The 230686-nt window shown below is 52.9% G+C and carries 240 protein-coding genes, 6 tRNA genes, 2 rRNA genes, 1 pseudogene and 3 riboswitches (1 of these 252 cut by a window edge); of the genes and pseudogenes, 143 read left to right on the forward strand and 106 right to left on the reverse strand.

Features of this window, described 5'->3' with window-relative positions; genetic code table 11:
* From PHN51_00005 to PHN51_00120, 24 genes are all read left to right on the forward strand, one after another.
* Nucleotides 1–246 (forward strand): 23S ribosomal RNA (locus tag PHN51_00005); the annotation flags it as partial.
* A gap of 82 nt (nt 247–328) precedes the next feature.
* Nucleotides 329–445, forward strand: a 5S ribosomal RNA gene (gene rrf / locus PHN51_00010).
* 90 nt (nt 446–535) lie between these two features.
* Entirely contained in the window at nt 536–2149 is a 1614-nt protein-coding gene (locus tag PHN51_00015) for a hypothetical protein (GenBank protein MDD2817164.1), read from the forward strand.
* A 90-nt stretch (nt 2150–2239) separates the two neighbouring features.
* On the forward strand, nt 2240–2596 hold the full coding sequence (locus tag PHN51_00020) for a single-stranded DNA-binding protein (GenBank protein MDD2817165.1): 357 nt from the start codon (nt 2240–2242) through the stop codon (nt 2594–2596).
* Nucleotides 2583–3059, forward strand: a complete 477-nt coding sequence (locus tag PHN51_00025) for a hypothetical protein (protein MDD2817166.1) — start codon at nt 2583–2585, stop codon at nt 3057–3059. The genes PHN51_00020 and PHN51_00025 overlap by 14 nt, the downstream gene beginning before the upstream one ends.
* Nucleotides 3056–3862, forward strand: coding sequence for an HAD-IIA family hydrolase (locus PHN51_00030; GenBank protein MDD2817167.1), 807 nt, complete (start codon nt 3056–3058; stop codon nt 3860–3862). Before PHN51_00025 ends, PHN51_00030 begins: the two co-directional genes overlap by 4 nt.
* Before the next feature lie 4 nt (nt 3863–3866).
* The gene (locus tag PHN51_00035; protein ID MDD2817168.1) at nt 3867–4298 is read left to right on the forward strand and encodes a hypothetical protein; all 432 of its coding nucleotides are present in this window, start codon (nt 3867–3869) and stop codon (nt 4296–4298) included.
* The gene (locus PHN51_00040) at nt 4295–4654 is read left to right on the forward strand and encodes a hypothetical protein (GenBank protein MDD2817169.1); all 360 of its coding nucleotides are present in this window, start codon (nt 4295–4297) and stop codon (nt 4652–4654) included. Before PHN51_00035 ends, PHN51_00040 begins: the two co-directional genes overlap by 4 nt.
* Nucleotides 4655–4659: 5 nt before the next feature.
* Complete coding sequence (locus tag PHN51_00045; GenBank protein ID MDD2817170.1) at nt 4660–5496, forward strand: TlyA family RNA methyltransferase; 837 nt, start codon at nt 4660–4662, stop codon at nt 5494–5496.
* A complete protein-coding gene (locus tag PHN51_00050; protein MDD2817171.1) occupies nt 5493–6383 on the forward strand; it encodes an NAD kinase in 891 nt (296 codons plus the stop codon). Before PHN51_00045 ends, PHN51_00050 begins: the two co-directional genes overlap by 4 nt.
* Nucleotides 6384–8099, forward strand: coding sequence for a DNA repair protein RecN (gene recN / locus PHN51_00055; GenBank protein MDD2817172.1), 1716 nt, complete (start codon nt 6384–6386; stop codon nt 8097–8099).
* 14 nt (nt 8100–8113) lie between these two features.
* Nucleotides 8114–9766 carry a CTP synthase gene (locus PHN51_00060; protein ID MDD2817173.1) on the forward strand — a complete coding sequence of 551 codons (1653 nt, stop codon included), beginning with the start codon at nt 8114–8116 and terminating at the stop codon, nt 9764–9766.
* An 8-nt stretch (nt 9767–9774) separates the two neighbouring features.
* Complete coding sequence (locus PHN51_00065) at nt 9775–10464, forward strand: NUDIX hydrolase (GenBank protein MDD2817174.1); 690 nt, start codon at nt 9775–9777, stop codon at nt 10462–10464.
* Between the two features lie 2 nt (nt 10465–10466).
* Nucleotides 10467–11378, forward strand: a complete 912-nt coding sequence (gene xerD / locus PHN51_00070; GenBank protein MDD2817175.1) for a site-specific tyrosine recombinase XerD — start codon at nt 10467–10469, stop codon at nt 11376–11378.
* Nucleotides 11379–11435: 57 nt separating this feature from the next.
* Complete coding sequence (locus PHN51_00075) at nt 11436–12281, forward strand: AAA family ATPase (protein ID MDD2817176.1); 846 nt, start codon at nt 11436–11438, stop codon at nt 12279–12281.
* Nucleotides 12278–13246: a segregation/condensation protein A gene (locus PHN51_00080; protein MDD2817177.1), complete on the forward strand. Its 969-nt coding sequence runs from the start codon at nt 12278–12280 to the stop codon at nt 13244–13246. Before PHN51_00075 ends, PHN51_00080 begins: the two co-directional genes overlap by 4 nt.
* On the forward strand, nt 13239–13904 hold the full coding sequence (gene scpB / locus PHN51_00085) for an SMC-Scp complex subunit ScpB (protein MDD2817178.1): 666 nt from the start codon (nt 13239–13241) through the stop codon (nt 13902–13904). Before PHN51_00080 ends, scpB begins: the two co-directional genes overlap by 8 nt.
* Nucleotides 13904–14653, forward strand: a complete 750-nt coding sequence (locus PHN51_00090; protein ID MDD2817179.1) for a pseudouridine synthase — start codon at nt 13904–13906, stop codon at nt 14651–14653. Before scpB ends, PHN51_00090 begins: the two co-directional genes overlap by 1 nt.
* 9 nt (nt 14654–14662) lie before the next feature.
* Entirely contained in the window at nt 14663–15019 is a 357-nt protein-coding gene (gene aroH / locus PHN51_00095; protein MDD2817180.1) for a chorismate mutase, read from the forward strand.
* Nucleotides 15016–16134 (forward strand): prephenate dehydrogenase, encoded by a 1119-nt coding sequence (locus PHN51_00100; GenBank protein MDD2817181.1) that lies wholly within the window; start codon nt 15016–15018, stop codon nt 16132–16134. The genes aroH and PHN51_00100 overlap by 4 nt, the downstream gene beginning before the upstream one ends.
* Entirely contained in the window at nt 16131–16820 is a 690-nt protein-coding gene (cmk, locus tag PHN51_00105; protein ID MDD2817182.1) for a (d)CMP kinase, read from the forward strand. Before PHN51_00100 ends, cmk begins: the two co-directional genes overlap by 4 nt.
* Nucleotides 16820–17413: a hypothetical protein gene (locus tag PHN51_00110; protein MDD2817183.1), complete on the forward strand. Its 594-nt coding sequence runs from the start codon at nt 16820–16822 to the stop codon at nt 17411–17413. Before cmk ends, PHN51_00110 begins: the two co-directional genes overlap by 1 nt.
* Nucleotides 17406–18911, forward strand: coding sequence for a ribosome biogenesis GTPase Der (gene der, locus PHN51_00115; protein MDD2817184.1), 1506 nt, complete (start codon nt 17406–17408; stop codon nt 18909–18911). The genes PHN51_00110 and der overlap by 8 nt, the downstream gene beginning before the upstream one ends.
* Before the next feature lie 83 nt (nt 18912–18994).
* Nucleotides 18995–19615: a cysteine hydrolase gene (locus tag PHN51_00120; protein MDD2817185.1), complete on the forward strand. Its 621-nt coding sequence runs from the start codon at nt 18995–18997 to the stop codon at nt 19613–19615.
* 6 nt (nt 19616–19621) lie between these two features.
* Here PHN51_00120 and PHN51_00125 read toward each other — a convergent pair whose 3' ends face one another.
* Complete coding sequence (locus tag PHN51_00125; protein MDD2817186.1) at nt 19622–19888, reverse strand: hypothetical protein; 267 nt, start codon at nt 19886–19888, stop codon at nt 19622–19624.
* Between the two features lie 48 nt (nt 19889–19936).
* Nucleotides 19937–20521, reverse strand: coding sequence for a PaaI family thioesterase (locus PHN51_00130; protein MDD2817187.1), 585 nt, complete (start codon nt 20519–20521; stop codon nt 19937–19939).
* 42 nt (nt 20522–20563) lie between these two features.
* Here PHN51_00130 and PHN51_00135 point away from each other — a divergent pair, with 42 nt between their 5' ends.
* Together PHN51_00135 and PHN51_00140 are read left to right on the forward strand one after the other, a co-directional pair.
* Complete coding sequence (locus PHN51_00135) at nt 20564–20737, forward strand: hypothetical protein (GenBank protein ID MDD2817188.1); 174 nt, start codon at nt 20564–20566, stop codon at nt 20735–20737.
* 44 nt (nt 20738–20781) lie between these two features.
* Entirely contained in the window at nt 20782–21084 is a 303-nt protein-coding gene (locus tag PHN51_00140; GenBank protein ID MDD2817189.1) for a hypothetical protein, read from the forward strand.
* Nucleotides 21085–21088: 4 nt separating this feature from the next.
* On the opposite strand, the gene PHN51_00145 is transcribed toward PHN51_00140, so the two are convergent.
* Together PHN51_00145 and PHN51_00150 are read right to left on the reverse strand one after the other, a co-directional pair.
* Complete coding sequence (locus PHN51_00145) at nt 21089–21382, reverse strand: hypothetical protein (protein ID MDD2817190.1); 294 nt, start codon at nt 21380–21382, stop codon at nt 21089–21091.
* Between the two features lie 42 nt (nt 21383–21424).
* Nucleotides 21425–22135 (reverse strand): dihydrofolate reductase family protein, encoded by a 711-nt coding sequence (locus PHN51_00150; protein MDD2817191.1) that lies wholly within the window; start codon nt 22133–22135, stop codon nt 21425–21427.
* Nucleotides 22136–22174: 39 nt separating this feature from the next.
* Here PHN51_00150 and zapE point away from each other — a divergent pair, with 39 nt between their 5' ends.
* On the forward strand, nt 22175–23197 hold the full coding sequence (gene zapE / locus PHN51_00155) for a cell division protein ZapE (protein ID MDD2817192.1): 1023 nt from the start codon (nt 22175–22177) through the stop codon (nt 23195–23197).
* Here the strand turns inward: zapE and PHN51_00160 are convergent.
* From PHN51_00160 to PHN51_00175, 4 genes are all read right to left on the reverse strand, one after another.
* A complete protein-coding gene (locus PHN51_00160; protein ID MDD2817193.1) occupies nt 23194–23823 on the reverse strand; it encodes a TMEM175 family protein in 630 nt (209 codons plus the stop codon). The genes zapE and PHN51_00160 overlap by 4 nt on opposite strands.
* 83 nt (nt 23824–23906) lie before the next feature.
* Nucleotides 23907–23980 (reverse strand) — tRNA-Val (locus PHN51_00165).
* A gap of 113 nt (nt 23981–24093) precedes the next feature.
* Nucleotides 24094–24167, reverse strand: a tRNA-Cys gene (locus tag PHN51_00170).
* A 44-nt stretch (nt 24168–24211) separates the two neighbouring features.
* Nucleotides 24212–24284 (reverse strand) — tRNA-Gly (locus PHN51_00175).
* Between the two features lie 85 nt (nt 24285–24369).
* Here PHN51_00175 and PHN51_00180 point away from each other — a divergent pair.
* Nucleotides 24370–25413 carry a chorismate-binding protein gene (locus PHN51_00180; protein ID MDD2817194.1) on the forward strand — a complete coding sequence of 348 codons (1044 nt, stop codon included), beginning with the start codon at nt 24370–24372 and terminating at the stop codon, nt 25411–25413.
* Nucleotides 25410–26222 (forward strand): aminotransferase class IV, encoded by an 813-nt coding sequence (locus PHN51_00185; protein ID MDD2817195.1) that lies wholly within the window; start codon nt 25410–25412, stop codon nt 26220–26222. Before PHN51_00180 ends, PHN51_00185 begins: the two co-directional genes overlap by 4 nt.
* Before the next feature lie 69 nt (nt 26223–26291).
* Here the strand turns inward: PHN51_00185 and PHN51_00190 are convergent, their stop codons facing one another.
* Entirely contained in the window at nt 26292–27773 is a 1482-nt protein-coding gene (locus PHN51_00190; GenBank protein MDD2817196.1) for a hypothetical protein, read from the reverse strand.
* Between the two features lie 129 nt (nt 27774–27902).
* Between PHN51_00190 and PHN51_00195 the strand changes: the two genes are divergently transcribed.
* From PHN51_00195 to PHN51_00205, 3 genes are all read left to right on the forward strand, one after another.
* Nucleotides 27903–27978 (forward strand) — tRNA-Val (locus tag PHN51_00195).
* 45 nt (nt 27979–28023) lie between these two features.
* Nucleotides 28024–29964, forward strand: coding sequence for a threonine--tRNA ligase (gene thrS / locus PHN51_00200; GenBank protein MDD2817197.1), 1941 nt, complete (start codon nt 28024–28026; stop codon nt 29962–29964).
* A gap of 41 nt (nt 29965–30005) precedes the next feature.
* Nucleotides 30006–30470 carry an HIT domain-containing protein gene (locus tag PHN51_00205; protein ID MDD2817198.1) on the forward strand — a complete coding sequence of 155 codons (465 nt, stop codon included), beginning with the start codon at nt 30006–30008 and terminating at the stop codon, nt 30468–30470.
* 11 nt (nt 30471–30481) lie between these two features.
* On the opposite strand, the gene PHN51_00210 is transcribed toward PHN51_00205, so the two are convergent.
* Nucleotides 30482–31573, reverse strand: a complete 1092-nt coding sequence (locus PHN51_00210; protein MDD2817199.1) for a GTP-binding protein — start codon at nt 31571–31573, stop codon at nt 30482–30484.
* Between the two features lie 80 nt (nt 31574–31653).
* Here PHN51_00210 and PHN51_00215 point away from each other — a divergent pair, with 80 nt between their 5' ends.
* From PHN51_00215 to PHN51_00285, 15 genes are all read left to right on the forward strand, one after another.
* Nucleotides 31654–32256 (forward strand): CDP-alcohol phosphatidyltransferase family protein, encoded by a 603-nt coding sequence (locus PHN51_00215; protein ID MDD2817200.1) that lies wholly within the window; start codon nt 31654–31656, stop codon nt 32254–32256.
* On the forward strand, nt 32253–33131 hold the full coding sequence (locus PHN51_00220; GenBank protein MDD2817201.1) for a phosphatidylinositol mannoside acyltransferase: 879 nt from the start codon (nt 32253–32255) through the stop codon (nt 33129–33131). Before PHN51_00215 ends, PHN51_00220 begins: the two co-directional genes overlap by 4 nt.
* A complete protein-coding gene (locus PHN51_00225; protein MDD2817202.1) occupies nt 33128–34321 on the forward strand; it encodes a glycosyltransferase family 4 protein in 1194 nt (397 codons plus the stop codon). The genes PHN51_00220 and PHN51_00225 overlap by 4 nt, the downstream gene beginning before the upstream one ends.
* A 1-nt stretch (nt 34322) precedes the next feature.
* Nucleotides 34323–34877 (forward strand): hypothetical protein, encoded by a 555-nt coding sequence (locus tag PHN51_00230; GenBank protein MDD2817203.1) that lies wholly within the window; start codon nt 34323–34325, stop codon nt 34875–34877.
* An 86-nt stretch (nt 34878–34963) separates the two neighbouring features.
* Nucleotides 34964–35878 (forward strand): pyridoxal 5'-phosphate synthase lyase subunit PdxS, encoded by a 915-nt coding sequence (pdxS, locus tag PHN51_00235; GenBank protein MDD2817204.1) that lies wholly within the window; start codon nt 34964–34966, stop codon nt 35876–35878.
* Nucleotides 35875–36483, forward strand: a complete 609-nt coding sequence (gene pdxT, locus PHN51_00240; GenBank protein MDD2817205.1) for a pyridoxal 5'-phosphate synthase glutaminase subunit PdxT — start codon at nt 35875–35877, stop codon at nt 36481–36483. The genes pdxS and pdxT overlap by 4 nt, the downstream gene beginning before the upstream one ends.
* Nucleotides 36480–37232, forward strand: a complete 753-nt coding sequence (locus PHN51_00245; protein MDD2817206.1) for a YebC/PmpR family DNA-binding transcriptional regulator — start codon at nt 36480–36482, stop codon at nt 37230–37232. Before pdxT ends, PHN51_00245 begins: the two co-directional genes overlap by 4 nt.
* Nucleotides 37233–37349: 117 nt before the next feature.
* Nucleotides 37350–37859, forward strand: coding sequence for a crossover junction endodeoxyribonuclease RuvC (gene ruvC, locus PHN51_00250; protein ID MDD2817207.1), 510 nt, complete (start codon nt 37350–37352; stop codon nt 37857–37859).
* Between the two features lies 1 nt (nt 37860).
* On the forward strand, nt 37861–38466 hold the full coding sequence (ruvA, locus tag PHN51_00255; protein ID MDD2817208.1) for a Holliday junction branch migration protein RuvA: 606 nt from the start codon (nt 37861–37863) through the stop codon (nt 38464–38466).
* Nucleotides 38463–39491 carry a Holliday junction branch migration DNA helicase RuvB gene (gene ruvB / locus PHN51_00260; protein ID MDD2817209.1) on the forward strand — a complete coding sequence of 343 codons (1029 nt, stop codon included), beginning with the start codon at nt 38463–38465 and terminating at the stop codon, nt 39489–39491. Before ruvA ends, ruvB begins: the two co-directional genes overlap by 4 nt.
* A 40-nt stretch (nt 39492–39531) precedes the next feature.
* Complete coding sequence (yajC, locus tag PHN51_00265; protein ID MDD2817210.1) at nt 39532–39843, forward strand: preprotein translocase subunit YajC; 312 nt, start codon at nt 39532–39534, stop codon at nt 39841–39843.
* Nucleotides 39843–41432 carry a protein translocase subunit SecD gene (gene secD, locus PHN51_00270; GenBank protein MDD2817211.1) on the forward strand — a complete coding sequence of 530 codons (1590 nt, stop codon included), beginning with the start codon at nt 39843–39845 and terminating at the stop codon, nt 41430–41432. The genes yajC and secD overlap by 1 nt, the downstream gene beginning before the upstream one ends.
* Nucleotides 41429–42523, forward strand: coding sequence for a protein translocase subunit SecF (secF, locus tag PHN51_00275; protein ID MDD2817212.1), 1095 nt, complete (start codon nt 41429–41431; stop codon nt 42521–42523). Before secD ends, secF begins: the two co-directional genes overlap by 4 nt.
* A 2-nt stretch (nt 42524–42525) precedes the next feature.
* A complete protein-coding gene (locus tag PHN51_00280) occupies nt 42526–43062 on the forward strand; it encodes an adenine phosphoribosyltransferase (protein ID MDD2817213.1) in 537 nt (178 codons plus the stop codon).
* Nucleotides 43063–43102: 40 nt separating this feature from the next.
* Nucleotides 43103–45382, forward strand: coding sequence for a bifunctional (p)ppGpp synthetase/guanosine-3',5'-bis(diphosphate) 3'-pyrophosphohydrolase (locus PHN51_00285; protein MDD2817214.1), 2280 nt, complete (start codon nt 43103–43105; stop codon nt 45380–45382).
* A 12-nt stretch (nt 45383–45394) separates the two neighbouring features.
* Here PHN51_00285 and PHN51_00290 read toward each other — a convergent pair whose 3' ends face one another.
* Both PHN51_00290 and PHN51_00295 read right to left on the reverse strand, forming a co-directional pair.
* The gene (locus PHN51_00290; GenBank protein MDD2817215.1) at nt 45395–46711 is read right to left on the reverse strand and encodes a DUF349 domain-containing protein; all 1317 of its coding nucleotides are present in this window, start codon (nt 46709–46711) and stop codon (nt 45395–45397) included.
* A 39-nt stretch (nt 46712–46750) separates the two neighbouring features.
* Entirely contained in the window at nt 46751–47512 is a 762-nt protein-coding gene (locus tag PHN51_00295) for a peptidylprolyl isomerase (protein ID MDD2817216.1), read from the reverse strand.
* A 45-nt stretch (nt 47513–47557) separates the two neighbouring features.
* On the opposite strand from PHN51_00295, the gene PHN51_00300 reads away from it, so the two are divergent.
* The 15 genes from PHN51_00300 to nusB are packed head-to-tail and all read left to right on the forward strand — an operon-like array spanning nt 47558 to nt 62133.
* Complete coding sequence (locus PHN51_00300; protein ID MDD2817217.1) at nt 47558–48265, forward strand: MBL fold metallo-hydrolase; 708 nt, start codon at nt 47558–47560, stop codon at nt 48263–48265.
* A 2-nt stretch (nt 48266–48267) separates the two neighbouring features.
* Nucleotides 48268–49548: a histidine--tRNA ligase gene (gene hisS / locus PHN51_00305; protein ID MDD2817218.1), complete on the forward strand. Its 1281-nt coding sequence runs from the start codon at nt 48268–48270 to the stop codon at nt 49546–49548.
* Nucleotides 49545–51296 carry an aspartate--tRNA ligase gene (gene aspS, locus PHN51_00310; protein MDD2817219.1) on the forward strand — a complete coding sequence of 584 codons (1752 nt, stop codon included), beginning with the start codon at nt 49545–49547 and terminating at the stop codon, nt 51294–51296. Before hisS ends, aspS begins: the two co-directional genes overlap by 4 nt.
* Before the next feature lie 9 nt (nt 51297–51305).
* Complete coding sequence (locus PHN51_00315) at nt 51306–52616, forward strand: replication-associated recombination protein A (protein MDD2817220.1); 1311 nt, start codon at nt 51306–51308, stop codon at nt 52614–52616.
* A 31-nt stretch (nt 52617–52647) separates the two neighbouring features.
* A complete protein-coding gene (locus PHN51_00320; GenBank protein ID MDD2817221.1) occupies nt 52648–52860 on the forward strand; it encodes a hypothetical protein in 213 nt (70 codons plus the stop codon).
* A 2-nt stretch (nt 52861–52862) separates the two neighbouring features.
* Entirely contained in the window at nt 52863–55538 is a 2676-nt protein-coding gene (alaS, locus tag PHN51_00325; protein ID MDD2817222.1) for an alanine--tRNA ligase, read from the forward strand.
* A 2-nt stretch (nt 55539–55540) separates the two neighbouring features.
* Nucleotides 55541–55966, forward strand: coding sequence for a Holliday junction resolvase RuvX (gene ruvX / locus PHN51_00330; GenBank protein ID MDD2817223.1), 426 nt, complete (start codon nt 55541–55543; stop codon nt 55964–55966).
* Entirely contained in the window at nt 55963–56988 is a 1026-nt protein-coding gene (gene mltG / locus PHN51_00335; protein MDD2817224.1) for an endolytic transglycosylase MltG, read from the forward strand. The genes ruvX and mltG overlap by 4 nt, the downstream gene beginning before the upstream one ends.
* The gene (locus PHN51_00340) at nt 56981–57796 is read left to right on the forward strand and encodes a shikimate dehydrogenase (protein ID MDD2817225.1); all 816 of its coding nucleotides are present in this window, start codon (nt 56981–56983) and stop codon (nt 57794–57796) included. Before mltG ends, PHN51_00340 begins: the two co-directional genes overlap by 8 nt.
* Before the next feature lie 33 nt (nt 57797–57829).
* The gene (gene aroC, locus PHN51_00345; protein MDD2817226.1) at nt 57830–59008 is read left to right on the forward strand and encodes a chorismate synthase; all 1179 of its coding nucleotides are present in this window, start codon (nt 57830–57832) and stop codon (nt 59006–59008) included.
* Nucleotides 59005–59523 carry a shikimate kinase gene (locus PHN51_00350; protein MDD2817227.1) on the forward strand — a complete coding sequence of 173 codons (519 nt, stop codon included), beginning with the start codon at nt 59005–59007 and terminating at the stop codon, nt 59521–59523. The genes aroC and PHN51_00350 overlap by 4 nt, the downstream gene beginning before the upstream one ends.
* Complete coding sequence (gene aroB / locus PHN51_00355) at nt 59516–60607, forward strand: 3-dehydroquinate synthase (GenBank protein ID MDD2817228.1); 1092 nt, start codon at nt 59516–59518, stop codon at nt 60605–60607. The genes PHN51_00350 and aroB overlap by 8 nt, the downstream gene beginning before the upstream one ends.
* 45 nt (nt 60608–60652) lie before the next feature.
* Complete coding sequence (aroQ, locus tag PHN51_00360; protein MDD2817229.1) at nt 60653–61090, forward strand: type II 3-dehydroquinate dehydratase; 438 nt, start codon at nt 60653–60655, stop codon at nt 61088–61090.
* 45 nt (nt 61091–61135) lie between these two features.
* Nucleotides 61136–61699 (forward strand): elongation factor P, encoded by a 564-nt coding sequence (gene efp / locus PHN51_00365; protein ID MDD2817230.1) that lies wholly within the window; start codon nt 61136–61138, stop codon nt 61697–61699.
* The gene (gene nusB, locus PHN51_00370; protein ID MDD2817231.1) at nt 61699–62133 is read left to right on the forward strand and encodes a transcription antitermination factor NusB; all 435 of its coding nucleotides are present in this window, start codon (nt 61699–61701) and stop codon (nt 62131–62133) included. The genes efp and nusB overlap by 1 nt, the downstream gene beginning before the upstream one ends.
* On the opposite strand, the gene PHN51_00375 is transcribed toward nusB, so the two are convergent.
* The 4 genes from PHN51_00375 to PHN51_00390 all read right to left on the reverse strand — a co-directional run bounded on the left by PHN51_00375 (nt 62126) and on the right by PHN51_00390 (nt 65508).
* Entirely contained in the window at nt 62126–62725 is a 600-nt protein-coding gene (locus PHN51_00375) for a hypothetical protein (GenBank protein MDD2817232.1), read from the reverse strand. The two genes, nusB and PHN51_00375, sit on opposite strands and share 8 nt — an antisense overlap.
* Nucleotides 62726–62735: 10 nt before the next feature.
* Nucleotides 62736–63605, reverse strand: a complete 870-nt coding sequence (locus PHN51_00380) for a hypothetical protein (GenBank protein MDD2817233.1) — start codon at nt 63603–63605, stop codon at nt 62736–62738.
* A 61-nt stretch (nt 63606–63666) separates the two neighbouring features.
* Nucleotides 63667–64368, reverse strand: a complete 702-nt coding sequence (locus tag PHN51_00385; GenBank protein MDD2817234.1) for a hypothetical protein — start codon at nt 64366–64368, stop codon at nt 63667–63669.
* 18 nt (nt 64369–64386) lie between these two features.
* Entirely contained in the window at nt 64387–65508 is a 1122-nt protein-coding gene (locus tag PHN51_00390; protein ID MDD2817235.1) for a hypothetical protein, read from the reverse strand.
* Between the two features lie 296 nt (nt 65509–65804).
* On the opposite strand from PHN51_00390, the gene PHN51_00395 reads away from it, so the two are divergent.
* Nucleotides 65805–66641 (forward strand): SDR family NAD(P)-dependent oxidoreductase, encoded by an 837-nt coding sequence (locus PHN51_00395; GenBank protein MDD2817236.1) that lies wholly within the window; start codon nt 65805–65807, stop codon nt 66639–66641.
* Between the two features lie 37 nt (nt 66642–66678).
* Here PHN51_00395 and PHN51_00400 read toward each other — a convergent pair whose 3' ends face one another.
* Both PHN51_00400 and PHN51_00405 read right to left on the reverse strand, forming a co-directional pair.
* Complete coding sequence (locus tag PHN51_00400) at nt 66679–67914, reverse strand: MFS transporter (protein MDD2817237.1); 1236 nt, start codon at nt 67912–67914, stop codon at nt 66679–66681.
* Between the two features lie 158 nt (nt 67915–68072).
* Nucleotides 68073–68149, reverse strand: a tRNA-Leu gene (locus tag PHN51_00405).
* A 50-nt stretch (nt 68150–68199) separates the two neighbouring features.
* Here PHN51_00405 and PHN51_00410 point away from each other — a divergent pair.
* From PHN51_00410 to PHN51_00440, 7 genes are all read left to right on the forward strand, one after another.
* Nucleotides 68200–68802: a response regulator gene (locus PHN51_00410; GenBank protein ID MDD2817238.1), complete on the forward strand. Its 603-nt coding sequence runs from the start codon at nt 68200–68202 to the stop codon at nt 68800–68802.
* A 32-nt stretch (nt 68803–68834) separates the two neighbouring features.
* The gene (polA, locus tag PHN51_00415; protein ID MDD2817239.1) at nt 68835–71489 is read left to right on the forward strand and encodes a DNA polymerase I; all 2655 of its coding nucleotides are present in this window, start codon (nt 68835–68837) and stop codon (nt 71487–71489) included.
* A 112-nt stretch (nt 71490–71601) separates the two neighbouring features.
* Nucleotides 71602–73044, forward strand: coding sequence for a 30S ribosomal protein S1 (rpsA, locus tag PHN51_00420; GenBank protein MDD2817240.1), 1443 nt, complete (start codon nt 71602–71604; stop codon nt 73042–73044).
* A gap of 73 nt (nt 73045–73117) precedes the next feature.
* A complete protein-coding gene (gene coaE, locus PHN51_00425; protein ID MDD2817241.1) occupies nt 73118–73708 on the forward strand; it encodes a dephospho-CoA kinase in 591 nt (196 codons plus the stop codon).
* 31 nt (nt 73709–73739) lie between these two features.
* Nucleotides 73740–75797 carry an excinuclease ABC subunit UvrB gene (gene uvrB / locus PHN51_00430; GenBank protein ID MDD2817242.1) on the forward strand — a complete coding sequence of 686 codons (2058 nt, stop codon included), beginning with the start codon at nt 73740–73742 and terminating at the stop codon, nt 75795–75797.
* Nucleotides 75794–76759: a TerC family protein gene (locus PHN51_00435; GenBank protein ID MDD2817243.1), complete on the forward strand. Its 966-nt coding sequence runs from the start codon at nt 75794–75796 to the stop codon at nt 76757–76759. Before uvrB ends, PHN51_00435 begins: the two co-directional genes overlap by 4 nt.
* Nucleotides 76756–77742 (forward strand): TerC/Alx family metal homeostasis membrane protein, encoded by a 987-nt coding sequence (locus tag PHN51_00440; protein MDD2817244.1) that lies wholly within the window; start codon nt 76756–76758, stop codon nt 77740–77742. Before PHN51_00435 ends, PHN51_00440 begins: the two co-directional genes overlap by 4 nt.
* A 3-nt stretch (nt 77743–77745) precedes the next feature.
* Here PHN51_00440 and PHN51_00445 read toward each other — a convergent pair whose 3' ends face one another.
* On the reverse strand, nt 77746–78396 hold the full coding sequence (locus PHN51_00445) for an MBL fold metallo-hydrolase (GenBank protein ID MDD2817245.1): 651 nt from the start codon (nt 78394–78396) through the stop codon (nt 77746–77748).
* Between the two features lie 52 nt (nt 78397–78448).
* Here PHN51_00445 and uvrA point away from each other — a divergent pair, with 52 nt between their 5' ends.
* From uvrA to PHN51_00500, 11 genes are all read left to right on the forward strand, one after another.
* Nucleotides 78449–81319, forward strand: coding sequence for an excinuclease ABC subunit UvrA (gene uvrA / locus PHN51_00450; protein MDD2817246.1), 2871 nt, complete (start codon nt 78449–78451; stop codon nt 81317–81319).
* Nucleotides 81320–81343: 24 nt separating this feature from the next.
* A complete protein-coding gene (locus PHN51_00455; GenBank protein MDD2817247.1) occupies nt 81344–81775 on the forward strand; it encodes a Rieske (2Fe-2S) protein in 432 nt (143 codons plus the stop codon).
* Nucleotides 81776–81783: 8 nt separating this feature from the next.
* Nucleotides 81784–83676 carry an excinuclease ABC subunit UvrC gene (gene uvrC / locus PHN51_00460; GenBank protein MDD2817248.1) on the forward strand — a complete coding sequence of 631 codons (1893 nt, stop codon included), beginning with the start codon at nt 81784–81786 and terminating at the stop codon, nt 83674–83676.
* Entirely contained in the window at nt 83673–84539 is an 867-nt protein-coding gene (gene rapZ, locus PHN51_00465) for an RNase adapter RapZ (GenBank protein ID MDD2817249.1), read from the forward strand. The genes uvrC and rapZ overlap by 4 nt, the downstream gene beginning before the upstream one ends.
* Nucleotides 84536–85522 carry a uridine diphosphate-N-acetylglucosamine-binding protein YvcK gene (gene yvcK / locus PHN51_00470; GenBank protein ID MDD2817250.1) on the forward strand — a complete coding sequence of 329 codons (987 nt, stop codon included), beginning with the start codon at nt 84536–84538 and terminating at the stop codon, nt 85520–85522. The genes rapZ and yvcK overlap by 4 nt, the downstream gene beginning before the upstream one ends.
* Nucleotides 85523–85561: 39 nt before the next feature.
* Nucleotides 85562–86539, forward strand: a complete 978-nt coding sequence (gene whiA / locus PHN51_00475; protein MDD2817251.1) for a DNA-binding protein WhiA — start codon at nt 85562–85564, stop codon at nt 86537–86539.
* A gap of 91 nt (nt 86540–86630) precedes the next feature.
* Nucleotides 86631–87635: a type I glyceraldehyde-3-phosphate dehydrogenase gene (gene gap, locus PHN51_00480; protein MDD2817252.1), complete on the forward strand. Its 1005-nt coding sequence runs from the start codon at nt 86631–86633 to the stop codon at nt 87633–87635.
* Nucleotides 87636–87644: 9 nt separating this feature from the next.
* On the forward strand, nt 87645–88847 hold the full coding sequence (locus tag PHN51_00485; protein ID MDD2817253.1) for a phosphoglycerate kinase: 1203 nt from the start codon (nt 87645–87647) through the stop codon (nt 88845–88847).
* Between the two features lies 1 nt (nt 88848).
* A complete protein-coding gene (gene tpiA, locus PHN51_00490; GenBank protein MDD2817254.1) occupies nt 88849–89649 on the forward strand; it encodes a triose-phosphate isomerase in 801 nt (266 codons plus the stop codon).
* 37 nt (nt 89650–89686) lie between these two features.
* Nucleotides 89687–89935 (forward strand): preprotein translocase subunit SecG, encoded by a 249-nt coding sequence (gene secG, locus PHN51_00495; protein MDD2817255.1) that lies wholly within the window; start codon nt 89687–89689, stop codon nt 89933–89935.
* A gap of 34 nt (nt 89936–89969) precedes the next feature.
* Nucleotides 89970–90308 (forward strand): RNA polymerase-binding protein RbpA, encoded by a 339-nt coding sequence (locus PHN51_00500; GenBank protein ID MDD2817256.1) that lies wholly within the window; start codon nt 89970–89972, stop codon nt 90306–90308.
* 17 nt (nt 90309–90325) lie between these two features.
* On the opposite strand, the gene pgl is transcribed toward PHN51_00500, so the two are convergent.
* From pgl to tkt, 5 genes are read right to left on the reverse strand one after another with little or no spacing between them, the layout of a single operon-like run.
* The gene (gene pgl / locus PHN51_00505; GenBank protein ID MDD2817257.1) at nt 90326–91084 is read right to left on the reverse strand and encodes a 6-phosphogluconolactonase; all 759 of its coding nucleotides are present in this window, start codon (nt 91082–91084) and stop codon (nt 90326–90328) included.
* The gene (locus PHN51_00510; GenBank protein ID MDD2817258.1) at nt 91081–91977 is read right to left on the reverse strand and encodes a glucose-6-phosphate dehydrogenase assembly protein OpcA; all 897 of its coding nucleotides are present in this window, start codon (nt 91975–91977) and stop codon (nt 91081–91083) included. Before PHN51_00510 ends, pgl begins: the two co-directional genes overlap by 4 nt.
* Nucleotides 91974–93497, reverse strand: coding sequence for a glucose-6-phosphate dehydrogenase (zwf, locus tag PHN51_00515; protein ID MDD2817259.1), 1524 nt, complete (start codon nt 93495–93497; stop codon nt 91974–91976). The genes PHN51_00510 and zwf overlap by 4 nt, the downstream gene beginning before the upstream one ends.
* Before the next feature lie 9 nt (nt 93498–93506).
* Nucleotides 93507–94619, reverse strand: a complete 1113-nt coding sequence (gene tal, locus PHN51_00520; protein MDD2817260.1) for a transaldolase — start codon at nt 94617–94619, stop codon at nt 93507–93509.
* Nucleotides 94620–94640: 21 nt separating this feature from the next.
* Nucleotides 94641–96695, reverse strand: coding sequence for a transketolase (gene tkt, locus PHN51_00525; protein MDD2817261.1), 2055 nt, complete (start codon nt 96693–96695; stop codon nt 94641–94643).
* A 63-nt stretch (nt 96696–96758) separates the two neighbouring features.
* Between tkt and PHN51_00530 the strand changes: the two genes are divergently transcribed.
* Nucleotides 96759–97679: a heme o synthase gene (locus PHN51_00530; protein MDD2817262.1), complete on the forward strand. Its 921-nt coding sequence runs from the start codon at nt 96759–96761 to the stop codon at nt 97677–97679.
* On the opposite strand, the gene PHN51_00535 is transcribed toward PHN51_00530, so the two are convergent.
* Genes PHN51_00535 through PHN51_00545 form a run of 3 tightly spaced genes read right to left on the reverse strand, consistent with a single transcriptional unit; the run spans nt 97669 to nt 100228 of the window.
* A complete protein-coding gene (locus PHN51_00535; protein ID MDD2817263.1) occupies nt 97669–98610 on the reverse strand; it encodes a COX15/CtaA family protein in 942 nt (313 codons plus the stop codon). The two genes, PHN51_00530 and PHN51_00535, sit on opposite strands and share 11 nt — an antisense overlap.
* Nucleotides 98598–99329 carry an ABC transporter permease gene (locus PHN51_00540; protein ID MDD2817264.1) on the reverse strand — a complete coding sequence of 244 codons (732 nt, stop codon included), beginning with the start codon at nt 99327–99329 and terminating at the stop codon, nt 98598–98600. Before PHN51_00540 ends, PHN51_00535 begins: the two co-directional genes overlap by 13 nt.
* A complete protein-coding gene (locus tag PHN51_00545) occupies nt 99326–100228 on the reverse strand; it encodes an ABC transporter ATP-binding protein (GenBank protein ID MDD2817265.1) in 903 nt (300 codons plus the stop codon). Before PHN51_00545 ends, PHN51_00540 begins: the two co-directional genes overlap by 4 nt.
* A 101-nt stretch (nt 100229–100329) precedes the next feature.
* Between PHN51_00545 and PHN51_00550 the strand changes: the two genes are divergently transcribed.
* From PHN51_00550 to PHN51_00595, 10 genes are read left to right on the forward strand one after another with little or no spacing between them, the layout of a single operon-like run.
* Nucleotides 100330–100992, forward strand: coding sequence for a transcriptional regulator (locus tag PHN51_00550; GenBank protein ID MDD2817266.1), 663 nt, complete (start codon nt 100330–100332; stop codon nt 100990–100992).
* Nucleotides 100989–102401 (forward strand): Fe-S cluster assembly protein SufB, encoded by a 1413-nt coding sequence (gene sufB, locus PHN51_00555; protein ID MDD2817267.1) that lies wholly within the window; start codon nt 100989–100991, stop codon nt 102399–102401. Before PHN51_00550 ends, sufB begins: the two co-directional genes overlap by 4 nt.
* Nucleotides 102398–103525, forward strand: a complete 1128-nt coding sequence (locus tag PHN51_00560; GenBank protein ID MDD2817268.1) for a SufD family Fe-S cluster assembly protein — start codon at nt 102398–102400, stop codon at nt 103523–103525. Before sufB ends, PHN51_00560 begins: the two co-directional genes overlap by 4 nt.
* Nucleotides 103518–103871, forward strand: a complete 354-nt coding sequence (locus tag PHN51_00565; GenBank protein ID MDD2817269.1) for a non-heme iron oxygenase ferredoxin subunit — start codon at nt 103518–103520, stop codon at nt 103869–103871. Before PHN51_00560 ends, PHN51_00565 begins: the two co-directional genes overlap by 8 nt.
* 2 nt (nt 103872–103873) lie before the next feature.
* Entirely contained in the window at nt 103874–104632 is a 759-nt protein-coding gene (sufC, locus tag PHN51_00570) for a Fe-S cluster assembly ATPase SufC (GenBank protein MDD2817270.1), read from the forward strand.
* Nucleotides 104633–104640: 8 nt separating this feature from the next.
* Entirely contained in the window at nt 104641–105921 is a 1281-nt protein-coding gene (locus PHN51_00575) for a SufS family cysteine desulfurase (GenBank protein MDD2817271.1), read from the forward strand.
* A complete protein-coding gene (locus PHN51_00580) occupies nt 105921–106376 on the forward strand; it encodes an SUF system NifU family Fe-S cluster assembly protein (GenBank protein ID MDD2817272.1) in 456 nt (151 codons plus the stop codon). Before PHN51_00575 ends, PHN51_00580 begins: the two co-directional genes overlap by 1 nt.
* A complete protein-coding gene (locus tag PHN51_00585; GenBank protein ID MDD2817273.1) occupies nt 106373–106687 on the forward strand; it encodes a metal-sulfur cluster assembly factor in 315 nt (104 codons plus the stop codon). The genes PHN51_00580 and PHN51_00585 overlap by 4 nt, the downstream gene beginning before the upstream one ends.
* Before the next feature lie 3 nt (nt 106688–106690).
* The gene (locus PHN51_00590) at nt 106691–108289 is read left to right on the forward strand and encodes an ABC-F family ATP-binding cassette domain-containing protein (GenBank protein ID MDD2817274.1); all 1599 of its coding nucleotides are present in this window, start codon (nt 106691–106693) and stop codon (nt 108287–108289) included.
* Nucleotides 108290–108300: 11 nt separating this feature from the next.
* Nucleotides 108301–110169: an ABC transporter ATP-binding protein gene (locus PHN51_00595; protein ID MDD2817275.1), complete on the forward strand. Its 1869-nt coding sequence runs from the start codon at nt 108301–108303 to the stop codon at nt 110167–110169.
* Here the strand turns inward: PHN51_00595 and PHN51_00600 are convergent.
* Together PHN51_00600 and PHN51_00605 are read right to left on the reverse strand one after the other, a co-directional pair.
* Complete coding sequence (locus PHN51_00600) at nt 110156–110881, reverse strand: SURF1 family protein (protein MDD2817276.1); 726 nt, start codon at nt 110879–110881, stop codon at nt 110156–110158. The genes PHN51_00595 and PHN51_00600 overlap by 14 nt on opposite strands.
* Before the next feature lie 5 nt (nt 110882–110886).
* A complete protein-coding gene (locus tag PHN51_00605; protein MDD2817277.1) occupies nt 110887–111246 on the reverse strand; it encodes a DUF3099 domain-containing protein in 360 nt (119 codons plus the stop codon).
* A gap of 46 nt (nt 111247–111292) precedes the next feature.
* Between PHN51_00605 and PHN51_00610 the strand changes: the two genes are divergently transcribed.
* From PHN51_00610 to PHN51_00625, 4 genes are read left to right on the forward strand one after another with little or no spacing between them, the layout of a single operon-like run.
* The gene (locus tag PHN51_00610; protein MDD2817278.1) at nt 111293–111511 is read left to right on the forward strand and encodes a dodecin family protein; all 219 of its coding nucleotides are present in this window, start codon (nt 111293–111295) and stop codon (nt 111509–111511) included.
* A 20-nt stretch (nt 111512–111531) separates the two neighbouring features.
* Nucleotides 111532–112236 carry a 3-oxoacyl-ACP reductase FabG gene (gene fabG, locus PHN51_00615; protein MDD2817279.1) on the forward strand — a complete coding sequence of 235 codons (705 nt, stop codon included), beginning with the start codon at nt 111532–111534 and terminating at the stop codon, nt 112234–112236.
* Between the two features lie 22 nt (nt 112237–112258).
* On the forward strand, nt 112259–113026 hold the full coding sequence (fabI, locus tag PHN51_00620; protein ID MDD2817280.1) for an enoyl-ACP reductase FabI: 768 nt from the start codon (nt 112259–112261) through the stop codon (nt 113024–113026).
* A gap of 2 nt (nt 113027–113028) precedes the next feature.
* Entirely contained in the window at nt 113029–113547 is a 519-nt protein-coding gene (locus tag PHN51_00625; protein ID MDD2817281.1) for a histidine phosphatase family protein, read from the forward strand.
* A 2-nt stretch (nt 113548–113549) separates the two neighbouring features.
* Here PHN51_00625 and serB read toward each other — a convergent pair whose 3' ends face one another.
* Entirely contained in the window at nt 113550–114761 is a 1212-nt protein-coding gene (gene serB, locus PHN51_00630) for a phosphoserine phosphatase SerB (GenBank protein ID MDD2817282.1), read from the reverse strand.
* 58 nt (nt 114762–114819) lie between these two features.
* Between serB and PHN51_00635 the strand changes: the two genes are divergently transcribed.
* The 9 genes from PHN51_00635 to PHN51_00675 all read left to right on the forward strand — a co-directional run bounded on the left by PHN51_00635 (nt 114820) and on the right by PHN51_00675 (nt 123026).
* Nucleotides 114820–115605 (forward strand): ABC transporter ATP-binding protein, encoded by a 786-nt coding sequence (locus PHN51_00635; protein ID MDD2817283.1) that lies wholly within the window; start codon nt 114820–114822, stop codon nt 115603–115605.
* Nucleotides 115598–116176 carry a CDP-alcohol phosphatidyltransferase family protein gene (locus PHN51_00640; GenBank protein ID MDD2817284.1) on the forward strand — a complete coding sequence of 193 codons (579 nt, stop codon included), beginning with the start codon at nt 115598–115600 and terminating at the stop codon, nt 116174–116176. The genes PHN51_00635 and PHN51_00640 overlap by 8 nt, the downstream gene beginning before the upstream one ends.
* 34 nt (nt 116177–116210) lie before the next feature.
* The gene (gene gcvH / locus PHN51_00645) at nt 116211–116588 is read left to right on the forward strand and encodes a glycine cleavage system protein GcvH (GenBank protein ID MDD2817285.1); all 378 of its coding nucleotides are present in this window, start codon (nt 116211–116213) and stop codon (nt 116586–116588) included.
* A gap of 37 nt (nt 116589–116625) precedes the next feature.
* Entirely contained in the window at nt 116626–117120 is a 495-nt protein-coding gene (locus PHN51_00650) for an FHA domain-containing protein (GenBank protein ID MDD2817286.1), read from the forward strand.
* Nucleotides 117117–117815 (forward strand): MerR family transcriptional regulator, encoded by a 699-nt coding sequence (locus PHN51_00655; GenBank protein MDD2817287.1) that lies wholly within the window; start codon nt 117117–117119, stop codon nt 117813–117815. Before PHN51_00650 ends, PHN51_00655 begins: the two co-directional genes overlap by 4 nt.
* Nucleotides 117816–117831: 16 nt before the next feature.
* Nucleotides 117832–118302: a bifunctional nuclease family protein gene (locus PHN51_00660; protein ID MDD2817288.1), complete on the forward strand. Its 471-nt coding sequence runs from the start codon at nt 117832–117834 to the stop codon at nt 118300–118302.
* 134 nt (nt 118303–118436) lie between these two features.
* Nucleotides 118437–119003: a MerR family transcriptional regulator gene (locus PHN51_00665; GenBank protein ID MDD2817289.1), complete on the forward strand. Its 567-nt coding sequence runs from the start codon at nt 118437–118439 to the stop codon at nt 119001–119003.
* Between the two features lie 31 nt (nt 119004–119034).
* A riboswitch (glycine riboswitch) is annotated at nt 119035–119137 on the forward strand.
* Nucleotides 119138–119239, forward strand: a riboswitch (glycine riboswitch).
* A 32-nt stretch (nt 119240–119271) separates the two neighbouring features.
* Nucleotides 119272–122127: an aminomethyl-transferring glycine dehydrogenase gene (gcvP, locus tag PHN51_00670; GenBank protein ID MDD2817290.1), complete on the forward strand. Its 2856-nt coding sequence runs from the start codon at nt 119272–119274 to the stop codon at nt 122125–122127.
* A 62-nt stretch (nt 122128–122189) separates the two neighbouring features.
* Nucleotides 122190–123026, forward strand: a complete 837-nt coding sequence (locus PHN51_00675) for a collagen-like protein (GenBank protein ID MDD2817291.1) — start codon at nt 122190–122192, stop codon at nt 123024–123026.
* On the opposite strand, the gene PHN51_00680 is transcribed toward PHN51_00675, so the two are convergent.
* Nucleotides 123027–123827 (reverse strand): thioesterase family protein, encoded by an 801-nt coding sequence (locus tag PHN51_00680; GenBank protein MDD2817292.1) that lies wholly within the window; start codon nt 123825–123827, stop codon nt 123027–123029.
* 37 nt (nt 123828–123864) lie between these two features.
* Nucleotides 123865–124755: a hypothetical protein gene (locus PHN51_00685; protein ID MDD2817293.1), complete on the reverse strand. Its 891-nt coding sequence runs from the start codon at nt 124753–124755 to the stop codon at nt 123865–123867.
* Between the two features lie 211 nt (nt 124756–124966).
* Here PHN51_00685 and PHN51_00690 point away from each other — a divergent pair, with 211 nt between their 5' ends.
* The 3 genes from PHN51_00690 to PHN51_00700 all read left to right on the forward strand — a co-directional run bounded on the left by PHN51_00690 (nt 124967) and on the right by PHN51_00700 (nt 128566).
* Nucleotides 124967–125728 (forward strand): hypothetical protein, encoded by a 762-nt coding sequence (locus PHN51_00690; protein MDD2817294.1) that lies wholly within the window; start codon nt 124967–124969, stop codon nt 125726–125728.
* Nucleotides 125729–125843: 115 nt separating this feature from the next.
* Nucleotides 125844–127319, forward strand: coding sequence for a glycosyltransferase family 2 protein (locus PHN51_00695; protein ID MDD2817295.1), 1476 nt, complete (start codon nt 125844–125846; stop codon nt 127317–127319).
* Complete coding sequence (locus PHN51_00700) at nt 127316–128566, forward strand: GGDEF domain-containing protein (GenBank protein MDD2817296.1); 1251 nt, start codon at nt 127316–127318, stop codon at nt 128564–128566. Before PHN51_00695 ends, PHN51_00700 begins: the two co-directional genes overlap by 4 nt.
* Here the strand turns inward: PHN51_00700 and PHN51_00705 are convergent.
* A complete protein-coding gene (locus tag PHN51_00705) occupies nt 128547–129092 on the reverse strand; it encodes an NUDIX domain-containing protein (GenBank protein ID MDD2817297.1) in 546 nt (181 codons plus the stop codon). The two genes, PHN51_00700 and PHN51_00705, sit on opposite strands and share 20 nt — an antisense overlap.
* 62 nt (nt 129093–129154) lie before the next feature.
* Between PHN51_00705 and PHN51_00710 the strand changes: the two genes are divergently transcribed.
* Together PHN51_00710 and PHN51_00715 are read left to right on the forward strand one after the other, a co-directional pair.
* The gene (locus tag PHN51_00710) at nt 129155–129370 is read left to right on the forward strand and encodes a hypothetical protein (GenBank protein MDD2817298.1); all 216 of its coding nucleotides are present in this window, start codon (nt 129155–129157) and stop codon (nt 129368–129370) included.
* Nucleotides 129371–129500: 130 nt separating this feature from the next.
* Nucleotides 129501–129866, forward strand: coding sequence for an RNA polymerase-binding protein RbpA (locus PHN51_00715; GenBank protein ID MDD2817299.1), 366 nt, complete (start codon nt 129501–129503; stop codon nt 129864–129866).
* Here PHN51_00715 and PHN51_00720 read toward each other — a convergent pair.
* The 5 genes from PHN51_00720 to PHN51_00740 are packed head-to-tail and all read right to left on the reverse strand — an operon-like array spanning nt 129863 to nt 134789.
* Complete coding sequence (locus tag PHN51_00720; GenBank protein ID MDD2817300.1) at nt 129863–130303, reverse strand: FxsA family protein; 441 nt, start codon at nt 130301–130303, stop codon at nt 129863–129865. The genes PHN51_00715 and PHN51_00720 overlap by 4 nt on opposite strands.
* A gap of 1 nt (nt 130304) precedes the next feature.
* Complete coding sequence (locus PHN51_00725) at nt 130305–131084, reverse strand: polyprenol monophosphomannose synthase (protein ID MDD2817301.1); 780 nt, start codon at nt 131082–131084, stop codon at nt 130305–130307.
* Nucleotides 131081–132613, reverse strand: a complete 1533-nt coding sequence (gene lnt / locus PHN51_00730; protein MDD2817302.1) for an apolipoprotein N-acyltransferase — start codon at nt 132611–132613, stop codon at nt 131081–131083. The genes PHN51_00725 and lnt overlap by 4 nt, the downstream gene beginning before the upstream one ends.
* Nucleotides 132613–133662 carry an amidohydrolase family protein gene (locus tag PHN51_00735; protein MDD2817303.1) on the reverse strand — a complete coding sequence of 350 codons (1050 nt, stop codon included), beginning with the start codon at nt 133660–133662 and terminating at the stop codon, nt 132613–132615. The genes lnt and PHN51_00735 overlap by 1 nt, the downstream gene beginning before the upstream one ends.
* A gap of 8 nt (nt 133663–133670) precedes the next feature.
* Nucleotides 133671–134789: a Xaa-Pro peptidase family protein gene (locus PHN51_00740; GenBank protein MDD2817304.1), complete on the reverse strand. Its 1119-nt coding sequence runs from the start codon at nt 134787–134789 to the stop codon at nt 133671–133673.
* A 59-nt stretch (nt 134790–134848) separates the two neighbouring features.
* Between PHN51_00740 and PHN51_00745 the strand changes: the two genes are divergently transcribed.
* Nucleotides 134849–135766 (forward strand): 5'-3' exonuclease, encoded by a 918-nt coding sequence (locus PHN51_00745; GenBank protein ID MDD2817305.1) that lies wholly within the window; start codon nt 134849–134851, stop codon nt 135764–135766.
* Here PHN51_00745 and PHN51_00750 read toward each other — a convergent pair.
* From PHN51_00750 to PHN51_00815, 14 genes are read right to left on the reverse strand one after another with little or no spacing between them, the layout of a single operon-like run.
* The gene (locus tag PHN51_00750; protein ID MDD2817306.1) at nt 135741–138461 is read right to left on the reverse strand and encodes a DEAD/DEAH box helicase; all 2721 of its coding nucleotides are present in this window, start codon (nt 138459–138461) and stop codon (nt 135741–135743) included. The two genes, PHN51_00745 and PHN51_00750, sit on opposite strands and share 26 nt — an antisense overlap.
* Entirely contained in the window at nt 138454–139284 is an 831-nt protein-coding gene (tatC, locus tag PHN51_00755; GenBank protein MDD2817307.1) for a twin-arginine translocase subunit TatC, read from the reverse strand. Before tatC ends, PHN51_00750 begins: the two co-directional genes overlap by 8 nt.
* 9 nt (nt 139285–139293) lie before the next feature.
* Entirely contained in the window at nt 139294–139488 is a 195-nt protein-coding gene (tatA, locus tag PHN51_00760) for a Sec-independent protein translocase subunit TatA (protein ID MDD2817308.1), read from the reverse strand.
* A 28-nt stretch (nt 139489–139516) separates the two neighbouring features.
* The gene (locus PHN51_00765) at nt 139517–140434 is read right to left on the reverse strand and encodes a WYL domain-containing protein (GenBank protein ID MDD2817309.1); all 918 of its coding nucleotides are present in this window, start codon (nt 140432–140434) and stop codon (nt 139517–139519) included.
* Entirely contained in the window at nt 140431–141390 is a 960-nt protein-coding gene (locus PHN51_00770; GenBank protein ID MDD2817310.1) for a WYL domain-containing protein, read from the reverse strand. Before PHN51_00770 ends, PHN51_00765 begins: the two co-directional genes overlap by 4 nt.
* 5 nt (nt 141391–141395) lie before the next feature.
* On the reverse strand, nt 141396–141755 hold the full coding sequence (locus PHN51_00775; GenBank protein MDD2817311.1) for an FKBP-type peptidyl-prolyl cis-trans isomerase: 360 nt from the start codon (nt 141753–141755) through the stop codon (nt 141396–141398).
* Between the two features lie 9 nt (nt 141756–141764).
* On the reverse strand, nt 141765–142349 hold the full coding sequence (locus PHN51_00780) for an FKBP-type peptidyl-prolyl cis-trans isomerase (protein ID MDD2817312.1): 585 nt from the start codon (nt 142347–142349) through the stop codon (nt 141765–141767).
* Nucleotides 142350–142388: 39 nt separating this feature from the next.
* On the reverse strand, nt 142389–143753 hold the full coding sequence (gene pafA, locus PHN51_00785) for a Pup--protein ligase (GenBank protein ID MDD2817313.1): 1365 nt from the start codon (nt 143751–143753) through the stop codon (nt 142389–142391).
* Between the two features lie 10 nt (nt 143754–143763).
* Nucleotides 143764–144453 carry a proteasome subunit alpha gene (gene prcA / locus PHN51_00790; GenBank protein MDD2817314.1) on the reverse strand — a complete coding sequence of 230 codons (690 nt, stop codon included), beginning with the start codon at nt 144451–144453 and terminating at the stop codon, nt 143764–143766.
* Nucleotides 144450–145295, reverse strand: a complete 846-nt coding sequence (gene prcB, locus PHN51_00795; GenBank protein ID MDD2817315.1) for a proteasome subunit beta — start codon at nt 145293–145295, stop codon at nt 144450–144452. Before prcB ends, prcA begins: the two co-directional genes overlap by 4 nt.
* A complete protein-coding gene (locus PHN51_00800) occupies nt 145292–145501 on the reverse strand; it encodes a ubiquitin-like protein Pup (GenBank protein MDD2817316.1) in 210 nt (69 codons plus the stop codon). The genes prcB and PHN51_00800 overlap by 4 nt, the downstream gene beginning before the upstream one ends.
* 27 nt (nt 145502–145528) lie before the next feature.
* A complete protein-coding gene (dop, locus tag PHN51_00805; GenBank protein ID MDD2817317.1) occupies nt 145529–147046 on the reverse strand; it encodes a depupylase/deamidase Dop in 1518 nt (505 codons plus the stop codon).
* Between the two features lie 23 nt (nt 147047–147069).
* Nucleotides 147070–148734: a proteasome ATPase gene (gene arc, locus PHN51_00810; GenBank protein MDD2817318.1), complete on the reverse strand. Its 1665-nt coding sequence runs from the start codon at nt 148732–148734 to the stop codon at nt 147070–147072.
* 23 nt (nt 148735–148757) lie between these two features.
* Nucleotides 148758–149678, reverse strand: a complete 921-nt coding sequence (locus tag PHN51_00815) for a tRNA (adenine-N1)-methyltransferase (protein ID MDD2817319.1) — start codon at nt 149676–149678, stop codon at nt 148758–148760.
* A gap of 40 nt (nt 149679–149718) precedes the next feature.
* Between PHN51_00815 and PHN51_00820 the strand changes: the two genes are divergently transcribed.
* Nucleotides 149719–150594: a PD-(D/E)XK nuclease family protein gene (locus PHN51_00820; GenBank protein ID MDD2817320.1), complete on the forward strand. Its 876-nt coding sequence runs from the start codon at nt 149719–149721 to the stop codon at nt 150592–150594.
* Here PHN51_00820 and PHN51_00825 read toward each other — a convergent pair.
* Together PHN51_00825 and metH are read right to left on the reverse strand one after the other, a co-directional pair.
* A complete protein-coding gene (locus tag PHN51_00825; protein ID MDD2817321.1) occupies nt 150591–151253 on the reverse strand; it encodes an HAD family hydrolase in 663 nt (220 codons plus the stop codon). The two genes, PHN51_00820 and PHN51_00825, sit on opposite strands and share 4 nt — an antisense overlap.
* The gene (gene metH / locus PHN51_00830; GenBank protein ID MDD2817322.1) at nt 151250–154759 is read right to left on the reverse strand and encodes a methionine synthase; all 3510 of its coding nucleotides are present in this window, start codon (nt 154757–154759) and stop codon (nt 151250–151252) included. Before metH ends, PHN51_00825 begins: the two co-directional genes overlap by 4 nt.
* Nucleotides 154760–154825: 66 nt before the next feature.
* Here metH and PHN51_00835 point away from each other — a divergent pair, with 66 nt between their 5' ends.
* A complete protein-coding gene (locus PHN51_00835) occupies nt 154826–155671 on the forward strand; it encodes a PAC2 family protein (GenBank protein MDD2817323.1) in 846 nt (281 codons plus the stop codon).
* On the opposite strand, the gene pgi is transcribed toward PHN51_00835, so the two are convergent.
* The gene (gene pgi / locus PHN51_00840) at nt 155668–157305 is read right to left on the reverse strand and encodes a glucose-6-phosphate isomerase (protein MDD2817324.1); all 1638 of its coding nucleotides are present in this window, start codon (nt 157303–157305) and stop codon (nt 155668–155670) included. The two genes, PHN51_00835 and pgi, sit on opposite strands and share 4 nt — an antisense overlap.
* Before the next feature lie 72 nt (nt 157306–157377).
* Here pgi and gnd point away from each other — a divergent pair, with 72 nt between their 5' ends.
* On the forward strand, nt 157378–158412 hold the full coding sequence (gene gnd / locus PHN51_00845; protein ID MDD2817325.1) for a decarboxylating 6-phosphogluconate dehydrogenase: 1035 nt from the start codon (nt 157378–157380) through the stop codon (nt 158410–158412).
* Here gnd and mshC read toward each other — a convergent pair whose 3' ends face one another.
* Genes mshC through PHN51_00865 form a run of 4 tightly spaced genes read right to left on the reverse strand, consistent with a single transcriptional unit; the run spans nt 158413 to nt 161694 of the window.
* A complete protein-coding gene (gene mshC, locus PHN51_00850) occupies nt 158413–159636 on the reverse strand; it encodes a cysteine--1-D-myo-inosityl 2-amino-2-deoxy-alpha-D-glucopyranoside ligase (protein MDD2817326.1) in 1224 nt (407 codons plus the stop codon).
* A gap of 31 nt (nt 159637–159667) precedes the next feature.
* Nucleotides 159668–160450 carry an SCO1664 family protein gene (locus tag PHN51_00855; protein MDD2817327.1) on the reverse strand — a complete coding sequence of 261 codons (783 nt, stop codon included), beginning with the start codon at nt 160448–160450 and terminating at the stop codon, nt 159668–159670.
* A 2-nt stretch (nt 160451–160452) separates the two neighbouring features.
* Nucleotides 160453–160992, reverse strand: a complete 540-nt coding sequence (locus PHN51_00860) for a DUF3090 family protein (protein ID MDD2817328.1) — start codon at nt 160990–160992, stop codon at nt 160453–160455.
* A 9-nt stretch (nt 160993–161001) separates the two neighbouring features.
* Nucleotides 161002–161694: an MSMEG_4193 family putative phosphomutase gene (locus tag PHN51_00865; GenBank protein ID MDD2817329.1), complete on the reverse strand. Its 693-nt coding sequence runs from the start codon at nt 161692–161694 to the stop codon at nt 161002–161004.
* Nucleotides 161695–161724: 30 nt separating this feature from the next.
* Between PHN51_00865 and PHN51_00870 the strand changes: the two genes are divergently transcribed.
* The gene (locus PHN51_00870; protein ID MDD2817330.1) at nt 161725–162753 is read left to right on the forward strand and encodes a magnesium and cobalt transport protein CorA; all 1029 of its coding nucleotides are present in this window, start codon (nt 161725–161727) and stop codon (nt 162751–162753) included.
* On the opposite strand, the gene PHN51_00875 is transcribed toward PHN51_00870, so the two are convergent.
* Entirely contained in the window at nt 162750–163580 is an 831-nt protein-coding gene (locus PHN51_00875) for an undecaprenyl-diphosphate phosphatase (GenBank protein MDD2817331.1), read from the reverse strand. The two genes, PHN51_00870 and PHN51_00875, sit on opposite strands and share 4 nt — an antisense overlap.
* Entirely contained in the window at nt 163577–164626 is a 1050-nt protein-coding gene (locus PHN51_00880) for an LLM class F420-dependent oxidoreductase (GenBank protein MDD2817332.1), read from the reverse strand. Before PHN51_00880 ends, PHN51_00875 begins: the two co-directional genes overlap by 4 nt.
* Before the next feature lie 70 nt (nt 164627–164696).
* Between PHN51_00880 and PHN51_00885 the strand changes: the two genes are divergently transcribed.
* Nucleotides 164697–165683, forward strand: a complete 987-nt coding sequence (locus PHN51_00885; protein MDD2817333.1) for an aldo/keto reductase — start codon at nt 164697–164699, stop codon at nt 165681–165683.
* A gap of 9 nt (nt 165684–165692) precedes the next feature.
* Nucleotides 165693–165899: a DUF5703 family protein gene (locus PHN51_00890; GenBank protein MDD2817334.1), complete on the forward strand. Its 207-nt coding sequence runs from the start codon at nt 165693–165695 to the stop codon at nt 165897–165899.
* A 7-nt stretch (nt 165900–165906) separates the two neighbouring features.
* Here PHN51_00890 and PHN51_00895 read toward each other — a convergent pair whose 3' ends face one another.
* Together PHN51_00895 and PHN51_00900 are read right to left on the reverse strand one after the other, a co-directional pair.
* Nucleotides 165907–167283 (reverse strand): M20/M25/M40 family metallo-hydrolase, encoded by a 1377-nt coding sequence (locus PHN51_00895; GenBank protein MDD2817335.1) that lies wholly within the window; start codon nt 167281–167283, stop codon nt 165907–165909.
* Nucleotides 167226–168116 carry a rhodanese-related sulfurtransferase gene (locus PHN51_00900; GenBank protein ID MDD2817336.1) on the reverse strand — a complete coding sequence of 297 codons (891 nt, stop codon included), beginning with the start codon at nt 168114–168116 and terminating at the stop codon, nt 167226–167228. The genes PHN51_00895 and PHN51_00900 overlap by 58 nt, the downstream gene beginning before the upstream one ends.
* A gap of 125 nt (nt 168117–168241) precedes the next feature.
* Between PHN51_00900 and PHN51_00905 the strand changes: the two genes are divergently transcribed.
* A tRNA-Leu gene (locus PHN51_00905) sits at nt 168242–168325 on the forward strand.
* Between the two features lie 42 nt (nt 168326–168367).
* Here PHN51_00905 and PHN51_00910 read toward each other — a convergent pair.
* Both PHN51_00910 and PHN51_00915 read right to left on the reverse strand, forming a co-directional pair.
* Nucleotides 168368–169366: an FUSC family protein gene (locus tag PHN51_00910; protein MDD2817337.1), complete on the reverse strand. Its 999-nt coding sequence runs from the start codon at nt 169364–169366 to the stop codon at nt 168368–168370.
* 44 nt (nt 169367–169410) lie between these two features.
* Nucleotides 169411–169923 (reverse strand): hypothetical protein, encoded by a 513-nt coding sequence (locus PHN51_00915; GenBank protein MDD2817338.1) that lies wholly within the window; start codon nt 169921–169923, stop codon nt 169411–169413.
* 107 nt (nt 169924–170030) lie between these two features.
* On the opposite strand from PHN51_00915, the gene PHN51_00920 reads away from it, so the two are divergent.
* The 4 genes from PHN51_00920 (at nt 170031) to PHN51_00935 (ending at nt 172968) form a co-directional block, all read left to right on the forward strand.
* Nucleotides 170031–170678, forward strand: a complete 648-nt coding sequence (locus PHN51_00920; protein ID MDD2817339.1) for an NAD(P)H-binding protein — start codon at nt 170031–170033, stop codon at nt 170676–170678.
* A gap of 14 nt (nt 170679–170692) precedes the next feature.
* Nucleotides 170693–171709, forward strand: a complete 1017-nt coding sequence (locus PHN51_00925) for a GGDEF domain-containing protein (protein ID MDD2817340.1) — start codon at nt 170693–170695, stop codon at nt 171707–171709.
* Between the two features lie 2 nt (nt 171710–171711).
* Nucleotides 171712–172491, forward strand: coding sequence for a glutamate--tRNA ligase family protein (locus PHN51_00930; protein MDD2817341.1), 780 nt, complete (start codon nt 171712–171714; stop codon nt 172489–172491).
* 102 nt (nt 172492–172593) lie between these two features.
* Nucleotides 172594–172968 carry a hypothetical protein gene (locus tag PHN51_00935; GenBank protein MDD2817342.1) on the forward strand — a complete coding sequence of 125 codons (375 nt, stop codon included), beginning with the start codon at nt 172594–172596 and terminating at the stop codon, nt 172966–172968.
* Here PHN51_00935 and PHN51_00940 read toward each other — a convergent pair.
* Nucleotides 172965–173204: a LapA family protein gene (locus PHN51_00940; GenBank protein ID MDD2817343.1), complete on the reverse strand. Its 240-nt coding sequence runs from the start codon at nt 173202–173204 to the stop codon at nt 172965–172967. The genes PHN51_00935 and PHN51_00940 overlap by 4 nt on opposite strands.
* A 9-nt stretch (nt 173205–173213) precedes the next feature.
* The gene (locus tag PHN51_00945) at nt 173214–173741 is read right to left on the reverse strand and encodes an NUDIX hydrolase family protein (protein MDD2817344.1); all 528 of its coding nucleotides are present in this window, start codon (nt 173739–173741) and stop codon (nt 173214–173216) included.
* An 86-nt stretch (nt 173742–173827) separates the two neighbouring features.
* On the opposite strand from PHN51_00945, the gene msrB reads away from it, so the two are divergent.
* From msrB to PHN51_00960, 3 genes are read left to right on the forward strand one after another with little or no spacing between them, the layout of a single operon-like run.
* Complete coding sequence (gene msrB / locus PHN51_00950; GenBank protein MDD2817345.1) at nt 173828–174286, forward strand: peptide-methionine (R)-S-oxide reductase MsrB; 459 nt, start codon at nt 173828–173830, stop codon at nt 174284–174286.
* Between the two features lie 54 nt (nt 174287–174340).
* On the forward strand, nt 174341–174934 hold the full coding sequence (locus tag PHN51_00955; GenBank protein MDD2817346.1) for a DUF3000 domain-containing protein: 594 nt from the start codon (nt 174341–174343) through the stop codon (nt 174932–174934).
* A gap of 5 nt (nt 174935–174939) precedes the next feature.
* Nucleotides 174940–176166, forward strand: a complete 1227-nt coding sequence (locus tag PHN51_00960; GenBank protein ID MDD2817347.1) for a ribonuclease D — start codon at nt 174940–174942, stop codon at nt 176164–176166.
* On the opposite strand, the gene dxs is transcribed toward PHN51_00960, so the two are convergent.
* The 5 genes from dxs to PHN51_00985 form a co-directional block, all read right to left on the reverse strand.
* Entirely contained in the window at nt 176135–178048 is a 1914-nt protein-coding gene (dxs, locus tag PHN51_00965) for a 1-deoxy-D-xylulose-5-phosphate synthase (protein MDD2817348.1), read from the reverse strand. The genes PHN51_00960 and dxs overlap by 32 nt on opposite strands.
* 17 nt (nt 178049–178065) lie before the next feature.
* The gene (locus PHN51_00970) at nt 178066–178416 is read right to left on the reverse strand and encodes a hypothetical protein (GenBank protein ID MDD2817349.1); all 351 of its coding nucleotides are present in this window, start codon (nt 178414–178416) and stop codon (nt 178066–178068) included.
* A complete protein-coding gene (acnA, locus tag PHN51_00975; GenBank protein ID MDD2817350.1) occupies nt 178417–181065 on the reverse strand; it encodes an aconitate hydratase AcnA in 2649 nt (882 codons plus the stop codon).
* 75 nt (nt 181066–181140) lie between these two features.
* Nucleotides 181141–182343, reverse strand: a complete 1203-nt coding sequence (locus PHN51_00980) for a TRAM domain-containing protein (protein ID MDD2817351.1) — start codon at nt 182341–182343, stop codon at nt 181141–181143.
* The gene (locus tag PHN51_00985) at nt 182336–184273 is read right to left on the reverse strand and encodes an APC family permease (protein MDD2817352.1); all 1938 of its coding nucleotides are present in this window, start codon (nt 184271–184273) and stop codon (nt 182336–182338) included. The genes PHN51_00980 and PHN51_00985 overlap by 8 nt, the downstream gene beginning before the upstream one ends.
* A 37-nt stretch (nt 184274–184310) precedes the next feature.
* Here PHN51_00985 and PHN51_00990 point away from each other — a divergent pair, with 37 nt between their 5' ends.
* Nucleotides 184311–184973, forward strand: coding sequence for a TrkA family potassium uptake protein (locus tag PHN51_00990; GenBank protein ID MDD2817353.1), 663 nt, complete (start codon nt 184311–184313; stop codon nt 184971–184973).
* Complete coding sequence (locus tag PHN51_00995; GenBank protein ID MDD2817354.1) at nt 184974–185633, forward strand: TrkA family potassium uptake protein; 660 nt, start codon at nt 184974–184976, stop codon at nt 185631–185633.
* Nucleotides 185634–185640: 7 nt separating this feature from the next.
* On the opposite strand, the gene PHN51_01000 is transcribed toward PHN51_00995, so the two are convergent.
* Genes PHN51_01000 through dut form a run of 4 tightly spaced genes read right to left on the reverse strand, consistent with a single transcriptional unit; the run spans nt 185641 to nt 187734 of the window.
* Entirely contained in the window at nt 185641–186309 is a 669-nt protein-coding gene (locus PHN51_01000) for a DUF3159 domain-containing protein (GenBank protein ID MDD2817355.1), read from the reverse strand.
* The gene (locus tag PHN51_01005; GenBank protein MDD2817356.1) at nt 186306–186674 is read right to left on the reverse strand and encodes a DNA-binding protein; all 369 of its coding nucleotides are present in this window, start codon (nt 186672–186674) and stop codon (nt 186306–186308) included. Before PHN51_01005 ends, PHN51_01000 begins: the two co-directional genes overlap by 4 nt.
* On the reverse strand, nt 186674–187279 hold the full coding sequence (locus PHN51_01010) for a DUF3710 domain-containing protein (protein ID MDD2817357.1): 606 nt from the start codon (nt 187277–187279) through the stop codon (nt 186674–186676). The genes PHN51_01005 and PHN51_01010 overlap by 1 nt, the downstream gene beginning before the upstream one ends.
* Nucleotides 187276–187734 (reverse strand): dUTP diphosphatase, encoded by a 459-nt coding sequence (gene dut / locus PHN51_01015; GenBank protein ID MDD2817358.1) that lies wholly within the window; start codon nt 187732–187734, stop codon nt 187276–187278. Before dut ends, PHN51_01010 begins: the two co-directional genes overlap by 4 nt.
* A 27-nt stretch (nt 187735–187761) precedes the next feature.
* On the opposite strand from dut, the gene PHN51_01020 reads away from it, so the two are divergent.
* Entirely contained in the window at nt 187762–188232 is a 471-nt protein-coding gene (locus tag PHN51_01020) for a DUF3093 domain-containing protein (GenBank protein MDD2817359.1), read from the forward strand.
* Between the two features lie 23 nt (nt 188233–188255).
* A complete protein-coding gene (locus tag PHN51_01025; GenBank protein MDD2817360.1) occupies nt 188256–188522 on the forward strand; it encodes a DUF4235 domain-containing protein in 267 nt (88 codons plus the stop codon).
* Nucleotides 188523–188549: 27 nt separating this feature from the next.
* Here the strand turns inward: PHN51_01025 and PHN51_01030 are convergent, their stop codons facing one another.
* The gene (locus PHN51_01030; GenBank protein ID MDD2817361.1) at nt 188550–188846 is read right to left on the reverse strand and encodes a DUF4193 family protein; all 297 of its coding nucleotides are present in this window, start codon (nt 188844–188846) and stop codon (nt 188550–188552) included.
* Between the two features lie 129 nt (nt 188847–188975).
* Here PHN51_01030 and PHN51_01035 point away from each other — a divergent pair, with 129 nt between their 5' ends.
* Nucleotides 188976–189494: a gamma carbonic anhydrase family protein gene (locus PHN51_01035; GenBank protein ID MDD2817362.1), complete on the forward strand. Its 519-nt coding sequence runs from the start codon at nt 188976–188978 to the stop codon at nt 189492–189494.
* 1 nt (nt 189495) lies between these two features.
* Here the strand turns inward: PHN51_01035 and PHN51_01040 are convergent, their stop codons facing one another.
* The gene (locus PHN51_01040; protein MDD2817363.1) at nt 189496–190323 is read right to left on the reverse strand and encodes an inositol monophosphatase family protein; all 828 of its coding nucleotides are present in this window, start codon (nt 190321–190323) and stop codon (nt 189496–189498) included.
* An 87-nt stretch (nt 190324–190410) separates the two neighbouring features.
* Here PHN51_01040 and PHN51_01045 point away from each other — a divergent pair, with 87 nt between their 5' ends.
* Both PHN51_01045 and sepH read left to right on the forward strand, forming a co-directional pair.
* On the forward strand, nt 190411–191553 hold the full coding sequence (locus tag PHN51_01045; protein ID MDD2817364.1) for an MFS transporter: 1143 nt from the start codon (nt 190411–190413) through the stop codon (nt 191551–191553).
* 44 nt (nt 191554–191597) lie between these two features.
* Complete coding sequence (gene sepH, locus PHN51_01050) at nt 191598–192356, forward strand: septation protein SepH (protein MDD2817365.1); 759 nt, start codon at nt 191598–191600, stop codon at nt 192354–192356.
* 3 nt (nt 192357–192359) lie between these two features.
* On the opposite strand, the gene PHN51_01055 is transcribed toward sepH, so the two are convergent.
* From PHN51_01055 to PHN51_01065, 3 genes are read right to left on the reverse strand one after another with little or no spacing between them, the layout of a single operon-like run.
* Entirely contained in the window at nt 192360–193463 is a 1104-nt protein-coding gene (locus PHN51_01055; GenBank protein MDD2817366.1) for an alkaline phosphatase family protein, read from the reverse strand.
* Nucleotides 193463–194041, reverse strand: a complete 579-nt coding sequence (locus tag PHN51_01060; GenBank protein ID MDD2817367.1) for a DUF5998 family protein — start codon at nt 194039–194041, stop codon at nt 193463–193465. The genes PHN51_01055 and PHN51_01060 overlap by 1 nt, the downstream gene beginning before the upstream one ends.
* A gap of 4 nt (nt 194042–194045) precedes the next feature.
* Entirely contained in the window at nt 194046–196442 is a 2397-nt protein-coding gene (locus tag PHN51_01065) for a GNAT family N-acetyltransferase (GenBank protein MDD2817368.1), read from the reverse strand.
* A gap of 128 nt (nt 196443–196570) precedes the next feature.
* Between PHN51_01065 and PHN51_01070 the strand changes: the two genes are divergently transcribed.
* The gene (locus PHN51_01070; GenBank protein ID MDD2817369.1) at nt 196571–199018 is read left to right on the forward strand and encodes a DNA topoisomerase IV subunit A; all 2448 of its coding nucleotides are present in this window, start codon (nt 196571–196573) and stop codon (nt 199016–199018) included.
* Nucleotides 199015–199980, forward strand: coding sequence for a sucrase ferredoxin (locus tag PHN51_01075; GenBank protein MDD2817370.1), 966 nt, complete (start codon nt 199015–199017; stop codon nt 199978–199980). The genes PHN51_01070 and PHN51_01075 overlap by 4 nt, the downstream gene beginning before the upstream one ends.
* 9 nt (nt 199981–199989) lie before the next feature.
* Here PHN51_01075 and PHN51_01080 read toward each other — a convergent pair whose 3' ends face one another.
* On the reverse strand, nt 199990–201306 hold the full coding sequence (locus PHN51_01080) for an FAD-dependent oxidoreductase (GenBank protein ID MDD2817371.1): 1317 nt from the start codon (nt 201304–201306) through the stop codon (nt 199990–199992).
* Nucleotides 201307–201419: 113 nt separating this feature from the next.
* Between PHN51_01080 and PHN51_01085 the strand changes: the two genes are divergently transcribed.
* The gene (locus PHN51_01085; GenBank protein MDD2817372.1) at nt 201420–201617 is read left to right on the forward strand and encodes a 2-hydroxymuconate tautomerase family protein; all 198 of its coding nucleotides are present in this window, start codon (nt 201420–201422) and stop codon (nt 201615–201617) included.
* Between the two features lie 9 nt (nt 201618–201626).
* Here PHN51_01085 and PHN51_01090 read toward each other — a convergent pair whose 3' ends face one another.
* Nucleotides 201627–202163, reverse strand: coding sequence for a carbonic anhydrase (locus PHN51_01090; protein ID MDD2817373.1), 537 nt, complete (start codon nt 202161–202163; stop codon nt 201627–201629).
* Between the two features lie 17 nt (nt 202164–202180).
* Nucleotides 202181–204241, reverse strand: coding sequence for a DNA topoisomerase IV subunit B (locus tag PHN51_01095; protein ID MDD2817374.1), 2061 nt, complete (start codon nt 204239–204241; stop codon nt 202181–202183).
* A gap of 200 nt (nt 204242–204441) precedes the next feature.
* Here PHN51_01095 and PHN51_01100 point away from each other — a divergent pair, with 200 nt between their 5' ends.
* The gene (locus tag PHN51_01100; GenBank protein ID MDD2817375.1) at nt 204442–204660 is read left to right on the forward strand and encodes a hypothetical protein; all 219 of its coding nucleotides are present in this window, start codon (nt 204442–204444) and stop codon (nt 204658–204660) included.
* 64 nt (nt 204661–204724) lie between these two features.
* Here the strand turns inward: PHN51_01100 and PHN51_01105 are convergent, their stop codons facing one another.
* The 7 genes from PHN51_01105 to PHN51_01135 all read right to left on the reverse strand — a co-directional run bounded on the left by PHN51_01105 (nt 204725) and on the right by PHN51_01135 (nt 213764).
* Nucleotides 204725–206026: an ABC transporter substrate-binding protein gene (locus PHN51_01105; protein ID MDD2817376.1), complete on the reverse strand. Its 1302-nt coding sequence runs from the start codon at nt 206024–206026 to the stop codon at nt 204725–204727.
* Between the two features lie 214 nt (nt 206027–206240).
* Entirely contained in the window at nt 206241–207740 is a 1500-nt protein-coding gene (locus tag PHN51_01110) for an RNA polymerase sigma factor (GenBank protein MDD2817377.1), read from the reverse strand.
* Between the two features lie 102 nt (nt 207741–207842).
* The gene (locus PHN51_01115) at nt 207843–208643 is read right to left on the reverse strand and encodes a PKD domain-containing protein (GenBank protein ID MDD2817378.1); all 801 of its coding nucleotides are present in this window, start codon (nt 208641–208643) and stop codon (nt 207843–207845) included.
* A gap of 70 nt (nt 208644–208713) precedes the next feature.
* Nucleotides 208714–209889, reverse strand: coding sequence for a homoserine O-acetyltransferase (locus PHN51_01120; GenBank protein MDD2817379.1), 1176 nt, complete (start codon nt 209887–209889; stop codon nt 208714–208716).
* Complete coding sequence (locus tag PHN51_01125) at nt 209889–211202, reverse strand: bifunctional o-acetylhomoserine/o-acetylserine sulfhydrylase (GenBank protein ID MDD2817380.1); 1314 nt, start codon at nt 211200–211202, stop codon at nt 209889–209891. The genes PHN51_01120 and PHN51_01125 overlap by 1 nt, the downstream gene beginning before the upstream one ends.
* 73 nt (nt 211203–211275) lie before the next feature.
* Nucleotides 211276–211383, reverse strand: a riboswitch (SAM riboswitch).
* A 48-nt stretch (nt 211384–211431) separates the two neighbouring features.
* The gene (locus PHN51_01130; protein MDD2817381.1) at nt 211432–212487 is read right to left on the reverse strand and encodes a DUF4192 domain-containing protein; all 1056 of its coding nucleotides are present in this window, start codon (nt 212485–212487) and stop codon (nt 211432–211434) included.
* A gap of 203 nt (nt 212488–212690) precedes the next feature.
* A complete protein-coding gene (locus tag PHN51_01135; protein MDD2817382.1) occupies nt 212691–213764 on the reverse strand; it encodes a lysylphosphatidylglycerol synthase transmembrane domain-containing protein in 1074 nt (357 codons plus the stop codon).
* A 77-nt stretch (nt 213765–213841) separates the two neighbouring features.
* On the opposite strand from PHN51_01135, the gene PHN51_01140 reads away from it, so the two are divergent.
* Both PHN51_01140 and PHN51_01145 read left to right on the forward strand, forming a co-directional pair.
* Nucleotides 213842–214477, forward strand: coding sequence for a VOC family protein (locus tag PHN51_01140; GenBank protein MDD2817383.1), 636 nt, complete (start codon nt 213842–213844; stop codon nt 214475–214477).
* A 105-nt stretch (nt 214478–214582) separates the two neighbouring features.
* Nucleotides 214583–215674 (forward strand): AI-2E family transporter, encoded by a 1092-nt coding sequence (locus tag PHN51_01145; protein MDD2817384.1) that lies wholly within the window; start codon nt 214583–214585, stop codon nt 215672–215674.
* On the opposite strand, the gene PHN51_01150 is transcribed toward PHN51_01145, so the two are convergent.
* Nucleotides 215659–216075, reverse strand: a complete 417-nt coding sequence (locus PHN51_01150) for a DUF3293 domain-containing protein (protein MDD2817385.1) — start codon at nt 216073–216075, stop codon at nt 215659–215661. The genes PHN51_01145 and PHN51_01150 overlap by 16 nt on opposite strands.
* Before the next feature lie 118 nt (nt 216076–216193).
* Here PHN51_01150 and PHN51_01155 point away from each other — a divergent pair, with 118 nt between their 5' ends.
* Nucleotides 216194–218341, forward strand: coding sequence for an ATP-binding domain-containing protein (locus PHN51_01155; protein ID MDD2817386.1), 2148 nt, complete (start codon nt 216194–216196; stop codon nt 218339–218341).
* On the opposite strand, the gene PHN51_01160 is transcribed toward PHN51_01155, so the two are convergent.
* From PHN51_01160 to PHN51_01180, 5 genes are read right to left on the reverse strand one after another with little or no spacing between them, the layout of a single operon-like run.
* Nucleotides 218338–219279, reverse strand: coding sequence for an alpha/beta hydrolase (locus PHN51_01160; protein MDD2817387.1), 942 nt, complete (start codon nt 219277–219279; stop codon nt 218338–218340). The two genes, PHN51_01155 and PHN51_01160, sit on opposite strands and share 4 nt — an antisense overlap.
* Before the next feature lie 45 nt (nt 219280–219324).
* Entirely contained in the window at nt 219325–220098 is a 774-nt protein-coding gene (locus PHN51_01165; protein ID MDD2817388.1) for an aldo/keto reductase, read from the reverse strand.
* Complete coding sequence (locus PHN51_01170; protein ID MDD2817389.1) at nt 220095–220361, reverse strand: aldo/keto reductase; 267 nt, start codon at nt 220359–220361, stop codon at nt 220095–220097. Before PHN51_01170 ends, PHN51_01165 begins: the two co-directional genes overlap by 4 nt.
* A gap of 48 nt (nt 220362–220409) precedes the next feature.
* Nucleotides 220410–221231 (reverse strand): ABC transporter permease, encoded by an 822-nt coding sequence (locus PHN51_01175; GenBank protein ID MDD2817390.1) that lies wholly within the window; start codon nt 221229–221231, stop codon nt 220410–220412.
* Nucleotides 221228–222142 (reverse strand): ATP-binding cassette domain-containing protein, encoded by a 915-nt coding sequence (locus PHN51_01180; protein ID MDD2817391.1) that lies wholly within the window; start codon nt 222140–222142, stop codon nt 221228–221230. The genes PHN51_01175 and PHN51_01180 overlap by 4 nt, the downstream gene beginning before the upstream one ends.
* 93 nt (nt 222143–222235) lie before the next feature.
* Between PHN51_01180 and PHN51_01185 the strand changes: the two genes are divergently transcribed.
* Together PHN51_01185 and PHN51_01190 are read left to right on the forward strand one after the other, a co-directional pair.
* Entirely contained in the window at nt 222236–222646 is a 411-nt protein-coding gene (locus tag PHN51_01185) for a hypothetical protein (protein MDD2817392.1), read from the forward strand.
* Nucleotides 222647–222805: 159 nt separating this feature from the next.
* Nucleotides 222806–223225: a hypothetical protein gene (locus PHN51_01190; GenBank protein ID MDD2817393.1), complete on the forward strand. Its 420-nt coding sequence runs from the start codon at nt 222806–222808 to the stop codon at nt 223223–223225.
* A gap of 39 nt (nt 223226–223264) precedes the next feature.
* Here PHN51_01190 and PHN51_01195 read toward each other — a convergent pair whose 3' ends face one another.
* Nucleotides 223265–224230, reverse strand: coding sequence for a CoA ester lyase (locus PHN51_01195; protein MDD2817394.1), 966 nt, complete (start codon nt 224228–224230; stop codon nt 223265–223267).
* 93 nt (nt 224231–224323) lie between these two features.
* Between PHN51_01195 and PHN51_01200 the strand changes: the two genes are divergently transcribed.
* Nucleotides 224324–225019, forward strand: coding sequence for a Type 1 glutamine amidotransferase-like domain-containing protein (locus tag PHN51_01200; GenBank protein MDD2817395.1), 696 nt, complete (start codon nt 224324–224326; stop codon nt 225017–225019).
* On the opposite strand, the gene PHN51_01205 is transcribed toward PHN51_01200, so the two are convergent.
* The 5 genes and pseudogenes from PHN51_01205 to PHN51_01225 all read right to left on the reverse strand — a co-directional run bounded on the left by PHN51_01205 (nt 224976) and on the right by PHN51_01225 (nt 228670).
* Nucleotides 224976–225980: a diguanylate cyclase gene (locus tag PHN51_01205; GenBank protein MDD2817396.1), complete on the reverse strand. Its 1005-nt coding sequence runs from the start codon at nt 225978–225980 to the stop codon at nt 224976–224978. The two genes, PHN51_01200 and PHN51_01205, sit on opposite strands and share 44 nt — an antisense overlap.
* 151 nt (nt 225981–226131) lie before the next feature.
* Nucleotides 226132–226728, reverse strand: a complete 597-nt coding sequence (locus tag PHN51_01210) for an HD domain-containing protein (GenBank protein ID MDD2817397.1) — start codon at nt 226726–226728, stop codon at nt 226132–226134.
* Nucleotides 226729–226806: 78 nt separating this feature from the next.
* Entirely contained in the window at nt 226807–227478 is a 672-nt protein-coding gene (locus tag PHN51_01215; protein MDD2817398.1) for an exonuclease domain-containing protein, read from the reverse strand.
* 38 nt (nt 227479–227516) lie between these two features.
* A pseudogene (locus tag PHN51_01220) lies at nt 227517–228005 on the reverse strand (GGDEF domain-containing protein).
* Between the two features lie 131 nt (nt 228006–228136).
* Nucleotides 228137–228670: a hypothetical protein gene (locus PHN51_01225; GenBank protein ID MDD2817399.1), complete on the reverse strand. Its 534-nt coding sequence runs from the start codon at nt 228668–228670 to the stop codon at nt 228137–228139.
* 13 nt (nt 228671–228683) lie between these two features.
* On the opposite strand from PHN51_01225, the gene PHN51_01230 reads away from it, so the two are divergent.
* The gene (locus PHN51_01230; GenBank protein MDD2817400.1) at nt 228684–229427 is read left to right on the forward strand and encodes a hypothetical protein; all 744 of its coding nucleotides are present in this window, start codon (nt 228684–228686) and stop codon (nt 229425–229427) included.
* Between the two features lie 30 nt (nt 229428–229457).
* Here PHN51_01230 and PHN51_01235 read toward each other — a convergent pair whose 3' ends face one another.
* The 3 genes from PHN51_01235 to PHN51_01245 form a co-directional block, all read right to left on the reverse strand.
* A complete protein-coding gene (locus PHN51_01235) occupies nt 229458–229862 on the reverse strand; it encodes a type II toxin-antitoxin system VapC family toxin (GenBank protein ID MDD2817401.1) in 405 nt (134 codons plus the stop codon).
* Complete coding sequence (locus PHN51_01240) at nt 229822–230094, reverse strand: hypothetical protein (GenBank protein MDD2817402.1); 273 nt, start codon at nt 230092–230094, stop codon at nt 229822–229824. The genes PHN51_01235 and PHN51_01240 overlap by 41 nt, the downstream gene beginning before the upstream one ends.
* Nucleotides 230095–230248: 154 nt before the next feature.
* Nucleotides 230249–230686: the 3' portion of a crotonase/enoyl-CoA hydratase family protein gene (locus PHN51_01245; protein ID MDD2817403.1), read on the reverse strand. It continues 324 nt past the right edge of the window; the window shows 438 of its 762 coding nt (coding positions 325–762); its start codon lies beyond the right edge, outside the window; its stop codon occupies nt 230249–230251.

The following is a 230686-nucleotide window of genomic DNA, read 5'->3' on the forward strand; positions in this document are numbered from 1 at the left end:
TACGAGAGGACCGGGTTGGACGAACCTCTGGTGTGTGAGTTGTTCTGCCAAGAGCACTGCTCATTAGCTACGTTCGGAAGGGATAACCGCTGAAAGCATCTAAGCGGGAAACCCGTTCCAAGATAAGATTTCTCACCGGGTTAACCGGGTAAGGCCCCCAGCTAGATGACTGGGTTGATAGGCCGGATGTGGAAGCATGGCAACATGTGGAGCTGACCGGTACTAATAGGCCGAGGACTTGCCTTTAACTTAACTTTTTTGTTCGCGTCCACTGTGTGGTTCCCGAGATTCGGTCGGGAACAAAGCCCAATTGAAATCTCAATAGAGTTTCGGCGGCCATAGCGAAGGTGAAACGCCCGGCTCCATTCCGAACCCGGAAGCTAAGACCTTCAGCGCCGATGGTACTGCACGGGAAGCTGTGTGGGAGAGTAGGACGCCGCCGGACAAATTTTGTGAAATGGCCACCCCTCGGGGTGGCCATTTCCATTTCTTCCCCAATGTAACTGCACACGTGTGTGTGCGAGAGGATCAGCTCATGGCAGAACGCAATGACCGCGGTGGAGCCCGGTCAAGTCGACCATCAAGTGGTGGCCGGTCAGGATCATCACGTCCAAGCAGTGGCGGCAGAAGCGGAAGCGGCCGTCCTGCATCCGGTGGTTCAGGGCGCCCAGCTGGAGGTCGTCCAGGCAGCTCACGTCCAACTGGTGGTTCCAAGTCATACGGATCCTCTGATCGTCCAAGTGGCGATCGCCGAAATTCAAGCCCTCGTTCAGGTTCCTCTGATCGTCGTGATGATCGTCCGCGTTCCTCAGATGCGCGTAGTTCGTCCCCTCGTTCCGGTGGTTATGCCCGGGCACCAAGCCGGGATCGTCGTGATGACCGTGATGATCGTCCGCGTTCCTCAGATGCGCGTAGTTCGTCCCCTCGTTCCGGTGGTTATGACCGGGCACCAAGCCGGGATCGTCGTGATGACCGTGATGATCGCCCGCGTTCCTCAGGTCCTCGTAGTGCAGCTCCTCGGTCTGGTTCTTCTGATCGTCGTGATGATCGTCCGCGTAGCAGTGCTCCGCGCAGCGGTGGTTATGACCGCGCTCCAAGTCGCGATCGTCGTGATGACCGTGATGATCGTCCTCGTTCCTCAGGACCTCGTAGTGCAGCACCTCGGTCTGGTTCTTCTGATCGTCGTGATGATCGTCCGCGTAGCAGTGCTCCGCGCAGTGGTGGGTATGACCGGGCACCAAGTCGCGATCGTCGTGATGACCGTGATGATCGCCCGCGCAGTTCAGCGCCACGTTCGGGCGGTTACGACCGCGCGCCAAGCCGTGACCGCCGCGATGAGCGCGGACGCCCAGATGGGCAGCGCAGCGACAATCGCAATACTTCGGGTCGCCCAAGCAATAACCGCCGCGACGACCGTGGCGCGCGCGAACAGGTCAACCGCCGTGACGAGGGTTATGAAATCCGCGATCCGCGCATCCCCGATGACATCACACCTGATGACTTCGACAAGGGGATGTTGCTTGAGCTTCGTTCCCTTCCAGAAGGGCTGCAGATTCTCGTTGCACGCCATTTAGTAGCGGCGGAACGCGCTATGGCCGATGACGATCTCGCTCTCGCAACAGAACATGTGAAGGCAGCACGACGTCGGGCATCGCGAATTGCAATGGTGCGCGAAGCATGCGGAATTGTTGCTTATCAGGCGGGTCGATTTGGTGAAGCCCTCACCGAATTGCGTGCCGTTCGTCGTATGAACGGCGGAGATCAATACATTCCGATGATCGCCGACTGCGAACGTGGGCTAGGCAAGCCGCAAAAGGCTTTGGACTACATCCGATCTATTGATACAAAAAAGATGGAAGCGGAAACTCGCGCAGAAATGATGATCGTTGCGGCAGGTGCACGTGCCGACTTAGGCGAACTCGATGCAGCCATCGTCACATTGCAAATTCCCGAGTTAACTCGATTAAAACCAGGAGACACCCGGGCACGTCTGCAATACGCCTACGCAATGTTGCTTCAAGATGCAGGCCGCAAGAACGATGCGCGCGAATGGATGGAACGCGCTGCTGGTTCTGACATTGATGGTGCGACGGACGCTGAAGAACAATGCAACATCATGGATGGAATTGAATTCTCTGACGAGAATTGAGTTTTCCACAGGTCGTGATTATGTGGGTTCGTATCCACCGATGGAAATCGGTAGGTGCGAACCCACACTTATGTGGCCACCATGTGTTTCATGACAAATATTCAAGATTTACACGGCATCAACGAGGTTCACCTCATCGGAAAATTAGGGCAGCAAGTCTTCACTAAAGAATTGCCAAGCGGCGATGAGATCACCACGTTCACGGTGATCGTCCCGCGCACGAGCAAACCTCGAGTCGGCAACCAGAAAGTTGATTCATTGGCTTGCCAAACACTTAAACCCGCAATTCGGACGAAAGTGGAATCGTGGCCAGTAGGTACTTGGGTTGAAATCCAAGGGGAATTGCGTCGCAGATTCTGGCAAAGTGGCAAAGGTCTAGGTAGTTCCACCGAGATTGAAGTGCGAAGTTTGGTTCGCGTGCGAGAATCTACGAGTGTCAAACGCTGATTCATTCACCAGTGATCATTCTGATGAGGTGTATTCGTGGTACCAGCGTGCGCGTGAACTGCTCGAAACCGGAAATCCGCACGCAGCACTTCTTTTGATCGATCGCATCATGTCGGCTGAACCGCAGTCGGCGTCAATCATGGAGATGTATGCCCGGGCACTGTTCGACACCTCAGACTTCCGTGCTGCGTCAATGGCATTCGATGTTTTGATTCAGTTACAGCCAGATAATGACTATGCGCACTTCGGCAAAGGCCTGTGCTTATGGCGAATGCAGCAGTTCATCCAAGCGCGCGACGAGTTAGGTATGGCTTCAGCCATGCGACCTGAGCGGCTGGAGTATGCCCGCGCATTCGGGCAAGTGAAGGCGACGCTTCGTGCTCGCATCGCTGACAACCTTCCACTCAATGGCCCCATTGAGAATCAGGAAAGTCTCAAACGAATTCTTGGTGAAGAGCTATGAGTATTGGTAATCACGATGTCTTGCTCTTTGATCTGGATGGAGTGGTGTACATCGGTCCGAATGTGGTTCCTGGTGCACGCGAAGGCATTTTGAGTGCCATTGCACAGGGTGCTCGGTGCGTCTACGTCACCAACAACGCTTCAAGAACAGCATCTGACGTTGCAGCGCACTTGCGCGAATTGGGAATTCCAGCAACTGAAAAAGACGTGGTGACATCTTCGATGGCTGGTGCCACGTTGGTGACATCGTTCGTTTCCTGCGGAGATGTTCTAGCCATTGGAGGAGAGGGCGTGGCAGCTGCATTACGTGAACGAGGATTTAATCCGGTTCGCACATTTTCGGATTCGGTCGTCGCAGTGATGCAGGGATATGGATCCAATGTTGGTTGGTCAGATCTTGCCGAAGCCACATTTGCCGTGCGCGCTGGTGTTCCATGGATAGCTACCAATCTTGATTCCACCTTTCCCTCGGTTCGAGGAATTGCCCCAGGCAATGGGGCCTTGGTTCAAGTAGTGGCTCAAACAGCTGGTCGAGGCCCTGATGCGGTCGCAGGAAAGCCAGAACCAGCCCTCCTGCACGAAGCGATAGCCCGCACCGGCGCCCGGAGCCCGTTGATGATCGGAGATCGCCTTGATACCGATATCGCAGCAGGGTCTCGTTTAGGTATCCCAACCTTGCTCGTTGGTACGGGAGTCGCCACCCTTGTTGAGGGCCGATCAGCTCAGGGCCAGGAGCGACCGACTTTTGTTGCTGACGACCTGACCTGCCTGTTACCCAACCAGGCCTGGGACGAAGTAGCCTGAACCCATGCTTAATGACCTGCGTGGATATCTGCAATTAGCCAATGGCCTCAGTGACGTCACCAAAGCCAAAGCTAAAGAAATTGCCATGGAGTTGGTGAGTCAAGGAATTCAACTGTCCACCAAAGCTCCTGACATCAAAGGTCAAGTGCAGGAATTGGCTGATGAATTGCTTTCAACGAGCCGAAACAACCGTGAGATGTTGCTCGGGCTGGTTACTTCAGAGGTAGACCGCGCTGTGAGTCGCATGGGTTTCGTTCGTGAAGATGAATTGGCCGCTGTTCGTCGTCATGTTCAACGTCTTGAAAAAGAAATCGCCGAAATCAAGAACATGAAAGCACCGGTAGCCGACAAGTCGGCAACAGTTCAGCCAGTCAAGAAGAGTGCTGCGAAGAAGTCACCGGCAACGAAGGCTGCAGTGAAGAAGGTTGCAAAGTGAGCGAAAATTTCGAGGAATTCGCCGATGATGTCGAAGCATTTGAATCTGAGCCATCTGATTTTGTACAAGGCGACACCATTGAAGTTGATGGCGTAGATGCGGCGCTGGTGGAAGAAATCAATCGCGATGAAATTGAAGCTGAAGTCGTTGAAGACTCCATTGATTCAGTCATGGTCTTGGCAGAACATGACAATGCGCTTGTGCTTGCCGTATGGGAACCCACAGGTGATGCTGAAGTAGACATCGCTCTTGAAGAACTCGCGACGCTTGACGATCGCGATATTCATGATCATGCCGAAGTGTTCACGTCTGTGCATGGTCGCTTGCATCAGCGACTATCTGACCTTAGCGCGTAAGTATTGTGGCGCGCAGGCGTCTTGACGCAGAACTCGTTCGCCGCGGATTAGCGAGATCAAGGGAACAGGCTCAAGAATTCATAAGTGCCGGTGTCGTAACGGTGAAAGGGGCTGTTGCGACTAAGGCGGCGACCCAAGTCGAAACGTCTGATCCGGTTGAGGTTGTCGTTGCCGAAGGTCATGGCTATGTTTCACGCGGTGCAGTAAAACTCAATGGTGCCCTTGATGCATTTCCTGCTGTCGATGTGACAAACAAATGCTGTCTCGACGCGGGCGCCTCGACGGGTGGCTTTACGCAAGTGCTACTTGAAAGAGGCGCAGCCAAGGTTTTGGCAGTCGATGTTGGGTACGGGCAATTGGCCTGGCCAATTCGTACCGATGACCGAGTCGTCGTGATGGAGCGCACCAACATTCGCACGCTGACTGCCGATGATGTCGAATTCCTGGCGGAGCTTGTCGTCGCTGATCTCTCGTTTATTTCATTGGCACTTGTGCTGCCAGCCATGGTGGCTTGTACTGCGAATAATGCAGATTTCGTCATCATGGTCAAACCCCAGTTCGAAGTTGGACGCGAGGCGGTTGGCGATGGGGTCATCAGAGATCCTCAGGTGCGCATGGGTGCGGTGTTGGCTGTGGCCGAGCGAGCAATTGCTTTGGGGCTTGGAGTAGCCGGAGTAGCCGCCAGTCCACTCCCTGGCCCAAGTGGCAATGTCGAGTACTTCCTATGGCTGCAGCGCGGGTTGGGCGCGAAGCCTGTGGATGAAGCCCCACGCCCGTCGTATCTACGAGATGATGACCTCCGTCAAGCAATCACCACGGCAGTTGAGGAGGGCCCGCAATGAGTGAAACGCGTCGCGCGCTGCTCGTGCTCAATACGCGCGCACCTCAGGCTCGTGAAGCAGCTGTAGGAGTCATCGCGGATTTGCAGGCTGCACACTTCCGGATGCAAATTGCCGCCGATGATGCTTTGGATTGGGGATCGGGAATCCCTAACGATGTTGACGTCGTTGCTGCGGATGAAACCGCAGCGAATGGGTGCGAGGTCGTTGTCGTGCTCGGTGGCGATGGAACGATTCTTCGCGCAGCTGAACGTGCACGAGCGGCAAGCGTTCCCATTCTTTCGGTGAATTTGGGTCACGTGGGTTTCCTAGCTGAAGCAGAGTCTGAAGATGTTCATGCTGTGACTCATGCAATCGTGAATCGTCGTTGGCATGTAGAAGAACGCATGGCGTTGGATATTCGCGTACTTGAAGGCGAGCGTGAAGTGTTGCGCACGTGGGCGCTGAACGAGGTGAGCTTGGAAAAAGCGACAGGCTCTCGCATGATCGACGTCCTCGTCGCTGTTGATGGTCGTCCACTTTCGCGTTGGGGTTGCGACGGTGTCGTTGCGTCCACTCCGACAGGTTCAACTGCTTATGCTTTTTCTGCTGGTGGCCCAGTGATGTGGCCAGAAGTCGAAGCGATGCTGATCGTGCCGTTAAGTGCTCATGCACTGTTTGCTCGCCCACTCGTGGTCGGCCCGTCAAGCGTCATTGTGTTTGAAATTTCCCATGAGTCGGCCTGTCTATTAGCCGCTGATAGCCGTCGCACTAGCGAAATTTCCGGTGGATCTCGCATTGAAGTGCGCAGAAATTCCAACCCAGTTCAACTCGCCCGCCTAGCGGATGCGCCGTTCACAGACCGGCTAGTAGCGAAATTTGCCCTGCCTGTCGATGGCTGGCGGGCGTAAATGATTACCGGTCTGCGTATTCAGGGGATGGGCGTTATTGATGACGCCCACATGGAGTTTTCTCCCGGTCTGACCGTAATAACGGGTGAAACTGGCGCGGGAAAGACCATGGTGCTGACCGGTTTGAGCCTGTTGGCGGGTGGCAAAGCTGAGAGTTCCATTGTTCGTCGTGGCGCGTCTGAGGCTTGTGTCGAAGGTAACTGGCTTGTAGCGTCGAACAGCGAGAAGTTGATTTATCGACTCCAAGATGCTGGTGCACCACCAGATATCGATGCAGATGCGGCCGAAATTATTTTGACTCGAACTGTGCCAACTGAGGGTCGCGGTCGAGCAGTAGCGTGTGGCCGCACCGTTCCGCGTTCATTACTTGAAGAAGTTTCGGGTGAATTAATAGCAATTCATGGACAAGCTGATCAATGGCAATTGCGGTCACCAGATCGTCAGCGCGAGATGCTAGATCGCTTCGCGGGTGCGCCATGTCATGACGCTCTACTGGAATTTCGCAGCGCCTTTCAATCATGGAAAGCCAGTGTTGCAGAACTTGAGGATCTCACTACTCATCGTTTAGATCGGGAACGTGAAGCTGAACAATTACGTATTGGTTTGGAAGAAATCAACGCGGTGAATCCTGAAGTGGGTGAGGATGAAGCGCTCGATGTTCAAGCTGCACGATTATCGAATGCAGGGGCGCTACTTGAAGATCTGACTCTTGCGCATGACACGTTAGTGGGAAACGACGTTGGTGACGGCGTTGTAGGCGACGTTGCGATTGCACTGAAAGCAGTTGATCGGCTGTCGACCATCGATGCCTCCTTGGGTGAAATACGCTTGCAACTTCAGCAGGTCAATGCACTCCTCGCTGATGCTGGTGCTGAAATGGCCAGTTACTTAAGTGACCTCGAGGCCGATCCAGCACGCCAAGCCTGGGTTGAAGAACGCCGCGCTGCCCTCCGGAAATTGCTGAAGTCATACGGGCCTGAAATTGACGATGTGCTGGTGTGGCGCACTGCAGCTGAGCGCACACTTTCGAGCCTGGATGGGGGAGATGAGCGTGTTGAAGAGCTACGTCAACTTATAGAAGTGAGTCGGCAGGGTGTGGTTGAAGTTGCAAGTCGGTTAACCGAAATTCGCAGGCATGCAGCCAATGAACTGGCGGATGCAGTGAGTCATGAATTGCGATCCCTTGCGATGCCTGACGCGCAGCTGGTCATCGACATCGCTTCGAGCGCGAATATTGAAGACTTCAATAGCAATGGGTCAGATGCCGTTTCATTTCTGCTGCGACCGCACCCAGGTGCTGACCCTGGGCCGGTGACCAAAGCAGCCTCTGGCGGCGAACTCTCGCGCGTGATGCTGGCCATTGAAGTAACCATGGCAGGCCGCCATTCGGTGCCCACCTTTGTTTTTGACGAGGTCGATGCCGGCATTGGAGGGCGCACAGCGGTTGAAGTGGGCCGGCGCCTTGCAAAGTTAGCCATGGAAGCTCAGGTCATTGTGGTGACCCATTTGCCGCAGGTCGCAGCCTTCGCCGATCGTCATCTGGTCGTTGAAAAGTCCAGCGATGGGGTCATCACGGCGTCCAGTGTTAAGGATGTGACGGGAACACATCGGGCCGCGGAACTCGCGCGCATGCTTTCGGGCCTCGATGAATCGGATTCGGGCCTGGCACATGCCGAGGAACTCCTTGCCATGGCAGCGGCAGAGCGCACTCGCTGATAGTCTGGTCTTCCATGAGTGCCCAGCGCCAAACCAAGCATCTGTTCGTTACTGGAGGCGTCGCCTCTTCACTTGGCAAGGGGCTCACTGCCTCAAGTCTGGGTAACCTCCTGAAGTCACGTGGCCTTCGCGTCACGATGCAAAAGCTGGATCCGTATCTCAACGTTGATCCAGGAACGATGAATCCGTTCCAACATGGTGAAGTGTTTGTCACCGATGATGGCGCGGAAACCGACCTAGACGTTGGTCACTACGAACGCTTCCTTGACACCGATCTACACGGTTCTGCAAACGTCACGACGGGTCAGGTTTATTCAAACGTGATCGCTAAGGAACGACGTGGCGAATATTTGGGCGACACCGTCCAGGTGATCCCGCACATCACCAACGAGATTAAGTCTCGTATTCGTCGAATGGCTGGGCCTGACGTTGATGTGGTGATCACTGAAGTTGGCGGCACCGTTGGCGATATTGAATCTCTGCCATTCCTCGAGGCGATTCGCCAGGTACGCCATGAAGTTGGTCGAGATAACACGTTCTTTCTCCATGTATCACTGCTGCCTTTCATTGGTCCTTCAGGTGAATTAAAAACAAAGCCAACGCAGCATTCAGTTGCGGCTCTTCGCAACATCGGTATTCAGCCAGATGCGATTGTTCTTCGTGCTGATCGCCCGGTTCCATCGGCGATTAAGCGCAAGATCTCATTAATGTGTGACGTGGATCTTGAGGCAGTAGTTGCGGCCACTGATGCGCCAAGCATCTACGACATTCCAAAGGTTCTGCACGCTGAAGGTCTTGATGCCTATGTTGTGCGTCGTCTTGATTTGCCATTCCGCGATGTTGATTGGACAAGCTGGGACGCGTTGCTCAAGCACGTTCATAGTCCAGCGCACGAAGTCAATATTGGGCTTGTCGGAAAGTACATTGATTTGCCTGATGCCTATCTTTCAGTTACTGAGGCGCTGCGTGCCGGTGGTTTCCATCACAGTACGAAGGTGAATATTCATTGGGTAGCTAGTGATGATTGCGCAACTGAAGCTGGCGCTGAGCAAGCTATTGGGCATTTGGATGCAATTTGTGTTCCTGGTGGATTTGGTGTGCGTGGGCTTGAAGGAAAGCTTGGTGCATTGACGTATGCACGCACGCATGGCATTCCGACCCTTGGTTTATGTCTTGGATTGCAGTGCATGGTTATCGAATATGCGCGAAATGTTGCTGGTCTCACTGATGCAAATTCACTTGAATTTGATGAGTCAACTCAACATCCTGTTGTGGCAACGATGGCCGATCAGCGCGATGTGATCTCAGGTGATCGCGATATGGGTGGCACGATGCGTTTGGGGCTTTACCCAGCGAAGTTACAAGAAGGATCAGTCGTCGCTGGCGCCTACGGTTCTCCGTATGTTGATGAGCGCCATCGTCATCGCTATGAAGTCAATAACGCATATCGACCACAACTGGAAGAAGCTGGTTTGGTGTTTTCTGGTACTTCGCCAGATGGTCGCTTAGTGGAATTTGTTGAGCTACCCGCTGATGTTCACCCGTATTACGTTTCTACCCAAGCTCACCCAGAATTCCGCTCGCGTCCAACACGCGCGCATCCACTATTTGCGGGTCTTGCAGCAGCCGCACTGGTGCGTCAGCAGCAAGCAGCAGTCACCGCTTAGTTGAAGCAATGACTGACGAACATTGGAATGGACCGGTCGCCGATGGTGGCGGGTCTTTTCCAATTGTGAATTCGTCTGCCCAGTTCGAGGGCAAGGTGTGGAGTATTCGTCGTGACACCGTTGACTTTGATGGTCGTTTAATCGAACGCGACATCGTTGTCCACCCAGGTGCGGTTGCAGTGATTGCGATTGATGATCAAGACCGCGTTCTTTTAATTCGTCAATATCGTCACCCAATTGCTACATATATTTTTGAACCCCCTGCTGGGCTACTTGATGTAGCAGGCGAAGCGCCGGAAATCACCGCTCAACGTGAACTTGCTGAAGAGTCCGGTTACCAAGCACACAGATGGCACACGCTGGTTGATTTCTTGAATTCGCCGGGAGGGTCGAGCGAAGCAATTCGCATCTATCTCGCGCGCGATCTGCACGAGCTTCCTGGAGGCCGTCCGTTAACTGGTGAAGCCGAAGAAATGTATCTGCCCCGCACGTGGGTTGATCTTGATCAAGCAAAGGATCTCGTGTTGTCCGGAGCAATAAGCGGACCTACGGCGGTAGCTGGAATATTGGCGGCCTGGGCGTACCGAGAGCAAGGCTGGCGTGGTCTACGCGATGCACGTGAACCATGGGTCATGCGCGATGCCCTGGTACATGAAGGCCGCATCCCATTGAATTTCAATAAGAAAGATCAGCACTAGTCGTGCAGATCGATCGCGAAATTAGCGGATACCTCAATCACCTTGCTATCGAGCGGGGGCTTGCTGCAAACACGTTAAGCGCCTACCGCCGTGATTTGGCCAGATATGCACAATGGTGTGAATCGCGAGCACTACTCAGTGCACAGTCCGTTTCGGAAACCGATGTTTCTGATTTCGCTGCCTCACTACGAGATCCATCCCTTGGGGTGCCCCTTGCTGCATCCAGTGCTGGGCGAACGTTGATCGCCGTGCGAGGGTTTCATCGCTTTGCCGTTGATGAAGGTATGGCTACTCAAGATCCAAGCCACCTGGTGACGCCTGTATCAAGTGGTAAGCGACTTCCCAAAGCCTTGACCATTGAGCAGGTCAGCGCTCTATTGGAGGCAGCCGGAAACATTGACACTCCAGGTGGACTGCGAGATCGATCCCTCGTGGAACTCCTGTATGGCACGGGTGTGCGCATAAGTGAAGCCATTGGCATTGATCTTGACGACCTCAACATCCCGGATCGTTCAATCGTGGTAACGGGCAAGGGAAACAAGCAGCGGCTGGTGCCCTTAGGCGACTTTGCCATCACTGCCCTGGAGGAGTACTTCGTTCGTGGCAGGCCGGCCCTGATCATGAAAGGCAAGGGGACACCCGCAGTATTCGTAAATGCGCGTGGATCGCGGTTATCTCGACAGAGTGCCTATGCGGTTGTAAGCCAGGCCGCGGTTAAGGCCCATTTGGACGTAGAAGTCAGCCCCCACACTCTTCGACACTCCTATGCCACCCATTTGCTCCAGGGTGGGGCAGATGTTCGCGTGGTGCAGGAGCTCCTGGGCCACGCCTCGGTCACGACCACGCAGATCTACACCGCAGTCACAGCCGACACGCTCCGTGAGGTGTATGCCACGAGCCATCCGCGCGCTTAGGCCTTAGCCCATTAGGCTGGGGCGTTGGTTCGTGAGTGATTGTCGAGAGGGATGGCCATGAGTTCGGAAGAGCAGTCAGCAGCCGCATCGGCGCCTGCCGCAGTCTCAATTCCTGAGCCTGCTCCATTGACCTCGCACGGCCCGGCCCGGGTGATCGCCATGGTCAATCAAAAAGGTGGCGTAGGAAAGACCACTTCCACGGTTTCCCTGGGAGCAGCCCTTGCCGGCTACGGCCGCAAGGTCCTCCTCGTGGATTTCGATCCACAGGGTGCACTGTCAGTCTCGTTTGGCGTAAACCCAAATGAAATGGATCTGACGGTCTACAACGTTTTAACGGATCATGAATGCAATGTGCGCGATGTCGTCATTCATACAGACGTTGAAAACCTGGATCTACTTCCCAGCAACATTGACCTCTCGGCTGCCGAACTCCAACTGGTAAGCGAGGTTGGTCGCGAGTACGCACTTGGTCGCGCCATCGCGCCCCTCATGGCTGAGTACGACATTGTCTTGATTGACTGCCAGCCATCGCTTGGCTTGCTTACTTTGAACGCTTTAACAGCAAGTACCGGCGTCATCATTCCCATGGAAACTGAATACTTTGCCCTTCGCGGCGTTGCGTTGCTTCAAGACACCATTAACAAAGTCAAAGCTCGCCTGAATCCAGGACTCGTCATTCTTGGTGTGTTGCCAACGATGTATGACCCCCGCACCTTGCACAGTCGTGAAGTACTTCAAACGGTGCAGCAGGCTTTTGGCGATCAAGTATTTAAGACCGCAATTAATCGCACAGTGAAGTTCCCTGATGCAGCAGTTGCTGGTGAGCCAATCACTCAATTCGCTCCGACCAGCTCAGGTGCCGACGCATACCGTCAATTGGCGCGCGAGGTATTAGCCCGGTGACCGGGACGCAAATTGCGCAAGAAGTCGTAGAGCCTGACGAATCCGCGCCTGAGATTACTTCGACGCAAGCACCCGCTCCTGAAGGGTTTTCTGTTCGCGTTGGTGATTTTGATGGTCCGTTTGATTTACTGTTGTCGCTTATTTCAAAACACAAACTTGAAGTTACAGAGCTGGCTCTACACACAGTTACCGATGAATTCATCAAGTACATCCGCGAACAGGGAAAAACCTGGGATCTCGATGAAGCAAGCAGCTTCCTCGTAGTTGCAGCTACCTTGCTGGATCTCAAAGCAGCTCGACTATTGCCAAGCGGTGAAGTTGAGGATGAAGAAGATCTCGCACTACTGGAAGCGCGCGACCTGCTGTTTGCTCGTTTGCTCCAATATCGGGCATACAAGGAAGTATCAGCAATATTTGCTGATCGCATGGCGAATGCCAATAAGCGTTTCCCTCGTACGGTTGGTCTGGAAGCGCAATTCTCGGCGTTACTACCAGAGGTGCTGTTGGGGCTAGGCCCGGACCAATTCGCTGCACTGGCTGCGAAGGCGCTGGCGCCAAAGCCTGTTGAAGAAGTCGGTGTCGGGCACATTCACGTGCAAAAGGTCAACGTGCGTGAACAAGCACAAATCATCATTGATCGATTGCGCCGGGTACGCACGAGCACGTTCCGCGCACTCATTGCAGACTGCGATACGACCATGTTGGTTGTTGGTCGATTCTTGGCATTACTTGAGCTTTACAGGGAAGCTGCGGTTGCCTTCGAGCAGATCACGCCACTTGGTGATCTCACCATTCGTTGGACGGGCAACGACACTGATGAAATCAGAGTCACCGATGAATTTGATGAGGAACGTCCCATTGATCTCGTGGCGCCAGTTGCTGAAGCCGTATCCCAGGCTGAAGCCCATGAAATTCAGGCAACTGATCTCGATGAAAGTGACATGAAGGAGCAAGGCGATGAGTGACGTGCAAGAAGACGTGCAGTCCAACGAGGCTGTCCTTGACGAAGGCATTCAGGAAGAACTTGACGCGACGGATGCCGCCGAAGAACCTGAGGAACTAGGTGCTCCAAGTCTTGCTGCGGCTATCGAAGCGTTGTTGTTGCTCGCAGATGAGCCAATGAGTGTTGTTGCATTGGCTCAGGCCACTCGTCAAACCACTGATGAGGTTGAAGAGACCGTTCGCGCCTTGGTTCGGGATTATGACGAAGCAGTACGTGGATTTGAACTTCGAGAAATTGCTGGTGGATGGCGTTACTACACGCGCGCTGAATGTTCGCCTGTTGTTGAGCGCTATGTACTTGACGGTCAACAAGCTCGTTTGACTCAGGCTTCGCTTGAAACCTTGGCTGTGATTGCATATCGCCAGCCTGTTACCCGAGGTCGCGTCGGCGCTGTGCGTGGAGTCAATGTTGACGGTGTGATTCGTACCTTGGTGGCTCGTGGCTTGATCGAAGAAGCGGGTCATGAAGAAGAGTCACAGGCAATTCTGTATCGCACAACGTCGACCTTCCTTGAGCGTCTTGGTATTGCATCACTCGATGATCTCCCACCGCTTGCTGAACATCTTCCTGATCTTGCCGATCTTGAAGATGTTCTCGATTCCGTTGCTTTTGGTGACTAATGACTGAACAGCAACCTGAGCTCGATACGGAACTGCGGTTACAGAAGGTTCTAGCGAAAGCCGGTATCGGTAGTCGTCGTCGATGTGAGCAGTTAATCGAAGAAGGTCGGGTAAGTGTTAACGGCAGCGTTGTCGAAGAACAGGGCATGCGCATTGATCCAACGACGGCAGTCGTTCACGTTGACGGCAAGCGAATTCCAACGGCACCCGACAATATTGTGTTAGTGATGAACAAGCCTCGCGGCGTAATTACGACGATGGACGATGAGCAGGGCCGCCCATGTGTTGGTGACATGTTGGCCGATCGCCCTGAGCGTGTGTTCTACATCGGTCGGCTCGATGCTGATACCGAAGGTTTGTTGCTCTTCACGAATGATGGTGAACTTGCCAATCGTGTGGGTCACCCTGCGCACGGTGTTGATAAGACATATGTCGCAACGGTCGAGGGCATGGTCACGCAGCAGACTTTGCGATTACTCAAGAGCGGCGTGGAGTTGGAAGACGGTCCGATGAAGGTGGACGCAGTTCGCATCATTCAGCAGGCTAAAGACCGCGCCATGGTGGAGTTAGTGATTCATGAGGGTCGTAACCGTATTGTGCGGCGCCTGATGGACCACGTGGGCCATCCCGTTATTGATTTGGTGCGGACCCGCATTGGGCCCTTGTATTTAGGCAACCTCAAGCCAGGTGAGGTCATTGAGCTCACGGGATCGGACTTGCACGCCCTCTATACGGCCGTTGGTCTGTAGGCTGCCGCCATGCGTGCAATCAGGGGAGCGGTGTGCCTCACCAAGGACGATTCCGTTGAGATGACCGAGGCTGTAGGTGAAATGCTCACCACCATCTTGGTGCGAAATCAGATCACTACAGATGACGTTGTGAGCGTCCTTTTTACGTGCACCCCAGACATTCACTCGGGCTTTCCGGCTAAGGCTGCACGAGAATTTGGCTTTGGTGAAGTTCCATTGATGTGTGCGCAGGAAATTGACGTACTTGGGGCGCTTGCTTTGACCGTGCGAGTCATGCTTCATGTTGAAATCGATACCCCGCGCACAGAAATTCGCCATGTGTACTTACGCGGTGCAGAGGTTTTGCGCCCGGACGTGAAGTCGTGAACGAATCTGAGCCACAAGCAATTCAAGGTCCCGTCTTAGTTATTGGAGCGGGGCTCATTGGTGCATCAATAGGGCAGGCTCTTGCGCGCGCCAACGTAGATGTGTGGCTGCGCGATGTTGATCAGTCGCAGGTCAATACCGCCGTTGATATGGGTGCTGGTGTGCCATTTGACGCGATGAAACGTGAAGGGCAAACACCGCAAATGGTCGTGGTCGCTGTTCCACCGCGGTTTGCAGCACGAGTCATTGCCGATGCGAGTATTGAATTCCCTGAAGCAGTGATTACCGATGTTACGAGTGTGAAAAGCAATATTTTGCGGAAAGCAATTGCTTTTGGCGCCGATGAGTCACGCCTCGTTGGTGGCCACCCAATGGCCGGTCGGGAAGTTGCTGGTGCAGCGGCGGCGCGTAAGGATCTCTTCGATGATCGTCTGTGGATCATTACTGCGCTTGGTTCATCGTCGGATTTATCGCAGGATCTTGTAGAGCAGCTTGCGCTTACCTGTGGTGCGATTGCAGTGAAAATGACAGTGCAAGAACATGATCAAGCCGTTGCATTGGTTTCACATGCGCCACAAATTTTGAGTAGTGCGCTTGCTGCACAACTGTTACCGGCTAATGAACACCACATCGCTGTAGCTGGGCAAGGTTTGCGTGACATGACACGAATCGCCGCTTCCGACAACACGCTTTGGGTGGACATTCTTTCGGAGAATGCTGCACCGGTTGCTGAAGTTATCGGTGGGTTAGTGGCTGAATTGCAAGAGGTTTTGCACGCGCTTCGGGAATTGGCCAATGGGGATGAAGATCACTCAGAAATTCTTGATGCAACATTACGTGCTGGGGCAAAGGGTCGAGCAAGAATCCCAGGTCGCCATGGAAATGTCGAAGCTGCATTTAGTCAAGTAGCGGTGCTTATTGAAGACAAGCCAGGCGAACTCGCGAGGCTTTTTGTTGCAGCGGGTGACGCGGGAATTAACTTAGAAGACGTTCGTATTGAACACGTATTGGGAAGGCCTAGCGGATTGGTTGAGCTTTCAGTGCGGCCCGATCGTTCTGAAAATTTAGTTGATGCTTTGGTGTCGAGAAAATTTGATGTTAAAGGTGTCTTGTGAATCCGCTTGTGATTGCTGTTGATGGCCCTGCGGGATCAGGAAAATCAAGCGTGTGTCGAGGAACTGCACGGGCCTTGGGGTGGCGATATCTGGATACCGGAGCGATGTACCGGGCTATGACGTGGGCTGTGCTCAATGCAGGAATAGACCCGAACGATGCCGAACACGTTGCGCAGTTTTGTGAAGTCCCCGCACTTATGAGCGGGGTAGACCCAACTGAGTCAACAATCGAAGTTGATGGTGTTGACGTAAGTTCTGCAATACGCGATGAACGCGTCACGAGCGCAGTGAGCGCGGTGAGCGCCGTGCCAAAGGTTCGTGAACTTCTCGTTGAATTGCAGCGCATTCAAGCGCGTGAGGCATTGCAAGCAGGAACTGGCATTGTGGTTGAAGGCCGAGACATCACCACGGTCGTACTTCCAGATGCTCAAGTCAAAATCTTCCTCACTGCGCGTCCTGAAATTCGTGCACTGCGACGAGCGAAAGAAGATGCTGGATCCGCTGAGGCGAGTTCACAAGAAGTTAAGGCGACTCAGGCAGCCCTTGAGCGTCGCGACCACCTTGATTCAACTCGTGCAGCAAGCCCACTGACGCAAAGCCAGGAAGCCTATGAACTCGACACGAGCGACCTGACGTTGGATCAAGTCATCGCTGAAGTGATTTCCCGAGCACAAGCTGCGAGCTAATGGGTGGCTTTTCTCGGGCCGCCACCCTTCGCAATTTCACGGCTCCCGCGCTCAAAGCTCTGTACTCCTTAGAAGTGCAGGGAGCCGAGAACGTTCCATTGACCGGCCCGGTCATTTTGAATGTTTCGGGGTTGGGCGTACTCGTCGCACCGATTGTGAATATTTGCTCGCCTCGCCCGGTCAATATGGTCATTGATGGTGCTCTTCGGGAAGTGCTGTCGAAAAAGACCCGGTATTTAGGTGGAGATATCCCCTTCGAAGAGCCTGGTTTTGGGGCAATGCGCCAAGCGCTGGACCTTCTGAAAGTTGGTCAGGCAGTCGGATTCATGGGGAAATCGCCCTCATTGGGGTACTTAGTAGCGGCCACGGGGGCTGCGGTGATTCCGGTGATGGTGACGGGGGCAAGTGGCAAGGTCGCCACCGACCCGCCAAGACCACGCTCGAAGATCGGTATCCTGTTCGAAGCACCGATTCAGATTTCGCCAAGTGGCGATCCTTGTGCGCTAGCCACTGTCCTCACAGTGAGCGAACAGGTGCGCCAAGCTCAGGCAGATGCTCGAGCTCGAATACGAAAGCAGGCAGGGCATGACTGACGGTTGGGTATCAATTGACACCGATGAAGGTGATGCCACCGAGCCGCAATTCGTTGAAGGCAGTGCAGAGATTGAGGAAATTGAGGACGAAGCTGCCCTCGAACTAGCGCTGGCCGCTGCTCGCGCTGAGTTTGGTGAGTTCGACGAGGATCTGGCCGATCTCACAGAAAAAAACAACACCGAAGGATGGCCAGTTCTTGCGATCGTTGGTCGACCAAACGTTGGAAAATCGACCCTGGTCAATCGCATTATTGGTCGCCGTGAAGCAGTCGTTGAAGACTTCCCAGGTGTAACACGTGACCGTGTGACATATGAAGCTGACTGGAATGGCAAACGCTTTATTTTGATCGATACCGGCGGATGGGATCGCAAGGTCAAGGGCATGGCGGCGGCAATTGCTGCACAAGCTGAACGGGCAATCAACGATGCTGATGCTGTGGCATTCGTTGTGGACGCAACGGTTGGTGCAACCGATACCGATGAAGCGGTCGTTGAAGTCCTGCGTCGTTCTGGAAAGCCCGTCATTCTTGTGGCCAATAAAGCAGATGACGCGCTACTTGAAATGGAAGCAACAACGCTTTGGTCACTTGGGCTAGGTGAGCCATATCCAGTTTCAGCCCAGCATGGCCGTGGTTCAGGTGACCTCCTTGATCAGATCGTCAAGGTGCTTCCTGAAGAAGGCAAAGGCCGCATGCGTGGGGTGGGGCCTCGACGAGTTGCCCTTCTTGGAAAACCCAACGTGGGCAAGTCATCGTTGTTGAACGCGATGGCTGGATCTGAGCGCGTTGTTGTTGATTCAGTTGCCGGCACCACGGTTGATCCAGTTGACGAACTTGTACAGCTAAAAGAAAAGTGGTGGTGGTTTGTTGACACTGCTGGAATTCGACGCCGCGCAAAGGAAGCAAGCGGTCACGAGTACTACGCAACGTTGCGTACGACTGCTGCCTTGGATCGTGCCGAAGTTGCATTGATCTTGGTTGATGCGTCTGAACCGATCAGTGAACAAGATGTGCGCATTATTTCTATGGCCGAAGAAGCTGGCCGTGCGATCGTCATCGCTTTTAACAAGTGGGACTTAACTGACGAAGAGCGTCGCCACTACCTTGAGCGCGAAATCGACCGAGATCTCGTGCAGGTTCCATGGGCGCCACACGTCAACGTTTCAGCAAAGACCGGTCGACATATTGAACGCCTTGAAGTGGCAATTGAGACAGCGTTGGCGGGCTGGGAAACGCGCGTTTCCACCGGCCGCCTGAACCAGTTCCTTGCGTCGATCGTGCAATCAAATCCACACCCGATTCGTGGTGGCAAGCAGCCCAGAATCTTGTTCGGTGCTCAGGTGGCAACGAGCCCACCGACCTTCGCGTTGTTCACAACAGGATTCCTCGAGGCCGGTTATCGACGATTTATTGAACGTAGGCTCCGCGAGGAATATGGCTTCGATGGAACACCTATACGCATCATGATGCGCGTGAGAGAGAAGCGTTCGCGCAAATAGTTCTATGGCAATAACTCTGTGCAGAGAAGTGTGATTGCACTAGCCTGTGGCTTTCTTTTACGTCGAGCGTGGGTGGAGCGGTCATGGCAATTGATGTAGGTCCATATTTGGATCCGGCTACCACTGCGGTACTAGTTGTGGAAACGCAGGCTCGTCTCGTCGATCCTGTAAACCCTCGGATTCCAGGCCTTGCCAAGAGTGCTATCGAAATGGATCTTGTTGGTCACATTGCCAAGGTAAATGTCGCTGCCCGTGCCGTGGGTGCGCAAATTATTTTCATCAACAATAGTTGGCGTAATGATGGGCTTGGTCGTCCTACGAACGATCTCATTCGCGGTCGCGAATCAGGCGGCGAATGGAGCGGTGGCTTAGGTCCAGTTGCGCCAGGGCTTGACCCACAAGAAAAAGACATCATCATCCAGCGCGAACTAGGGCTGACCTCGTTTGCTTCTTCGCCGTTGGATAACTACTTAAGAAACCTAGGTATCAAGTCAGTAGTCATCATGGGGATGTCTGCGAATCTTGCTGTGTTAGGTACCACGATTGAAGCCACAAACGCGGGCTATAAGTGCGCAGTGATTAGTGACTGCATTGCAGGTGATCCACCCGAGTATGTGCCTTATCTTCTGAAGTACACGATTCGCAATATTGCGTTAGTGACCACATCGGATGTTGTGATTGATCACTGGGCGTCGCTGAAGTAAGTGCGATCACTTGTCGTCTTGTAACGTCGCAAGAAATCGTTCAACAGCTTCCGTTGACCATTCTTCATCCGGCACGGAGTCGTCGTCTGGGTTTGCTGGCCTGATAGCTCCTTGGGTAAACCACAATTCATAATCACGGTCAAAGCGTCGGAATCGGACTAGGCCCGCACCGAACGTAACGCCGTGAGTGATGCCTTTAATCGAGCGCCAGGCAACCATTGATCCGGCGTATACCTCGCCTTGGTACTGCACAAATACTGGTTGCGGTTTCATGCTGAAATCAAAGCATGGTTTGCGGTAGCAGGCTTGCTTATCCAGGACCTATGCCGCGCCATCTTTCAGCTCGATAAATAGAGCGCGAGCTTCGGCTGTAAGTAGATCGCCGTGATAGAGCGCCGCGTAGGTGAAGCGCTTACGGCCCTCGATCTTTTCGAAGTGAGCGCGGACTTCAAGTTCAACATCTAATGGCGTTACGTTTTTGAAATCAACGTTGAGATAGGCAGTACGGCAAATAGGTCGTTCATAATTGGCTAGTTGCCCGAGCACTTGATCAAAGAGCAGTGGAATTGCTCCACCGTGCACCGCTCCATTACCGCCGAGGTAAAAGCTCCCGAAAGTGACGGTTGCCCTAAATGTTTCCTTGGTGACTGATCTTGTGAGATACGGGGGATTGAGTGTTCGTGAACCGCGAGCCCTCTGGGTGTCATCCCACCCTTTGTCGCGTGCGGCGACATACCGATCCGGTTCCAATAGGCCCACGACCTCATCGATAACAAGGGCGGCCCGCTCTGCCAATTCTTGGCTCGCGCCAGTTGCAGCTACATAGTCTTGCAATGTACGTAATGAACGACCTAAGTGGTTGATACCGGGCTCGCTATTGGACTCAATATTGTTGAACAGGGCCATGGACTCATGGTAGGCAGCGGGTTTTAGGTTCATACTCAAGGTATGACGATCGAAGAGATCGAATGGAATGCCAAAGTAGAAGGCGCCATGATCGAGGGTGACGCTGCGCAGTTGCTGCACCTCTATGAGCTAGGAACAAAGCTTTTTGGCTCTGAATTGGGTGTTCGGTGGGCTGCTGCAGTGTCCGGTTTCGATGCTTCAGCCGTAACAGGTTGATTTCATTGAGCTGAACTCAGTAGGCGCGCAAGTAACGTATATGAGTGGACGTTCGCCAATTATCAATATTTGCGTCAGGCGCACTTATTGCCGTGTGTTCAATAGCGGCGTGTTCAAATCAGGTCCCAGCAACAGAACCCATTCCCAATTGTGGCTGGGATACTTCCGTTGTTAAAGGGCAGCAGGCTCTGAGTCAATACCTCACGTCAACAGATAACTGGTTGAAAGCAAATCCAGGTGCAACACCACCAGCGCCGGTAAGTGAATATTGGATGGGCGATTGCCCTAATGATGGAACGAATGTTGGGCCACCAATTGATGAGGCTGGCGATTCGCACAGCGAATAAATACTTAAGAATTCAGTAAAGAAACGATAACCGCCACCACTGCGAACGCCACAGCGGCATAAATAAGAATGACGCCAATTGCTGCAATCCGCAACGGCGCACGCACCTCACCCACGGCATAGGTGAAGGCGTTTCGAAGGATCGTGGGGAATTTGGTTGCATCATTGCGTGCGTTGCCATGTGGATCGCGTTGTGACCAGTAGCCACGTTCACCATTGAGCCCCGTCCAGACAAAAGCCAAACCGAACAGACCCAAGACAACCGCGAAAGTCCACAGCACGATCACACCAGTATTCATGTCAGGACCGTATCGCGAAGAGATCCCTTGCCGTCGGATTGATCATGACGAGTACCGAGGACTAAATCTCATAAGCACAGTGCCCTCATCTGTCCGGACCTGCGTGTATTCACCTTGGATCTTGCCCAAGGACGAGGTAATCATGGTTGCTCCTCCGCCTAGGAGGAGTGGTGTCACAGTTAAGAGCAGTTCATCAAGAAGTTCAGATTCCAGTAGCGACGTGAGCAAAGCTGGACCACCCTCGCAGTGGATCCGATCCAGACCGCGGGCATGAAGTTCCTGGATCGCAATTGAAAGATCAACGTGTGTGTCACCGCAAGGAATGATCGTGGAGTGTGCAGCAAGCCATGAAGGTGCCTGGTCGGCAGCCGTTTGCGATGTGATGATTAAGGTCGGCGGAGTATCGCTGGTTGCCTGTGTGAAAACAGGCATGGATTGGTCAAGGTTCAGTCGGTTACTCACGAGAGCGATTGGCACAGTGGTTGGGCGGTAGCCCTCTGTGCGTGCGGTACCTGCACCAACCAAGATCACGTCGCTATCGCGCCGTACGGCGAGGAAGACCCTCTTGTCGGCGTCCGTGCCAAGACCAGCAGATTTACCTTCAGAGTCCACGACAGCACCGTCAAGTGACATCACCATATTGCAACGTACCCACGGGGCAGAGTGGCCAATTGCCGCCTCGGGCCATGAGTACAGATCAGGAATGTCGCGATGTGGCATGGACTGGACTGCGTCGCTGTTCGCCTGTGGCATGGATTGATCGTGCCATGTCCGGGCTAGGCTTCGTGCATCATGTCTGAACCTCGGGCCTTGGCTGATCGCAATCCTCATGTATCGGTTCAGCAAATGGTAGATGAACTTATTCCGCCACCACGGTTCTCCGAAGTGAGTTTTTCTACCTACATTCCAGCACCGGACCAACCCTCGCAAGTGGCAGCAGTGAGTGCCCTTGAGGCATTTGCTTCGCGTATTACTCGTGAGCCTGAAAAAAAGCGCTTGTTTAAGCGCGGTGCTCCGCCAGAGGGCCGGGCAGGTATCTACCTCGATGGTGGTTTTGGGGTGGGCAAGACGCACCTACTCGCATCTTTGTGGCACGCGGTTCCTGGTCGAAAACGTTTTGGAACTTTTGTTGAATACACAAACCTCGTAGGCGCCTTGGGCTTCCGAACTGCAGTTGAGGCGCTATCGCGGAATGATTTGGTTTGCATCGATGAATTCGAACTCGATGACCCAGGCGACACGGTGTTGATGTCTACCTTGTTGGGGGAACTTGTAAAGGCTGGCGTCAGCCTAGCTGCGACATCCAACACATTGCCGGACAAATTGGGTGAGGGTCGATTCGCCGCGGAAGACTTCTTACGTGAAATTCAAGGGTTATCTGCACACTTTGATGTTTTCCGGATAGAGGGTGAGGACTACCGACATCGTGGGCTTCCTGATGCGCCGCCACCTTTGAGTAATCAACAGATAGAAATAAGTCTGGCAAGTAATCAATTCGCCACTATTGATGAATTTTCGCGGTTAGAGCAACACTTAATAACAGTGCATCCTTCCCGTTATGGAAGTTTGCTCAATGGCGTTGCAGCAGTGGGATTCATGAATATTGAGCCGGTAACGGATCAGGCGACAGCTCTTCGATTAGTGGTGTTAGCTGATCGTCTCTACGACAGAGATATTCCAGTGCTGGCTTCAGGTATTAAGTTAGATGAGCTCTTTTCAGCGGAGATGCTTAAGGGCGGATATCGAAAGAAATACTTCCGCGCGATCTCACGGCTTGTGGCGTTAGCACGTGAAGGCGCAGCGTTGGTGAATTAACTTCTTGAAGGTTTGGTACGTATTCCTTTTTGTTGAACAATAAATCGCAGCGGGAATAGCAAAAACAAAAGCCAAAGCGCAGTACCGGGCCAGATGAGGCTAGCGACGAATAGCACTGCAAATGCGACTGCAAATACAAAACTGATGGAGAGCCAAAAACTCCACAACTTTGGGTCGACCAAGAATTCTGGGTGTCGTCGTCCCACCTGATAGATGAAGTGCAACAGCAAGGCATTTACGCACAAAGTCAGGCAGTAGAGCCAACTCGCGTCAGCGCTGTTGTTGCCCATATCGATGAGTTTGCTGGGCCAGGGTAGAAAAGCAACTGTGGCAAGCCAACCCGCATTCAGCCACATGATGGAGTTATTGATTGCCGAGAAGTTCTCAAATACTCGATGATGACCTTGCCAAAATATAAAGAGCATGAAAAAGGTCACGACAAAAGCTGTGAGTTGCCCTGAGTTTGCTTGGATTACGTCGAGCATTGATTGATTCTGTGACGGGCCATCAATGGAAACAACGGGCAGAACTAACACAGTGATTGCGACGGCAACAACCGCATCAGAAAAATTTATGACCCGGTCAAGTGATCGGCCTGTAATGATTCGATTATTCGCGGCTTGCATAGGAGCATCGTTTCATAAGGGATAGATCAGCGAGGCAAAATAAAGAACGGGAACCTGGGGTACAGATTCCCGTTCATTTCGAGTGGTCGATAAGGGACTCGAACCCCTGGCCTCTTCCATGTCAAGGAAGCGCGCTAACCAACTGCGCCAATCGACCTAAGCAGCGCAAAGACTACAGGTGTGCTGTATGAGTTGTGAATCCGGCTATTGGAGACTTCGTCGAGACGAGCACAAGGCAATTGCAATCAATTGCTTTGACCGCAACAGAGATGGAGGTGGGTACCGGATTTGAACCGGTGTAGAGGGATTTGCAGTCCCTTGCCTCGCCTCTCGGCCAACCCACCCTGAGCTCGCCCGAGGGCTTACTGCCTGCCCGTGGGCACTTGCGAGCGGACGACGGGATTCGAACCCGCGACCCCAACCTTGGCAAGGTTGTGCGCTACCAGCTGCGCTACGTCCGCGTGGCCATGATGACCGATTGAGAACATTAGCCGACCACGTATCGGAGCGCGAAACTGGGTGACCGAAAAGCGGCACAATGTCCCTGTGGAACCAGTCCCAGACGCTGACCTTGCCTACGCAGGGGGGCTGTGGGCCACAGACCTGGTGGAGTCATCAACTGACCCGCTTGTGCTTGAACGTGGCGGAAGATGGATCGTGGTGTACCCGTATGTGGGTACACCAATATTTTTGCGCTTTGCCGATTGGAGCGTTCAGCCACCACATGAGCTCGTGGGCTCATGGAGGGGCCCAACTGTTGATTCGTGGAGTTCCTCGATGGACGTCGATGCGTATTGCGATGCGGTTGAAGCAACGCGGTCAGCAATTGCTGAAGGCACCGTGTACCAAGCAAATATTTGTCGAGTGATGCGCGCAAGAATGGCTAGCCCAGAGCGAGATATTGCCAGATTGCACGCGCTGCTAGCGAGTGGGAATCCAGCACCGTATTCAGCAATGGTGCGAGTTGCTGGCCTAGATCTTGCAATTGCATGTGCCAGCCCTGAACTCTTTCTTGGACGCAACGGGAGCACGTTAACGTCTGGACCGATCAAAGGTACGGGAAAAACTCGATTCGATCTTACGGAAAAGGATCGTGCTGAGAACGTGATGATTGTCGATCTCGTTCGCAATGATCTGGCTCGGGTGTCAGAAGTCGGCACAGTAGAAGTTGAAGGATTGTTGCGCGAAGAAGAGCATCCTGGTCTTGTACATCTCGTCTCGCACGTTAAAAGCGAGCTGCTCGCCGGAACCACGTGGTCTGAGATCTTCACCGCGACCTTCCCTCCTGGTTCAGTTACTGGCGCGCCGAAGATTGCTGCACAGAAACTCATAGAAGAACTTGAGTTGGCTAATCGCGATGTTTACTGCGGTGCAATCGGCTGGGTTGATTCGGATACTCAGCAGGCGCAATTGGCAGTGTCGATTAGAAGTTTTTGGCTTGATGGTGATGAGTTGTGTTTTGGTACCGGTGCCGGAATTACCTGGGGATCTGATGCAATGCGTGAATGGCGCGAAACTGAATTGAAGGCCAGTCATCTCATCGATATTGCAGCGCAGGAATGGATCCAAACACAGGGGAGTCAAGCATGATCTGGCTGGGAACCAATGATGGCGGCGCACTCATCGAAGATGCGACGGCACTTATTAGCGTTGATGATCGAGGTCTAACTGTGGGTGAAGGGGTCTTTGAGACTGTTGCGGTTTATGGCGGCCAGCCCTTTGCGATAGATCGGCATCTGGCTCGCTTGATTCAATCAGCTGAGATTCTCGAACTCCCTAATCCAAATCTTCAATTGATACGCGAAGCAGTGGATCAAGTACTCGCAGCAAATGCCAGTGTCATCGGTGATCTTGGGAGACTGCGCATCACTTTCACTGCGGGTCGGAAGTCAACGCTGCCCACGATCGTTGTTACGTGCATGGGTCAACCTCAATGGCCCGATTCAACATCTGTGATCACCGTGCCATGGGTGCGAAATGAACGGTCACCAATCGCTGGTGCAAAAAGCACGTCCTACGCAGAGAACAGCACGGCACTGAAATTCGCACAGGCTCAAGGCGCGAGTGAAGCAATCCTGGCCAACACGGTCGGGCACCTTTGCGAAGGAACCACATCGAATGTATTCGTGGTGATCGATGGCGAAGTACTCACGCCGCCCTTAACGTCTGGATGTTTACCTGGTGTCACTCGTGGACTTGTTATTGAATTGTTCGATGTGAAAGAGCGTGATATCCCGTATTCGGCTTTAGGCGACATCGAGGAGCTTTTCCTAACCTCTACGACTCGAGGAATCCATCCGGTCACATCACTCGATGGAAGATCCATTGATGTTGGATCGATTTCACAAGATCTGCGTCGTGCATTTATCGCTCAGCGGCATGAAATGAGCAATCCCTAAGGTTCGGGATACAAAGACACATACGTAAGGCCCCGCCGAAGCGGGGCCTTACGTATTACTGCTGAAGTGTTACGCGCCTTGGTAGGTGCGCTGGAGCACGAATGGTGCCCACTGACCTGGAATGCCAGGAGCAGTTGCGGTAACCGTGCAGAATCCGCGGGCCTTGAACTTCAGGTTCACGGAGCCATCTGCAGGGAACACGAGAGCACAGACACTCTTACTCTTCTTTGCAACAGTCCACATCACGTTCTGATTTGCATTCGTGGTGCCTTGTGCTGGAGTTTCAAGCTTGATGACCTTCTTGTAGTTCACCTTGCCTGAGTTAGGTGCTGCAAGGGCGGCGGTTTGAGTGCCAAGCCCAGCAGTCACGGTGTAGCCCTGTGATGCAGGTGCGTACCCGTTACCACCGTTGGTAGCAGCCTGAATGTTGCACTGGCCGCCGGTTGGAACAGTCAGGGTGTAACCGCTCCATGAGCATGGACCTGATTCACCAACGCGAACCTGAGCTCCCGAAAGGGAGGTTGCAGTGAACTGGTAGGTGCCAGCACCAAGGGTGTATGAGCCGTTAGGAGCCCAAGGACCAGCCCCGACCTGCGTCAAAGTGATGTAATCCTTAGTCACAGGGCCAGCGATGATCGTCAGTGGCTGGCTAGTGGAACCAGATCCACCCTGATTAGTGGTGAAGCTGGCTCCCAGAGTCACATTGCCTGCACCTGTTGGTGTCCAGAGGTAACTTGCGGCACCGTTCACGAGTTGCACTGAGGCACTAATCGCTGCGCCATTGATGGTGAAACCGACTGAACCTTGTGTTGAATGTGGGTAAACATTGGCAGTCAACGTCACCGGCACACCTGCGGTTACCTGTGATGGTGCACTAATCGAGATGTTACCGCCAGAAGGCGTGACGATCATGAGGTCCTGAGGTGATACCGATGTTCGTGCATTTGTGTCACCGTTGTATGTCGCAATGAAGACCACGTTGCCTGGATTCGTGGCGGTGTAGCGCCAGTACGCGTATGACTGGCCGTTGCCAGATCCTGGCGTCAGACCAAGCGTTGTGATGGTCGCGCCTGTTGCGTCACGAACAGTGACAGTTCCCGTTGGTACATAGTTACTTGGGCTCACTGAATTCACCGTGACGGTCACCTGGGTAGCGACGCCAACCTGTGCCGTATTAGGTGCTGAAACCACTGTGCTCGTGGGTGTGGTTGCAATATCTGCTGTGTATGAACCAGCCGCACCATCAGTGGACGATGTCAGAGTTGCCCGGCCAAGATGGTTGGGAGTCCAGACTGCCTGATCAGCGGCGCCAGTTGAGTAAAACGGAATCACATCAGTTGCACCGTTTGGGTAAGTTGCGAGCAAGGGACTGCCGCAACCCATTTCACTCAGAGTTTGAGGCACGCCGATGGTTCCCGATCCAAATCCGGAAATCGTGCAACCACCTACTGCGTTTGCGGGGGCTGATGCCAGCCCAATCGTGCCAATTACGAGGGCGGCGGCCGCAGCAAAGCGGATGCCCAGGCCTCGCCGATTGCGAGGTTCAGTCATGTTGTTCTCCTTGAGTAAACGATTTTCACCAAAGATAAAGGCTGATGTCTGTCATTTCGTGGACGCTGGGCCGCATAAGCGTCCCGAAAGTGCACTTGCCTCCTCACGGGGTAGGCTTCGCTGCGTTCAGGTCGATTGGCTCAGTGGTTAGAGCACTCGCTTCACACGCGAGGGGTCACTGGTTCGAATCCAGTATCGACCACCAATCCGGGCGCTTTGGTATGGCGACCGGCTATCAAGAGGAGCACACGTGGCAACAACCGCCTTCGATCTGGTGGGCGGTGACCGCTCAGTGGTTGTCGCTCGTATTAACGGCGAACTTCGTGATCTCAGTACTGAGGTCACTGACACCGATGTCGTAGAGCCTGTCTCCGTCGATTCCCCTGAGGGTTTGGCGGTGTTACGCCACTCCGTTGCGCACGTACTTGCGCAGGCAGTTCAAGACACCTTCCCTGATGCCAAATTAGGGATTGGCCCGCCAGTCAAGGATGGCTTCTACTACGACTTCGATGTTGAAAACCCCTTCACGCCTGAAGATTTGGTTGAACTTGAAAAGCGCATGACCACAATCTTGAAGAGTGGTCAACGCTTCGAACGACGCATTGTCACCGACGCTGAGGCTCTCGTAGAGCTCGCCGATGAGCCCTACAAATTGCGCTTGATCGGTAGCGAAGGTGGCGCAGAAGTCATGGAGGTCGGCGGTAAAGACCTCACTATTTATGACAACGTCAATCTCAAGACAGGGGAGCGCTGCTGGGGCGACCTTTGTCGCGGTCCCCATGTTCCAGATACGCGCTACATCCCAACGAACGCCATCAAGCTCATGCGTACAGCAGCGGCTTACTGGCTCGGCGATCAAAAGAATGAGCAACTCCAGCGCATTTACGGCACTGCATGGCCTTCAAAAGATGAACTCAAGGCGTACCTGACCTTCTTGGAAGAAGCTGAGCGCCGTGATCATCGTCGCCTAGGCGCCGAACTGGATTTGTTCTCGTTCCCTGAAGAAGTGGGGTCAGGGTTGGCGGTGTTTCATCCCAAGGGTGGCGTAATCCGTCGCGTCATGGAGGACTACTCGCGTAAGCGCCACGAAGAAGGCGGTTACGAGTTCGTGACCAGCCCGCACATCACCAAGGGTGCACTCTTTGAGAAATCTGGACACCTTGATTGGTATGCCGAAGGCATGTACCCACCAATGCAACTTGACACCGAGTACGACGCCGAAGGCAATATTCGCAAGCAGGGTGTTGATTATTACCTCAAGCCAATGAACTGCCCTATGCACAACCTGATCTTCAGTGCACGTGGGCGTTCATACCGTGAACTTCCACTTCGCCTTTTCGAATTCGGCACGGTGTACCGCTATGAAAAATCGGGTGTAGTTCAAGGGCTCACCAGAGCTCGCGGTTTCACTCAAGACGACGCGCATATTTATTGCACCAAGGATCAAATGGGGGAAGAGCTCGACTCCTTGTTGACCTTCGTTCTTGATCTCCTGCGCGACTATGGCCTCACTGATTTCTATCTTGAGCTTTCAACGCGTGATCCAGAAAAAAGCATCGGCACTGACGAAGAGTGGGCAGAAGCTACAGAGACGTTGCGCATTTCAGCAGAAAAGCAAGGCTTAGAACTGGTGCTGGACGAAGGCGGAGCAGCGTTCTACGGACCCAAGATTTCTGTGCAAGCCAAAGATGCGATCGGTCGCACTTGGCAAATGTCCACCATTCAGGTCGACTTTCAATTGCCTCAGCGTTTCGATTTGGAGTATCAAGCATCTGATGGCACCCGTCAGCGCCCAATCATGATTCACCGTGCGTTGTTCGGCTCCATTGAGCGATTCTTTGCAGTGTTACTCGAGCACTATGCAGGAGCCTTCCCGCCATGGTTGGCGCCAGTGCAGGTTGTGGGTATTCCGATTACAGAAGAGCACAATGAATACCTCGCTCAGGTTGCGGCAAAGTTACGGTCTCTGGGTGTTCGGGTTGAGGTCGATACTTCAGATGAGCGCATGCAGAAGAAGATTCGTAATGCTCAGCGCAGCAAAGTTCCTTACATGCTGATTGCTGGAGACGAAGACGTTGCTGCTGGCGCAGTTTCATTCCGTTACCGCGATGGAACTCAAAATAATGGAGTTTCTATCGATGCAGCTGTAGATGAAATTGTCGCAGCGATTTCGTCGCGCATTCAGGTCTAAACGTGAAAACGCCATGGGATCGGCTTTGGACTCCACACCGAATGAACTACATCAGGGGTGAAGGAAAGCCAACGCACGCGGACGAAGGAAATGACTGTCCGTTCTGTCGAGCACCTGGTTTGAGTGACGAAGACGGATTAGTCATCGTCCGCGGGAAGACCGTGTATGCGTTGTTGAACCTATATCCGTATAATGCCGGTCATTTGATGGTGTGTCCGTATCGGCATATAGCCGACTACACGGAGATGACTGCAGAAGAAGTAGCCGAACTCGGAGCATTCACCCAACGCGCCATGGAAGTCATACGCGAAGTCTCGAATGCACATGGATTCAACATCGGCATGAATCAAGGTGGAATTGCCGGAGCGGGAATTGCAGCACACCTACATCAACACGTAGTCCCGCGATGGGGTGGCGACACCAATTTCATGCCGGTTATCGGTGGAACAAAAACAATGCCGCAATTACTTGAAACTACGCGGGAGTTACTCGCCACGGCTTGGTAAAGCTGTGTTGGTTAGACGTTAACGTCCTGAATGATGAGCGGCTTTGACGGCTGCGAGATTGTGGCCAAAGGCTTCAAAGGGCGGTCAGTGGCGATCCACACAAGATTCGTGGTCATTTCAGTAACTTCCTGAATTTCAACCATTCCATTATTGGTATGGATTTGCTTACGCAGTTCGCCTGAGTAGATGCGAACAAGCGACAACGAGTCAGCATCAGCATGAATCACTTCAGCCACCAAAGGACTACTTGGATCTGCCTCGATCGGCAACTGAGCTGATCCATCTGGACTTGCAACCACTGGTGTTAGGCGCAGGCTTGGATCTGGAAACGCGTCAACAATGAGATCAAGGATGAGTTCGGTTCCAACGGTAATGTCATTCTCACGCAGACCATGACCGACTATTAATTGCGCATAGCCACCAATGCTTGCTTCTTCAACCGCGCCAACAATAGTTTCGATGGAAGGTTGCATCCCGAGAACAACGCTGTTCGTGAGCCCGTCACTTTCACTGATCATTGCAATATCAGCAATGAGTTCCTCGCGAGCTTCTGCGATGAGACCAATGTGTTCAGGGTCAGAGTTCACAATTGAAAGTTCTGGAGTGGTCCAGTCCCAAATTTCTGTGGTTGCAAGATCGATAAAACCGGCAAGGTTTTCGTCGTCGTCAAGTACAGGCATAGTGAGGCGAAGTAATTCAGGGCCTTCGCTGAACAAGCGTCGAAGTACGGCGACAGTTTCATCCATATCTGCCCTTGGGTCATCAAGTTTGGTGATGACAACAAGCCGCGGAATTTCCTCTTCAACGCAGCGGTGCCAAAGCTCTGCAGTATGTGCATCAACGCCATCACTTGAGGCAATGACAAAAATGAGCGCATCTGCTGCATGAAAGAGCGCTTCTTCATCGAGGTTGTCCATGAGAGCGATGTCGATATCGCGCCAGGTAACTACGCCGACCGAGGGGTCACCTTGATTGTCTTCTTGTAACAACCGCTCGAGGTCTTCTGGGTCGGTCCCTAGGAGAGCGTTCAGGAGAAAAGTTTTGCCGGATCCTTGAGGGCCAACGAGCCCAATGATGCGTTCGTTACTCCAAGGATGCGTCATAGGCACAGCCTGTCGGGAAGTGGGCCATAGACGCAAACCGGATCAGGAGGTTTACCGAGTAAGCCCGCTAGGCTCAAGGGGTGCTAAATAACGCAGATGCGCGCAAAGTCGTGTCAGGAATCCTCCTGCCTCCCGCCCGTTTGCTTATTCGGCTGCATGTCTCACCTGACGCAATAACCGTTCTTGGCACACTTGCAGCTGTACTCACTGCCCTTATTTGTTTTCCGCAGGGCTATTTCGTGGCTGGCACATTGTTGATCACCTTTTTTGCGCTCGCAGATCTTCTTGACGGCACGATGGCCCGTCTTTTAGGTACAAGTGGTCCGTGGGGAAATTTTCTCGATGCAACATTGGATCGAATTGCAGATGGAGCCATCTTCGCTGGATTCATTTGGTGGGCGCTCAATAATGACAATGTTTGGGTAGGTGTCGCTGCGGCATTGGCGCTGGTGACCGGTCAGGTGACTTCATACGCGAAGGCGCGAGCTGAGGCGGTAGGTGCCACGGCCAACGTTGGCATCGCTGAGCGCGCAGAGCGGCTCATCATTATCTTGGCTGCGGCGTTCTTTACCGGGCTTGGAGTTCCGTATGTGCTGCCAATTGCACTGTGGGTTATCGGCGGTCTGGGAGTGATCACAGTTGTACAGCGCATCGTGCACGTTCGCGGGCAACTTCGAGTATGAGCGGACACTTACGCGATTGGCTCACGGCATTTGGTTTTCGGGTAGCGTGGTTTGGAATTCGTCATCTGCCTGAATCTTGGTCTCGTAAAGTATTTGATCGCATTGCTGATCGCACCTACCGAAAGAATGGGCGCGGGGTACAGCAGTTGCGGGTCAATCTGATGCAGGTTGATTCAACTCTGGATGCTGTTGCGCTCGAAGAATTGGTTCATGCCGGTATGCGTAGCTATTTGCGGTATTGGGTAGAAGCGTTTCGGCTTCCCGCCTGGTCAATTGAGCGTGTGCGTGCTGATTTCCTCCTCGACAACGTAGATCTGCTTGATCATCACGTGGAACAAGGCAAAGGCGTGATCTTGGTGCCTGCGCATTTAGCGAACTGGGATCTTGGCGGCGCCTGGGCTGCAAATCGTTACGGTGGATTCACCACGGTTGCTGAGCGGCTCAAACCAGAATCGGTATTTGATCAGTTTGTGAAGTATCGCGAGACCTTGGGAATGCACGTGTTGCCACTGGGTGAACCCGATGTCATCCGGGCATTGGCCCGCGTGCTGAAGGCCGGGGGTTTTGTTGCGCTCCTTGGTGATCGCGATATTGGTGGTAACGGGATCGAAGTAGATCTTCTAGGAGCCCAAACCAAAATTCCTGCTGGGCCAGCGTTGCTGAGCCTTATGACTGGTGCGCCGGTGTTGGTTGTCGGACTTTGGTTCGACGGTGACAAGTGTCGAGGGCATATCTATCCACCAATTTTTGGTGACGCAGCGAACGAGCGCAGTGGGGAATTGCAGGCGATGACCCAAGCAGTGGCCAATAATTTGAGTCATGCAATTGCCGCCCATCCACAAGACTGGCATGTGCTGCAGAAAGTTTGGTTATGAGTAGCGGCCAATTACGTATTGGAATGGTGTGCCCGTATGCATGGGATGCACCTGGCGGCGTGCGTTCACATGTGGCGGATCTCGCTGAAGAACTGCGGGCACGTGGTCATTACGTCAATATCTTGGCGCCCGTTGATGATCCTTCACTTATCGCTGAAGGAGAGGTAACGAATGGTGGCAAGTCAATAGCGATTCCCTATAACGGATCCGTAGCTCGATTGAATTTCGGTTTGCGTGCCACGCGTCAAGTGCGCAAATGGATTCAAGAGAATGATTTTGACCTTGTACACGTGCATGAACCGATGGCTCCGGGCTTGTCGCTTTTAACGTTGTGGGTTGCTGATGGCCCGATTGTTTCTACTTGGCATTCTTCGAACCCCCGCTCTCGCGTTCTTGCAAGTCTTAACCGTGTTGTGCAAACGGCGATGGAAAAAGTAAGTGGACGCATTGCGGTGAGTGAAGATGCACGTCGAACGTTGGTGAGTCATCTCGGTGGGGATGCGGTACTCATCCCTAATGGTGTGCGAATTAAGTCGTTTCAATCATTAACTAGACATCCGCTCGTAATTCAGTCAGCGCCCTCAGTTCTCTTTCTCGGGCGACTTGATGAGTCTCGTAAAGGACTCGACGTATTCCTTGCCGCGTTGCCAAGACTGATTGGTTCAGTTCCTGATCTACAGGTCTTTATTGCAGGACCCGGCGATGTGGAAGACATTCGAAAGAATCTCGAGCCGGCCGTTGATGAGCACATCACGTTTCTTGGTCGGATCAGCGATGAGGAAAAGGCACAAATTCTCGGTTCGGTTGATATTTATGTCGCCCCCAACACTGGTGGTGAATCATTCGGCATTGTGCTGATTGAAGCAATGGCTGCCGGTACTGCAGTGCTGGCGTCGGACCTGCCCGCATTTAGTCGGGTTCTTGATGGTGGCGTTGCTGGTGCAATGTTTGTTAATGAAGACAGTGATGATCTTGCGGACCTAGCGATTACTTTGCTTGGTGACCCACAACGTCGCGCAGAGTTAGTAGCCGCGGGTTCACAACGTGTGATGCGCTTCGATTGGGATCACGTTGTCGATGATGTACTCGCCGTATACGACAGCGTGACAATTTCTGGTGAGCGAGTACATGAAGATTTGCGCGGACAAATCATTGGTCGCTTAAGTTCGGGAATACCGGGGTTACGTTGATATGAATTGGTATTGGTTTGTCATCATCGCAGTGCTGATTGCGCTCTTTGGTTGGTACCTGAGTTCCACCGCTGGTCGCTTAGATCGACTGCATCGTCGAATAGAGACGGCAACTTTTGCTCTGGATTCACAACTCCTGCGGCGCTCATCGATCGCGATTGAACTTTCAGTTGCCGGAGTCTTGGATCCAGCCTCGTCGGAAATCTTGGCGGAGACAGCCCACGATGCTCGGTTGGCTACTGATTCACCGATGGAACTACGTATCCCAATTGAATCGGCGCTCTCTGAGGTGTTGATTCAAGCGCTTGATGACACCGAGGAGGTCGGTTTCCTTCGCCAGGATCCGCTCGCTGCAGACCTCATCGATGAACTCGAATCCGCTATTCGACGAGTGGAGTTATCCCGTCAGTTCCTCAATGATGCGGTGGATGCTTGCTTGAGAATTCGTGATAACAACCTCGTGAATTGGTTTCGATTGGCCGGTCACACTCCGTTGCCACAGGCTTGGGTCATGGTGGATCGCATGCCCGAAGGCCTGACCTATTCGGGTGCCTAGATACTCAATGACCAGCGAGATCGTGGCCGCTCTACGATAGGACTCCGTCAACGCCGCAAGCCGGCCAAGTTTTAGGGGTGGTGCACGTGTCTGCAGAGCCATTAGTCGGAACCGATCGCGTTAAGCGCGGAATGGCCGAAATGCTCAAGGGCGGCGTCATCATGGACGTAGTCACTCCTGAGCAGGCCAAGATCGCTGAAGATGCAGGTGCTGTGGCTGTTATGGCCCTTGAGCGAGTGCCCGCTGACATTCGTGCCCAAGGCGGCGTGTCACGCATGTCTGATCCCGACATGATCGACGGCATCATTGCCACCGTCTCGATTCCGGTCATGGCAAAGGCTCGCATCGGGCACTTTGTTGAAGCACAGGTCATTCAAGCGCTCGGTGTCGATTACATCGATGAGTCCGAAGTGTTGACCCCAGCCGACTACACCAACCACATCGACAAGTGGGCGTTCACCGTCCCGTTCGTATGCGGTGCGACCAATCTTGGCGAAGCACTTCGCCGCATCAATGAAGGTGCGGCGATGATTCGATCGAAGGGTGAAGCGGGCACAGGAGATGTTTCCAATGCTGTGACACACATGCGCACCATTCGCAAAGAAATCAATCGACTTTCCTCAATGGCTGAAGATGAGCTTTACGTTGCAGCTAAAGAGTTGCAGGCGCCTTACGCGCTAGTAGCCGAAGTTGCTAAGCGCGGGTCCTTGCCTGTGGTGCTCTTCACCGCGGGCGGCATCGCAACCCCTGCCGACGCAGCGATGATGATGCAACTTGGGGCCGATGGCGTCTTTGTTGGTTCGGGAATCTTCAAGAGTGGCAGTGGCATGGCCACGCCAGAAGATGCATTTAAGCGTGCTTCGGCAATCGTTCGCGCAACTCGACACTTCAATGAACCTGAGGTCATTGCGGAAGTGTCACGCGGACTTGGTGAAGCAATGGTTGGCATCAACGTTGCTGATATTCCAGTTCACCATCGCCTGGAGGATCGAGGCTGGTGAAGTCAGCCCCGATTATTGGGGTTCTTGCCATCCAAGGTGGTGTTCGAGAACACCTCGCTTCCCTTGAAGTAGCTGGCGCAACTGCGGTTGCCGTGAATTCAATTGCTGACTTGGACGCTGTTCAAGGATTGGTGATTCCCGGTGGCGAGTCAACGGTGATGTCAAAGTTAGCGATTCACGATGGGTTGCTTGATCCACTGCGAAATGCACGCGCGGGTGGGATGCCGATGTATGGATCCTGCGCCGGAATGATCATGTTGGCCGATCGCGTATCCGATGCGCGACCAGATCAAGAATTCATTAGTGGTTTGGACATTTCTGTGCGCCGCAACGCTTTTGGCCGGCAGGTTGATTCATTTGAAATGGACCTCGAAGTGCAAGGAATCGGTGGAACCCCCTTTCCTGCGGTGTTCATTCGTGCTCCATGGGTTGAGCAGGTAGGGGAAGCGGTTCAGGTCCTCTCTACCATCAACTCTGGGCCTCGAGCAGGTACCATTGTGGCCGTTCAGCAGGGTCCGCTTCTTGCCACGTCGTTCCATCCGGAACTCACAGGTGATGTTCGAATCCACGCAACCTTCGTCGAAATAGTGAGGCAATACGCATGAGCGGCCATTCCAAATGGGCGACTACCAAGCATAAGAAGGCCGTCATCGATGGTCGTCGCGCAAAGTTGTTCGCTCGGCTTATCAAGAATGTCGAAGTTGCAGCCCGTCAGGGTGGCCCAGATGTTGATGGCAACCCAACGTTGTACGACGCGATTCAAAAGGCTCGCAAGAGTTCCGTGCCACTGGACAATATTGAACGTGCTGTTAAGCGTGGTGCAGGTACCGAAGCTGGCGGCGTTGACTACCAAACCATCATGTACGAAGGCTATGGCCCCAGTGGTGTAGCGGTGTTGATCGAATGTTTGACTGATAACCGCAACCGATCTGCATCTGAAGTTCGCGTAGCAATGACGCGCAATGGTGGCTCGATGGCTGATCCCGGTTCAGTTTCCTACCTGTTCCATCGCAAGGGGGTAGTGATCGTAAGTAAGACAACGGGCGCTACCGAAGATGATCTTTTGATGACTGTGTTGGATGCTGGAGCCGAAGACGTCAATGACCTAGGCGAAGCCTTTGAAGTTGTGAGCGAAGCAACCGACCTCGTTGCGGTACGCACCGCGATTCAAGCTGCGGGCTGGGACTATGACTCTGCTGACGCGACGTTTTTGCCAAGCATGCACGTGGACCTCGATGAAGATGGCGCAACGAAGGTGTTCAAACTCATGGAAGCGTTGGAAGAATGTGACGACGTTCAGAATGTCTTCGCAAATTTTGACGTCTCTGACGAAGTAATGGCAGCCCTCGACTAGTTCGTCAGATTGAGCGCGCCAATACCCAAATTTTGGCGTCACCCACCACTAGGCTGTTCGAACTGGTGTTCGATAGCGTGGGCATCAGTTGAGAGCCGACAACTGTGAGGAGGTGCCATGCGAGTTCTTGGAGTGGATCCAGGCCTTACCCGCTGTGGCGTCGCCGTCGTTGAAGGCGGAGTCGGGCAAAAACTCAGCGCCCTGCACATTGGCATCATCGGTAGTGCGCCAGACGAAGAGCTCGCTGACCGACTCGTGAATCTCGAGGCAGGGTTAGAACTCCTGATCGCACAGTTTGCGCCAGATGCGGTGGCAATTGAACGTGTCTTTTCGCAACACAATGTTCGCAGTGCGATGGCTACGGCCCAAGCAGCTGGCATTGCGTTATTGGTCGCCGGCCGGCACAAGATCCCGGTTTCGATGCACACGCCCACAGAAGTGAAAGCAGCAGTTACAGGTTCTGGGCGAGCCGACAAAGCTCAAGTGACATTCATGGTGACCAAGGTATTGGGATTGCAGGTTGCTCCCAAGCCAGCGGATGCGGCAGACGCACTTGCCATTGCGATTTGCGATGTGTGGCGCGGTCAAGCGAAGCGACGTTTAGCGGCCGCTGTGAAGGGTGCCTAGCATGATTGCTTTCATTAAAGGCACGGTGCAAGCGGTAAGCCACGATTCAGTAGTTGTCGATATTGGCAGTGTTGGCTTGCAAGCAACATGCACCGCTCCAACAGCATTGTCCCTTCGTGTCGGTGACCGCGTAGAACTCCTCACTTCGATGGTCATTCGTGAGGATGCATGGACGTTGTATGGATTCACTGACGCAGATGAACGCTCAATTTTCGAACAAGTACAAACAGTTACAGGCATAGGCCCACGTATTGCGCTTGCTGTGTTGAGCACGATGAACCCAGATGAAGTTCGTAGTGCGATTGCGCATGAAGACCTCAACGCATTGGTAAAAATTCCCGGTATCGGGCGTAAAGGTGCGCAGCGTTTAGTTCTTGAGCTAAAAGACAAACTCGGTGTGATGTCAGGGGGAGTCGCACAGCGAATCAACAGTGCGCCCATGGGTTGGCAAGCATCTGTTGTTGCCGGTTTAATGTCTCTTGGTTGGACTCAACGCGAAGCGGAAAGTGCCGCTGATGCGGTTGCCCCAATGGCTGTTGAATTTGGTGACAATCCTGATATTGGAGCGCTACTCAAGGCTGCATTGCGAAGTTTGGATCGCGCATGACCGAACGAATTGTTGACGCTGAACTTACGCCTGATGAAGTAGCGATCGAAGGTGCGCTTCGCCCGAAGCAGTTGAGTGACTTCGTTGGTCAAGACCGCGTCAAGCAGCAACTTGGTCTTGTGCTCGAAGCCGCGAAAATGCGCGGGCGACAAGCCGATCATGTGTTACTCAGCGGCCCACCAGGGCTTGGTAAAACCACGTTAGCTGGCATTATCGCCTCAGAGCTCAATGCGCCATTGCGCATCACGTCAGGTCCAGCATTGCAACATGCAGGTGATGTCGCGGCAATTTTGTCGTCATTGCAGCCTGGTGAAGTGCTCTTTCTCGACGAGATTCATCGCACTTCTCGTTCAGCAGAAGAGATGCTGTATTTGGCGATGGAAGATTTCCGCGTTGATGTCATTGTCGGTAAAGGTCCAGGCGCAACTGCGATTCCATTGGAAATTGCACCTTTCACGTTGGTTGGCGCGACAACCCGAGCCGGGTTATTGCCTTCACCACTGCGTGATCGTTTTGGCTTTACCGCCCATTTAGATTTTTATGATCCGCCTGATTTGGAAGTGATCATTATTCGGTCGGCGGCGCTGTTGGGTGTGCAGCTCGATAAAGAAGGTGCCGCTGAAATCGCTGGCCGCTGTCGCGGTACCCCTCGAATCGCAAACCGATTATTGCGTCGGGTTCGGGACTGGGCGCAAGTGCACGGCAACGGAGTGGTCGATTTGGCCACTGCTCATGCTGCTTTGGATCTGTATGAGGTTGACGCGTTAGGACTCGATCGCATTGACCGTGCGGCCCTAGAGGTTCTAGTCACTCGCTTTGGGGGAGGGCCAGTTGGTCTGTCTAATTTGGCGGTCGCCATTGGGGAAGAGCCAGAAACCATCGAAACGGTGGCTGAACCGTTCTTGGTCAGATTGGGCATGATCGTGCGCACCCCTCGTGGGCGAGTAGCCACTGCTGCCGCCTGGCAGCATTTAGGGCTCACGCCGACCGCTCCATTGCAGTCCACCCTCGACCTCGAGGGCTAAGGTAAATGGCTATTGCCGTTCATTTTTCGACTGGAGCACCGTGGACAACCCAACAGGCCTTTTTCTGCCAGTAATACTGGTGGTTGCCTTCTATTTCTTGTTCATCAAGCCCAATAAGGCACGGCGAAAGCAATTCGCTGAGATGCAATCAAGTGTTGTTCCAGGTGTCCGGGTGATGACCACGTCAGGCATTTTCGGAGTCGTCACGGCTGTGAATGAGGCAAGTGTTCTTGTGGAGATCGCTCCGAATGTCACGATCGAATTAGTGACTGCAGCGATTGGCCGGGTGATCGTGCCCGAATCAGCCGAAGCCACACAGCCAACGATCGAATCTCAAGAGGGTGAACACTGATGGCTCCACGCACAGCAAGTCGCCCGATGCGCTCATTAATGGCACTTGGCATCATCTTGGTGGGCTTACTGGTCTGGGCGTTTTTCCCGGGCACTGACCACACCATTAAGTTAGGTCTTGATCTTCAGGGCGGAACGCAGGTGATCTTGGTACCCAAGCCTGTGAAAGCCGGCGCGGAGATCACTGACGATCAATTGCAACAGACCGTCACGATTTTGCGCCAACGTGTTGACAGCCTCGGCGTTGCCGAAGCTGAGGTAACGACACAAGGCAGCGGTTCGGGTGCGGCAGTCGTGGTGTCAGTGCCCGGCGCAAGCCCTGAACGTCTTGTCGATCTTGTTTCCAAAACGGCATTGTTGGATTTCCGCCCCGTGTATTCATTGCTGCCAGGGAATGCAACGGTGAGCAAAGGTGAAGCAAAGGGCACCAAGCCAGTTCAAGCAGCGCAACCTGACGCCGCGTTCCAAACTGCAGCACTTGCTCTTGACTGTACAAATCCCGCCTCATACGCAGGTGGCACTCCAGACGATCCAACACAGTGGTTGGCTACGTGTAATAAAACAGGCGGTTCAAAATTCGTTCTTCAACCTGCCTTTATTAAGGGCACCAACGTCACAAGTGCCACAGCTGCATTGCAACAACAAGGTGTGGGCTGGGTAGTCAATCTTGGCTTCGACTCCGAAGGTGCCAACGCATTAGCGGATGCATCTACCTCACTTTCGAAGTTGCCGGACTGTTCCGTTGGTGGAGCCTCTCCATGTAATGCATTTGCGATCGTTCTCGATGGTGTGGTGAGTTCTGCACCACGGTTCAATGAACCAATCCTTGGTGGAACGGCACAGATTGAAGGCAACTTCAACGCCGATTCAGCCAATGACTTGGCCAACGTACTGAAGTACGGCGCATTGCCAGTAACCCTTGAAGCTGTTGACATCACTTCAGTGTCAGCAACGGTGGGTGGAGATCAGCTACGTGCAGGCATCATTGCGGGAATGCTCGGCCTTGGCCTTGTCATGCTCTACCTGCTGTTTTATTACCGAGCCCTTGGCGTCATTGCAATCCTCTCGCTGGCTTTGGCGGGTGTGATCGTGTATCTCACGCTTCTGGTGATGAGTAAAACGATCGGTCTTACTCTGACGCTCGCTGGCGTAGCAGGCGCGATCGTTGCGGTTGGTATCACGGCCGACTCGTTCATTGTGTACTTCGAGCGCATTCGCGATGAGATTCGCGATGGGCGTACGTTGCGCCAAGCGTGTGAGTCTGGTTGGTTGCGCGCACGCCGCACTCTTTTGGCAGCCGACTTCATCTCGATTCTCGCTGCAGTCGTGTTGTACATGCTCTCCGTTGGCGGTGTGCGCGGTTTTGCATTCGTACTTGGATTGACGACTGCGATCGATATCTTGGTCGCGTTTATGTTCACCTATCCACTCACGGTTCTCGTTGGTCGCAATTCTTGGATGCAACGGAGTTCAAAGCTCACGGGTCTAGGGCATGCGTCGATAGAAAAGCGTGGGCCAGTAGGTCTCTCAGAGACTTTGGCGTCGAAGCGTCGAAAAGCTAAGGAATCTACTGAGGAGGTGTCGTCATGAGTCGCCTTGGAAATCTTGGTCAACGGTTGTACGACGGGAAGTCTTCGATTGACTTCGTCGGAAAACGTAAAACTTGGTATGTCGTATCGACATGCATCTTGATCGTGGCTATCGGATCGTTATTGATTCGTGGTTTGAATCTTGGCATCGAATTCCGTGGCGGCGCCGATTTCAGTTTGCCTAACGCATCCTGCTCGGTAGAGCAGGCGCGAGCCGTAGCGGAAGCGAAAACAGGTGCTCAGTCAATTGTCACAGTTACCGGCAACGGCACTGTGCGTGTGCAAACGGAGCCGATAACGACAGCGGAAAGTGCAGAAGTTGCATCCGCCCTGTCAAAAACCTGCAGCGTTCCAGTTGATCAGATCAAGATCCAAGTTGTAGGGCCAACTTGGGGTAGTGAGATCAGCAAAAAGGCGATTCAAGGCCTGATTGTGTTCATTATTTTGGTGACACTATTTATGTCGATCTATTTCGAATGGCGAATGGCGGTCGCAGGTCTCATTGCTCTTGCTCACGACCTCATCATCACCGTGGGTTTGTATTCACTCTTCGGCCTTGAAGTTACGCCGGCAACGGTGATCGGAATCCTGACCATCTTGGGTTACTCCTTGTACGACACGGTTGTGGTGTTCGACAAGGTGAAGGAAAACACGGCGAATATCTCTGGCCAATCAGTGCTGACGTATAGCGAGGCTGCAAACCTTGCTGTGAATCAAACGCTTATCCGCAGTATCAATACATCGATCGTTGCGTTGCTTCCTGTTCTCGCAATCATTGTGGTGGGTGCTGGTTTACTAGGCGCCGGAACACTGCTTGACCTTGCTGTTGCTCTTGCAATTGGTATGGCTGCCGGCGCCTACTCATCGATCTTCGTTGCCACTCCGTTCCTTGCGCAACTCAAGGAAAAGCAACCGTCAATGATCGCGCTCACGAAACGCGTTCAGGCTCGTCGCGCGCAGGCCCAAAAGAAAGTCGAAGATGGTGGCACCGAAGAGTTCGATGCTAATGGCCATGCAATCACGACCTTGGTTGATGCCGGCGTTCGTGCTCAACCTAAGAAGCTGCCGCGCTCTAAGCGACCGAAGAAGTAATCGTGCAAGCTGAAGTCGAAAAGTTACTGCGGGCCAATATCCGACTGATTGAAGATTGGCCAATGCCTGGCGTGAAATTCCAAGACCTGACTGGGCTTATGTCAGATGGTGCCGCATTTAGAGCCGTCATCGATGAAATCAATCGTGAACTCAATGGAGATCACATTGATCAAATCGTTGGCATCGAAGCCCGAGGGTTTCCCTATGGTGCTGCCCTCGCTGCCAGTCGTGGAGCGGGTTTCACCACCGCCCGCAAACCTGGAAAGCTCCCTCCAGAGGTATTCGCTCTGGACTATGAACTTGAGTATGGAACTGCCACATTGGAATTACATACGCACGCTCTGGGGCTTGGTAGCAAAGTCGTTATCGTCGACGATGTGTTGGCTACAGGTGGTACCGCGGGTGCGTGTATCGATCTGGTCCGACAAACGGGTGCCGAAGTGATTGCTCTCGTTGTAATTATGGAGATCGAGTTCTTGCAAGGGCGGGCCAAATGTGATGAGCGCGGTGTGCCTGTGATTGCACTGCTACGCGACTAATCAATCTACAATCTGTAGCAAGTCCTATTTGAGGAGCGCCGTGAGCAAGGAAGCACCGCTTCCCACGGAGCTGACAACAGCTCCGGTTATTGCCGCGCCCGAGTCCAGCCGTGGCCGTTCGCGTTTACCAATTTTTGGTAATCAGCGACGAACGCACCCTGAACTTGATCGTCTTCTTCGCACGCTGCGCCAGTATCACCCAAAAGCAGATGCACGTTTGGTGGAGAGAGCGTATGAAACTGCTGCCTATCTTCATCGCGATCATCGTCGTCGCAGTGGCGATGCCTACATCACTCATCCGGTCGCTGTGGCCGAAATTTTGGCTGACCTTGGTTTGGGTGGAGCTACATTAGCCGCAGCTCTGCTCCACGACACCGTCGAAGACACAGGTTATTCACTTGAAACGCTTCGCGAAGATTTTGGGGATGAAGTCGCAGCTCTTGTTGATGGAGTTACCAAGCTTGACAAGGTGAAGTTCGGCGATGCCACTACAGCTGAAACAGTTCGCAAAATGGTTGTCGCGATGGCGCGCGATATCAGAGTGCTCATGATCAAGCTTGCTGATCGCCTCCACAACATGCGCACCCTGCGTTTCATGAGCGAGGAAAAGCAGCAGATCAAAGCTCGCGAAACCTTGGAAATCTACGCTCCTTTGGCTCATCGTTTGGGCTTGAATACAGTCAAATGGGAGTTAGAAGACCTCGCTTTCGCGACTCTGTATCCGAAAATGTACGAAGAAATTGTCCGTCTCGTGGCCGAACGAGCACCACAACGCGACCGGTATCTAGAAGAAGTCATAACTGACATCGAAGCTGATTTGCGGGCAAACAAAATCAAGGGCACGGTGACCGGCCGACCTAAGCACTATTACTCGGTTTATCAAAAAATGATCGTGCGTGGTCGGGATTTCGGTGATATTTACGATCTAGTTGGTCTTCGCATTCTCGTTGATGACATGCGCGACTGCTATGGAGTGCTGGGCGCAATACATGCCAAGTGGAGTCCAATGCCCGGTCGCTTCAAGGACTACATCGCAATGCCGAAGTTCAACATGTATCAATCGCTACACACCACAGTGATTGGGCCTGGCGGTAAGCCAGTTGAAATTCAAATTCGAACGTATGACATGCACAACGCTTCCGAGTTCGGTGTTGCTGCGCATTGGCGCTACAAGCAAGGCGGAGATCAAACAGGAAAACAGGGGCCAGACGATTACGGGTGGTTGCGGCAACTGGTCGAGTGGCAAAAGGAAACAGAAGATCCTGATGAATTCATGGATCAACTTCGTTATGACCTTGGTTCATCGGAAGTGTTCGTGTTTACGCCAAAAGGTGATGTCATCGCGCTACCGACTGGTGCAACTCCGGTTGATTTTGCCTACACGGTTCACACTGAAGTTGGGCACCGGTGTGTAGGTGCTCGGGTGAACGGCAAGTTAGTACCGCTTGAGTCTTCCCTCAACAATGGCGATGTCATCGAGATTTTCACTTCAAAAGCCGAAGGTGCGGGTCCAAGTAGGGACTGGCTTACCTATGTTGCATCAGCCCGAGCGAAAAGCAAGATTAAGGCATGGTTCTCTCACGCTCGTAGAGATGAAGCTATCGAGCAAGGTAAGGATGCCATTGTCCGCGCAATGCGTAAGCAGGGGCTTCCACTGCAACGGATGATGAACACGCAGTCGCTCAACGCTATTGCTGTTGATCTACATCTAAGTGACATCACAGATCTTTATGCAGCCGTGGGCGAGAGCAAGATCAGTGCTCCTGCGGTTATTCAACGGTTGATTGATGCTGCTGGTGGCGTTGACCAAGCCGCTGATGATGCTGCTGAGGCTCTCACACCAACTCGGGCTCAGCGTCGAGAGGCGCGCAGTGCCAACGATGTCGGCATCGTGGTTAATGGCACAGATGATGTGTGGGTAAAACTGGCAAAGTGCTGCACCCCAGTTCCGGGTGACGAAATTCTGGGTTTTGTTACTCGGGGAAGCGGTGTTTCCGTTCATCGAACTGATTGCATCAACGTGCCTAGTCTGCGCCAACAACCTGACCGACTTGTTGATGTGTCATGGGCGCCCACGGCAAGCAGTGTGTTCTTGGTCAACATTCAAGTTGAAGCACTTGACCGTGCGCGACTTTTGTCAGATGTCACTCGAGCACTTTCCGACACACATGTAAATATTTTGAGCGCTTCGGTCACGACAACCCGTGATCGCATAGCGATGTCGCGATTCACATTCGAAATGGCCGATCCAAAGCATCTTGGATCAGTAATCAAGGCTGTGCGAAGTGTGGAAGGCGTCTACGACGCTTACCGCGTGTAAGTCTTAATTCGCTTAACTCTTGAATTCCTTGGCTGCAGCTGATGCTGCATCAAGTAAGGCCTTGGTGGACGCGATCGTTGCTTCAAGTTTCGTGACATCAGATGACTTACCTGCGGCTTTGGCGGCCGCCAATTGAGCTTCTAGTTTCGCTAATCCATCAGCAAAAGCATTTGCTGTTGATTCAGCACGTGCTCGTGACTCTGGATTGGATCGCTTCCAGCTGTTTGCTTCCTCAGACCGAATTGCGTCTTCGACTTTCTTGAGACGGCGTTCGAGGCGATCCCGATCTGCCTTGGGAAGGTCTCCGGCTTTATCCCAGCGATCCTGAATCGAACGCAAGGTTTGCTTGGAACCCTTGAGGTTTTCCGCAATGTTGATGGATTCAGCTTCTACGACAAGCGCTTCCTTAGCGGGCACGTTTACCTTGAGTTCTTCTTCGGCAGCACTTTCAACTGCAACCCGATTGGTATAGAACGCATCCTGAGCCGCCTTGAATCGTTTCCAGAGCTTGTCTTCATCGCGCTTTGACGTACGCGGAGCGTTCTTCCAGTCCTGCATCAAATCGCGCAGTTTCTTGGATGTATTCACCCAATCAGTTGAGGTTGCCAATGCTTCAGCGGATGCAATCAATTCACGCTTCTTTGATGTTGCATCTTTGCGTTGTGATTCAACCTCATTGAAATGTGCACGGCGACGTTTATCGAACGCTGCACGAGCAGCACTGATGCGCTTCCATATTTCTTGTTCGGAAGTGCGATCCATACGTGGCAACGATTTCCACTCTTCGATCATGGTTGCGAATCGTTCGCTCGTTGTCTTCCAATTTGTGCTATCTGCCAATGATTCAGCTTCAACGGCAAGAGCATCGCGCTGGGCATTAGCTGCCGCCTTCTGGGCCGCCTTTGCTGCTTGTTGCGCAACCTTGGCCTGCTCGATTGCACTTTCAAGCGTTGAAATCTTTGTGAGCAGTAGTGCCGTGTCGCCGACATAGGAGCGTGCAGTCACTGCTTCGCGCACATGGGTGAGAGCCAATGTTGCTTGCTCGGCGTTGGTATGACCATCTGACAAACGAGCTGATGTGAGATCAAGTTCCACGACGAGGTCATCAAATTTACGTCCGAAGAACGCCAAACCTTCAGCTGGAGGTCCAGCAACCCACTGACCTACAACGACTTCACCCTCAGGAGCCAAGAGCACCACAGTTCCATCAGCATCAACGCGACCGAACTTGCTTGGATCGCTGGCTGCTGGCGCCGCAACTACCGCCGCTGGCGTAGGGCGTCGCATTGCTGCAGGTGTAGGGATCGCACCTGGCAAAGGGTTGGTCATGTCGTGCCTTCCTGTGAAAGTCCCACGCTACCGGTGTGGCTATGTACCTTGGACGGTTGCCCGCTCAATCACGACTGGTTGAGCAGGTGCCCCATCGCTTGAACCCCCGGTAACGCCCACTGCCGCAATTTCCTGAACCAGATCAAGGCCAGAAGTGACTGTGCCCCAGATCGTGTAGTTGGGCGGCAAGGTGGTGTCTTGGTAGACCACGAAGAATTGTGATCCTGAGGTGCCAGGTCCTGCGTTAGCCATGGCAACAGTTCCGGCGGGGTAATTCACGCCAGCCCCAGTAGGGAGGTTTTCATCGGGAACCGTGTATCCAGGGCCACCCGAGCCAGAGCCAGTTGGGTCACCACACTGCAACACATAAATCCCGCTTGTCGTGAGGCGGTGACACGGGGTTTGGTTGTAGTAGCCCTTTTTGGCCAAGAAAATCTCTGATGCCACCGTGGCTGGTGCCTGCTTTGCGGAGGTAGCAATCACGATTGGTCCGCAGTTGGTCGTCAAAACGATTTGGGTGCCCTCAGCGATGGAACTGTCGGGCGTAGGTGCTGCCTGATAAGACTGTGGAGTGGTCGTGGTCGTGGTGGGCCCCGTGCATTCGAGCGCAGCAGCAGAGGATGACGAATCTCGCCCGACTAACACCCAACCCACGGCACCGATAACCAACACAGCAACCACGATTGCCGCGGCGATCTGCTGGTTACGGCGTTTGTGATGACCGGTCGAGCCATTGCGGGTTTGTTGACGTTCGTATTTGGCACGGGCCAGATCACGCTGGCGCTTATTGCTACTGCTCACCACTGGAGTGTAAATGCGCAATGGTGCGGCGGTAGGCTCGGGCGCGTGATTGTGGCGGGATTTCCAGCAGGTTCGTGGGGAACGAATTGCTTCGTTATTGCCCCCGCGGCAGGTGAGCCCTGTCTGATTATTGATCCTGGTCAAGACTCAATTTCTGGAGTCATGGAAATTGTCCGGGAAAACAAGTTAAAGCCCGCTGCCGTGCTGATCACCCATGGGCATATTGATCACGCTTGGTCAGTAGCCCCGCTGACTCACGACTTCGCAATTCCGGCATTCATTCATGCAGATGATCGCGCTCGATTGGCAGATCTGGCTGGATCAACAATTGCTGCAAATCGTGAGGCGTTACTTGCGATGACTAAGGGCGAGTTGGAATTAACTGAGCCAGAAGATGTTCGCCTGGTAACTGACGACGAAGTGCTCGACATGGCTGGACTCAAAATGCGGGTGCGCCATGCTCCCGGTCACACCGAAGGCTCCGTTGTTTTTGAGCGTGCAGGTGATGATGAAACTCCACCGCTGATGTTTGCTGGTGATTTGCTCTTCCAAGGAAGTATTGGCAGAACCGACCTTGAGGGCGGCTCCATGGCAGACATGCAGCGTTCACTGGAGCGCATTGTGTTGACTGCAGATGACCAAATGATTGTGCTACCAGGTCACGGTCCGCAAACAACGATTGGTCAAGAGCGGGTCTCGAATCCTTTTCTTCAAAAAAACAATCCATATTTTCCAGCCCGGACCGGTTTGTAGTCATGGCGCAGCTACAAGCACCTAAAGGTGTTCCTGAGTATTTCCCTGGACGCAGTTCAGCTTTTCTTGCCGTACGCGATTCGTTAAGCGCACCAGCACGCAAGGCTGGGTATGGATATGCCGAGTTACCAATGTTCGAAGACACGGCGCTGTATGTGCGCGGTGTAGGTGAATCAACCGATGTTGTGTCCAAAGAGATGTACACCTTCGAGGATCGCGGGGGACGCTCACTTTCACTGCGGCCTGAGGGCACAGCTGGAGTGATGCGCCTGGTCATTGAACACAGTCTTGATCGTGGGCAATTACCGGTAAAGCTTTGGTACGCGGGTGCATTCTTCCGCGCTGAGAGGCCGCAGCATGGACGCTATCGACAATTGCAACAGGTCGGTCTTGAAGCCATAGGAACAGACGATCCTGCCCTTGATGCTGAAGTTATTGCTCTTGCCGATGAAGGTTTTCGCTCGCTAGGGCTGACACAGTTCACCCTGCAATTGACATCACTCGGTTGCGTGCGATGTCGCCCGGCTTACCGCGAATTGCTTCAGGCATTTCTCGCCAAGCTTGATTTGGATGATGCAACGCGCGCGCGTGCTGCCGTGAATCCGTTGCGCGTTCTCGACGATAAGCGCGAGTCAGTGCAAGCCCAGCTTGCTGGTGTTCCTTACATGGTCAATCACCTGTGTGCTGATTGCCAGACTCATTACGACGACGTTCGCACTGCATTGCGCCTACTCAAGGTCGAATGGACAGAGTCACCTTCACTCGTTCGTGGGCTTGATTACTACACACGCACAGCATTTGAATTCACACACCATCTCCTTGGAACTCAATCCGGTATCGGGGGAGGTGGGCGATATGACGGGCTTATGTCATCCCTTGGTGGGCAGGATTTGTCCGGTATCGGTTGGGGACTAGGCACTGACCGGACTCTGCTGGCATGTGAGGCTGAAGGGCTCACTCCTGGATCCGGTCCACTCGTTGATGTGTTTGCGGTGCCGATGGGCGAAGAGGCCAAGGCTGTGTTGATTGCACTCAGTGGTGAGCTGAGGGCAAGTGGTATTCGCGTGGACTTGGCGTACGGCAATCGTGGGCTCAAGGGAGCCATGAAGGCTGCGGATCGCAGCGGAGCACCCTATGTTCTGATCGTCGGTGAGCAAGAAGTAGCCGACGGAACAGTGGTGGTAAAAAACATGTCGGCTGGCACTCAAGAGTCAGTGGCATGGGAGAGTGTGCAGTCGCTTCTGGCGGCACATCTACAGGAAAACGAAGGGAACAACTCGTGATTCGATCCGCCTATGCGGGCAATCTGCGGGCATCTGATGCCGGCTCAACCGTGACTCTTGCAGGTTGGGTTGCTAGCCGACGCGATCATGGTGGCGTTGCCTTCCTTGATTTACGTGACTCATCGGGTGTGGTCCAGGTCGTGGTGCACGATCCAGAAGTTGCTCACGGCCTTCGTGACGAGTACTGCCTCAAGATCACCGGAACTGTAGAAGTGCGCCCGGCAGGTAACGAGAACAACGACCTGCCTTCAGGTGCCATTGAAGTCATGTCAACCGACGTACAGGTGTTGTCGGTAGCGGCTCCATTGCCTTTCCCAATTGATGACCGCATCAGCGTCAACGATGAGATTCGATTGAAGTATCGCTACTTGGATCTGCGTCGACAGTCAGCTGGTGACGCACTGCGTATGCGTTCAAAGGTCAATCAGATCGCTCGCGATGTGTTGCTCAATCGTGACTTCCTTGAAATCGAAACTCCAACACTGACACGAAGTACCCCAGAAGGCGCACGCGATTTCTTGGTCCCTGTGCGTTTGCAGCCGGGTAGTTGGTATGCGCTTCCACAGTCACCGCAGTTGTTTAAGCAATTGCTGATGGTTGGCGGTATGGAACGTTACTTCCAAATTGCTCGTTGTTATCGAGATGAAGACTTCCGCGCTGATCGTCAGCCAGAATTTACCCAACTTGATATCGAGATGTCGTTCGTGGAACAAGAAGACATCATTGAACTTGGTGAAGAACTTGTTCGCTCACTTTGGCAAGGAATTTTGGGTCACACCATTGGTGAAATTCCGCGCATGACCTACCACGAAGCGATGCGTCGTTTCGGTTCAGATAAGCCTGACTTGCGTTATGGCATGGAACTGGTTGAACTGACTGACTTCTTCAAGGACACTCCATTCCGCGTTTTCCAATCCGAGTATGTCGGCGCAGTCGTTATGCCAGGCGGCGCTGATCAACCTCGTCGAGCTTTTGATGCATGGCAGGAATGGGCAAAGCAGCGCGGCGCAAAGGGTCTTGCTTATGTCACCGTTGATGCCAATGGTGAACTTGGTGGGCCAGTAGCTAAGAACATTAGCGATGAAGAGCGCGCGGGGATTGTTGCTGCCACAGGCGCGAACAATGGTGATTGCATTTTCTTCGCTGCAGGTCGCCCAAATGATGCGCGTCCACTGTTGGGTGCAACGCGTGATGAGATCGCGCGTCGCCTAGAACTCATCGAAGAAGGCACGTGGTCCTTCCTTTGGGTGATTGACGCTCCAATGTTTGAGATGACAGACGAAGGCACATGGACAGCAGTGCATCATCCATTTACTTCGCCAAACACTGAGTGGATTGACAACTTCGAAGAAGCTCCTGATCAGGCGCTGGCTTGGGCGTACGACATCGTGTGCAACGGCAATGAAATCGGTGGCGGTTCTATTCGTATCCACCAAGCAGATGTGCAAGAACGCGTGTTTGCTCTTCTTGGAATGAGTGAAGCAGAAGCAAACGACAAATTTGGTTTCCTTCTTGAAGCCTTTAAGTTCGGCCCACCTCCGCACGGTGGCATCGCTCTTGGATGGGACCGCATTTGCATGTTGCTCGCAGGGGCACCGTCACTGCGCGATGTCATCGCCTTCCCTAAGACTGGTGGTGGCCAGGATCCGCTCACGAGCGCTCCAACACCGATCACTGCACAGCAGCGCAAGGAAGCTGGCATTGATGGACCTCCAGTGAAAGCTGTGCCAGCAACCCCGCAGGCATAGGCAGTTCACATGACCCTCTTCGACGAAGGGCAAACGTTCGCACCGTTAGCGGTGCGTATGCGGCCCAACAGTGTTGAAGATGTGGTTGGACAAGAGGATGCGTTAAGAACGGGCACGCCATTACACAATTTATTGACGGGTAATGGCTCTGCAATTTCCGTGATCTTGTGGGGACCTCCGGGAACTGGCAAGACCACGCTGGCATCGCTGGTTTCGCTGGCATCGGGGCGAGCTTTTGCGGAACTTTCTGCGGTGACTTCGGGTGTTAAAGATGTTCGCGAAGTTATAGAGCAAGCTCGCAATCGATCGAGCATCAATGGGCAAGGCACGGTCCTGTTCATTGACGAAGTGCATCGCTTTAGCAAGAGTCAACAAGATGCACTGCTGCCGGCCGTTGAAAATGGTTGGGTCACGCTTATTGCGGCCACCACCGAGAACCCCAGTTTTTCGGTGATTTCACCATTGATTTCGCGCAGCCTTGTGGTCACGTTGCAGCCACTGGATGACGCAGCTATTTCAGTGCTGCTCATGCGAGCACTCACAGATTCACGCGGTTTCGATGGAAAATTTACGATCTCGCAAGAGGCTCTTGCCGACTTGGTGCATCTCAGTATTGGTGATGCTCGTCGAGGCCTCACCGCGCTAGAAGCAGCAGCAATTGCGGCTGACGCCGATGGTTCAACGCAGATTCAACTCAGTCACGTCGAGCAAGCAATTCAGCATGTTGCCTTGCGTTACGACAAAGATGGCGATCAGCATTACGACGTCATCAGTGCCTTCATTAAGAGCGTTCGAGGAAGTGATCCTGATGCGGCCCTTCATTATCTCGCGCGAATGCTTGAAGCCGGTGAAGATCCTCGGTTTGTTGCTCGTCGACTCATGATTTTGGCGAGTGAAGATATTGGTATGGCGGACCCATCGGTCCTGCAAACGGCGGTCGCGGCCGCACAAGCTGTAGCCATTGTTGGTATGCCGGAGGCTCAGATCATCTTGGCCCACGCGACTGTTCATGCGGCGCTGGCGCCGAAATCAAATGCGATCGTGACGGGCATCATGGAGGCCTCCAGTGATGTGCGACGAGGGCGCGTGGGCTCCGTGCCAGCGTGGCTTCGTGATGGTCACTACCCGGGAGCCAAGGATCATGGTCATGGGGTGGGTTACGTCTATCCACATGATCTTCCAGATGGCGTAGCTCAGCAGGATTACTTACCTGATGCCCTCAAAGGCGTGAAGTATTACCGACCGACCCAGCACGGGGCTGAAGCGGCTTGGAGTCGGGTGGCTCAAAGGGTTGAAGAGTTGCGCAAGGGCGAGCATTAGGCTTGAGGTCCAAAGAACGAGGAGTTTCGCGATGCGCAGGATGTTTTGGGTGGCCGTTGGTGCTGCCGGTGGCATTTATGCCTATAAGCGTGGCGAACGATTCGTTGAAGAATCGCGCGAGCGGGGTGTTGTACTCACCGTTCAGCAAGTAGCGATGAATGCAGCCTCGGCTGTTGAGTCGGCGCGAGTCATGGTTGAAGCAAAGTTGAACCAGACTCACTCACCAGAAGATGAAGGAGTTTGACCATGGATTCCGCTGAGATTCGCAGTCGATTCCTTCGGTATTTCGCCGACCGGGGTCATCAAGTTGTTCCTTCTGCCTCGCTCTTGCTCGATGACCCAACCTTGTTGTTTGTGAACGCTGGCATGGTCCCGTTCAAGCCGTATTTCCTGGGTGAAGCGCCAGCGCCGTATCCGCGTGCCACCAGCGTGCAAAAGGTTGTGCGCACCCTGGACATTGAGGAAGTGGGCAAGACCACGCGCCATGCGTCGTTCTTCCAAATGGCCGGCAACTTTTCTTTCGGTGACTATTTCAAGGAAGAAGCAATTCCTTTTGCTTGGGAATTACTCACCAAGCCCGTCAGTGATGGCGGCTACGGATTCCCAGAAGACAAGCTTTGGGCCACGGTTTACCTTGATGACGATGAAGCGATCGATATTTGGCATAACAAAGTTGGTGTGCCGCTTGAACGCATTCAACGTCGCGGTCAGGCTGACAACTTTTGGAGCATGGGTGTCCCAGGCCCTTGTGGTCCATGTTCAGAGATTTATTACGACCGCGGTCCAGAGCATGGTCGCGATGGTGGCCCTATTGCTGATGAAGATCGTTACCTCGAAGTGTGGAACCTCGTGTTCATGCAAAACATTCGTGGGGATGGTCCCGGTAAAGAGGGTTATCCCATTGTTGGTGACTTGCCTGCGCGCAATATTGATACCGGTATGGGTCTTGAGCGCATGGCTGCCCTGCTGCAGGGCGTCGACAACATTTATGAAATCGATACCACGAAGGGCATTCTTGATCGCGCAGCTGAACTCACGGGTGCGAAGTACGGCAAGGATCACAAGTCAGATGTTGCGCTGCGAGTAATTGCTGACCATGCGCGCACATGTGCATTCCTTATTGGCGATGGCGTTCTGCCAGGTAACGAAGGTCGTGGTTATGTCCTTCGCCGTTTGATGCGTCGAGTTATCCGCAATATGCGTCTACTTGGTGCACCTGATCCAACAATGGGCGAATTGATCGACGCGACCGTGCTCACGATGGCTCCTCAGTATCCGGAACTCAACGATGAGGCCAATCGCATTCGCCAGATTGCTGTTGCTGAAGAGGGTGTGTTTATTCAGACACTCAAGGCTGGCACGACCATCTTTGATACTGCCGCCGATAAAATCCGCACGAGTGGTGGAACCACAGTTTCTGGTGAGCAAGCTTTCGCGTTGCACGATACCTATGGCTTTCCCATTGATCTGACTTTGGAAATGGCCGCGGAACAAGGCCTCAAGGTTGATGAAGACGGTTTCCGTTCGCTCATGGGTCAGCAACGGGAACGCGCCAAAGCTGATGCGCGCGAACGCAAGAGTGGCCTCACTGCAACAACTGCCTACCGTGAAATCCTGGAACAAGGCGGTCGCACCGCATTCATTGGTTATAGCGAAGTTGATTCAGAAGCGACCATCATTGGGCTCGTACACGAGGGTGCAACTGTTCCAGTTGCAACGCAGGGTGAGCACGTTGAAATCATTCTGAATCGTTCACCGTTCTACGCTGAAGCAGGCGGCCAGCTAGGGGACCGTGGTCGAATCATCACTAATACTGGCGCAGTAGCTGATGTGTATGACGTGCAGATTCCTGTACCTGGTTTGTTCGTGCATCGCGCCGAAGTCAAGAGTGGGGAATTCACTCAAGGGCTAACAGTCGAGGCTCATGTTGATATTCAACGCCGACGTGCGATTTCACGTGCGCACACTGCAACGCACATGATTCACAGGGCCTTCCGTGAAGAACTTGGTGACACAGCCACTCAAATGGGTTCAGAGAATGCCCCCGGGCGTTTGCGCTTTGACTTCCCAAGCCCAACCCCTGTTTCTGCAGACGTCATGCAAACAGTTGAAGAGCGCGTCAATCACATGTTGCTGGAAGATCTTGCAGTAACTGCGCAAAACATGACCCAAGACGAGGCACGCAAGATGGGTGCGATGGCTTTGTTTGGTGAAAAATACGGCGATTCAGTTCGAGTCATTTCTGTTGGTGACTGGGCCCACGAACTTTGCGGCGGAACGCACGCGCAACGTTCAGGGCAACTTGGTGTGGTGACCTTCCTAGGCGAAGGATCAATTGGTGCCGGAGTTCGTCGCGTTGAAGCCCTCGTCGGAGCTGATGCTTATCAGTTCCTTGCGAAAGAGCACATTCTGGTGAGCCGCCTTACCGACATGTTGAAGGTTCCTGCCGATCAACTTCCCGAGCGCATTGAGCGGACCATCAATTCACTTAAGACTGCTGAGCGCGATTTGGATCGCGTGAAGAAGGCCCAGCTCACGGCCAACCTTGATGACATCATCGGGATCGGTGAAGACATTGGCCCAATTCGTTGCTGGATCTTTCAGGCTCCTGATGGCATTGATGCTGGCGAAATGCGCGATCTTGTGATGAAGGCGAAGGGACGCAATCGTCCTGAATTACCTGTCGTCATGTTCGGCACGCTTATTGCAGATGGCAAGGTGTCGGCGATCGCGACGGCTAATGAAAAGGCGATCGAGTTTGGTGTTGGAGCAAATGACCTGCTCAAGGCAGCACTTGCAACCCTTGATGGTCGTGGTGGTGGTAAGCCGGACATGGCTCAGGGCGGCGGCACCAACGTCAATGGCGTTGATGCGGCTGTTGATGCAGTGAAGGCGTTCATAGCTTCCAAGGTCAATAGTTAACGATGCCTAAAGGCGTGCAGTTGGCTTGTGACGTGGGAACCGTACGCATTGGTATTGCGCGTTCAGACTTCCACGGAATTTTGGCAACCCCGCTCGACGCCATCCCCGCAGGCGAAAGCAGTACTGCACAGGTGAAGGCTCTGATTGACGAGTATGAGGTGCAAGAAATAATCGTGGGCTTACCGCTCATGATGAATGGAACCGAAGGTCCCAGTGCGCAAATGGCGCGCGACTGGGCGGCTGAACTTGAAGCGCTAACCGTGTGCTCCATCCGTATGGTTGATGAGCGACTCACGACCGTTCAAGCTCAACGTGGGTTGCATGCGGCAGGAAGAACCGTGAAAAATTCCCGAGCGTCAATCGATAGTGCTTCCGCTGTGGTGCTCCTTCAATCTGTGCTAGATAGCCAAAAGAAAGACACGCCATGACTGTCGCGAACAAACGTCGGGCGCTCACTGTTTCGGTTGTTGCGGTAATTGCCATCGTTATTGCATTCTTTGTCACCAAAGGACCATCAGACTTTCCTGGGCCCGGTTCTGGAAATGCCGTGGTGATTGTCGTGCGCGGTGACTCTATTTCGGGAATTGGTAATGCGCTCACCGAAGCTGGGGTGGTGGCGTCGGCGGATGCCTTTGTTAACGCCGCAAACGCGAACCCAAAATCAAAGAGCATTGGCCCAGGTAAGTACACGATGCTCAAAGAAATGAGTGGTCAAGGCGCAGTTGAATACATGCTCGACCCCAAATCACGCGCGGCAAGCCGCTTGATTCTTCCCGAAGGACTGCGCCTAGATCAAAGTCTCGAGGCGGCGAGCAAGGCCACAAACATTCCAGTTGGCGATTTCAACGCGGCAATCACACGCGCGGATCAACTGGGTTTGCCGGCATATGCCAAGAATCAAGCAGAGGGTTTTCTCTACCCTGCAAGTTATGACCTGGCCGGAGATGAAACGGCAGACAGCACACTCAGCATGGTGTTCGAACGATTCGCCCAAGCGAGTAAGCAACTTGACCTTGAAGTCAAAGCTGCTGCGCTGGGTCAAACACCATTTGAAATTATGACTATTGCTTCGCTCGTGCAAGCAGAGGGCAATCCAACTGATTACGACAAGATCGCACGAGTGATTTACAACAGGCTCAAGCTTGGGATGCCACTGCAATTCGATACAACTGTTGCTTACGGTCTAGGCATCACGAAGGTCTCACTCAATGCAGCGGAACTCCAAAAGGACACTCCTTACAACACATATGTTCGTAAGGGTCTTCCAGCGGGTCCCATTAACTCACCCGGTACGGCGGCAATTAACGCAGCTCTTAATCCGGCTACAGGCCCTTGGATCTACTTCGTCACGGTGAATCTGGAAACCGGCGAAACCAAATTTGCGAAGAAATACAGCAAGTTCTTGAAGGCAAAAGCTGAGCTTCAGGCCTACCTTAAGAATCATGGCTAGCAACAAGGGCAAACAAGCCGCGGTTCTGGGATCGCCGATTAGCCATTCGCTAAGCCCGGTATTGCATCGCGCTGCATACGCGGCGCTTGGCTTGGACTGGCAATACAACGCTTTTGATGTTTCCGAAGATCAACTTGCTCCCTTCATCAAGTCGCTTGACGACACCTGGGTTGGTCTGTCGCTGACAATGCCGCTGAAGGAAGTCGCTTTCGAAGTTGCAAATTCAGTCGATGAGGTTGCAACGAAAATTCGTTCGATTAATACCTTGCTACCTACCAACGATGGTTGGCACGGAACCAACACCGATGTTTTCGGAATCGTGAAATCCCTAACCGAGGTTGGGATCGAGTCCGGGGTTGAGTCCGCTTTACTTCTGGGTGCCGGTGCTACGGCACGCAGTGCGATTGCGGCATTGGCACAGCTCAATTGCCAAGAGGTCAGGATCGCTGCGCGGCGATCGGAGCAAGCCGATGCGTTAGTGGAACTGGCTGAGGCCTTCAAGCTCAAGGCCCAAGTCACTGCTTGGGACCCTGACAATGTGAATGTGCAGCATCCGCTGGTGATCAGCACCCTGCCAGGTGATGCTGGTCAATCGTGGACGCAGTTAGCTAAGCAGGCCCAAGGTGCGCTCCTTGATGCCTCATATCACCCTTGGCCGACTCCTTTGGCTCAGAGCTGGCCAAATACAAGAATCGCGAGTGGTCGAGACATGCTGCTGTGGCAGGCAACTGAGCAAGTGCGCCTCATGACCGGGCAACCAGCGCCCGTTGAAGCCATGAGGGTCAGCCTGTCCGTGTCGTCCGATTGAGGGCGAATGTCTGTCATCTGACAGGATTAGCCCATGGTTCGTTGGTTAACAGCAGGTGAGTCGCACGGTCCCGCGCTTGTAGCGATCGTTGAAGGGCTCCCAGCCGGCATTGAAGTGACCTCCGAAGACATCTCAGTTGAGTTGCAACGCCGCCGCTTGGGGGTTGGCCGAGGCGCCCGAATGAAGTTCGAAAAAGACGAAGTCAGCATCATGGGCGGTATTCGACATGGCTTGAGCCTTGGTGGTCCGATAGCTATTGAAGTCGGCAACACTGAATGGCCTAAGTGGCAGGTTGTGATGTCGCCAGACCCTGTGGATGCTGATGAACTGGCAAACCTTGCTCGCAATGCTCCACTCACGCGCCCTCGTCCAGGTCACGCGGATCTGGTTGGCATGCAGAAGTACGGCTTTACCGATGCCCGTCCGATTCTGGAGCGCGCAAGTGCTCGTGAAACTGCGGCTCGCGTTGCTCTGGGCGCAGTTGCGAAGGCGTTCTTACGTCAGGTGTGTGGCACCGAGGTGTTTTCACACGTGGTGCGCATTGGGTCGGTAGCTTCACCTGAAGGCAATGTCCCAGCGTTTAGCGACCTCGCAGCCATTGATGAAGATCCCGCACGTTGTTTTGACGCTACAGCGGCAAAGGCGATGGAAGAGGAAGTCAGCGCTGCTCATCGTGATGGCGACACTCTTGGTGGCGTGGTTGAAGTGCTCGCTACGAATTTGCCTCCAGGTCTTGGTAGCCACGTGCACTGGGATCGTCGTCTTGATGCACGCCTTGCTGCAGCACTTATGGGCATTCAGGCCATCAAGGGTGTTGAGGTTGGCGATGGGTTCGGGCTTGCAGCTGTTCGCGGTAGCGATGCGCAAGATGAAATCGTTAATAGCAATGAAGGTCTTGCTCGCACATCAGGTAAGTCAGGCGGCACTGAAGGTGGAATGTCGACAGGGGAGACCCTGCGCGTACGTGCAGCAATGAAGCCGATCTCAACAATCCCACGTGCGCTGCGAACCGTTGATATCTCAACCGGTGAAGAAGCTCCTGCAATCAACCAACGATCAGATGTGTGCGCTGTGCCAGCTGCAGGTGTTGTGGCTGAAGCCATGGTCGCGCTTGTGTTGGCTGATGCGATTTCTGAGAAGTTTGGTGGCGATAGCGTTACTGAAACTGCGCGCAATATTCGCACCTACATGGAGAACTTGTCCGTCCGATGAGTCCAGTAGCAGTGCTTGTCGGTGCGCCAGGTGCTGGTAAGTCAACCGTCGGCAAGCGTCTGGCAAGTGCTCTCAAAGTTTCCTTTGCTGATTCCGATCAAATGATCGAGAAGCAAGCGGGTATGCCGGTGTCAGACATCTTCGTTACTCAGGGTGAGCCTGTGTTTCGCGAGATGGAGGAAAAGACCATCGCCGAAGCGCTCAAAGATCACGAGGGTGTTCTTTCCCTTGGTGGGGGTGCGATCCTCAATGAACGAACGCGAGCACTTCTCAAAAATGTTCCCGTCATTTGGCTTGATGTTGATTTGAGCCAGGCAGCTAAACGGGTGGGCATGAACCAAGCACGGCCATTGCTGTTGGGTGATGTGCGTGCAAATATGAATCGTTTAATGAAGGAACGCGCGCCGCTGTACGCCGAGGTCGCGACCATAACCATTAATACCAATGGTTTGAAAGTTCGAGAAGTTGTCGAAGAAATCGTGAAGCAACTCGATGCAGGAGAAAGCAATGACTGAGCAACGCATTCACGTATCGGCTGAACGCGAGTACGACGTAGTGATTGGTCGGGGATTACTCGGCGAACTTCCTGACATGCTCGCTGGAGCAACACGGGTTGCGATCATTCATGCGCCGACACTCGTCAAGAGTGCTGAAGCATTGAGTGATGAACTCAAAGATCATAAATTCGAAGTAACGCTGATTGAAATCCCTGATGCTGAGGATGCAAAGACAGCGGCTGTTCTTGAATTCTGCTGGACGGCTTTGGGTACGCAAGGTTTCACTCGCAATGATGCTGTAGTTGGCCTGGGTGGTGGTGCAACTACTGATCTCGCTGGGTTTGTCGCTGCAACGTGGCTTCGCGGAATCAAGGTTATTCAGATTCCGACAACACTCCTTGCCATGGTTGATGCTGGTGTCGGTGGGAAAACGGGAATCAACACTGATGCTGGAAAAAATCTTGTTGGCGCATTCTTTAGCCCAAGTGGCGTGTTGTGCGATCTCAACACCTTGGAATCACTCAACGAAAACGATTTGATCGCTGGAATGGCTGAAGTGGTCAAGGTTGGGCTCACGTCAGATCCTGAAATCTTGAAGATCATTCAGCGAGATGCCAAGGCAGCAACGCAACCTACGAGTGCGGCGATCGAAGAACTTGTTCGTCGCGCTGTGCAAGTGAAAGCAGACGTAGTCGGCGGTGATTTCAAAGAAGTGCGTAATGGTGCAGCCCTTGGTCGCGAGGTGCTCAACTACGGTCACACCTTTGGGCATGCGGTGGAAAAGCAAGAGCGCTACCGCTGGCGTCATGGCGCTGCAATCAGTGTTGGCCTGTGCTTCGTGGCTGAACTAGCACGTCAAGGTGGACGCCTCATTGATCAAGATGCAGACCTGCATTTCGAAATCCTGAACCAGTTGCAATTGCCAACCAGTTACGCCGCTGGGCATTGGAACAGCCTGTACCAAGCCATGACGATGGATAAGAAAACGAGAGGCTCAGTCATTCGCTTCGTGGTCCTCGAAGGCATCGGAAAACCGGTTGCGTGGGATGGGCCTGATCCGATGTTGCTAGCCGCTGCCTATGACGCGATCGCCCGGCACTAGATCACAGAGCACCGCAATTCCTCAGGTTCCCGTTACCCTTGCGGCATGAACGCAACGGTGCTGGTCCTCAATGGACCCAATCTCAACCGCCTGGGAACGCGCGAGCCTGAGATCTATGGCAGCACCACCTTTGCCGAACTCATTGAAATCTGTGAGCGCCATGCTCAGGTCCACAACCTCAAGGCCGATGTACGTCAGACCAACTCAGAGGCCGAACTCATTGGCTGGCTCCATCAGGCAGCCGATTCAAAGACCCCTGTGGTGCTCAACCCCGCAGCGTTTACGCATTACAGCTACGCCCTTCGGGATGCTTGCTCAATGTTGACTGCGACGCTCATTGAGGTTCACATCTCAAACCCTGCCGCTCGTGAGGAATTTCGCCACAATTCGGTGATCTCTGGTGTGGCCAACGGAACCATCACTGGGTTTGGCATGGATTCCTACCGAATGGCCATTGAGCAGATCGCTCGCCTGAACGGGTAGACTCGGGCGTTCCCATTTTTGATCGTTACATCTGGAGAGATTCACGTGGCAACTTCGAATGACCTTAAGAACGGCCTTGTCCTGAGCATTGATGGACAGTTGTGGACCGTTATTGAATTCCAGCACGTGAAGCCGGGTAAGGGCGGCGCATTCGTGCGCAGCAAGCTCAAGAATGTGCTCTCGGGCAAGGTTGTTGACCGCACCTTCAATGCTGGCGTCAAGGTTGACGTTGAGCAGGTTGATAAGCGCGACATGCAGTACCTCTACCGCGATGGCGATGACTGGGTATTCATGGATGAGAGCAGCTATGAGCAGTACCCAATCTCGAACGCCGTGGTTGGCGACTCAAGCAAATTCCTCTTGGAAAACCAGAGCGCCACAGTTTCCGTTCATAACGGCACGCCAATCGTGGTTGACCTTCCACCAAACGTCGAATTGATGATTACCTACACCGAGCCTGGTGTGCAGGGTGATCGTTCAACTGGTGGATCAAAGCCAGCAACGCTTGAAACTGGTGCAGTGATTCAAGTTCCGTTGTTCATTGAGAACGACACCAAAATCAAGGTCGACACCCGTGACGGTTCTTACCTTGGTCGCGTGAACGACTAGTGGCAGCCCGTAGCAAGGCTCGCAAAAGGGCTTTGGATGTTTTGTACGAAGCTGATTTGCGTGGCACCAGTGCCAAAGAGGTACTCGAAGGGCAGATTGATCGCCGTGCTGCTGACAAAGAGCCTGAACTCAATGCGTACGTAACAACCCTGGTAAATGGCGTCACCGAAAACCAGGAACAGATCGACGAGATCCTCGGCACCTATTCAATGGGCTGGACTCTTGATCGCATGCCAGCTGTTGATCGCGCTGTCCTGCGGATTGGTGCCTACGAGATTATCTGGGCCAACGACATCCCTGACGCTGTTGCCATCAGTGAAGCCGTCGCTTTAGTAACCGATCTTTCAACAGATGAATCGTCTTCATTTGTGAACGGGTTGCTTGGGCGAATCTCTGAGATCAAGCCTTCGCTTGGAATTCCTTCAGCTAGTTAGAAACTGTGACTGCAGGTGATAAATCAGTGCTGGCGACCGCATTGGTCACTGTGCCTCGCAGTGTGACGTTTGTGGCTCCTGTTGTACCGCCGCCAGTTCGAGTGACGATTACTAAACCGTAATAGTTCGTATTGGCTAGGTTTCCAACAGTTTCAACTGTATTCGTTTTCGAAACGTTTGTTGTGGTTGCCGCCTGAATCACTGATTCAGTGCCACCACATACGGTTCCAACATAAGGAACAGTGCATATCTTTATCTGCAGGTTGCGACTGTTACTCAGCCTATTCCAGGTCGCGCGCATGGTCCATTTAGCTAGATCAACAGTGCTGCTATTGGTGAGTGTGAAAGGAATGGTTTTCACCACGGGATTTGTACCGCTGTAGGTGCCCGTTGATCCAGTGAAGTCAGCCCCAATGGCTCCAAAGCGGATACCCCATTGCGCTGAGACAGCAAGCTGTTGATCGGCTTGCGCTGATGTTGCCGAATTGCTTGCTGTGGCGGTTTGCACAGCATTGGCTACAGCCAGTGGAATAGATGACAGCATAAGTACTGGTGCTAGAAAGCTTGCGGCAAGTGCGAAGTTCGGTTTCATGATCATTCAATCAACTTGCTATGGAGGTGGGATTGCGTTGTGTGGTGGTCAACGTGAACTTGAGTGAAGAAGTTTGATTTTGAATCGTATTTGTTGTTGGAATAGAACCATTTTGGACACTCTGGGTTGGCGCAAGAGGCAAAAAGAATTTGAATCGCAATCTTGCCACGGCTGTAGAGTTATCAGTCGTCGTGGAATTTGAAGTCAGCGTTGTAAATGGATTTGGTGCAGCACCGTTCAAGTTTGAGGGAGTCGCAATGAGCGACTTTAGGTAGGTCTGCGCGACAACATTGACAATGTCCGAAGTGTTGTTGCCACATAAACCCGGAGCAGTTCCAACAGATGTCCACCCTGAAGCTACATTGCAATGATCAACGGTGAGCTGCAAACCTGGAATGGTTCCAGTTGCGCCGCAGAAAGTCCCATCAACTGTGGTCGCGTTGCATCGGGAAAGTGCAGAGCCTGCACCCGCATTCGCAAGATCAGATATCTGCATCGTGAGTCCCGTGCCATTGACGGCTCCGCTGAGATACAAATTCACGAAACGATAAACCGTGTCGCCAGGTTTCATGGCTTTTGCGGTGATGCCGTCGGTGTTCCCCAGACGCCAACTCGTTGTTCCAGACTGTAAAGGGATTGCAGGCGAGGTTACAGTCGCAAGGCCAAGACCATTTGATCCTCCAGTGGACTCAGGATTGGGGCTGAGTACGAGCGCCAAGATGCCGCTTTGAGTTTCGAGTGGATTGCCAGAATTATCCGATGTCGCCTGGAGTGATGCTAAGACTCCAGTGGTACTTAATGTGAAGCCCCCAATTGCAATCACGGCTGCAAGAAGGAATCGGAAGAGCAGATTCCTCGGTGCCGGGGGTCGCACGTTCACGGTTTCCTCCTATCAGAGGTGGGTGGTCGTAGAGCAATGGTCACTACGACCACCCATGTGGTTATGAAGCGGTTGTTGTTTCCGTGCGTTGCTGCTCAGTAAATGTGAAGGTCAAGTTAGTTGAGAGTCCCTGAATCGAGCCGGGAGGCAGCTCTCCATTCGATGTAGTTTCGGAACTTGTTGGCAACGAGATTTTGATTCGTGCATATTTCACTGCTCCCGGGGCTATTGCCACAGCTGGCCCAACGACATCCTTGGTACCAAACGACGAAATTGACGTCGATGCAATTGGGTTCGTCGTAGTTCCGGAGCAGGTGCCCGGTTCTGTGGTGACGGCAGTCCATGCCACGGAACATAGGTCTACAGCGACTGCAAGCCCATTTGCGCTTGTCGTTAGTTCGTTGGCGGAAGACCCCGCGACGCCAAGAGTCATGCCTAGTGCCGGCAATGAGCCGCCGTTGGTGAGTTCAATAAATCGATAGACGATGTCACCGGGTGCCATGGCCGAAATAGCTGCGGCTGCCGCACCGGTCACGGCAGGTGTTGTCGTTCCTGTCGTACCTATACCAGCTCCGATCGGTGTCAACGTGAGACTCAATGTTCCAGTAGACGTAGCCAATGCATTGCCGGAGTTGCTCGCGGTAGCTTGAAGTGCAGCCCAAACGCCTGACGTCGTCAAGGACAGCCCGCCCACAGCGACAATTGAGGCTGCCGCGATCTGGGCTCCTGCTGGCCAAGAGGCCGTCAGTGATTTGCCGAACATGATGGTTCCTTTCGTGGGTTACTGATGTTGAAGTTCTTGGTCATTTGCGCCGGTGATTTGTTCTGGTTTCTTGGCAACTGGTCGGGCAGCGACTCCGTACATCAGGAGCAAGGTGCCCGCTGTTCCAAGTAACCCGATGATGGCGGCGAACCCGGCAGGCGAACCGATTCCAGGCAAAATCGCACCTATGTATGGAATGACTGCAACTGCCGCATAAAGCCGTTGATTTGGATCCACTTGAACACTTGATAGTCCAGAAGGTGCACTTGAATTCTCAAGGCCTATGACAACGAGGTTCTTATTACTCACAAGTTTGATCGAGTGCGTCTTGACCTTTTCGATGGTGGCAGAAAGTGCTCCAGGCATCGTTACTTGCAAATAGTCACCGTTTTGGATCGTGCTGGAAATGCGAGGTTGAAGGAGCACAACCGACTGAGTGGGTAGACCGTGTGAATCGGCAGTGACGGGAATTGTTGCGACAGTGAATCCCAAGAATGAACGAATGCCGACGAGAACCAGAAATCCAAAGCCAATGAACGCTGTAATCACGCGTAAACGAACGGGATTCGTCGATTTAAGTGTTGAGGTGGAACGCGCTCCTGCATCCTCAGCTCTCCGCTTCAACATTGGCGCAATCATGAGGAGAAACGGAATGCCAAGAGTAAGTAAACGTCCTGGCAATGAATCTAGGAATGGAAACGCATTGAGAAAACGAGGTATTACGGCAATGACATGCGAATTGATTGCTGCCGTGGTGATTTGCTGAATGTCTTGGGTCTTATTTGCGTCGCCTTTGGTGATCCATGTGTCACTCGTGTCACCCTGGGCAATGATTCTGTGAGAGGTTTGATGCCCATCAGCTGGCGAATCAAAAATATAAATATCGTTAAGAACGACATTGCCATCAAAAGGCTGGGTGATGAGTAAATCTTCTACGTTGGCAACAGGCTCCATTGACTGTGACAGGACAGTGGCCGTAGAAAACCCTGCAAAACGGCCCACGGCGATCACGCCAACTAGCAGAATCCAGAACGCAGCAAACGCGATGACTGCATAACGAATGTAGTCACGCGCAGTTTTGGGAACGGTGATAGCACGAGAGTCTTGCTCTCGCTCTTGATGAACTTCGTTCACCGACACCGGACCCTCCAACTTGGTCCGAGGTCGGTCTCACCACTCACTCCCCATGACCGTCCCTGCTGAACAGGATGGTGACCGATGCTCGATCATGGATCTTTGTGTCCTCGACTGCTTTCGCAGTGACTTCATTTAACCCCTCGATGAGGCACTTAGTCAAACGAAACGCAGACAAATTGGTAAATATTTGTAACGATTAGGAATTGAAAAGATGTTGCAGCTATTGGACCATTTCGATTCAGTCACGAATGTCTGGTCATTGTCCTACCATGTACGCATCAACGAAGCTAGGAGTTTGAATGTCACCAAAAGCATTAGTCACCGGCGGAAGTCGCGGAATTGGAAAAGCAATTGCACTCGCACTTGCTGATGCCGGATTCGATGTTGCTGTCGCTGCTCGTACCTTGCGCGCATCTGATCCAACGCCAGAACACAGTCAGACCGTTCACAAGCAGGACCTGCGTCCGCTTCCTGGTTCCGTCGAAGAAACCTGCGCACTGATTGAAGAGCGTGGGCAAAAGTCACTTGCGTTGAAGATGGACCTTACTGATCTTGCGCAGGTTGAGGCTGCATGCGATGAACTCCTGGCTCAATGGGGTGGCGTTGACGTTGTTGTGAACAACGGTCGTCACATTGGACCTGGTCTGATGGATTCAATTCTCGATACCCCAATTGAGCAGTACCCACTGTTTGTTATGGCGCACGGTGTTGCACCAATTCGCATCGCACAGAAGTTGCTGCCACCGATGATTGCAAAGGGTGAAGGAACCTTCGTCACGATTTCTTCTGGTGCTGGTTACGAGTTCTACCCAGAAGGCGACAAGCCAGGTCTTGGTTACCGCATCGGTAAGGCTTCAGGTCACACCTTGGTTGGCTCAATCCAGGCTGAGCACCGTGATCAGGGCATCAAGGCCTTCAACGTCAATCCAGGTTTCGTCTTAACCGAGCGCAACTCACTCGACGTTGAAGAATTTGGTTTCGATCCGGCCTGGGCTGGTCCGCCAGCGGCCGTGGGTGCTGCAGTGACATGGTTGGTAACTGCCCCCGAAGCTGCAGATATCCAACGTCAGAACATTGACGCACAGCCATTGGCCCTAGAGAAGAACCTCTACCCAGATTGGCGTCCACAGGCGTAAACGCAGGTTGTCGCTTTCGAATTGTTCGCGGCGCGAATTACACCTTCGCGTCGCGAACATTTGGAAGTGTCCAAATGAAGAGCCCGGCAACAAGCGAGCCACCCGCAACAAGCAAGAACGGGATCGTGTATTCGCCAGCTAGTTGATGCGTAAAGCCGATGTAGAACGGCGAAAGCGAAACTCCGAGCGTTACATAGAGATTTGCCCGCGCGAAGAGATGCGCATATCTATCAATTCCGTACAGGCCCAGCACCCATAGCGGAATAAGTACTTGGTTGTTGCCCACGGTGAGGCCCATCAACATGGCGCCAATAACAAGTTGCGGCAGATTTTGACCCGTTGCGATCAGCACCAGAGCAGTTACCTGCAAGGCAGACATAGCCAAACTCAAGTACTTAATTGGTACATGCGGCAGCAGGAAGAATCCGATTACTCGACCCAATACAGCCATCGCAGCCATTGCCGATACGGCAAGCGCGATGTTTCCAATGCCTCGCTCCTGCCCGAGCGTCAATAAGTGAGCAATCGCTGCAACTTGCGACAAGATCAATAAGCCGAAAGCAATACAGATCGTGGGAAACGCGCGCCCGAGTGGACGTTTGTTGGCAATTTCAGTTTCTGGTTCGTGATGTTCGGTGGCTTCAGGCTGTTCTTCTATTGGTTGATAGAGATCAACAGGCGCTGTTGGTTTTGCGAGATAGACGACGGGAATGATGACGATCAATAGAACAATGGCCATCGTGATTCCGGTCGCGTGCAGACCGTGCGTTTCAATATTCGCGGTGATGATCGGCGTGAAAATCGCACCACCCACTGAAAGTCCGGCTGCGGCCACGGCAAGAGGTTGCGCCGGCGCATGCCCTACGAATTTGTCGAGCACCATTGTTGAACCTGGGATCAGAGAGAAGCCAGAAGAAGCCAACCCGTAAATCAAGTAGACCAACCACAATTGCCATGCTTGCGTGATTGAACCAAGCAGAGCCAAGCAGATTGCGGAGATAAGAACGCTGACCACGATGATCTTGCGAATTCCAATGGTGGGAATCCAGCGCGCGACGGGAATTCCACCAACACCCGAGCAAAGTAAGTAAATGGTCGCACCGGCTGATGCAGCGGTAAGTGAAATACCAGTGGTGTTGATGTAGTTGCGATTGAACGCACCGAGAACATAAAAGCCAAAGCCAGCATTCAAGCTGAGCATTAAGAAGGTGGCTCCAACGACAAACCATGCGCCACGCATTGAGGCAGGAGCGTTACCTGTCTTAGTTGACACGTGGATCCTTACTCAACGTCTTCGGGGTGGTGCCTCACCGAGACACTGATGAGGGGTCCCTGCACTGTATTTGGTGGACAAGATGAATGGATGTGAATTGACCCATTCGGGGGAGTGATGGACGTCATGCCCTTCATGTGAGAAAAGAAGGGTCTTGATGGTGCCCCGGGTGAGATTTGAACTCACACTGGACCGAGTTTGAGTCGGCTCCCTCTGCCGGTTGGGGTACCGGGGCGCGGAGAGAACACTACCGGTTCTCCTTCGGACGGGCTCTAGGGTATCGGTGTGGCAGCAAATCAGGTTCGAGTTCTCGTGGCTGAAGATGAGGCGTTGATCCGCATGGATCTTGTGGAAATGCTCCATGAGCTTGGCTACAGGGTCGTCGGTCAGGCGATAAACGGCGAAGTAGCCGTAGAGCTTGCTGTGGCGTTGCATCCAGATGTGGTGCTGATGGATGTGGCGATGCCGGTACGAGATGGTCTCTCAGCAGCTGCCGAAATTATTGCGACCAGAGTTGCTCCGGTAGTCATGGTCACCGCCTTTAGCGAGCGTGACACCGTGGCTAATGCGGCGCAGGCTGGCGCCCTCGGTTTCATCGTCAAGCCCTTCAATCGATCAGATCTTGCGCCCGCAATTGAAGTTGCCGTAGCCCGTTGGCACCAATTACTTGAGCTTGAACAACATATCGATGGGCTAGAGGCCCGGGTACGTGCACGCGATGTGGTGGAAGAGGCAAAGCGATGGTTACAAACCCAACATGGGTTAGACGAGCCTCAAGCCTTTGCTCTTTTGCGAAAAAAGGCCATGGACGGGCGTATTACTTTGGCTGAGGCTGCTGCAGCGATATTGCAGGCTTCATCAGGTGAAGGCTCTGCGATCACCTCATAGGTGTCTGTGGCTCCGCGCCCTAAGATCAGGTCATGTCTGCTGGCCGTTTGATGTTGCTTGATGGTCATTCACTGGCATACCGAGCATTCTTTGCTCTGCCTGTAGAAAACTTCTCCACGACAACTGGCCAACCAACGAATGCGGTGTATGGATTCACCTCAATGTTGGTCAACGTCATCCGTGATGAAAAGCCAACGCATATCGCTGTGGCCTTCGACGTTTCTCGCAAGACATTTCGGTCGGAGATGTTTCCGGAATACAAGGCCAATCGGGAGTCATCTCCAGAGGCCTTTAAGAACCAGGTGCCACTGATTGAAGAAGTGCTTACGGCACTTGGCGTGAAAATTCTTAAGGTCGACGGGTTTGAAGCAGACGACATCATCGCAACGCTGAAGAAGCAGGCCGAAACTGATCGATACGAAGTACTGATCGTCACGGGTGATCGCGATAGCTTCCAACTCGTCGACGAACACACTACAGTTTTGTATCCACGTAAAGGCATGTCGGATCTTGCGCGTATGACTCCGGACGCGGTCGTTGAAAAGTACGGACTGACGCCTACCCAGTATCCGGATTTCGCAGCATTGCGTGGAGACCCAAGTGACAACCTTCCTGGCATCCCTGGAGTCGGCGAGAAGACAGCCACCAAGTGGATTGTCGAATATGGCTCGCTTGGCAACTTGATTGATAACTGCGACAAAGTCACCGGCAAGGTTGGCGAATCATTACGTGCCAATGTTGCCAACGTTCTCCTGAACCGCGAGCTCACGCAATTACACAGCGATGTGCCAATGGACCTACATGTTGACGATTGTGGCCTTGCGGGTTTTGATCGCGCTGTTGTTGATCAGCTTTTTGACATACTTCAATTCCGAGCTTTGCGTGATCGCATTGGTGTGCTGCAAGTTGCAGATCAAGAAACAAGCGAACCAATAATTGTCGCTGAACTTCCCGAAGTTGAAGTTATCGGTGGAATGAAGGCTGCATCGTTCTTGTCTGGGTTGCAACCGCCGGTCACAGTTGCCTTCGCAGGCAACTGGGGTCGCGGAACGGGAACGATAGATCGACTTTGCGTTCTTGATTCCAGTGGCGTCACAGGTGTACTCGAGTTCGATGATGTGAAAGCCAAGGATGCAGCCGTCGCATGGTTGTCTGATTCGAAGATTGCCAAGATTGGTCACGACATCAAGGGCCCCACGCTGGCGCTTTTAGAACTTGGTGGATCCTTAGGCGGCGTCGAGATTGATACTGCATTGGCTGCGTATCTGGCGTCCCCTGGTCAACGTTCGTATGCACTCGAGGCAGTTGTTAATAAGTTCCTTGGTCGTGAACTGTTAGCAAGTGCATCTGGTGAGCAGATGTTGTTCGACACTGAGGTAGACCATTCGTCACTTGTTGACCAAGTTTTCGCGATAAAGCAGCTGGCAGAACTCTTGAGTGAAAGGCTCGAGAGCAATGAGGAGAAATCCCTGCTCGCCGATCTGGAAATTCCCGTAACGGAGTTGCTGGCGCAGCTTGAATTTGTTGGCATTGCGGTTGATGGTGAATTACTCGACACATTGTCACGCGAGTTTGCTGAAGACATGCGTCTCAGCGAAGAAATGGCACATCAACTCGTGGGTCGCCCATTCAATCTAGGTTCACCAAAGCAATTACAGGAGATTCTTTTCGTAGAAAAGAATCTCCCGAAAACTAAAAAAATCAAGACGGGCTACACAACGGATGCTGAAGCACTTCAAGGCTTATTTGCGCAGACTCGTGATCCGCTACTTGAAGCAATTTTGGAATGGCGGGAACGTTCAAAGCTGCGTCAAACTGTTGAAGGTTTGATTCCGCTGGCTGACAAGGCCGGGCGTATTCATACGACTTTCCATCAAACCGTCGCCGCGACTGGTCGGCTTTCGTCCTCGGATCCAAATCTGCAAAATATCCCGATCCGAACAGAGGCCGGTCGCCGTATTCGAGGCACGTTCGTCGTTGGAGAAGGTTTCACTTCGCTGATGACTGCGGACTACAGTCAAATTGAAATGCGGATCATGGCCCACGCTTCTGCTGATGCTGGACTTATCGCAGCGTTTAATGCCGGCGAGGATCTGCACACCACAGTCGCGTCCCAAGTTTTTGGCGTCAAGCCCGGCGAAGTTGACGCGGAAATGCGACGCAAGATCAAGGCCATGTCTTATGGATTGGCGTACGGCCTGTCTGCTTACGGGTTGGGTCAGCAATTAGATATCGGGCCAGCAGAAGCTCAGCGCTTGATGGACACGTATTTTTCCCGATTCGGGGGAGTGCGGGACTATTTGGCCGCTGTCGTCGAAGAGGCGCGGCTGCGCGGCTACACGGAAACTCTGCTTGGTCGTCGCAGGTATCTCCCTGATCTGACCTCGGATAACAGGCAACGCCGGGAAATGGCCGAACGCATGGCCCTCAATGCGCCAATTCAGGGCACAGCCGCCGACATCATGAAGGTGGCCATGCTGAATGTGGCTCGTGAGCTCAAAGCGTCCACGCTCAAGAGCCGAATGTTGCTGCAGGTCCACGATGAATTGGTCCTAGAAATCCACGGTGACGAGGCAGGCGAGGTTGAGGCGCTGGTTCGCGAGGCGATGGCTGGGGCCGCAGACCTCAAAGTGCCGCTGGATGTCTCCGTGGGCGTTGGGCACTCGTGGGAGAGCGCCGCGCACTGATTCCGGACGCGCCCGTATGGGGGATTTCCCCTTGCCGTACCCTTTGGGGGCTACACAACCGTGTGGTGAACCCTCTACTAATCATCGGACCTAACTATTCATGACCGTTTCTATGAACGCACCAGCCCAGGTAGCCATCAACGACATTGGCTCGGCTGAAGACTTCCTCGCAGCTATCGACGCAACCATCAAGTCATTTGAAGATGGCGACATCGTCGAAGGCACCATCGTCAAGGTTGATCGCGACGAGGTTCTCCTCGACATCGGTTACAAGACCGAAGGCGTGATCCCTTCCCGTGAACTTTCCATCAAGCATGACGTTGACCCAAATGAAGTAGTTCATGTTGGCGACATCGTTGAAGCTTTGGTGTTGACCAAGGAAGATAAAGAGGGTCGTTTGATCCTCTCGAAGAAGCGTGCGCAATACGAACGTGCATGGGGCACCATCGAGAAGGTCAAAGAAGAAGACGGCATGGTCGAAGGCCAGGTCATCGAAGTTGTCAAGGGTGGTCTCATCATTGACATCGGTCTTCGTGGCTTCCTTCCAGCTTCCCTTGTTGAAATGCGTCGCGTACGCGACCTTCAGCCATACGTTGGCAAGGTTCTCGAAGCCAAGATCATCGAACTCGACAAGAACCGCAACAACGTTGTGCTTTCCCGTCGCGCTTACCTCGAGCAGACGCAGAGCGCAGTTCGTCAAGGCTTCTTGACCGAACTCGTCAAGGGTCAGATCCGTTCCGGCGTGGTCTCATCGATCGTTAACTTCGGTGCATTCGTTGATCTCGGCGGCGTTGACGGGCTCGTCCACGTTTCAGAACTTTCATGGAAGCACATTGACCACCCATCAGAGGTTGTCGAAGTTGGCCAGGAAGTTACTGTCGAAGTTCTTGATGTCGACATGGACCGCGAGCGCGTATCCTTGTCGCTCAAGGCAACCCAAGAAGATCCATGGCAGCACTTTGCTCGCACACATGCGATCAGCCAGGTTGTTCCAGGCAAGGTCACCAAGCTTGTTCCGTTCGGTGCATTCGTGCGTGTCGAAGAAGGCATCGAAGGCCTTGTTCACATCTCAGAACTCGCAGAGCGTCACATTGAGTTGCCAGAGCAGATCGTTCAGGTCAACGACGACATCTTCGTCAAGGTCATCGACATTGACCTCGAGCGTCGTCGTATTTCGTTGTCACTCAAGCAAGCAAATGACAACAGCGATGCACAGGCAGTGGAAGAGTTCGATCCATACCTTTACGGCATGGCTCCAGCCTTCGACCAAGCTGGCAACTACGTCGGCCCAGAGGGCTTCGATCCAGAGACCGGCGAATGGAAGGCCGGCTTCGAAGATCAGCGCACCGCATGGGAGCGCGAATACGCAGAAGCTCATGCTCGTTGGGAAGCCCACCGCAAGCAGGTTGGTGAAGCACAGGCTGCTGATCAGGCTGCTGCCCTTGAATCAGGCGAGAACGTTTCGGCGTACTCAAGTGAATCAGGCGAAGCTGAAGGCTCACTTGCTACTGATGAAGCCCTTCAGGCTCTTCGTGACAAGTTGGCTGGCGAGTAATTCGAACAGCGTTTTTAAGAAGAGGGGCGGCGTTTGCTGCCCCTCTTCTGCTTTTCCAAGATAGGTTTAACCGGTGTTACGCGTAGGCCTCACAGGGGGCATTGGCTCAGGGAAATCAACCGTTGCGGCAATGTTCAAGGAGCATGGCGCGCACATTATTGATGCAGATCAAATCTCTCGAGACATCGTTGAGCCTGGCGCTCCAGCGATTGACGATCTCGTTGCCGCTTTTGGTCCATCTGTGAAGGCGGCTGATGGTTCTTTGGTTCGCCCTGAACTGGCTCGCATTGCGTTTCAGACTCCCGAACTGACCAAGCAAATGAACGACATCATGTTTCCCAGGATTATCGAAGAAACCAACAACCGTTTTGCAGCAGCAGAGGCAAACGGTGTGCGGTTGGTGATCTATGACGTGCCCTTGCTGACAGAGCTTGGTACCGGGCTCGTGGAGATGGCCATCGTTGTTGATGTTCCTGTTGAAACGCAGGTCATCAGGGCAGTTGCTCGGGGTTTACCCGAGGACGATGTGCGTCGTCGTATTGCGGTGCAGCAAAGCCGTGAGGATCGTTTAGAACTGGCGGATTTCGTCATTGATAACTCAGGTGATCTAGGCGCAACCCAGGAGCAAGTCGACCAAATCTGGTCCTCGCTCATGCCTAGTTAAGTAACTTCCTTTCGTAACGTACGGTGGTCACATGACGCGCCCAATTTCTGACTTACAAAGGCGCGTAGCTCCCTTCACCGTCCGTGCTCCATATGAGCCTGCTGGTGACCAACCAGCGGCGATAGCTGAACTGACCCGAAGGATTTTGGCGGGGGAGAAGCACAATGTTCTCCTTGGCGCAACAGGTACAGGCAAGAGTGCGACCACTGCGTGGTTGGTCGAGAAACTTCAACGCCCAACTCTGGTGATGGCGCCCAATAAAACCTTGGCGGCCCAATTAGCCACAGAGTTTCGTGAGCTTCTTCCTGACAACGCAGTTGAATATTTTGTCTCGTATTACGACTATTACCAACCTGAGGCCTATATCCCACAGAGCGATACGTTCATCGAAAAGGATTCTTCGATCAACGAAGAAGTTGAGCGGCTTCGACATTCAGCCACGAATAGTTTGCTCACCCGACGGGACGTCATCGTTGTTGCCACGGTTTCAGCAATCTATGGCCTTGGTACACCGCAGGAATATGTCGACAGGATGGTCCGACTCCGCGTTGGCGAATCCATTGAACGCGACAAGTTGCTGCGCATGTTTGTCGATGTCCAATACACACGCAATGACATTGCCTTCACACGTGGAACCTTCCGGGTTCGAGGTGACACGGTTGAAGTGTTTCCTGTGTACGAGCAGCATCCCGTGCGCATTGAAATGTTTGGTGATGAGATCGAACGCCTCATGACCCTGCACCCTGTTACCGGAGAAATCCTGACGGACGATAAAGAAATCTATGTATTCCCAGCTTCGCACTATGTTGCAGGCCCTGAGCGCATGGAACGCGCGATTGCAGGGATTGAAGCTGAATTAGAGAGTCGCCTTGCTGAATTTGACGCACAGGGGAAATTGTTGGAAGCGCAACGCTTACGCATGCGAACGACATACGACATCGAAATGATGCGACAAGTAGGTATGTGTTCGGGCATCGAAAACTATTCCTTACATATTGACGGACGTGAGCCAGGTAGCCCGCCAAACTGCCTGTTGGATTACTTCCCAGAAGATTTCCTGTTAGTGATCGATGAGTCGCATGTGGCAGTTCCACAAATCGGTGCCATGTTCGAGGGCGATGCAAGTCGTAAACGCACGCTTGTCGAGCACGGTTTCAGGTTGCCATCGGCCATGGACAATCGCCCGCTGCGTTGGGCGGAATTCGAGGAGCGGGTAGGGCAGCGGGTATATTTGTCGGCCACGCCTGGGCCTTATGAATTAGAAGCAGCGCAAGGTGACATGGTCGAGCAGGTCATCCGCCCAACGGGCTTGGTTGATCCCCAAATTATTTTGAAACCAACTGAGGGTCAAATTGATGACTTGATGGACGAGATTAAGGCACGGTCTGCTCGAGATGAGCGTGTACTTGTTACGACGTTAACCAAGCGCATGTCAGAAGATCTCACGGACTATCTCCTCGAGCACGGAATTCGAGTGCAATATTTGCATTCCGAAGTAGACACCTTGCGCCGCGTTGAACTTCTTCGTGAATTGCGTATGGGAGTTTTCGATGTGTTGATCGGCATTAACCTGCTGCGTGAAGGTCTGGATCTGCCTGAAGTTTCGCTGGTTGCAATTCTCGATGCGGATAAAGAAGGGTTCCTGCGCTCTGAACGGTCCCTCATTCAAACGATTGGGCGAGCTGCCAGAAACGTTTCCGGACAAGTTCATATGTATGCCGACAAGATCACGCCATCTATGCGAAACGCAATAGATGAAACAACACGTAGACGCGACAAGCAAATTGCGTATAACAAAGACCGCGGTCTTGATCCACAACCGTTACGCAAGAAAATAGCTGACATTACGGATCTTTTGGCTCGCGAAGATGCTGACACTGCGGCATTAGTTGAGCAAGTGAATTCGACCAAGGGCAAGCGCCGGATGCCAGCGCATCAAAGTGATTTGGTGCAACTCATCGATGACCTCACTGCTCAAATGCATCAGGCTGCCTTAGAGTTGCAGTTCGAATTAGCGGCCAGATTGCGCGATGAAGTTCGCGATCTGAAGAAGGAGCTACGCGGGATGCAGGAGGCTACGGGCCGATGAACGTCCCAACGTGGTTATGGCTGGCAACTCTGGCTGGATTTTTAGCGATTATCTGTGTTGATCTCTTCGTGGTGGATAGTCGCCCACACACGTTCAGCACTAAAGAAGCAGGCGTTTGGGTAGGCGTGTACATGGCCTTGGCCGCTCTCTTCGCTGTGTTTTTGAGCGTCTATTTCGGTTTGACCTATGGCGGGCAATTCGTCGCTGGGTACCTCACTGAATATTCACTAAGTGTGGATAACCTCTTTGTCTTCCTTGTGTTGATGACTTCATTTGCAGTACCTGCAGTCTTACAACACCGGGTTCTCTTGGTGGGTGTAGTCATTGCACTTATTCTGCGTGGAATATTGATTGTCCTGGGTGCGGAACTCATTTCTCGTTTTGCTTCCATTTTTTATCTTTTCGGCGCCTTCCTTCTTTTCACAGCTTGGAAGGTGTGGAAATCTGACGATGAGGAGCCAGACCCCGCTGGGAATGCATTCGTAAAATTCGTAACGAAGCGATACGCAGTCTCACCCGATTACGACGGAACCAAATTACGAACAGTGGTCGCTGGCAAAAGGATGCTCACTCCGCTAGCCCTTGTAATGCTGGCAATCGGAACTACAGACGTTCTTTTTGCGCTCGACAGCATTCCAGCTGTATTCGGCGTGACGCACGAGGCTTTTATTGTGTTTACGGCTAACGCATTTGCTCTCATGGGTCTACGTCAGTTGTATTTCTTGCTCCAAGGACTCATGGAACGACTCACATACTTGAACTATGGATTAGCCATCATTCTTGGATTCATCGGTGTGAAATTGATTCTCGAAGCCATTCACGAAACAACATCTCTTCAAGTACCACTGATACCTGTGTGGTTGTCCCTTGTGGTGATCATAGGAGTGCTCTGTGTCACTACCGTTCTCAGTTTACGAACAAGTGATGCCTCTCATGGCATTGCGGAAAGCGATGCATCGTGAGTGTTTCTTTAGGGCTTTGGTTCATAACGATCGGCGGGCTACTACTGCTGGTGGTTTTGGATTTTGTTGCGGTGAGTCGCAAACCTCACGAAGTGCAATTCAAAGAAGCCGTGTGGTGGTCGATTTTTTATATCGGTATTGCGATCGCGTTTGGCGTCGCGCTATTTGTCTGGCAAGGGCCTGATTTTGGCACACAATTCTTTACGGCCTACTTGGTTGAGAAGTCGCTCAGTGTAGACAATCTGTTTGTATTTCTCATTATTCTGACGCAGTTTGCGGTTCCTTATGCGTTGCACCAACGAGTTCTCTTGGTTGGTGTCGTGCTGGCACTGTTCTTCCGCGCAATCTTTATTGCCGTTGGTGCAGCAGCTTTAGCAACATTTGCATTCACATTCGTGATTTTCGGTGCAATCTTGATCTGGACAGGCATTCAACTCGCCAGACACCGGAACGAAGATCCAGACCCGATGGATAGCGGCATCGCTCGATTTATTCAACGCCGGATACCTTCAACGCCTACGTATGACGGCAAAAAACTCTTTACTCATATTGATGGAAAGAAGCTAGCCACACCGCTGTTGACAGTCATGTTATTGATTGGTGTAACAGACGTGCTGTTTGCGTTGGATTCGATCCCGGCAACTTTTGGTGTAACTCAAGAAGCTTTCCTGGTGTTCACCGCAAATGCGTTTGCGCTCCTAGGATTGCGGGCCCTGTACTTCTTATTGAAGGGCCTACTCGACAAGCTCATCTACTTGTCCACGGGTTTGGCAGTCATCTTGGTATTTATCGGGATAAAACTCGTACTGACATATTTGCATGAAACTTGGCCATCGATTCCCAAGATTCCTACTGCTTGGTCCCTAATCGTCATTGCCGTAATTCTGGTTGTCGTTACCTTGGCTTCACTCATCAAGGTGCGCAAAGATCCGTCTGCTGTCGCACACGCTGGTCGTTTATTGGAGCATGACGAAGAGAACTAATCTCTACCAACCACGGGCTCTCCACTCGGCAATATGCGGACGCTGTTCGCCTAGGGTTGTGTCTTCACCATGGCCGGGGTAGACCCAAGTCTCGTCGCTCAATGCGCCGAAGATTTTGGATTCAACGCCATCTAACAAGGTCATGAAGGCAGCAGGGTCGCCCCATGTATTCCCGACGCCGCCCGGGAAGAGGCAATCTCCAGTGAACACATGCGCGGTTCCCTCTGGATCGTCATACACGAATGCGACTGAGCCGTCTGTGTGCCCGACAAGGTGAATCACTCGAAGTTGAACCTTTCCGATCGTGAGTTCACATCCCTCTTCGAGGTAGATATCGGTTGCCACAGGGATCCCTGGAGCATCGATGGGATGAGCCATGGTGCGTGCGCCGGTGGCTCGCACAACGTCGGCCAAACTGCCCCAATGATCTTGATGCTGGTGTGTGGTGATGACGGTTTGCAGCGTCTCTCCGGTCAGGGTTAAAAGCCGATCTGTCTCGGCCGCAGCATCTATCAGCGCTTGTTCGCCGGTTTCTCGGCAGCGTAGAAGATATGAATTGTTGTTGTAGTCGCCAACCGCGAGTTTGCTGATGATGAGATGGGGGAGTCCACGAACATCACCCGGGCCACCTACGCGTACCTTGCCGGTATACATTCGACTCCGTTCCTTCAATTAGCCGCTGGGCCAAACCCTGAGATGAGGCATCGTGCACGACCGATTGGTCATCCGCGGAGCCCGTGAGCACAACCTTAAAGATGTTTCCCTTGATTTGCCGAGGGATGCGCTTATTGTGTTTACGGGGCTTTCTGGCTCTGGAAAATCGAGTTTGGCATTCGACACGATTTTCGCTGAAGGTCAGCGACGCTATGTTGAAAGTCTTTCGGCCTATGCCCGTCAGTTCCTGGGCCAAATGGACAAGCCCGATGTTGATTTCATCGAGGGTCTTTCACCGGCTGTTTCAATTGATCAGAAGTCGACTTCGCGAAACCCTCGATCAACAGTGGGAACGATCACCGAGGTTTATGACTACCTACGCCTTTTATATGCACGTATTGGAAAGCCGCATTGTCCTGTGTGTGGCGACGAGATTGCACGCCAAAGCCCGCAACAAATTGTTGATCAGGTCCTAGGTCTCACCGAAGGTGCTCGCTTCCAAGTTCTTGCCCCAGTGATTCGCGAACGCAAGGGCGAGTATGCAGAGCTATTTCGCACGCTTCAAACCCAGGGATACTCGCGCGTGCGCGTTGATGGCGTGGTGTATGGCATGGATGAACTGCCAACACTGAAGAAGCAGGAAAAGCACACAATTGAAGTCGTCGTTGATCGCCTATCGGTCAAGCCTGATTCCAGACGCCGATTGACTGACTCAGTTGAGACTGCGCTCAAACTCGCCTCCGGTCTTGTGGTCTTGGATTTCGTTGATCTTGCAGAAGACGATCCTGCGCGCGAACGCATCTTTAGTGAACATTTGGCATGTGCCAAAGATTCATTATCGTTCGAGGAACTCGAGCCTCGATCCTTCTCGTTCAACTCGCCATTCGGAGCCTGTCCTGAATGCACAGGCTTAGGTACACGTCGTGAAGTTGATGCAGAACTCGTAGTGCCGAATCCAAGCGCAACCCTCAATGAAGGGGCAATTGCACCATGGGCCGGTGGCATGGTTTCGGACTATTTCCGGCGCTTGCTTGAGTCATTATGTGAAGAGCTCGAAATCGACATGGATACGCCATGGGAAAAATTGCCCGCGAAGGCTCGCAAAGCAATCCTCAATGGCCACGAAGCTGAAGTTCATGTGAAGTACCGAAATCGTTACGGACGCACCCGCTCATACACAACAGGATTTGAAGGTGCCCTGGCATACGTAGCTCGTCGTCATGCCGAAACTGAAAGTGATTCAGCTCGTGAACGCTTTGAAGGTTTTATGCGTGAAGTGCCGTGTCATGCATGCGGTGGTGCACGACTCAAGCCACTGTCTCTCGGGGTAACAGTTAATGGGCACTCCATTGCAGAAGTGGCTGCTTTGCCGATTGGTGAAACCGCATCAATGCTGGCAGGGCTCAAACTTTCAGCGCGTGACTCAAAGATTGCCACGCGAGTTCTTAAAGAAGTGAACGAACGTCTGCAATTCTTGGTTGACGTTGGACTTCACTATTTGTCCCTCGATCGAGCCGCTGGAACATTGGCGGGCGGCGAAGCGCAACGCATCCGACTTGCAACCCAAATTGGTTCAGGTCTGGTAGGAGTGCTGTACGTACTTGATGAACCGAGTATTGGTTTGCACCAGCGCGACAACCGACGCCTTATCGAAACTCTCGTTCGACTCCGGGACCTTGGCAACACCTTGATCGTTGTCGAGCATGATGAAGACACCATCCGCACTGCTGACTGGGTGGTGGACATTGGTCCAGGTGCCGGCGAGCATGGTGGAGAAGTGGTGGTCAGCGGCACAGTTGAAGAAATGCTCGCAAATCCACGTTCGGTCACGGGGCAATACTTAAGTGGTGCCCGTAAAATCGAAGTTCCTGAAACTAGGCGCCCCCTGACAGATCGAAAAATTACCGTACACGGGGCAAGTGAACATAATTTGAAGAACGTGACCGTGGAATTCCCACTAGGTCAGCTTGTCGCGGTCACCGGTGTGAGTGGCTCAGGCAAGTCAACTTTGGTTAACGACGTTCTTTATTCTGTTCTTGCAAGGGATCTCAATGGCGCGCGTCATGTGCCAGGGCGTCACAAGAAAGTAACCGGCCTTGAGTATGTAGACAAAGTTGTACATGTGGATCAATCACCCATTGGGCGAACCCCTCGAAGTAATCCGGCGACATATACCGGAGTCTTCGATCATGTGCGCAAGCTCTTCGCTGATACCCCAGAAGCAAAAGTACGCGGCTACCAACAAGGTCGTTTTTCCTTCAACGTGAAGGGTGGTCGTTGCGAGGCGTGTTCGGGTGACGGCACCATCAAGATTGAAATGAATTTTCTTCCCGACGTATATGTGCCATGTGAAGTGTGTAACGGCGATCGCTACAACCGTGAAACCCTAGAAGTGCATTTCAAAGGAAAGAGCATCTCTGATGTTCTCGATATGCCAATTGAAGAAGCAAAGGACTTCTTTGCCGCTGTCCCAGCCATCGCGCGGCACCTCACCACCCTTGTTGAGGTTGGCTTGGGCTATGTGAGATTAGGGCAATCGGCTCCAACGCTTTCTGGTGGTGAGGCGCAGCGCGTGAAGCTGGCTGCTGAGTTGCAGAAGCGATCCACGGGGCGCACGATCTATGTGCTGGATGAGCCAACCACTGGATTGCACTTTGAAGATATTCGCAAGCTACTGGGCGTATTGCATTCACTGGTGGAAAAGGGAAATTCAGTTGTCGTTATCGAGCACAATCTGGACGTCATAAAGACTGCCGATTGGATCATCGATATGGGCCCAGAGGGTGGTTCCGGTGGAGGCACAGTTGTGGCTCAAGGAACACCGGAAGACGTCGCGGCGGTGGGCGCAAGTCATACGGGAACGTTCCTGCTTGATCTTCTTCCTACTGCGCGTCGGGCGCCAGCTAAACGACGCAAGTCATAGTCTTCTCAAAACGAAGGAGCATGCATGTCTGATCATTCAAATGTGAGTCGCCGTACAGTTCTTGCCGGCACGGGAATCGTTGCCGTTGGAGTAGCCGTTGCGGCCTGTGCGCCGGGTTCCAGTGACGAAGCTAATCCAGAAATCAAGGGCACAAACATCGGAGCCACCGGAACAGTGCTCGCTGCCGTTTCTGATGTGCCCGTTGGAGGTGGGGTTGTGGTCAGTGATCCACCGATTGTGGTCACTCAGCCAAAAGCTGGGCAGGTCAATGGGTTCACTGCAATTTGCCCTCACGCAGGATGCTTAGTCGCATCGGTAGTGGATGACGAAATCATTTGTCCTTGCCATGGCTCGCGCTTTTCAGCTGTTGATGGATCCGTCATTCAAGGCCCTGCAACGCAAGGCTTGGAACCAGCCTCAGTTAGCGTGAAAGGTACCAACGTCGTTTTGGCGTAATGAGAACGATGGCTCATGATTCAGTCCTTCGTCCGCCAGCAGGCACCATACCCACCGAGCCTGGTGTGTATCGGTTTCGTGATGCCACGGGCAGAATCATTTATGTAGGTAAAGCACGAAATCTACGATCGCGACTTTCTAACTATTTTCAAGATCCAGAAATTCTTCACCCTCGAACGGCGAGCATGGTGGCTACGGCTCGCGATGTTGACTGGGTGGTCGTTGGCACGGAAGTTGAAGCCCTCACACTCGAATACGCATGGATCAAGGAGTTTGATCCGCGTTTCAATGTGAAATTTCGTGATGACAAGTCTTACCCATATCTCGCTTTCAATTTGTCAGATCCTTTCCCACGTGTGGCCGTTGTGCGTGAAGCCAAGAAACTAGGAACCAGGTATTTCGGTCCTTATGCACACGCTTGGGCACTGCGTGAAATGGTGGATGAGTTATTGCGGGTGTTCCCGATGCGCTCGTGCCGTGACGGAGTCTTTCGCAGAGCCAAACAGGTAGGACGCCCCTGCCTTCTCGGCTATATCGACAAATGCAGTGCGCCGTGCGTGGGCAAGGTAACCGAAGATGAACACCGTGGCATAGTTCTAGATTTTTGTTCGTTCATGTCAGGTAATGGGGACGGATTCATAAAGCAGTTGGAGATTCAGATGGCTGCGGCCGCTGCTGAACTGCGTTATGAAGATGCTGGGCGGCTTCGCGATCGTGTGAGTGCACTGCGACGATCAACTGAGCGAAATGCTGTTGCATTTAACGATGACACGGATGCTGATGTCATCGCGGTGTCGGAAGATCCCCTTGAAGCAGGAGTGCAGGTCTTCCATGTGCGCGGTGGACGCATACGAGGAGAGCGAGGATTCGTTCTTGAAAAAGCTGAAGAGCTCACATCAGGAGAAGTTGTTGGGAGATCTTTGCAACGCCTGTATTCAGAGCCTGGCATCAGTGACATCCCTCGAGAAATTCTTGTATCAACTGCTGTGGAAGAAGCAGCCGCTCTTGAGTCATGGCTGACGTCGTTACGTGGTGGTCCTGTTCACCTTCGAGTTCCGGCGCGCGGTGACAAGAAGGCCTTGATGGAAACTGCGGTTAAGAATGCAGCGCATACATTGCAGGCGCATCGCATGAAACGCGCGAGTGATTTAACGACACGTTCTATTGCGCTGGAAGAAATCCGTGAAGCACTAGGTCTTACCGAAGCGCCTTTGCGCATTGAATGCATCGACATTTCAACAACAATGGGTGAAAACACGGTTGGCTCATTGGTGGTGTTTGAAGACGGTCTGCCAAAGAAGGCCGACTATCGAAGTTTCATTATCAAGACCGAACATGCAGATGACACGGCATCCGTAGCTGAAGTTGTGACGAGACGCTTCTCGAAATCAACAGCTCCTTCGGAGTCGCTTGATGCAGACTCACCAGTTGTTGAGGAAAAGAAACGGTTTTCTTATCCGCCAGGCTTACTCGTGATTGATGGTGGGCAGCCGCAGGTGCGCGCTGCGCAAGATGCGCTCATGGCGCTGGGTGTGACAGATGTTCCCGTGATTGGTCTGGCCAAGCGTCTTGAAGAAGTGTGGCTTCCGGACGAGGTAGACCCATTAATCCTTCCTCGCTCAAGTGAGGGTTTGTATTTGCTCCAACGGGTTCGTGATGAGTCCCATCGTTTTGCTATCACCTTCCACCGGAAACGACGTGGAAAGGCTATGAAATCGAGTGTGTTGGATGACATTGTGGGTCTAGGTGATGTGCGCGCAAAGACATTGTTGAAATTCTTCGGAACTATGAAAGCTCTGAAGGCTGCTTCGGTTGAGGAGCTTCAGCAGGTTGATGGGGTAGGTCCAGCTCTTGCTGCCAGAATTCACGAAGGACTGCACCGAAAGGAGGTAAAGAAATGACTTCACGGCCATTAGAGGTTGCGCTTGTGACTGGGATGTCTGGCGCCGGTCGTTCCACAGCCGCCCGAGCACTTGAAGATCTTGGTTGGTTTGTCATGGACAACCTCCCACCTGGACTTCTCTCGCAGGCTATTGACCTTGCCACGAAGTCCAATGATCTTGATCGCGTAGCGGTGGTTGTTGATGTACGCAGTGGTTCAATGTTCAAAGCACTTGCTGCAGCGCTTGATGATCTGGAAGAAAAACAAGTTCTACTACGGACGCTTTTTCTTGAAGCATCAGATGAATCACTCGTTCGTAGATTTGAAAGTTCGCGCCGGCCACATCCTTTGCAAGGCCAAGGGCGCATTGTTGATGGGTTGCAGGCCGAGCGTGTTCTGCTTGGAGATCTGCGCGCTGAAGCTGACGTTGTTGTCGACACCACGAACTTAAATGTCCATGACCTGCGCCGCAAGGTTGAAGCAGCATTCGCTGAAGAAACACCGGCTGATCTTCGAGCGACTGTGTTGTCCTTCGGTTTCAAGTATGGAATTCCTGTTGATGCGGATCTTGTAGCAGATATGCGTTTCTTGGAGAATCCTCACTGGGACCCAGTGCTTCGACCCTTAACTGGCTTAAACGAACCGGTGTCCGAGGTTGTGGTTACTTCATCCGCAGCACAACAATTTTTCAAGTTGTATGAAGATCTTGTGTGCACGATACGTCCCGGTTACCTCACCGAAGGTAAGCGATACGTGACAATCGCGGTGGGTTGCACAGGCGGAAAGCATCGCAGCGTTGCGTCCGCCGAAGAGTTAGCAAAGCGACTGCGCGCTCAAGGTATACAAACCTTGGTCGTTCATCGTGACTTGGGTCGCGAATGAAGCGCTTACCCGTAACGTTCGGTAGTGCAGGTGATTCGGGACCAAAGGTTGTTGCCCTTGGTGGTGGACATGGACTTGCGTCGACGTTAACCGCCCTTCGTCGTATGACTGATCAGATCACCGCAGTCGTGGGAGTCGCTGACGATGGTGGATCAAGCGGCCGGTTGCGATCTGAATTTGGCATTCTTCCGCCTGGCGACTTACGCATGGCGCTTGCAGCGTTGTGTGGTGATGACACATGGGGGCGCACGTGGCAGCGTGTCATCCAACATCGGTTCGGTGGGGTGGGGGAGTTGGGTGGTCATTCGCTTGGCAACCTTTTGATTACTGCGCTGTGGGAAGAAACCGGGGACCCAGTCATTGGACTGGAATGGCTTGGTGCATTGCTTGAGGCACAGGGCCGGGTGCTGCCATGCAGTCTTCAACCGCTACAGATAGTCGCTCAGGTGCGTGGGATTAACGCAGGTGCACCAGATGGCATCACCGAGGTACGTGGTCAAGTTGAAGTAGCCACCACACCAGGATCTGTAGTCAGTATTGCGTTGGAACCTGCGCGGCCTCATGCGTGCGCTGAAGCTGTGAACGCCGTTGCCGAAGCCGACGCAATTATTTTGGGTCCAGGTTCATGGTTCACGTCAGTGTTACCGCACTTATTGATTCCAGAGTTGGCGCAAGCAATCGTTGAAGCGCCGGGTAAGCGCATAGTTGTGCTCAACCTGGCCCCACATGAGGATCGTGAAACCGCCGGCATCCCGGTTGCAGAACATCTGGAATTTCTCCGAGCAGCAGTACCCGCATTGCGATTGGACGCAGTGATCGCTGATCCGCGTCATGTCGACAACATCGACCAATTACAGATTGTGTGTAGCAGTTTCGGGTCCGAATTAATCCTCGAGCAGGTAGCGCACAGTCGAGGTCGTCACCCCGGAACCCACGATCCAGATCGGCTATCAGCGGCCTTTCGAAGCGCACTTCTGGGGTAAGCGACACGCCCGAACGCGTTTCATGGCAGGATGCACTCCATGGCAATGACAGCGGCAGTAAAAGATGAGCTCAGCCGCGTAGAAATCACCAAGACTTGCTGCCGCAAAGCTGAGGTGTCCACCATGCTGCGCTTTGGCGGCGGACTCCACATTGTTTCTGGGCAGATCGTGATCGAAGCTGAACTTGATGCGGGTCAGACTGCCCGTCGTCTACGCAAGGACATCTTGGAAATTTACGGGCACGACAGCGAGATTGCTGTGGTTCAGGCCAGTGGTATCCGAAAAGGAACGCGCTATGTCGTGCGTGTGGTCCAAGGCGGCGAGGCGCTCGCACGTCAAACCGGCATGGTGGATGGCAGTGGTCGCCCAGTTCGTGGTTTGCCACCAGCAATCGTGGCTGGGGCACTGTGTGACTGTGAATCGGCTTGGCGAGGTGCATTCTTGGCCCATGGCTCGTTAACAGAACCAGGCCGGAGTTCTTCGCTTGAGATCACCTGTCCGGGCCCAGAAGCCGCATTGGCTCTCGTTGGTGCTGCTCGACGCCTTGGAATCGCGGCAAAGTCTCGTGAAGTACGTGGAGTTGATCGAGTCGTGATTCGCGATGGAGATGCCATTGGCGCCATGCTGACTCGTCTGGGTGCTCACGAGTCCGTTATGGCTTGGGAAGAACGTCGGATGCGCCGTGAGGTTCGCGCCACGGCGAACCGGTTAGCAAATTTTGACGATGCCAATCTGCGTCGCTCAGCTCGCGCGGCCGTTGCTGCGGGAGCAAGAGTGCAACGGGCGATGGAAATCTTGGGCGACGAAGTTCCTGATCATCTCGTTGTCGCCGGGCGCCTGCGCTTGGAACACAGTCAGGCAAGTTTGGAAGAACTCGGAGCGCTGGCGGATCCGCCGATGACCAAGGACGCGATCGCTGGAAGAATCCGTCGCCTGCTGGCTTTGGCCGACAAGCGGGCTCAGGAATTGGGCATTCCGGACACTGAATCGGCACTTGGGTCTGAGTTTTTAGGCTAGCGAGTACGGGGTCAACGACCTCGAATTGATTCGCTAGGATTTGCCCGTAAAACGCTTACATTTTCAAGCGACGAGCTCTGGGGAGATTCACGTGACGATCAAGGTTGGCATTAATGGATTTGGCCGTATTGGCCGCAACTTCTTCCGCGCACTTCTTGAGAGTGACGCCAATATCGAGATTGTTGGCATCAACGATCTCACTGACACCAAGACGCTTGCTCACTTGATGAAATATGACAGCATCCTGGGCCGCATCAGCGTTCCAGTCGAGGCAGGCGATGGACAAATCACTGTTGATGGCAAGGTAATTCCAATTTTTGCCGAGCGCGATCCAGGCTCACTTCCATGGGCAAAGGTTGGCGCAGATATCGTCATCGAATCAACCGGCTTCTTCACTGATGCTGAATCAGCAGGCAAGCACATCACTGCTGGTGCCAAGAAGGTCATCATTTCGGCTCCCGCAAAGGGCGAAGACATCACCATCGTGATGGGTGTCAATGACAACTTGTACGACCCGGCAAAGCACCACATCATTTCTAATGCGTCATGCACCACGAACTGCCTAGCTCCTATGGCAAAGGCAATCGATGACGCATTCGGCATCGAGCGTGGTCTGATGACAACCATCCACGCGTACACAAACGATCAAAAGATTCTTGACTTCCCGCACAGCGATCTACGTCGGGCGCGAGCAGCAGCGTTGAACATGATTCCTACGAGCACCGGCGCGGCTAAGGCCATTGGCCTTGTTATGCCACAGCTCAAGGGCAAGCTCGATGGGTACGCAATGCGTGTTCCAGTTCCAACGGGTTCAGCAACCGACCTCACCGTTGAATTGAAGAAGCCAGCAACGAAGGAAGAGATCAACGCAGTTGTGAAGGCTGCAGCTGAAGGTCCTTTGAAGGGTTACCTCAAGTACACCGAAGATCCAATCGTTTCCACAGACATCGTCACGGATCCTGCATCCTGCATTTTCGATGCAGGCTTGACGAATGCAAATGGCAACATGGTCAAGGTTGTTGGTTGGTACGACAACGAATGGGGTTACTCAAACCGCCTCATCGACATCACCAGTCTCGTTGGCTCAAAGCTCTAAGGAATTCCGATGAAGTCACTCGACGACCTTTCACTCGTCGGGGCTACTGTCTTGGTGCGCGCTGATTTCAACGTGCCCCTTGCCGACAGCCCTGATGGCAAAGTCATCACCGATGACGGACGAATCAAAGCAGCACTCCCAACCTTGGCCTACCTGCGCGAGCAGGGGGCCAAGGTTGTGGTGGTCGCACATTTGGGTCGTCCAAAGGGTGAAGCGAAGCCGGAATTGAGCCTTGCTCCTGTTGCTCAACGGTTGGGTGAACTTCTCGGAAGTCCGGTGGCTCTTGCTGCTGATATCACCGGACCGCTGGCGCAAAAAGCTGTAGCAGCGCTTGCCCCAGGTGAAGTACTACTACTTGAAAACATACGTTTTGATGCTCGTGAAACGAGTAAGGACGCTGCGGAACGTGGCGCACTAGCTGCAGAACTTGGCGCACTAGCAGATGTGTTCGTTTCTGAAGGCTTCGGTGTTGTGCATCGCGAACAGGCATCTGTGACTGATGTAGCTGCATTACTTCCTAACGCAGCCGGGCGCCTCGTTCATAAAGAAGCCACAATTTTTGGAACATTGCTCACTCAACCAGCACGCCCTTACGTCGTAATCCTTGGTGGGTCAAAGGTAAGCGACAAGCTAGGTGTCATTGGCAATCTCATTGGTCGCGTCGATCGTTTGCTCATTGGCGGTGGCATGGCCTTTACATTCTTGGCAGCGCAGGGCTATTCAGTTGGTGATTCGCTTCTCGAAGCTGATCAAATTCCAACGGTTCGGGGTTTCATTGAACAAGCCAAAGAACGAGGCGTTGAGCTCATCGTTCCGATTGACGTTGTGGTCGCTGATGACTTTTCCGCCACAGCAAATACGCAAGTGGTTGCGGCGAATGCGATTCCAGATGGATGGAAGGGCTTAGATATCGGCCCAGAAAGCACAGCGCTGTTTGCAGCGAAAATCGCTGATGCGGGAACGGTCGTATGGAACGGCCCAATGGGTGTGTTTGAGATGGCTCCATTTGCCGGTGGCACTCGTGGTGTTGCCGAAGCGATGATTGCATCAGCTGGGATGACTGTTGTCGGCGGTGGCGATTCAGCTGCAGCTATTCGTCTCCTGAATCTAGATGAATCTGCATTCACTCACATCAGTACCGGTGGTGGCGCAAGTTTGGAATTCCTAGAGGGTAAAGAACTCCCTGGGCTCACTGTCCTCGAAGGGAAATAGCATGGCGAAGAACACGCGTAAGCCATTAATTGCTGGCAACTGGAAAATGAACCTCAATCATTTTGAGGCACTTGCACTTGTGCAAAAACTCGCCTTTGCGTTGAATGAGGAAGACTTCGCAGCAACCGATGTTGTGGTGCTTCCACCGTTCACAGATATCCGTTCAGTGCAAACACTCATTGAGGGCGATAAGTACGACATCGGTTATGGCGCGCAGGATGTCTCTGCACATGTGTCGGGTGCTTACACCGGGGAAATTTCGTCGGCAATGTTGGCCAAGCTTGGTTGTTCATATGTCACTGTTGGCCATAGTGAGCGACGCGAATATCACGGTGAATCAGACGCCTTAGTCAATGCCAAGGCTCGCGCCGCACTTAAGGATGAAGTTACGCCAATCGTGTGCGTGGGCGAAGGCCTAGAGGTGCGTAAAGCAGGGGAGCAGGTCTCCTATGTGCTTGCTCAACTCGAGGGCTCTTTGGCCGAATTTTCCGCTGATGAAGTCGCGGGCCTTGTTGTCGCCTACGAGCCAGTATGGGCGATTGGTACTGGTGAAGTCGCTACCCCTGACGATGCTCAAGAGGTGTGCCGGGCTATCCGGGTTCGCATCGGGGAACTGCATGGTGCCCAAGCGGCTGAAAGCACCCGAATCCTGTACGGCGGATCGGTGAAAAGCTCCAATATCGCCGGCATCATGGCTCAGGTTGACGTCGATGGCGTTCTCGTCGGGGGTGCGAGTTTGGACCCTGATGACTTCGTGGGAATCGTCCGGTATCGGCTGCACCCGGCTGAACTTGCCGGTTGATCTATACTGGTCCCTTCACACTGATTCGGAGTTTGTCTTGCTAACTGTTGTCACGATCGCGCTTGCCGTTGTGCTGATCATTTGCAGTCTGCTGCTCATCGTGCTGATTCTCCTGCACCGCGGCAAGGGTGGCGGTTTATCTGACCTCTTCGGTGGCGGTGTGAGTTCCTCTATCGGTGGATCGTCGGTAGCTGAACGAAATCTTGACCGAATCACAGTGGCAATCGGGCTTATCTGGGCAGCGTCAATTGTTGGCGTTGGTCTACTCATTCGTACTGGTGTCTAACTAACACTTTTACGAATCTAGTTGGGAGAACAACATGGCTGGTGGCAGTGCAATTCGCGGTAGTCGCGTCGGCGCAGGCCCAATGGGTGAAGCTGAGCGTGGCGAGGCTGCTCCACGTATTTGGGTATCTTTCTGGTGCTCACGCAAGCATGAATCAAAGCCGAGCTTTGCTTCCGATGCCGCTATTCCTGACGAGTGGGATTGCCCACGATGTGGTTTGCCTGCAGGCAAGGATAAGGAAAATCCACCAGCGCCACCAAAGGTTGAGCCATACAAGACTCACTTGGCATACGTGAAGGAACGCCGATCAGATGTTGATGGAGCGGCAATTCTCGATGAGGCGCTCAATAAATTACGCGGTAAAGGTTTCTAAGCTGCAAACATTGCTTCTTAGGCTCCCGGTCGACTGATGTCGGCCGGGAGTTCTTTTGTTGCATCCCGATCAACGAGGAATAGCGTGTGACTGGCTCGTATCCCGCTAGCTGGCACTTGCAGTGGACCGGCCGACGGGTCTAATGCCAGGCGCAAGGCTTGTGCCTTACTTTCACCACTTGCAAGAATCCACGCCTGTCGAGCATTGTTGAGCGTAGGAAAAGTAAGACTCACACGAGTTGCTGGTGGCTTTGGTGAATTGTGCACCGCCACTGCGACCTGTTCACTGTGGGTGGCGGGATGTTCGGGAAACAGTGATGCCACATGCGCATCTGGCCCGATGCCGAGTAAAACCACATCAAATTCAAGTGCGCCATCTATGCCGTGGCGCCGCAACTCATCTGAATATGCCAGTGCCGACAGTTCGGGTGTTGTTGAGCGATCAGGCCCGCCAATGCTGTGCACATTGCTTCGAGGGATCGCAAGATGATCTATAAGTAGAGCGTGTGCGGCGGTATCGTTGCGAAGTTCGCTCCCGGAGTTTTCCCAGCGTTCGTCACCCCACCACAGGTGAGTGTTGTGCCAATCGATGGCTTCGACGGCTGGGCTTGCGGCAAGTGTTGCCAGCACCGCTGTGCCAATGCCGCCCCCAGTTAGTACGACATGCGCAACACCGCGCTGTTGTTGAGCCTCGACGATCGCCGCAACGAGTCGCCCTACAACTGCCTCAGCCAATGAATCTGCATCGGCGTATCGCACGACCTCTCGAGGAGTCATAGCGACAACCCAGCAATAACTTTGCCATACATGTCGTCTGGGTCTAGGCGTCGTAATTCTTCCGCGAGCAATGCTGATGTTGGACGACGAGGCAAACTCACGCGCTGATCAGGAAAGCCAGGTCGTTGAATATTGGCGGTCTTGTCATCAATTCGCGCGATGCGAAGCAAACCATCTTCCATATCGAGTTCAACAGATGAAATCGCGATGGTGTCATCCCAAATAATTTCAAATGATGTTTCAAACATTTGGCTGAGCCAAGCACCCATGAGGATCACACTTGGGTTATTTCGTTCACCCGAAACACGGATATGCCGGACTGCGGCCATTGGCGCGTCGAAGATTGCCGCAACAACCGAACGCCATTGCGTACAGCGCGCCCAGGCAATGTCTGTATCTCCAGGTTGGTAACCAGCTTGGCGCACTCGTAGAGCTTGGTAGGGATCTTCAATGAATGAAGCATCGGTGATTCGACGTTGGGCATGACGACCAATGAGCGAATCAGATGGCACATCAGGTGATTCGCCAGGCCAATAGGCAACGACTGGTGTGTCAGGAAGGAGCAGTGGTACTGCAACTGAATTCGGATAATTCGATAGTTCGTTGCGAAGACGAAGGAGTGCCACTTCTCCGGGACCATCATCACCGCCTACCCGAATTTCCGCATCGAGTTGAGTCTGTCGTGAATCAGGTCGTCCGATCAGGGTCAAAATTCGCATCGGGTGTTGGCGTGCAGCGGTAACCGCGCCATCCGTGGCGTCTGCTTGGGTTTCCTCATCGGCCATGATTAACAAAGTGAGGACCATGCCCGATGTTGGGGCTCCAAGGCGATGTCGCTCTTGGTGAATCGCAGCAGCAACTGCACCGCCGCTGGTGTTCTCTAAACGGATCATGGACGCCTCCAACTTCGACCGTCGCGAGCAATCATGTCGTATTGGCTGTGTGGCCCCCACCCGCCAGAAACGTATTGATCTGGTTGGCCTTGCGTATCCCAAAATTCCAAGACGGGATCCAAGATCTTCCAACCGAGTTCTACCTCAACATGTCGAGGAAACAGTGGGGGATCACCTATGAGCACATCGAGAATTAAGCGCTCGTATGCCTCGGGGCTAGATTCGACGAATGTCTCGCCGTACTGAAAGTCCATCGTGACATCTCGCACTTCAATTTGCGAGGTGTCGGGTACTTTGGAACCAAAGCGCACCGTTATGCCTTCATCTGGCTGGATTCGAAAGACAAGCGCGTTGTTGCCGAGTTCTTGCACGGCATCATCCATGAATGGCAAATGCGGAGCGCGCTTAAAGATGACAGCAACTTCAGTTACTCGGCGACCAAGGCGTTTACCAGTGCGCAAATAGAAAGGCACGCCAGCCCAGCGACGATTGTCGATGTCCACCCTCATTGCCGCGAATGTTTCCGTATGCGAATCCGGATTGATTCCTTCTTCATCAAGGTAGCCAATCACCGGGATTCCACCTTGCCAACCCTTGGCGTACTGGCCGCGTGCGGTGTGTGCTGCTAAATCTTTGGGAAGGCGAACGGCTGATAGAACTTTTTCCTTTTCCGCTCGAACTTCAGCTGCATTGAAGTTGAGTGGCTCCTCCATGGCGGTCAAGGCAAGAAGTTGCAACAAGTGATTTTGAATGACATCGCGGGCGGCCCCGATACCGTCGTAGTACCCCGCTCGACCACCAATACCAATGTCTTCAGCCATAGTGATCTGGACATTGTCAACGTAATTGCTATTCCACAACGGTTCAAACATCGCATTCGCAAAGCGAACCGCCATGATGTTTTGCACAGTCTCTTTTCCGAGATAGTGGTCAATGCGAAAGACGGACCCGGTATCAAACACGGTCCCAACTAGGTCATTGAGTTCTTGAGCGCTCTTGAGGTCATGGCCAAAAGGTTTCTCGATAACGACTCGACGCCAGGCATCGGGCTTATCTTCAGCAAGGCCCGATTCCTTCAGGTGTTCAAGTACTACCGGAAAGAGGCCTGGTGGGATTGAAAGGTAGAACGCATGATTGCCACCAGTTCCGCGTTGCTCGTCGAGGTCTGCAACGACTCTTTTAAGCTCTGCATAGGCGGCAGCATCGCCAAGGTCGCCCGTGACAAAACGAATTCCTTCGCTCAACTGCTTCCAGGTTTCCTCGCGGAATGGTGTTCGAGCATGTTCTTTAACCGCATCGTGAACCACTTGTGCAAAGTCTTCGTTTTCCCAGTCGCGACGAGCAAAACCCACGAGCGAGAAACCTGGTGGCAAGAAGCCACGATTAGCCAAGTCGTAGATGGCTGGCATGACTTTTTTGCGTGCTAAGTCACCAGTGACACCGAAGAGCACCAAACTGCACGGGCCCGCAATTCGAGGAAGGCGTTGGTCAAGGGGACTACGTAATGGATTGTTCATCATTCCTCAGTATTAGACGATCTGATCCATGGCGATTTGCACTGTTGTACGCAATTCTTCCCAAGCATCGATGAACTTCTGGACGCCGTCTTTCTCAAGTTCATCGCACACCTGAGATTGATGGATGCCTAAAGCTTCCAGGGCTTGCCATACAGCACGAGACTGCGCTGCAGTGCCAGACACAGTGTCGCCGCGGTATTGACCGTGATCAAAGACCGCGTTGAGTGTTCCCTCGGGCATGGTGTTCACGCACCCGCGAACGGCAAGATCGATCACATACCTGGTGTCGTCATATGCAGTGTCTTTGACTCCAGTGGAGGCCCATAGTGGGCGTTGCGCATTTGCGCCGAGTGCCGCGGCCATAGCCCATTCGTCGTTGGCGATCCGCTCCTGAAAGGCCTCCCATGCCAAGCGTGCATTTGCAATGGCTGCCTGACCAAGCAGTTCAGAAGCTTGTGTCGTTCCAAGTGCCTTGAGTTGGGAATCGACGGCCGTATCAACGCGAGACACAAAGAAGGATGCGACGCTGTGAATTGTGGACGCGTCGATCCCCGCCGCGAAGGCCTTTCGCAAGCCTGCCTCATATGCAGCTAAAACTTCGACATATCGGTCCACGGAGAAAATCAAAGTTACGTTGACGCTGATGCCGTGACCGATCACCTCTGTAATTGCAGGAAGGCCCGCCTTGGTCGCAGGAATCTTAATAAACAGATTTGGTCGGTCGATAAGGTTCCACATTTCCCGAGCTTGTTCGACTGTTCGGTGTGTGTCATGTGCAAGTCGTGGATCGACTTCGATAGAAACTCGACCATCGACACCACCCGTTGCTTGATAAACCGGCAACATGACCTCGCACGCGTTTCGTACATCGTCCGTGGTTAGGCGCTGGATGACCAGATCAACATCGAGGCCTTGGCGTGTAAGACCTTCTAGGTCACTCTCGTAATCGGCCGCGCCTTTTGAGATAGCAGACTGAAATATCGAGGGGTTCGAAGTGACGCCACGAACACATTTAGTCAAAACGAGTTCTTGCAAGCTACCGGTGTTTAACCTGGCGCGACTGAGATCATCAAGCCAGATTGAAACACCAGCATCGGTCAGTTCTTGAAGTGCAGGGGTTGGCATGGTGCGCTCCAATTCAATTCGTTATGACTGATCGTTCAGGGAAGCCTTTGCTGCAGCAACAACAGCATCTGTTGTGATGCCGAACTCTTGGAAAAGAACCTTGTCTGAAGCGCTGGCTCCAAAGTGATCGATTCCGATGACGCGTCCACGATCGCCGACGTACTTCCACCAACCTAAAGTTGCCCCGGCTTCTACTGAAACGCGGGCCCGTACATTTGGTAGGAGAACTGAATCTCGATAGGCCTGATCTTGTTCGTCGAACCATTCCAGGCATGGCATCGAGATAACTCGGCTTGATATTCCTTCTTCAGCAAGTTGCTCGTGGGCTGCTAATGCAAGTTGAACTTCTGAACCTGTCGCCATGAGCAAGACTTCTGGTGCTGCGTGATCCGCGAGGACGTAAGCGCCACGACGCAGGCCTACAAGCGCATTGTGGGATTCGGAAATGGTTGGCACATTTTGACGGGTCAGCACCAATCCAACAGGTCGATGCTGGTGCAAGGTTGCATGCCAAGCTGCCGCAGTTTCATTAGCATCTGCCGGGCGAACAATCGATAAGCCAGGCATGGCGCGAAGACTCCATAGATGCTCGATTGGTTGATGTGTAGGACCGTCTTCGCCAAGTCCAACACTGTCATGTGTCCATACGAAAGTAACAGGAGTCTGCATGAGAGCTGAGAGTCGAACTGCACCACGCATGTAATCACTGAATACAAAGAACGTGCCACCGAACGGTCTGGTGAGTCCACTCAATGACATCCCATTAAGGGCCGCACCCATGGCATGTTCCCGAATTCCAAAATGAACGATGCGGCCGTACGGCGAAGAGTCAGGCATTTGGGTTGTCGCAGGCAGAAAACTCTTGCCGCCTTCAATTGTCGTGTTGTTCGACTCTGCGAGATCCGCAGATCCACCCCAGAACTCAGGCATAACTGCAGCAATTGCGTTGATGACTTCACCTGACGCCTTGCGAGTCGCCAGTGTTGATCCCAATTCCCACGTAGGAATTGACGCGTTGAAATTGGATGGCAGTTCGCGGCTAGTGATGCGATCAAGTTCGCTGGATCGCATTGGTTCACGTTCGCGCCATGCGTTGAACGACGTAGTCCAAGCCTGGCGCTGTTCGCTGACGCGCAAATGAAGCTTTGATCGAACTTCGGCCAAAACATCCGCATCAAATGCGAAGTGCTCATCGGGATTTAACCCAAGAACCAACTTGGTCGCTGCAATTTCTTCAACCCCTAATGCCGACCCGTGTGACTTCGCGGTGTTCTGCAGCTTGGGTGCTGGCCACGCGATTGTTGATCGCATTGCGATGAACGTTGGACGATGAGACTCTTCTTTGGCTGCTTGAATGGCGGCATAAACGCCAGGTAAGTCAATATTTCCGTCGCTGAGACGATCGACATAGTGGGTAGTCCAACCATACGAGGCGTACCGAGCAACCACGTCCTCGGTGAATGCAACTGCAGTATCGCCTTCGATGGAAATGTGGTTATCGTCCCAGATCACAACTAAGTTATGCAGTCCTTGAGTGCCGGCAAGAGACGAAGCCTCACCAGAAACACCCTCTTCAAGATCACCGTCAGAGGCAATTACCCAGACGTGGTGGTCAAAGGGACTTGTGCCCGCAGCAGCGTCTGGATCCAAAAGACCGCGTTCGTAACGTGCACCCATAGCCATGCCAACTGCAGTTGCTAAGCCATTGCCAAGTGGTCCCGTAGTTGTTTCTACACCCGCCGTGTGTCCATGTTCAGGATGACCTGGGGTGCGGGCGCCTGCAGTACGAAATGACTCAAGGTCACCCATGGTTAATCCATATTGACTCAAGAAGAGTTCGCTATAAAGCGTCAGGCTTGAGTGTCCGCAACTCAGGACAAAGCGATCTCGACCAAGCCAGGTGGGGTCTGCAGGGTCGTGGCGCATCACACGCTGAAACAGCAAGTAGGCCACAGGAGCCAAGGTCATTGCCGTTCCGGGGTGCCCATTCGTGGCCTTTTGCACTGCATCCATGGCCAATGCCCTCAGGTATGCAGTTGCGCGTTCGTCAGTGGTGGTCCAGTCAAGTTCCGTCACGAGGAAAACACTAGTGCGGCTAGGCAGACATCATGACCACCAGTCCACGGCTAGGCTTAGGGAGTGACAACAGGTCTCCAGGTCTCCGGCACCACACCACGTCAACGTTTGGCCGCACATGTGGCGTTGACGAAACCTCGCATTGTCGAACTTCTGCTTGTCACCGCTGTACCCACAATGTTTTTGGCTGCTCAGGGGCTTCCGACCTTGCAAGCCACAATCGCCGTACTCGTTGGTGGCGCGCTGGCTGCGATGGGCGCGAACACATTGAATAGTGTGTACGACCGCGATATCGATGCCGTTATGCACCGAACTGATAAGCGGCCTGCCGCCATGGGCATTGTGAGCGTGCGTGCGGGCTTGTTCCAGGGTTTCCTATTAAGTATCGCCAGCGCATTTTTCTTGGCCTGGTGGACCAATTATCTTGCAGCGGTTTTAGCGTTGGTAGCCATTGCGGCCTACGCGGTCGGTTACACGATGTGGCTCAAGAGACGCACCGCACAGAACATCGTTTGGGGTGGGGCTGCAGGTTGCATGCCTGTTCTAATCGCCTGGTCTGCAGTTACTGGATCCTTAACCTGGACACCAGTGGTGCTGTTCCTCATCGTTTTTTTCTGGACGCCGCCGCATTACTGGCCGTTGGCAATGAAATATAAGGATGATTATGAGCGGGCTGGTATTCCAATGCTGCCTGTTTTGAAGACCTCCGAACAAGTAACCCAAAGCATCCTTCGTTATAGCTGGGTGATGGTTTTGGTGTCACTTGCGCTGATTCCGGTTGCACCGATGGGCCCTGTTTACGACGTGTCAGCAATTGTTCTCGGAGCCGTTTTTATGGTGGAGGCCTATCGGCTGCGTAGTGCTGCACGCAAAGCCAACGAAGATTTATTAGCCTTGGCAATGCGGCTATTTCACTACTCGATTACCTATTTGGCACTGCTGTTCTTAGCGGTGGCAGTAGATCCGTTCGTATTTACGAACTGATTGTTTCGCGTATGCGTTCGCGAGAAGGTATAAACAAGATAGTGATCCACAGAAGGACCGCGCCGGTCACGTGAACAAGAACAAGTAATTCAGGTAAGCCAGTGAAGTACTGGGTGTAACCAATCGCTGCTTGAGCAAGTGAAATGGCAACCAACAACCACGTGAGTTTGATCGCCCCTGTCGGGGCATTGGTGAGATACAGCGCAAGAAGAAGCGCCACGACTAAGCCGATGAAGAGCAACACAATGTCAGCGTGAAGCCAGGACACCATTCGTGGATCGAAACTAAAGCGAAGTTCAGCTTTGGCGTCGCCACTATGGGGACCACTTCCCGTCACCACCGTTCCCATGATGACTACCAATGAAGTGACTCCGATAAGAATCCACGTGAGCACACGGATTTCTCTGCGAACGAGTAATTGCACCGGTGCATCACCTTCATCACCAGAACGAACCACGAGCGCGACACAGCCTGCGATGAGGGCCATCGACAGCAGCAAATGCGAGGCAACCGTGATTGGACTCAAACCTGTCAGGACGGTAATTCCCCCCAGAATTGCCTGAGCAAAGGTTCCAAGAAATGGAATAGCAGCTAAAAACAATAGGAATCCGCGGCGATTGCCACCACGGCGCACACGATTACGTTGATCAACAACTGCGAAAATTATGGCCGCGATCGCCAATACAACAAGAGCAAATGTGAGCGTTCGATTGCCAAATTCTACGAGTTTGTGCCATTCCTGCTCTTGACTTGCAGTGGGCGTGTACGAACCATCAACGCACTGCGGCCATGTCGGGCAACCGAGCCCCGATCCCGTGAGTCGAACTGTCGCTCCTGTAATCACGATTGCGCCCTGTGCGACAAGGTTTGCTATGTAAATCCCGCGAGCTGACTTACCTGCGCGTTGTGATTGCATTGTTAGGGCTCCCATCGAAAAACTTTTCTAGCCAACCAAGTACCAGCAAACGCCCAAACAGCGAGAATCACGAGTGCCAAATATGGGATTTCCCCCGATTCAAGTGCATCCCTGAGTCCGTTTGCCATTGCAGCGCTCGGCAGAAGATTGACAACATGTGCGACAGCGGTTGGCATGTGACTGGTAGCTATGACAACTCCACCGAAGATCATCATGACGAGAAACAGACCATTTGCGATGGCTAACACAGCTTCTGCCCGGAAGTGACCGGCAATGACCAAGGCCCATGCAACCCACACGGCGGCGGACAACACAATGATGAGCAGGGCAATGAAGAGTCCGAAAATCGATGGGCGCCAGTTACGAAAAAGCCCAGTGATCGCGACTACTGCAATCGACATCAATGTCAGTGTTGCGGTAGCTATGAGTTTGCCAAGAATGAGATCCAGGCGGCTGAGGGGAGTGGTGCCAAGATAACGCAGTGCTCCAGAGCGGCGTTCAAATCCTGTACCAATTGCCAAGGATGTAAAGCATGTAGCCAGAATGCTGACTGCGAATACTGTTGGGACAGCGGCGTTAATGGTTTGATTCGATAAATTTGTAAGCCCTAGCGCTAGCAGCAGCACGACAGGGATGACAAACGTAAGTAACAACTGTTCACCGTTGCGGATGAGAAGTTTCAATTCCCAGCCGGCGTGGGCGCTTATTCGGCGAGCTTGCGAAACGTGCTTCATTGCCCGCTCTCCAGTGATGTATCAATAAGCAACTGTTCTAACGTGCGATTGCCGACCCCCAGATCGCTCACCAAGACTCCATGCTGAGCGCACCAAGACGCAATGGTCGCCATGACTTGTGGAGTTGGACTACCAGTAACGATGTAGCGCCCTGGTTCTGGTTCAGTGACGCCATACCCCTCTGGAAGTGCAACTTGCAGCCCCAAAATTTCTAGATGCATTGGGCCTGTGAAGGAAATGGCATCTGAGGATCCCGTGAGTTCGGCCAATGTGCCCTGCATGGCGATGCGCCCGTTGGACATGACAGAAATCGAATCAGCCAGATCTTCAACGTCTGGCAATACATGGGTTGTCAGGACGATTGCTTTGCCTTGGTTGCGTTGCTCACGCAACAGTTCAAGCAGATTGCGACGAGCAAGTGCGTCCAGCCCAGCGGTGGGTTCATCAAGGAAAAGCAATGCCGGGGATGGCAGCAAGGCTGCGGCTAACTTCACTCGCTGTTGTTCGCCACCGGACATACGTCGTGTTTGGGTGCGCAAGCCTGGATTAATTCCGACTGCTTCGAGCAACTGTGCTGGATTAGCGGGATTGGGATACAACTTGGCCAAGTACTGCAGCCATTCAAGTGGGCGGGCAGTAGGGAACAGGCCACCTGTTTGCAACATCACCCCGACCTGAGCGCGCACCGAAGGATCTTGAGGATCCATACCCAAAAGCCGCACGCGACCTGATGTAGCAGGCCGCATTCCACAGGCAACTTCAATGGTGCTGCTTTTGCCCGCGCCATTTGGGCCAAGCAATGCGGTGATTTGACCCATTGGAGCGATGAAATCCAGGTGATCAACGGCAATTATTTCGCCGTATCGGACGGTCAGGTCCGAGATCTCTACTGCAAGCACACTCCGAGCATAGGCACACGAGTCGAAGGGCAACCGCGGGGTCTCAGTGTGATAAATCGGCAGAATTTGGACTTCGCATCGAATTACGCAACAATGAGGTTGTGAAATTCCCTGGAGATGCGGCAGAGCGTGTCGCTCGTAGCCTGTTGAACGACGGGCCCGGCACTCCTACGCAATTGGCGCAGCGTCTGGCACTGTCCTCGGCGGCTATCCGCAAGTCTCTTTCCACCTTGAGCGCTGAAGGATTAGTCGAGGCTGCTGAACGCGCTCCGTATGGTCCCGCTCCGGTGAAGCGTCGGGGGCGACCTAGCCAGGTATTTAGTTTGACCGCGCGAGGTCGCGCTGCGCTCAATCAGGAATACGACTCGTTGGCAATTGACGCTTTACGTTTTGTTGCAGAAACCCAAGGACATGAGGGCATCGTCGCGTTTGCAGACCAACGAGCAAAGAAACTCATGTTGCAAATAGAACCAACTGCAACAACGACAGAACTTGCGATTGAACAGCTAGCGCAAACGCTCACGACTGCTGGATACGCAGCCTCTGTTGAAAAAACGTCCGATGGTGGCTATGCAGTGCAACTGTGTCAACACCACTGCCCAGTCATTGACGCCGCTACTGAATTCCCAGAACTTTGCGAAGCAGAAACACAAGCACTAGGTGACGCACTTGGATTACACGTCACTCGGTTAGCGACACTCGCTCACGGTGACGGCGTGTGCACAACTGTTATTCCACTCGTTCAGCGAAAGGCACTCGTATGAGTACTGAGCAAGCAGCAACGATCGACGAACTTGGCCGATATGACTATGGATGGCATGACCCGGATAGTGCGGGTACCAATGCGCGTCGTGGCCTAAACGAAGAAGTCGTTCGAGACATTAGTGCGAAGAAAAACGAACCAGAATGGATGCTCGAGCTGCGTCTGAAAGGTCTGCGCCTATTTGAACGCAAACCGATGCCGGCTTGGGGTGCGGATCTCAGCGGCATTGATTTCGACAACATCAAGTACTTTGTGCGCTCAACGGAAAAAACAGCGAGCAGTTGGGAAGATCTTCCTGACGACATCAAAAATACCTACGATCGTTTGGGTATCCCAGAGGCCGAGAAGCAGCGGCTGGTTGCAGGCGTCGCAGCGCAATATGAATCAGAAGTGGTCTACCACAAGATTCGGGAAGATCTAGAAGAACAAGGCGTGCTGTTCCTGGACACGGACACCGCCTTGCGTGAGCACGAGGAACTCTTCCGGGAGTACTTCGGCACAGTTATCCCAGTTGGCGATAACAAGTTCGCATCGCTCAATACTGCAGTGTGGTCAGGTGGATCGTTTATCTATGTTCCCAAGGGCGTTGATGTCGAAATTCCATTACAGGCCTATTTCCGCATCAACACCGAAAACATGGGTCAGTTCGAACGCACCTTGATGATCATTGATGAGGGTGCACGCGTGCATTACGTAGAAGGCTGTACCGCACCCATCTATTCGTCTGATTCATTGCACTCCGCAGTTGTGGAAATCATTGTGAAGAAAGGTGCGAAGTGTCGATACACCACCATTCAGAACTGGTCCACAAACGTCTATAACCTTGTAACTAAGCGAGCGATCTGCCATGAAGACGCAACCATGGAATGGATTGACGGCAATCTAGGCTCAAAGGTAACGATGAAATACCCAGCCGTCTGGCTCATGGGTGAGCGTGCACACGGCGAAACGTTGTCCTTGGCCTTTGCCGGACCAGGAATGCATACGGACGCAGGTTCAAAGATGATCCATGCGGCTCCAAACACCACTTCAACAATCGTGTCGAAATCAGTAGCTCGCGGCGGTGGGCGTTCTTCGTACCGTGGTCTCGTGCAAATCAACGAGGGTTGCCATGGCTCTCGCGCCACTGTTAAGTGCGATGCACTGCTTGTGGATGATGATTCGCGTTCGGATACCTATCCATATGTTGATGTACGTGAAGATGATGTATCAATGGGTCACGAAGCAACGGTTTCGAAGATTAGCGATAGTCAGCTCTTCTACTTGATGTCGCGCGGAATGACTGAAGACGAAGCCATGGGAATGATCGTGCGCGGCTTTATCGAACCAATCGCACGTGAACTGCCAATGGAATATGCCATTGAGCTCAACCGTCTCATCGAATTGCAGATGGAGGGTGCAGTCGGATGAGTCTTGAAGTTGTCGTTGTTCCACCGGTGGATCTTGCGCCGCGTACGCGCTCATACGACCCTGCCGTTTTCATCGAGCCCACGGCTCGTGATGAGGAATGGAAGTTTTCGGCGTTCAATCGCCTCAAGCATTTCTTCGTTCCCGATGCCAATGCCGGCGTTGTTCGTGCAACGGGTGCTGGAGTCCAGATGGTTGGCATTTCATCGATCGCCAGCACCTGGATTCCTACCGATATCGCGGCGGCTGTGGCTCGAGCGCACGTTCGCGAAGGTGGAGTGCTCGAAATCCCGGCCCAAGCCGAGATCAATGAGCCCATCGTTGTGGACCTCACGACAGACACAGCTCAGGCGTATCAGCATCTGGAAATCGTTGCTGGTCACTTCAGTTCCGCGGTAGTTGTCATTCGCCAGACTCTGACGAGTGAGATTTCCGGTTCCACTGTTATCACTGTTGGCGACAATGCTCGACTGACCGTCATCACGACCATTGAGGGTGAGAACTCAACCGCATTAGCTCTGCAATTACCGGTAACCCTTGGTCGCGATGCACAATTCACTGGCGCACTTGCGGTTATTGGTGGCGGTGCTTTGCGGATTCAGAATTCGGTAACTTATTCAGCACCAGGTGGCTCTGCTGAACTTCTCGGTGTGTTCCTTGCCGATGCTGGTCAGCATGTTGAACAACGGATCTTCGTCAATCACGATCAGCCATATTGCAAGAGTAATGTGATGTACAAGGGTGCATTGCTCAATGCCGGTGCTCGCAGCGTCTGGATTGGTGACGTCCTGGTTCGTAAAGAAGCTATCGGAACCGACACGCATCAAGTGAATCGCAATCTCCTTCTTTCCGAAGGGGCGCGCGCAGATTCAGTTCCTAATCTTGAACTTGAAACCGGTGAGATCGTCAAGGCCGGACATGCAAGTGCCACTGGCCGATTCGATGATGAGCAAGTTTTCTATCTTCAATCACGTGGTATTCCACTTGATGTGGCACGTCAACTTGTTGTGCGGGGATTCTTTGCCGAGGTACTCGGACGTGTCGGAAACGATGAATGGCGCGATCAACTCCTTGCCAAGATCTCTTCGCGCTTAGGAATTGAAACATTTGGGGATGACGATGAGTGATTTCTTGCGCGTGGCAACGGTTGCAGATATTCCGGTTGGTACATCGCTCAAGGTTGTAGTGAACAATCGTGATATCGCAGTAGTGAACTGTGCCGAAGGTGTATTCGCGATTTCCGATATTTGTTCACACGCAGATGTTTCGTTATCTGAAGGCGAAGTCATTGATTGCACAATCGAGTGTTGGCTTCATGGATCACAGTTCAACCTCCGAACGGGAGCACCACTCTCGCCACCTGCAATTTTCGCAGTCCCCACCTACGAAGTGAGACTTGTAGTCGAAGGCGACGTCACGTTCATTGAAGTAGCAACCGAACCCACACCTGTCACAACTGATGGAGCGCATTAACTATGAGTTCATTACTAATCACCGACTTGCACGCTCAAGTGGAAACGGATCAAGGTCCAAAAGACATTCTCAAGGGTGTGACTCTGAAGATTGAATCGGCACGAACGTACGCGATCATGGGACCTAATGGTTCTGGCAAGTCAACTTTGGCCTACGTCATCGCTGGTCATCCTCGCTACACCGTGACTTCAGGATCAATAACTCTCGATGGCGTCGATGTGCTTTCGATGAGTGTCGATGAGCGCGCACGAGCTGGCCTTTTCCTCGCGATGCAGTATCCCGTTGAAGTACCTGGCGTATCTGTTGCCAACTTCCTTCGTACCGCGGTAACTGCCGTTCGCGGGGAAGCGCCCAAGCTTCGCCTGTGGATTAAGGAAATGAAGGAGGCCATGGCGGCAATCCAAATGGATCCTTCATTTGCCGAACGTAATCTCAATGAAGGCTTCTCTGGCGGTGAAAAAAAGCGTCTCGAGATCTTGCAGCTTGGATTGTTGCGGCCAAAAATCGCCGTTCTGGATGAAACGGACTCCGGCCTTGACGTTGACGCACTTCGCGTCGTTTCTGAAGGTGTGAACCGTTTCCGCGACGAAACCGGTGCCGGTACTTTGCTTATCACTCATTACACGCGAATCCTGCGTTACATCAAACCAGATGTCGTGCACGTTTTTGCCGAAGGTCGCATTGTGGAAACGGGCGGACCAGAGTTAGCAGAGATTCTTGAATCTGAAGGTTACGAGCGTTTCACTACGGTCAAGAGCTAGCTAATTCAATGACCGCTCTCGATGTCGCAGCCATCAAGGCTGACTTTCCAATCCTGTCGACCACAGTTCGTGGTGGGCAGCCATTGGTGTACCTCGATAGCGGTGCAACGTCCCAGAAGCCAACTGTTGTTCTTGATGCTGAACGTGATTATTACGAACAGCACAACGCGGCCGTGCATCGCGGTGCACATGCTCTTGCCGAACTTGCAACTGATGACTTCGAAGATGCTCGTAAAGTTATAGCCGGCTTTGTTGGTGGTCGTGCCAAAGACCTGGTGTTCACCAAAAATGCAACGGAGAGTTTGAATCTCGCTGCGTACGCATTTTCAAATGCAACCGCTATTGGAACGCATGATTCAGGTGCTGTTGATCCTCGGTTTGTACTGCACCCGGGTGATTCCATTGTTATTAGCGAAATGGAACACCACGCCAATCTCATTCCATGGCAAGAGGTGTGCCGCAAGACTGGAGCAACGCTGCGTTGGATTCCGTTGACTGAAGATGGTCGACTTGATCTAACAAACCTCGATGAACTCATCGATAGCACCACGAAAGTCGTCAGTATCGTGCACCAATCAAATATTTTGGGCACAATTAATCCTGTTCAATTCATCATGGATCGCGCGCATGCTGTTGGGGCGGTTGGAATAGTTGATGGGTGTCAATCTGTGCCGCATATGCCGGTGAATGTGCACGAACTTCACGCGGATCTGTTTGCGTGGAGTGGGCACAAAATGCTAGGTCCGACCGGCATCGGTTGTTTATGGGGAACTGAAGAAATCTTGGAAGCGATGCCCCCATTTCTCACCGGTGGATCAATGATCCAAATGGTTGAGATGGAGAAAAGCACGTTTGCTCCACCGCCTCAAAAATTCGAGGCTGGTACTCCTGTTGTCGCTCAGGCTGTTGCTCTAGCGGCGGGTGTTCGTTACCTCGAAAGCTTGGGTATGCAGGCAGTTGCCGAACACGAGCATGCTCTAGCGGAATACACAGTCAACGCGCTGAATGCACTCAACGGCGTTCGAATCATTGGACCAACAACAGTTCTCGATCGCGGAAGCGCTGTTTCCTTCGTCGTTGACGGACTCCACCCGCACGATGTTGGTCAAGTTCTCGATAGTCGCGGAGTAGCCGTTCGTGTAGGTCATCACTGCGCGTGGCCTACTTGTCGCCATTTTGGTGTTCCATCCACAACGCGCATTTCCCCCTACATATACAACGACATCGCAGATATTGACGCGGCCCTGGAAGGCATCGTTGCGGCACAGACTTTCTTTGGAGTGAAGTGATGGATCTTGAATCGTTGTACCAAGACATCATCTTGGATCATTACAAACACCCGCGGGGTAAAGGTTTACTCAATAAGCCGCTGGGAAGCGCGTTTCACGTCAACCCCACCTGCGGTGATGAAATCACGGTGCAAGTGAATCGAGATGCCGAAGGCGGCTTGATTGTTGGTTACGACGGACAGGGTTGTTCAATTTCCCAAGCCAGTGCCAGTGTCTTAGTTGAACTCGTCACTGGTGAATCAATTGAACGCAGCGAAGAAATTCGCAAGGCGTTTTTGGAGCTCATGCATGCACAAGGTGCAGGGGAGCCAGATGAGGATGTTCTCGGAGATGCCATCGCTTTTGCTGGCGTCGCAAAGTTCCCAGCGAGAGTGAAATGCGCTTTGTTGTCTTGGATGGCTTTACAAGATGCGGAAATACAGGCTGGACTATTAACAACAGGAGAGGGAGCATGAGCGCCGCAACAGAAGATGATGTGCTGGAGGCAATGCGCGATGTTGTCGATCCTGAACTAGGTATCAATGTTGTTGACCTTGGTTTGGTCTACGGAGTCACCGTCGATGAAACAAATATCGCCACAGTGGATATGACCCTGACCTCGGCAGCCTGCCCTCTGACAGATGTGATTGAGGATCAAACTCGAGCTGCGTTAAGCACCGTTGTGGATGATTTCCGTATCAATTGGGTATGGATGCCACCTTGGGGCCCCGACAAGATCACAGACGATGGACGCGACATGCTGCGCTCCTTGGGATTTAATGTCTAATTAATGATTGTTGCCACAGATGTGGAGTTGCGTGCTGGCGCGCAGCTTTTGTTGTCTCAAGCCAGTTTCCGAGTCGGTAAAGGTGATCGCGTAGGCCTTGTCGGCCGCAATGGCGCGGGTAAAACCACGCTCACTAAGGCTTTGGCTGGTGAAACCCTGCCAACAAACGGCTCGATTCACTCAACTGGGTCTGTGGGCTATTTGCCCCAAGATCCACGTTCGGGTGACCCAGACGAATTAGCGCGAGATCGCATCCTGAGCGCCCGTGGCTTGCAAGACGTGATGCGTCGGATGCAGGAAACATCGATGGCAATGGATACCCAAGATCCAGATGAGCGCGATCGCATTGTTGCGCGATACGCACGCGCGGAAGCAGAGTTTGAGGCCCTCGGTGGGTACGCCGTTGAATCTCAGGCGGCTTCAATTGCGGCCTCAGTTGGTCTTGATGATCGAATCCTTGGTCAGCCGCTAGGCACTCTTTCTGGTGGTCAGCGCCGTCGCGTTGAATTAGCGCGAATCCTGTTTAGTGGAGCCGAGGTGCTCCTGCTCGACGAACCGACCAACCACCTTGATGCGGATTCCATTCGTTGGCTACGCAAATTCTTGGGTGCCTACGAAGGCGGATTCATCGTGATTAGTCACGACACCGAACTTCTCCATGACACGGTGAACAAGGTGTGGCACCTGGATGCCAACCGCCGTGAAATTGATGTGTACGCCATGGGTTGGGACGCCTACCAAACTGCCCGCGAAACCGATGAGCGTCGCCGTAAGCGTGAGCGCAGAAATGCTGAACAGCAAGCTGAACAATTGCGAAATCAAGCAAATCGCATGCGCGCCAAGGCATCGAAGGCAACAGCCGCACAAAATATGTTCAAGCGTGCCGATGCGCTTATGGAAGGCCTCGATGACACCCGCGTAGCGGACAAGGTCGCAAAATTGCGATTCCCTACACCAAAACCGTGCGGAAAGGTGCCCCTTACTGCCAAGGGGCTGTCGCGAACTTATGGGTCACTTGAAGTGTTCACGGATGTTGACCTTGCGATTGACCGTGGATCACGTGTTGTGATCTTGGGGCTCAACGGTGCTGGAAAAACCACGTTGCTACGCATCCTTGGCCAAGTTGATCCCCCCAATACCGGTGAAGTGTTGCCGGGCCATGGTGCAGTTATTGGGTACTACGCGCAGGAACACGAAACTTTGGATCCAACAGCCACCGTGTTGGAGATGATGAAACGCAATTCACCCGATCTTGATGACACCAAGCAGCGCACGGTTCTTGGTTCATTTCTTTTCAGTGGTGACGATGTCGATAAGCCAACAGCAGTGCTTTCTGGCGGCGAAAAGACTCGATTAGCCTTGGCCTGCTTAGTGGTTTCAGGTGCCAACGTCTTGTTGCTCGATGAACCAACGAACAACCTTGATCCTGCTAGCCGCGAGGAAGTGCTCTCAGCGCTGCGCAGCTACGAAGGGGCCGTTGTGTTGGTTACCCATGATCCTGGCGCAGTGTTCGCCCTTGATCCAGAACGCGTGCTCTTGCTTCCAGATGGTGACGAAGACCATTGGAGCGCCGATTATGCAGACCTTGTTGAACTTGCCTAAAGGAGTAGCCCATGGCTAATCACAGTGTGTGGATGACGAAGCGCTCGATGTCTAGTGATCGTTCAGTGCTGAAAAAGAGTCTTGGCAAAGGACTTGTTCGTCGCATCTTGGGTTATGCGCGTCCGTACAAAGTGATTGTCATCGCATTGCTTGTGACCTTGGTGTTTGCAGCTGTTTTAACAGTGGCGCAACCGTTACTTTTTCGCCGCATCATTGACAAAGGTGTATCCGTTGGAGATTCCTCGGTCGTCACGAATACGGCGATCTTGATAGCTATTTTGGCGATTCTCGATGCAGTGCTCGGGTTGGTTGGACGATGGTTCTCGGCACGTATTGGTGAAGGCCTGATCTTTGATCTGCGCACTCAGGTCTTCGACCACGTTCAGCGCCAATCAATTGCGTTCTTCACTCGTGCACAAACGGGCGCGCTCATTTCACGCTTAAACAGCGATGTGATCGGTGCGCAACAAGCATTCACATCGACTCTCAGTGGTGTCATCGGTAACCTCATTTCGCTGACGATTGTGCTGGTCACGATGTTTATCCTTTCGTGGCAAGTTACGTTGACATCACTAGTTCTGGTACCACTATTTCTCATCCCTGCCCGTTGGATGGGTCGCAAACTTCAAGAGCTCACGCGTGACCAAATGAAACTCAATGCAGATATGAGCAATCAAATGTCTGAGCGTTTCAATGTTGCTGGAGCACTTCTCGTGAAACTTTTTGGGCGCCCCGAGGAGGAAGCAGACAATTTTTCCGGCAAGGCTGTTCGAGTACGAGACATTGGCATCAAGATGGCAATGGCCAACCGATGGTTCTTCTCAGCTTTGACCTTAGTTGCGGCTTTAGCCACAGCCGTTGCCTATGGTCTTGGCGGCAACTTGGTCATCAGTGGAGTTCTTACGCTAGGAACCTTGCTCGCACTCGTAGGCCTGTTGGCTCAGCTCTACGGGCCATTAACTGCACTTTCCAACGTGCGCATTGACATCATGACAGCGCTTGTATCTTTTGATCGTGTATTCGAGGTTTTGGATCTGACTCCAGCGGTTCAAGATCCACGAAATCCAATCAAACTCCCTGAAACTTCACTGTCCTTGAAGTTCGACAACGTGAGTTTTACGTATCCAACCGCACGCGAAGTGTCTCTGGCTTCATTGGAAAGCGTTGCTCGCAAGGAGGAACATTTTGAAAATGATCCGGTACTTACGGGTGTTTCCTTTGAGGTGCCTGCTGGAACACTGACGGCAATAGTTGGACCATCAGGAGCAGGCAAAAGCACGATAAGCGCTCTTGTCACACGGCTATATGACGTCAGTAGCGGAGCGATCTCAATCGGTGGTGTGGATATCAGAGATGTGTCGCAGCTTGATTTGCATGCCAATCTTGGAGTCGTTACTCAAGACGCACATCTCTTCCACGACACCATCGGAGCGAATTTGCGTTACGCGCGACCAAAGGCGACTGATGATGAGATTTATGCCGCACTGGAGGCCGCACAGATCATCGATCTTGTGCGCTCATTGCCAAATGGTTTGAACACTGTGGTTGGAGACCGTGGGCATCGTCTTTCAGGTGGGGAAAAGCAGCGATTGGCTTTGGCTCGGGTGTTGCTTAAGAGTCCAAAGCTCTTGATTCTCGATGAAGCGACGGCACATTTGGATAGCGAAAGCGAGGCGGCCGTTCAACGTGCTTTGGATAGTGCTCTCGTTGGACGAACATCGCTTGTAATCGCTCATCGTCTCTCAACTATTCGTAACGCAGATCAAATTCTTGTTATCGCCGATGGCGTTGTAGCCGAACGTGGTTCGCATGAAGAACTCTTGAAGCTGCAGGGAACGTATTCGGACCTCTATAACACGCAATTTGCTACGACTGATTAGTTCGAGCAATTCTCGCATCGTCGGCGGCTTCGCGTCGCAAGAAGATGAACCATCCGACAATTGCTACAAGTGCGAAGAGAAACCACTGCACGGCGTACGAAATGTTTTGACCTTCATTAATTTCTGGAGTGTCGATGGCCACTAAGCCTGACTGTTTTGGAGCTGTGAGTTGAAGGTATCCGGGCTCTGAAGCTTGTACCGGGAGCACCTCTGGCGCAGGGGCGGGAATCATTCCTACAGGTAAACCATTGAGATCACCGTTTTGTGCAGGTTCGTAATTTCTCCAGGCCCCAGTTATCTGTTGGTGACCTGCGGAGGGTTCTGGGATCTTGGGCATAGCTGTTGCAATACCCTGCACTGGCATCCACCCGCGATTGACCCATACGCTGCGTTGTTCATCAGTCTTGAATAGCGTCATCACCCAAAAACCGTTGGTTCCATTAAGCGGGCGTTTGCGCACAACAACTTGATTTTTTGGGTCGAAAGTTCCAGCCGCGGTGAAACGAGTCCATTGAGCTGTATTGCCCAAAGTGTTTGATGAAGGCAATTGCGAGGGTTTGAGAAGCGATGCCTCTTCTAATTCAACTCGTTCTACTCGCTTATTTTCGGCCCGACTCCACTGCCATCGGCTGAGTAAACCGAATCCAATGATCACCAGCACAACAAGTGCTGTGAAGCTGATCCACCTTCTGGTGCGCAATAGGGCAAGCATGTGAGTCAGTTCTTGTCCGGGCCAGCATCAACAACTTCGCCAATGATCACCCGGGATGACGTTGGTGGCAGGGCAGGTTGCACTTCTGGTGCCACACCCATGGTGCCTACCTCATCGTTTTCTCGGCCTGCGTTTGCTATCACCACAGCGAGATATGGCAGAACGATTGCACCCGCAATCAACACCCAGCGTGGCCACCCGGGTATGAAAATTGCGCCAATAACGCACAAGGTGCGGATCAGCATCGAGATCAGATACTTACGGGTACGTCCCGTTTGTTCGACGCTTAACGGGCGCTGAGCGGCAGTGACATTGAAAATGTCCTGTTCGACTCGATCGGGGCCCGAATCGGGATAAGACTCCACAGGGAGAGCCTACGCCTGCCATCGCGTCTCGGTGTACGGTCCAATCATGAATCGCACATATGGCATCACTGAAGTAGTCGGCACCTCAAATGAGGGCGTAGACGTGGCTATTCGAAGCGCTATTAGCCGAACCTCCAAGACCGTTCGTCATCTGGATTGGTTTGAGGTTACCCAGATTCGTGGCTATGTCCGCGACGGCGAGGTTGATCACTTTCAGGTCTCTCTCAAGGTTGGATATCGCATGGAAGATTCCGGCGCTCAATAATTTTCGAAGAAAAGGTTCACATGTCACGGGTCGCGCTCGTCACTGGAGGTAATCGCGGTATCGGGTTGAGCATTGCTCAATTACTGCGCGCCGGCGGTTACACGGTTGTTGTTGGTTCTCGCATAGGTACTGCACCAGATGGTCTCAATGCTGTAACCATGGACGTGTCGAGCACCGCATCAATTGATGCTGGTTTTACCGAAATTGAAGAGAAATTCGGACCAGTTGAAATCTTGATCGCCAATGCCGGAATGACCCGTGACACATTGCTGATGCGGATGAGCGATGAAGACATTGACGAAGTGATCAATACGAATCTTTCCGGCTCCATCAAATTGGCACGTCGTGCATTGCGAAGCATGTTGAAGGCGCGCTATGGACGCATCATCTTTATGTCTTCCGTTGTGGGCATTATTGGTTCGGCTGGTCAGGTCAACTATTCGGCTGCGAAGTCGGGACTTATCGGAGCTGCTCGTTCACTGGTACGCGAGGTTGGCGGGAGAGGCATCACCGTCAATGTCTTAACGCCAGGTTTCGTAAATACCGATATGACAGCTGAATTAGGTGACGATCGTCGCGCTGAGATCGTGAGCATCGTGCCTCTTGGTCGTTATGCTGAGCCGGACGAAATAGCCACTGTTGTGGAATTCCTCGTGGGTGATGGTGCGGCTTACATCACTGGCGCGGTGATTCCCATCGATGGTGGTTTAGGAATGGGCGACTAGCGCCACCAAGAAAGGGACGACCGTGGGAATTCTTGAAGGCAAGAACATCGTGATCACTGGTGTGCTCACTGATCAGTCCATCGCATTCCACGCTGCCCGACTGGCCCAAGAAGAGGGCGCGAACGTTGTGCTCACTGGCTACGGCCGTGCCTTGTCGCTCACAAAGAGAGCGGCTGGTCGCCTTCCAAAGGAAGCGCCAGTTCTCGAACTCGATGTTGTGAATCAAGAACATCTCGATGCACTTGCCGGCGGAATCAAAGAACATATGGATCGCGTCGATGGAGTGCTGCACTCCATTGGGTTTGCACCAGCAGATGCGCTCGGCGGAAATTTCCTCAATACCCCTTGGTCCGATGTCGCAATCGCCCTCGAAGTTTCAGCTTTCTCCTTTAAATCACTGGCCATGGCATGTCTGCCACTCATGACAGAAGGTGGATCTGTCGTTGGTCTTGACTTCGATTCCACCATGGCTTGGCCAAAGTACGACTGGATGGGCGTAGCCAAAGCCGCGTTTGAAAGCACCTCGCGCTATTTGGCTCGCGACCTTGGCCCGAAGAACATTCGGGTGAATCTGGTGGCTGCAGGCCCTATTCGCACCATGGCTGCCAAGGGAATACCCGGCTTTGACAGCTTCGAGGAAGTCTGGGCAACGCGTTCACCTATTGGTTGGGATCTTGATGATCCAGAACCAGCTGCCAAGGCCTGCATTGCGTTGATGTCGGATTGGTTCCCAGCAACCACGGGTGAAATCGTGCATGTTGATGGTGGAGTGCATTCACAAGGCGCATAGTGATGCAGCTTGGGTCACTGGTGCTTATGCGCCATGCGAAATCGTCGTATCCCGCAGGTGTAGCTGATCACGATCGTCCACTCAATAATCGCGGTGAGCGCGATGCGCACGCCGCGGGTATTTGGTTGTCCGAAAATCAAGACATCTGGCAGGGCAACTCGCGGAAAGTACTTGTTTCCAGTGCTCTGCGTGCGCAACAGACGTGGAAGATAGCCGCTGGCACATTTCAAGTTGATCATCAAAATGAGCCAAGAATTTATGAGGCTGCAGTTTCGACGTTAATCAGTCTTGTTGATGTTGAGATCCGCAACGGCACTGATGTTCTCCTTGTTGGGCACAACCCCGGACTTGAGGAACTTGCGTTATTCCTCACCCGGCATCAAGTTACGCCAGCGCGAATGATTGCTGAAGCAAAATTTCCCACCTCAGGTATTGCAGTACTCAGAATCCTTGATGAATCTTGGTCTGATGCAAGCGCAGTTCTTGAATCGTTCACTGTGCCTCGAGGTACACAGGTTTGAGATCATGAACCCAAGAGTGGGGGAGCGGGCGTAACGATTCCCGCTAGTTCGTCAGCATCCTCAATATCTTCACGAGTGATACCCAGCAAATACAGAACAGAGTCAAGATACGGAACATTAACGGCTGTATCAGCTGCAGCACGCGCAGCCGCTTTTGCATTAAAAGCAACTCCTAAGCCTGCAGCTTCCAGCATGTCGATGTCATTAGCGCCATCACCTATCGCGATTGTTCGACGCATTGGGATACCGAACTCCTCAGCGAATTCTTCAAGTGCCTTGCGCTTACCTAGGCGATCGACGATTGGCCCATCGACTTCGCCGGTCAGCACTCCGTCTGCGACAGCAAGCCTGTTCGCGCGTAGGCGATCAATGCCGAGTTCTTGTGCAAGTGGTTCGATGACTTCAACGAATCCACCCGAAACTAGGCAAACTCGATAACCCAAAGTATTGAGCGTTCGGCACAGTGTGCGCGCACCAGGCGTGAGTGAGATTTGGCCGCGTACCTTGTCGATCACATCAACAGGTAGACCTTTGAGCAGGGCAACGCGCTCGCGCAGCGAAGCCGCAAAATCAAGTTCGCCGGCCATCGCTCGTTCAGTAATGAGCGCGACTTGTGGAAGAACGCCAGCCTCTGCCGCAAGCAAATCTATGACTTCATTTTGGATGACTGTTGAATCCACATCCATCACCACAAGGTGTTGGCCGCGTCGATCAAGGCCTGCGTCTTGAACAGCAATGTCGACACCAGTTTCCGACGCGGCACTGGCCAGCGCGCGGCGCAGATTCGAAGCCGACGCACCAGATACTTCAAAGAGCAAAGCCGTCACGGGATATTTCGCAATTCTTCGAATGCGATCAACATTTGCTCCATGAGCAGTCAGTTCCTCAGCTACGCGCCGAATTGCCTCTGGGCGCAATGGGGATCCAAGAAGTGTGATCTGAATTCTGTGCCGTTTGCCAGTGCTTTCGGCAACGTGCTCGTTAATGCTGACATCGAGGTCAAGATTGCGAGCGAAATTAGTAACTGTTGTTGTTGTTGTATCGACCAAGTCAGCATTGACGTCCACCAAAGCGGTGAGCACCAATCGATCTCGAACAACTAACTGTTCAATGTCTTGAACAATTGCTGAAGGGTCCAAGGCTGTAAAAAGGCCCTTGGTGACTCCTGGCCGATCGTGGCCAGACAAGGTGATGAGCAAGGTCTGAGTAGGCATGACAGGCCAACGCTAGCCGTTACCGGGCATTGAGTGGTGCTCCGGCTAAAGTCATGGCGTGCCCGAGGTCCTGAAGTGTTCAAACATCGTTGTGCGTCGCGGCACCAGACACCTGGTTGACCATGTTGATTGGGTCGTAAACGAGGGGGAGCGCTGGGTCATTCTTGGGCCCAATGGGGCTGGGAAGACCACCCTCATGCTGGTGTGTTCCGGGCGCATGTTTCCGACATCGGGCAGTGTCGAACTGCTCGGTGAGGTGCTAGGCAAGACTGATATGGCCGAACTCAAGCCTCTTATTGGTTGGGCCAGCAGCGCGATGATGAACGACATTCCGCCATCAGAACGAGTGGGAGATGTAGTTCTGACTGGTGCGTACTCCGTATCGGGACGCTGGCGTGAAGAGTATGAAAGTGCCGACGTCATTCGTGCTGCTTCGCTGATGTACGCATGGGGTTTGAGTCATCTGGCTCAACGCACATTTGGCACACTGTCAGAAGGTGAACGTAAGCGCACGTGCATCGCTCGCGCCCTCATGAGTAACCCAGAACTGTTATTGCTGGATGAGCCTGGAGCAGGTTTAGATCTTGGTGGGCGCGAAGATCTGGTCAGTCGTATGTCGCAGATAGCTTCTGATTCCGACGAGCCAACTCAAATCCTGATCACACACCACGTTGAAGAGATCCCATCGGGTTTCACTCACGCTTTGCTGATGCGTGATGGAAAGATTGTGACTAAGGGTGCAATAGACGAAGTGATCACGGGGCCATGGCTCACGGCCACGTTTGGGCTGCCCATCAAGGTTTCACGTATTGGTGTTCGCTACTTGGCAATGCGTGATGTCTAGCGAACGTGTCATCACTGTGCCCAACGCTCTGAGTGTTGTGCGCTTGATTGGCGTCCCTATTTTTCTGTGGCTTATTTTGGTCCCACAAGCCGATGGTTGGGCGTTTCTTGTGCTCGCGGTTGCCGGGGTAACTGACTGGCTTGATGGTGCGCTCGCACGCATGTTGAATCAACAAAGTCGCCTTGGTGCGCTTCTTGATCCTGCAGCGGATCGTTTGTACATTGCCGCCACCATCGTTGGACTCGCGTTGCGTTCGATCATTCCTTGGTGGATCGTTGCGGCTCTCGTGGCCCGGGATGTGCTGTTGTTGGGACTCATCCCGCTACTGCGTAAACATGGCATGTTGACTCTGCCAGTCACCATGCTGGGTAAGGCAGCGACATTTTGTTTGCTGTGGGGTTTCCCGATGCTGCTGTTGAGCACCTTCGATACTTGGTGGGGCAGCCTTGCCGGAGCCGCTGGTTGGGCTTTCTCGCTTTGGGGTGTGGCGCTGTACTGGTGGGCAGGATTGGACTACATCCGTACCGCTCGGGCACTGTCTCGATCGGATACCAAACACGACATGGCATAGTTCGCCACATAGATAAGCCCATGGAAGGACGCTCATGAACCCGCAGGAACTTCGATACACGTCCGAGCACGAATGGGTTCGCATCGCCGGCGAAATCGCTGAGATCGGCATTACCGACTATGCCCAGGAAGCCTTAGGCGACATTGTCTATGTCAGCTTGCCGAATATTGGCGACTCGGTTGCAGCTGGTGATGCATGCGGCGAGGTTGAATCGACCAAAAGCGTGAGCGATATTTACGCTCCTTGCACTGGTGTGGTCACGGAAATCAATGATGCCCTTGACGGCAGCCCTCAGAACATCAACGAAGAGCCATACCTGGGCGGATGGCTCTTCAAGGTCAAACTCACCAATCCGGCTGAAGCCGATGGACTACTCAGTGCCGAGCAGTATGAGGAGCAAACGCGCGCCTAGGTGTTCGTTTGGGTACTCACCCGGTAGATTGGCGACCATGCGTAATTGTCCGTCGTGTGGAAAATCAGTTCCTCGTGACGCTCATTTTTGCCCTGAATGTGGAACAAGTCTCGATGTCAACCTCGACTTCACAGGTGCGATCACCTCAGTAATCCCACTCACAAGTACAGGCACGAGTGGATCCATCGCAGCAGTAGGTGCGCAAAAACAACCCGGGATTCTGTCAGGTTCAGCAATGCTTGTGGTTCATCGCGGACCAGGAGAGGGGACTGAGTACCCGCTGGATCGCACGAAGGATGTTGTAACCATAGGCCGTGCACCTGAATCCGACTTGTTTTTCGATGATGTCACTGTGAGCCGCCGACATGCCGAGATTCGTCGTGGCGCTGAAGGGTGGAGCATCCGCGATGTTGGAAGCCTCAACGGCACCTACGTCAATCGCAAACGGGTTGATGACCGACGCCTAGCTGGCGGTGATGAACTGCAGATTGGTCGCTTCCGTTTTGTCTTCCTCGTGGGATCAGATTCATGAGTCAGGCGCCACGATCCACAAGCGGCACCATCAGTATCGGTGAAGTTCTTTCGCTGCTCAAACGCGAATTCCCAGATGTATCAATCAGCAAGATTCGTTTTTTAGAAACTGAGGGTTTGGTTACCCCAGAGCGCACGGCTTCAGGCTATCGACGCTTTTCTGAACACGACGTAGGTCAATTGCGTGCTGTATTAACGTTGCAACGTGACCAATATCTTCCTTTGAAAGTAATTCGCGAACATCTTGATGCAGAGACTCAGGAAGCACCGATAGTTGTTGCTGGCTCGGGATTACGTGCTGATGACTTTCGAGCAGGTGCTGGCCGCGTGCGACTTACTCGCACTGAGTTAGCCGAACAAGTGGAACTCCCAGAGGCCACGGTCGTGCAATTGGAGTCATATGGACTCATAGCTGTGACTGCGGGAGGACATTACGACGAGGATGCACTTGCAGTGGCAACTGTTGTTGCCCGCCTATCTCAATTTGGTGTGGAACCTCGCCATCTTCGTTCGTTCCGGGTTACGGCAGATCGCGAGAGTGGCCTTGTCGAGCAAATCGCAACGCCATACACCAAGCCTCGTGATCGAGAAGCTGCAGCGCGAGCCCAGGAAACCATTCGAGAACTCGCCTCGCTCTTTGTTCAACTTCATGCTGCTCTGCTTCGCGCTGAACTTGTTCGCGGAGGCAAGGTCTAGGCCGTACGCTTGATTCGTGCAAGAAATTGAATTCATCGGCGTGCGCATGGAGATGCCCTCGAATACACCTATCGCGCTGTTGAAAGAAGTGGATGGGGTTCGAGTCATCCCCATCTGGATCGGTGCGGTGGAGGCCACAGCGATCGCCTACGCCACGCAGGATGTCATTCCGCCAAGGCCGATGACCCACGATCTCATCACGAATATCTTCACTGCGTTTGAGGTCACGCTCATAGAAGTGCGCATAAGTGAAATTCTTGATGGCATTTTCCATTCACTGCTCATCTTTGATAGCGGGGTACAGATCAGCGCTCGGCCTTCGGATGCGATCGCAATTGCCCTGCGGCTGGGAGTTCGCATGACTGCAACATCCCAAGTCCTTGAGGAAGCAGGCATTGAGATGCAAGACGATGAGGTGCAAGAGGAAGACCAACTCGAGCAATTTCGCGCGTTTTTAGATGAGATTTCACCCGAAGATTTCCAATAAGGAACCCTCATCTGGAGGTTAAGACTTTGGTGTGCAACACGCCGTGTGTTGCGTTGACCGGGGCACCCTTGAGTTCGTAACGTCTGTCTTGCCCACTTCCCCCCAGTGGTGCCAATGCGCACAGGAGGCCGTACGTGAACGTCGATCAACCAACGGTTGACCCGCAAGGCTCACTCTTCGATGACGCAGATCTGCGTCCGCTGCCTCAGGACATCGGTTATCGAGGCCCGATCGCTTGTGCTGCGGCCGGCATCACATACCGTCAACTTGATTACTGGGCACGCACCGAACTTGTAGTTCCAACAGTGCGTGGAGCGCATGGCTCAGGCACCCAACGCCTGTATAGCTTCCGCGACATTTTGGTTCTGCGCATAGTGAAGCGCCTGATCGATACCGGCGTTTCCCTTCCCAATATTCGTGCAGCTGTGGATCACCTGGCGCTTCGTTCAAGTGAGGACCTTGCTCGCATGACACTCATGAGCGACGGGGCCACGATTTATGAATGCCGCAGCGCTGACGAAGTGGTCGACCTCGTTCGTGGTGGCCAAGGTGTATTTGGCATTGCTGTGGGCAGTGTCTGGCGCGAGGTTGAGGGAACACTGGCGACCTTGCCAGGGGAGCGTCCAGACGGTGAATCTGTGACACCTTCTGACGCCCAAGATGAACTTGCTGCACGCCGTGCGCGCCGCGTCGCGGGCTAATTTCCAGCCTTATAGGATCTGTACTGCTGATTGACCCCACGCGGGAGAGTCCGCTCATCATTTCCAGTGGTGAGGGGCGCCGAAGGAGCAAATCTCCCCGACAACCTCTCAGGCAAACGGACCGCATGGGGAAGGCACCTCTGGAAGGTGGGCTTCGGCCCCACCGACGGTGAAACTGATGCAGAGCATCGGGAAACTCTCAGGTCGCGATAATCGCGGGCAACAGAGGGGGAGACGACACACGTGTGTCTTCAACCCTAGGAGAGTTATGTCTGCGCGCGAATACACCTTCGTCGATCGTCACATTGGGCCCGATGAATCTGCAGTCGACCACATGCTGGCAACCGTGGGGTTCGCGTCTTTAGATTCATTGACATCTGCTGTGGTTCCTGAGGTCATTGCTTGGACACAGTCCCTCGATCTCCCAGAAGCGCTCGATGAGGCTGCTGTCTTGGCTGAACTCCATGAACTCGCGGATAAGAACACTGTGCTCACCAGCATGATTGGTTTGGGTTATTACGGCACACACACGCCTGCGGTGATTCGCCGAAACGTTTTAGAAAATCCGGCTTGGTACACGGCCTATACGCCATATCAACCTGAAATTAGCCAAGGACGCCTTGAGGCCCTTATTAATTTCCAAACGATGATCGAGGATCTCACTGGTTTGCCTGTTGCCGGTTCGTCATTACTTGATGAGCCCACAGCCGCCGCAGAAGCCATGACCTTGAGTGTTCGCCAAGGACCCAAGGGCGTGAGTCGCTTCTTGGTTGATGCTGACACTCATCCTCAAACTTTGGCAGTACTGGCCACCAGAGCGCAGCCCATTGGTATCGACTTGGTGATCGCCGATCTTGATCATGATTGGCCAGTGGGGCCTTGGTCAGGTGTTCTGGTGAGCTACCCAAGTTCTTCAGGAGCGATTAAGGACATTTCCGCGATCATCACCAAGTCACACGAAAGTGGCGCATTAGCCGTCGTTACTGCTGATCTACTGGCGCTCACTATTCTTGCTGCGCCAGGCGATCTTGGCGCTGACATTGTGGTGGGAAGTGCTCAACGCTTTGGCGTGCCAATGGGCTTCGGTGGTCCGCATGCGGGTTACATGTCAGTGCGAGCGGGCTTGGAACGCTCAATTCCAGGTCGACTTGTTGGAGTAAGCGTCGATGCTGACGGTAACCCTGCGTATCGGCTCGCATTACAAACTCGAGAGCAACATATTCGTCGGGAAAAGGCAACGAGCAACATTTGTACAGCGCAGGTGTTGCTCGCGATTATTTCGGCAATGTACGCGAGCTACCACGGCCCCGAGGGGCTTACCGGAATTGCACGACGCATCAACACAGCAGCCATCACATTGCGCACTGGTCTTGCACAACTCGGTGCACATGTAAGCGATGCGCCAATCTTCGACACAGTTCAATGGACCGTGAACGGGCAGGCCCAGATGATCGTTGATCGTGCGGCAGAACAAGGAATTGCCATTCGTCTTGTTGATGCCAACACTGTTTCTGCTTCCACGGATGAAGTGACTACTCCAGGCGACATTGAATCTCTTTGGAGTGCTACCAATCCAGAATCATCTCTAGAGTTCAACGCAATCGCCGATTCAATCACACCAGTGTCAACGCGCACGACACCATTTCTCTCACACCCAGTGTTCAACACACATCACAATGAAACATCGATGATGCGTTACCTGCGCAAATTGGCTGACCTAGATATCGCACTCGATCGCGCGATGATCCCACTGGGTTCATGCACAATGAAATTGAATGCAGCCACCGAGATGGAAAGCATTACGTGGCCGCAATTCGCGGGGTTACATCCATTCGCACCACTTGAGACCGCTCAAGGCTCAATTCAACTCATCCAGAATCTCGAGCGTTTCTTAGCGGAAGTCACGGGATACGACGCTGTGAGTGTTCAGCCAAATGCTGGATCACAGGGCGAATTCGCAGGGCTACTAGCGATTCGTGCCTATCACCTAGCCAATGGCGATACGCATCGCAATGTGTGTTTGATTCCCAGCAGTGCTCATGGAACGAATGCAGCCAGCGCTGTCATGGTGGGTATGCAAGTTGTTGTCGTGAAGTGCGACGACCTCGGCAATGTTGATGTTGAAGATCTCAAAGCCAAGATTGACGCTCATGCAGGCAATCTCGCGGCCCTGATGATTACTTATCCATCAACACATGGAGTCTTCGAAACAGCAGTCACCGACATTTGTGGTTTAGTGCACGATGCTGGTGGCCAGGTGTACGTAGATGGCGCGAACCTTAATGCCTTAGTTGGTCTTGCGAAGCCCGGAAAATTCGGTGCCGATGTTTCTCATTTGAATTTGCACAAGACATTCTGCATTCCACATGGTGGCGGAGGCCCAGGTGTCGGCCCAGTAGGTGTTCGCGCACATCTGGCTCCCTATCTGCCATCACATCCATTGCGTCCAGAGGCCGGGCCACTTGGTCGTGGTCATGCTGATGGGGGAGTGGGGCCTGTGAGCGGTGCGCCATGGGGAAGTGCTGGCATCTTGCCAATTCCTTATGCATACATCCGCTTAATGGGCGCCGAAGGTCTCAAGCGCGCTACACAAGTTGCGATCCTTTCGGCGAACTACATTGCAAAGAAGCTCGATGAGCACTATCCAGTGTTGTACACCGGAAGTCAGGGGCTCGTTGCGCACGAATGCATTTTGGATGTTCGCCCAATTACGGCGGATACAGGTGTCACGGTTGACGACATTGCAAAGCGCTTAATGGATTACGGATTCCACGCGCCAACAATGTCGTTCCCGGTTGCAGGAACGCTCATGATTGAACCAACGGAATCTGAAGATCTTGCTGAAGTTGATCGCTTTATCAACGCAATGATTGCAATAAAACACGAAATTGATGCGGTTGCTGCAGGGGAGTGGGAACTGGAATCAAGCCCACTTCGCAATGCGCCACACACGGCGGATTGCGTCATCGGCGAGTGGGATAAGCCGTATCCAGCACGGTTAGGTGCCTTTCCGACAGGTGTTGCAAATGGTTCAAAGTATTGGCCACCAGTGCGCCGCATTGATGGTGCTTATGGTGACCGCAACTTGGTGTGCAGCTGCCCACCGATCGAGGAACTCGTGTAACTCAAAATCACTTGGGTATGTATTTTTCACCATCAAGGTGTCATCAGGTCTAGATTGGTGTTATGAGGCGTTTAACTGGGGGATTGTTAGGTTCATTTGCAGTACTTTGTGCCACGACTTTCTCGGTCATCGGGCTGGGAATTGGTACGGCCGCTGCTACCGATTACAACCCAACAGGCATCTTGATCTGCGTCAATAAATCAAACAGTTCTGTCAAAGTTGCTGTTCATGCTAAATGTCAATCTGGCTATCGACTCGTCCGTATTGCTGCGCGGGGTCCTGTCGGAGCTGCTGGGCCAACCGGCCCTGTAGGCCCAGCTGGAATACAAGGAGTTCCTGGCCCAATTGGTGCTATAGGGCCGCAAGGAAGTACTGGCGGTACAGGGCCTGCGGGTGCTACTGGCGCAACAGGCGCAACTCCGTCGTTGTACTTCGGCTCTTTTTATGACACCAGCACACAATCGAATCCAACGGCCAACACTGCGATGGCGATGACGCTGAATGAAGTGACCAACGGTGTCAACGGCGCTCTTGCTCAGGGTGTCAGTGTTGTGAATGGCAGCAAAATCACCATCGCCAATGCTGGGAAATACAACATTCAATTCTCAGCACAAATCTATAAGAATTCTTCTGGCACAGATCTTGTCGATATTTGGCTTGCAAAAAATGGAACGAATGTCTCTTGGACAAATACGCAGCTCACGCTTGTGGGCACAGGTGGCGTGAAATATGTAGCAGCATGGAACTTTGTTGAAGACGCCGCAGCGGGCGACTACTTCCAGTTGATGTGGTCATCAGCAGATATCACTGCCCAAATTCTCACTGTTCCTGCACAAAACACACCGAGTAGGCCAGGCATTCCGGGTCTGATCGTGACAGTGAATTCAGTCGGCTTCTAACTACCGAGGTTGACGTAAAACCCCAGTAGTTGAGTAGGTAGCCAGTAAGTTGCCGTGCACATCGACCATGGTTCCGTTGCCATGAACTCGGCCTTGTCCGGCGTACTGCGTGGTTGTTCGAAGTACAACACCGCTGACGAGATCTGCAGACTCAAGAAGTGTGATGGTTTGCGCTAAAACATTTCCAGGCACACGACCAGGTGAAGAAGCGGGAATATCGCTATAGGTGCTCAGGGACGCCATTACTGCTGGTTCAGAGGCCAAGGCCAACATCGCACGAGTGATCGTTGGCGATGGCTGTTCAGGCAACTGATAGTGAATCGATAGTTGTTCAATGTTCGATTGCGGATCTCGATGGGCAACTTGGGGCCATAAACCAGATTGCAATTCTTCCCATTGAGACACTTGTGTTGGGGGAGCGCCTGCATTGCGATGATGGAGGAAGTCCGCTTCATCAACAGTCAGCATGACTTCATGACGAGAGATCACCACATCACCTTGCTTGAAAGTGATGGTGAGAAATGCAAATGATCGCCCATTTTGCAACGTGTCGATAGTTATCTGAGCGGGATCACCACTGGATCCACCATTTGCAAACACTGTTTGAATGGAAAACACTCGCTTGTCAGGAATTTCCAACTCAGCAGCAATGACGATTTGAAACAGTTGATACGCGCCAAAGATTCCACCGTGTGGTGTTTTCAGAGTTACACAGTCATATCCATCAGCACCAGGACGCACTTCTTGTAATACTTCGATGGCTTCAACTAAATCAAACACTGCGACACCTTCAATCAGCACGAAATTTTATTCATACAAATGCAACACAGGGGAGTGGTTACGCAGGAAGCGAGCTTTCACTCACCCACTGCATGAGGAGTCCATGCGTGTCAGCCGCATCAGTCCATGCACTGGTGTCACTTTGTGAGGTCACTTTGATGCCTGCTGCGCGTAAGCGATCGCAGGTATCTGCAAGATCGGGAACGGAAAAGCACATCGAGTGCAGATAATCACGATCGGAGGTTGTGGTGTCACGCTTGGTGAATCTGGTGATGATGTCGTAGACCTTGAGATCCACTACTTCTTGACCAGCATCGGTGGGGTAGCCGGTCACTTCGGATGTTTCAAAAAGCTTGGCGATGTTGTCTGCTGATTCGCGAGGGTCTTGTGCTGCCATCGTGAGCCAAGCAAAATTGGCGCCCTTTACAACAGCATCCGATGGCCGAGGGGGCAGGACGTTGTCGTAATCGCGAGGATCTTGGGCAAAGTGAGTATCAGAGAGTTCGATGAGCATCCACGATGTATCTGCTGGGTGAATGAAGAAGTGACGACCCGGGATGTCATAACCAGTGAGGCGGTAGCCATGGCGGCGCAGTGTGGAGTCAGCCTTCCAAAGATCAGAAACATGCCAAGCAACCGAATGCAAGGCAGTTCCGTACTTATCGATAAATGCGGCAATCGGGCTATCCGGGCCGTCGGCCGAAAAGATGACGAAAGGCATGTTGCCTAGCCAGATGGTGTTGAGGTCCGCGCCCGATTCCTTTGCCTGGGTTGGGCTGTATTCAAGCCCGAATGGAATCCCATGTGGCTGGATATAGCGATCATCGATCGAGACGGTTCCCAACAGATGACCAAACCAACTGATGAACTCCTGATAATCGGGTGCAGCGATTGCCAAACGATGGAAATACGTCTGTTCAACGAGACCTGGAGTAGTTGCGGTTGTCATCGTGGAGATATCCGTTCCTTGGTGAGTGTGAATCCACACTAGGGGGAAACACCCCAAAAGGGATGGATTCCTCAGAATTCTTAAATGTCATAATGTACATTATCGGATTACTTTTACCCTCTGGAATCCTCTAAAAACAATCAATGCGCATTAGCGCAATCAGCCTTCGTGGCGACATATTCCTGACAGACTACGGCCCTTTGGAGGATTCATGACTGTTCATACGATTTCACATATTGCCGTAAACGGCTCAGACGCCGATGCCTACGGCAAGTTCTATGTTGATGATCTCGGTTTGAATCTTGTGCGCCGTGTTCAGTCAGAATTTGCTGAGGGTCAGGATCATGAGATCCCACAGGCACATACGCATGAAACCATTATTTTCAACAATGGCGAGCGCGGCGTAGCCATCGAGGCGATATGCAGAGCCATCCCGGATCCCAGCGCGCTTCCTTATCCCATGGATCCCATCAAGCTTGGCGTGGATCGAATTTATATTCAATCGTCAAAACACGAAGGTCCCGATGTCACGCTAATTGATCCTGACGGTACCCATGTGCAAGTAAGTGCCGGTGATCGCAGTTTCATCAAGGGCCTACGGATGTTGGTTCCCAACTATGCAGCGAGTAAGGCCTTCTGGCCAGCAACATTGGGCTTAGAAGTAATTGATGCTCCTGCAGGTTCTGATTACCAAGGGTTCACAGAGGTTCGTAGCGGTTCGGACACCTTCCGCATTGAATTACAAGAATCAGATGCACCTCATTTGCCTACCTATGGTTTCCAACTTGGTGCAGGTCGCCTTGCTTTTACCGTTGACGACGTTGAAGGAACCCTGAACCAGGCAATAGCTGCGGGTGCTGAACAATTCGGCGAGCTCGGTCGTTTCTCCCTTGGTCCGGTGACCATGGTTGCAGGTTTTTGGCTTGAACCAAGTGGTGTCATTCTGCAAGCCCTTCAATTCATCAAGAACTAAGTTGCATGTACGTTTACATGCAACAAATGTTTGAGTGAGCGGTAACTTATATATGACCGGTCAAGTACGCCTCTGTAGATAAACTCAACGCTTACTCACAGGGGAAGTCACGGTCATGACACAACAAGCTCGACCATTTGCTGTTGCGCCTACTCCCCCGCGACATTCGCAAGCCATTGATGTCACCTACGGCCGTTTGGTCGTGGGTGTTGTCTTCTCAGCCATTTTCACCGTCACCTGTTTGGCCGCAGCGATTGGTGAATTCTTCGCAGGCATGGCAAGCACAGAACCGGCTACAGAGTCAGTCATAGATGACTGGCACATTTGGGTCTCACATGCAGTTCCGCCAAAGGAACTCATCTTTTCTTCGCTCTTTGCCATTGCGTTCATCGCTGCCGCGGCTGTCACGTTTGAAATCATTGGAGCTCTGCTCTCAGTAAGCCCAACCCGATCCGTGCTTGCCCGGTACCGTCCCAAGACGCGGACGCAAGCAACCAAGGGTGCTCGCGTTCGAGTAACTGTTTTGATTCCTGCTCATAATGAAGAATCCTCGTTACCTGTAACTCTTTCTGCACTCGAATTGCAAACGCGCAAACCTGATCGAGTCATCGTTGTCAGTGATAACAGCTCCGATCTGACGTCAACTATTCCGGTTCAGTTTGGGTATGAGTGTTTTGAGACGCATGGAAACGAACATAAGAAGGGCGGTGCGCTCAACCAAGTCCTCGCTCAAGTGCTTCCTGAATCTGAGCCAATTGACGTTATTTTGGTTATGGACGCTGACACATCGCTTGGTTCCAGATTTATTGAAGTTGCTGCGAAACAACTAGAAGACGACCCTGAGTTGACTGCTGTTGGTGGAGTTTTCTTCGGTGAAAATGGTCATGGACTTATAGGCCAATTCCAGCGCAATGAGTATGCGCGCTATTCGCTGCAGATTCGGAATCGACGTGGGCGGGTATTCGTTCTTACCGGGACAGCGACGATGTTTAGAGCAGAAGCGCTTCTCGATATTGCGGCAGCGCGAGGTGTATACATACCTGGAGAACCAGGTCGTGTGTACGACACAGCTGCGCTCACTGAAGACAACGAACTTACCTTGGCGTTGAAATCCTTAGGCGCAACCATGACTTCGCCACGCGAGTGCACCGTTACAACCGAATTGATGCCTACCTGGCGCAATCTTTGGGTGCAACGTCAACGATGGCAACGAGGTGCACTTGAAAATCTCAGCGCTTATGGTTTTACGCGTGCGACATTGCGGTACTGGGGTCAACAGGTTGGTATTGGGTATGGCGCAGTAGCACTGAATGCGTCACTTGCTCTGATGTTCATCACTATATGTTCAGTCGATCATTGGATTTGGTTCCCCTTTTGGCTCGTCATAGGGCTGATCTTCGTCGCCGAGAGAGTCATCACCGCGTGGTCAGGCGGTTGGAAGGCTAGACTTCTTGCATTGGCGTTATTTCCTGAGCTCTTTTATGACGTCTATCTACAAGTTGTCTTTATTAAATGTCTCCTGGACATCTTTTTGCACAAAGAACCGCGGTGGGGTCACGTTCAACACTCGGAAATCGTGGATAACTCATGAACCACATCACCACAGGGTTTCTACTTCCCGAGAGCGTTCTTTCGAGTTCCTGGTTCATCGTGCTGGCAACTGCCGTCGCATTTAACACCATCATTTATCTTGGACTGACCCTGTCGAAATTAATTCCTTGGCCGCACCAAATTCACCCAGACAACGTCCGTCGCCTTTTGCGCAAAGACGCCAACGATGCACCAACTGAGGGCAACATGAACTTTCCTTCCGATTATGAACGTCCAGAAAGCGATGATCCATTTATCGCTTTACGCCTCAGGCTTACGCGTTCCGGTATCCAGCAGGGGTTTGCACTCATCGGCGGACTCATTTTGATGCTGTCAATTTTGACGCTCGTGTTTGTGCCACAAGCCAGTTGGGTTGAACATATATTCACGTTCGGTATAGGTGCGATATTTCTTGGTCTTGGTCTTGTTGCTACACACCGGGCCGCTAAAACCTCGACTCTGATTTGGATCTGGTCTTTGGCAGCACTGGCGTTGAGCGCATTGATGCTGTGGCTCACTATTCGTAACGAGAACACGGCCACATTGGCGTATCTTTTAGTCATTCTTGTCGGGCTTCCTCAAGTTACTTTGAGATGGAAATCTTTCTTTCTCACATGTGCATTGATCTATGCGATGCTCGTCATCGGAACGGAATCTATAGATACGCAATATGACGTTCAATGGTTGTTTGCGGGACTCGCTGCGATTACGACTGGTGGTGTGCTCATGCGCCTACGTATGGCGGCCGTGACCTCAATTGTGGAGGAAGCGCAACGAGCCGATTTCGTTGCAACCACCGATCCGCTGACTGGGGTCTTAACTCGTCAAGGAATCTCCACGCTACTTCCAGGCCTAGGATCCTTGGCGCAGCGAAATGATCAATTAGTTGCTGTTGCTTTTGTGGATGTAGATGACCTGCAACGCACGAACACTGAATACGGCTTGAATTTCGGAGACGATATCTTGCGTGCCGTAGCAAAGGCTATTCAAGACACAGTGCGCAAGAGTGATTACGTGGCGCGCTGGGATGGCGATGCTTTCCTGGTGGCTGGAATGTCGAATCAAGTTCCACCCGCCAAACTGTTCAAAGAGCGCATAGAAGCAAAGATTGACGAAAGTGGCATCAACCTGGGTAAACGCCCTACCACCGTCACAGTGCGCACGACTGCCGGAAGCCCGCAATCCTTGACATTCGATGAACTACTGGAACAAGTTCAGAATCACCCAACTATCGCGGTTGATCAATAATTTCAAAGAGGTGCTCAAGCGCTACCTGGAATTCCTCGTAGGTATTGAGTTCGGCGATTTCGTCACGAGTGAACCAACCGGCTGCTTTATTTTCCCAATGCAATTGTTCAGGCGGTAAGAATTTTTCATTCACTTGAACTACCACTGTGGTGTAAGACCAGACCTCGTGCACATGAGCCGCATGCTCGCCCAAGATTTCATAATCAAGTTCAACTTCGATCTCTTCACGAAATTCGCGCAGCGCACCTTCGACTGGAGTCTCCCCTGTTTCCATGGCTCCACCAGGAATTGCCCACTGGCTACGCCCACCCTCAACGTTGTCACCGCGTTGAGCCAGGAAAAACGACTCGATTCCAGCTTCATCAATGTGGCGAATCAGGACACCTGATGCCCCATGCAGCCCCCACCGACGCTCGCCGTTTGGGAAAAACACGAAACCGTCGCCGCTGGCACCCCATGGAACAGGCACGTGAATTGGGCGGTCATGCGCGACTGCTTGTGCCGAAAATTCCTCATGCCATTCCATCGGATCACTGTAAGGGTAAATGAGGTGACGTAGGTGTCAGTTGGGACCGCTACGGTTGCTCTGTGACCTCGCGAACCCGCTTGAGCTTGCTGTTAGCTGGCTTGACCTCGGCCTGTCTGGTGTTGTGGGTCATATGGGGATTCGACAGCAGTTTGATCAACATCGTTGCAGGCGCCTTATCCCTCAGCGGAGCTAGCGCGGCAATATGGCTGGCTTGGACCAATGGTTCTCCGCAGATCTCAGCAGCTGATCACATGCTTGACCGGACCTTTACCTGAGCTTGACCATTCCCCCACGCATCTTGGGGAATATAGGGCTCAGTTAAGCGTTTTCCTGCAATGGAACCAGATGGTGCACAAGACCGTCTAAGACTCCAAAGCAGGAATCCGATGTAAAGGAGCACAGGACATGAACGAAATTTCAATGCGCGGGACGCGGATTGGCGCCCTGAGCTACGAGAATGACCTCCACGTGGTGCCAGCCGACCGACAGTCGCTGACGTATCTGTGCCCAAAAGGGCACACCACCGTCGTGCCATTTTCCACCGAAGCTGAAGACATTCCACACACATGGGGGTGTCGATGTGGCCGCGAGGCACAGGCGACAAATCTGCTCGCCAATATGGCTTCCACAGACGTCAAGGAAGAGCGTTATGTGCGCACTCACTGGGACATGTTGCTCGAGCGCCGATCGATTGCCGAACTTGAGGATCTGCTGACTGAGCGACTCGCCCTATTGCATGCACATGATGTTCCGGTGTTGAAGTCTGCTTAATCTGCGGAATCCAAGAAACGTTGGTCGTTGGGGTCGTCAGGATTGTGAATGACGACCCCTTCAACGACTTCTCCCCCTGACCAAGTATTCACGCGCCAGTTCACGCCACCCACTGGAGTGGTCAAGAACGCAAATGGTGCCGCTATCCGCCCTTGGACAAACGGCACAAGACAGAGCGCACCCAACACATCGCTCCAAAATCCGGGGATAACAAAGAGAACGCCAGATATGAATCTAAACGTCACCGATTTCGTAGGCGTGCGTTGCTCATTTGCCAATTCGACATTGGCACGACCTGCTGACTTGAGCAGAAACCAGCCAATCGGAAACCCTGCGATGTATATAACAATGGTCCATCCAAAACCAAGCCAGATGATGAAAGCAACGGCAGTAAACAATTCAACGAGTGGATAACCAACGAAAAGAAATCTTTTCACGTTAGTTTTCCCGATGTTGCTCTGCTGCTCTGCGTTTATGTGCCTTGCGGCGAATGCGAGTAACGCGATCATCGAAACCCCAGACTGTTACACGCCACAGCGCTTCAACAACAATCTTTTGGCTCATTTTGCTCGCGCCCGCAGTGCGTTCGACAAAAGTGATGGGTACTTCAACCACCCGTAGATTGCGTTGCGCTGCTCTCCAAGCCAGATCCACCTGGAAGCAGTACCCCTGAGACGCCACCTCATGCAAATCAAGTTTGCGCAGAGTGTCAGCCCGGAAGGCTCGGTACCCACCAGTGACGTCACGCAATGGAATACCCAAGAGGACGCGGGTATACAAACTTCCGCCTTTAGATAGGAACTGGCGACTCTTGGGCCAGTTCACTGTTCCACCGCCGTCAACCCAACGAGATCCAAGAACTAAATCTGCATTACGTAACGCATCGAGAAGTAACGGCAATTGCTCTGGTTGGTGGGAACCATCCGCATCCATTTCGACAACAACGTCGTACCCCTGCTGAAGAGCCCAGGCAAAGCCAGCAAGATACGCCGCGCCAAGCCCTTCCTTGCCTAATCGATGCATGACCTGGATGTGCGAGTCGCTTGCTGCGAATGCGTCTGCCAGCTTTCCGGTGCCATCAGGCGAATTATCATCCGCGATCAGAATGTCTACTTCTGGAACACTTGCGCGCACACGACCAATGATTACGGGCAAGGATTCCAACTCGTTAAAAGTCGGAATGATGACCAGAATTCGGCCTAGATCTTCAAACGTCACTGCACAACCTTATGTTGCCTAGCGCGTCGAGCGTGGATGGCTCGCACTGCGAAAAACAATCCGGTGAACAAGGCGCTACCCGCCCACAGCAAGGTGACATAGGGGGCCACCACACTTCCCAGATTGCGCTGTCCTCGAAGACTGACATCACGAACAAGGCTGCCCGTCGATCCCTCACCAATCATTGCTTGCACGCTGCCATCAGGTCGAATGAAGGCCGAAATCCCGGTGGTCGCTGCGACCACGACACTGCGTCCGGTTTCCAGCGCTCGCATACGTTCGATCATGAATTGCTGCTCTGGCTGAGCGGTATCCGCGTACGTTGCATTATTGGTCTGCACGGTAATGACTCGAGCGCCTTCATCAACTAACGCACCAGTCACACTGTTGTAGGCCACTTCAAAGCAAATGAGGTTTCCTGCGTCGACGCCACCAATACTAAAAATTCCTGTTGCTGTGCCTGCTGCGAAATCACGTCCGATTCGATCGAATCGACTAATCAGTGGTGCGAGGAGATCACGGAAAGGAATGTACTCACCAAAAGGAACAGGATGCTTCTTGTTGTACTGCTGCCCAGGGCCACTGACTGGATCCCACAAAATTCCTGCGTTGAGAATGGTCGAAGCCTCTTGCGGATTATTTACGACAGCTCCAACTAATACAGGAACATTGAGTGAGCGCACTGCAACACCAATCGCCGCAGCCGCTGCCTCGTCACGATATGGATCTAGATCTGAAGAATTTTCTGGCCACAGCACGAATGTGGGCTTCGTGCTCTGCTTCTGTGCGATTGCAGTTGCAAGCGTCATTGTTTCCCGTACATGGTTATCCAGAACCGCGCGTCGCACATCAAATGCTGACATTCCAGTAGATGGGGTGCCACCTTGAACAAGACCAATGGGGGTACTCGCAACTCCCCCGATGGAATCACCACCGTGCGCAATGGGTATCAGAGCTGGGATCGCAACCAAGACTATGAACCAACCCGCAGTAATAAACGTAGATTTGGGCTCGTGATTATTGATTGCGCGTACAACAGCGACAAGAACGCAAGCGCAAAGAACAACCCAGCCCGAGGTTCCCAACATTCCGACGAGTGTTGAGGTACGACCAATTGATGTATCTGCTTGCGAAAAGGCAACAGTGCCCCACGGGAACCCACCAAATGGCCATGTTCCGCGCACCCACTCTTGAGCAATCCACATGCCGGGAATGAGTGCAGGCCACAGCCGATGCCGTGACACGAGTGCAATTCCTGTGCCCATCAATCCGGACCACAATGCGCAGACAAGTGACAACAAGACCCAAGCGTCAAAACCGACGATCGTTAGCCAATGAAGCAAGAGCAGATTAAATACAGCCGCAAAAGTGAATCCGAGAATGAACGCTTGATTCAGCGTGCTGCCTTGAATCGACAACACCAAGAGTGCAATTCCAGGAATCGCCAACCAACCCACATTTACGGGTGGAAAGGACATCCATAACAGCACGCTGCCAAAGAGGCATGAATACCACCGCCAGTAACGCATCACGACGCAAGCGAGCCGCGATCAAAAACAACAGTTCCCGCAATCACCGTGCGCAGGCAGGTAGGTAGTGGCAACCCGGGGCTGACGTCAGGCAATCCAGGTGTTCCAGAACGTGGATCCGTTGACCATCCAGCGACTCGCTCATCAGGGGTCTGAACAACAACCTCACTTGTATCCCAGAAAGCAAAATGTGCTGGTGCGCCCGGCGCAATAACACCAATGTGACCACGGCCGACTGCTCTCCAGCCACCACGGGTGGCAGCGCTAAATGCCGCACGAGCAGTCATGCGTTCATGATGTGGAAATTCAAAAACCGCGGCACGAATAGCCGCCCAGGGATTTTCAAATTCGTCGCTATATGACCCAAAGGTCACCGATCCTCCGACCGCAACAGCAGACGCAGCAGTCTTCATTTCATCCGGATGGCCGATGATTGTCACGCCTATTTGTTCAAGGTCTATCAGTTCTGCTTCTGAGAATGTATCCACGCCTTCAATGCGAACGGTTGCGGCCTTGAACGCTGCTGAGCCAATCATTTGAGCTGCAGATAAGAGTTCACTCACTACAAACGAACTACTTGATCCGTGCCCATCCACAGCAATCGGAACCCCATGTCGCAGTAAAGCAGGCAGGGCTTGAAGTTCATGAACTGAAACCACTAATCCCGATTCGAAACCCGTCCATTGGTTTCGGAATGAGTAGACAAGCGACCCTGCCGCACTCAAAACCAGTTCTTCAACTGCTTTGCAATCAGTGGAAGAAAAATCATGGAAAGCACCAATGCCAAACTCGGCTGCATGAGATCGCGCATCGGAAGTCTCATGAACATTCAAGGCAGATGAATGTGAGTCAACGAATACAGGAGCAATGAATGCCCCATCCATATCTAGAACACGATCGGCACTGTCATGATGTGCCGCTACTGCAGATTCTTCCCCGAGCCAAGCGATGTGATCGCCATCAACCAACATTGCTGTCGCGAATGGGCTGACTGTGGAGTGAATTGTTGCATTTCGGTACAGGATGCGATCTTGTGATTGCCATTTCATGAAAAGTTCTACTCCACCACAATGAGTTCGTGCGGTTGATGGTTCATTGACTCAATTCCATCGTCAGTACACACAACAATGTCTTCGATACGAGCGCCAAAGCGACCTTCGTCATAAAAACCCGGCTCGATACTGAAGGCCATACCTGGTTCCAAAACAAATCCACTACCTTGATAAATATATGGCTCTTCATGGGTCTGCATTCCAATGCCGTGACCCGTGCGGTGGATGAATAACTCTCCTAAACCATGCTCGTCAAGATGATCACGGGCCGCAGCATCAACACTTCCTGCACTTACTCCAGGGCGTGCTGCATCGCGTGAACGTTGTTGGGCGTCGAAGAGAATGTCGAATTTCTCTAGGTACTCATTTCCCGGGTTACCTACGGCATACATGCGAGTGCAATCACTGCAATAACCATCAGGCATCGTTCCACCGATATCGACAACGACTGGGTCACCAGGTTGAATCACGTAATCAGACACGTCGTGATGCGGACTTGCACCGTTTGCTCCTGCCGCCACGATTACGAAATCGACAGCGACATGACCTTCAGAAATAATAAGTTCAGCGATATTTCGTCCAACCTCACGCTCAGTACGACCTGCCCGCAACAGTGCTGGAACTTGCGCGTGCACGCGATCGATAGCCGAACCCGCTCCTCGCAGTGCCAAGATTTCACGAGCGTCTTTGCGCATTCGAATTGGATCAATGAGCTGACCGGCAAGAATTTGCTGCGTGTCAGGCATAGCTGTTTTCAGCCTCAAGACCTTGGAGGCCCACATGTGGTCGTCCACGGCGACAGTCGAAGCGCCTTGCATGACATCTGCTACGCGTAGATATGGGTCATCACCTTCACCACAGCCGATGATGTCCATGCCCAAGTCACCCAGCGGGCTGGCTTTGGCTGCCAGAACCTCGAGATTGGGAACAATGATCACCGGATCACCAGATGTGGGTATGACCAGACAGGTCAGGCGTTCGAGTGCTTTGGCGTCATAGCCCGTGAGATATCGAAGATCGGCCCCAGGAGTGATCAGCACTCCATCAATCCCAGCCATTTGTGCGGCAAGGCGAACTTTGCCCATGCGGTGCTGGAAATCAGCCGTACCGAATGCTTCAACCATGAGACCAACCTAAGCCATCCCGTGGGATTCTCATCCGAGCATTCTGAGACGATTCCCATATGAATCAAGGACCAGTGCTGGTGCTGGACACCGCCTCCCTGTACTACCGATCCTTTTATGCGCTCCCTGCCTCAATGACCGCACCTGACGGGAGGCCTCATCAGGCTTTACGGGGATTTCTCACCATGCTGGATGCTTTCCACACCACGTTTGCACCAAGGTCCATCATCGCTTGCTGGGATGACGACTGGCGTCCACAGTGGCGAGTGGATCTTTTACCAAGTTATAAGACCCACCGAGTGCTCGAAACCACTGACAGTGGTGAATACGTAGAAGACGAGCCAGATGCGCTCAGTGCGCAAATTGATGCGTTGGCGCAGTTGCTTGACGCCTCCAGTGTTGCTCGTCTGGGCTGGCCAGAATTTGAGGCAGATGATGTCGCAGCGACATTAGCTGCTCATGTCCCAGGCCCCGTGATCGTCATATCCGGCGATCGGGATCTGGTGCAGGTTGTTAACGACGCGAACCATGTTCAACTCTTCTTGGCAGTCAATGGGGGTATGCCCAAATGGCCACTACTCAATGAGACTGCTGTTGTTGAACGCTACGGCGTCCATCCTCGTGTGTATGTCGACTTTGCCATCTTGCGCGGAGACCCATCCGATGGCATTCCTGGTGTTCCGGGAATCGGTGAGAAAACAGCAGCTGCCTTGATCCAAGCTCATACAAATCTCGATGGCATTATTGCCGCGGCTGGGAATGATCCCGTCAAACCATTGACACCCCGGATTGCTGCATTATTGCGAGAACACACGGAGGCACTGCGCCTTGCGCAGCAAGTGGCCACTGCGGTGACCACCATTCCAATAGACATCGCCTCCGTCATGCAACCGCAGGAAACACATGTGGAAGCAATAGGTGCCATTGCATCGCAATGGGGCGTAGAGCGATTTATTCCGCAGTGGTTGTCAGCGTAACTTCGGATACTGAAGCAATAACGCCGCGATTGACCAGATCAGCGGCTGCGGCGGCCGTCGTGCGTAATTCACTATCAATAGGCACGGCCTGCGCAATCTGACCCAGCAGATCGATTACTTGCCTGGACCAACGGACAAAATCCCCAGCAGTGAAATCCTCGCGGGAAAGTACCGAGTACAAACTATTGCCCTGGCACCAGCGATACATCGCCCAAACGAAACCGGCGTCAAGCGCCTTGGTCGCATCCACCCTGTGACGCGCCTCAATTCCATGAATATCGAACCACATATCGTGCATGACATCGAGAGCATCACGAATTGCACCGTGCGGAACCTTCGGGGGCTCCCCTTCACCGCTGCGAGATTCAAAAAGCAAAGTGGAACACACTGCAGCTAACTCTGGAGCAGATAGGGACTCCCATGTTCCCTGCTGCAAACACAAAGCAGTGAGCAGATCTGCCTCGGTATATAGCCGCATCAATAGCTGACCATCATCGGTAACTTTGGCATCATCGCCAGCACTCGTCAGATAACCAAGCTCTGTGAGTACTTCGCACACGCGATCGAAGTGGCGCGCTATTGAGTTGGTCCGACCTTCGACCCTTTGTTCTAAATCGTGAATCTCTCTTTGAGCACGGTGATAGCGCTCTGCCCAGCGAGCATGCTGCTCGCGTTCATTACAGCCGTGGCATGGATGCTGACGCATTTGCGAGCGTAGTTCCACGACTACTTCGTCTTCAGTGCGTGGCTCCTTGCCGCGCTTATTCAATCCACGATCACCGACCACTTCACGCAGCGCTGCCGCTAGATCGCGACGGGCGGCAGGGTTTCGAGCCGAAAACGATTTAGGTATCCGTAAACGGCCAAGTACTTCAAGATTGGCATTGACTTCGAGTGAGGAAATTCTCCTAACTTGTCGATCATTGGTCAGCACCAGAGGTCGAGGATCAGAATTGTCACCGCCGAATCCAGTATCGAGAACCACAGCCGGACCAGCTCTTTTCCCGGCAGGAATGATGATGACATCGCCGGGCTTAAGTGCGCGCAAGGTGTCTGTTGCGATTTCTCGACGCTGCGCCGCAGCTGTTCGCGTGACATCTTTCTCACGACGTGAGATCTGTTCCCGAAGTGATGAGTACTCAATGAAATCGCCTAAGTGGCATTCCATGGCGTCGCGATACCCGGCAAGCCCCTCTTCCAACTTGCGTATTTGTGTTGCTAGTCCAACCACTGATCGGTCAGCTTGGAATTGCGCAAAAGATGTCTCGAGAACTTCACGTGCTGTATGCCGCCCAAGCCGGGCCACCAAATTCACTGCCATGTTGTACGAAGGGGTAAATGAAGATCTCAAAGGATATGTTCGAGTTGATGCAAGACCAGCAACCGCTCTTGGATCTAGGCCCTCTTGCCATAACACAACTCCGTGACCTTCAATGTCAATACCGCGTCGACCAGCACGACCGGTGAGTTGGGTGTACTCCCCCGGCGTGAGATCGACATGTGATTCGCCATTCCATTTCGATAATTTTTCAAGAATGACTGATCGGGCAGGCATATTGATGCCCAACGCTAAAGTTTCAGTTGCGAACACCACTTTGATAAGCCCGCGTTGGAACAGGTATTCGACAACCTCTTTGAAGATGGGCAACAGGCCTGCGTGATGAGCAGCAATCCCTCGCTCCAACCCTTCCATCCAATCATCGAATCCGAGCGCAAGCAGATCCTCGTCAGGTAAGTGACGCGTAGCTTCAAGTGCATATTGGCGCACTTCCGTTCGTTCGTGTTTGCTATTGAGCCGCAATCCCGAGTGCAACACTTGCTGAACAGCATCATTGCAACCGTTGCGACTAAAAAGAAAATAGATAGCAGGCAGAAGGCCTTCATCGTCGAGTTTGCGAACTACATCGGAACGGTACGGAGTGAGGTGATTGCGGCGGCGCGAATTGCGATCATCACGTTGATGACGACGGGTTGAATCTCGAGCTAAGCGCTCCAGTTCAGGATTGACCACCTGCTGTTCATCATCAACAAATAGGTCATACAGTTTTGGACCAGCCATCACATGCTGCCAAAGCGGAACCGGTCGATGCTCTTCAACAATGATGTCTGTCTCGCCTCGCACCGTGGCAAGCCACGCGCCGAATTCCTCAGCGTTACTCACCGTTGCGGACAATGCAGCGATACTCACTGATTCTGGAAGGTGAATCATCACCTCTTCCCAAACCGCACCACGGAATCGATCGGCAAGGTAATGAACCTCATCCATCACAACGTATGAAAGCTCGTGCAAGGTACTTGACTCTGCATACAACATGTTGCGAAGCACCTCAGTTGTCATTACAACAACTTGAGCCTCACTATTAATTGAAGTATCACCTGTAAGTAAACCTATATTTTCTGTGCCAAAGTGATCGACAAGATCGTGATACTTCTGATTTGAGAGTGCCTTGATGGGGGTTGTGAAAAAACATTTGCGCCCAGCCTGCAAAGCCAGAAACACCGCGAATTCACCTACGACCGTTTTGCCTGATCCCGTTGGAGCTGCGACAAGTACGCTTTTACCGGCCTCAAGTGATCTACACGCGCGAAGTTGAAAGTCGTCGAGACCGAATGAAAAGCCTTCAGCAAAGGCTTGTACGTATGGAGATTGGGCACGTTGTCGCGAAGCCGCGTAACGTTCTGCTGGACTATTCATCTTCAGACAGAGTCAGAGGAGACATTTCGTCATCATTAAGAGTTGAGTAGTCCGGTTCACGGCGCCGTTTACGAGCACGTCGCTTGTCATTCAACATGGAGAAGATGATTGCGAGAGTTACGAGTAGCAAAATTGGAGTCGCCAACAAAGCCATATTGATTGGATCACCTGTCGGCGTTGCTACAGCGGCAAATATGAACACCACAAAAATAATCCACCGCCACCAACCCAATAAGCGTTTACCAGTGAGAATTCCGGCCATATTGAGAGCAATAAGCACAAGAGGCGCTAGGAATCCGATCGAGAAAACCATAATCATGCGCAAAAAGAACGACAAATAGCGATCGACTGAAACGATATTGGCTACGCCATTAGGCGTGAATCCAAACAATAGGTTGAGTCCCACTGGGAGTACTGAATATGCCATCCAGACGCCAGCGGCAAATAGCGGAGTCGCCACCAATACGAATCCAAAACCCCATCGACGTTCATGTCTATGTAAGCCAGGAGTAATGAAGCGCCACAGTTGATAAAGCCAAATCGGTGAACTCAAAATGATGCCAGCAACTGCCGCAACCTGCAGTTGCAAGACAAATGGATCAGCAACGCCGGTCAATGCCAGTGTGATTTCCCGACCCTCGGCACGAGCTTGAGTCACAACATCATTAAAGGGAGCGCTGATCCAGTCGAAAATCGGCGTGTAATACACCCAACCGACGACCATGCCCAACGCTAAAGCGATACCGGATTTGAGTAATCGAGAACGTAACTCCCGTAAATGAGCATTCAGTGGCATCGCCACGGAACGGTCTGTTCCTGCCATGCTGTGCGACTACTCGTCAGTCGACTTCTTGGCTGGCTCATCCTGTGGAGTTTGATCACTGTCAGTTAGACCCTTGGTCTCCGCCTTGAAAATGCGCAAGGACCGACCGATTCCACGAGCAGCGTCTGGAAGCCGCTTTGCGCCGAAGAGCAGAGCAATGATCAGGACGATGATCAGAATCTCGGGTGCACCGAAACTTTTCATATCCAACTTTCCTTCGCTTGAACGTGGCTTAAGAGTACGCGGAGAGTGCGGCCGCAGCTGCAGCGGCCACCTGAGCGCGAATCTGTGGCGGAGTAATCACCTGCAGGTAGCCCCCAGCAGACAGCACTATGCGAACGAGCCAGTCTGGGTCGCGGTACTGGATTTCCCCATGGAAATTGCCATCTGGGCCCTGGGAGACGGCATCAACCTGCACCAAATCTAGAACCCAACGCCCTGACTCACGAATCTCAACCTCAGCAACATTGGCTGATGATTGCGATGCGCTGATCAATTCATCCGGTAACGAGACAGGCGCGCCTACCTTTGCCTCAACAATACGATCGAGACGAAAGGTTCGCACACCTTCGGCTTGCACACAGTAGGCCTCTAGATAGGTAAACCCGGAATCAACTCGTACCCCTATGGGTTGAACACTGCGAGCCGTGAGCGCATCATCGGTGCCACTGGCATAAACAAGCTCAACCATTGCTTCTGATGCAAGTGCTCGCTCGATGGTGAGTAAAACATCGGTTCGCACTCCGCTGTCAATCAGTACTGAGCCGACCGCACCGTGCTCAAGATGCTGCTCGAGTCGATGGATCAGCCCGTAGAGCACATCACGATCATGTGCGCCAGGCACTTGAGCCAACAGCCGTAAAGCAACCAACAATGACATCACTTCATCGCCTGAAAGTCGAAGCGGGCGATCGAGGGTCTGCGGGTCAATGACATGAATACGGCCATCGTCCCAAAATTGAATATCCACCAATTGGTCAGGCATATGCCCAGGTAATCCGCAGACCACTAGAAGCCACAGATCTTTTTCGCATTGATCGGTAGAAATTCCAAAGTGATCGGCAGCCTCTTGAATCGTCACTCCATCGTGTGTCATCAACCAAGGGACCATGGTCATAAGGCGCGACAAGCGAGGACCAGATGTGCTCATGAGATCGCACCGTGCAAATCTGCTATTTCACGAAGTACTTGCATAACACGGTTACGAATGTGTATCGGCTCAATCACCCGTACTCCTGTACCAGCAGCACAGATCTGCGATACCAAAAGCTCATCAGTGACCGCACTCACGAGAAGTTCAACTTCATCGAAGGGTGAATCATCGCAATTGTTACCGATTCGCAATGCTGCGCCGTGGCCAGCTGCAATGACAACACGTGCGGTGCTGCGCACTTCAGGTGTTTCACCTCGAACGACATCTACTAAATTCAGGTCGCGAGGACGAGCGGTTTCTATGGGCCTTGCAGTGACGGTAACCGTGCCCTGAATTCGTGAAATTCGAAAAGTGCGGCGCGCACCGCGATCATGATCGTGGCCTACGAAATACCAGGATCCGTCATGGGCAATTACTCCCCAGGGATCAACAATTCGCTTTTCCGATTGGGCGTCGTTTCGCCCTTGATACGCAAATGACACGACACATTGTTCGCGTAATGCGGTCATGAGCGGCAGCAGAGCGGCATCTGTAGCCCCTAACCGCATGCTCACTTGATTCAAAAGATCGGGTGCATCGCCGCTAATGGTTTCGATTTTTCGAAGTGCAGTTGTTGCTGAAGCTTCAAGGATGGCTTCCTGACTCACCGCTGCTGCCAATGCAAGTAGCGCAAGTTCATCAGCATTGAATTCAAGATCCGATGTCGCATTTTGTCTGCGTATGAGGTAACCCTCTACCTCACCGTTGACATCAACAACGGTTTCGACCGGGATTCCCATCCCCCGCAACTCATCTTTATCCCGCTCGAACATGCGTTCAAAGGCTGCATCAGACGCGTCAGCACCGTATCCCGCTACCAGCCTTCGAATTTCTGACCGTGAAACAGGACGAGCTGCGCCTAGGAGGCAGAACACCACATTGAGCAGTCGCTCAGTGCGATCAATTCGAGCCAAGGGAATTAGCCGACGTTCAAAAGATCAATAATGAAAACCAGTGTTCGACCAGCCAGACGGTGACCGCCTGATTCACCATATGCAAGTGCAGGAGGGATCACGAGTTGGCGACGGCCACCAACTTTCATGCCTGGGATGCCTTCTTGCCAACCTGCGATCAAACCATTGAGCGGAAATGTGATGGATTCACCTCGATTCCACGACGAATCAAATTCCTCACCATTGTCAAAATCAACGCCGAGATAGTGAACTTCTACACGGCCACCTGGAACAGCCTGCGCACCGTCACCAACGATGAGATCTGTGATGACGAGGGTTGTTGGGGCCGGGCCCTCAATGAAATCAATTTCTGGCTTTTGCGACATGTGAAAATCCTATTTCTGAAATGAGATGAGTTTTACAACGAATGCCAAGGATTCATCAGGCAAAATATCTGGGCTCGGTGGATTAGGACCATAAGACTGGCTCCCTGGCAAAATCAGTAACCGTTCTTCACCGACCTTCATTCCGGGCATCCCAATGCCCCAGCCTGGAATGAGACTGTCAAGGCCATAGGTGATGGGCGCACCGTTTGCCCATGAAGAATCAAATTGCTTCTGGGTCACTAAACCCACACCGCAATAATCAAAAGTCAATGTTTCGGTACCCGTGATCGCAGCACCTTTTCCAGCCACCAAGGTTTTTGACACAACCTGGGTTGCTGGAGCCAACGCGGGGGCGATGGTGATCATCGGGCTTTGACCCACCTGCACGGTCACGCCGTCAACGCTCACACCGGAAGTTGGCGCTGTGGCCGAACTGACAGGCGCTCCGCCAACAACAGCGCAATCGCTGGTGACATATGAACTACTGCTAATCGCTGGTGAACTGACTTGGTCGACGCCTGATGCACCAGTGTCAGCACTGGAACACGCAGCCAACAAGGTTACGGGAATGACAGAGAGAAGAATTCGACGCATGAAAACAGCCTAAAGGGTGGACGATGAGAAATCGGGTACCTACAGCTGTTCGATGAGTCGTTCTACTCGCTCATCGACGCATGTGAATGGATCTTTACAGACAACCGAGCGCTGGGTCTGGTCGTTCAGCTTGAAATTAACCCAATCAACGGTGAAGTCCCTGTGCTTGGCGGTGGCGGCCCGAACAAAATCCCCTCTCAATTTAGCCCGGGTACTTTGAGGGGGCACGGATTTAGCTTTGAAGACCTCCAGGTCGGTTGTCAAGCGTGTTGCCATGCCTTTGTTCTCCAATAGATAAAACAACCCACGCTTTCTCGATACATCGTGATAGGCCAGATCGAGCTGTGCAATTCGCGCGGATGCTAGGTCCAAGTTGTGCTTAGACATATAGCGTTCGAGTAATTTCTTCTTGATGACCCAGTCAATGTCTTCATCAATCAAACTCAGGTTGTCAGTAGCCAACGCTGTTAAGCCTCGTTGCCATAACTCAAGAACCCGCGCATGGATTGGATCCTCATACAGGCCTCGCTTGTCCGCGAATGAACTCACCCGGTCAAAGTATTCCTGCTGAATTTCCAAGGCGGTGAGGGTTCTTCCCGAAGTAAGCCGAACCTTGGCTCCACCAGTGTGATCGTGGCTGATTTCACGAATCGCCCGGATCGGGTTCTCCATGGTCATGTCTTTCATAACACCCCCACCTTCGAGCGTGCGAAGTAAGAGATCAATCATTCCTACCTTCAACATGATGGTGGTTTCGCTCATATTGGAATCCCCAACGATGACGTGCAAGCGTCGATACAAATCGGCGTCTGCATGAGGTTCATCGCGCGTGTTGATGATTGGTCTAGATCGAGTGGTTGCGCTCGATGTCCCTTCCCATATGTGATCCGCACGTTGACTCATTGCATAAATTGCGCCTCGGGGTGTTTGTAGAACCTTTCCTGCTCCTGTGAGTATCTGTCGAGTTATTAACATCGGTATCAGGCGATCTGCGAGCCTTCCAAAGTCACCATGGCGCTCGACCAGGTAATTTTCATGACAGCCATAACTGTTGCCGCCTGTGTCGGTGTTATTTTTAAAGAGGTAGATCTCGCCCTGTATGCCTTCAGCAGCCAATCGAGCTTGACCGTCTTCAACCAGGCCCTCCAAGATCCGGTCCCCTGCTCGATCATGAAGAAGTAACTGATGAACGCTGTCACATTCCGGTGTTGCATATTCTGGGTGGCTACCAACGTCGAGGTACAAGCGCGAGCCGTTACCCAAGAACACATTGCTGCTGCGTCCCCAGGAAACGACACGACGAAACAAATAACGTGCCACTTCGTCTGGACTCAAACGACGCTGACCCTGAAAGGTGCAACTCACGCCATATTCGGTCTCGATACCGAAGATTCGCCGATGCACAGGAATCAGACTAAGACAAGAGTTCGTTGAGCTTGCTGCCAGTGATACGCATAAAGGTGCGGCGAGGCCGATGACGGTCAAGCACCGCTACTTCAAGCTGAGCAGGTTCTATGGCACGTGGTGTTTCTGCTCCGAATTCACCCAACAGACTCACTGCCAAATCAAGCGAGGACTTCAGATCCATCCCCTCGTGCCAACGAGTAGCAAGGGCAGTACTCATAGCTTCGGCCTGACCACCCATCGCAACGTATCCTCGTTCATCTGCAACCGACCCATCAAAGGTGAGTCGATACAACTGATCATCGGCAGATGTGGTGCCAACTTCTGCAACAACGATTTCAACTTCAAAAGGCTTGGGCTGATCCGTGAAAATCGTGCCCAGCGTTTGTGCGTATGCGTTAGCCAGGCTTCGACCGTTAACATCCCGACGGTCATATGCGTAACCACGCATATCTGCTAACCGAACCCCAGCAACTCTGAGATTCTCGAACTCGTTGTACTTGCCCACGGCCGCAAACCCAATGCGGTCATAAATTTCACTGATTTTATGCAGTGCACGCGACGTATTCTCAGCAACAAAAAGCACACCATCGGTGTATTCAAGGACGATCACACTGCGACCACGAGCGATGCCTTTGCGTGCGTAGTCAGCTTTATCTTTTATCAGTTGTTCTGGTGCAACATAGAAAGGAGTGCTCATGATTGACCTTCCATATTGACAAGAGGCCCATCTGGGCGACGTTGTCGCGACTCAACTATGCCTTGCACGATCGGCGCTAACTCAGATTCACCTAGAACGCGTACACCGTTAACGTCCGTTACGGTAACAACTGGATATATCCCTCGAGAAATATCAGGACCACCCGTTGCGCTGTCGTCGTCAGCTGCGTCGTAGAGAGCTTCCAGTGCAACCGTCACGGCTTGCATTGATGCCATATCTTCCCGATACATCTTTTTCATTGATCCACGCGCAAAAAATGATCCCGATCCAACAGCGTGGTAGTCATGTTCTTCATAACGTCCGCCAGTGACGTCATACGAAAAGATTCGACCGCGCTGCCTGTCCAGATCAAATCCGGCAAACATAGGTACCACAGCTAGACCCTGCATCGCCATACCAAGATTCCCGCGAAGCAGCGCTGAAAGCCTGTTGGCTTTTCCGTCCAGGCTGAGTTGCACGCCTTCGATTTTCTCGTAATGCTCCAACTCAACCTGGAACAGACGGACCAATTCAATTGCAAGACCTGCAGTGCCGGCGATGCCGATAACAGAGTGATCGTCAGCTGGAAACACTTTCTCGATATCGCGCTGGGAAATGACGTTACCCATGGTGGCCCGACGGTCACCAGCCATCACAGCGCCAAAGGCACCACGAAGTGCAACAATTGTTGTGCCATGCGGGGCTAAGTGTGTTGTGTCAATAGAGGCCTGAAGTAGCCGCGCAGTGAGTACATCTGGGGCGAGATCTGCAAGAAAATCTGCAAAGGATGGTGAACCATTTCGCATAAAGGCGGGAGGCAACATCCCACCGTTGTCACTCATTGCCCACCCTTTTGTACAAACGACTTCACGAACTGTTCTGCATTCACTTCAAGAACATCATCAATCTCATCGAGCAGTGCGTCGACATCGGCATCCAATGCTGCCTTATGTTCGGCGTCGACGCGTGATGGCGAAGGCGTTGCGTCATCTTGAGGTTCATGTTCTGAGTGTCCAGCTTTGCGCTCAATGTTCTCTTGACCAGGCATGAGCCAAGGCTACCTGCGTTATCGAAATCACGCACTCAACAGGGCTATGAGTTCTTCGGCCGTGTTGGCTTGAACGAGCAACTCCTCAACTAACGCCTTCGTGCCCCTACTTGGCTCAAGGGTGGGCACTCGTGTGAGTGATTCACGTCCCGGCAAGTCAAAGACAAGTGAATCCCATGATGCGGCCGAGATTTCATTGGGATATTTACGAAGACATTCACCCCTGAAGTACGCACGCGTGTCTTCTGGGGGGTGAATACGTGCACGTTCAATTTGTTCATCGGTGAACATTCGCCGCAATTGGCCTCGCTCTTCCAGCCGTTGCGAGAGCCCACGATCTTTTCGAATATCTGAATATTGAAGATCAATGACCTGTAATTGAGCAGACCCCCACTCCAAATTATCTCGAGTGCGATAGGCCTCCATGAGGCGCAGTTTGGCTACCCAATCCAATACATCAGCGCAATCCATTGGATCCCGATCAAGCCGATCAAGCACATCGCCCCACAGTGCAAGTACATCTCGAGTTTCAGGGTCAATATCCGCCCCATATTCAGCCTCGCAATACAAGGCTGCCCACTCCCAAAGTTCGCGCTGAATTTCAATTGCAGTCCAGTGTCGATCCCCAGACAGACCTACTCGCTGGCGCAAAGAGACATCGTGACTCACTGCGTACATCGAGCGAATCGGTTCAGCAACGGACAAGTCTTTTCCAGAGAGGAAGCCGCTTTCCAACATACTGAGCACAAGAGACGTGGTGCCCATCTTTAAATAGGTTGCCGTGTCGCTCATGTTCGCATCGCCAACGATCACATGAAGCCGCCGAAACCGCTCAGCATCACAATGCGGTTCATCACGAGTGTTGATAATTGGTCGCTTAAATGTTGTTTCTAGACCAACTTCAGCCTCGAAAAAATCAGCACGTTGACTGAGTTGGTACGCCATTGTTTTGGATTCTTGACCTACCCCAAGGCGTCCTGCCCCTGTGAAGATCTGTCGGGTGATAAAGAATGGCGTCAACCACGCAACAATCGAAGCAAATGGTGTCGCACGATTCATAAGATAATTTTCATGGGTGCCATACGAGGCACCTTTGTTGTCAGTGTTGTTTTTGTACAACATGACAGGCAGATCAACGCCATCCGTGGTGGTGTAATTTGCGGCCTTGGACATAACCACCATGCCAGCTCGATCCCATAGAACTGCATCTCTGGGCCCAGTTACCTCGGGTGAGGAATATTCTGGATGCGCGTGATCAACATAAAATCGCGCACCGTTAGTCAAGATTACGTTTGCCATTGTGATGTCATCGTCAGTGAGCTGTGTTGGATCAGCTTCCGCACGGGTCATATCAAACCCACGCGCATCGCGTAACGGTGACTCCTCTGCGTAATCCCATTTGGGATTTCGTTGGCGTCCCATCACTTCATTACGCGCATAAGCATTGACTAAACGAGTTGACGAAGCCATTGCGTTCATGACGCGCACTCCGGGCACCGTGATTCCATACTCGGTTTCTATCCCCATGATCCGCTTCACGGTCATTTGTGCACCACCCGAAATGACATTTACAGATATTGACCGGTATTGGCAAGTGTCGCGATAGATCGACCAGCTTCGTTGCCTTTAACACCTTGAACTAGCGTACGAATGAACACGATTCGTTCACCCTTCTTGCCTGAGATTCGCGCCCAATCATCTGGATTGGTGGTGTTTGGCAAGTCTTCATTTTCACGGAATTCCTCCAGGGCACCGTCCAGCAAATGCTCGATACGGATTCCCTTCTCCCCTGTTTCAAGAAATGCCTTGATCGAAGCTTTCTTCGCGCGCGCGACGATATTTTCGATCATTGCCCCTGAATTGAAATCCTTGAAATACAGAACTTCCTTGTCACCACCGGCATAGGTAACTTCCAAGAATCTATTGTTATCAGACTCTGCGTAAATCATTTCTACTGTTCGTTCAATCATCGACGTACACGCAGCGTCGCGACTTCCACCATGGGCGGCAATGTCGTCAGCATGAATTGGAAGTTCTGGCACAAGGTACTTGCTGAAAATCTCCTGGGCTGCTTGGGCATCTGGGCGCGCAATTTTAATTTTTACATCGAGACGACCAGGTCGTAGAATCGCTGGATCAATCATGTCTTCGCGATTGGATGCCCCGATCACGATCACATTCTCAAGGCGCTCAACACCATCAATTTCTGCAAGCAGTTGCGGGACAATGGTGTTTTCCACATCGCTGGAAACACCGGAGCCACGAGTGCGAAACAGTGAATCCATTTCGTCGAAAAAGACTATGACAGGCGTGCCTTCTGATGCCTTCTCACGAGCGCGCTGGAATACCAACCTGATGTGACGTTCTGTCTCTCCCACATACTTATTCAGTAACTCGGGGCCCTTAATGTTTAGAAAGAAGGATCGCCCTTCATCAACACCATTTCGCTCAGCTATTTTTTTAGCTAACGAATTTGCGACCGCCTTGGCAATAAGGGTCTTACCACAACCAGGAGGCCCATAGAGCAAAATTCCCTTAGGCGGCATGAGCTGATGTTCGGTGTAGAGATCAGGATGAAGGAAAGGCAATTCCACGGCATCACGAATAGATTCGATCTGAACGCCTAATCCGCCGATATCTTCATATTGAATATCGGGAACCTCTTCAAGTATGAGTTCTTCAACCTCAGATTTGGCTACCTTTTCGGTGGCATAGCCCGAGCGAATATCAAGCAGCAGTGAATCCCCTGCCTTGAGTTTGATTTCCTGCAACGGTTGAGCGAGCCTGATGACACGTTCCTCATCCGAACGCCCAATCACGAGTGCCCGAGATCCGTGATCCAGGATTTCTTTGAGTTGCACGATCTCGCCAACATCTTCAAAGTCGCGTACGCCAATGATGGTCATCGCATCACTCAACATAACTTCTTGGCCGGGAACTATCGCGTCAACAACTACCCCTGGACCGATTGGTACCTGCATTTTGCGACCAGAAGACAAAACTTCGGCACTGTTTTCATCAACCGACTCAAGAAACGTTGCATATCCGGCTGGAGGAAGTGCAATGCGATCGAGCTCCGTTTTCAGTTCAACAATCTGTTCGCGTGCGTCGCGCAAGGTACCGATGAGGCGGGCATTGTGATCTTTTTGCGCGACAAGATCGGCACGCAATCGATTAAGTGCAACCTCAAGTGCCGCCGCTCGACTGCTTTCCGTGAAGTCCGGATCAGTCATGGATGCCTCCTCACCGCTCGTTGTCAGGACTCTAACTGCTCCACTGGAGTTTGAGATGCAATTCCAGCTTCAGCGCCCGGCCCACTGTAATCCTCACCATAAGCACCTGGTGCTGGACGGCGACGACGTGGAGGGAGGACAGAACCTGGAGCAAGGCGACGACAGGTAACCAAAAATCCCGTGTGCCCATTCATGCGATGGTCAGGTCGAACAGACAACCCATCCAAGTGCCAAGTGCGCAGCATGCTTTCTTCGGCGCGTGGCTCAGTCCAAAGCCCCGTCACGCGAATGGTTTCAACAAGTTTTGACAGCTGCGTTGTTGTGGCGACGTAACCAACGAAAACACCACCTGGAGCCACCGCTTTTTCCACTGCGTCCAGACACTCCCACGGTGCCAACATGTCCAACACCACCGCATCGAGCATGGTTTCCTTGAGTTCTGTCGCCAAGTCGCCCAACTGCAGTGTCCAAGACTTTGGATGATCACCAAACCACGTAGCGACGTTCGCCTGGGCAATCTTGGCGAATTCTTCGCGACGTTCAAAGGAAAAAAGTTGCCCCTCTTCACCCAGTGCCTTTAATAGAGAACAGGTCAATGCGCCTGAACCCACTCCAGCTTCCGCAATACGATCGCCAGGGTGCACATTCATCAGGCCGACGATGCGAGCCGCGTCTTTTGGATACACGGGTGTAGCCCCACGTGGCATAGACAAAACAAAATCGTCCAGGAGTGGTCGCAGGGCAAGATATGCCGAGCCGCCTGTTGCATAAATAACTGAACCAGATTCAAGGCCAATAATATCGGTGTGATCGATACCGCCACGATGGGTGTGAAAGGTCTTTCCGACGATTAACTTGATCGTGTGGATTTTCCCTTTGGGATCAGTGAGCTGAACAAGGTCCCCTTCACCGAAAGGACCTTTACTTCGCGACGCCATCGACATTTGCCTTAGCGTAGTGGAGCGTGCATCTACAGTGATCAATGTGACCTCGAACTTCCCATCGTCCCTCTCGCCATCCAGAGCAAATGATTTTCAAAGCTGCCCGTTGAAGTTTCGGTTGCGCAATTTAGACCGAATTCCTGAGGCTCCATCTGCAGCAGCTTTACGCGGCAATCTTGTTCATACCGCTTTGGAGCGACTCTTCGATCTGCCAGCTCCACAACGAACTGTTGCTGCTACGGCACTTTTTTTGGAGCAAGCGTGGCTCGATTTAGCGCAGGTGAACCCCGCAGGAATCTCGGCTTTGCTCATCGACGCCAAGCTCCCTGATGAACCCCATAACGCACAGAGTTTCGCTGCAGCAATGGTTTCCCGCATCGAGCCGTTACTTAACACGTATTTCACACTTGAAGATCCAACTCGGTTGCAACCACACGCTCGTGAGATGGCAGTCAATGTGAGCATCGCTGAAGGCTTTGGAATTCGCGGATTTATCGATCGCATTGATATTTCACCAGCAGGCCGAGTGCGCATCGTTGATTACAAAACGGGCAAAGCACCAAGGGCTGGCTTTGAATCCACAGCGATGTTTCAAATGCGCTTCTATGCCCTTGCCTGGTGGCGCATGACCGGAGATATCCCGGCCATGTTGCAACTCATTTATTTAGGTAGCAAGGAAGTGCTGCGGTACGAACCTGCCGAACAGGATCTACTCGTCACCGAGCGCAAAATTCTTTCCATTCGCGAGCAAATTCAACAAGCTGTCGCCGATGGATTTACACCCAAACCTTCACGCTTATGTGGTTGGTGCTCGTATCAGCACCTGTGCCCGCAATATGGCGGAACTATTCCAGAACTACCCCACTCGGACACCTGGGAGTCAACAAGTTTCGAATCAGTTCGTACCCAAGAGGGCTAACCGAACTTACTCCACAACATTGCTAGATCCGTGCCTTCAAGTGTGGGTACTGTCACTAACCCTGGCCTTTGGGATATTTCAGTGATGTGTGGAATTGCAATAACCAGACATCCCGCATCGCGCGCCGACTGCGCACCAGGTGGCGAATCTTCAAATGCTAGGCATTGATGAGGCTCGAAATTTAAGGCGCGAGCGGCCATGAGGTACGGATCTGGGTGAGGCTTCGTTTGCACCACTTCATCCCCTCCGACAGTAAACGCAAACGCCGTTCGCCCAAGATCCTGGTTAATGGATTGTTCAACAACCTCAATGATGCGCCGCCAGGAGGCCGTGACGAGTGCTGTGGGAATGCCTGCCTCGAGCGCCTCAACAAGTAATGCTCGGGCACCCGGCTGCCACTGCAGAGGTGTTGAGCCATACAACTGCCCCATCACCACGAGTAAGCGTTCGAGAACTACGTGATGTGGTTGATCGGTATCTGACTTTTCCACCATGTAATCAACTGCGCGCTCTATTGGGCCACCGAGGCAATGCTGCTGATCGGCATGAGACCAATCCGCTCCCAATTCCTGCATGACCAAACGCTCGCCAGCAAGCCAAAGATGTTCAGAATCAACCAGCGTGCCATCCATATCGAAGAGCACCGCACTAGGCATCATGTCGCGTTGAAGTACTTTGCCTCGGGATGGTGAACGATGATTGCGCTAGTTGACTGTTCTGGGTGCAATTGGAATTCCTCAGATAATTCAACGCCAATTCGATCCGGCTTTAGGAGTTCCATCAACTGCACCTGCTGATCCAAATCAGGGCAAGCTGGGTAACCGAATGAATATCGAGAGCCGCGATATCCCTGCTTGGCAATCAACGTGTCCATGTCGGGGTTGTCTTCCCCTCGAAGGCCAAGCTCTTCACGGGTGCGAGCATGCCAATATTCGGCAAGCGCCTCTGTGAGTTGGACTGAAAGACCATGCAATTCCAAATAATCACGGTAGTTATCGGCCTCAAAAAGTTTTGCCGTAGCACGCGAGGCAGCTTCGCCCATCGTGACAACATGGAAAGCCACGACATCGAGTTCGCCTGATTCCTTCGATTTGAAGAAGTCACTAATGCACAGATGACGATCTCTGGTTTGACGCGGGAACCACAAACGAGTGCGTTCTTCACCCTTGTTAGGTCCATCTTCATGAACGATAACTAACTCATTGCCCTCGCTGTAGCAAGGGAAATAACCGTAAGCGACTGCCGGTTCAATTGCGCCATCAGTTTGAATGCGATCCAGCCACATGCGCAAGCGTGGTCGACCTTCAGTTTCCACGAGTTCTTGATATGACGGCCCGTCTCCTCGAGTTGGCTTTAATCCCCATTGACCAAGGAAGAGAGCGCGTTCGTCGAGATATGGCACGTAATCAGCAAGCGGAATACCCTTCACAATCCGATCACCAAAAAACGGTGCAACTGGTACAGGGATTGCGTCAGACACATCAGAGCGAGAAGGCATGTCTTCTGGTGCTGTAACACTGACCTTGGCAGCTGAAGTGACCTTGCGCTTACGCGCCTCAGGAAGTGCGGCGCCAGGAACTCCACGCTTAACACCCATGACTGCATCCATCAAGCGCAATCCTTCGAATGCATCTCTGGCATAACGCACTTGACCGGTGTACATGTCTTGGAGATCTTGTTCAACGAAAGCACGAGTCAAAGCTGCGCCGCCTAGAAGTACGGGGTACTTCTCTCCGATGCCTCGAGTATTCATCTCTTCAAGATTTTCACGCATGATGACCGTGCTCTTTACGAGCAAACCACTCATGCCGATGGCATCTGCCTTGTGTTCCTCCGCTGCATCAATGATGGCGTTAATCGGTTGTTTGATGCCAATATTCACAACGTTATATCCGTTGTTGGTCAAAATGATGTCAACGAGGTTTTTACCAATGTCATGGACATCGCCCTTAACCGTAGCTAGCACCATGGTGCCTTTGCCCTCTTCATCAGTTCGTTCCATGAATGGCTCGAGATAAGCAACAGCTGTTTTCATCACTTCTGCACTTTGCAGGACGAATGGCAGTTGCATTTCGCCAGATCCAAAAAGCTGACCTACAGTCTTCATACCTTCCAGCAAGGTTTCATTGACGATTGCCAATGCTGGTTTCTCAAGTAGTGCAGCTTCGAGATCAGCTTCCAATCCATTGCGCTCGCCATCAATAATGCGACGTTCCAGTCGCTCAAAGAGTGGAAGTTTTGCCATTTCTTCAGCGCGAGATGCATTCAAGGATTTTGTTTCGACACCATCAAAAAGTTCGAGGAAATGTGACAACGGATCATGGGTGAGTTCCCCAGCGTCGTTGTAGATACGACGGTCGTACACCAGATCAAGAGCACCTTGGCGCTGATCCTCAGGGATACGGTTCATGGGCAAGATCTTCGAGGCGTGCGCAATAGCTGACGTCAGTCCTACTGCGATGCACTCGTTGAGGAAAACAGAGTTCAGAACTTGGCGTGCCGCTGGATTCAAACCAAAGGACACATTGGACAAACCTAGGGTTGTTTGAAGACCCGGGTAACGCTCATGGAGCACCCTGATTGCTTCAATCGTCTCAATACCGTCGCGACGCGTTTCTTCTTGGCCCGTTGCAATGGGGAACGTCAGAGTGTCAACCATGATGTCTTCAACAGACATACCCCAGTTTTCGGTGAGGTCTTTGATTAGGCGTTCTGCAACACGAATCTTCCATTCGGCCGTGCGCGCCTGACCCTCTTCGTCAATCGTCAATGCGACAACCGCTGCACCATGCTCCTTAACCAGCGGCATGATTTTACCGAAACGAGATTCTGGACCATCGCCATCTTCATAGTTGACCGAATTGACGATTGCGCGTCCGCCGAGCATTTCTAGGCCAGCTTCAAGAACAGCAGGCTCGGTTGAATCCAGCATGATCGGCAAAGTGCTTGCGGTGGCAAGTCGACCTGCAAGGTCACGCATATCGCCAACACCATCGCGCCCTACGTAGTCAATGCACAAATCAAGAACATGCGCGCCATCGCGAATTTGCGCGCGTGCAATTTCAATGCAGTCATCCCAATTGGCGGAAAGCATTGCTTCGCGAAATGCCTTTGACCCATTGGCATTGGTTCGCTCACCGATTGATAAGTACGTTGTGTCTTGTCGGAAGGGCACGGATTGGTAGAGCGATGCAACCGAGGCATCACGCTGCGGTGATCGCTGAGCGATTGATCGCCCATGCACACGCTTGACGACTGCTTCAAGATGAGCAGGAGTCGTTCCACAGCATCCACCAATAAGCCCTAATCCATATTCCTTGGTGAAATTGTCATGTGCGTCAGCAAGTTCTTCTGGGCTCAGCGGGTAATACGCACCATCTGAGGTGAGTTCAGGCAATCCGGCATTGGGCATTGCAGAAATACCAATGTTTGCGGTCTTTGCCAGAGTGCGCAGATGCTCACTCATCTCAGCTGGACCGGTAGCACAGTTCAAGCCAATGACATCAATACCAAGTGGCTCCAAGGCCGTGAGTGCGGCACCAATTTCAGAGCCGAGCAGCATCGTGCCTGTGGTCTCCACCGTCACCTGCGCGATCACCGGCAGATCGACACCGGCAACCGTCAACGCACGCCGTGCACCAATGAGTGCAGCTTTGGCTTGCAGAAGGTCTTGTGAGGTTTCAATCAAGATGGCATCAGCGCCACCATCGATGAGACCGCGAACTTGCTCTTGGTAGGCATCACGTAGCAAGGCGTATGGAGCATGCCCCAGTGAAGGCAATTTGGTACCTGGTCCTACAGAACCCAACACCCAACGGGGTCGATCTGGGGTCGACCACTTATCTGCACACTCACGGGCAATGCGGGCTCCGGCTTCAGCGAGTTCATAAATTCGCTCAGTGATGTCATATTCGCCGAGGTTGGCGTAGTTAGCGCCAAAAGTATTGGTCTCAACGCAATCCACACCCACGGCGAAATATGCATCGTGAACACTGGCCACGACGTCTGGCCGAGTAACGTTCAGAATCTCATTGCAGCCCTCATACCCCTGAAAATCCTCGAGGGAGGGATCGGCAGCTTGGAGCATGGTGCCCATAGCGCCGTCGGCAATCACTACTCTGGTGGCGAGGGCCTCGCGAAGGCTTGAATGCGACGATGGAGTCATGATGGGCCAAGTCTACCGACCGCAGTGGTGTCTGGGGTTCAGTGTCACCTTCGGAGCGGTGTTGCCGTGATCGAATATGACGGTCTGCCAATGTTGCGCGAACCCCTGCTCTTGGCTGCCTTTGAGGGCTGGAATGACGCTGGCGAGTCAGCTTCGGCTGCTATCGAGTACCTCTGCGAGATCTGGGGCGCCGAATTATTGGCTGAGTTCGATTCCGAGGATTACTACGACTATCAGGTCAATCGCCCTCATGTCAGTACCAATGAAGTTGGCGCCCGAGAAATCACCTGGCCGTCAACCAAGATTTATACCGCCTTATTGCCCAATGCCAAACATGACGTGGTGCTGATCCAGGGCATCGAACCAAATATGCGCTGGCAACAATTCGTCCGCGAAATTCTTGGACTCTGTGCTGAACTTGAAGTTCGCCTAGTTGCGACTTTGGGCGCACTCCTAACTGACACTCCGCATACTCGTCCGGTTCCAATTCATGGAACGAGCACCGACCCCGCACTTCAAGCCGAGCTCGGCGTTGAAGTCTCCACATATGAGGGCCCCACTGGGATCGTGGGAGTTTTGCAACAAGCATGTTCAGCATTGGACATACCGGCGGTTTCCCTTTGGGCATCCATCCCCCACTATGTGGCTCAACCCCCAAACCCAAAGGCAACGCTTGCTTTGGTCCAACGCGTTGAAGACCTCGTTGATATTTCGATTCCCATTACGGAATTGATAGAAGATGCACGCGCTTGGGAGATGGGTGTTGATGAACTGGCCTCTGACGATGACGAGGTTGCCGAGTACGTCAAACAACTTGAGGAAGCTCGTGATGCAGCAGATATTCCCGAGGCAAGCGGTGAATCAATTGCCCGTGAATTCGAACGCTATCTGCGTCGCCGAGGCTCGAACTAAATTTGCCGCAAGGATAGATAAGTATTCATGTCAGCGCGCGATGCCGCATCAAGATTGGGATCCTGCGCTTGGCCTGCGGTGAGATCCGACAAAATTCCCAGCGCGACTTTTTTTCCAAGCTCCACACCCCATTGATCGAATGAATCAATGCCCCAGATTGCTCCCTGTACAAACACGCTGTGCTCATACAGAGCCACCAACGCACCCAACGTGTGCGGATCTAGTTCTTTCACCATAAAAACTGACGTTGGTCGATTACCAGGCATAACTTTATGAGCAACGAGATCAGATGGTGTTCCGTCGGCCACCACTTCTTGTGCAGTGCGCCCTAACGAAAGCACAGCGGCTTGTGCGAGTGCGTTAGCGACCAGCATGTCTTGCTGATTGCCAATGGCATGCGCTGTTTGAGCTACCACGATCACATCAGCCGTAACCGCACTCGTTCCCTGGTGTAAAAGTTGATAGAACGAGTGTTGACCATTTGTTCCAGGCTCACCCCAGAAGATCGCACCCGTGTCATATGCGACTGGCGCGCCATCTCGACGCACACTCTTGCCGTTGCTTTCCATCGTGAGTTGCTGGAGATATGCGGGGAAACGTGAAAGATATTGCGAGTACGGCAAGACAGCTGTCGTGGGAATCTTCAAGAAATTGCGATTCCACACTGCAATAAGCCCCATCAATAGCGGCAAATTACTTCCGGCATCTGCGGTCTTGAAATGTTCGTCCATCGCATGAAAGCCAGCAAGCATTGAAGAAAAATTCTCTGGACCTATCGCGATCATTGTTGACAACCCAATGGCGCTATCCATGCTGTATCGCCCGCCAACCCAATCCCAGAAGCCATACATGTGATTGGTATCGATACCAAACGCCGTTACCGCTTGCGCATTCGTGGAAAGTGCCACGAAGTGCTTCTGTACCGATGCTTCACCCAGCGCCGCAACAACCCAAGCTCGCGCATCGCCCGCGTTAGTCATGGTTTCCAACGTCGTGAATGTTTTCGATGCGATCACGAAAAGCGTGGTCTCGGGATTCAAGCGCTCAAGAACAACTCCGACATCGCTTGGATCGACATTCGAGACGAAATGACAGGTGATGGATTGATCTCGAAAATCCTCTAACGCAAGGTAGGCCATAGCTGGACCAAGATCCGATCCACCGATTCCAATATTTACGACGTCAGTGATCTTCTTACCCGTTGCACCAACCCATTGCCCAGAGCGAACTGCATCGCTAAACACTGCCATGCGATCCAAAACCTCATAGACTTCGTCAACAATATTTGTGCCATCGACAATTAACTGTGCGCTTCGTGGAAGCCGCAGGGCGGTGTGAAGGACGGCGCGGTTCTCGGTGGTGTTGATGTGCTCCCCCGCGAACATTGCATCGCGTAACTCAAAGACATCCGTTTGCCTTGCCAACCCAATCAAGGCATCAATCACGTCTGTCGTAATTCTCTGTCGGGAGAAATCCGCGTGTACTCCTGCGGCCTGCAGTGAAAGTTGAGCTGGTCGAGTCTGGTCTTGTGCGAGCAACTCCTTGATTGGTGTTGCGCCAACTGTTGCTGCAAACCCCTGCAACTGTTTCCAAGCATCAGTACCACTTGGATCCACTACGGCTTCGTTGGTCATACGTTCAGCCTTCCACTAACCTCTTGGAATTGCGACATTGGCACGAGCCGAAGTCTTGCCCGAGGAGGAACCATGACAACAGCAAACCCTGTCACCTTAGGCATGGTTGGACTTGGGCGCATGGGAGCCAATCTTGTCCGTCGATCGATGCGTGACGGTCATTCATGCGTGGTGTTTGACCAATCGCAAGACAGCGTTCATGCACTAGTAACTGAAGGTGCAACAGGTGCGGATTCATTGGCGGACCTTGTTGCCAAGCTTCCTGCCCCTCGGGCTGTCTGGGTCATGGTGCCTGCTGGGCACATCACCGAATCCGTCATCACCGAACTTATTGTCCTTCTTGAGCCTGGCGACTGCCTCATCGATGGTGGAAATTCGTATTACCGCGATGACATTCATCATGCGCAGCGATGCGTTGAAAAGGGCATTGATTTCCTCGATGTTGGAACCTCTGGCGGCGTCTGGGGTCTAGAACGCGGCTACTGCCTGATGATCGGTGGCCCTGAGGCTTCTGTGAACCGCTTAAGTGGCCTGTGGGACACGATTTCCCCAGGTGTTGAGGCGGCGGAACGAACCGAGGGTCGCATGGGTGAGCCTTCAGCACAAGAACGTGGTTGGCTGCATTGCGGCCCGAGCGGCGCTGGTCATTTCGTCAAAATGGTGCACAACGGCATCGAGTACGGATTGATGGCTGCTTACGCTGAAGGTCTTAACATTCTCAAGCACGCAAATGCTGGAAAAACTTCCCGTGATTCTGATGCCGAGACAGCTCCCATGGCTAATCCTGAGTACTACCAATATGACCTAGATATCCCTGCAATCACCGAACTTTGGCGTCGCGGCAGTGTTGTGGGTTCATGGCTTCTTGATCTCACCGCATTAGCGTTGTCGAAGTCACCGAACCTTGATGAATTCAGCGGGCGTGTGAGCGACAGTGGTGAGGGCCGCTGGACAGCCATTGCCAGCATCGATGAAGGAGTGCCAACGCCAGTGCTGACGGCTGCATTGCATGAGCGTTTCTTTTCGCAGGGTACTTCCCTGTTCGCCGACAAGGTGTTGTCAGCGATGCGCAAGGAATTTGGCGGCCACGTCGAAAAGAAGAGCTAACTACAGTTTGATGCCAAGAAGAGCGTCAACACTGTCGCGCATCAAAGCGGCTGAGTCAGCCGATTCGCCTTCTTGATTAGTCGCTGCAAGCGCCCAAGTATCCACAACATCAATCACCTCTGGTGTACGTAAATCATTGGCGAGATGCTCGCGCATTTTCTCAAGGAAAGGTTCAAAAGCAGGCGCCTTGTCAGACGCTGCCGCTTGACGCCAAATACTCAGGCGGTCCTTTGCTCCCTCTAGGCCATGCGGCGTCCAAGCCCAGTCAGTTCGGTAGTGATGCGCGAGAAGTGCAAGACGAATTGCCATGGGATCGACACCTGAATGTCGCAACTGCGAAACAAATACGAGGTTGCCGCGCGACTTACTCATTTTGTGTCCCTGCCAACCAACCATGCCCGCATGAACAAAATGCTGATTGCATTCGCAGCCAGTGATCACTGCTGCTTCTGATGCACTCATTTCATGATGAGGAAATGCCAAATCACTTCCACCACCAAGGACGTCCATACGATCGCCGAGGTGATCCAATGCGATGGCTACACACTCAATATGCCAACCCGGTCTGCCGTGACCAAGACTTGTGTTCCAGGCAGGTTCATCTGGTCGTGCGTCTTGCCACACTAAACAATCTAAAGGATTGCGCTTACCTGGGCGGTCTGGATCTCCGCCCCGTTCGGCAAAGATTGCAAGCATCTGTTCTGTATCAAGGTTTGCGACCTTGCCAAAAGCGGGGTCTTCGTGAACGGCAAAATACAAATCATCATCTACGGAATACACGGCACCCTTGGCTTGCAATTGTGTGACGTACTCAGCAACAGACGGAATAGCTTCGACCGCACCAATATATTCGCGCGGTGGGATAACACCGAGTTCAGTCATATCCTCGCGAAATAATGCGGTTTCACGTTCGGCGATGACCTTCCAATCTTCCCCACGCTCCACTGCGCGTTCCAGCAAAGGATCATCAATATCAGTCACATTTTGAACGTAATGAACTTCGTGACCAGCATCTAGCCAAGCGCGATACACCAGATCGAATGCAACATAGGTAGCTGCGTGTCCCATGTGCGTAGCGTCATACGGAGTAATGCCGCAGACGTACATCTTGGCTACTGGCCCAGGTGTCGTTGGATGAACTCGCTGCACCGCAGTATCAAATAGGGCTAGCGCACGACCCTGCCCTGGGAGTTTAGGTATTGAAGGCTGATTCCAAGATTCCACTGCTTCACCTTAGCCAACAACGGCTACAGGCTCAGAACAACGGCCAAGGAACCGCCGGCCAATGATCAGGCGGTGCAGGAAAGACCGAAGACTTCGACACTTCATTCAAGCGTTCCGCAATCGCTCGAACTTCGTATCCCGCCAAATACTTCTCGAGGATTGATTCGAGTTCGGCCCAACGTTTCAAAGATGACTCGACATCGCGGATCAGTTCCTGCGCAATAGCGCATCCTGCCCAGCCCCATAAAACAGTTCGCAATTTCGGTTCTTCATGGAACGTGAGTCCATGATCGATACCCCAGAGATGATCATTTTCGTCCACCAGGATGTGGCCGGCCTTGCGATCCGCGTTATTCATCAAAACGTCGAGCAATGCAATCTTTGCCAGATCTGGACGATCACGATGAATCATGCGGACGGCGGCACCAGATTCATTCTCGCCCGTGAGCACGTGGAGCCATCCATCATGAGCAAGATTTGCATCAATCAGGTCAACCAAACTGATTTCGTCAACCGCATCTACCCACAGTTGAAGGCTGCCCTCGCCATAGGGCCCTTCTTCTCGCCAGACAGTTACCGGAATGACATTCCATTGCAGGAAGCGACTCAATTCGTATGCAGCGACTTCACGTTCAGCAAGAGTGCCGTCAGGAAAATCCCATAATGGCCGCTCCCCTGCCACCGGCTTGTACACACACTTGAATTCGACACCACTGGAATTCTTTACGACACACAGCAAAGTTGCGTTCGACGATCCGGCTAACCGTCCCAACACTGTGAGTTCACCACGAGTGAGCGCTTCAGCGACATCCATCACTACCGCCGCTTAAAGCCGTTTGCTCGAGGGCAGATGTGACCACTTGGGTCGAGTGGCTGTCCACAGAAGGGACAGGCGGGCCTACCTGACTCAACGAGTGTGCGCGCACGTTGAATGAAGCTGCGCGCTTGATCTGGTGTCAGCCTCACTCGTAACGTGTCAACACTGTCTTCATCGTCGAGCTCGTCACCCAAGTCAGACACTTCAGCATCACTGACGGCGTAGGCCTCGATAAACACCTTATTTACGTCGTCATCCCAGCCAAGAGCCATCGTGCCCACGCGAAATTCTTCGAAGATCGGCAATTCCAATGGTTTGTCATCAATGGTGCGCACGAAACCGATGTTTGTTCCTTCGACAACAGAAAGAATCTGCTCTACACGATCAGCCAAGGCAGCGACCTGTAGTTTTTCCAGTACAACGGACACAACGTTGTTACCGTGCCTAGCCTGCAGGAAGAAAGTTCGATCGCCGGGCATGCCTACAGTGCCCACCACAAAACGTTCAGGTTCGGGGAAATCGAATAATTGACGCGGCACGGTTTGACCTTATCTACCTTCACCGGAACCGCCACCGACGACCGCATCGCCTCTTTTGCCTCGGCGTGATTTTTTCGATGGGATGAGGCGCGCAAGATCGCTGCCGGTGTCATTGACATGAATCGCAAATGGACGTGATGGCGTGTACTCAATGATGCTAATTGAACATGGGTCTATCTGAACACGCTGAAAAAGATCTAAGTGAGTTCCTAAAGCGTTGCTCACAATTGCCTTGATGACATCACCATGGCTGACCATGACGTACATGCCATCTGGTCCGAACTGCTCATTCCAGTGATGCACGGAAGAAATCGCTCGATGAGCCATATCACGCAAAGACTCCCCCTCTGGACCCGGAAAAACAGCGGCGGAAGGTTGCGACTGCACAATTTTCCACATTGGTTCTTTTGCTAATTCTTTGAGTGGTCGTCCGGTCCAATCCCCGTAATGGCATTCGCCAATGCGCGGATCTAAAGCAATATCCAAATCGCGATCCCCCACGATGAATTCAGCTGTTTCAATTGTGCGCTCGAGTGGCGATGACACAACCCCAGCTATAGGAAGTGCTGCTAGACGGTTACTCACGGCAGCGGCCTGCTCAACGCCCTTGTCATCAAGTTGAACACCAGGTGTCCAGCCAGCCAAGATTCCATCCCGATTCGCGGAAGTTCTGCCATGGCGTACCAAGATGAGCGTGGTCATGAGCTTAGTCTCTCAGGAATCAGTCATGATGTGTCGGTGATCCGCGGCATGGGCATCTATAGCCCTACAGACATCGTCAATATTGATGACATTCGCAGTTGGCAGGAACCCGGCGATGGACATCCAGAAATCAAGCTTGAGGCTCTTGAACAACAATGCGCAGAGATTCCGAATTCCTTCGTGTGGCTTGGGCTCTTTGAGCCAACCAAAGATGAGCTTTCCATGGTTGAACGAATCTTCGGATTGGCGCATCTTCAAGTAGAGGATGCAGCCAACCCAACGCAACGTGCGAAATTCGATTTCGATCGCAGGGGGCATGGCGTAGCAGTATTGAAAGTTCTTGACTACACCGAACATAGTTCTGACGTACACACCGGCCAGATCGCTGTCTTTGTCGGCTCCTGGTTTGTCATCACCGTTCGATTCGGTCAGGTCGGCGACTTGCGTGGAATTAGGCAACGCCTCGAGGATCAACCAGAGCTGCGAACTTACGGTCCCATATCCGTGCTTTATGCAGTAGCAGACAAAGTTGTTGACGAATACGTTGCAGTTGCAGACGAAATTGGCATCGATATTGAGGAACTTGAAACGACGGTTTTCAATAGCGCAGAACGCCAAGATAGCGCCGACCGCATTTACCGACTCAAACGAGAAAACGTGGAGATTCGTAGAGCTATAGGTCCACTCGTTAACGGTGCGCACGCTTTTGTCGACAGCCGCCTACCTTGGGTGCCTGAACAACTTCATCCATATTTTCGCGACGTAGGTGAACACATTCTCCGTGTTCACGACGCAGTCGAAGGTTCAGACAACATGCTGATGACCATGTTGATGGCATCAACATCCTTGCAGGATTTTCAGCAGAACAAAGACATGCGAACAATTTCCGCCTACGTAGCAATTGCAGCTGTCCCGACAATGATTGCTGGCATTTATGGAATGAACTTCGACAACATGCCTGAACTACACGAACAATATGGCTATTTCGTGGTGATAGGCGTAATGCTCACGGTATGCGGGCTTATGTATCGGGCCTTCCGCAAGAGTGGCTGGCTCTAGGAAACAAAAATTCCCATTGCTAGCAATGCCATCACCGCGAAACCAAGAATGATGCGGTACAGCACAAATGGCTTATACGTGTGAGTCGTGACGTACTTCAGTAGCCAAGAAATCACTGCGATTCCCACAAAAAATGCAATTACCGTTGCCAGAAGAGTCGGCCCCCAAGCCGCGTTCGTGTCTTTGCCAATTTTCGTAAGTTCATAAAAACCAGAAGCAAGCACCGCTGGGATGGCCAATAAAAACGCGTATCGCGCAGCTGATTCACGCGTATAGCCCAAAGCTAAACCGGTCGAAATCGTTGCACCGGAACGCGACACCCCGGGAATTAGGGCAAAGGCCTGACCAATACCAAACAGCAATCCATCACGACGATTGAGTTCAGTTAAATCGTGCTTGCGTGAACCTAGAGCATCTGCAACACCTAGAACCACACCAAACACAATCAACATGGTCGCTACCAACCACAGATTCCGAGCAGCCGTTTCAATTTGATTCGAAAAAATCAACCCGAGAAGTGAAATCGGGATCGTTCCAATGATGATGTACCAGCCCATACGCGCATCAAGATGTGAACGCAACGATGCATCGCGCAAAGATTTAAACCAGATCGAAATAATGCGCGAGATGTCATTTCGGAAATAGACCAAAACTGCAATTTCCGTACCTATTTGAGTCACGGCTGAAAATGCTGCACCAGGATCTTGCCAACCAAAAATTTGCGAAACAATCAGAATGTGAGCGGTTGAAGATATCGGCAAAAACTCGGTGAGTCCTTGCACGATCCCTAAAATGATTGCTTCGAACCACGTCACTGCTTCAGTCATGAAGCACACCCTGACATGTCGAGTACTTCAGCCATGGTGCGGACACTCGCAAGGCGTTCATCGATTGTGTCACCAACGGCGGTAAAGGTGAGGTTAGTAACACCAACCTCTTCGTACGCTTGCAAGCGATCGGCAACGCGCTCCGGCGGCCCGATAAGTGAGATTTGATCTAAAAGTTCAAAAGGCAAAGCAGCCTGCGCCCCAACGTAATCTTTAGCCAGATACTTATCCTGAACTTCTTTGGCAGCCGCCTCGTAGCCCATGCGTTGGACATTTTGATTATAGAAATTCATCGATCGACTACCCATGCCTCCGATATACAAGGCAGAACCTGGTCGTAAAGAATCAGCGCAAGCATGAAGGTCCTTACCAAAGACAACGGATGTTGTAGCCACCACTTCAAAGCCATCCATTGATTTGCCGGCCCTACGTCGCGCCGCCGCCACGACCCCCAGCGTTTGATCGGCGTGTTCTGGAGAAAATTGAACGCTCATCCAGCCGTCAGCGATTTCCCCGACCAGTTCAAGGGATTTGGGGCCAATACCCGCCAAATAAATTGGCAAATGTTCGCGAACGGGATGAATGGTGAGCGTGAGTGCTTTTCCTTGTCCATCAGGAAGTGGCAGCGTGAAGAGATCACCGTGATACTCCACTCGTTCCCGTGCCAATGCCTTGCGAACAATTTCCACGTATTCGCGCGTGCGCTGCATTGGGTGATCAAATTTGACTCCGTGCCACCCTTCAGACACCTGTGGGCCAGAAAGACCAAGACCTAAGCGGAATCGACCACCTGACAACGTATCGAGGGTGGCAGCTGTCATTGCAGTGTTCGCAGGTGTGCGGCCGGGGATCTGAAACACCCCTGAACCAATGTCGATGCGCGAAGTGTGGGCCGCTACCCAAGCCGCAACAGTTGCAGCATCGGAACCGTAGGCCTCAGAAGTCCATACGATGTCGTATCCCAAGGCGTCTGCTTCCTTGGCCAACACAATGTTCTGGGCGTCGTTACCCGCACCCCAATAACCCAAATGCAACCCAAGCTTCACAGACTGGCCCTTTCATTGCCTATCCGCGAGCCTAATCCCCCATAACTTTGCTCGAAGGTAGCGTTCACATATGCAGCAACGACCGCTTGGACGCTCAGGACTATGGGTTGGACGCTTGGCCCTCGGCACGATGACGTGGGGCCGCGGTACTGATGAGTATGAGGCTCGCGATCAATTGGCCCTATTCCTGGATGCTGGCGGTTCGTTAATCGACACAGCAGATGTCTATGTGGATGGAGTTTCCGAACAGTTACTTGGTGAACTCATCGAAGAGTTCGGGATCCGCGATCAAATCGTGTTGGCTACCAAAGCTGGACAACGCCCTGGCAATGAAGAACGTCGATTCGACTCCTCCCGAATCCATTTGATTCGCACGGTTGAAGCCTCACTTCGCCGACTGCGCACCGATGTCATTGACGTGTGGCAGTTACATGCATTCGATCCGATGACTCCAATGGAAGAAACCATGGCTACGTGCGATGAACTCGTGAAAAGTGGCAAGGTGCGCTACATCGGTATTTCAAACTTCAGCGGTTGGCAATCCGCTCGCGCTGCAACTTGGCAACGCGCTGTTCCAGGTCGCGCTCCCATCGTGACTACCCAGATGGAGTACTCACTACTTGAACGTGGGATCGAACGTGAGATTGTTCCCGCGGCTCAAAGCTTAGGTCTGGGAATTTTGCCGTGGTCCCCGCTTGGCCGAGGTGTCCTAACAGGAAAATATCGCCACGGCACTCCCGCAGATTCACGCGGAGGGAACGCAGATTCAGCGGCTTGGGTGCAAACCTACATGGACGAACGAGGTCGACGAATCGTTGACGCTGTATCCACCGCAGCTGATGGTCTCGGTACTTCACCTACCGAGGTTGCCTTAGCTTGGTTGCGTGATCGCCCTGGTGTGGTCGCACCGATTCTTGGCGCTCGAACCAATTCACAACTGCTTGCGGCCCTCGCAAGCGATGAGCTCGAATTGCCTGATGAAATCACACGTGCATTGGATGAAATTTCTGCCCCCGCATTGGGCTACCCAGAAGCCGGCTGGGCACAGCGCCGATAGCGTTCGCAGATGAGTATCAGTACTTCGACGAGTTATTCGTGGGAATACCGAGAAATTGCTTTGCCTTTGGGAACCACCAAAGAAGGGGCTCGCCAGTTGCTCACCAGCGTCGCTGGGAGTGGACGTTGGGAACTGGACGTGTCATACGTGTATCCCGATGGTCGGCGAAAAGTAAGAATCCGACGCAAGGTTTATCGCGTCACTCGCATCGCCTAGTTTGGAATTAACACGCGCGCAAGAATCGATCCAACACACGTACACCAAATTCCAAACCTTCAATAGGCACGCATTCATCCACACCATGGAATAGCCGCCAATAGTCCAATCCTTCAGGCATCTGAAGCGGTGAAAATCCGTAACACTCAATATCTAGCCCGGCAAAGGCCTTCGCATCCGTGCCACCGGAAATCATGTATGGAACAGCGCGGGCTTTTTCATCCTCTGCACGTAGAGCACTTGCCATGATTTCGAACAGCTGAGTATCCAACGGTGCCTCAAGCGCAATACCGTAATTGATCACATCGATATCGATACCGTGACCAACGAGGGACCGAATTGTTGCTTCAAGTTCTTCTTCTTGCCCAGGCAAGAAACGGCAATCAATCTCCGCGAAACTCTCTGTAGGAATCACATTGGTTTTATAACCAGCCTTGAGCACTGTGGGATTCGCAGTGTTTTGCATCGTTGCACCGACCAGGTAAGCCAGGTTGCCTAGCCGACGATGTAATTCTTCGACACCTACATCGCTGACATCAATATTGAATGCAAGTGATAATTCATCTAAGAATCGCTGCACCGTTGACGTCTTATGAATTGGCCACTGATGCTCACCAATGCGCGTCACAGCTCGCGCGAGTTGAGTGACCGAATTGTCGTGATGAATCATCGATCCGTGACCTGCGCGAGAAGCAGCACGCAACCGTAACCACTTCATGCCTTTTTCCGCTGTCTGTATTGGGTACAAACGCAGATCGTCATTAATCGTGATGCTAAAACCACCAACTTCACCAATGGCTTGTGTAACGCCTGCAAAAAGTTCAGGCCGATTTTCGGCTAACCAATGGGAACCATGTACTGAACCTGCCTCTTCATCAGGTAAAAAGGCAAAAATCATGTCTCTGCGCGGCCGGTAGCCACTACGCCCCCACTCGCGCATGACCGCAAGCATCATGGCGTCCATATCTTTCATGTCTACAGCGCCACGACCCCAGATGAATCCATCTTCTATGACTCCACCAAAGGCTGGCTTAGACCATTCATCGGCTATCGCTGGGACAACATCGAGATGACCATGCACAAGCAATCCTGGCGCCAAAGGATCAACTCCCGGTATTCGCAACACCACGGCGCGCCGAGTGTCGCTGGATGTAACGATGATTTCTGGATCCCAGCCTGCTTCTCGCAAACGTTCTGCGCAGTAGTCGGCAGCAGCAGCTTCGCCAACTGTCTCTATTGAATCCCCGTAATTGCTCGTATCGATCGCGATGAGTTCTTGGGTTAGCGTGACGACATCGGACACCATGCCTGCATCTTGCCTCACTGTCAGCTCAACTGCGCTGCGACGTGCGTGCAATGCGCGGGCTGATGTTTCACCTGGCAATCAGGACACAGCACAATGAGTTTGCGGCATTCGTGATTTGAACAGTTGTGGAAATACTTGGTGCGGCCTTTGCATAGTTCGCATTCCCCGATTTCAGTGGGATTTTCCTCGAAATCAATCACCATGCGTTTATCGAAAACATAGAGCGATCCGTCCCACAAGCCTTTGTTCCCGTAGGCCTCGCCGTAACGAACGATGCCGCCCTCGATTTGATAGACCTCCTCGAAGCCGCGATTGATCATCACGCTCGACAGGATTTCGCAGCGAACCCCTCCTGTGCAGTATGTAACGATGGGTTTGCTCTTGAGATGGTCGTACTTTCCACTTTCGAGTTCACGGATGAAATCATGTGTAGTTTCAACATCAGGAACTATCGCGTTGCGAAACTTCCCAATATTTGCTTCGAACCCATTACGCCCATCAAAAAACACAACCTCATCGCCACGTTCAGCGACTAACTCATTCACCTCATGGGGCTTGAGGTGGATCCCACCGCCAACGACACCCTGTTCGTTAACCATCAATTCATCAGGGGCCCCAAAGGCGACGATCTCTTCTCGATCCTTCACGCTCAGGCGGGGGAAATCCTCTCGAGAGCCTTGCGACCATTTGAAATCAACGTCCTTCATGCCTGGGTACAACTTGGTGCCCTTGATGTACCGCTTGAGGTCCTTGATTTCGCCACCGACGGTTCCGTTAATTCCATGAGGAGAAACCAAAATCCGCCCACGCAGATTGAGGCTCTCACAGAGAGTCTGTTGCCAAAGACGGACTGCATAAGGATCGGCTACCGGGGTAAATCCGTAATACAAGAGGATCTTTTGCTGGCTCACGGCCTTAGCGTAATTGCCTCTGAGGTCTCATTTCGCTCTGAAGCGTTCGGATCAGGCCATGGGGTGGTGAGGCCCCAATTACACAGCAGGTATAGTTCACCGGTCGCTTGCAAGCGATAAGCATTGTCCGGGTGGCGGAATAGGCAGACGCGCTAGCTTGAGGTGCTAGTGCCCTCACGGGCATGGGGGTTCAAGTCCCCCCTCGGACACAAATGAGATCCCGCTTCGGCGGGATCTCTGCTTATGTACGGCTAATAATGTTCAATTCCCGCCTCACGGGCCGATCGCACTGCTAATGGGCGCAGAAGAAACATCAGAAACACCGAAGCTCCGGCACCAGCCACTGTTGCAACAAGTCTGGTTTCAGCGGTACTGATCAAATCCGTGGCACCTTCGAGCATCACGATGGACATGGTCAACGCGACCGCGTATTGCCAATATGGCCGGCCGATGAGCATGAAGGTGAGTGCAAGAACCATTGAAAGCACACCAACGAGATAGTAGACAGTTACCGAGTTCGTGGTTTCGGCGATAATGATGGCAACCAGAAAGCCACCCAAAGTTCCGGCAGTGCGCGATACTGCTTTTTTCATTCCATCTTGAATGAATGGTTGGAAGATCACCAAGATCGTGAGAATCATCCAAGCGCCACCATGCGCAAGATCGAAATGAACGACAACCCAAGCCGCGATCGCTACGAATGGTCCAAGCGTCAGGGCGAAATAGTTCGAACGCTTCACGCTCACACGCTTGAGATCTTTGGGCGCCGAATTGTGCCGCGAGACGAGATACACAACGCAGGAACCAAAGATGGTCGTGCCCAAGACGACAAGACCTACGAAAACGGGCGCAGGTAGGTCCACATCGATCTGCGGCGGCTGGGCAAATTCAAAACCCAGAGCTATTGGAATGATTAACAACGCATTGTTGAGACCCATACGTGAGCTGAATGCCACAAACCCTGCGGAGATACCCAGAATCAGCGCAGCCCACCATGCGTTGCCAGGAAAGGCAGCGGCACACGCGGTAGCAATCGTCATACCTGGCACCACATAAATAAACGAGGCTCGCCAACCTGCTTGCACTCCGACCATCAGGCACGCCATCGCACCAAACATCGCAGCCGTGCCCGCTGCTTGCCAACCGAAATGAATCAGCACCATGACAGGAACGGTGATGATCACGACCATCAAAAGCACCGCAAATGTCACTTTGCGAGTAGTCTCGACGGCCTTACTGCGCTTAGTCATTGGCCCATACAAGCAGTTTCGGAAGAATTACCGAATGCCATTTGTTAGGTGTTGAGAATCAGGCGAACATCTGACGCGTGATGCTCGGTTTCATGGAGTGCCTGAGCGGCTACCCACATCAAGGTGCGCATGGCTTCACGCGGATAGCGGTACAAGAAAACTCGACTGTGACTGGACTTTGGAAGCGCATCGAAGGTTCGGCCAAACAATTCACCTGCGAGTCGCATCTCCTGCGCCAAAACACTTGGTTCATCGTTTACATAAAGCCCAAGTTCAACCCGGGGCACTCCATAAAGAGGGAGCGATGCAGGGTTGTCTTCGACAGTCATCAACACCATTTTGTCGCGAATGTTGTACAAGACATCGCGCATGTGACATCCGTACTCCACCGCAGACCATTCCTGCGGCGATCGTCGTATCAATGCTTGAACTGAGTGCAATTCGATGAGGTTGGCTGCTTCATTCATCGCGTGGCCTATTCGCGTGCGAATGTCATGTGGCGCAATCGCATCCCAGGCAAAACCACACTCGTCACATTGCTCGAAATTCTGCCTCATATTTGGACTCTACAGAAAGCCGAACTCCCTGTTGGAAACCGTTATGGGTCTGGGACCGCAAGTGCGTCAGGCCATAGACTTCAGTACATATTCAAAAGGAGAAACACATGGCTCAGATCGTCGTTTTTGGTGGCAACGGCTACGCCGGCGAACACATCGTGCGTGAGGCTGTCATTCGTGACCACGACGTCATCTGTGTTTCGCGCTCTGAAGCGAATACACCCGTTCCAGGCGCCCGCTATCTCGTCGGGTCAATCTACGACGCTCAGCTTCTCGAACAGCTTGCTAAGAGCGCAGATGTCTTCATTAGTGCGGTTCCAAGTAAGTCAGAAGATAACTCCCTCCCTGAGGGCCTCGCGGCAATTGTGAACGCTTGCGTACCCAATAGCACTCGGTTTGGCGTAGTTGGCGGAGCCGGATCGCTACTCGTTGAAGAAGGTGGTGAGGAACTTCGTATTGCCTTTGCATCAGCTCTTCCGGAGGAAGCGATGCCGGAAATTAATACCCATGCACAGTTATTATCCGACCTTCGTACATCACCGGATAATTTTGATTGGTTCTTTCTAAGCCCAGCTCTTCTCTTTGGCGCTCATGCACCAGGTGTTCATCGCGGCTCCTACCGCACAGGGGGCGATGTCATGCTGAAAGACGGTGAAGGAAACTCAACAATTAGTGGCGCTGACTACGCCGACGCGATACTTGATGAGATCGAGTTACCAATGCATCGCCGTATGCGCTTTTCGGTTGCCTACTAAGACTGGACTTCACAGTGGAACAGTTAGGCCAAGTTGCCTCGGAGCGCCGTTCGATTTTGCTCACACAGGCTCAACGTGAGATTCCACGGATTCTCATTGGTAGTTGTCTGGTTATTGCACTCTTCGATATCGCGCTTATTCTCACAAGCTCTGCGCTACCTCGAGAATATTTTGCATCTGACTTGCTTCAATTTTTAGTCATTGCCTTGGTTGGGATCACTATCCGCAGCAAATTAGTACCGAGGAATTATGTTCCTTGGCTCTTTGGCTTGGCAGTCATCACCAATAACCTCGTCATGAACTTTCAATTTGTTATTGACCCAACAGGTAATTCGATTGCGGTCATCATGATCATGCTCTCAGTGACAGGAGCTTTGATTTTCGATTGGCGAGCATTCATCGTTGTCGCTGGTGTGGCTAATACGGTCACGGCTTGGACTTTCTTCACACATATGGAAACTGGTGCTGAAGAATGGGTCATTGCAGCACTAACAGCCACAGCAATGTCTGCCCTCATTCTTTGGGGCCGGACACAAACGGCCACAGCACTTGCCCAAGCCGCAATCCAAGCAGCGGAACTTGCGACAACTGACCCACTCACCGGCCTACTGAATCGCCGTGGAATCGAACATATGGAATTGGCCTTGCACAGACGTGCGCTTCGCGAACAACAATTCGTGTTCGTGATGTTCTGCGACATCGACGGTCTCAAATATGTCAATGACACCGACGGTCATGGGGCTGGCGACGTACTTCTGAGTGCAGTGTCCAGGGCTCTCACTCAAGCAGTGCGTCCTGATGATCTTGTGGCCAGATGGGGCGGCGATGAATTCCTTGTTATCGGCCTTGGGCAAGTTCCCGCAGCCCATGAATTCAAAGAACGGCTTGATCGGCAGTTGGCTTCAGAACCCTTGCCCCCCTCGTGGACACGTGGCATAACCATCGGATCGTCGTTGGGTTTCAACCAGCCACTTCCGGAAATCATTGAACAAGCCGACGCCGCGATGTACCAACAACGCCATCGCTCTTAACCATGCGCACTCGTTTTGCTCCAACGCCTAGTGGATACCTCCACGAAGGCAACCTCGCGAATGCGCTGTTGACTTCTTGGCTTGCCCATCAATTGGGTGGCGAAATCTATTTACGCATTGATGCCGATGACAGCAATCGTTTGCGGCCTGAATATACGGAATACATCCATTCGGCGTTGAACGCGCTGAAAATAAAGACGCAGGTAACCAACACCTCAATTCCGAACCGAAGGCAATACCTGCGAACGCAACTTTCGGCGCTCCCCCAAAATCTCATTTTTGCGTGTTCGTGCTCTCGATCTGATCTAGTCCAACGCGCCTGTTATTGCCGCGGTGAAGAAATCACATGGGTACCCAATGTCAATGCGCTGAGGCTCTATCTCGATCCCACAATTTCAATACCTGTAGGCGAGCAATTGTTCAACCTGCACGAACACTTTGGTGATGTCGTGCTTTGGCGTCGCGACGATATTCCGGCCTACCACTGGGCCAATGTGATTGATGACCGCGACCTTGGCACCACACATATCGTTCGTGGCGAAGACCTTTTGAGTTCCACTGCACTTCATATGTATCTCGCAGAACTCATGGGTGCATCAGAACTCGCTCATTGCGTCTATCTTCACCATTCGTTGCTTCTGGACTCACAGGGGAACAAGGTTTCCAAATCTACACAGGCCAATAACTCAGCACCCGAACTCACTGCGCCGTACCTGGCATGGATTCACAGTGAAGCTTCATCGCTGGCCAAAGGAATCAACATCACTCCCCGACCCTTCTAAACCTTGACATCACTAGGTACGAAAGTCCTCCTTTGCTTGGCCTTAGGCACTAGCAAGGAGTCCCATTAGGGGCTACCGTGCAAACAGGAAGAGGTGATCATCATGACAACCCATCAACACTCAGCCCGACCAAGTGAAGTCTTGCGCGCAACCTTGAGCGAGCGCCCCGGAGATAGCGCTGATCAAGCCGATCGCCTGGCAATGATTATGGAAGCTGAAGCAATTGAATCGGCCCTTCACGGAAGTAGCGGTGAAGGTGAACTTGATGGCTTTCTCTATCCCCTTGAGAATGCTGAAGAAGTACTTTCAATGGAAGATGCAGATGACGGAAGCGACGACCCTCGCCATGCTGGAGAACCTGGAGTATGGAAAACAGCCGAAGAGCTTGCCATGCATGTCATCGGGGACAACGAGGTTGATGAAATCCTCACCCCAGAAGACGAAACCCTCTTAGGGATTGATCCTTACGAAGATTAAGACTTCTTTGGCTCAGCGCCGCGCAGCTTGCGCACCCCGGAACGCACTGCTCCACCAAGCAACATGCCAAGAACAAACATGATCACCAAGATCAACCAGATTGGCATGTTCCAACTCCAACCCAAGAACTTGATCTCGGCGGATGCTGTGTTCTGCACAATGATGATCAACGCAACGATGGCAATAACGACCCCAGAGATCATTCGTCCGTTGAACTTCTTCTTTGCCTGTGACATGTCAGCTCCTTATCCCAAAACACCGCAGTGTGCGAGTGCCATTCGTACGAGTCGATCTTGTCCGCCACCCATTTGTGACTGGAAAGCCAAGGAGACAGCTTCTTGCGGCGATACCCAAATCAGATCCAATGCCGATTGCGAAGGGGCGCAATCTCCATCGATCTGCACGACATATGCCAATGACACTGCATGCTGCCGCGGATCATGGAAACCAGTGATCTGAGGATCTGGGAAATATTCAACCACCGTAAACGGTTGTGGTGAGGTAGGAATCCTCGGCATTGCCATTGAGCCGAGATCCTTTTCTAGGTGCCGCATCAGTGCGTCACGTAAACGTTCGCCATACAACACTCGTCCAGAAACAATGGCGCGACTAATGCTGCCGTCGGGTAATACGCGAAGCAATAATCCGACTTCAGTTACTTGCCCAAGTGAATCCACGCGCACAGGAACGGCGTCTACATACACAATTGGTAGGCGGTCTCGGGCAGACTGCAGATCGGCTTCGTCTAACCATGCAGACTGCGTGTCGAGCATTTCGCTCACGTCATACCCCTGTTCTCGTGACGACCATCATCCCTTGAGACCTAGCCCAAACTCGACATTGCCAGTACGTTGCGGCCATGGGAAATTCTTCAATAGGCGCTAGCGACAACCGTCCGGACGGACAACCATTCAGCGTGGTCAAACCCGAAAGCCAATGGCGCGATGAACTCACCGATCAAGAGTTCTACGTATTGCGTCAGGCCGGAACTGAGGCTCCATTCGTTGGTCAATACACCGACAACAAAGCCGAAGGTGTGTACTCCTGCAAAGCCTGTGAGGCTGAATTGTTCCGTAGCACCACAAAATTCGATTCCCACTGCGGCTGGCCAAGTTTTTACGCTCCCCTTGCTCAAGACCGCGTGATCTACCTAGAAGATGCCTCGGCTGGGCGTGTGCGCACTGAAGTGCGGTGCGCGTCGTGCGGTAGCCACTTGGGGCATGTGTTTGAGGGCGAGGGTTATGGCACGCCAACTGATCTTCGCTACTGCATGAATTCAATTGCGATGAAATTCAAGGAAGACGCTAACCCGAGCTAGGGTCACCGGCGCGCCTATCAGGGCCAGTCCGGTTCGTCCCAATAGCCTGTATAAATGCGCGCGGTCACTGCCCAAGATCAGGCCTTTGAGGCCGCGGTATCGCGTATTCGCATGGTGAAGTGTCGTCCAGAGTTTGAGCTTGAAGAAGCACCCGCACCAAGTCGCTTAGCACCTTTCGCCCTTGCCATCACTGCTGATTCGTCGGGCGAAGAAGATCTCGCAAGCGGTCGTTTTGTGTTACTGCATGATCCCGATGGCGTAGATGAATGGGAAGGCACATTTCGAGCCGTCGTGTTTGTAAGAGCTGCCCTGGAATCTGATCTCATCGATGATCCACTCCTACACGAAGTTGGTTGGAGTTGGCTCACTGAATCCTTGCAGTCCAGTGGTTGTGAATACCTGCAACTGGGTGGAACCATCACCCGAAATGCAGGTCGTAGTTTTGGCACGATGAGTGATCGCCCCACAGATGGCTACCTAGAAATGCGTGCGTCCTGGACCCCTGCAACAGTTGATGGTGACGCCAGCGAACACATGGATCGTCATACCCGAGCGTGGCTCAGACTCCTTGATCATGCTGCTGGTTTACAACCACTACCAGAAGACGTCTCACATGTGATGCGCAGCAAAATGCGAGCACAGCGTTAGTGGATATGCCTGTTGAGCTAAAACGCGAACGTGAACCTCGCGATGGCGTTCCAGAACCAATTACTACGAGTGCACAACTCAAGGCGTACAGCGCACTTCTCGCTGACGGCAGCGGGCCCGTGGCCCTTGACGCCGAACGAGCTTCAGGTTTTCGTTACAGCCAGCGTGCGTATCTGATTCAGCTCCGCCGTGAAGGCGCGGGAACTGCATTGATCGATCCCATCACTATCGACGATTTCAGTCCATTGATCACCGCAATGGATGGCATCCCCTGGATTCTGCATGCCGCCTCCCAAGATTTACCTTGTCTCAATGAGTTGGGTCTGTTTCCGATTTCGCTCTTTGATACCGAACTTGCCGGACGCCTGCTTGGCCGTGAACGCGTGAGTCTGGGTGCGCTTGTCGAATCTGAACTAGGTGAGATTCTCGAGAAGGGTCACGGTGCAACGGATTGGTCGTTGCGCCCACTCACGAAAGCTCAATTGCGATACGCGGCTCTCGATGTTGAGTTACTCGTCGAATTAATGGATGTTCTTCAGGCCGAGCTCGACACCGCCGGAAAGGCACAGTGGGCTCAACAGGAATTCGATGCATTATTGAATTTTCGCCCCAAGGACCGAGGCGAAGAACCATGGAGGCGAACCTCCGGTATTCACAAACTTCGCAAAGGCCAACAACTGGCGGTCGTCCGTGAATTATGGACTGCACGCGACCTCACGGCACGACGTGAAGATATAGCCCCAGGACGCATCCTTCCCGATGCTGCGATCGTTGCGGCTGCCACTGAACTTCCTGCGTCTTCAGACGATCTAGGCAAACTCCCTGCGTTCGCTGGCCGTGGCCAAACGCGCAGACGCGCTCAGTGGTGGTCGGCGATAAGTACCGCTTTGGAATCGCCAGAGCATTCGTGGCCAGTCAGTAGCGGACCAGGCGAAGGTCTGCCGCCACCTCGCACGTGGATCAATAAGAATCCGCAAGCATCGGTACGCCTTGAAGTTGTCCGTGAAGGTTTGCGTGAACTTTCCGAACGAGTGAGCGTGCCTGTCGAAAATTTATTGACACCAGAAATCACTCGCAGATTGTGCTGGGAACCGCCATTGGAAATCACCAGCGAAACGATTATTGATTACCTCAGGGCCCACGGTGCCCGAGAGTGGCAGATTGAATTATCCACTCCGATTTTTGCAACAGGATTGCTCGCTACTGCTGCACCGAAGACTGACGATCAATAACTTCTTGAGAGCCTTGCACCGCAACGGTTTCTACCACGGTGCGCGAAATTTCCTGTGACGTTAAACCAAACTGCTTGAGTAGATCTGCACGCTTACCATGCTCAAGGAACTCATCAGGTATTCCAATATTTCGAACAAGTACGTCAACATGAGCGTCGCGTAGAACTTGGCTCACTGCCGCGCCAACACCACCCGTGCGCATGCCATCTTCCACGACAACGACCAATTTTGCGCAGCGCGCTAACTCAATAATCGCGGTTGGCACCGGCTTCACCCAACGCGGATCAACAACCAAGCTCCCGATTCCCTGATCATGTAAACGCTCAGCAACTTCACAGCACAACGGCGCAAAGGCTCCGACACTCACAATGAGGACGTGCTGATCCCCGTATTCGGCCAAAACATCAACAGCATCAACGCGACGAATGGCAGGGAGAACAGGCGGCAGGGCACCTTTAGGGAAACGCACCACAGTCGGTGCATCACTAATAGCGATCGCTTCATTGAATTCATCTCGCAAGGTGACTTCATCACGCGGAGCAGCGATGCGAAGTCCAGGAACGACCTGCAGCATCGACAAATCCCAGATTCCATTGTGCGTTGCACCATCATCACCAGTGACACCAGCACGATCCAAGACGAAGGTAACTCCGGCATTATGGAGCGCACAATCCATCAGCACCTGATCGAAAGCCCGGTTGAGGAAGGTTGCGTAGAGCGCGACCACCGGATGCAAACCACCAAACGCTAATCCCGCCGCACTCGTGGTTGCATGCTGTTCAGCGATACCCACATCGAAGGTGCGTTCTGGAAATGCTTGAGCAAAGGCGTTTAATCCTGTTGGTCCCAACATAGCCGCCGTAATCGCTACAAGATCAGATCGTGAACGTCCAGCAGTCACAAGTGCATCTGAAAACGCTGCTGTCCAAGTAGGGCCTGAGACTCCAACGGGAATACCCGTGTCAGGGTCAATGATGCCAACGCCATGGAATCGATCAGCATCATCTGCTTCAGCTGGCCCATATCCGCGACCTTTTTCGGTGATCACATGCACGATGACAGGTCCGTCAAATTCCTTTGCACGCTTGAGTGCATGTTCGAGTTCAGTTTCATCATGGCCATCAACTGGCCCGATGTACTTCAATCCAAGATCTTCAAACATGCCCTGCGGCGCCATGATGTCCTTGACGCCTTTTTTCATTCCGTGCAAAGTTCCGTAAATTGGATTACCCACAACCGGAGTGCGATGTAGCACCCGCTTGCCCCAATCCATGAAGCGTTCGTAACCACGAGTCGTCCGTAATGTGGACAAATGATGCGCTAATCCGCCAATGGTTGGTGAATACGAGCGCTCGTTATCGTTCACAACGATCACGACCGGACGCTTGGAACCTGCAATGTTGTTGAGCGCTTCCCAAGCCATGCCTCCGGTGAGGCCACCATCACCAATCACAGCAACAACATGTTGTTTGCCCAACAGCCCACGCAGTTCCCACGCCTTGGCTAGGCCATCGGCATATGACAGTGAAGTTGAAGCATGTGAATTCTCGACAATGTCATGAATGCTTTCGGATCGGCTTGGATAACCCGACAATCCCCCAGCCTGACGAAGTTCATCGAAACCTGCTGCTCGGCCCGTCAGGATTTTGTGTACATATGACTGATGACCGGTGTCCCAAATGATCGCGTCCTGTGGTGACGTGAACGTGCGATGGAGCGCAATCGTGAGCTCCACGACACCCAAATTGGGGCCAAGATGTCCGCCAGTTGCCGAAACTTTGGCTACCAGAAAGGCACGGATCTCGGCGGCGAGAACAGGTAATTGCGCGGGAGTTAACGCTCGAACATCGCGAGGGTCGCGGATACGGGCTAACAGGCTCACCCGGTTAGTCTAGGCCCCTAGTGACGAGCAGAGACCTCTCGTAGCCCCTCGACAACAAGAGAAATTTCACGCTGCAGAGCCACCATTCTTGCCCCTTGAGCAGCAAGAGCTTGCTGCACGATTTCTAAATCAAAGGCCTGCAGAGTGCCTTCAAGTTTGGTTCTCGTTTGGCTGTATCCCAAACGCGACCCTTCAAGGGCACCCGCGGTGAAAGATTCCAGATACAACGCCAAGGCCAGTGGAAATCCTCGCAAAGGCGAGGTTCGCAAATCAGCTGGGCCCTGGTCCAGTAACCATTTGACGGCTTCGCCGGTGAAATCCTCATGGTCTGGGGGTACCAAACCATGAGGCCAACCTGCTGGTGTCATTTAGAGCAACGAACGAAGCACGTACTGCAAGATTCCACCATGGCGGTAGTAGTCAGCTTCACCTGGTGTATCGATACGCACCAGCGCATTGAACTCCACGACTGATCCATCTTGCTTTACCGCTTCAACAGCAACTTCACGTGGTGTAGTGCCGTCGTTTAACTGAACAACACCCTTCACTGTGATGACCTCTTCGCCAGTCAGGCCAAGGCTTTGAGCATTGACGCCCGCTTGGTACTGCAATGGCAAGACGCCCATGCCAATCAAGTTGGAACGGTGGATGCGCTCATATGACTCTGCAATAACCACACGAACACCAAGGAGTGCCGTGCCCTTTGCCGCCCAGTCGCGCGATGAACCTGAGCCGTATTCCTTGCCAGCAAGAATCACCAATGGGGTGCCGTGCTTGGCGTAGCTTTGCGCTGCATCGTAAATCGAAACAACAGGCTCATCAGCATTGGTGAGATCGACAGTAAAGCCGCCCTCAATGCCATCGAGCATGAGGTTCTTCAAACGGATGTTCGCAAATGTTCCACGAATCATCACTTCATGGTTGCCACGACGTGATCCGTAGGAGTTGAAGTCTGCGCGATCAACACCGTGTTCAGCTAAATACACGCCTGCAGGGCTGTCAGCCTTGATATTGCCGGCAGGTGAAATGTGGTCAGTCGTGACCGAATCGCCAAGTACAGCTAGAACGCGCGCACCGGTGATGTCATTGACAGGTGAAGGCGTACGGCCCATACCTTCGAAGTACGGCGGTTTGCGCACGTATGTGCTCTCCGGATCCCAAGCAAAAAGATCACCACTTGGGGTTGCCAGGTTCTGCCAGCGAGCATCGCCTGCAAACACATCCTTGTAACGCGAAGAGAACATGTCAGCATCAATTGCAGAGTTCACTACAGCGGCAACTTCATTTGCACTAGGCCACACATCTGCCAAGAACACACCCTTGCCATCTGAGTCGTAACCCAAAGGTTCAGTTGCTAGGTCAATATCCATCGTTCCCGCAATTGCGTATGCGACCACGAGTGGAGGGGATGCCAAGTAGTTCATCTTGATGTCAGGATTGATGCGACCTTCGAAGTTGCGGTTACCACTGAGCACTGACACCACTGCGAGGTCATGTTCATTGACCGCTGCACTTACTTCAGGAATGAGTGGACCTGAGTTACCAATGCAAGTGGTGCAACCGTAACCAACGATGTCAAAACCAAGCTGATTCAAGTATGGGGTTAAACCGGCTTTGTCGTAGTAATCAGCGACAACCTTTGAGCCAGGTGCAAGGGAAGTTTTGACCCAAGGTGCCCGAGTGAGCCCACGCTCAACAGCCTTCTTAGCCAGCAAACCGGCGCCAAGCATCACGAATGGATTTGAGGTGTTGGTGCACGATGTAATCGCGGCAACAGTGACAGCGCCATGACCAATCTCTGAAGTCGTTCCGTTAATGGTCACCTCTGCCAACGCTGCAGGTGACTTGGTGTAGTCCTCCAGTGCAACTTCGAAGGCACCCTTTGATTCGGAAAGCAGCACGCGATCCTGTGGGCGCTTTGGACCAGCAATCGAAGGCACGATAGTTGCGAGATCCAACTCAAGGTATTCGGAATACACAGGCTCATGTGCAGCGTTGTGCCACAACCCTTGTTCCTTTGCATACGCCTCAACAAGTGCAATTTGCTCTTCTGATCGGCCCGTGAGGCGCAAATAATCAACTGTTGCTTCATCAACGGGGAAGATCGCAACCGTGCTGCCGTATTCAGGGCTCATGTTGCCGATAGTGGCGCGGTTGGCCAGCGGCACTGCGCTGACACCTTCACCGTAAAACTCTACGAACTTGCCAACGACTCCATGCTTGCGAAGCATGTCGGTAATGGTGAGTACGAGGTCTGTTGCTGTGGCGCCCTGTGGCAATTCACCGCGAAGCTTGAAGCCAACAACACGTGGGATCAACATCGACACTGGTTGGCCAAGCATTGCTGCTTCAGCTTCGATACCGCCGACGCCCCAGCCCAACACACCAAGGCCATTGACCATGGTGGTGTGTGAATCGGTGCCGACGACAGTGTCTGGGTACGCCTGACCACCACGAGCCATGATGACTCGAGCCAGGTTCTCAATATTGACTTGGTGGACGATGCCGGTGCCTGGTGGCACGACCTTGAATTCTTCAAAAGCGCCTTGGCCCCAACGAAGGAATTGGTAGCGCTCTAAGTTGCGTTCATATTCCAGATCCACGTTCAGCGCTTCAGCATTTTGGCTGCCAAAGAAATCCACGATGACCGAGTGGTCGATCACAAGTTCAGATGGAGCCAATGGCTCGATCTTGCTGGCGTCTCCTCCGAGCTCTGCAACAGCTTCGCGCATGGTTGCAAGGTCGACAACCACAGGAACACCGGTGAAGTCCTGCATCACTACACGTGCCGGAGTGAACTGGATTTCTTCGCTTGGCTGGGCAGCGGGATCCCAGTTGCCCAGAGATGCGATGGTTTCTTTGGTGATGTTGGCGCCATCTTCGGTGCGCAGGAGGTTTTCAAGAAGCACCTTGTGCGTGAAGGGAAGGCGATCACTGCCCGGGACCGTTGCAATTCGGAAAATCTCGTAGGAATTCGATCCAACCTGCAGATTTCCTTTGGCACCAAAACTGTCCACGCTGGCCATACCTTTCGCTCTAAGTAGGTTCAAGGTAGCCGATTCACCCTCCCAAGGGCACAACAGGTCTGGTCCTTATGCCGACGGCTCAAACTTGGCAATGCACTCCATGTGCGAGGTCATTGGGAACGCATCAAGGACCACAAAGGATGTAAGCGTGTACCCAGCCTCCATGAGGAAGGCTGCATCTCGTGCAAAGGCAACGGGATCACAGGCCACGTACACCACTGAGCGTGGCTTGGCTGCTGCGACTGACTTCATCACTTCTCTACCAGCGCCCCGCCTCGGAGGATCCAGCACTATTCCATCTACTTGGTGCGGGAACTGCCAACGTTCAACATCGGCATCAACAAAAGTGACCTGCTGTAGATCAGCAAGGGCACGCTTTCCGTCGCGCACGGCACTGCGATAGCTCTCCACGGCCGTGACATTGCCGGTCACTCCGACAGCTTCGGCAAGGAAAGCACTGATCAAGCCCGCTCCGGCATACAGATCAATCCACCGCTCCCCTGCCTGTGGCGCACCGAAATCAAGCACGTGTTGCACAATGGACTCTGCGGCCGCCGGGTGCACCTGCCAAAACCCAGTGCTCTCAATTTCCCAGATTCGTTCACGTACCTGCTGGTGAGCCTTGCGCGGACCACTGACTAAGTCGCGATCTGCCCATACTGAAACATTGCCGCGCGAGTCTTGTGTGACCTGCACGCTTTCGACACCGGACCAATCCGCCTCAGTGACCTGCGCAGCAGTGATGGCCTGGCTTGCCAAGAGACACTCCTCAACGGGCAACACACCATGGCTGCGAAAACCGAGCATTCCGGCTTGACCAGCTCCATCGACCGTCCAGCGCATCCGTGTGCGCCACCCCAAGCCATCCACATCGCCGAGTGATTCAACATCCAGTTCGCCCAGATCAATCCCTGCTTGACGTTGCAACGACTCGCGCGCAATTGCACCTTTGATCGTGCGCTGGTGTGCCACGTCTACATGCTGGAAATCGCAGCCGCCACATCCATAGGAACGAGCCCAACTGCACGGAGCTTCAACTCGAAAAGGTGACGCTTCATGAACTTCGATGACATCGGCGCGCACAAACTTCGAACGCACTTCTGTGATGCGCACAGTGACGTCTTCGCCTTCTAACCCATGGCGAACAAATGCGGTGTGACCAAGTGGGTGGGCGATGCAGTGACCGCCGTGGACTGTCGGACCAAGAATAAGTCGAACTTCATCATCAACTTCAATGGGTTCTTTAGGCGCGCGAACAACGTTATTCATCTTTATTAACGGCCAATTCACTGGATGCCAACTGCCAAGGCACGCTGGTCACCATCACGCCCGGAGTGAAGAGCAATCGACTCTTCAACCTCAATGCAGATTGATTATGTAACAACTGTTCCCACCAGCGACCAACAACATATTCAGGAATAAACACCATCACAATGTCATTTGGATTATCGGATCGAAGATCGCGAACGTACGTCAAAATTGGGCGCGTAATTTCTCGATATGGCGAATCAAGGATTTTCAGGGTCACAGGAATTTCACGACGAGCCCAATCGGCTTGTAACGCAGCAGTGTCATCGTCGTCAACGTTGACTGTAATTGCTTCAAGCACTGTCGGGCGTGATGCACGGGCATAGGCAAGGGCACGCAGTGTTGGCTTATGGATCTTGGAAACCAATACAAGCGCGTGCACACGAGATGGAAGAACGACTTTTTCATCATCTCTGGTGGCAAGCTCACGACTTACACGCTCGTAATGACCATGAATGATTTTCATGATGGCGAAAATGACCGGCATTGCCACGACAACTAGCCAGGCACCATGAGTGAACTTTGTGAGCAGCACAATCACGAGCACGAGCCCAGTCATGATGAAACCAAAGAAATTTATGCCTCGAGAACGACGCATTTTGCCGCGTTCCTTTGGATTGGTCTCTGACTTCAGATTTCTTGTCCAGTGACGAACCATGCCGATCTGACTCAACGTGAACGAAACAAATACGCCAAGGATGTACAGCTGAATCAATGCTGTTACGTCTGCTTGGTAGATCACGATTAAGACAATTGCTAATGCGGCTAACGTGAGGATGCCATTGCTGAATGCGAGACGATCGCCGCGCGTGTGCAATTGACGCGGAAGGTACCCGTCTTTGGCCAAGATCGAACCCATGACAGGGAAACCATTAAAAGCAGTGTTTGCGGCCAGTGCCAGGATCAATGCAGTCGCAAGTGAAATTACCAACACAGGAATCACTTGTTCACTGAATACCGCATTAGCAATCTGAACAATGACAGTTTTTTGTGCCTGGCCCTCTGGCAGACCCACTAATTCAGAATCCTTGTGCGTAATCTTCACGCCAGTCTTAATTGCTAGCCATGTAATACCCACGAACATGGCCATGGAAATAATCCCGAGCAAAGCCAAGGTCGTTGCTGCATTCTTGGACTTCGGCGGCTTGAAGGCAGGGACGCCATTTGCCACCGCTTCTATACCGGTCAACGCAGTGGTACCTGAAGAGAATGAACGCATAATGAGAAATGCCAACGCGAAGCCAGTAAATGAACCTTCGGGAAGAATGTTCCAAGAAGCACTTTCTGCCTGGAGATTTGCACCAAAGATCATCCGAATAATCGCTGTTGCGATCATGACGAAAATTGCTGCCATGAAGAAATAGGTTGGCGCCGCGAACAATCCGCCGGATTCCTTCATGCCACGCAAGTTCAGCAAGGTGATCACCACGATGATCCCCACCGCCCACCACACATTGTGCAAACTGATTGCAGGAAACACGGAACCTAGGTTGTCGACGGCAGATGCAATCGATACCGCGACGGTCATGACGTAATCAATCAGTAGCGCACTTGCTACAAACACACCCCAATTTGGCCCGAGGTTATGTGTGACCACTTCATAGTCGCCACCACCACTTGGATAGGCGTGCACGGTTTGGCGATACGACATCACCACCGCGAAGTAAATGAGTACGACACCAGCAGCTACCAACGGCCCCCACTCGTAGAGGCTCACCCCGCCAAGCGAGAGCACCAACAGGATTTCCTGTGTGGCATACGCGTTCGAGGACAGCGCATCGCTGGCGAACACAGGCAGGGCGATTTTCTTTGACAAATAGGTCTCGTGGAGACGATCGCTGCGTAATGCACGACCAACTAGGAGACGCTTAAGACCCTCGGACAACGGCACGTCAACGGATGCTACGCCTTACCTGTATCTTCTGAACGTGCACATCGTCATCCTTGGGTGCGGACGAGTCGGATCCCTCCTAGGTGAATTCCTCGACAAGTCTGGTCACTCCGTGGCCATCATCGATCAGGACGCCTCAGCCTTCCGTCGACTCCCTGCTGATTTTGGTGGGCTCACGGTCAAAGGCATTGGCTTTGACCGTGAAACGCTTGAAAGTGCAGGGATCGAACGCGCAGGCGCTTTTGCCGCGGTCAGTAGCGGTGATAACACCAATATTTTGGCTGCGCGTGTGGCCCGAGAGACCTACAACGTAGAACGCGTCGTGGCTCGAATTTATGACCAGCGTCGAGCAGAAATCTACGAACGTCTCGGTATTCCCACCGTTGCAACCGTGGCCTGGACATCAAGCCAAATCATGCGCCGCATACTTCCGCTCGGTAGCGATGAACTCTTCCGCGATGCAAGCGGATACCTAGCCGTCGGTGCCATTTCATTTGGCTCTGTGTGGATTGGTAAGCGTGCCGTTGAGCTTGAGGTGGCATCTGGTGCTCGAATTACGTACATCACGCGTTATGGCGAACCATCCATCCCCAACGCTGAGACAGTGCTTCAAGAGGGCGACCAGGTGTATGCCACATACCGAACAGACCAAGTTGCCCACGTAGTGCGCGTGTTTGCGCACGGACCAGTGGAGGCATAGATGCGCGTCGCAATTGCAGGTGCAGGCAAGGTCGGTCGCTCGATTGCTCGCGAACTCATCGCTAATGGTCACAATGTTTTGCTCATCGATCGTGATCCAGAACTTTCACGCTCAGGTTCCATTGAAGGCGCTGAAGTTCTTCTTGCGGATGCTTGTGAAATCTCAACCCTTGAAGCCGCAAATCTGGCTCAATGCCAGGTGATGGTCGCCGCGACAGGCGACGACAAGGTGAACCTTGTGGTGAGTTTGCTTTCAAAGACTGAATACGGGGTTCCACGAGTAGTTGCTCGCGTTAACCATCCAAAGAACGAATGGATGTTTGATGAGAGTTGGGGTGTGGACGTTGCCGTGTCAACGCCCCGCATGCTTTCCGCGCTCGTCGAGGAAGCGGTGAGCGTCGGCGATCTCGTGCGCCTGTTCACCTTCCGCCAAGGCCAAGCAAACTTGGTTGAAATCACGCTTTCATCTGACTCCCCCGTTGCTGGCCAACGGGTGGGAGATCAACCGTGGCCACCAGACACTGCACTCGTTGCCATCGTTCGTGGCAGCCGCGTGATTACACCGTCACCGGATGATCCATTGGATCCAGGCGATGAATTGCTGTTCGTGGCCTCACCTGATCAAGAGCCAGAACTGCAACGCATGCTCGGCCATCTATAAACAATTGTTACTTCGTTGATCCTTCGGCGCGCATAGCCTTGTAGGTGGGTTCAAGTACTCGGTACGTAAAGTAGGCAGCCGCCAGAAAAAGCGGCCATCCCATGACGACTTTCACAATACCCAACGCTGTGACCGCGTCAGATAAATACAGCGGCGCCTGCACGGCCAGACGAGCAAAAAATAGTCCAACCCAAATCCAAGTAGCCGCAGCAAGTGCGCGCCGCTGACTTGGAGTCTTGCGCCATGTTGTGCCTTGCCCAGTGAAATATCCAAGGAAGACGCCGATTAGCGGCCATCGAACCAAGATGGAAATGAGAAAAACACTGCCATAAACGAGATTGGTCAATAATCCTGGAAGATAAAAATCGCCTGCCTTGCCTGTGTACTTAGCAAAACCGGCTGACACCAATAAACCCAGGAACCCAACACCGATTTGAGTCAGCGATTCACGTCGAACTACACGCCAAACCGCGATGAGCACGCCAGCAGCCAGAGCCGCCACCACCGATGTGCCCAGATTTTGACTGGTAATCAAATACGCGAAAACGAAGGTGAGAGTAGGAACTCCTGAATCGATTATCCCGCGCCAACCGCCAATGGCCCGTTCCAGCAGAATGGTTTCGGCTTTGATGTCCTCAATTGATTCATGCTCTATGGCAGGTTCATTGTCGTTCATGAATGTGAGGGCTTCAGTGTGTATCGAGGGTTGTAAATAGTTTTGCGGCCATTGATGTTGGTCATTCGCCCATTCACACGAAGACGGCGACCGGCGACAATTCCAGGAATTGATCTGCGACCTAGCCAAATAATCGAGGTCGCGCCTGAACCGTCATACAACTCGATTTCAAAAGCCGGGGCCACGTCCTGCGGCAAAATGGTTACCGATCGAACAGTTCCGCTGAGTGAAACCAATTGACCAGCTGCACAATCACAAATTTCTTGGCAGGGATCACCATCGCGGTTAAGTTCTGCTCGTAACTCAACGGCTTCACTCTCAGCACGAGTGCGAGCTAAATTCGAAAGCCGAGTCTTGAATCCCATTAGCGAATCTCGGTGATCTCAGGTCCGCGCTCTGGTGGTAACAACACAGGTGCGGAAGCTTCGATTACCTCGTCGACAGCAGGAAGCGCTAAGACGAGGGGGGTACCCACCGGAAGTGCGTCGTTTCCCCGCACGATGACTAACCCACGCACAGCATTTTCCATGAACACAGCAGCATCACCTGGACGGGCGGCTTGGCCTAGGAATACAGCTCGCAAGAACCAACGTGGACCTTCAATACCTACGAACCGAACTGCTTGCAAACCTTGCTCCGCAGGAACTTGAGCCCAAATCTCCGGACCAAACGCCCCAACTTGCTGTTCCACTAATCCTTGGGACTCATTAATGGAGGCAATGATCTGCGGTCGGGCTTCATCCCAAAGTCCTCCTGACTTTGGAGCAGCGAATACCTGCAATTGCACTCCACTTTCTGGAGTAGCCAACGTCACGAGTGCCACAGCTCCGGATGCTTCATCAACTTGCACCTGAACATCAATGCCAGGAATTGCGGTGATCAACAGGCTGCCTAGATCAAGACGTTGCGTCTCATCCCAGGTAACTTCGGATTCATCCCATGGCCCATTGGCCCGCAGTTCGCTACTCACATGCCCACCGTAGTAGTACCTGTACCTGTTGAGCCGAACCCGCCCTCGCCTCTATGGCTTTGTGGCAATTCACTGACCTCGATCAATTCAGCGTGGGCAACGGGGGCCACCACGAGTTGCGCTATGCGATCACCCCGTTCCAAGGAAATTGCATGAATTGGATCATGATTGATCAATATGACTCCAATCTCGCCGCGATACCCCGCATCAATCACACCCGGTGCATTGACCATCCCAAGACCCCGATTGAGCGCTAACCCACTTCTTGGGTGCACATATGCGGCAAACCCGGCTGGCAAGGCAATCGCGATGCCCGTGGGAATCAAGACCCGCTCGCCAGGCTGCAAGGTGACCGACACCCGCGCACGCAAATCCATCGCGGCATCACCTGGATGTTCGTATGTCGGAAGAGGCAAATCTGCATCAAGGCGTTGAATTAAGACTGGTACCTGCATAACGACTGACTCTACTGAGGTTGGCCTATGGTTGAGCCTGTGAACGGCTATCGCGAGCGACTCCTGCCAAAGTGGTGGGTCTATTTGCTCGCCGCCAGCTTGATTGCGATGTTGAGCATCGCCTATGGAGCCGCATTTTCGGCGATGATCGGCTGGGTCATGTTCATAGTCGGATTTGGCCTCCTGGCATTGGCAATGACGGCTGGATCACCAGTAATTGAAGTCAGTGAAGTTCTGCGAGTCGATGAAGCTCGGCTACCCATGACATCAATTGCTCAGACTCGAGTGCTCGACGCTGATGAAACTCGTCAAGCTCGGCGCAGTCGAGATCACGCGCTGGATTTCACCTTGCTCAAATTGTGGTCAAGTACGACTGCGATTGCCGTGACATTAGATGACCCGACCGACCCGCACCCGGGCTGGCTCATTAGTACCCGACATCCGGGTGCCCTGAAAGATGCAATTGATCATGCACGGGCCCAAAGTGGCATCAACTAATACACATCTGAGACAGTGGGAACATGAGTACGCACGAGCCTGAACAAACGGTCGAAGAACCTAACCCGATCATGCATCTGGTTGCACCCATGACAGCGATTGGCGCAACCATGGTGATGCGCAAGGTACTCAATGCCGCCTATGAGCGGCGTACCGGAAATGAAGCTCCCGATCCTCGTGACGGGCGCGTGAGTTTTGGTCGCGCCTTGATGTGGGCAGTGGTCACAGCCGCAGCCGCGGCCGCCGTTGAAACAGCGGTCTATCGAATAATGAACCGCGAGACGCACTAGTTCAACACTTGCAGTGTGATCCCTTGTTCAGGAACATTCACTGCACACAGGCCCATGAACACTGTCATGATCAAGCTGACTGCGATGGTGCACCAAGAAACACTTGGCACAGGTGAATTCATCGAGTTGCTTTGGCAAAATATCAAGGGCTAGGGCGTCATCGGAAACATCGCTGCCCGGTAATTCGAGATTTTCGGCTTCGTCAAGTTCAATCGCTTGAATCTGCGGTAACTGCGTCACAGCAAATTGCTTTTTGAGTTCACTCAATTGCTTGCGCGCTTGATCGTCAGTGAAACTTCTTAAAGGTGACTGGGGTGTCGCCATTGTTCATCTCCCTCACGCCGAAACTCACACATACGAATCCTGCGAGCCCATTCTTGCTCACAGCACTAAACCTCACTCAAGCACTGTCTCAAATCCAGTTAACCAACGTGCACCCGATAACCTCGTCCTATGCCTATCTATGCCATTGGTGACCGTGAACCAACAATTGATCCAACCGCGTATGTACATCCAGACGCTGTAGTCATTGGAGATGTCCAGATAGGCCCAGAGTCATCGATTTGGCCTGGCGCAGTCCTGCGCGGTGACTACGGAACCATCATCATCGGATCTCAGACCTCTATTCAGGATGGCTCGGTGATTCACTGCACCGATGAACACAACACAGTGATCGGGAATCGAGTCACCGTCGGTCATAACGTGCATATAGAGGGCGCCCTTATCCATGATGATTGTTTGATTGGGTCGGGTTCAACTGTGTTAAATGAATCAGTGATCGGTCCGCATTCACTCGTGGGAGCTGGCGCTCTGGTCGGCTTGCGCAAGGTAGTGCCGCCACATGCCCGTGCACTGGGCGTTCCATGTGTTATTCAAGAAAGCAAGGTTGACGATCATCCAGATGTTGACGGTGTTTCTGGCTATGTGGAAAACGCTCGTCGATACGCGCAGGAATTGCGTCGATTGAACTAGCTCAACCGTGAGCTTTCTGCACGATAGCGCGCATTGGAATTGCAATTCCTGGCACGGCAGCGAGCATGGTCTCCTCATGAGGATTATCACCCCAAAGCCCAGTGACCACTGCTCCAGCTTCCGCGGCAATCAGTGCACCCGCAGCGACATCCCAGCGATTGAGACCCCGCTCGTAGTAGGCATCTAAACGCCCACGAGCAAGCCAACAAAAATCAACTGTCGCGCAACCCATACGCCGGAAGTCACGAACTTGCCCAGACAGTGCAAGCACCACGGCCGCTTGCTCTTGTCGGCGTTGGCTTGAGTACCCAAAACCTGTCGCGACCATCGCCGCTGACACGTCGTTACATTCACGCACCTGCAACTGTTCAACCCAACTTGGCTCGGTCATTGCGTGGCGAATCAACCAAGCACCGCCACCTTTGATGGCAACGTAGGCCTCGTCAAACTCGGGCACGATCACAACACCGAGGACTGACTCTTCATTGACTTCTGCGGCAACGGATACAGACCACATGGGAATGCGATACAGATAATTCACGGTTCCATCCAGTGGATCTACTACCCACCGAGTACCCGACGTACCAACCCGCTCCCCACCTTCCTCGCCAAGGAATCCGTCAGTTGGACGGGCACCAAGCAAAGCGTTCACCAGGCGTAGTTCGGCGCCGCGATCCATCTGCGTGACAGCATCAACGGGTGAGGATTTCGTTTCAATAACTAAGTCCCGAGGGCGCTCGTCGCGCAAGAAGCGTGCGGCTTCAACACTTGCTTGCCATGCCAAAGGCAAAAGTTCATGCTTCCCGAAAAATTCTTCAATAGGTTCCACCCCCACATCCTGCACTCATACCTATAGAGCACTAACGTCGCAGTTGTGTTGGGTACTTATCGCGAGGTCTTGCAGACCCCAGGAGCGTTGAAGTTTTCCAGCGCAGCGTTCTTGGCTCGCCTGCCCATCGCAATCGTCATGTTGGCGATCGTGCTGTACGTCGCTGGTACGACAGGCTCCTACGCTCAGGCCGGTATTTTGGCGGCAGCGTTTCAAGTTTCGGCGGCCGTAGGTGCAATTTTCACGAGTCGATTGATGGATGTCAGAGGCCAAGGCGCAACGCTTCCCTATCTAGCTGCGCTCAACGCACTGGGACTCATGATCTTTTTGTTCAGCAATCAGCTCGTGGTTATGCAGCTCTTGGGCGTACTGCTCGCCGGCGCTGCACAACCTGCGCTTGGTTCTGTTGTTCGCGCCCGCTGGGCTGTTGCCCTCGTTGATCAACCTGAGAAAAAGCGCGCAGCATTTGCTTGGGAAAGCATTCTCGATGAAGTCATTTTTACCGTAGGTCCAATATTTACTGCGGTTGTTGCAGTCCAGATTGGGCTAGCAGTGCCCTTGGTGCTCGCTGCGGTATTCACGTTGACTGGTTCATTCGCTCTTGCGTACCAACGCAAGAGCGAACCGAGAAAACATCCTGCTGGCACACCACGTGGCAAGGTGTTTCACCATCACAACATGTGGCGAATGCCCATCATTGGGGGGTGCTTCGGCTGGCTATTTGGCAGTTACGAGGTGACTACAGTGGCATTTGCGCAAAACGCTGGGCACCCAGAACTGAGCGGGGTAATTCTTGGCTTATGGGCAGCCTGCTCAGGTATCGGTGGGCTTTGGTTTGGACATCGCGCGTGGTCGGCTCCGTTACACAAACAGTTGGTCTATTGCACAGCCATCTTGTGTATTGCGATTCTTCCTGCTGTTTTCGTTCGCACCATTCCTGCATTGATGATCTCGGGCATCTTTGCTGGAGCTGCTATCGCACCTGGGCTGATCACCACATATGCACTCACGGAACGCTTGGTGCCCGCATCAATGCTCACCGAAGCTCTCACCTGGACGAATTCTGGAATGATTTTGGGGTACGCGGCCGGAACTTCGTTGTCTGGATTCTTTATTGATTCATTTGGCACCACTTTGAGTTACTTACTGCCACCCACGGGAGCGCTGGTCGCAATGCTCCTAGCCTTTGGTGCGACATCTGCCCCGACCCCTTCGCTTGAGCGTGACTGACCCACTATGTTTGGGGCAACACAACCGCACGTGAGGAGAAGGCCCTGGAACCGCTCAGCCCAAGGGAAATTCAGGCTCGCGTTCGTGCGGGTGCTGAGCCTGCGGTCATCGCAGCTGAAACAGGCTGGCAGTTGGACAAGGTCATGCGTTACGCCGGCCCTCTCTTGGCTGAGCGCGAGTACATCGTTACCCAAGCACTCAACACTGAACTACGCCGTACCGGATCCGCCGTCTCCTTTGAAGATTCGGTTGCTCAGGTAGTAGCACCGACCGGCTTTTCACCAGACTCCATTACCTGGGATTCCTACCGTCGTGAAGATGGCAAATGGATCGTTACTGCTGTACTTCCCGGATGGAAGCACGGTGAGAAAGCTGTGTTTACTTACGATCACACTGGTCACAATCTGCATGCACTTGATGATGTGGCTCGGCGCCTTCTTGGTGTTGCACCCGAAGGTGAAATGGATTTCATCACCGAAACACACATTGGTGTCATCGTTGAGGAAGCGCACATCGAGGTTGTCGAAGAATCTCGCCCACGTCTAGTAGCGGTACCCGCACTTGAAATCGAAGATGACAGCGAAGATGATGCGATCGTTGTAGACATCGTTGTGGAAGAAATCACTGCTGATGAGGTCAATGTTCAGCACAACGAAACCATGATGCTCCCTATGCAAACCCAAGATCCGGTAGCTCCACAAAAACCAGCTGTAAAGAAGCCAGCCAAGACAAAAGGTCGCCGGGCAAGCATCCCAACCTGGGACGAAATCTTGTTTGGCACGAGCAAGAATGAAGATGCGTAACGCTTAGGCTCGCTCCACCAAGCAGGGAATTTGCCACTCTTCTTGGCTGACTGATCCGTGTTGGCCAGCCAATGATGACACTCGCTTATCGATCAACGAGGTGAGCGCAACATTGGCGGAAGCCAACACCACCACATCTCCGATGCGATCCACGAGGTCGTCTAACACGTCGCCCATAAGTCCACTGGCCAACAGTGCCTCGCGTTCAATAACTCGAGCGTGATCACCAAGCAACTGCGACCACCTACGCGCCACTGCGCTTGCCTGCCCATCCTGGCAATACACGTGGCGCGCACGTGGCTCGCCGGCAAGTACCCGAACTCCTGCTGTGAAGTCACTCGTTGCATCAACTGAGATCCGGGTATCACAATTGACCATGCCGTGATCTGCAGTAACGATCAGTCGACTATTCATTGGTAGTGCATTGCGCAACGAATCAATGAGTGCGTCTACACGACCAAGGGCAGCTATCCATTCAATGCTGCCAACACCAAATTCGTGACCGACTCGATCAAGCTCTGCCCAGTACACGTAAGTGAACGATGGGCCGTGCTGCGCACCAGCCAACATTGCAGCGACTCGTTGATTCACATCTTCTGCTGCGCTGTACTGGCCCCCGCGCAAGACAGCCCGAGTTAATCCACTGGTGCGATACGCCTCGGGAGCAACTGTGTTGACCGCAATCCCCGCGGCCTGCATGTTTTCAAACATCGTTGGCTCAGGCTGTACGGCTACTGCAGGCATCTGGGCGTTCCATTGCAGTGGAACCAAGACACCATCGAACTCCGGAACCCAAAACGAGGCTCCTACAAGTCCGTGAGTTCCCGGCATTTCGCCGGTTCCAAACGACCCTAAGGCAACCGGTGTTGTCGACGGAATGACTGTGGCGGCTAGCGGACCGACCAATGATGCAAGTACGGGTGCGTGCTGGCCATATTGCGCTAACTGCATCGAACCTAATCCGTCGATCAGCGCACACACCACGTGTTGGGGCTGTTCAAGTCCGATGAGATCGCGAAACCCAGATAGCCCCAGGGCACTGGCTGCCGAGGGAACAATGTCAGCGATTGACAGCGCACTTGGTGCGCTTGGTAATTGTGAAGACATTAACGCAGGCGTGACGCGGTTGCCTGTGACAACGAAGCGGCGAAGGCCAACGCTTGCTGCACAACTTCGCCACCGTCAGCAACCTGCGATACACGAACCGACAGATCATCGTTACTTGTTGTACCGGTAAATCCGTGATCAGCATCGCAGGTTGGATCACCGCAAGATGCTGGCTCAAGTTCAATGCGCGATACCGCTCCCCAACCGATAGTTAAGAGAACTTCCGCGGCATTGCCACCGGGCTTATGGGTTGCTGGATTTGTTACAACTCGAGTGACGACAACTGAGTCGACGCGCTCAAGGCGTACGGCTTCGGTTGAAGCGGTCGCAAATGAAACCGGGTGATGTTCATCTGCTGGATGCTCATCGGTGTGTCCAACGATTAAGCGTGTTGCGGTCAACGCCAGCACAGTTACATGGCGACGTAACTCATCATGATCGAACGTGGCCTCATGATGGACCAGATAAGCCTGGAGATCTTCACCACCAAGTGCCGTTTCCAACGCATCTGCTACCAGATCTGGGTAATAGCCACTGCGCTGAATATCCCCGCGGAGGGCTTGGTCTAAGTCGGCCATTGCGTCATCCTGCCATGCGTCGAACACGTGGGTCGAATATCGATGGATTGGGATCCAAGGTCACCGATATAGATGCCGTTCGTTGGTCACCAAGGAAACGAAGATCCGCAATGCTCACTAATGCGATCTCAGGTGCCCATTGGGTTAACCAACTTAACTTGTGCAGCACTTGCGCGTAGTCCTGTGCCAATCGAGCTCCCCCAACCAGCGGGAAGGCACGGACTCCTGCAATGGCATCTTGGGCGTGGGAAGGGTGCATCGGAGCTAATCGATAGACCACATCATCAAGGACCGCAGCCATTGGATCGGCAACACCAAAGCCACACACTGGGCCAAATTGCGGATCAATCACGAGCGTCAACGTGCAGCCTCGACCAATGAGCGCTGAGGCTGGCAAATCATGGAGTTCAATTCCAGCAGCCGCTAAAAGCTCCTGCGCATCCTTGTCGCTGAGGTGCTCAACTGATGCCGCAAGATTGCGCGTGATGACTGCATCAATTCTTTCTTGATCGACATCTTCGGGAGGTTCAGGATCATCAGCTTGAGTCGAGCGCCAATGATCGAAATTCTGTAAGCGAGCAAGTGCCACCATCGCATCTTCAACATCCAAGAAGGTAGGTATTCCATCAATGACTTGGAAGCCATCGACAGATCCCTGCATCACCGCAATGACTGGCTTGGATGCAGCATGCCCTTCTTCCAACAGCATCAAACGAATTGCTTCATCGGGGCTGCCGTGAGTTCCCGGTACATGAATGAGCATCAATGCGCTGACGACCTGCTCACTCAATACCCTGCGAACTGAATCACGGTAAGCCTCTGGATCGTTGGCTGTCGGCATGATGAATGGCCCTGCCGAGATGTCGCATCCGGCACGATGCGCTGCATTACCTGCGAGCACCATGAGCGCTTCACTATTACCTACAATCGCTATGCCGGCATCAGTTGGCAGTGGCTGACTATCGATCACGCCTGCAAGATTGAGCATTTCATCAATGGAGTCCAACACGATTGGCCCAGCACCTTGCAGAATGCTTTCCACCGCATGTTCACTTAAATGTGTGCGTTCGGCACGGTGCCCTGATGGCAAATTCGTTCCCGCTCCGCCAACGCGGACCATAAGCACGGGTTTGCGGGATGCAATGCGTCGCACGAGTCTGACGAATTTGCGTGGATTACCAAAACTTTCTATATACAAAAGAATTGCTCGAGTGCGTGGATCGGATTCCCAGTATTGCAAGAAATCGTTTCCCGAGATGTCAGCACGATTTCCAGCTGAAACGAAGGCACTCACACCCAATCCTCGGCGAGCTAATCGTCCAAGAATCGTGCCTCCGAGAGCGCCGGACTGAGAGAAGAAACCTAAGGCTCCAGGATTTGGCATCATGCTCGCCAACGAGGCATTGAGTTTTATCGTTGGATCAGTGTTGATAAGTCCTAAGGCATTGGGCCCAACGAGCCGTATTCCTCGAGTTCGACAAAAAGTTAAGAGTTCTGATTGTCGGGAGGCTCCGTGTGGCCCCGCATCTCCAAATCCTCGACTCAACACAATGAGTCCAGAAATACCCGCATCAGCTGCATCCTCAACCACACGCATCACCTGTTCGGCCGGCACAGCAACCACGGCTAAATCGACGTGATCTTCAGGATCTAGCGCACGCACACACGGGATTCCAGAAACTGCCATCGCCGTAGGGTGCACCGCGATGATTCGACCGCTAAAACCACCGCTCTGCAAGTTTGCGACAACCTGCCGCCCAACATTGCTCGGATTATCCGATGCGCCGATGACCGCAACGACAGATGGACTCATGAGCAGACTGACGCTACGTGCTTCAGCACGGTGTTCGCGAGCAAGTGACACTGCCCGACTTTGCTCAGTTGAGGCAATGGCAAAACTAATCGCCAAGACATCATCTTCTAAGCGCTGGGTAACGGTGTAGCCAGCTTCTTTAAAGGTATTAATCATTCGGCGATTACTTGGGAGCACTTCTGCAACGAAACGGGTTATTCCGCGATCGCGGCCGGCAGCTGCTAGGTGCTCCAGAAATACAGAACCTAAGCCACGGCCTTGATAGTCATCACGAATATTGAAGGCAATTTCAGCATCGTGATCATTGACCCGGTCGTAGCGACCTACTCCAACAATTTCATCATTCACGAGTGCCACAAACGCAACTCGATCGTGGTAATCCACCTCGGAGAAGTGGGCTAATTCGCGATCAGAAAGCACCGGCTTTGAGGTGAAGAATCGGAAATAGATTGTTTCAGGGGAAAGCTGTCCATGGAAATCTTGCAACAACTCTGCGTCGCTAGGCACGATTGGGCGTAAATGAACCGGGCGTCCATTGGACAAGACCACATCGGCTTCCCATTCGATGGGATACCCCACACCCGCCATGAACCCATTGTGAACCCCCCAAGATGCGGGGCGCTCAGCGCACCTCACACCCGACTCGCCGCCAAGGCAACCCACCTAGCTCACCTGCACCCGATACCGTCGGGCGTCAGCTTCGAAAGGGCATGTTCATGGCACGTCGCACGTCTCGCACCGCTCCACCCCCAGGGGAAGGTCGGATCATTGACGTTGATGTTTCATCGGAAATGCAGGCCTCTTTTTTGGAGTACGCCTACTCCGTTATTTACTCCCGCGCCCTTCCAGATGCTCGCGACGGACTCAAGCCGGTCCAACGCCGAATTTTGTTCCAGATGGGCCAAATGGGCCTTCGTCCCGAACGTGGTCACGTCAAAAGCGCTCGAGTAGTCGGTGAAGTCATGGGTCGCCTTCATCCCCATGGCGACTCGGCGATTTATGACGCACTTGTTCGGATGGCACAACCCTTTTCCCTGCGCCTGCCCATGATCGATGGCCATGGCAACTTTGGCTCACCTGACGATGGCCCTGCAGCGATGCGATACACCGAAGCTCGTCTTGCTACCGCCGCTATGGCCATGACCGCGACTATCGATGAAGACACCGTCGACTTCACGCAGAATTACGACGGCCGCGAGATGGAGCCTGTGGTTCTTCCTGCTGCGCTTCCGAATCTGTTGGTGAATGGTGCCTCAGGCATTGCCGTGGGCATGGCAACGAACTTGGTTCCACATAACTTGGCTGAAGTGATTGGCGCAGCACGCTATTTACTTGATCATCCATCGGCATCACTGGATGACATCATGCGTTTTATCCCTGGCCCTGACCTGCCAGGTGGTGGCGTAATCGTTGGCCTTGATGGCATTCGTGATGCCTACGCAACTGGACGAGGTAGCTTCAAGGTCCGAGCACGCACTCGAATAGAACAGGTGAGTCCTCGCCGTCAAGGCATTGTGGTCACCGAACTTCCCCTGAATATCGGACCAGAGCGCGTCATTGAACGAATGAAGGATCTCGTTCAGTCAAAGAAGCTGCAGGGAATTTCAGATGTCGCAGACCTCACTGACGGCGACTCAGGCCTCAACCTAGTTATTGAAATCAAGAATGGTTTCAACCCTGAGGCAGTACTTGAGCAACTTTTCAAACTGACTCCGATGGAAGACCAAGTCAGTGTCAACGCAGTTGCTCTTGTGGAAGGCCAACCTCGCACTCTTGGCATCATTGAGTTACTTCAAGTTTTCCTTGATCACCGCGTTGACGTCATTCGTCGCCGCAGCTCCTATCGTCGCCGCAAAGCTCAGGATCGTTTACATCTTGTTGAAGGCTTACTCGTAGCGATCGTAGATATCGATGAAATAATTCAACTGATTCGCGAATCTGATGACGCCGCAGCTGCTCGCGATCGACTGATGCAAGTATTCGATTTGAGCCTTGACCAGACAAACTACATCTTGGATATGCCACTTCGTCGGCTCACCAAGTTTTCACGCATTGAATTGGAAACAGAAGCCGAAGAACTCCGCTCAACAATTGCCGAACTTACTCGTATTCTCGAAGATGAAAAAGTATTACGCGGCATCGTTTCTGATGAGCTTCAAGCTGCTTCACAGGAACATGCAACACCACGGCGCACGTTATTGATGGAGTCAGCCTCAGTTCCAGTCACATCAGCAGTGCCGCTCGAAGTGGACGACGAACCGTGTGTAGTGCTGCTGTCGAGCACTGGCTTACTGGCACGCACTGCTCCAATTGCCCCATCCGACATTGATCCAGGTCAGCGAGCACAACACGATGTGATCATCAGTGGCTGTGCTGCCACAACACGAGGTGATATTGGAGTGGTCACCAGTGCTGGCCGAGTTATGCGATTGAGCGTTTTAGAGTTACCAAACATGCCACCAGTGCATGGAACACCTGCACTAAGCGCGGGTGCCCCTGTCAGCGCATTCTTGGATCTGCCAAGTGGAGAGCAGGCGCTTGCCTTGACCACTCTTGATGAGACCGGTGGTCTCCTTCTCGTGACGGCTCAAGGCAAAGTCAAGCGTGTGGTGGCAGATGCGATTGCGAAACCATCATGGGAAGTCATTCGCTTAGACGAAGGCGACACGGTTGTCGGCGCGACTCGTCTTGATGATGAAACTGCTGAACTCCATGATGTTGCGATCGTGACCAGCGATGCACAAGTCTTACGTTTTCCGGCAACCACAATTCGACCTACGGGGCGCGCTGCGGGTGGCATGGCGGGCATCAAGCTTGCTGCTGGCGCCCAGGTAATCGGCGGCTTTAGCGTTGACCGTGGTCGTCCAGCAGTGGTGGTCACAATTGCTGGTTCTTCATCAGCACTACCCGGAACAGATGCTGGAACAGTCAAGGTCAGTGATTTCCAGGATATCCCTGCCAAGGGTCGTGGGACCGGTGGCGTTCGTAGCCATAAGTTCCGTTCCTCAGAAGATGCTCTCTTGCTCGGATGGATCGGCCTAGGACCTGCCCGTGCCGCAAGCGCATCTGGCGTAGCCGTTGATCTTCCGCAAGAGTTAGCCAAGCGAGATGCAACAGGAACACCGGCAACCTTGCCGATCGCAGCCGTTGGAGGCCAGTTGTGAGCCAAGCCTGTTCGGTTCAATCACTCCAGGCCGACGAACCTTTAGCGGGAACTGCGCCAGTAGTGAGTTGCTACATCATCATTGAGCAACCAGGGCCCTGGGGTCGCGAAGCGCTGCTGGATAGCCACCTGCCCCGCGAATTTGGCGAGCAGCTTCTTGCCTTGACTGTAGGAACCCAAGTCAAAATCGTGCTTGCACGTCACCCTGATCGACTAGAACGAGATGCACATGCGGGGCACAATGTATGGATTGCACATACAGCTCCAGGCCATCGCGGTATGCGCCATGGAATCGTCGAGAACCTCAACGCATTGCTTGATTGGGACTTCACTGCGATTGCGGACGGTAATTTGCCACCGATTGGTCATATTCAACGTCGACCTTTGACATTTGTGTGCACCCATGGATCCCGTGATGCGTGTTGTGCAGTTGTTGGCCGCTCGGTATACGACGAACTCTTAGCATCCGTTCCCGAAGACGAGCGCACGTTGGTATGGGAGGTGAGCCACCTTGGTGGTCATCGATTTGCTCCCACCACACTCTCACTGCCAAGTGGTTCAGTTCACGGACGCCTTGATGCGGCTGACACCATTGCCATGCGCGCAGCTGCCAGCAAAGGCGAGGTTTTCCTCAAAGGTTTTCGCGGGCGTGGGTCCGTTCCTGCTCCACTACAGGTTGCCTGCATCGCAGTACGAACCGAATTCAATGTCATCGACGCCGAAGATCTTGATGTCTTGCGCGTAGTCAATGACCGCGCAGTACCAGCACCAACCAGCATTGTATTTCTTGATGATCAGATGGAAGCCGAAGTGCGTCACGCGGATGGTCGCTGCTGGAGAGTTACCGTCCAGCGCGTGCAGCTTCCCGGGGTGCGCGCAGAATCCTGCGAGAAATCCCCAGAATCGATCTTTGCCTGGACAGTGCGTGGCGATGCACAACAAGTGGCCAACTGGCATCGCTGACCTCCAGCGTTAACCCAAGCTGGCAATCTCCACAAGGGTTGCTTCATCGCTGATCGTCATCCGGTCAATGCCAAACTGCGCACCCAAATCTCGCTCTGCTTTATCAATTGCGCGCCAGCCGGAGATGGACACCACTTCCAGACCTCGCTGAGTGATAACGGAATCTATGGAACCAGTGCCGGTGTTCAACAGACCAGCGTGTGCATCAGCCAGCAGGCTTTCAACAGTTGCGACCGCGTCTTTCTTATTTGTTCCAATAATTCCTGACGGACCACGCTTGATCCAGCCTGCGGCATACAACCCGGGTTCGATGCGTCCATCCACATGCACCACTGTGCCGGTCTCGTCATTGAATGCGACTCCAGGTAAACCAGTGCCACGGTAGCCAATACTTCGAACGAGAAATTCCACGGGCAAATCCAAGACTTCCCCGGTACTGGCTAATGATCCTGATGCTGTGAATTGAGTTCGCTCTACTTGCACGACCGAAACCTGATCTGAACCAGCGACCAATATTGGGCGAGTTAAGAAATGCATATGCAGTGTCGGACCATCCGCGTGTGGTCGATCCATCCAGCCACGCACGACATCAACATTGCGTTGATGCACCTTCTCATCTGTAGCCCAAGCTTGTTCATCGGAAAGACCAACAGGGTCAACCAAGACCTGACATTCATCAAGTTCTCCGAGTTCACGCAACTCCTTGGTTGTCCAGGTTGCATGGGCAGGGCCGCGTCGACCCAGGATATGAATATCTGTGAGTTTCATGTCGGCCAACGTGTTACGTACATGCTCAGGAATATCCGTAGCCTGAAGTTCCGCAGGCGTTTTTGCCAAAATGCGCGCAACATCCACAGCAACGTTGCCAAGTCCGACGACAGCTGCATGCTCAATCGTTGGAAGGTAACTTTCGAAGAATTCTCGATTGGCATACGGATGACCGCAGTACCAAGCAACAAAATCAGTAGCGCCCACGCACCCAGGTAATTGTTCACCCGGGATGCCCAGCGCGCGATCTGCTGAAGCTCCGTACGTCAACACCACTGCGTCGTAATGCTCGCGTAATTCATCAACTGAAAGGTCTGTGCCAATGGTGACATTGCCGATGAAACGAATGCCGGGTTGATCCCAAATACGATCCAAAGTTTCACGTACCGAACGAATACTGAAGTGATCTGGGGCTACGCCGTAGCGAACCAACCCAAATGGAATGGGCAGGCGATCGAACACGTCCACAGTTGCCCGATTGCCCTCAAGAAGTTCAGCCGCGCAATACATTCCCGAAGGACCTGACCCCACAACCGCAACGCGAAGTGGTGCACCCATGAATCTCTCCCCTATATGAACAGTTGGCATAACCGTAGCCACTACCCGCGCCTTGAACGCTCATTTGGCCGGTGCGATAGCGTGCCAATCTTCACACGATTGCAGGAGTCAAGATGCCTTTTATTCAGATGACCATGCTCGCTGGACGCTCGGTGGAAACTAAGCGTGAGCTGATCAGCAAACTTAATGCTGCAGCCGCTGAAGTGCTTGGTGGTGATCCCGCTCGAATTCGCATTGCATTGGTAGAAGTCACCGGCGATGACTGGGGAATCGGCGGCGAAACCTTTAACGACATCCAAGCCAAGGGCTAAACCAGCAACTTAAGCGGATACGGGTGTAATTCGCCCGGTATGCACGTCATAAATCGCTCCACCGACGACTAGATCTTTTGGTAGAGCCGGATGCGATCGAATGCGTACGACATCAGTGATGAGGGCGTCTTGTTGATTATCGACAGTACGGAATTCAAAACTACGAGTATTGATGCCGAATTCAGCCTCGATTTTTGAATGAATCTCAGACTCACTCGCGCTCGCCATGCGACAGTCGGTGTGCGGCATCACAAGTACGCGATCGACACCTAACAGGTAGGTAGCCAAGATGAGTGTGCGCATGACGTCGTCAGTGACGCGAGCGCCAGCATTACGAATGATTTTCACATCGCCCGGTTGCATACCCAGCAGGTGAAGGGGGGAAATGCGCGAATCCATACAGGTGATAACCGCCAGGCCCTTGGCAGCCTGTCCAGTTAGCCCAGAATCAGCGAAGGTTTCCACAAACGCTTCATTGCCCGCCAATACATCGGCAAAGGCGGCCGTTGGGAAAGCTGCGAGGTTGTTGGCATCGTAAATCGGCATGACCACAATCTAATGGATTAGGCGTCGATCCGGTCACGATCCAGGGATGCTGCACCTTCAACGATGAATTCCTTACGTGGAGCCACATCGTTGCCCATCAACAAATCAAAGACTTCAATTGCCGCGGTTGCATCGTTCATCGTGATGCGACGCAAAGTGCGATGGGCTGGATCCATGGTGGTTTCACGCAATTGGCTTGCGTCCATTTCGCCCAAGCCCTTGTAGCGCTGAACGGGATCTTTCACCTTCTTGCCCTTCTTTTCTGCATCCGCGAGCACTGCACGCATTTCAGCATCAGAGTAGGTATAGATCACCTCGTTGGCCTTACTGCCAGCGTTGACGATTTCGACCCGGTGCAACGGAGGCACTGCTGCGAAAACGCGACCCGCTTCCAGCATTGGGCGAAGGTATGAGTGAATCAGGGTCAGCAGTAGGCAACGAATATGAGCACCGTCGACATCCGCATCAGACATCAAAATGATCTTGCCGTAGCGGGCCTGTTCAATATCGAAACTACGGCCAGAACCAGCACCGATCACCTGAATGATTGCTGCACATTCTGTGTTCTTCAACATGTCAGAAAGGGATGACTTCTGAACGTTCAGAATCTTGCCGCGAATTGGCAACAGTGCCTGGAAGTCTGAGTTGCGCGCCGTTTTGGCCGTACCAAGAGCACTGTCACCTTCAACGATAAACAGTTCAGAGTGTTCAACCGCATCTGAGCGACAATCGACCAACTTGGCTGGCAATGCCGATGACTCAAGTGCCGTCTTGCGGCGCTGCGTATCGCGGTGGGCACGCGCGGACACTCGCGCACGCATCGCATTCGCGGCCTTCTCTAGCACTGCCTTTGTTGCGGCTTTATCTCCGCGCGGTGGAGTGGCGAACCACTTCGTGAGTTCCTTGGTGACCACATTGCCAACGATGCGAGTGGCTGCAGGTGTACCGAGAATTTCTTTGGTCTGACCTTCGAATTGTGGTTCAGCAAGTCGCACAGCAACAACGGAAGTCAGACCCTCGAACACGTCATCTTTGGTGACGTTATCTTCACCGGCGCGCAAAATCTTTTGCGCACGTAGTTGATCATTGAATACCTTGGTAATTGCACGTTCAAAGCCATTCACATGCGTGCCGCCCTTTGGTGTGGCGATGACGTTCACGAATGAGCGCAGCATTGATTCATAACCTGTGTCCCAACGCATCGCGATGTCCACAACAAGTTCACGTTCAACCTCTTGTGGTGACATGTGACCTTTGTCGTCGATCACTGGCACGGTTTCATGGAAATGACCTTGACCCGCAAGTCGAACAATCGGTGATACAGCCTCGCTGTTACTCAGCGACTCGACATATTCGCCAATGCCACCCTTGTGTTGGAACTGCTCTTCGTAGATGTCCCCCGCATCGCGCAAATCGTGCAGCGCAATCGTTAGGCCTGGAACAAGGAAGGTGGATTGCATCGCACGATCGCGCAGAGCGGTGCGGTCATACGCTGCATCCTTGGTGAAGATTTGAAGATCTGCCCACCAGCGCACTCGAGTACCAGTGCGAGTGCGTGGAGCTTTGCCAAGAATGGTGAGTCCTGATTTCTTCGTGAATGACGCGTCAGGACCCTCACCATCGAAAGAACCGGTAACACCGCGACGGAACGAAACCCCGTGGACCTTGCCAACACGATCAACTTCAACGTCTACTCGAGAAGACAAGGCATTCACAACGGATGCACCTACACCGTGCAGGCCACCGGAAGCTGCGTATGAGCCGCCACCGAATTTGCCACCTGCATGCAGCTTGGTCATCACGACTTCAACACCGCTGAGCTTGGTCTTTGGTTCTACGTCGACAGGAATACCGCGACCGTCATCCTTTACTTCGGCAGAGCCGTCTGGATGCAACGTGATATCGATCGTGGAACAGTGGCCAGCTAGTGCTTCGTCAACCGCATTGTCGACAATCTCCCAGAGGCAATGCATAAGGCCGCGGCCGTCATTGGAGCCGATGTACATGCCCGGGCGTTTACGAACGGCATCGAGGCCTTCGAGGACAGAAAGATCTTTTGCTGAGTAATTCGAGGCCACCGGTCGAACCTACTTGCGTGAGGCTGCTAACCCTTGCAATGGCGCGAATGAACCCTTGTTCACTCGTGAAAAATGGTCACAATTTGGTTTCGCTTTAGGTGAAACACCCCGGCGTGGCATCGCGGGAATAAGTTCGGGGTGTAAGACTGTTATCCACATTGCAAAGGCATCCTGCCGAGCTAAGAGTTGGAGGGTTTGACGTGAACGCCACGATGACTGCACCCGTACTCGCTGCAACCGATCGCTGCGATCGTTGCAATGCTCAGGCCTACGTTCGCGTAGTGCTTCCTGGCGGCTTGGATTTGTTATTTTGCAGCCACCACTGGAACAGCAACGAGGATGCCCTGCGTCCCCAGGCTGTTGAGGTAGTTGATGAGACTCACCGCTTGCTGACACCAATTACTTCAAGCCCTGAGTAAAGGTACCCAAGACAACAACAGGCCCCGGATTTTTCCGGGGCCTGTTGCATTGGGCATTGGCTTATTAGCTCAGAATTACCTGCCCTGTTTTTGTATCGATGTACTTGGCGCCGCAGGTTGGCTTTGGATCCGCAACCAATTCGGTGCCCTTGGCGATCATGAACCAACCACACACCGCAGGATTGCCATTAGGCATGATTCCAGGTGCCTTGAAATTGATCTTTTCGGGAATCAATCCATTTGCATCCCATGCCGGAGTGTTACGTAATCCATTGATGAACGAGGCGCGCGTTGGGCATTTGCCTGCTTTTTTCACACCAGTAATCAATAGGTCAGCACCTGCGTATCCCTGTGGAGCTGCCGAGTTGTAAGGGTTAAGCCCAGCTGCTTTCATCGCATTGGTAAAGGTGCGAACGGATGGTCGAGGAACACCAATGGGAACGGTGCCGTAGTTGGTGCCAAGCGCACCGTCGAGAGCCCCATTAGCCGCCTTAAGAGATGCAGGATCTGACAGACCAACGATGCTCACACCCTTGAGCGAAACGCCTTGTTGTTTTAAGGCTTGCATGATCGAAATGGCACCATCAATGAAGCCAACGATGACGGCCCCATCAGCTCCAGAACTTTTGATGCGCAGCGCTGTTGATGTTGCATCATGTGTGCCCTGTGGCTCATCAGCGATTCGCAACACTTGTGAGAGCCCGCCTACTAGAGGAATCAATCCTGCAGTGGCATTACCCGATGCCGATGCACCAGTACTGATGTGGTTAATGTTCGCGATCTTCGTGACACCCATCTGCTTGAGTTTTTCCAAGGTGCCAGTACTGGCAATCGCGGGGTTGGATGAAACCGTGGCACCGGTAGTACCAAAAGCATTGCGGTCAGTACCGAAGGCTGGATTGCTAAAACCAGTGACCGGAATACCCTGATCCTTCAAGGTTGCATACATCGCCGTTTGACTGGTTTGCGCCGTCAAGGCAAACACGTTGTCTTGCGACAAGGCTTTTTGCACGGCCGAGATTTGATCTGAAGCTGAGGCTTTGTCGTCATAAATATTGAGCACTAATTTGCGCCCATTCACGCCACCCTTTGCGTTTTCCTGGTCGATTCGCAACTTCGCTGCTTCAGCAGAACCTGTGTAGTTCGCTGCGGCCGGACCGGTTTTGGGTCCAATCCACCCCAGATTGATCGTGGTTGGTGTGACACCTGGAGTGGCAGGGCATGACGAGTTATTTAACGCCGGAGACGCTTTGGGTGGTGGTTTCGGCGCGGCTATCGCACCATTGGCCATCAGCCCAACGAGTAGAGAAGTCGTAGCAACCGTCGCTAAGGCGATGGAGCGGCGATGCTGTTGATGTGAACGCATGCAAACCTCCTGAAAGTGTCACGAGCATCGGGATTTCGAAGCCCGCAAGGCAGGAGTACTCCTAGATGTGATCCAGCACACAGTCTTGTCCGGACACCGTTATCAATTCGTTATAAACAAAAAGGGACAACAGCAACAATGCGGAAGTTCCCCCCAACGAAAAATGAACGGCCCCAGATATATCCGGGGCCGTTCACGAGATCTGCAATTGACGCTAGTCGAGGTAGTCGCGCAATACCTGCGAACGCGATGGGTGACGCAGCTTCGACATCGTCTTACTCTCTATTTGTCGAATGCGCTCCCGGGTGACCCCATAGACCTTGCCAATTTCATCGAGAGTCTTTGGCTGACCATCGGTCAATCCAAAGCGCATGCGGACCACGCCTGCTTCCCTATCGGACAACGTGTCCAGTACAGACTCAAGCTGTTCTTGGAGCAACGTGAATGAAACAGCATCTGAAGGAACGATTGCTTCAGAGTCTTCAATGAGGTCACCGAATTCGCTGTCACCTTCTTCGCCGAGTGGCGTGTGCAAGGAAATTGGCTCGCGGCCGTACTTTTGAACTTCCACAACCTTTTCTGGGGTCATGTCCAATTCTTTAGCAAGCTCTTCTGGGGTCGGTTCGCGACCAAGATCCTGAAGCATCTGACGCTGCACACGTGCCAGCTTGTTAATGACTTCAACCATATGCACCGGAATACGAATGGTGCGGGCTTGGTCTGCCATCGCGCGCGTGATTGCCTGACGAATCCACCAGGTTGCGTAGGTCGAGAACTTGTAACCCTTGGTGTAGTCGAACTTCTCAACTGCACGAATCAAGCCCAAGTTGCCTTCTTGAATCAAGTCGAGGAACAACATGCCACGGCCGGTGTAACGCTTAGCCAGGGAAACGACCAGACGCAGGTTGGCCTCGAGCAAATGGTTCTTAGCGCGACGGCCGTCTTCAGCAATCCAGCGCATATCGCCTTCAAGCTTCTTATCCATCTTCTTGGTTTCAGCAAGCTTTTCTTCAGCAAACAATCCAGCTTCGATGCGCTTGGCGAGCTCAACTTCCATCTCAGCGTTGAGCAACGGCACCTTGCCGATTTGCTTGAGGTAATCCTTGACCGGGTCAGCGGTTGCACCAGCAACGGTGACGGTCTGGACTGGTTCATCAGTGTCGTCAACATCGGAGATGACGAAGCCTTTTTCTTCACCTTCGGCAGGCTTGTCTGCTTCTTTTTCACCATCGGCGTCGTCAGCAACTTCAGCGATGTCTTCTGCAATTTCTGCTTCGAGTTCAACTTCGAGCTCAGCGACAACCACGAGATCTTCAGCATCGACATCTTCTGCGTTGACATCGACTAGGCCTGCTTCAGTAATGACAACTTCGGCTAGTTCTTCTTCGTCAATGTCAACCGCTTTGGCACCTTTTTTCGCTGGAGCTGCCTTGATGGGCGCTTCCTTTTTCGCGGCGGCCTTCTTCGCTACTGGTTCAGGCTTAGTGGCAACCTTTTTTGCAACGGGTGCAGCAGCCTTCTTCGCCGGAGCGACAGCCTTCTTTGCAACAGGTGCCGCGGCCTTTTTCGCCGCAGGCTTTGCAGCAGCCTTGACCGCTACTTTGGCAGGAGCTGCTTTCTTGGCAGCAGGCGCAGCCTTCTTTGCAGGAGCGGCAGCCTTCTTTGCAGCAGGCGCGGCTTTCTTTGCTGTGGTCTTTTTTGTTGCGGTCGCCATGTGAGTCTGTAGCGCCTTTCTTCAACCGAGGTCCACGACAAGAGCCCGTGTCAAGCCTTTGCAGACTTGTACGGGCCGTGGTGAGTCGATTGTGCCATACGCCTATTGGCCAGGAGTCAGCACGGCCCGACCCTGGCCAACTGTGACATTGGCGTGGCTTTCTTGGGTGATCTGCCCATCAACGACAAAGGGGCCTTGTCCGTTGACCGTGTAGGTCGCAGACCACGCCGTTGTGAGGGTCACAGGGAACGTACCGCTATGGCGGTACCTGTGGCTGACCGCTTGCTGGGGGTAGCGACTTCCCGCTATCGAAGTCGCTAACTGACCTCCATCACCGAATTCCCAAGTCCACGTGGCTCGAGGAATCAACGTGACCGAAGCCGATCCGAGCCCGTGAGTGGACGCACCAGCATCTTGAGGCTGACCTGAGTCAAAGAGCACCGGTACATGCGGCAATAGCCCGGCCGGTGGCTGCCAGGTGATGTGAGCAGCGGGTACCGAGCGTTCAAAAGCCGCTTGGAGCTTGGCATCACCTGGATCAACAGCAAGGGTGTTGCCCCCCACACAGGTCAGCCCTCGGTCTTCCCAGGTCACGCCATCATCTTGTGAGAACCATTGCCTTCGCTGCTCTTGCCCTGGTGGGCAACCATCCGTGACTGTGCCGCAGCCAATGTCGTTGTACTGCGAGGAACATGGATCGCCCAACATCCATAGGCAATTGGCACATGCGTGGGTGTTATTGGACTGAGAAGAACCTGAGTGCTGTTCTTTTTGACTACTTGATCCAACAAATTGATCCGTAGCGTCATTACTTTCCACCTCAACGGCCACAGCGTGAGGTGAATAAGGAACTGCGACCCCCAAGGCCAAAAGGAGCAACACAAAGATTCTTGATCGACGCATGCGATCACCGTAAAAAAAATGAAGTGAAATATCTAGGCGAAATTTCGCAACTGTGGATAACTCGCCATTGCTAGTGAATGCGATCGAGCGCAATCTTGACGAAGACTGCTACCTGTTCATCCTCGACAAGGAAACCGTCATGGCCAACAAGCGACTCAACTACATAAAGATGCTCTGCTCCTGGAGCATGATCCACGATGCGCTGTTGCTGGTGCACGGGGAAAAGTCGATCTGAATTAATACCCACGACCGTAAGCGGCGCAGTGATCTGCGCGAGTGCAGCCTCTACTCCCCCGCGATTACGACCAAGATCAAACAAACTCATTGCATTAGTTAATGCAATATATGTATTGGCATCGAACCGTCTCGCGAGCTTGTCGGCATGATGTTCAAGGTACGACTCCAGCGCAAAACGCCCAGAGCGCTTGCCCTGGCTCCAGGCGTATGGATCTTCACCTAGTTGATGATCTCGACCAAAGCGTTCAGCGAGTTCCACTTCACTTCGATAGGTCAGGTGTGCAAATTGACGAGCAACACCCATGCCACGGTGCGGACCTTGACCATCAGGTTGCTCGTAGTAATCGCCATTCAAGAAATATGGATCTGCATATATCGCAGCAAGTTGTGCAGCATGGGTGCCAATTTCATCTGCGCTGACGGCTGCAGTGGTGCCAAGCACCATGCCGCTAGCAATGCGATCGGGATAACGAAGCATCCAATCTAAGACGCGCATTCCGCCCAGAGAGGGACCCAGCATGAGTGCCCAACGGTTGATGTCAATGGCGTCGGTGAAACGACGTTCAACTTCGACCATGTCTTCGATCGTGACCGTTGGGAAACGACCACCCCACGGTTTGCCATCAGGTGCAAGTGAAGCTGGCCCGGTCGTACCTTGGCAACCACCAAGGATGTTGGCGCAGACAACAAACCACTCATCTGTGTCGATTGCCTTGCCAGCACCAACGAGCGCATCCCACCAACCGCCAGTCTTATGACCGATGCCCGCTGTGCCTGCAACATGCGAATCACCCGTGAGTGCATGAGCGATGTACACCGCATTGGAACCATCTGCATTCAACGTGCCCCAAGTTTCATAGGCGACGCTCACATTGGCAAAGGTGAAACCAGACTCGGTCGTGAATTCACCAATGTCGATAAAGCGGCGATCGCCTACAGGATCCCCTTCCCGCCAAGCAGCGCTGGCAGGAGGAAGACCCTCGTAGGCGATCGGTCCGTAATTCATCATTAGGCCTTTGCTGCAGCAAATCCCAATTCGAGGTCAGCCAAGATGTCATTGATGTCTTCGATACCAACAGCCAGACGAATGAACCCTGGAGTGACACCAGAAGTGAGTTGTTCTTCAGGTGTGAGTTGTGAATGCGTGGTAGACGCTGGGTGAATGACCAAACTGCGCACATCACCGATGTTGGCGACATGGCTATGCAGTACGAGACCTTCAACGAACTTCACGCCGGACTCCAGGCCGCCTTCAATTTCGAAGCCGAGGACGCCACCGTTGCCCTTAGGCGCGTACTTCTTGCCGAGCGCGTACCAAGGGCTACTTTCCAAACCTGAGTAGGAAACGCTCTTGACCTGTGGGTGCTTCTCAAGGAACTTGGCAACAGCAAGGGCGTTGTCGCAATGACGCTGTACGCGCAGTGACAGTGTTTCAATGCCCTGCGAGATCAAGAACGCATTGAAAGGTGAAACCGCAGCGCCAAGGTCACGGAGCAACTGCACACGAGCCTTGAGAATGAATGCAAGGTTTACGCCGAAGATGCCGCCAACGCCGAGGTCACGCGCGTAGACCAAGCCGTGGTAACTCGGATCTGGCTGGTTGTAGTTAGGGAAACGCTCTGGGTACTTGGCGTAGTCAAAGGAACCACCATCAATGATCGCTCCAGCAACCGAGGTTCCATGTCCACCGAGATATTTTGTTGCTGAATGAACCACGTAGTCAGCTCCATGCTTCAACGGTTGAATCAAATACGGGGTCGCAACAGTGTTGTCGATGATCAACGGAACGCCATAGTCATGTGCAACCTTGGCAACCGCATCAATGTCGAGTACATCGTTCTTTGGGTTGGCGATGGACTCTGCATAGAAGGCCTTGGTGTTCGGCTGAATTGCCGCCTTCCATGATTCAGGGTCATCAGGGTTGTCAACAAAAGTGACGGTAATGCCCAACTTTGGCAAGGTGTAGTGGAACAAGTTGTATGTGCCGCCGTACAGCGATGGACTGGAAACAATGTGATCGCCGGCTTCTGCAATATTCAAAATTGCAAAGGTTTCTGCTGCTTGGCCTGAAGCCACGAGCAAGCCGCCTACGCCACCTTCAAGTGCTGTGATGCGTTCTTCCACCACTGCGGTGGTTGGGTTCATCAAACGGGTGTAGATGTTGCCCAGTTCTTTGAGCGCAAACAGATTTGAAGCATGCGTGGTGTCATTGAAGACATAGGACGTTGTTTGATAGATCGGCAAAGCGCGTGCGTTCGTGCTTGCGTCGGGTGACTGACCCGCGTGAATCTGAAGGGTGTCAAAGGACCAGTTCTGGCTCATGTCGTGCCTTTCGTGTAATAGAACTTTGAGTTTTTGGGTACGGAAATAGCAGCCGTGCAGGTGGGGTGTGTAAAACCCGCGCTTGCCCTGACGTGCAGGGCCTGGTCCTCACCCGGAGCACCCCACCGCGGTGGAGGGTTGCCGCTCAACTAGCCGGGGCTTAGTGCTGAGACTCTTGACCTCTTTGGAAAATATACATACTGCAATTCAGATTTACTACCCGAGGGGCCTATTTATTGCCTACGGGAGTGCCACCTGTGCGAACGGCTTCAAAACTCAGGCTGCTCATCATCTCCAGCCAACGAGACGGTGGCACCGCATTCGTCAAAGCCATGGCCAATAAGCGACCTAACTCGTAATCAGGATCATCTTCCAATGCAAGTGTTAACGAAATATTTGCTCGCGCACCATCGCCCATCATCCACGCGTAAATCGCGGAAACAGTCGCAACGGGTGCGCGCTTGCCTAAAGGAACACACCTCACGAGCTCACGTAAACGTGCAGCCATGGTTCCATCAATTGGTTCAGAACTGAGTTTCCATAAAACACAATCGCGAATACACACATCAGTCAGTGCGCGAGCCGTCATCGCTATCACTTCGTTGGGTAAATCATCCTGACCAAGATTCCTCCACACGACATCGATCAAATAATCACGCTGTTGTTCATCACCTAGCGCTATTCCCAACCGTGCGTTGCTCGACAAAATCTCAAGGACTGTTGTCTGCCTGTCGGAGTTTGGAAGCACTTCGGCTTCAAGGTCGGCTCGTTGAGGTACCTGGATGCATCCAGATGCTGCAAAATCTTGACAGACCTCGGCTTCAATGGCTGGGTCCAGAACTTGCCAATCATCTTGGAATGCCGCCTGACCAAAATCAAAGGCGCACCACTGATCTTCTATAACCAACCATGCACCCATTGGATAGATGTCTCGATCAATCACACTGCGACATAGGCCTGCAACCAATGAGTCACACCAGCCGGAATGCTCAGGTGGTGAATCTAGGAAGACTGTGATCACTACTTGGTCTGCGACGATGTTGCGAACGGCGCTCGCCACTTCATCAGCCCAAGAATGCAGATCATCTGGTGACGCATTTACGTTGGTGCCTACATCCCCGCTGGCAATCACATCTACTCGTTGCGTCAGCTGCACTTTTCCGTGACTCAACCACATGAGCACAACACTGTTGGTGGGATGAAAGCCCAAAAGAAAAGGAATTGATGCGATCAAGTGATCGGAAGTATGGAGAACAGGAACACGAGTTTTCATTGATGTTGTCATCACCGCACTCAACGATGAAATATCGAGAAGCGCTACAAGTCAATGCGCAACTGTGGATGGAAACCACGAAAATCAACGACTGTGGAAAAACACCAAACGGCGAACAAAAAAGTGCCCGGCCGTCGAAGGCTTCCCCTCCCGCGACGACCGAGCAGTGCAAACATTAGGGGGCGCTTAGGCGCCCTCTCACAGCGACACGCCGCTTATGCGGCTGGTGCTGATGTGGTAGCAAATTTTTGGCCAGCTTTCTTCGTCCAAGCTACTAACGCGATGATGCCAATTGCCATCTGCGGAACGTAAGAAGTGAAACGCCAAACTAAATCAGCAGTGCCTGCCAACGTGCTATCCACGCCGAAGGCTGTCAACAGCGAAATCATGACAGCGTCAACTGTGCCTAGACCTCCGGGCGTTATCGGGATCATCATTCCAATTTGACTGATTGCAAATGCCGCAAAAACGAGTAAGAAAGAAGTACCCGGATTTTCCCAACCCTGAAGACCTCGCAGCGCGACGTAGAGGATGAGAAATTGCGTGAATGAAACTGCAATCTGGGCAACTGTCAAAGCAGCCCAGCGACGCTTCAATACGTCATACATATTGGACCTGAATGAAACGAGTGGGCTCACTAAATCGAGATCCTTTAACTTCTTGATTCGACCTCTGAAAGGCTTGAGAATCGCGTTTCCCGCACCCCCAATCCATCGGGCGGCCTTCTCGGAACGCATGAGCAAGGTGAACCCAACTAGGACAGCAATAAGGACAACGAGGCCCACGACCGCGTACCAGATGTAATCCGACCCGTTTTCTCCGCCAATCACGAGAGCCACAACACCCAAAATTGGGAATCCCAGCGAAATGAACGAACTCCAGATGCCTACTGCGGTAATCGCGGATGTTGCAGCGGCGGGAGGAACGTTGTACGTCGACAACATGCCGTACTGAAAGGCTAAGCCAACTGCTCCGCCGCCAGGAATTCCATTACTGATGGCAAACGCGGCCTGGTTGATCTGCTCTGAAGGCCAGAACTTCAAACCTGGGGTGGCGGCTTTAAATGGGAATCCATATGTGATCAGGTAAATAACAACGAAGATGCCGACAACTATCAAAGGTCCCCACCCCATTTTCCGCAGTGAGTCCGCAACGCCCGCATAACCCTCATCCCCCATAATTTGGGGAATCACTCGGACGAAGATGATCACGATGAAAATGAGACCGATCAGACCCAGGATCAGGGACTTCTTCTTATCTATTTGCGCACTGGGCGCTGGTGTCGACATGCAGGCAAGACTCCCACAGAAATCGGCAAATGGGGGTCAATGTCAGGCCCCAAAATCCCATTGGGCAGGATGCAGTCATGCGGCTTGACCACATCTCATATGCCTGTACCTCCAGCGAACTTCCTGACGTCGTTCAGCGCATTGGCGCGGACTTAGGAGCCTCGTTCCGCGACGGTGGCAGACACCCGCAATTTGGTACCCGTAACTTCATTTTGCCGTTGGCAAATGGGTGCTACATCGAAGTTGTTTCAGCTCTTGATCACCCCGCTGCCGCCAAGGCACCGTTTGGTCGCGCAGTGAGCAAGTTCGCCCAAGATGGCGGCGGTTGGATGAGTTGGGTTGTCTCTGCAGACGACATCGCCCCGATCGAAGAGCGCCTTGGCCGTGAGGCCACACCAGGCCACCGGATCCGTCCAGATGGCGTGCGGTTGGAATGGAAGCAAATCGGACTGTTGAACACGATGGAAGATCCACAACTTCCGTTCTTCGTGCAGTGGCTCAGCGATCCAGCTCAGCACCCATCATCTGGCGCAACAGACATCACTGTTGCTCGCATTGAAATCTCAGGAGACCCCGCCACCGTGAACCCTTGGATCGACGGTTCATTCATGGATGTCATGGATGGCGTCTACGTTGAATGGGTTGATGCTGAGGAGCCAGGCGTGGTTGGAGTTGTCTTCAACACGCCAAACGGACTCGTCCGCATCGATTAACTCTGGCGCTGCACCAATCCACCAAGTTCTGCCACAAAGCACCGCCGTTTTTGCCCGTTGATGGTCTAGCGTTCCCACTAATGACCTTCGAAGGGGTTTGAGCTCATGGCTAACGAAGAAAACGTTCCAGACACGTTGCGCACCCTTGCTGGGTTCACCTGGCGCATATTGGTAGTAGTCGCGGGCCTTGCCTTCGTGCTGTATATCTTCAATTCGATTTTCCCAGTGATCTTCGCGTTGTTCTTTGCGCTCTTGGTCACCGCCTGGGCGCAGCCAGTCATGAATCTTTATAACAAATTGCTTCCCAAGGTTGTTTCGCTCATTCTTGCACTCATCACGATTACCGCCTTGATCGTGGTCATCCTCGGCTCAGTGATCAAGTCCAGTATCGATGAGGGACCAAAACTGGTGGCCTCCATTGGAACCGGCCTCAATGAAGTTGAATCTTGGTTGAAGACCGGCCCGCTAGGTCTCTCTAACGATCAGTTCTCATCCCTCATCACCAATCTTCAAAATTGGGGAACGTCAATCCTCAAAGGCTTCGCCGGTGACGCGTTCGGTGCCCTTGGTTCCATCGGAACTCTGATCATTGCTGGGTCAGTCTTTATTTTCGGCGTCATTTTCTTCCTTATGGCACCGCAGAGTATTTGGAACTGGCTTATGGCCTGGATCCCAAAGAATTTGCGCACCCACCTGGATGTTTCCGGCCATATTGCTTGGGATGCAATTTCCGGTTACACCCGCGGCATCGTGGTGATCGCGTTCTTAGATGCGGTTTTAGTGTTCATCGGTCTCCTGATTCTTCAAGTCCCCCTGGCTCCAGCTCTGGCAGCAGTGGTGTTCCTTGGCGCCTTCATTCCTGTCATTGGTGCACCAATCGCAACCTTCTTCGCTGCGATCGTCGCCCTCGCTGAAAATGGTCCAGTCACTGCGCTACTCGTGATCGGGCTTACCGTTGTTGTCGGAAGCTTCGATGGTGACGTGATGCAACCACTCGTGATGGGTAAGGCAGTCAATTTGCATCCACTGGCAATTGTCATCGTCATCGCCGCCGGATCGATTGCGCTGGGCATTGTTGGCGCCTTGATCGCGGTTCCCATCGCAGGCGCGATCTATGGTGTGGCCAAGTACGTCACTGGCCGAGATCCTGAGCATCCCTATAAGCCCACTGAACCATTCGATCACTCAACTGCGTAATCGCAGCCAATCACTGATCGGGCACCTGTTTCGTCATACCAGTAGATCGCAAACTGTGCGAAGGCAGCGGCGAGTTCACATGCCCGCTCTTGACTGATCCCCCACACCAAGAATCCTGGCTCAGTGAAGGTTCCATCGGGTGCAGTGTTCAATGATTGCCAGATGCCGAATCCGGATAACACCAGGCGCGTACGCAGTTGCTCGTTGCGCTGCTCATTGACTTGCCTTGAGTACTGAACGAATCCAGGGTTGCACGCGGTTATGACCGCACACGCTTCATCTCGAAGAACGCAATACAGTGCCGGATCACTCCAAGCTGACTCCAGATCGGCTACTTCAGGATCCAGCGCTGCCACGATTCCTGCCTCGTAGAGAGCAAATAACGCCTTGCGATCGTTCATCTTCGCCACTCTATCGAGAAATTTTCCGAACTGCTGAGTGCGGTGAACACGGCTCGTGGCAGACTGTTGGCCCTTCATCGGACATTACCGAGAATGGGCGCTGTTACAAGGGGGTGCAATGGACCGATCGCTTCAAGACGAGCAAGCGTACGTCGATCATTGCTATGCCCTCCTAGCCGCATACGTCGACCATCTCGAGGAACGTATTAATACGACCTCGCACCAGCTCAGTACTGGCACGGGCCAAGATGACCTTGAACGTGAGGCCATGATGGACAACCTCACCGCTCAAATTCGCCAGGCTCGCGCTTCAGATACCCGGTTATGTTTTGGTCGCATCGACGGTGAATTTGGTAGCCACCACATCGGGCGCATCGGCCTTCGAGACGCTGCCGGTGACCCAGCCTTGATTGACTGGCGAGCGCCAAATGCCGCGCCGTTCTATCAAGCAACCTTTGCCAATCCGCAAGGCATCAAACTACGCCGCCGCATCGTGTTACGTGATCGCACAGTGACACATGTAGAAGATGAAATTCTCAACGACCCCACGTTGACTGAATCGCGAGCAGCGGCTGCAGCACTGGATGCGCCACGAGATGGTCGCATGGGCGACATCATCGCAACCATTGCCGCGGATCAGGATTCCATTATTCGCAGCCCCTTGAACCAACTCACTGTCGTGCAAGGCGGTCCAGGAACAGGCAAGACAGTTGTCGCTCTGCACCGAGCAGCTTGGTTGCTCTATACCTTCAGAGACAAATTGGCACGCGATGGTGTTTTGATTGTTGGGCCTTCTCCCACGTTTTTGCATTACATCGATCAAGTACTGCCTAGCCTTGGCGAGACGGATGTCGTTCTTCTGACACCTGGTCAGCTGTATCCCGGCATTGATGCTCGAATCCATGATGCTGACGAAGTATCAGCAGTCAAAGGCGATCCTCGAATGGCACAGGTCATTGCGCAAGCAGTAAAGCAGCGCAGGAGAATCCCTAAAAGTGATGTAGTCATCGCTCTAGAAGATCGATCACAGGTAAAAATCACTGCGCGACAACTTCAGGACGCCGAGCGTTCTGTTGGTCGTCATCAAAGTTTCCACGGTGGCCGCGATCCATTTTTGCTGCGCGCACTTGATTATTTGGCTGGATACCGTGCAAAGCAACGAGGTGAAGATTCAGGGGATGCGGATCTGCGCAAGGATTACGTCAGTGAACTTGTGGAAGACAAAAACATTCGACGTGAACTTAACTCAATGTGGTTACCTATCAAGCCTGAGGATTTCATTCGTCGCTTGCTCAGTGATCCATGGATGCTTGCCGATGCGGCCGATGGCATTTTGAATGCACGTGAACAACTCAGCATTTTGCGCGACCCATTAGCTCCATGGACGATCGATGACATTCCATTAATTGATGAAGCCGCCGAACTTCTTGGCCCGTGGGATCCCGAATCCGCACGCGCCAGCGCACGTGAATCCGCCGAGCTCCGCCACGAACTTCAACATGCCTCTGCAGCTTTGGCGAACACCGATATGGGCGGCTGGATCGATGCAGCCGGTCTCGTGGGGCGCATGAATAGTTCCAGTGAACGCCGCTCAGTTGCTGAATTGGCGTCAGCAGATCGCACCTGGGTCTACGGCCACATCGTGGTGGACGAAGCCCAAGAGCTGTCACGCATGGCCTGGCGAGTACTTTCACGCCGGGCTACTCGCAAATCCATGACTATCGTGGGTGACGTTCAACAAACCAGTCATCCCGCTGGCGCACGCAATTGGGAAGAAGCCCTTGGCGGCGTCAAAGGCAAGCCCGATCTCCACGTACTGACAGTCACGTACCGCATCACTTCGCAGATTGCAGATGTCGCTACCGCACTGCTCACCGCAGCAGGCGGCGATGCACCTGAGTTGCATCCTGTGCGTGACGGTGCGCCAGTAGTTGAGCACATGCTGAAACCAGATCAACTCGCACACATCATTACCAGCACTGTTGCTGATCTCGCTGGCCGCACAGCTGTCATTGTTCCCGATGATCAAATTGATCAACTCGCGCAAGTTCTTCTTGCGGCAAGCGACGAATTTGGCATTGGTGATTCCGCTTTGGACGCACCAATAGCTATTTTGACAGCACGTGACACCAAGGGACTGGAGTTCGATGTTGTCTTTGTGATCGACCCCGAAGGAATGTCACAGCAAACCAAACGAGGCGCAGATCTCTATGTGGCGGCTACTCGCGCAACTCAAGTGATGCACCTGGTGCGTTGGCAGCGCTAGTCGCCCAAATATTTGGCAAGGAACTCTGCACGCTGACGAAATACCCGCGGCAATAACTCGGGGCTAAAGACTTCAAAACCATGTGGCGCACCGTGCCGAAGGTGGAATTCCACGTCCACGCCCGCTGCTTGGAGATCGTTTGCAAACTTTTCATCTTCATCACGGAATAAATCAAGTGTGCCAACCTCAACATACGTTGGTGGAAGCCCTCCAAGATTCGTTGCACGTGCTGGCGCGGCATACTCAGGAACATCATCTGTACCTGCCTTGCCTTCAAGAAGGGCATTCCAACCAGTCTGATTATCAGCAACGGTCCACGTGAGAAATTTCGATGCCATTGTTCCGGCACTGTCAGTGCGATCATCAAGCATCGGATACACCAATAGCTGACAAGCGATTGGGTGCTCCCCCGCATCTCGCAATCGCAAACTCACACCAGCAGCGATACCGCCGCCAGCACTTTCGCCGACTAATCCAATGCGCGCGCGATCAATATTGAGTTCACCTGCATGCGAATGCGCCCAAGCGATTGCTTCAATGACGTCGTCTTGTTGTGCTGGGTAGGGATGCTCTGGTGCGAGTCGGTAGCCAACTGAGAGCGCTGTGATGCCGGTGCGCTCGACATAGCGGGAAACCGTGAGGTGATTGGAATCTATGGATCCCATAATCATGCCGCCACCATGGACAAACACCATCAGGCCACGATTTGTCGAGCCCTTCTTGCGATACACCCGAGCTGGAATGCGCTGACCATGGCGCCCCGTGACCACAATGTCAGTGGTGGTGAGTTCAGCATGAACATCGTCGAGAGCAGCTAACTTCTCATCGAATTCACGATAGGCCGTACGGCGTGATTCAACATCGCCCACGCCACCGGTTGAGCCTTTGCGCATGCCCAACCCAAGCTTGACCGATTCAGTGATTCTCTTCAGCTTCACACAATGATGCTAGGCCATCTGAGTGTCAAGGCCCATGCACCGCACTTAGGAACGTCGACGATTTCCTCGCTTGAAGGCTGGATTTGGAGCGCTATGGCTCATCCCCGGAGCCATGTAGCCCACTGGGCAGATCGCGTCGATGGCATCCAAGGTGGCAGCATCGAGGGTGACATCTGATGCCGCAATGGCATCGTCAAGCTGTGCACGTGTGCGCGGCCCGATAATCGTGGCTGTGATAGCAGGGTGAGCATCCACGAAGCCATAGGCCAATTGCGTCAGAGTGATTCCAGCATTCTGGGCGACCTCATCGAGGCGTTCAACAAGGTCATACCTGGCATCAAGAACTTCAGGTTGTTCTTCCAACTTGGACATGCGGGCAAAGTTGCCACCGCTGCCAAATCGTGAATCCTTGGGTAAACCAATCTCGCGACGATACTTTCCAGTGAGCCAACCACCTGCCAGTGGACTCCAAGGAATCACACCCATGTTGTGGCGCGCAGCGGTCGGCAACACATCCGTTTCAATCCCGCGGGCAAAGATTGAGTACTGCGGCTGTTCGCAGATAAACCGTTGCGTATTGCGGCGACGTGCGGCCCACTGTGCTTCCACAATCCACTCGGCCGGGTAGGTGGACGAACCTATGTAACGCACCTTGCCCTGTTGAACAAGCCATGACATTGCATCCATGATTTCTTCAATGTCCACATCCCAATCCAGACGATGAACTTGATACAAATCTATGTAGTCAGTGTTCAGTCGACGAAGTGAATCCTCACAGGCCTGGATCACCCAGCGTCGTGACGTGCCACGACGGTTCAGCCTTGCCCAATTGGGTTGAACACCTTGGTCGCCACGATGGCATCGTCACGGCGACCAGCAAGCGCCTTACCAAGAATTATTTCGCTTTCACCTTGTGAATAGGCGTCGGCCGTGTCAATGAAATTGATGCCTGAATCCATTGCATGATGAATCTGAGAAATGCAGTCGTCGTGATCGGTGTTACCCATCGCTCCGTACATCATTGTTCCAAGACATTGAGTACTTACTTCAATACCAGTGGTTCCAAGTTTGCGGTAACGCATACGTTCTCCTTCATCATCACGATTGAAGAGTGCTTACCGTACAAGAATCTAGGCATCGCGACGGGCGAATAGCCAAGCTGCCACCGCAATACTGAGCACAACCCAGCCAACAAACACACAGATACCTGGCACCAACGCTAATAAATCAGCGCGAACCGTAACTTCGGTAAATGGAGCCGCAGCATTAGATGGCAAATACTTCAACACAGAGCGCCAGCTTTCCGGCAACAATGATGTGAGCAGTGCAGGAAGAATCAGCACTCCGCCGATCACTGTGGCAATAGCTCCAGGCATAGAGCGCATGGCTATACCAAGCGCTAAACCAATAACCGCCATACCCGTGATGTACCCAGCAAGGCCAATCAATACTCGTTGTGCTGTGCTGTCCGACAACGAAACCGTGGCTTCTCCCGCACCGGATAACACGGCCATCCCTAGGTAAAACGCACCAAGCCCAGCCAAGATGGCAACAGGCAGCACAAAGGCCACCAACATCAACACTTTTGCCCACAGCACTGGAAGGCGCTTTGGAACAAAGGCCAAGGTGGTGCGGATCATTCCGCTTCCGTATTCGCGCGCACCAGCAAGCACTCCGAACACGGCCATGATGAGCAGCGCGAATCCTGCACCAGTCAACACTGTGGTGACCGGATCAAGACCGAAGCCTCGTGGCGGGCCGCCTTGTGCGTCGTTAATCTGGCCGGTTGACGCTAATGCAGCGATTGCGCCAAAAGCAATAAAAAGAATCAACATTGAACCCAACAAAATCCACGTTGAACGCAGTGTGCGTAGTTTGATGAACTCCGAACGCAGAACTCGACCAAAACTAAGACCGGCATGTGCAGGAATTTCATGTGTTGAGCGACTCATGCTGCAACCTCGCCCGTGTGGAATTGAACAGAATCTTTGGTCAACTCCATAAAGGCAGCTTCGAGTGACACACTCAATGGCGTCAGTTCAAGCACAACTATTCCCGCACCAAATGCTGCTTGCCCGATCTCAGCCGCCTGAAGTCCAGTGACGATTAATGCTCCATGATGATCCAGCTCAAAGCCATTTGCTCGATCCGCTAGCACCCCCTGGAGCGCTGCAGCATCTGAGCAGAGCACGCGCACGCGATTGGATGACCACGATTCAATGAATTGAGTCATGGTGGTATCGGCCAAAATCTTTCCGCGACCGATGATGATCAATTGATCGGCAATGAGTTCCATCTCGGTCATCAAATGTGAACTCAGAAACACGGTGCGACCTTCGTCAGCCAAGGCACGCAGCAGATTTCGAATCCAAAGCACGCCATCAGGATCAAGGCCATTAACCGGCTCATCAAGCATCACGATTCCAGGGTCGCCCAACAACGCGACTGCAATTCCTAGCCGTTGACCCATGCCTAGCGAAAACCCGCCGGCTTTTTGGCGCGCAACATCACTGAGACCCACTAGAGCGAGTACTTCATCGACACGGGCTGCGCCAATGCCCGCAGATGCCCCTAGGGCTAACAGATGGTTGCGCGCTGAACGGGCCTTATCAAAACCCTTGGCCTCCAGCAACGCACCGATTTCATGTACCGGAGCACCTGACTTGCGATACGCCGCTCCATTGACCAGAACCGAACCTTGTGTTGGTCGATCAAGCCCCAGAATCATCCGCATCGTGGTCGATTTCCCTGCGCCATTTGGTCCAAGGAACCCGGTGACTAACCCTGGATGAACGGTGAAGGAAATGTCATCAACAGCCGTGACACTCCCGTATTGCTTACTCAGGTTGCGGACTTCAATCATCTCCCCACACTAACCTTTCAATTGCCAAACATGGGAACCCCTCGTGTACGAGCACCGTCTGAGTTTCAAGATTCCACAACCAAAGGATGAATCATGCGTAAGACCACAGCCCTTCTTGCCGGCTCCATCGCTGTTGTTGGCGCCTGCGCCCTCATCGCCCCAAGCGCCATGGCCGCTACCGCAACCCCAACTCCAACTCCAAGCACGTCAACTGGGGCAATGGTGGGCACGAATCCGGGCACCTGGACTCCAGTTACTGTCAAGAAGGCAGCAAAGGGTTCAACCATTAAATTGGTCAAGGATCAGGCTTTTATTTTCCATGGTTTCGTTGACAAGGTGAAGTTCAAATCCAGCAACCCAAAGGTTGTAGTTGTCACTAATGCTGAAGGTAAAGGCACCTACACCGCTTCAGCTGGCGGACATGCAGTCGCTCCAGGTACCGCCAAGGTCACTGCAACCAATGGCAAGACTGTTGTGGCTACCTATACCTTTGAAGTGAAGTAACACAACAATTCAGCACTAAAGCAAATGAAGGCCCGCTGCTTTTGCAGCGGGCCTTCATAAGTTACGGGTCACTGATTGCTTGACTGCAGCGTTCTACAAGCGTCTCGATGACATAGGCGCGCTAGTCGCGCTTTTCATGGAGTCATCTAGGGTCCTTTCATGGCTGACATCACGATGCTTACCGTTGCAAATCGAGCAGAAATTCAAAATGGCAACCTTTACGGCTTAGGTATTGGCTGGAATTGGACCTTCTGCCCTGTTGCGCCCATGTCACTCGTGGTGCGCACCCATGTGAGCCCAACCCGCATGAGCTTGGGCGACCTCACCTGGAATTTTGTGTTGTCCGATGCTGACGGGCAACCAGTGGATGTCCCACTCGCGATGAATTTCGAATATCACGCAGGTGCCACCTTGCCCAATGGTTCATATCCAGGAGTTGAAGTCCCGCTCTGGGCCATTTTTCATTTTGCACCAATCGACCTCACCCCGGGTCGCTACCAATGGCGAGTGACATTTGATGATGCGGCCGCTACGTATCCATTCACCGTAGTAGACCCGCAACAAACCAATGCGAACTAAAGCGGTGCGCAACTCTCAACGACAACGATCCAACGAGAATTAACCTGTCGGCTTTTCAAACACTGATGTACGTACGAGCCCAGCGGCCCGACCTTTTGCGGAAATCACCAACGCCATCTTGCGTGATGCTTCATCAATCATTTCCGAACCAAGCATCACCGCGCCACGTGCGCCGCCATCAACTGACGTGTAATAGTCATACGCGTCCAAAATCAATTCAGCATGATCGTAATCCGCTTGTCTTGGCGCAAAGACCTCATTCGCAGCTGCAATCTGATCGGGATGTAGCACCCATTTTCCATCAAAACCTAAAGCTGCTGAGCGACCCGCTACTCGTCTAAAGCCATCAAGATCTTTAATAGCAAGATAAGGACCGTCAATTGCAAGTCGGTCGTAAGCCCTTGCAGCGATTAAAATGCTCATCAAAATAAAGTGATACGCATCCCCCACGTCGTAACCCTGTGGCTGTTCACCTACGACCAAGGTGCGCATATTGATGGAAGCCATGAAATCCGCAGGGCCAAAAATCACCGTTTCCAACCGAGACGATGCGGCGGAAATTGCATTGACATGCGTCAACCCAAGGGCAGTTTCAATTTGAGCCTCGATCCCGATTCGGCCAATAGGTAATCCCATTGACTGTTCAAGTGTGGTTATCAGCGCATCGAGTTCAACGATCTGCTCTGCTGTTTGCACCTTCGGCAACATGATGCAGTCGAGTGTGGATCCAGCGCCTTCGATCACTGTGGTGACATCGTCAATTGCCCAGGGCGTTGCCCAATCATTGACTCGAACCGAAAGGATCTTTGATCCATAACCGCCTTCATTGAGTGCGGCGATGATGTTTTTGCGTGCATCGGCCTTTGCAGCGGGTGCGACCGCATCCTCAAGATCCATGAAGAGTGAATCAGCGTCAAGTCCTTTAGCCTTATCCAGCATCTTGGTACTAGATCCAGGCACAGCCAGAGTTGAACGTCGACTTCGACCTTTACCTGCGGATTCCATTTGAACCGAACCTTTCAAGACATGGTTGCGTGCGTGCGCGTAACCCTACGACAGGACGAGGCAACATCTGGGAAAGCGGCGTACAGTGAACTCATGGCCATCAGGCTGTTCTTAAGTTCTCAGGGGTTGGGCGACAACCCTGAGTTACTTGGACCCAATTCGCCCAGTGAAAATCATGCACTCGTCGTGCTGAATGCGTTGGATCCGTATCCCAATGCTCGGCAGTATGCATTACCAAATGAGATGGCCGACCTCGCGTCTTTGGGATATCAATCCCTAGAGCTTGATCTACGCAATCACTTTCAGCGAAGTACCGATAACCGTCAACATAATCGTGCCAAGACCACCGCCCTGACAGATATTTTGATCCAAGCTCATCTCATCTGGGTTGTTGGCGGGAACACCTTCACCTTGGCACGAGCTATGACCCAAAGTCACTTCAAAGAAGCGCTCGCCAGTGCGAGCAGAACAGCTCAACACACCATCACGTACGGCGGATACTCAGCCGGAGCCGCAGTAGTTGGACCAGACCTCCAAGGCATCGATCTGATGGATGACCCGCAGGTAGTTCCTGAGTTCTATGACCCAGTCGTCGAAGCGGTCTCTCTTGCGCTCATTGAGATCCGAATCATCCCGCATGTTGGCTCACCGAGCGACGACGGCAATAACGCCGTGAAAGCTATCGATTCCCTACGACGTGCGCAGCTTGATTACCGCACATTAAGCGATGGTGAGGTGTGGATCACTAACGCCGAGATGCATACATCGCCTCATCAGCAACCTGAATGAGCCTTGTGACATCGTCGTCAGGACTAAACGATGTACCTACGGAGATTTCGCCACCCCAGGCATGACCAATGCCATCAAGATTCATCATGGTGTTGACTCGTTCGGAAAACTCAAGCGGCTGCGGGACGGGGCCAATACCGACAACAAGAAATTCATCTCCGCCCCATCGAGCAACAACATCGGAATCGCGTGAAGCCTGCGCAACCGCATGGGCCACTCGCTCAATCACGAGGTCACCAGTGGTGTGACCATGATTGTCATTCACTTGCTTCAGTCCAACGATGTCAACAAACACCACAAACATTGGCTGTCCGGTGCGCACGGCTATTGCGCGTAACTGCAATGCTGACTCTTCTAATCCATGACGATTCAACAGGCCTGTTGCTTGGTCTCGTGTAGCCATGTCTTCAATCGTGATCGAAGCAATTGCTAGATCGAGTGCTGAACGACGGCGGGCAAACAGCAAGGCGGCGGAAGCCCCTACGCCTGTAAGTACCGTAACGATCCAGCCAGATGAATAGTCAGGGTTATAAGTAATCAAGGTGTATGTCACGACTGCAACCATGATGGCGGCTGAAATCAGGAAAGGCTTCCAAACCGCCAGCAATCCTCCAAACAACACCATCGTCATCACCATCACACCGACAGCCGTGCCCGTGTTATCCACGGAATACTGATATGAAAGTGCAATCGAGTTGACCACGATTGCCGCAGCGAACACCCAGGGTGCATATTTCGCTGAAACAACACCCGACTTCAAAGCAATGGCGCACAGCACAAAGAAGGCACCTTGAATGAAATCAGAGACGTAATATCCAAAGGGTGCGATTAATCCAACTAGCGCGAAACCAATATCAAAAAAGACAATGAGGCCGGCAAGAATGAGCATCACCCAAGGCGTTTCGCGCGCCACCTGATCGGTAATGATCTGGTCGCGTTTTTGAGCAATTCGAGTCTCCACAACGCTCCCCTGTTTCGTGGATCAACAAATAACGAAGCAGTAAGCATCGCCTGTGTCGGCTTTGACGCAAGAGCACAAGCGTGGGTTCCCCTGTCAATGTCCGGTCTAGCAAGTAGAACCTGTCCCATCTTCACGGGCTATCGGGACTGCGTTACTCCCCGTAAATAAAATATTCAATATCGCGGATAGCCACGGCCAATGGCGCCGTGAGTGTTGGACTCACGCCAACCTTGATCCCAATACGCAGGCATTCCTTGTAATAGTGAATGATTTCAGCAGGAGTGCCGTGAAACTTATTGAGTTCACCAAGCCCATAAATCTGAAGATCGGTCACGAGGGCACGTGAGTTATGTACCTTGTCAGCAATGGACACCATGACAAGTTCAGCCGGCTCTGTTTCCAATCGATCGAGGTAATTCTGCTTGCGCTCCCAGTAGCCCATCCATTGATCGTCATCATCAACGTTGTCTGAACAACCCAACACAATCGCAGCAACCCGTGGCCCAAAGAGGCGCTTGATATCCGCAAGACGGGCACTGCCACCTGCATCTTCGACCGCATCATGCAGAAGACCCGCGATTGCTTGATCTTCATCACCGCCAGCTTCAATAATCAGCGAGGAGACTCCGAGCAAGTGCGACATGTATGCGATGTTGCCGCCTTTGCGACTTTGCCATGAGTGCGCATGCGAGGTGTAGGCAACGGCATTGAAATACCGATCGCTGAGCACCAAGTGCGGGCGAGCCATGACAGACCTTTCACAACCAAAGAAGCTGAATGAGATCTCGATTCTATGGCTCCCGAGCGGCGGGTAGGGCGAGTTCCGCTAAGAGCGCGTTGGTTGTCGAGCCAACCACTCCTGAAATTCTCGATCCTGCTGTTCGCGCCACAGATCCACTGTTGCTGAGAGTTCAGTGATAGAAAACTCACTGAGCTCGGGGTACGCAGCCAACTCGGCTAGGAAGATTTGCCCCGCAACTCGAGCATCGGCTTCAGCGCCATGCCAATCCTGTTCGGATAGCTCGATGCCATAGCGATCAGCTGTGGGCTTGAGTCGGCGTTGCGCCTTGCCTTTGACATATTTATTGCATTGCTTATCGATCACATACGAACACAACACCTGATCTGTGGGCAACAGATCCAATTCCAGGCGAGCCAAATTTGCATTAAAAAGCGGAATGTCGAATCCGGAGTTAAAACACACGATCGGCATCCCTGAATCGGCGAGAAAATCACGAATTTCGACTAGCGCTTCGGTTTGCCCCTGACCATCGCGCTGACTCATTTCATTGGTGATGCCATGAACGGCAGTTGTCACTTCCGGAATATCAACATCAACTTTGATAAGCCAAGAACGCGTATAAAGCGGGGTTGATCCCTCAAACACCACAGCCGCTGCCGTAACGATCCGGGCAGAATCAACTTCGACACCAGTGGTTTCGGTGTCAAAGGCAATGAACCCTTCGTGAATCCAGTGCTCAGCGAGGTCGGTGGACATAAGAGCATCGAACCATGCAGAACTGACATTCTCCGGCATCACCCCACAGGGATGACCACTACTTGAGCGCGGCCCGCATTCTTGGCCTGAAACATCGCCTTATCTGCTCGCTCGATCATGGAGTCAATAGCTTCATCTTTGCCACTTAGTGTCACCCCGATACTGATGGAAATCGGAATTTCCACCCCATGAGTTACCATCGGCACACTTACTGCGCTGCGAATTTTCTCAGCAATCTGCCCTGCTTCGTAGAGGTGATGAACGCCATCAAGGACAACTAAAAACTCGTCGCCACCCATTCGTGCCACGGTGTCAGCGGTACGTACCTCTTGCGTTATTCGCCTGGCAACCTCGACTAGTACGTCGTCACCACCACTGTGTCCAAATTTCTCATTGGTAGATTTGAATGCGTCAATATCGCAAAACAACACTCCTGTTTCTTCTCCAGTTCGACGGACATGGTGGGTGGCAAGAGCCAGACGAACCATCGCTTCATCGCGCTGAAACACACCGGTTAAATCGTCGTATTTGGCTCTCCGATTCTTCTAACAGCATTTGGATCTTGGTTACTTCATCCACGTTACGCAGCCCGACAACTGCATACGTAAATTCACCTCGCAAAGTACTGCGGCCGCTTTCTTGTGGAGTTTCGCGCGGGCTACGCCAACGTATTGTCGAGCGTGTAGCTACCTGTTTCGGTAGCAGCTGGGCCACCCTTAGGGAACGCAACGTCAACCTTGGAGAACACGTTCAGGTTCGGAGCTGAAGCAACGCCGCCCATCGTGATCGTGACTGGGTATTTCACCGTCACGCCAGCAACACAAGTCTTAGGTAGGCAGGTATTCCAAGAAAGAACGCCTGTGCCCTTGGCAGTGTTGAGATCCCAAGAACTCCACTTGATTTTGTTGATCGATACGTTGGCATCAGCGCACGTAATCACGATCGATGCAGGCTTCGTGACCTTCTTGCCTGCGCAGTTAATGATGTAGTTCGTGGTGTCTGCAGCATTTGCGGTGGCAACCATGCCCAGGCCACTGCCCGCGACCATGCCAGCAACAGCGACTACACCAAAAGCCTTGCGAAAATTCATAACTTCTCCAGATACATTGAAATGAGCCAACGGCTCACGGCGAACAGATTGCCACAGCCTGCGAAAAGTTCCCGTAAAGCCACGGCGAACAGCGAGATTCATCTAATCTGCCCTCATGGCTAATCCTGAACTCATTGCATTCGTCGAAGAGACGTACCCGCTCATTAACAAGGTCGGCGGTGCCTACTACTTCACGCCAGAAACCCTGGCCTACGGCAAGAGCATTGGCCTCAATGGTTTGCAGTTCTACTTCGGCGGGCGCGGTGGGGTTCTCGGTGATGTTGAAGAGCCTGTGATCACCAGCGCCTTCGCCTACTTCGCGCCATCAATGGTGAAGAAGTTTTGGGATGGCGCCAAAGCAGTGATGCCTCCTCGTCAAATCGCCAGAGAGCACTTCATCTGCGCTCATGAGTTCGGCCGCAACCTCATCGGCGCAGTCGAAGGCCTCGTGGAATTCAATGCCATCGCAACAAAGGTTCGCAGCACCATTGATCCTGCAGGTTTGGCACTTTACGCAGGTCTGGCAGGCGAACCTATGCCAGCTGATCCTCAAGCAGCCGCCTACCAACACATCATGGTGCTGCGTGAATTCCGCGGTAGTGCTCATATCGTGGCAATTTTGGGTAGCGGGTTAGACATCCATGTCGCCGATGCCATCTCAAGCCCTGAGAACATCAAAGTGCATGGCTATCCAGAAGACGCATTACCCATTCCAAATGATGAAGAACGCGCCATCATGGAGGAAGCCAATGCGCTCACCAACGAGTTAACGGCGAAGGCTTACGCAACCCTGACTCCGCTAGAGCGCGAACATTTCGTTGCGACCCTAACCAACATTGCGAATCGATTGCCGCAATAGCAAGTCGCACGACTGCAGCAACTTGCACGACTACATCAATACGACATCACAGTGACGCGACGCTGCGCGAGCCAACGGCGCATCTCGAGTCACGAGCGTGCCGTCAATTGCTTCAGTGAGGGCTACGTAGCACGCGTCATAGGCTGAAAAATTATCGCGCAACGCAAGAACCCGACTAAGCAGAAAACCTGGCTCGTATCGAGTCATAGGTGTTGTGAGGTGCGCGCTCACCATTGCCATCGCTTCGGTTTCCGAAATGCGATTCAGCAATAAATATTTTCGGATTACAGCAACAACTTCAACATCGATATGTACCGGTGCGTGCACATCACACTCGCCCCCAGCAATAACCTCTTCGAGAAATCTTTGACGCGTTGATGCAAAGAGAACGAGATCAGCGGCGATCGACGAGTCGAGAATAAAGTTGTTGCTCACGATTTTCACGCTCCTCTCGAATGACTGCCACGACATCGAGAGGCTCACCTTCGATATGTATGCCAAGAGCATCCAGACGCGCAAAGTAGTCACGCATGGTGCCCCTCTTGGTGAGCGCTGTGAGTTCACGTCCCACATATTCAGACAGGCTCATTCCTGCGTCCTTTGCTCGACGAGTCAAGGTCTCGTGCACTTCATCAGGGAGGTTGCGCACTTGCAGCAATTTGGCCATACATCATGATTGCATGCACAATGCATGCATTCAACTGTGGACACGGACCCACGTGGCCTACATCTGTGGACAACAACCAAAAACTGCAGCCCAATAACCCCAGAAACACACAAGGCCCGGCAAAAGCCGGGCCCAGCGCGTGATCAATGTTCGGTTAGCGTGACTTCCACTGTGGAGCGCGCTTCTCAGCAAAAGCGGTCGCACCCTCGCGAGCATCTTCTGATGCAAAGACGGGGCCAACCACGCTCTGCTGCCAGGCCATGAACTCAGCATCGGTGTAGCGTGCTGAAGCTGCCAGAACTTCTTTGGTTGCACGCACAGCCAGCGGGCCGTTCGCGGCAATCTTCTCAGCGATTTCCAAAGCTGCATCAAGGGCGTTGCCTGTTTCGGTGAGCACAGTAACCATGCCCATCTCCTTGGCCTGCTCTGCGGAAATGATGTCGCCGGTCAATGCGAGCAATGCCGCATTTTGGTAGCTCATCACCTTTGGCATGCGGTACAGACCGCCACCAGCTGCAACCAAACCACGCTTGACCTCGGGAATGCCGAACTTGGAGTCGCGACCAGCCACGATGATGTCGCAAGCAAGAGC

Source organism: Candidatus Nanopelagicales bacterium, assembly GCA_028687755.1.
Taxonomy (GTDB): Bacteria; Actinomycetota; Actinomycetes; order S36-B12; family S36-B12; genus UBA11398.

Bases quoted from the DNA above. Each gene is read 5' to 3' on its own strand.
- PHN51_00290 (MDD2817215.1), bottom strand. From the start codon at position 46,711: ATGACCAACCCTTTGCCAGGTGCGATCCCTACACCTGCAGCAATGCGA.
- alaS (MDD2817222.1), top strand. From the start codon at position 52,863: ATGGATTCCGCTGAGATTCGCAGTCGATTCCTTCGGTATTTCGCCGAC.
- PHN51_00995 (MDD2817354.1), top strand. From the start codon at position 184,974: ATGCGCGTCGCAATTGCAGGTGCAGGCAAGGTCGGTCGCTCGATTGCT.
- PHN51_00205 (MDD2817198.1), top strand. From the start codon at position 30,006: ATGAACTACATCAGGGGTGAAGGAAAGCCAACGCACGCGGACGAAGGA.
- PHN51_00395 (MDD2817236.1), top strand. From the start codon at position 65,805: ATGTCACCAAAAGCATTAGTCACCGGCGGAAGTCGCGGAATTGGAAAA.
- PHN51_01240 (MDD2817402.1), bottom strand. From the start codon at position 230,094: ATGGCCAAATTGCTGCAAGTGCGCAACCTCCCTGATGAAGTGCACGAG.
- PHN51_00535 (MDD2817263.1), bottom strand. From the start codon at position 98,610: ATGGGAGCCCTAACAATGCAATCACAACGCGCAGGTAAGTCAGCTCGC.
- PHN51_00580 (MDD2817272.1), top strand. From the start codon at position 105,921: ATGGATCTTGAATCGTTGTACCAAGACATCATCTTGGATCATTACAAA.
- PHN51_01060 (MDD2817367.1), bottom strand. From the start codon at position 194,041: ATGGCCGACTTAGACCAAGCCCTCCGCGGGGATATTCAGCGCAGTGGC.
- PHN51_00955 (MDD2817346.1), top strand. From the start codon at position 174,341: ATGCGCGCGGTCACTGCCCAAGATCAGGCCTTTGAGGCCGCGGTATCG.
- PHN51_01000 (MDD2817355.1), bottom strand. From the start codon at position 186,309: ATGAACGACAATGAACCTGCCATAGAGCATGAATCAATTGAGGACATC.
- PHN51_01130 (MDD2817381.1), bottom strand. From the start codon at position 212,487: ATGACAACATCAATGAAAACTCGTGTTCCTGTTCTCCATACTTCCGAT.
- PHN51_00685 (MDD2817293.1), bottom strand. From the start codon at position 124,755: ATGACAACCGCAACTACTCCAGGTCTCGTTGAACAGACGTATTTCCAT.
- PHN51_00130 (MDD2817187.1), bottom strand. From the start codon at position 20,521: ATGGCCCTGTTCAACAATATTGAGTCCAATAGCGAGCCCGGTATCAAC.
- PHN51_00445 (MDD2817245.1), bottom strand. From the start codon at position 78,396: ATGTATACCGGCAAGGTACGCGTAGGTGGCCCGGGTGATGTTCGTGGA.
- PHN51_00945 (MDD2817344.1), bottom strand. From the start codon at position 173,741: ATGCTCGACACGCAGTCTGCATGGTTAGACGAAGCCGATCTGCAGTCT.
- fabG (MDD2817279.1), top strand. From the start codon at position 111,532: ATGTCACGGGTCGCGCTCGTCACTGGAGGTAATCGCGGTATCGGGTTG.
- PHN51_00160 (MDD2817193.1), bottom strand. From the start codon at position 23,823: ATGCAAGCCGCGAATAATCGAATCATTACAGGCCGATCACTTGACCGG.
- PHN51_00910 (MDD2817337.1), bottom strand. From the start codon at position 169,366: ATGACTAAGCGCAGTAAGGCCGTCGAGACTACTCGCAAAGTGACATTT.
- PHN51_00510 (MDD2817258.1), bottom strand. From the start codon at position 91,977: ATGATCCGTTTAGAGAACACCAGCGGCGGTGCAGTTGCTGCTGCGATT.
- PHN51_01185 (MDD2817392.1), top strand. From the start codon at position 222,236: ATGCGTAAGACCACAGCCCTTCTTGCCGGCTCCATCGCTGTTGTTGGC.
- PHN51_00135 (MDD2817188.1), top strand. From the start codon at position 20,564: ATGACGATCGAAGAGATCGAATGGAATGCCAAAGTAGAAGGCGCCATG.
- PHN51_01210 (MDD2817397.1), bottom strand. From the start codon at position 226,728: ATGGCTCGCCCGCACTTGGTGCTCAGCGATCGGTATTTCAATGCCGTT.
- PHN51_00675 (MDD2817291.1), top strand. From the start codon at position 122,190: ATGAGGCGTTTAACTGGGGGATTGTTAGGTTCATTTGCAGTACTTTGT.
- PHN51_00350 (MDD2817227.1), top strand. From the start codon at position 59,005: ATGAGTCCAGTAGCAGTGCTTGTCGGTGCGCCAGGTGCTGGTAAGTCA.
- PHN51_01125 (MDD2817380.1), bottom strand. From the start codon at position 211,202: ATGAGCCAGAACTGGTCCTTTGACACCCTTCAGATTCACGCGGGTCAG.
- secD (MDD2817211.1), top strand. From the start codon at position 39,843: ATGGCTCCACGCACAGCAAGTCGCCCGATGCGCTCATTAATGGCACTT.
- PHN51_01080 (MDD2817371.1), bottom strand. From the start codon at position 201,306: ATGGGTGCACCACTTCGCGTTGCGGTTGTGGGGTCAGGTCCTTCGGGA.
- prcB (MDD2817315.1), bottom strand. From the start codon at position 145,295: ATGAGTGACAACGGTGGGATGTTGCCTCCCGCCTTTATGCGAAATGGT.
- ruvC (MDD2817207.1), top strand. From the start codon at position 37,350: ATGCGAGTTCTTGGAGTGGATCCAGGCCTTACCCGCTGTGGCGTCGCC.
- PHN51_00970 (MDD2817349.1), bottom strand. From the start codon at position 178,416: ATGACACCAGCAGGTTGGCCTCATGGTTTGGTACCCCCAGACCATGAG.
- PHN51_00750 (MDD2817306.1), bottom strand. From the start codon at position 138,461: ATGAATAGTCCAGCAGAACGTTACGCGGCTTCGCGACAACGTGCCCAA.
- PHN51_01030 (MDD2817361.1), bottom strand. From the start codon at position 188,846: ATGGCGACACCCCAGTCACCTTTAAGAAGTTTCACTGACGATCAAGCG.
- PHN51_01035 (MDD2817362.1), top strand. From the start codon at position 188,976: ATGCCTATCTATGCCATTGGTGACCGTGAACCAACAATTGATCCAACC.
- PHN51_01195 (MDD2817394.1), bottom strand. From the start codon at position 224,230: ATGGAATCCGCAGGTAAAGGTCGAAGTCGACGTTCAACTCTGGCTGTG.
- PHN51_00485 (MDD2817253.1), top strand. From the start codon at position 87,645: ATGAAGTCACTCGACGACCTTTCACTCGTCGGGGCTACTGTCTTGGTG.
- PHN51_01085 (MDD2817372.1), top strand. From the start codon at position 201,420: ATGCCTTTTATTCAGATGACCATGCTCGCTGGACGCTCGGTGGAAACT.
- PHN51_00815 (MDD2817319.1), bottom strand. From the start codon at position 149,678: ATGTCGATGGCGTCGCGAAGTAAAGGTCCTTTCGGTGAAGGGGACCTT.
- scpB (MDD2817178.1), top strand. From the start codon at position 13,239: ATGAGTGACGTGCAAGAAGACGTGCAGTCCAACGAGGCTGTCCTTGAC.
- PHN51_00120 (MDD2817185.1), top strand. From the start codon at position 18,995: ATGGCAATTGATGTAGGTCCATATTTGGATCCGGCTACCACTGCGGTA.
- PHN51_00610 (MDD2817278.1), top strand. From the start codon at position 111,293: ATGAATCGCACATATGGCATCACTGAAGTAGTCGGCACCTCAAATGAG.
- PHN51_00320 (MDD2817221.1), top strand. From the start codon at position 52,648: ATGCGCAGGATGTTTTGGGTGGCCGTTGGTGCTGCCGGTGGCATTTAT.
- msrB (MDD2817345.1), top strand. From the start codon at position 173,828: ATGGGAAATTCTTCAATAGGCGCTAGCGACAACCGTCCGGACGGACAA.
- tpiA (MDD2817254.1), top strand. From the start codon at position 88,849: ATGGCGAAGAACACGCGTAAGCCATTAATTGCTGGCAACTGGAAAATG.
- PHN51_01090 (MDD2817373.1), bottom strand. From the start codon at position 202,163: ATGCCGATTTACGATGCCAACAACCTCGCAGCTTTCCCAACGGCCGCC.
- PHN51_00745 (MDD2817305.1), top strand. From the start codon at position 134,849: ATGAATCAAGGACCAGTGCTGGTGCTGGACACCGCCTCCCTGTACTAC.
- tatC (MDD2817307.1), bottom strand. From the start codon at position 139,284: ATGGCAGGAACAGACCGTTCCGTGGCGATGCCACTGAATGCTCATTTA.
- aroH (MDD2817180.1), top strand. From the start codon at position 14,663: ATGCGTGCAATCAGGGGAGCGGTGTGCCTCACCAAGGACGATTCCGTT.
- tatA (MDD2817308.1), bottom strand. From the start codon at position 139,488: ATGAAAAGTTTCGGTGCACCCGAGATTCTGATCATCGTCCTGATCATT.
- secF (MDD2817212.1), top strand. From the start codon at position 41,429: ATGAGTCGCCTTGGAAATCTTGGTCAACGGTTGTACGACGGGAAGTCT.
- PHN51_00590 (MDD2817274.1), top strand. From the start codon at position 106,691: ATGATTGTTGCCACAGATGTGGAGTTGCGTGCTGGCGCGCAGCTTTTG.
- hisS (MDD2817218.1), top strand. From the start codon at position 48,268: ATGGCGCAGCTACAAGCACCTAAAGGTGTTCCTGAGTATTTCCCTGGA.
- PHN51_00740 (MDD2817304.1), bottom strand. From the start codon at position 134,789: ATGGTTGAAGCATTCGGTACGGCTGATTTCCAGCACCGCATGGGCAAA.
- gnd (MDD2817325.1), top strand. From the start codon at position 157,378: ATGACAACAGCAAACCCTGTCACCTTAGGCATGGTTGGACTTGGGCGC.
- PHN51_00385 (MDD2817234.1), bottom strand. From the start codon at position 64,368: ATGTTCGGCAAATCACTGACGGCCTCTTGGCCAGCAGGAGCCCAGATC.
- der (MDD2817184.1), top strand. From the start codon at position 17,406: ATGACTGACGGTTGGGTATCAATTGACACCGATGAAGGTGATGCCACC.
- PHN51_00125 (MDD2817186.1), bottom strand. From the start codon at position 19,888: ATGAAACCGCAACCAGTATTTGTGCAGTACCAAGGCGAGGTATACGCC.
- aroQ (MDD2817229.1), top strand. From the start codon at position 60,653: ATGAACGCAACGGTGCTGGTCCTCAATGGACCCAATCTCAACCGCCTG.
- PHN51_00030 (MDD2817167.1), top strand. From the start codon at position 3,056: ATGAGTATTGGTAATCACGATGTCTTGCTCTTTGATCTGGATGGAGTG.
- PHN51_00930 (MDD2817341.1), top strand. From the start codon at position 171,712: ATGCGCACTCGTTTTGCTCCAACGCCTAGTGGATACCTCCACGAAGGC.
- PHN51_00050 (MDD2817171.1), top strand. From the start codon at position 5,493: ATGAGTGAAACGCGTCGCGCGCTGCTCGTGCTCAATACGCGCGCACCT.
- PHN51_00060 (MDD2817173.1), top strand. From the start codon at position 8,114: ATGAGTGCCCAGCGCCAAACCAAGCATCTGTTCGTTACTGGAGGCGTC.
- PHN51_00595 (MDD2817275.1), top strand. From the start codon at position 108,301: ATGGCTAATCACAGTGTGTGGATGACGAAGCGCTCGATGTCTAGTGAT.
- mltG (MDD2817224.1), top strand. From the start codon at position 55,963: ATGACTGTCGCGAACAAACGTCGGGCGCTCACTGTTTCGGTTGTTGCG.
- PHN51_01180 (MDD2817391.1), bottom strand. From the start codon at position 222,142: ATGATTGAAGTCCGCAACCTGAGTAAGCAATACGGGAGTGTCACGGCT.
- recN (MDD2817172.1), top strand. From the start codon at position 6,384: ATGATTACCGGTCTGCGTATTCAGGGGATGGGCGTTATTGATGACGCC.
- PHN51_00565 (MDD2817269.1), top strand. From the start codon at position 103,518: ATGAGTGATTTCTTGCGCGTGGCAACGGTTGCAGATATTCCGGTTGGT.
- PHN51_00935 (MDD2817342.1), top strand. From the start codon at position 172,594: ATGACAACCCATCAACACTCAGCCCGACCAAGTGAAGTCTTGCGCGCA.
- PHN51_00765 (MDD2817309.1), bottom strand. From the start codon at position 140,434: ATGAGCACATCTGGTCCTCGCTTGTCGCGCCTTATGACCATGGTCCCT.
- PHN51_00110 (MDD2817183.1), top strand. From the start codon at position 16,820: ATGGGTGGCTTTTCTCGGGCCGCCACCCTTCGCAATTTCACGGCTCCC.
- sufC (MDD2817270.1), top strand. From the start codon at position 103,874: ATGAGTTCATTACTAATCACCGACTTGCACGCTCAAGTGGAAACGGAT.
- PHN51_00065 (MDD2817174.1), top strand. From the start codon at position 9,775: ATGACTGACGAACATTGGAATGGACCGGTCGCCGATGGTGGCGGGTCT.
- polA (MDD2817239.1), top strand. From the start codon at position 68,835: ATGTCTGCTGGCCGTTTGATGTTGCTTGATGGTCATTCACTGGCATAC.
- PHN51_01110 (MDD2817377.1), bottom strand. From the start codon at position 207,740: ATGGCGACCGCAACAAAAAAGACCACAGCAAAGAAAGCCGCGCCTGCT.
- PHN51_00625 (MDD2817281.1), top strand. From the start codon at position 113,029: ATGCAGCTTGGGTCACTGGTGCTTATGCGCCATGCGAAATCGTCGTAT.
- PHN51_00780 (MDD2817312.1), bottom strand. From the start codon at position 142,349: ATGCGTCGAATTCTTCTCTCTGTCATTCCCGTAACCTTGTTGGCTGCG.
- PHN51_00540 (MDD2817264.1), bottom strand. From the start codon at position 99,329: ATGAAGCACGTTTCGCAAGCTCGCCGAATAAGCGCCCACGCCGGCTGG.
- PHN51_01150 (MDD2817385.1), bottom strand. From the start codon at position 216,075: ATGAACGATCGCAAGGCGTTATTTGCTCTCTACGAGGCAGGAATCGTG.
- rpsA (MDD2817240.1), top strand. From the start codon at position 71,602: ATGAACGCACCAGCCCAGGTAGCCATCAACGACATTGGCTCGGCTGAA.
- PHN51_00700 (MDD2817296.1), top strand. From the start codon at position 127,316: ATGAACCACATCACCACAGGGTTTCTACTTCCCGAGAGCGTTCTTTCG.
- pgl (MDD2817257.1), bottom strand. From the start codon at position 91,084: ATGACTCCTCGAGAGGTCGTGCGATACGCCGATGCAGATTCATTGGCT.
- PHN51_00015 (MDD2817164.1), top strand. From the start codon at position 536: ATGGCAGAACGCAATGACCGCGGTGGAGCCCGGTCAAGTCGACCATCA.
- PHN51_00690 (MDD2817294.1), top strand. From the start codon at position 124,967: ATGACTGTTCATACGATTTCACATATTGCCGTAAACGGCTCAGACGCC.
- PHN51_00340 (MDD2817225.1), top strand. From the start codon at position 56,981: ATGGCTAGCAACAAGGGCAAACAAGCCGCGGTTCTGGGATCGCCGATT.
- PHN51_00825 (MDD2817321.1), bottom strand. From the start codon at position 151,253: ATGATGCCTAGTGCGGTGCTCTTCGATATGGATGGCACGCTGGTTGAT.
- PHN51_00090 (MDD2817179.1), top strand. From the start codon at position 13,904: ATGACTGAACAGCAACCTGAGCTCGATACGGAACTGCGGTTACAGAAG.
- uvrC (MDD2817248.1), top strand. From the start codon at position 81,784: ATGGCTCATGATTCAGTCCTTCGTCCGCCAGCAGGCACCATACCCACC.
- PHN51_01135 (MDD2817382.1), bottom strand. From the start codon at position 213,764: ATGTCGACACCAGCGCCCAGTGCGCAAATAGATAAGAAGAAGTCCCTG.
- PHN51_00500 (MDD2817256.1), top strand. From the start codon at position 89,970: ATGGCTGGTGGCAGTGCAATTCGCGGTAGTCGCGTCGGCGCAGGCCCA.
- PHN51_01005 (MDD2817356.1), bottom strand. From the start codon at position 186,674: ATGGGATTCAAGACTCGGCTTTCGAATTTAGCTCGCACTCGTGCTGAG.
- uvrB (MDD2817242.1), top strand. From the start codon at position 73,740: ATGACGCGCCCAATTTCTGACTTACAAAGGCGCGTAGCTCCCTTCACC.
- PHN51_00800 (MDD2817316.1), bottom strand. From the start codon at position 145,501: ATGCCTGGTCAAGAGAACATTGAGCGCAAAGCTGGACACTCAGAACAT.
- PHN51_00695 (MDD2817295.1), top strand. From the start codon at position 125,844: ATGACACAACAAGCTCGACCATTTGCTGTTGCGCCTACTCCCCCGCGA.
- PHN51_00190 (MDD2817196.1), bottom strand. From the start codon at position 27,773: ATGACTGAACCTCGCAATCGGCGAGGCCTGGGCATCCGCTTTGCTGCG.
- PHN51_01025 (MDD2817360.1), top strand. From the start codon at position 188,256: ATGAGTACGCACGAGCCTGAACAAACGGTCGAAGAACCTAACCCGATC.
- prcA (MDD2817314.1), bottom strand. From the start codon at position 144,453: ATGAGCACTCCTTTCTATGTTGCACCAGAACAACTGATAAAAGATAAA.
- PHN51_00705 (MDD2817297.1), bottom strand. From the start codon at position 129,092: ATGGAATGGCATGAGGAATTTTCGGCACAAGCAGTCGCGCATGACCGC.
- PHN51_00145 (MDD2817190.1), bottom strand. From the start codon at position 21,382: ATGAATACTGGTGTGATCGTGCTGTGGACTTTCGCGGTTGTCTTGGGT.
- PHN51_00230 (MDD2817203.1), top strand. From the start codon at position 34,323: ATGAATTGGTATTGGTTTGTCATCATCGCAGTGCTGATTGCGCTCTTT.
- PHN51_01120 (MDD2817379.1), bottom strand. From the start codon at position 209,889: ATGATGAATTACGGACCGATCGCCTACGAGGGTCTTCCTCCTGCCAGC.
- PHN51_00890 (MDD2817334.1), top strand. From the start codon at position 165,693: ATGAGTATCAGTACTTCGACGAGTTATTCGTGGGAATACCGAGAAATT.
- lnt (MDD2817302.1), bottom strand. From the start codon at position 132,613: ATGCGTTACTGGCGGTGGTATTCATGCCTCTTTGGCAGCGTGCTGTTA.
- PHN51_00940 (MDD2817343.1), bottom strand. From the start codon at position 173,204: ATGTCACAGGCAAAGAAGAAGTTCAACGGACGAATGATCTCTGGGGTC.
- PHN51_01170 (MDD2817389.1), bottom strand. From the start codon at position 220,361: ATGCGTTACCGCAAACTTGGAACCACTGGTATTGAAGTAAGTACTCAA.
- PHN51_00640 (MDD2817284.1), top strand. From the start codon at position 115,598: ATGTCTAGCGAACGTGTCATCACTGTGCCCAACGCTCTGAGTGTTGTG.
- zwf (MDD2817259.1), bottom strand. From the start codon at position 93,497: ATGATGAACAATCCATTACGTAGTCCCCTTGACCAACGCCTTCCTCGA.
- PHN51_00560 (MDD2817268.1), top strand. From the start codon at position 102,398: ATGAGTCTTGAAGTTGTCGTTGTTCCACCGGTGGATCTTGCGCCGCGT.
- PHN51_00245 (MDD2817206.1), top strand. From the start codon at position 36,480: ATGAGCGGCCATTCCAAATGGGCGACTACCAAGCATAAGAAGGCCGTC.
- PHN51_00035 (MDD2817168.1), top strand. From the start codon at position 3,867: ATGCTTAATGACCTGCGTGGATATCTGCAATTAGCCAATGGCCTCAGT.
- PHN51_00980 (MDD2817351.1), bottom strand. From the start codon at position 182,343: ATGAATAACGTTGTTCGCGCGCCTAAAGAACCCATTGAAGTTGATGAT.
- PHN51_01175 (MDD2817390.1), bottom strand. From the start codon at position 221,231: ATGAGTCGCTCAACACATGAAATTCCTGCACATGCCGGTCTTAGTTTT.
- PHN51_01140 (MDD2817383.1), top strand. From the start codon at position 213,842: ATGCGGCTTGACCACATCTCATATGCCTGTACCTCCAGCGAACTTCCT.
- PHN51_00315 (MDD2817220.1), top strand. From the start codon at position 51,306: ATGACCCTCTTCGACGAAGGGCAAACGTTCGCACCGTTAGCGGTGCGT.
- PHN51_00735 (MDD2817303.1), bottom strand. From the start codon at position 133,662: ATGAAATGGCAATCACAAGATCGCATCCTGTACCGAAATGCAACAATT.
- PHN51_00585 (MDD2817273.1), top strand. From the start codon at position 106,373: ATGAGCGCCGCAACAGAAGATGATGTGCTGGAGGCAATGCGCGATGTT.
- dop (MDD2817317.1), bottom strand. From the start codon at position 147,046: ATGACCGTGAAGCGGATCATGGGGATAGAAACCGAGTATGGAATCACG.
- PHN51_00220 (MDD2817201.1), top strand. From the start codon at position 32,253: ATGAGCGGACACTTACGCGATTGGCTCACGGCATTTGGTTTTCGGGTA.
- tal (MDD2817260.1), bottom strand. From the start codon at position 94,619: ATGCCAACCCCTGCACTTCAAGAACTGACCGATGCTGGTGTTTCAATC.
- PHN51_00575 (MDD2817271.1), top strand. From the start codon at position 104,641: ATGACCGCTCTCGATGTCGCAGCCATCAAGGCTGACTTTCCAATCCTG.
- PHN51_01190 (MDD2817393.1), top strand. From the start codon at position 222,806: ATGGCTGACATCACGATGCTTACCGTTGCAAATCGAGCAGAAATTCAA.
- PHN51_01105 (MDD2817376.1), bottom strand. From the start codon at position 206,026: ATGCGTTCACATCAACAGCATCGCCGCTCCATCGCCTTAGCGACGGTT.
- PHN51_00435 (MDD2817243.1), top strand. From the start codon at position 75,794: ATGAACGTCCCAACGTGGTTATGGCTGGCAACTCTGGCTGGATTTTTA.
- PHN51_00375 (MDD2817232.1), bottom strand. From the start codon at position 62,725: ATGAAACCGAACTTCGCACTTGCCGCAAGCTTTCTAGCACCAGTACTT.
- sufB (MDD2817267.1), top strand. From the start codon at position 100,989: ATGAGTACTGAGCAAGCAGCAACGATCGACGAACTTGGCCGATATGAC.
- PHN51_00775 (MDD2817311.1), bottom strand. From the start codon at position 141,755: ATGTCGCAAAAGCCAGAAATTGATTTCATTGAGGGCCCGGCCCCAACA.
- PHN51_00650 (MDD2817286.1), top strand. From the start codon at position 116,626: ATGCGTAATTGTCCGTCGTGTGGAAAATCAGTTCCTCGTGACGCTCAT.
- PHN51_01070 (MDD2817369.1), top strand. From the start codon at position 196,571: ATGGCACGTCGCACGTCTCGCACCGCTCCACCCCCAGGGGAAGGTCGG.
- PHN51_00210 (MDD2817199.1), bottom strand. From the start codon at position 31,573: ATGACGCATCCTTGGAGTAACGAACGCATCATTGGGCTCGTTGGCCCT.
- rapZ (MDD2817249.1), top strand. From the start codon at position 83,673: ATGACTTCACGGCCATTAGAGGTTGCGCTTGTGACTGGGATGTCTGGC.
- ruvX (MDD2817223.1), top strand. From the start codon at position 55,541: ATGCCTAAAGGCGTGCAGTTGGCTTGTGACGTGGGAACCGTACGCATT.
- PHN51_00600 (MDD2817276.1), bottom strand. From the start codon at position 110,881: ATGCTTGCCCTATTGCGCACCAGAAGGTGGATCAGCTTCACAGCACTT.
- PHN51_00960 (MDD2817347.1), top strand. From the start codon at position 174,940: ATGCCTGTTGAGCTAAAACGCGAACGTGAACCTCGCGATGGCGTTCCA.
- PHN51_01230 (MDD2817400.1), top strand. From the start codon at position 228,684: ATGGCTAATCCTGAACTCATTGCATTCGTCGAAGAGACGTACCCGCTC.
- PHN51_00875 (MDD2817331.1), bottom strand. From the start codon at position 163,580: ATGACTGAAGCAGTGACGTGGTTCGAAGCAATCATTTTAGGGATCGTG.
- PHN51_01215 (MDD2817398.1), bottom strand. From the start codon at position 227,478: ATGTCCACCGACCTCGCTGAGCACTGGATTCACGAAGGGTTCATTGCC.
- metH (MDD2817322.1), bottom strand. From the start codon at position 154,759: ATGACTCCATCGTCGCATTCAAGCCTTCGCGAGGCCCTCGCCACCAGA.
- yvcK (MDD2817250.1), top strand. From the start codon at position 84,536: ATGAAGCGCTTACCCGTAACGTTCGGTAGTGCAGGTGATTCGGGACCA.
- PHN51_00885 (MDD2817333.1), top strand. From the start codon at position 164,697: ATGCAGCAACGACCGCTTGGACGCTCAGGACTATGGGTTGGACGCTTG.
- PHN51_00185 (MDD2817195.1), top strand. From the start codon at position 25,410: ATGATCTGGCTGGGAACCAATGATGGCGGCGCACTCATCGAAGATGCG.
- pgi (MDD2817324.1), bottom strand. From the start codon at position 157,305: ATGACCAACGAAGCCGTAGTGGATCCAAGTGGTACTGATGCTTGGAAA.
- PHN51_01225 (MDD2817399.1), bottom strand. From the start codon at position 228,670: ATGAATCTCGCTGTTCGCCGTGGCTTTACGGGAACTTTTCGCAGGCTG.
- PHN51_00915 (MDD2817338.1), bottom strand. From the start codon at position 169,923: ATGAGGCAGAATTTCGAGCAATGTGACGAGTGTGGTTTTGCCTGGGAT.
- aroB (MDD2817228.1), top strand. From the start codon at position 59,516: ATGACTGAGCAACGCATTCACGTATCGGCTGAACGCGAGTACGACGTA.
- PHN51_01065 (MDD2817368.1), bottom strand. From the start codon at position 196,442: ATGGCGGGTGTGGGGTATCCCATCGAATGGGAAGCCGATGTGGTCTTG.
- aroC (MDD2817226.1), top strand. From the start codon at position 57,830: ATGGTTCGTTGGTTAACAGCAGGTGAGTCGCACGGTCCCGCGCTTGTA.
- PHN51_00075 (MDD2817176.1), top strand. From the start codon at position 11,436: ATGAGTTCGGAAGAGCAGTCAGCAGCCGCATCGGCGCCTGCCGCAGTC.
- dut (MDD2817358.1), bottom strand. From the start codon at position 187,734: ATGCAGGTACCAGTCTTAATTCAACGCCTTGATGCAGATTTGCCTCTT.
- PHN51_00225 (MDD2817202.1), top strand. From the start codon at position 33,128: ATGAGTAGCGGCCAATTACGTATTGGAATGGTGTGCCCGTATGCATGG.
- PHN51_01115 (MDD2817378.1), bottom strand. From the start codon at position 208,643: ATGCGTCGATCAAGAATCTTTGTGTTGCTCCTTTTGGCCTTGGGGGTC.
- PHN51_00920 (MDD2817339.1), top strand. From the start codon at position 170,031: ATGGCTCAGATCGTCGTTTTTGGTGGCAACGGCTACGCCGGCGAACAC.
- PHN51_00020 (MDD2817165.1), top strand. From the start codon at position 2,240: ATGACAAATATTCAAGATTTACACGGCATCAACGAGGTTCACCTCATC.
- PHN51_01200 (MDD2817395.1), top strand. From the start codon at position 224,324: ATGGCCATCAGGCTGTTCTTAAGTTCTCAGGGGTTGGGCGACAACCCT.
- PHN51_00150 (MDD2817191.1), bottom strand. From the start codon at position 22,135: ATGCCACAGGCGAACAGCGACGCAGTCCAGTCCATGCCACATCGCGAC.
- PHN51_00855 (MDD2817327.1), bottom strand. From the start codon at position 160,450: ATGGATGTCGCTGAAGCGCTCACTCGTGGTGAACTCACAGTGTTGGGA.
- PHN51_00715 (MDD2817299.1), top strand. From the start codon at position 129,501: ATGAACGAAATTTCAATGCGCGGGACGCGGATTGGCGCCCTGAGCTAC.
- PHN51_01145 (MDD2817384.1), top strand. From the start codon at position 214,583: ATGGCTAACGAAGAAAACGTTCCAGACACGTTGCGCACCCTTGCTGGG.
- zapE (MDD2817192.1), top strand. From the start codon at position 22,175: ATGTCTGAACCTCGGGCCTTGGCTGATCGCAATCCTCATGTATCGGTT.
- serB (MDD2817282.1), bottom strand. From the start codon at position 114,761: ATGCCTACTCAGACCTTGCTCATCACCTTGTCTGGCCACGATCGGCCA.
- ruvB (MDD2817209.1), top strand. From the start codon at position 38,463: ATGACCGAACGAATTGTTGACGCTGAACTTACGCCTGATGAAGTAGCG.
- ruvA (MDD2817208.1), top strand. From the start codon at position 37,861: ATGATTGCTTTCATTAAAGGCACGGTGCAAGCGGTAAGCCACGATTCA.
- PHN51_01020 (MDD2817359.1), top strand. From the start codon at position 187,762: ATGGTTGAGCCTGTGAACGGCTATCGCGAGCGACTCCTGCCAAAGTGG.
- PHN51_00455 (MDD2817247.1), top strand. From the start codon at position 81,344: ATGTCTGATCATTCAAATGTGAGTCGCCGTACAGTTCTTGCCGGCACG.
- whiA (MDD2817251.1), top strand. From the start codon at position 85,562: ATGGCAATGACAGCGGCAGTAAAAGATGAGCTCAGCCGCGTAGAAATC.
- gcvP (MDD2817290.1), top strand. From the start codon at position 119,272: ATGTCTGCGCGCGAATACACCTTCGTCGATCGTCACATTGGGCCCGAT.
- PHN51_00655 (MDD2817287.1), top strand. From the start codon at position 117,117: ATGAGTCAGGCGCCACGATCCACAAGCGGCACCATCAGTATCGGTGAA.
- PHN51_01055 (MDD2817366.1), bottom strand. From the start codon at position 193,463: ATGTCTTCACAATTACCAAGCGCACCAAGTGCGCTGTCAATCGCTGAC.
- PHN51_00865 (MDD2817329.1), bottom strand. From the start codon at position 161,694: ATGACCACGCTCATCTTGGTACGCCATGGCAGAACTTCCGCGAATCGG.
- PHN51_01155 (MDD2817386.1), top strand. From the start codon at position 216,194: ATGGACCGATCGCTTCAAGACGAGCAAGCGTACGTCGATCATTGCTAT.
- gcvH (MDD2817285.1), top strand. From the start codon at position 116,211: ATGAACCCGCAGGAACTTCGATACACGTCCGAGCACGAATGGGTTCGC.
- arc (MDD2817318.1), bottom strand. From the start codon at position 148,734: ATGACTGATCCGGACTTCACGGAAAGCAGTCGAGCGGCGGCACTTGAG.